The organism is Paenibacillus sp. 11B (genome assembly GCF_030487755.1).
Taxonomy (GTDB): Bacteria; Bacillota; Bacilli; order Paenibacillales; family Paenibacillaceae; genus Paenibacillus; species Paenibacillus vandeheii.
Genome location: NZ_JAUKNS010000010.1, coordinates 1 through 197,541, shown reverse-complemented (window position 1 = coordinate 197,541; position 197,541 = coordinate 1). Strand labels below are relative to the sequence as shown.

Here is a 197,541-nt window from a genome sequence, read left to right as displayed (position 1 = left end):
AATAGAAATAGGTAAGGATTTGATATAATCACCGCCTTTTCCCCTTCTCCACACCGTGCGTGCGACTTTCATCGCACACGGCGCTCCATCTTTTTAGATTTTTATTACAATAGGTTCCAAGTTACTCATTTTTCGGTACAGGTTGATTTTCTGAATCGTAGAGTCTGAAAATCCAAACGGCGACATGAGTTTGACAATCGTCTCTGATTTTGTAGCATGAACAAGTTTATGGATATCTTTGTGTAGAATACGTAGATTGCTAAAATCGTCTGTCCCACCTAAATGGATTGGCAAAAGATGATGGCAATGCACGTAATCAGCAGTTAGTAAAATGCCAGATATCTCGCATTTGCCACCCTGCATACTATATCTACTCAGTCTGTTATCCAGGTATTCAATGCTACGGTTTGGTATGTTTGACTGCATTAGTTTAATTAGTTCATATCTAATATCCGTCTTTAAATCCCTATGAAGTCTCTTTCTTCCTTCTGATGTATACGGATTTAACGTCTGCTGAAAGCATAGGTTGTTAACCGTTTTTACATCTCTGAACGGAAAGAGATATACACCTGCGACCTTAAAGGTTCTATATCTGTTCCTGTAGAACTTCTTGAAGGTTGGCGGGGCATTATCAGGATATTGGTATTTACCAATAACTTTGAGACGATTGTATGTGAATGCTTTCAGATCAAAGGCAAGTCGTGAGAACTCTACACTAACATGTGTTGCACGTGAAAAGTAATTGTGTAAACCAAGTACAAAGCTATTGAAGAGAAGAGCGTTTTGAGTAATTGGTGCTTTGTGCAGATTCTTAATGCGCTCTCTTGCTTGCTTCTTGATTTCTGCTCTCTTCTTTTCATTTATACCCGTATAGGCGACTCTTCTTTTTCCTTTTTTCTCAGCCCATATTGTGAATCCCAGGAAATCAGATTTACGTTTCCTGAGGTTTACAATCTGTGATTTTTCGGGTGAGATGTCTAGTTTAAGGCGGTCTCTAAGATAGAGTCTTACAGCGTGATACCACTTCTGAGCTGATTTCCAATCCCGACAAAGAATTTTAAAATCATCGGCGTATCGCACAATATATCCTTCTTTAAGATTGGTTTTCTTGAGTGCTCTGATCCTGTGATAGTCTCCTGCATAGGCGTATTGAGTTTCGAAGTTTGTCCATTGTCCTGCAACCCACTGATCCAAGTCATTTAATACTACATTTGACAGGAGAGGAGATAAGATTCCACCTTGTGGTGTGCCTTTCAACGGTATCCCTTCATCTTCAATTTCAGCTTTAAGCATTTTGCTGATGATTCGAAGTACTCTTTTATCCCTAATACCCATATTCCATAGTTGTTTCAAAAGCAATGTGTGGTTCACATTATCGAAGAATCCTTGAATATCAACATCAACGACATAATGGAGATTGGTTGTGTTTATAAGATGTTGTACTCTCGCTAGAGCGTTGTGTGTTGATCTTACCGGTCTAAACCCGTAACTATGTTTATAGAAGTAAGCTTCCGCAATTGGTTCAATAATTTGTTTAAAACATTGCTGAATGATTCTGTCAACTATGCATGGAATGCCTAACGGTCTTTTCTTTCCATTAGGTTTTGGTATAAGGACTCGCCTAACCTTTTTGGGTTGATAATTCAAAAGCTTGTTTCTTACGTGGCTCACAATCTCTTCTTCTGTTAGTGTCTTTATATTCTCTATGGTTTTGCCATCTGTTCCTGGTGTAAGTGAGCCTTTGTTTGATTTAATTGTTCGAAAAGCTAGGAGGATGTTCTGATGTGAGTTTATTAGCCCGTATAAATTATCGAACTTTTTTCTTCCTAGTGCTTTTTCGTGTAAATCAGTAAAAGTACTCGTCATGTCGTAGTAGTCCCAGTATCGAAGAGTTTGCACTGTGGCTTCACCTCCTTACGGTGATTCCCCACGTTCCTACCTGATCGGTGCAATTCACTTTTCGGAAAAATTGTTTATTATCTAAAAAGACTTGAGGCTGTTCCTCCGTAGCCATTACAGCCACTTCATTGGTCGTGCCTCTACTCTCACAAGGATTAGTACATTTCAGCAAATTTCTGCCTTATAGTAGACGTCTAGGATGACAGTCCTGTAAATCGACGTTCCTTGCTTTCCTTGTACCTTGTGACCTAGCTATGCTTGCTAGACCTTAGGTGCCTCCTTTGAGCCTGTGGACTTGATATCGCCATTGTTCGATATAGCGTGTTTCCTAGACTACAATCGTACTCTACGCTATCCACCCTGACTTCTGTCAGTACATATGTTTCCATATGTTATGAATTTAGACCCGTACATTCGGAGGTTCGTCAGGTTTTTTACAACCATTCTCACCATAGTCCGCTTTTCAGCCATCCGGCATATCAGTTAGCATACCTTCTCAATAGAGTGGCTCCAGCTTCCCTTCTGCCGACTTCACCTGTGCTTCATACCCGACACGCTGTCCGTGTCACGCACGCAGGAGATTAACGGAATTGTTTCAGGATACATGGTTCCCTCTTTCCAATTCTCGGTCGCAAAGTTGGACTTATTTAGTTAAGTCCCCGCTTTTCCCGAATTGTTCGGTTATAGCGGAACAAGTCACACGTTGTCTTCATTGATTACCATCCCGCCGTATGGCACAAAAATCTTGGTGTTATCGCCTGTATTACTAGCAAGGAACATATCTTTCATATGTGTTGCTGGTGTTCTGTTTTTGTTTTTAATGGATACCGTGAAAAAATCACCGACTTCTAAGAGATATCTTCTATTTTCACTTAGCAAAGACTCTGTTGTATTTGGGAACAAAACTTTCATAATATCATCGGTGTAGAAATTGCTGAAATCCGTGACATATTTCCCCTCAAACGTATTCGGGTCTGCTGGATCTCGATACACTGGAATGTAAAGTTTATGTTCATGTACCATTTCGACTTCGAACAAGTTACCCGTAGTAGCAAGCTCCTCATTAAATTCTTTATACATGTTTGGTGTGACGTATCCCTTTGTTCGTACCGCATCCACAAATCGGGTGACCGTCTTGTGTGCAACAATTTGAGCCAAGTCATCTTGACGTTCCATACTTTGATACAAAGGATATATGAACAAAAGTATGATTCCTATAATCGAGGCAAGTAATTTTGATAATTGAGACCCCAACGTGCCCTCCTCCTTATGTAAAAATGATGATTGTAATTACTCCCTCTGAATTACGGACATATTTTGCTTTGTACGATTTATTCAGGTTAACCATGGATACATCTGTGTTATCAATGTCAATGGACGGAGTGAAGGTAATTCCTTCTACCTTGATATCTGCTTTAATGCTTTGAATACGTTGTACGCTCTGCAAGACTTCGGCGCCAGTGTATGTCTCTTCTTCAATCGAGCCAGTAGTAGTAAATAACCTATAGTCCATTGTCGATACTTCTTGAATGGATCCCTGATATCTCTGCTGTTGTTCTAGACCTAGAGCAGCCGATCCTAAAGCAATAGCGAAGATCATGATCCATGCTGCGTAATAAATAAAATCTTGTGTATTCTGATTCAACTTTATCGTTCCTTTCTTGAGAATTTCCCTTCTCTATGAGAGAGAAGGGAAACACTTGAGAAATTAATCAGGGCGCTTGTTGAAATTCGATACCTACAACAACAGAGTTAGCATCTCGAACGACTTTAGGTTCGAACATTCCCGATAAATTAATGTAAGCAGGGGATTTAGGATCTTCTGCTTTAGCAAAGTCATTCGTTTTTGTTGCAGTGACTGTTCCGTCACTTGTAAAAGGGTTACCGTAGAAGGAAACGTCGCCTTTACCCGTAATTACTTTTATTCCAAATTGAGGCTTTCTCGCGTACTGACGGATTGCGTTAACGACCTGGCTACCTGTTTTTGAACCACTGGTGTATTGAGTGTATTTGGAGTTACTCATTACATTAAAAATACCATTGATTTCATCACCAGCTTCTTTAGTTTTTTCTTGTGCTGTATCTGTAAAATAAACAATAATAGCTATTAGCGTTACTGTTAGAAATATTCCTGCAGCTACCTTCAGCCAATCTGGTACGTTATTCATTTTTTATTAACTCCTTTTAATTGATAGATTGTGTTTGATCAAATAGGAAAATAGTAAATGCGATGATCCTAATGGATTCACCAATCATTTAGAAACCGATCCCTGACATGCTCTTATACGACATATAGATCATCGGAAAAACCAGATACGCTGTAATTAAAAGACTAGTGGGCATAAATCCAATCAACTTCCCCATCACTGCTTTTTGTAGAATAATCCGAGTAATCTTTTCCTCTTTATCCTTGGCATGGTATTCTTGCTGCATATTAAGATCATTGAAAGATTCTCCAACGGACACTCTCTCGCTTGCACGGATCAACCTTCTCACAACCCGGTCAAATGATGCAAAGGGTGCATCTTCACGTAACTCTTGTAATGCTTGTTCTGCACCACTTTCAAAGTTCAGTACAGCTTTTCTTAAGGGTGTCTTGAAAATGACACTAAAGCGTTCTAGCCATTCTAAGACCGTATCCACTGACATCTGATCAAACTGCATAAGGATCGAGATTAACGTGTGGAACTGGTCCACCTCATTTTGCATCTCCATGGCACGCATTCGTCTCTTAAACTGGAGAACCCACATCGGTATGTAATAGACGATAAATGCTACCCCGAAGGCTATAAATAGTTCCCACCATTTGAAGTATTCATTCTGAATAGTGTTCATTTTGGTTAAAATTCGAGCCATGGTTTGCTCCATCATTGCCGGATCCATGTTGATGCTGGTCTGAGCTTCAATGGTCTGAACCAAACTATCTCTTGATTGATCTTTCACCTCCTTAAAATCATTCATTACTGCGTTGTCAAATGATGTTAATTGATTCGCTTGCTGTAGTTCATCACCTGTTAACGAACCCAACAGGTTTGCTTGTGCTACTGTGGGAGTCGTTAGAATTTGATGAGCTGCATTGTAGTGCAGGAATACGCATAGAATGACAACGGCAATAAAACTTGCCAAACTCACCGTCAACCGTTGTATATAAAACCACTCTTTAGTTAGTGGCGAGTTTGATTCTTTTAGAAGCATAGATAGTTTATAATGCGCCCTTGTATGCCGCTGAGGAACTAATCGATCTATAATCCATTTAGCCCACGGCCAAGAGTAAACTTTCTTTTCCCACTGTGTCTTAGGAGAAGAACCCCCGCCCTTATCCTCGTCAAGTTCTCCAACCTTACGAACGAACATATAACTGATTACAGAAGCAGCAAATATGAGAATTAATATGATGTATCCCAATCTGCTACTGTAAAACTGTTCTGTGACTGGAAAAGAAGTCTCCGCCCACTTTCGAACAGGAAAAGATAGAAGAAGTGGCGATAAGGCAATCATTGTCAGACCCTGTAGTTGGTAATTCAGCATTCTTCGACGCAGCATGTCATCTCTAATTTGTTTAACAATCTTAGTGATCGTGCCCAAATACATTGATCCATCAGAAGTTATTTTGTCGCCGTATTCCATAATCATGTGAGATGCACCAGCAAAAATTTTGAGATAGCGGTTGGGTGCAACCGTGTAGTACTCACTTAGTTGGGCTTGAGGATCTTCTGAAGAAATCACATCATGAATCTTTTCGATTTGCAGTTTAATGGCATGTGGAGATATTTGAGCTGCGTTATACAGGGCATCATCCACTCGCTGTGTTTCTTGATACTCATGACGCGTTTCTTCCAAAAAATCTGCAAACTGATTCAATAATCGACTCTCCACTCGACTCACAAAAATAGTAATAAGCAGTCCGTTTGCCACTATGGCTACGGCTATCGCAATCATGATGGCGATAAAGCTCCAACTGACAAAGGCAACCAACGTTATACCAACAAAGATTAAGCCTAGAATCAAAAAGGTAATCCGCATGGTTTCTTTACGTATGGTGAATTCGTCATAGGTATTGATTAAAGACAGCCTTCTACGAATACTTATGAGTTGGTTCCGTAGAATAGGCATCGCTGAGAATCTGTCATACGACTTTTGATAAAAAACCATCATTTTGGCGTTTGTTCGCTTTTGAACACGACTAGCGTTAAAGATATCTACTCTTTTTTTCTGATCTTTCCTCGATTTAAAAAAGTAGTAAATCAACGGGATACTCGTAAGTGCCATAAGTGAGAGGAGAACGATTAAGCTGGTAGACATTGGTCTTGTCCTCCCCAATGTTTATTTAAAAACATATCAAATGCGATACAATCTTCCTCAAGCATTGCTTCTTTCATCTGCTTGATTCGTTCCGGAGAAATTGGATTGATAGCTACATATCCTCCATCTCTATATTCAATAACATTAGCTTCTTTCCAAATTGGTCCGTACTGTCTTCGTAAGCTTTCTTTCTTCATCTCCTCGTAATCTTCTGTACGATCGAAAAATGTTTCGTCGTACTGAACCAGATTAATCTCCGTGAAACGCTCAAGATAACGTTTCCCCGTATGATCACGAGTTGCATGTACGTCCCATTTGATTGCTTCCGCGACTTGTTGCTCCGCTAATCGTTCATCTTGAAGTATGTCCATGGATAGGAGCGCATCTCGGAACCATTTAATTAGCTGCTTAGCCGATACTGCGTGATGGGAAAATATCGTAAACAAACTGCCTGACTGCGTCATTTGAATCATCCAGGAAGCAACGGACTGACTTGCTACCTCTCCCAAAATGCTTACATCCGTATCCAATTTCTTCTTTAGATCCAATGCTTTCTGTCCTGGAACGGTTGGTATTTCTTTGAGTGCCATGGAATTTCTACCTGGGTAGAGTTGTCGCAAGTTAAGTTCGAAAATAAGTTCCAGCGTTCGCAAATTCAGAAAGGCATAAATAAATCCGATACTAGTCATCATCAATGATGTTTTACCTGCACCCGGATTCCCAGTGAATCCGGTTGTTTGCCCACCTTTCATTAAAAACTTGAGCATATCTCTTGGTAGCTCGGCATTTTTATGAGAGTCTGGAATCAAAAATTCCATAGATAGATTGGGGATATCAAATTTCCGTACCCAAAATGCCCAATTCTCAGCAAATGGTGGACGGACAACGACAACACGCGATCCATCTGCCATATCGTTCACTACATAGCCTGTTGTTTCTGTTAAGGGACCAGGACTATTATGCTTGTAGATGTTTTGTGCAACACGCTTAGTTTCCAATTCTGATTCGAATTCCAAAAATGATAGGTGAATCGTTTTACCTTTGTGAAAAATCGATACAGAGTTATTACCGCGTTTGGTATGTCTCATCCTGCCCAACAACTCAATTTCATGCTCCACTGTCTTCATTTTTTCTGGTGCCCCGGAGACACCTCCAGATACTCCATCGATGGTCATATCCCGAATTTCATCGATTACGCCAAACCCTTTGTATAACTGATATACTCGCTGAACAACGATACTGAGTTTATCCTTGTAATCCAGGTTGCGGATCTCTTTTCGATAGATTTCTCGTATTTCATCATCTGTGATGATGTAAGATGGGGTTTTCCCATCTTCAATGACATATTTGAGTTGACCTAAATCATACTTTTCGATCATGTATGTCAGTGCTTTATAGCCATGCTCTTTCTTGAAGTGGTGCATTAGGATGTCGAAACGGTCCTGTGAGGTTAATTTTTCTGGTTGCGTAAACGGCAGCACCAGATCGATATTGGTCTCATTAATTCCATAATCACGTTCAAGAATGTTGTCGATCTGCTGCTTCACATAAATTTTGTCGCTAATTTCTCCCGAAACCGTGTTACGCAATGATTTGCGAAATTGATTGACGATGGCTTGTCGCCTTTCAAACTCTTCACCTGACAGACCCATATCCATTAAGTTTGTGTTAATGAATTCATTAATCATGACTTTTGTGAAGTCGACCAAAACAGGAATGGAGTACTGTTCTGCTCTCGCTTGGGCCAAGTCATCATTTTTCCGAATTGGTTTTTTCCAAAGCAAGTATAGGAAAAGTGTGATAAAACCCAGGACAGTAGTGGCTATAATCAAAAAATTAATAATGCCTGATGATGCCATCTACTTATGCTCCTTTCCCAGAAATTTGTTTGATGCTTGTGTTGACTCCCGCTGCATTCAAAATATGGATCGCAAGCTTCCGTGCCTCTTCGATAAAGAATCGATTCGGATGGAACGTAGCCAGCTGCTGATTCCTCCGGAAGAACCCCTGAAGGTCTCCATCGTTGGAGTGGTCTTTGAAGCTGGTATTGTACGGCAGTGAGAACACTGGTCCTTTATAACGGAACTTATTACAGATATTTCTGATTTTAAATTTGGAGTCCTCATCATACTGACTGATGAGCAGGATAAATGGCTTCTCCTTGATTGCCTTGGGCATGCTTTCGCGTTGTAAGAAGAATCGTTCTAATACATTGATGTTTTGAGATAAACAAACCACATTCAAGTCGGATTGATTTAATGCATCCTGAATCACAGGGCTGTTACCGCCGCTGTGTAGATCGAGAAGCACCAGATCGTAATATTCAGTGGCTTTTTTATAGATCAGATTAATGACTTCACTTGCATCATCAAATTGAATGCGATCACTTTTATTTGTACCCTTGAGAATATCAAGTCGATCAGGCACTAAAATTAGTGAGTTATTCTTTACTGCATCACGGTCAATCTTGCCGGCTCGGACTGCACGTTCAAGAGCATCAAGCCCACCACTCGTCTGGAACCCCTGTGGGTTTTGAGACTGGACTGTTTTTTGAAATATACGCTGAAGCGTATTATCTGCCCATTGCGGCTGTGAGACTAATGTGCGCACTTGGTATTCCATCCCGATTAAAGCAGCAACCGCAGCCGTGCTACTTGTCACACCTAAACCATGCTGCATTCCCCAAAACGATATAATTGTCATATTTTATCTTCCCTTCTCAGCTTTCTTCCAGAGCAGTTTTATTTCTTTATCTGACTGCCCCGAGATCTGCCCCAGGACACCCTGTAGCGCCAATTTCAGATCACTTGATAGCCTTTTAATGTGCAACATTGATAGTTGCTGATTCATGTGTTTACTTTCCAGATCACGTTCGTCTGGGTAAAAAACAAAGGTCTCTTTCCAATCAATGGGGTGCTTCTCAAATAGCTCATTGATCACTTGTTCCGTATATTTTGTTGTCTCTTGAACTAACTTGAACATTGGGACGAGGTCCGATTGGCTTTTCCCTTGAAAAAAAGCATCCATAAGTTCCGCGTTTCGTTGCATGACAGCATTATCATGTGACGTGACTAAAAAGTACTGATCGGCATTTGGCCAACGTTGGAGTTCTTCCTTGTAACTAATGTCTATGAGGGCGAAGTCATAGGCTTCTTCTATTTTTAATTGCTCATATTTTTCAAGTGTCATATTTTCGATTACATCGAATCGATCGTGTTGCTGCGTCCCTGTTTGTTCAGGAATTTTAGGATAAGCGTAGCGATAATCAGCATTGGATGTTACATCGACTATCACGACTCGATGATGTACAGAGAGTAACTTTGCGATATAGAAAAGAATGTCTGATTTTTCAAAAGCGCCGATAAATACGACTTGCTTCATCATGGTGTCTCAGCTCCTACACTATTTTGATCATTGAAGATCATTTCGGTATCTACTTGGGGAGTTGATTCCGCTTCAGTTATCAAATCGTTTGTTGATTGTTGCTGTGTTGTTGGCTGTGCGCTTTTGGCTTGGTTTTCAGCTATCTGTTGAGTGTTCAACTTATTTTTGTACTCTTGTTTCTGCTCCGGAGTCATTGCATTCATTGCCTCTTCCAATTTAATTCTATTTCTCCGCTCCAGCTCTGTTGTAGCTTTTTGGACGATGTTCGGGTCCGAATCGATAAGATCCTGTACTGCTTTATTGGCCGGATAAGTGGTTATGGCTTTCTCTTGAATGCCAGGTTCTACATATGACAACGCGTAAATAGTTGCATCCTGAATGTACGCATCGACAATTGCACCAGAGATATTAAGAATCTCTTTCTCATTCATGTGATACCAAACGGTCCCGTCAATCAAATCTTCTACGCGCTTCTTACTTAGGATGATGTAATCCTGCCCCGACGGGAACTTAATACGAACATCGACGTAATCACTTTTCTGAAGTTTTGAGGGAAGTTCCATCAACCTGAACTCTTGACTACGTAGGTCTCTAGAAGTGATTTCATCTTCGTAGATTACAGTGGAGGTAACGGGTGTGTTAGTGGGCAACTCCACTTTTGCAACCTTACCTCGAATTAATTCTTTAGAAAGCACCATTTCCTCTGATACAGCATTGCGTGGCATCAGACGTGTTTCCAAATCACTCTCCTGTATGGGTTCACCAGATGAAATGTTCCTGGTGACGACTTCTACCTTAATCATGTCTTCTTTCAGTACCTGCTGGGTTTGTGCAAGTTCTTGTTCTACTGATAAGCGCTTTTCAGTGTACTTATCAGTCAAGTGGTTGACATATAGAACACCAAAGATACTGCAAAGCAGTAATACAGAAAGTGCACCAATCCCTCCTGCTAAAAGTAATTGTTTTTGCCGAAACCGGATTTTTGACATTGTAAATCTCCTTTGACGTTAATATATAATAATATCAATATACTAATATACTAATATTGTCCTACCCATATTTCGTTATAATGAACGACTCTGTTCTTTCCGAGTGATTTAGCTTTGTACATTGCCTCATTTGCATTCTTGAGACATTCTTCAGCAGACCATTCTTCTGTCCAGTCACAAACACCTATGCTCGCAGTTACTGCATGTACACTTTGATTTGACTGGTACGTAACTTCATTTTCAACTCTTTTCCGGACATCTTCAGCTTTTTTCAGTAACGAGCCAGAGTATGAATCTGTTAGAATAGCGACTACTTCCTCTCCACCATACCTACCTACAAAACCGATCCCATCAAATTCTTCCTTTAATATTTTTGCAACTGATTTTAAGACTTCATCACCAGCAGCGTGTCCAACGGCTTTATTTATTGATTTAAAGTCATCCAGGTCCAAGAACATTATACTGAAATCCACTTGTGCATCAATCGTTGACCGTATAACTTGTTTTATTTTTTTGTTGTTCAGAAGGCCTGTTAAAGAATCAGTAATGGCTTTGACGTATGTCCCTTCTATGATACGTGATTGATAATCTATCGTTACCAATAAAAGAAGAATACAAAGTGCAATTCTGACTACTGTCACTACATTACTTAGAGCATCCGGGTTACCGCCGAGCCCCTGGTACAGATAGATCAAACTAACTATATTTATTAAGATCAATAATATAAAGTATTTTATCTCGTTTCGTATTTCTTTATATGTTTTGACGGCGATAAAAACAGAAAACAATAACGAAGCATAAACATAGGGGGTTACACCCATTACAATTGATGCTCCTATTACTAAAAAGGTCGTTCTTGTTAATTTGCTTTCTCCACTAAATCGCCTAATCATAAAATAGAATGTATACGCGTATATCAGTTGAGAAAATACTCTGATGAAGAATAAATCCCATACATACAAAATTATCAGTACAATAATCTGAGTACTAAGAAGTATTCTCTCAAATTTCTTGTATTGATTGTTCTTCACTGGTATTCGATATAACACATACATTAAAATACACGTAAGTATCAACTCAAAAAATAAAGTATTAAGCTCTATAATCTCCTCCTCCTTATTCCATGATGTTCAGCATTTTTTTACGCAGTAAAGATAACTTATGTTGCTGATTGACCTTCAAGATATTTTCCATAACTCCATCTATTTCTGAAGTTAAATCAAATGCATCAGGAAAATAAGGTATACGATAGATTTTACGCCGATCCATTTTTTTGCTTATATCTTTAATTGAATCTTTCTCAGCTAGAGGTAGACATAATCTCCACTTACTTTGGTCTAAGTGAATCTGGCTTTGAAAGAAAGTATAAATTTTGTTTTGCTTCCACTCACTACTTCCCCCTACTACTATCTGTAAGTTTGCTCTCAAGAATTCATTAAATGAGGAAGTTGTATCGTAGCAACCCAGATCCAGGATGATGTATGAATAGTTCCCAGAGAGCAGAGAGATCATATCAATACAACTTTCGTTCTTATAATAATGGACTCCATTAATAAAGAAACTCACTGTATTCAACAGATCTGCATCTACACCTTCATAGGCAGCTTCTATCTCCTTGTACTCATTAGATTCATTCGCTTCCACTAATGCTACTGAAAACTTCTGCTTGGCTAAATAGTTAGCTATCATAAGTGCTGTGTGTGTGCACCCTACACCCTTCTCCACACCGGTTACTGCAATTACTGCTGTACCAATGTAACGATCTCTAACTTTAACCTTATTCCTAGACTGGTTAAATACAGCATCAAAGTTTAATCCTTCTATATCTAATGTGCTAGATTGTTTATTTCTCTTATTCAGAAACGTTTTAAACTCATTACCTTTATTGGCTAATACCTTAAGTAACTTGTCTGATGCTTTTCTCGTATTCCCCACTTCAACAATTGAGACATTACCCGGTTCGTCCATAGGTTGCTGAGATCCAGACGATTCTTCAGATTCTTCGGTTGTGGAGTCTCTTGAAGTCTCATCCACCTCGCTGCGTTTAAACATTACCGAGTCAGTAGTCACCTTTTCGGCAACTTCAGTTTCGGTATGAGTATTCACTTCAGGAACCTGTCCAAGCTCTCCTTTGATTCTCATTTCTATCACACCGACATCTAAAGCATTGTAAGATATACAGATTAATCCGATATCAGTTAATCTCCTCACAAAATCATCCGCATCTCTGAAATAGAGAAATACCATTTTTACATACGGATAATTTGTTTTAACATTGTGCAGAAGCTTTTCGAATGATTCAGTATTCTTAACAACGTTCTCTGTAAGTATGAGTATCTCCGATTCTACTGATTCCCATTGAGATATAAAGAAATCCAAAGAATCTATTGCTTTTACAACCCTACCGAAATCTTCTAACTCTTCCTTAATCCATTCACATTCATCTGGATCAGACGATGCAATAAAAATTCTTTTCATGCTATCACCTATTTTCAGCATTATTGCAGATCATAGTACACCTTTTCTCCATTACTGAAGAAAAAGAAACTTTTTGTTAGAACCATATCTTTGTCAAACAAATCTTCATCCGTTACAAACCAAACAGTAGATAATCCTTCTTGTTCAAATATTTTACTAACCAAGTTGGCTTTGTCAGTTGTAGATACATGAACGATCATAATACTGCTGTCTTCACTATTTCTTAAATACTGTTTATAGAACATGGCTTGATAACGAATTGTTTTGAGCCATTTTTCTTCCTCACGATGACATAATAGAATGAAGGACATTTCTTTGCCTACAGGATTAGTCAAAGTAAATTTCGCGGTAGGAACTTGTTGTTCTTCTTGTAGCTTAAGGATTGGATGAAATTCAAAATGTACTAATTTAAAGTGCTCTCTCAACTGAAGATACAACTCATTGGTGGCTATGTACTTCATTCGAAAAAGCATGGTCGTGGGTTTCGGATTTCTTGGATCACGATGTCCCAAAAAGGCACCGAATCTAAATTTCAATATATCCGCCCCACTTGCACCAATTTCGTAGAAACTTGGTCTTCCTATAGATCCTTTCGAATAACTTGACCATTCGATCTTTCTCAATAGACCATATTTCATCATTTTTCGTACACGATTACGTACTGTCTCCTCACGTTCAACATCAGGGAAGAAGGTTCTTAAAATTTGAGATAGCGTAACCCATCGATGTACGGATATAAAGTTCACAATTTCTATATCCCGGTCTGTAATCCAGCCATGCTCAATTTTCTTCATAATGTAGTGATAGTTATGTTTTGTTAATTCACCTAATTGAGTAATATGAGCATACGGATCATCGAGTAGAGGATAAATATGAACCACTTGTTGTGGAGAATTAGTTAAAGGAGATACCAGATGTTCCAATCAAGTTCCCCCCTTAAAGTATTTCGTGTGGAAAGTGGACAATTTTTGTACGCATTCGTCTGTCTTCGGCTTTGATGTTTTTAATCATGACTGAAACGGTTTTGCCGACTAATTGCCCATGAGATGGAACGCGATTAGGGAACCAAGCGATTGATTCAACACCAGGAGCAAGTTTAACAAATATACCCACATTCTCTACTACACTTGTGATTGTCGCCCGATGAAAATCTCCAACTTTAAAGTTTTCTCTAACTCTCTCCCATGGGTCCTCCAACAATTCTTTTCTTGTTACCCTTACTTGTTTTTTTTCTCTGTCAATATGCTTAATTTTTACAGTCAATTGACTACCTAACGGGATTAGATTTTTTCCCGATACTGTCCAGTCGTATTCATAGTCTTGTATCGGTAAGACGCAACTCACCCCTTTTATCATTACATATAGACGTTCGTCTTCAAAACCAGTAACTGTAGCGGGACAAATATGATCTACATCTGCAGTCTCCCAAAATTCTTCTTGGAGTTCTTCAAGAGCTTGAACACGAGATAATAAAACAATTCCTGTTTCTTTATTGAAGACTTCTAAATTCGGATCAAGTCCTTGTTTTACAACATCCAGAACCATGTAATCAATTTTGTGATCTATAAAACCGACTAATGATCTATATTTCACTGTGTCAAATTGATCTTCATGAATCAAGCCTTTCAGGCCGTTATTCAGCTTAACGATTGCACACTGCATATTTTTTCCGAAAGGAGCATGATTTTCAATAGCATGAACCACACCTTGATGAATTTGTTTTCTTCTTAGAGATACTTCATATTCTCTCATTGGATCTGGATTTATCGAATTTCCCTCAAGTAAATTATTCATATTTGCTCTCTCCTTTTAACTTTAAGTACAAACCATATTTATTTTCTCCGGTTTTAACCAACCCAACTAAAAGTAGTTCACCATAGGTTTTGCAAGTGACCATAATTTTTTTTGTTTTAAAGCACAAATCAATTTGCTCATATTCCATACTAGAATTCCATTCAATAAAGTAATAACCGTTACTGTTAGGTTCTTTTGCACGCAGATCAGTCTCTACAGTTATCACAGATTTGGTTTTGGTATCTGATGGAAGGTTGAAATCTAATTCGTTGGTGACTTTATGTATTAGATCATTCTCCTTGGACCACTGTGTGAGCAAATCGGGCCTTTTGAACTGTATATGATTCACGATAACAATTAAAGGCACAGTCTCGTAAGAGAATAAACAATTATTGTAGAATGATTCCAAGTTCCTCGTACCACACATTGGATGGGTCAATATGAAGTCCAATTCCTCAATGAGTGTGTCATGTCCCAAACTAGTTCTCCTTTCCTAATTATTTAATTAGTTAATATGTTAGTTAATATACTGATATATTACTATATTGAATCAAAAAAAAGAAGAACTTATTTTATTCTTCTCAGTCCTTCTTTCATTTTTATTCTATTTTTCTGTCTATACTGCTGCTTTAATTCAACAAATTCTATCTTGGAGATCTCTAAAAAGGAGTTTCCGAATCGGACACTACGTGTGGTCAACTCGTAATAATTTCCCTCGATTTCAATTGAAGTTGAATCGTCAATGACTGCTCCAGAATTTAATTCGTTAACGACATAGGCCAATATTTCTATTCCTTCATTTTCTGTACCACTAATCTCAACCTCAGGTAGCCCAAATAATTCAGATAGTCCTTTGGTTTTATGTTTAACGATCTCTTGTGAGAATGGGTCTCTATATGTAGTTATCTTCACTTCACTCTGTTCACTCATAGTTATAATTGCATTGTTTTGTTTATCTAAGGTGAATTTCACTTCATTGTTGTTAAACATAAAGATTTTTTGAGTGTCAAACTCAAGTGAAAAAATGCTATCTAATATCATATAAAAAAGTGTTTCATAGTCTCTAATAACTTCATACATTATCAAATTCGGGTAGCCATAATGCTCCAGTCCAAACGTTCTCACAGCAATGATTTTATCAGATAGATCTGTAACTACAATTGGTTTTATGGAAGGATCAAAAAAATGGTGCATAACCTTTCCCCCTTTTATTCCTTTCTTTTAGTATAATATGTTTTCCCTAGATTTCCAAGATAATTATTATACGATTAGAATTTAATCACTATTTAATTATAATCTGATTAGAATTTAAATAAATCACTTGCTGTATATGTGAATGATTAATTAAGTAGTTACCATATTTATCTTTATTCGTGTGAGAATTCTATTATAATGAACTTAATGTGGGAAAATAATACATAACACGAAAATCAATAAAGGAGCTTTTTTAAATGGATCTTCCTATCGGAAAATATCTCGAGTATTTAAGATTGTCCTGTGGTTATTCTCTTCGAGAAGCTGCAAAGAGAACAAGTTTGAGTCATGGCTATATTCGTGATGTAGAATTAGGAGACAACAATACAATCGGAAATGCAATAATCCCTAGGCCTCAAACACTTCAAAAATTTGCAAGTGCTTATACCGCCTCATTCAATGAACTAATGCAAATTGCTGGTCATGTATCATCCATAGATAAACTAGCTACATTTGAATTTATTGAACTTAATTTTGAAAATGTTTTATATCTAGAGGTAGGAACTGACAATAGAATTATTTATCACCAAGAAAAGTCACGTGTACTCACTGAAAGACTTAGTCTTCATGATTTCATAAAATTCGAGGAACAATTAGAAAATAATGAGTTTCTGAGGGTTCAGAGTGGATTATATGCAAACCTAAAAAAAATAAAAGTTTTCGATAAAAAATCATTAAAACTATATTTTAATGAACAGAAAGACGGACATTTTGTATCAATTAGTTGGATACGTGCTTCAAAACTCAATAAAACAATTTTAACTGCAATAAATAAAAATAATGAGAATGTAAAAAAAATGAAGAGTGAGCCCCCCCCCTTCATCCGAATAATACGAAATATTTTAACTGAGTAACTGCCTTTACCTGGAGAATTCTAAACGAACTGAAATAACTAAAACCATTACTATACATGTAAAAGCAACGACAAGAGTACCCAGGATTGAATTATTGATGAAATTTGTTCTCAACATAATATCAAAAACGAATAATGTTAAAGAAGAGTATGTTAACATTTCTATATTCTTATGATATATATATTCACTCCTTAAATAGGTGAACGTAATGCGATATCTTATAATTACAATAGTCAAAGCGAAAATAATTATTGAGGTTATACTGCCAGTTGCTCCTATATTCATGTCTGGTAAAGCCATTTGTATTACTGCGGAAAACATAAAACGTATTTGTTTTAAAAAAATGGCTACAATTAAAGCATAGACTAGTTTTATCTTAAAAATAATCACATAGACAGTGGTTATCGAAATTACAAGAAACAATTCTGCATATCCTTTCTTAAAACCTAATTCATTTATAAGAACTAAAATAAGAGTCAAAGCTATAGATCCAATAATATATTTGAATAATTTCACTTTACCTATGTCAAAAAATCTGATGCCTAATAGTAATAAAGTCGCGCATTCAAAAGCATAATTAATATAAGTGAGTAGAAATTGTATGTGCATAGTCTCCTCCTTGTTTATCTCACTAAAACATTAAAAAGTATATTTTATCCTTTTCTTCACAACTTAGTACTTTTCAATTTTAGTGATATATATGTATCCGATTAGTTATATATATATTGTTTAATTAGAATATGTGTTAATATATGAGTTATAATATTTATGAATAGAAAGGGTTGTTATTATGGCCGGCTCAGAAAACAATTATGATTTAAATTCTCCACTTCATGTTTATCTTAAAGATATGATTTCGAAACTCCCTAATGCTACTAAGCTTATAATTCAAACCCTATCAAAACAAGACTATAATAAAGAAGATCTTTCATTAAATGCTCGCGTTCGTAGAGGTGAATTGAACGCAGCCCTGGTCTGGGTTGAGTCACTAGGCTTAGTTTCTTATAGCTCAAGTGGACGTCAGAAACTTTATAGTTTAACTCCATTAGGTAAAGTTTGCTTTAGTGAGTATAACGACTTATTCTTAACCCTTAACGAAGAAAAATGGGAGTAGTGAATTGGAGTTTTACTCCGATTCACTACTCCCTTTGTTCGAACGTTTATCCTCAGCAGTTTGTCTAATTCTTTCAGCTAATCTTAAAGTTGTCTCATCTATTGAAGCTGGAGCAAATCTCATCTTAGTTTGCGGGAGTATTTGTTCTAGCTCTTTTTGCTTTTCTTCTATTTGAACTGGTTCTTCTGCAGGACTGTCCCAAAATGTATTCCTTACCACTAATGGTTTCTCATTCTCCTCTAATATATGTTCCTCCCTAGTTATCTCAATATTTTCAGTCTGCTGCATAATCCCTTTTTGTGCCGCTGCCTTTTCTTTAATTTTGGCCAACTTATCATTTTTTGCATCTTGATCAGTTTCTTGCGTTACATCCACTACTTCGTTGAAATCAGGTTCACTGACATCTTTGTACTCTTCCTCTTCAGCTAAACTTTCAGTAGTTGAAAGTTTACTAAATAATACTTTTGGTAACGGTAATAGTATCCCTATAACCGGATCCAAGCGTTCATTATTGTGAACTCCTCTAAATAATACCTCGCCAGCTTCTCCTGTTTCAGTGTTAAAACCCTTCAGAGATTTAATCGTTGTTGGTTCAACGATGTATCTTTTTTCTTCTTTAATTTGGGTTTTGAAACCACTTGTGGACATTTCATCTGTCCCACTACTTTGTCCGATTACATATTTCTCACCTATCATATCTGCTACGTAGTCTGCATCTTCATTCTCTAATCCAGCTAAGATAAACTTCTGCACAGCGTTTTGCTTGACCATGGCACCTAATCGTTTACTAACATCTGTGAGCTGTTCATTTCCCTGATGTATTACATCAACAAAAACTTCAAATTCACGAGCCATTTCCATAAAGGTGCTGAATTCTTCATCCGCAAACATTTCAATTTCATCCACTCTTAATTGATGAGCTCTAATTTCTCCTTTTAGATTTCTTCTAAATGTGCTAGCTCGTAATAAGTTCAAGAATAACCGTCCTACTGTGTAAGTCAGTGTTTGAAGAGTACCATACGCTCCATTGACTAGGATGACTTCGCCACGCTCTAATGCCTCATCTAGGTTGAAGGTTGATGGCCCACAAAAAATACGTTGAATATACTTATTACTCGTAAGTTCAGTTAAGTAGTCATATAAGTTGGAATACGTTTGCTGCGCGTGTTCCTGCATTTTCTGACTACCTGCCATATTACGAGTATATTCTCTTAATAACGGTACCTGGCTTTCAAGACCTAGCCGGCTAATCTCTGATAGTACTTCGACTCTAAAATCATCATTCATAGGCTGTACAAGCCGATCTAATTCATTATATGTACAATTATTCCCATAAACGAATTTTAAAGCTTTTATACAGACACGTAGTAATTGTGTTGTTCTACTCTTAAAGTATTGAACTGCATCAGCACCTAGATATCCATGATAGGCAGATACGTTTGCTTCAATCATTGGTTCTATGTCGGACCCCTCTGGAACATACATAGGGTTCAAACAACTTGTGAATTCATATTCAGCATCTAATCTGTGGTAAGATCTACCGATTCTATCCATGAAATTTGCTAAATTATTTATAAGTGAACCTTTAGGTTCTATGATCGTGGTCCCTATGTAATCGTTAAGCAAGTCTTGGACGATCAGGGTCGTTGCAAGTAGGGTTTTACCAGACCCGGTACCACCTACGGTCTGACCATGTTGAGCCCTATCCTTTCGAGTTAAAGTGACTAACTGACTTTGCCTCTCTTTAGTCGGCTGAGTATAAAACAATTCTAAAGTACATTCTTCAGAATAATATCGGAGATGCGATAAACACCCCTTAGCATTCAGGTCAATTCCATCAAATTCATACAGTTCTTCTTTAGTAACTTTATCTTTTCTTAGAATCATATTTAACAATGAACCTTCTTGTTTAACCGGTACTTTCCGTATTTCCACTTCTTCCACCAATGAAGTTAATTTAGTGAATATTGTCCCATTAATCTTAATTTTCAGCATAAAGTACAGCGTAAATATGGTTACGGTGATCACTGTAATGAAGGCAACTAATATTCCTATTCCACTAGGTAGAAACTTAATAAGTATATGACCTAATGCAAGAGCACTTAAAGTATTAAGAAATGTTTGAATAATTGGCTTAGCATAAGCGTTTCTGAACATTAAAGGACTTGAATATATTATGTGCCCAAGAAAACACGACAACAACAAAGGGATCGCTCTATAAAAAACTGGAGACGAACCGTACCAGAGATCCTGGTACTTAGCTACCAGCCAAAAGAAACATAACAGTAATATTGCTAGAAATAGTACTGCTTGCGCGTTCCATAGTGAATTTTTATTTGCCGGATCCATTGAAAATCTACGGACTGATATGTATATGTTTTTAAAAACAAAGCCAACCATATGACCAATTGCAGATAAGATACCTCCGAAGACCAAACCAATGTATTTCAAACTGACTCCCCCACTCACTCATATATTAATTAATATATTACTATATTAGAATGAGGGTGTCATGATTATTTTGACTGGTATCATCTTTGCTAATTCAAGCACAAAAAAAGCAGTCTCCCTTTTGAGAGAACTGCTTTTCATTAGTTTGAAGAAAATAGTCGTTTAAAAAAACCTTTCTTTTGTTGACCAGCCGTAGATAACCACATTCTAATTTCGAAACTAAGTTCCGGATGATCACTGGCCACATTACGAATTTTAGCTCTGACTGTCTCTCTTTCAGATTCATTTCTAGCAGCGTCATATTCCCCAAATAGATTATTAACCTTTTGCTTGAGGTCAAGGATCTGTAATTCTTTTTCATCTTGTTTAAATCTTATAATTTTTTCCTCTGCAGCTGTTTTATATAGTCTAATTGTATAAGCATGATTAGGATACTTACTTTCTAAAGCATTGTATTCAATCCAAATAAGTTCTTTATCAGCTATTGAAGTATTAGGTGATACTATTCTTTCGTATATATTTACAGCAGCTTCTTTCGCTTCCTGGTCTTTATTAGCATCAGCCAACAAGTATTTTTCAGAAGATGACCTCACCTTTTTTTCAATGTCCTCAAAAAATTCATTTGATTTAATCATCTCCTCGAACTGTTCAAATCTTTCTAGTTTTTTGTAGATTTGAAGTAAAAGTTCATTATTATTGTTTTCACCTGGTTGAGTTGATGATGTTCTAGCAACAGTACCAGTAATGATCTCTTTCAGCTGTGGAAGTGTATACTCCGACCCTTCTCCCGTAAGTCCATGGATCATTTTCATTTTAAAAACAGAAATATAGTTATGTTTGTATGTTTTACTGTTCCCTTCCCCCATTTGAGTTGGATTCACATACTCTAGCAACTCTCGTCTTTTATTTTTTATTACGTAGTTGTGTGTCTCACACAAATCTGCAACTTGATTCGAGGTGTACAAGGCTTCTCTATCCATAGAAAGAATCTTATCCGTGAACAAACGATCCAACCAACCTCTTTTTTTATAAATCTCATACAATAGTGACTTGTCATCAAAGGCTTCTATAAGCAATTCTCTCATTTCGTCTCTTTTTGCTTCTTCAATCTCTTCTTTTGTAAGTACCTCGTCGATATCCTTCACTATTACCACCCGCTTCAATCAAATTGAAACCCTATTACAATCATTATAACTGAATAAGCAATGTTTATACAGCTTTACACACTTAATTTTAATTCGGATTAATCCTGATTAATACGTGTAAATTCGAATTAACTTGCATTAATCCGGTTTAACCAATGAGAGTGTAAGCCTGTTTTAAAGCATTTATTCGTGACAAAATCATATAAATACGTGTTTAATCGTATTAGCACGGATTAATCTGAATATATCCGCATTAATACGTGTATCAAATTTGCTGAATAAAGCTGAATAACCGTCATTTATTCAGGAATTCACATAACCTGATACTTATAAAGGTAACATTCAATTATAATCATGTTGTGATTTTGTTATAATTTAATATCAACGGAGTTATTACTTATTCTCAAATGTACTATGTTCAATTCACTTTAAGATTAGCAGAATCAAATTTTGACCAGTAGATTATTGAGAAGAGGACCGTCGATTTAAGAAATCATATTGTCAAAAAATGCTAGCTTGGGTACTCATTGCTTATGCTAACAAAGCAATGAGTACCCAAGCTAGCAATTAACTAGAATCAGCATGATAGACCCCAACAGACAATTCTGCGAAGCAGCACACCGATCTTATGTAAAATCACATGCTGGTTAGATGAGGAGTTTGGGCAACATCAATTAGTATAACTAGAATTTTTTACTTTAAATGAGGTGAGAGAGGAGACGGCTGAACATTAATAAGTGACCTTCAATGTCTCAAAAAATGAATTAATAATGTTGCCCTATCTGACCAGTCAGAGATCTGAAGATCAAATAAATCAGATCCTCATATGGATGAGAATCTGATCACAAAATTGCGATGTCTTGTGTAGCACGTGCCTTATGCAGTTCCACCATTACGTTCACAACTTAATTAATCAATTTTTGTGATTAAATCACCTTACCTACGGGCTTATCCTCGTGAGTTATATGACTTTTCATGAGCACAGATCAATTCAATTTCCTTCTCACCATCAGGTAAATCTCTCCTATAAAGAGAGTGTGCGATGAACAAATCTCTGACCAACTAAAATTGAGTCAGACAAGGAGTTTTTGTACATCATGGTGTTTAGCAGATGTAACTGGAAACCTCTCGGTAGTTTCATCAGGGATAGGGATGGGGAACACTATCGTGAAAATTTTCTAGGTCGTCCTAAAATGCCTGGTATAAACGTAGTTCGTTGCAGCGGATACAGTATCAAACATGGACGAGCTAATATTAGGAATAGAGGTGAATTGTAATGTGATTATCAGAATTCAAAAGATGAGGAAGATGTTGGTGCTGGACAAGTTTAGTCAAATCTGAGGATTCCAACAGGTAGAAGAGATTACCAGAGTAGGGGCTTGCTACAGTCAGTCATTATCGCATATCTGTTGACCAATAGTTGAGTAATATAATTATCCTCCCAGTAGCCCGAGATCGAGAGGACAATAGACAGATTAGATTTATCAAGATGAACGGTATGAATACTCCATTTCCTCACAATAAAACTGAAGAACTAGCTGCTTGACTATTCACTTACTAAAATGAAATCAATAAAAAAAAGGCGACCTGAGGCTCCAGCATAATAATCTGGAGTAGATCGCCTTGAGACAGTTGTATTCATTAATTAATGCTGCCAATTATGTTTATTGATATGAGCTGATAGTACTCTGATCGAATGTTTTTTTAGCTCTTCTTCCTGGGGAAGGATTCGCCGGCTTACTTGTTGATTCAGAATCCGTAACGGATTCTGATTTCACAATGCTAACGTTAGAATCTGAAGCAAGACTACTGCCAAGATCAGATTTATTCTCAGGCTCTCCATCGGTTACACCTGAATGGAGAGGAACAGAAAGAGGGGGGATCTGGTCACTAGTAGTACTATTTGACTCCTTCTTCACAATTACTTCAATTGGTTTCTCTTCGTGTGATATTACAGCTGAAGTCGGTGCACTCATGGTTGTTGGTCTAACGTTATCTGAAGGAAGCAACGTCTTTATAGTTTCAATGTCTCGTATCCTGGGAATATAAAGTTGTAGGTTTCTTATGCCATTCTCAGCGATTTCCTTTTGGATTAGATACCTCATTGAATCAGCATAGACTGACTGTGCATTTATCCAATCTAGCACAAGTTGCTCTTCGTCTTCTTTTAACTTTAGCACCGCCGCTTTCCCTCTCTGTGCATCAGTTTTTCTCACAAATATATACCTCCTTCCCAATCAGAAATTTTGTATTTAGTTATTCCTTTGTGCTAGCAGTTTGTTTTACAGCTGATTTCTTATTTTCTTCTACTTTCTTCATTGAAACATACTCAGGAGAAGATAAGAATTTCATTTTTAGAGCCTCATAAATTGGGCTTTTCACAAAATAATCAAGCCCTTCACCATTCAAAGTAACAGCATATTCCGCAGGAACATAGAAAAGCTGTATTCTAGTGTTGTCGCAAATAGCCTTCAGCTTACTATAGATCATCGGTTTCATTAGAATGCTCCCACCACCATACGCCACTACAATATCAATGTCGTTTGCTCCAATCTTTAGAATTTGATCGTTTGAGTGGTGTAAAATTTGATTAGCTTGATTATCACAGTGAGGATTAAACGCCTGTAAAGCTTCATTTAAAAACTTATGTTTTTTATTTGAACCTTGGCTCTTAAGAATTTCACTATATTGTTGACGTGTAATTGAATTGAAAGCATAAGGTGCCAAAGTAAGTAGATCCGGAATCGCAGCAGTAATGGCATGTCCAACCCCGTTATTAATGCCATCTCCAAAATCGTTGTCAACGGCATCGCCTCGTGTTAAAGGGGAATCTGCAGTACCGTCTCCCATATCGAGGTGCATTAGGTTTTTCCCTTCGAAGTAACTTCCATCTATGTCTCCGAGTCCATATATTTTTGCAAACTCATCAAACATACCAGGAAGATTGGTATCTTCAGTTTCCACTTCGTCTGCATTATACGAAGTTGTTCTCCAGTCGCCATTTGAATTCATTTGAAGAGCAAAAACAACAGCGGTTCCCTCTTGTAAAACATGTACATAATGAAATTGAATCTTAACAGTAACGCTCTTTGTAAGACCTAAATGTACAGTTACGAGATGAGAACCCAACATAAATTTTTGACGTAATTTCATGGTATTCGTAGGCGAACATTGTTTAACTGGTAATGCAGCTGCCATATCAGCTTCTACTTCAATCGCCTCGTTAAGGTTGTCATTTTCACTGTACGCTTTTTGCACGGCTCTTGCCGCAATTAGTGCCAATGTATTTATGTATGGTACAAGTTGATCGGCTTTCGAACCGTTTCCTTTAACGTATAGACTGGTTACATTTTCCCCATTCGTTTTTAGGGCATGATTTCCAATGGTGTACATTCCTGTAGGAACAGCTGGAGAGATAATAGATACAACCAAATTATCAAATATATTTTTTAGATTTTTCTGTACATCGATATCATCGTCTTTCCAAGGGAGTTGTCCAATTGAGGAAAAGACATTTGGTTGTCTTACCAACTTACCATCAATATAAACATCTGCTTCACTATTGCCTATATCATTCCCTACTGACATTGTGTATTTCTTCGTCATATAAAATTCCTCCTTAATAACCTCTTGTAGTTATCACATCACTTCATCAGTTTATATTCTTTTATAATCGGAGTCAACCTTATATACAATTGAATATCAATTGTATTACTACATTATATATATAGGATTATAATTTAATTATAATCATTGAACTGAATACACGGATAGATCCGTAGATATCCGGATTTATCCGCTGACCTGGAAACTGTATTAATTCGAATATATTCAGTTATACCTGAACCTGTCCATCCATATCAGGAGAAGAGCATACTAATTCATTATATGTTTGATTTATGTCACGATTATAGTAAGGAATTTTGTAATGCTTTATGTCGTACTTAATAAATGTCGTACGTAATGTTATTTAAGTGTTTCTATGTCAATAAATTAGCTGAAGTAATAACTTAAGCAGCATAACCCTCAAAGTATTGCTGTATCAGGAATTGATAACTTGAACAAATCGCGACTAACACCGTATAATACAATCCAATCAACCCAAACCACTCATGGCTCAGATTCAAGGTTTAGAAAGGAGAGGTTATGAACACTAGCAAGAGTAAACTAAAACCAGATAGTTCAGCCGAAAGAAAAAGGAAAAAAGACTCATCCGAATATACACTCGGAGAGACTATCGATCTTCTAACCGACAGAGATTGGGAGATGCTCACTGATTTGTACATGTGTCGATGTATGCCACAGCAAACCCTGTTAAGTAACTATTTTTTAGATACACCTGAATATCATTATCCCGAATATGGCACTGCAACAGGGCAAGAAAAAAAGGAACTGGAACAAAAAAATGAAAACAGAGCTATAACTAGGCTTAGAAGGACAGTAAAACGATTCAAAGATCGTGGATTACTGGAGTACTCTACTTACGACCCTAATTCATCTGATAAACCTTCACACAGGAGAACGAAGATCTTAGGAGAAACATGGTATTATCTAAGCAGTCGTGGTCTTAAGATAGTCGAGATCAAAAAAGGGATCTTAGAGGAGAATCGTCTTTCTAAAAATGAACTTGATATGGAACGTGCAAAAAAGGACCACTTCTGGGAGTTAGGTAAGGTATATTTAGATTTACGTTACAAGTGGATGAATCAAGACCCAGACTTAAAGCAATATCATGACTGGGATTGGTATCCGTCTTTATCCGTGTATAGCGACAATGATACAATATCAATTCGACCCGATGCTGTATTGAGAATTGGACAGCAAGTGTTTTTCGTTGAACTGGATCGTTCCACCGAGCCAATTCAACGATCACCATTTCATACGGATCAGGTTTCTATTGAGAAAAAGTTAGAACGTTATCGAGACGTGATGAAACTTACATCTAACAAAATCATCCGTGACGGCATCATCGCATTTATTGTTCCCAATGCAATCTACAACAAGCGTCTTACTAATATTGAAAATGCAGCTCAAACCGTATTCGGTATAAACAGCAGAGTTTTAACAGGAAGAAGCATCGGGGATGTCATATCTGCGTATTCAACTTTTTCAACATCTCAATAGCCTTAGTTAATCCAATCGCATTTGTCATGGAAATTGAAATATATCTGTCTGGCCTTTCCCTAATAGGGGAGAGGCCTTTTATTTTTACTTTTCATAAATCCCCTCAAAATCAATATTCTTGCATACACATGTAAAAAGCAAAGTCCATTTGCATTTTACTTCATCACCTTAATCATCCCACCCCAATAACCTGAAGCACCAACACAATGCAGAAGCTTTTTGTATTTCTCACAATGAAATTAAGCATGAAACCCTAAGCCATTTTAGTATATTAATCAATTAGTTATTATGTTAGTATATTGATTGATTAACTAATTAGAATGGAATGGGGGTGATATTCTATTGAGCAAAAACAAGAGAATCGTATTGATCAGTATCAGCCTACTCGTCATTTTGACTGCTGCAGTGCTATTAATACGCACACCGAGTACTCACAATACACCTGTGCCGGAAGCATTCCCGCCACCTGCGAAGGTTGAAGATTCCGCACCAACCCCACCGAAAGAATCCAATCGAGATGAATCACATGAAAAAGTGGAGAAGGTGATTGATCAAGCTACTGATGTGGTCGTGGGTACCGTTCCTGGGATAATGGATAAACTCAAGAGTACCGGAAAGTGGTTCATGGAATTTGATACGAAACATGCACTCATACTCTTGGGGGTCAGTGTATTTCTAGTCGGTGTCCTATCAACAGGGAACAGAAACAACAAGAGCAACAAAAATCGTTAATAGTTAGGAAGGTGCTACTCCATTGGGTTTTCTTAAAAAAAAGAAGTCACATGAATCTGATGATGACGATTTAAAAGATGATTCCCCTAAGGTGAAGAAGGCTAAAGATAAGTCGATTAAACCTAGTTCACCTAAACGTACTTCGGGTAAAGCCTTCATTCGATTCGTATTTTGGATGTTTGTTCTATTTATCATCTTTAAAGGTGTCGTTTCATTCACACAAGGTACTAGGGTAATCGAAAAGGTTACAAACATGGGTTCCAGTGAGCCCGCGATCACAGATGGGATAAAAGGATTTGCAAGTGATTTTGCTACTGAATATTTCACATGGTCAATTAACGATGTAAATAACCGTACAGAAAGGCTCAAAAAATTCATAAGTGGGATCGATGCAGATGCTGGATTAAAACCTTATGAGGTTAAGGGTACATCCCATGTACAATCCGTTGAGGTTTATGATACAAGCCAAATTAACGATGCTTCATTTGAGATTACATTAAATGTTCGTCGTGAGGTTGACCTTGATTCCGCCTCTGAATCAGTCGCAACAAAGGATAAAAAAGGAAAGGTAATCAAGCAGACTTATATGGTGGTTCCAGTATCTTCTACCCCCAAAGGTTTTGTTATTGATAACTATCCCCGGTTTGTAGCAAATCAGCAAAAGGGAGAATCCTTACCCTCTGAACAAGGTGACTTTATCTCAGATACGGAACAGATTGAACGAGCAAACGAATTGGCTAACAGTTTCCTTACCTCGTACTTTGAAGGAAATGTGAGTCAAATCAAGTACTTCTACGACGATATCAAAAATGCACCTTCACACCTAACTGCATCTGAATTTGAGATGAACAAGGTGGAGAATGTGTCTGTGTACCAAATGAAAAGTACAGAGACTATGCCCCCCTATATACGAATCGAAGCATCAGTGCTCGTGAAGAGCGATATCGGAGAAATTTTCACAAATCTATGGATCCTAAATGTAATAGAAAAAGATAATCGTATGTATGTCATTTCAATTGGCGATCAGAACGATCAACAAGATAAACAACCTATAGCAAGCGAAACCCTTGAAGAGGATACCTCAATTGGAACCTCCCCTTCAGATCCAACTACTTCAACTGAATAGTCGAGAGGAGCACATTTTATGCGCTTAAATAAAAAACTATTATCACGTGTTTCATTAATCATTTTTTCAAGCTTGATGTTTGCTTTGCCCGTATTTGCGAGTGATCCAGGCGTTAAAGCCAATACTTGGTTACAAACCAACCTCGGTGCTTTGATTCCAGGTCTAATTCTAGTAAGTGCCTTGTTCTTTCTAGTCACTCGGGATTGGATGAAGCTACTTAGCTTCGTAGGTATCATTCTAGTGATAGCTATGATTCTGAATTGGACTGAAATGAAGAATCTGGCCAATACACTCTGGAAAGCTATCTTCGGTTAAGCATCGATGAGTGATAAAAAAGAATCCCCCAGAATCACCGTCTCGAACTACACGAAGATTTGGAATTTAGATTGGGTCATTTACGCAATTGAAGGGAAGAAACTTCCCATACCTGCAAACTTAAGGCTAGTAGGAATTTTTGTTGCATGCTTTATCTTCTGGTCGCTGTTAGGAAAAATCCTATTCTTTATACCAGGTGTGTATACGTATGCTTTTCTACCCGGAATCTCTGCCTGGTTAATTGCTAAACAAAAACTCGACGGCAAGGCTCCACATAAATGGCTGCTGGGCATGATCTTCTATTGGTTACGTCCAAAGCATTTACATAGGTACCGTAAAGTTGAGCACAACAAGCGCTACGTGTATACCAGTAAAATCGCATACAGAGCATACAGAAAAAGAAGAGAGAGTGCCTAGGCACACTCTTTTCTTTACAAGGAGTGAAAAATCTTGGCAACACTTGGGGAAGTACAGAAAAAACCGAGCAAAGTTAAAATTGAATTTCCTATTGCTTACTTCGAGCAGAATCTAATATTCAATCATAATAAAGAAGTATGGGCTATCTATGAGCTCAACCCATATATATACGACCATCTTAGCGATCAGCAAAAGATTGACCGTCTTATCACACAAACTGCTTCACTCGGTATGTTAACCGATAAGTTTCATATCTTATGGCTTCCTAAAACACATGACATACATCAGCACCATGAGAGACTTCGCCAGAAAAGAGTATCTGGGCCCCTAAAGAAGAATTCCATAGGCATTATTCATCAGATGGAAGATTACCTCAGTTCTAACTACAACTCTGTTGAAGGGGTGAACAATGCAGATTACAAAGCATTTCTAGTTGTTTATCTCCCCAAAAGTGACGCAAAAGATCTGGTAGACCAGCTTGGCTCCATGGTAACGGAGATGAAAAAATTAGTGCTTCACCCGAAAAGAGCCATCGAAAACCTTTCTGGACTGAATGAACCTGAGATCTTCGAACACGAATTTCAAAGTTATCAGGTAAAAGAGAGACAGATCTTTGATCGCCTATCTCGTAGGATGAAAGTCAAAAGAGGAACAGAACAAACAACGGAGTGGCTAATTAAGAGGAACTTCTGGTGGGGAATTGCTGATCCACCTCTACGTTCTACGGAAAATGAAAACTGGTCTCCTAAAAAGACCAAAGGCAAAAAAGCCGGTAAACCTTCATTCTTCTACGATTCTAGACAAGTACTCACTCTCACAGAAGCTGATATTGATACATCTCATCCACGACGAGTGGGGATTACACAATTACATGAAGGTACAGATAAGCAAATTTATCATGCATACTTAGCTCTCTCTGAGTTACCAGATAATCTGGACATGCCGGGAAGTGAATGGCTATATAGTGCAGCTACACTTCCATTCCCTGTCTCGATGAGCATAAAGGTCGACGTTCTGGAAGCCCGCGACGCACTCAAAAAACTGGCACGTAAACGAATGGATATAGATAACCAGGTCAAAAACATTCAAGAAGCCAACGCTAGCGTGCCCATGGACCTGCAGGAGAAACAAGAAAATGCCATGTATCTAGAGGATGAATATAAGAAACGGAAGAATCCAACATTTATCACTCATGTAACCTATGGGCTCTATCACACAAACCTGGATCTACTCAAAAGTAATGTTTCTATCCTCCAAGATCACTATAGAGACTTCGGAAACATTCATGTTGAGCTTCCCAGTGGAGATCAGTGGCTCTTATTTAATGATTTTATACCCGGATCTCCTCGGTACGTGTCGGATTACATTCAGCGGATCCCCCCAGAAATGTTAGCATCCGGTATGGTGGGTGCTACGCAAGAACTGGGAGATGGGAAAGGGCTTTACATCGGTACGACAGGTCCACTTGATCGTCCTGTCTATCTTGATCCAGCGAACGCCAGCCAAGAGAACCGCAGTCCAAGTATGTCTCTTACCGGAACACTTGGCGGTGGTAAATCGATGGCGGCAAACCTTCTGGGCTATCAAAATGCGGCTGTCCTTGGTGGGAAAACACTCATTTTTGATCCCAAAGGCGAGCGTTCTAATTGGCCAGACGATCTTCCTGAACTGGCTGGACAAATTCAAGTAGCTACATTGTCCTCTGCCAAAGAAGACATGGGTAAATTAGACCCGTTTGTCATGCTAGATGATATTGAAACCGCAAAAGAAGCAGGGGTTGAGATTCTCGCTTACTTGTCATCAACCAAAACCAATAGTGTGGAGTACAGTTACATCTCCCAAGCAGTAAATAAAGTGGCCAATGGTCCGGAGCCGTATCTAGCCAAGGCCTCCCCGTACTTTATGAAATGGGGTTGACGAGACCGCCCGCAAAAGTACTAGCTGAAATCCTTGAAAGTTTTGAAACGTTATCTTTCGCTAAGTTGTTATTCGGTACTGGTGGAGAAGCAACTATCAAATTGGATTATGCAATTAATATATTGCAAATTCAGAACCTGAAGATGCCATCCCCCGAGAAGTCTCCGGATAACTACTCATTGGACGAAAAAATGAGCGTTGCACTCATGTTTGCGATTGCCCGGTTCGCCCATAAGTTTATCTATCACAACATATCCATCTTTAAATTTGTCTTGATGGATGAAGCCTGGGCCTTGCTAGGCACACAAGCAGGTAAAGCACTCGCAGATATGATTGTTCGTACAGGTCGTTCATTGAACGGTGGTGCCGTGTTTATCACCCAGAATGCGACGGATATGGCAGGAGACTTGGCAGGTAACATCGGAATTAAGTTCGCTTTCCGCGATCAGGACAATACAAAGATCAAAAATACACTTTCGTATTTTGGCTTGGAGCATACCCAGCAGAATATCGATATGATCAAGAACTTGGAAAACGGTCAATGTCTGATGCAAGATTTGTATGGGCGTATCGGCCTTGTTTATATCGATGTGGTATTCCAACACCTATTTGATTGCTTCGATACACGGCCACCTGCAGAGTCGGATGCTGCTGTGAATGAAGAGAACGAGGAAAACGAGTTTTCGGTTCTTCAAAATTTCCAAAACTATTATGAAGAACAATATAGCAAGGAGGGGGACTCCTTGGATGATGATACAACGGATAAAGAACCAGCTTAATCAGCCAAATCAAGGTCGAAGATGGATGACACTATGTTTAGTTGTATTTATGCTTTTGGGGAGTATCCTTACCAGTCACGTAGCATATGCAGACTCTCTCGATGAGATGATTCCCAAAGATGATACGGCCAATACCAACTATAACAAATACGGTGTTTCACATTATTCTTTTCAAACCGTTGCTAAAGACCGCCACTTCTGGCAAGTAGGAGACAAAGCTCAGGACGGGATAGTTCGCGCTTTTGACCATGGTTTGTCCATGTTATTTCTAGCAAATGTGCAAATCGCTAGATTCTTCAACTTCATTGCCAGAGAAGCTTTTACTTTCAGTCTAATGGACCAGCTCATTGACGCCGTAGCAGACATTATTAAAAGTATAACCGGCATTAATGGAGGCAGCATCAATAAAGGGAGTTTTTGGGACAGTTTAGGAGGTATGCTTGCCACAATCACTGGGTGCTATATTGCGATATTGATGGTCAGAGGTCGCTTCTTGGATGGTTTCTCACAGGCATTTACGTTTGTTATGGCATTAGTTATCTCCCTCGCATTTTTTGCTAACGCGGGTCCCTTCCTGAAGTTTGCTAATAGTCTTGTAGGGGACATAGGAAATACGATTTATATTTCTCTCGCCAAGACGACTGGACTTAAAACGGATTCGAAAGAAGGCGTTACGGTCATCTCGGAGCAAGTGTGGCAGGAGCTGGTTATTCGCCCGTATACCATGTTGCAATTCGATGATAGCCAAATTGCAGAGAAGGACCCCCAAGTTCTGGACAAGGTGCTTACTACCGACTCCTTCTCGGATGAACGGGAAGACGCTCTGAAAGAAGCCGCTACAAAGTATCCAAAAGTGGAACAAGAGCGATCTGCTTCTCAAATGATTATTGTCCTAGTAAATCTCGCATTTTCATTGTTTATACTGGGTTTCTTCTGTTTTTGGGCCATAGCAACGATTTTCATGAGATTTAAAACATTGATTCACTCTTCATTCATGTCTATCACCTTGCTTGGTGCACTCTTCCCAGGGCGTGAAGCTGGCTTTTCTGTAATACGGAGTCAGTTTATCAAGCTCATTGGTTTACTCATGATGACAACGATGACCATGATATTCTTCAATTTCTCGCTTGTATTCGGTCATTTGGTCTATGAGGCTGTCGCAGTGAAGGGAGGTAGGGGCTGGTTCACTGGAATGATATTTGAAGCTATAGCCGTATTCCTCGTGTTTAAATATCGTGATGAAATTACGAGTGTATTCAGCAAAGCAACAGGTGTTATTCCCGCCATGCCTAAACCTAAATCAACGATCGTGGATAGTGTACAACGAAATATCACACGTTCCCTTTACAATGGCGCTACCAACAAAGTAAGTGGTTTGTTTAACCGGAGAGAACACGAGGGGGTTCCACGTAGCTTTAACCCTAGTTCTATTACGAAAGCAGACAACAACCTAAACGATGCAACGTCAGCAAGTATGATGCTCCGTTATCAACGGGAAAAGCAGGCTTCTGAAGAGATTGCTACTGAATACGGCGAGCCTGCACAGTACACCCCGTTTGTTCAGAAGGTCAACGACAACTTACGCAATGGCACCACAAGTCCCTTCCGCGGTATGGACAAAGAATGGAAAGAAGAGAAGGGACGCCTTAAAGACATCAAGGATGATGGTGGCAATGTCAAACAGGCTATCTTAACCCAAGGTGTGCATGAAGGCATGAATGACCAGGAAGTGGCTGCTACGATTTATGGGAACGAAAGTGCCATTCGTCAGGCATCTACATTCATGGTCCAACGTCCTAAACGTGCTGTAGATCAGATGGAAAGAGCGAAGACATTGAATCGTAATCGGAAGCTGCAGACAGCAGTCGATGACTTTACAATGATCCAACTCTTTGATCGATACAAAGTAGATTATAAACAAGCAGTAGATACAGCAAATATGACGGATCAGCCGGTTCAACATACGGACTTCGTAAAAGAAATGGATTCGCGATTTAAAGCAACTGGCTTGAAAACAAATCAGATGATTAATGACACCATGCTCGTGCGCTCCGGACGCATTTCCATTGCATCCAAATTCGAAGGTATGGATGAATTTAAAAATTACAAAATGCAACTGCTTAAAGCTAACGAAGCGTTCAGTAAAATCAATGCACCTAAAGACGGCATTGTAGCTCCCGGACCGCAGGTACGTACAGCCGCCCCAGTTAACACAAAAGCTGTTTTATCTAAGATGCCTGCTATGCCGGATAGTCGTATAGCGAACCATAAGCAAACGCTGGATCAGAAGGCAGCCGTGTTACTGAATGTTAAACCGACCGTGGATACAAAAATGAGTCCTAAGTCAGTCAACTTTAATAACAAAGCATTGAAAGCTCAGATGGATGACTCCAAACAAAAACTGAAGACCGTCATGAACGCTGATGATCTCCGGTTAGAAATCAATACGGAAACCAACCAACAGGTAGCAATCAAAATGAAAGAGAAAATATCAACCGAAGTCAGCAGTGGATTGCAAGATGAACTTAAGCATCTCAAAACGATGCAGCGTTCTCGCCAGGTCGCTACAGTCAGCAATGCAGCTGAGAATCTATCGAAGAAAGTACAAAACAAGGCACGTACTGCTAGAAAGCAGACGATTAGCCAGCAGAACAACTCCGGTTCTACAAGTTAATCTAGTTATTTTGAGGACGTGATCACACTGTTACCTAGTACTGGTAATACAAGTAATACTGCGGACATGCTCAAAGAGCACTTGAAGCGAAAAGTTAAGCAGAAAGTCCAGAAAAAAGCAAAGGATTTGGTAACTAAGGGGATACTCAAGTCCCCCATCTTTTGGATTGTCAGCGTTTGTTTGATCGGTGTATTCGGCATGTTCTACCTGATCGCCGCAGCCGTATCATCTGCAGAAGAAGTAGCGGGGGAGACTCAGATCTTTGAGGGGATCCTCCCCCCAACCATTTATGTCCGTAATTTCGAACAATCCATCACCAGTGACTATGGAACGCGGAAACACCCCGTTACAGGTGAGGCTCAATCCTTTCACAAAGGTATAGATATCGGTATTCCGGAAGGAACCCCTGTCACAAATTCATTTGAAGGGGTAGTCACCAAAGTAAGTTATCCCCGGAGCACTGATCCGGCCAGCACGCAGAATGCAGGGATCTACGTTACCGTACAAAGTACGAATCCTCAGATTGGCATGAGCAGCCGGTATTTGCATTTGAGTGAAGCACTTGTTACACCAGGACAATATGTGAGTGTGGGAGACGTTATTGGTCTATCAGGAAACACGGGTCGATCCACTGGCCCCCATCTCCATTTTGAGATGATACCTGAAGGCAAAGAAGCTATTGATCCTAAACCTTTTGTCATGTTGATGTCTAAATTGACGGAAACAGCAAGTATAGAAGCATTCGATGTGGCCAAGAAAATTAAATGGACGGGCGTGGATGCAGAATCTGGTGCCTCATTTGAATCCAATAAGATCTTATACATTAATAATGTGTTTATGGAATCTGCAGCTCCAACATTTACAGATCAAGGGACAATCTATATACGGGAACTGGTGAATGGGGGAATCAACACGGTTCAAGCCATTCTACCGGATGGGAGTGAAGTATCTGAACCTCCCCCAGAAGCTCCTCCCGTGCAGATCCCTTCAGAGATTGGCAATCTGACTAATCCGTTCTTTATTGCCTATGCCTCAGCAGCACAAGAGGAAGAACGTAGAAGTGGTGTGCCTGCCAGTATTTCACTTGCTCAGGCAGCGTTAGAGTCTGGGTACGGAAAACGGTCCATCTGTAATAATATGTTCGGGATTAAGGCAAATAAGAGTTGGAAGGGGCCAACCTGTACAGCCACCACGCATGAAGAGATTGGCGGAATTAGCGTGCAAATTCAAGCGAAGTTCCGCAGCTATAGTAGCCCATTAGCTTCCTTTGCGGACCACTCTGCATTCTTGCTGAAGAACAGCAGATATAAAAAAGCATTGAAGATGGAGAATCCATTCGCTTTTGCTAATGAGTTGCAACGTGCCGGCTATGCAACGGACAGCCAGTATGCGAATAAACTCAAGTCCATTATGCGTTCTCAGAACCTGGTCGCTCTCGATATGAACCGAGGAATTGATCCAACAACAGGGCTACCCTTTGAGAATATTGGTTTTGGCGGCTTTGGAGGAGACAATGGGGGCGTATACGATGGCTTGATTGACTCTATAACTATCACATTTGGTCTAAGGCAATATTATGGAACCCCCGCAACTGTAGGGAACTCCAGTAGCCCGTTTAGAGATCCGGATACCGGCAAATCGATTGTCAATTTGGAAAACTATAATCGTGTGGTAAACTTAGGATATGGGGGAGATCTTAACCCTCCGAGAATTTTTATGAAGGATATTCCAAATGCCGTAACGGTTACGATTGACTCTACTGGGAAGGATGCACTCCTGGTATCCAATATAGATTATGTAAAGGGGAAATATTGATGAATGCTCAAATTGCGGAACGCTCTGATTCTTTCTTCATGATGAATTTCGAGATCACCTTTAAAGGAGTTCAGGCCTGGTTAGACATGGCTGGACACCCTATGGATGATTCTAAACTATTCCGGTTGCTGTTCTCATCGGATTATCTGCAAGAACAAGCAGAAATACTCCGGATGATTGTTTACCGGTACGAAGATGTTTTCTTCCAGGCTAATCGTACTGCATTGAATGAACAGGAGTCTGACATGCGAGCGGATGTACATGAACCAATACATCAATTGTTGTTAAAAATGATGAATCAGAAAATCATTGCTGGGGAGGATAATGCACTCTTAGATCTGTACCTCATCCTGCAGAAGGATAAACAAAGTGAATTACCACAATATCCTACGTTGCACTGTTTCTTTTAAAAAAATGTGTATAAACGTCACTTTAAAAAGACATCCAGCCGAATTTGGACTGGATGTCTTTTCTAATTTTATTGAAAGAGTTTTGGTTCAGCAACTAAAACGTATGCCTCACCGTCTTTTGCTTTAAATTCAATTTTCAGTTTAAGAACACCTTCTAGATTCACATCTACAGGGATAGCGTGATCTCCTCCCTTTAAACCTTCAAAAGATTTAATCACTTCACCATCGCCATAGAATGTAACAGTATATTCACCTGAAGTATTTTTAGATTCATCTTCTACACCTACTAGAGCAGTCAGCTTTTTGTATTTCCCATCGAGATTATATTCAACCGAAGTAATTTTCTCATCTGCCCATGAACCGTTTACTTTTGAAAGGATATTATTTCTGTATTCTGTTCCAGTAATGCTTCTATCGGACTCATTAAACCACATACGGTCTCTATAAGCATCAAACCGTGCATAATCCTTTGAACTCAAATTAATTCCGTAGCCATCACGTTTACCAACCCATATTGCTTTGTTCTTACCATCGTATTCAACTTTTTCACCTAACCCCTCACTAACGAAGCGAAGAGGAACGTATGTAGTACCCTTATATATGAAACTAACTTCACCTGCTGCCTGTTTTTTCTCAACATTGTTAAACATAAACTTAAGATTCGCGATATCGACTGTTACTGAATTACTAGCCGCTAAGGCGGTCGTTCCAAAGATCATACCTGCTGCTACAAATCCTGCTATAAAACCTTTCGAACCTGATACTTTCTTTTTCATGATCTTATCTCTCCTAAATTCAATATTTACCAATTTTAATCATATACCATTACTTATAGTGGGACAATAGTAACATTTCGAGGAAGAATGACATGTCTTTAGAACCATGATAGTGAGTATAGTAATTTTAGAAACGATCTTGAGTATAATTTCCCGAGAAAGAAAACGAAGCAAAAGAGTAATTTTCATGCATTTATTAATCTACTCTTACTTGGCCAATATCCCACTAGGAAATACATTACACATGGACAGCAAAACATATAAAAATTTACCTCTTGCATAAAGAACGTGTGTTCGGTTTATAATATATACAAACATACGTTCTTTAAATGTACGGGAGTGATACCAATGGCCACTAAACAACGAACAATCATGCTTATTGACATGCAAAGCTTCTACGCTTCAGTTGAAAAGGCAAAGATGCCCCAATATAAAAACAAACCCTTAGCCGTAGCGGGAGATCCGGCAAGACGTTCTGGTATTATACTTGCTGCATGTCCACTGGCTAAAGCAAAAGGGGTATCTACAGCTGAACCACTATGGCAAGCACTTCAAAAGTGCCCGGAATTGATTGTCGTGAGACCCCATATGCAGGAGTATATCGAGGTTTCAACTCAAATCATGTCCATTATTGAGGAGTTTACTGACCTGGTGGAACCCTACAGCATAGACGAACTATTTACGGACGTGACTGGATCACTGCATCTGTTTGGTAACGACCCCATAGACCTGGCCAAACAAATTCAAGCCAAAATACTTAATGAGACCGGCGTATATGCCAGAGCAGGTATTTCGACCAATAAAGTGATGAGTAAGCTTTGTTGTGATATGATCGCCAAAAAAATTGATGGTGGAGTATTCTTTTTAAAGAAGGAAGAACTGCATAAACATATTGGGCATAAACCTATACGTGAAATGTGGGGAATTGGATCGAGGATGGAAAAACATCTTTGGAAAATGGGGATCCGGACAATAGAAGATCTTGCCACTACGCCATTATCCAAGCTAAGAAGCAAATGGGGGGTTAATGGGGAGGTCATTTGGAGGGTAGCCAATGGTTTAGATGAAAGCCCGGTATCGATCTCAACACATAGCGTCCAAAAGGATATCGGAAACGGAATGACTCTTCCCAGAGACTATGCAGAGGCCTGGGAGATTGACGTGGTCATTCAAGATATTTGTACAGAAGTATGCAGAAGAGCCCGCAAAAAGGGACTGATGGGTAGCGTCGTATCTGTCAGTTCATCGGGAGCAGATTTCGACCGGCCAACGGGGTTTCACCGACAGATTAAGTTACCCGACCCTACGAACATAACCGTGGATGTGTGTAGGGTTGCTAAGAAGCTATTCCATCATCACTGGGACGGACAGCCTGTTCGTCGTGTCAGCGTATCACTCTCTGATTTATCTAATGCGGACACGTACCAATTATCTTTATTCGATGATCAAGAGCAGAAACGGGCGATTGATCGAGTCATGGATGACATCAAAGATCGATTTGGCGACATTGCCATACTACGAGCAAGTTCTATTACTGCAGCTGGTCAGGCAATCGATAGATCAAATAAAATTGGAGGCCACTACAAATGAGCAAAAAACTGGTAGCTAACGGATTATGGGAATCTAATCGGATGATGTTGCCACAGCATAAAGAGCGAATCAATGAACACCATGCAGAAAAAGACTATATAGATAAACCGCTCTTACACGAAGATGAACGAGAGATCATTGGACAGAACTTACGGATGTCTCTTAATTATACGTTGGAAGCTACCCTCGAATTGTTTAACAAAACTGGGAGTACATTTATACAAGGGATAGTTACATCTGTAAGTAACTCTGGAAAACGAATTAAGATCGAATTAGAACAGGGTTATGATTGGATAGATTTTGATAAGCTGCTCTCCGTTCGACTTAATGAAGGAGGGCCTGACTTTGAAACAGACATCTGAAGAATTAGCTTTAGTAAAGAGACACGTAGAAATCCCTTTCTTGATGGATACGATCGAGGAGGATAAAAAAAGAATATCCGCTTCAACGTTAAAAATGAAAACTGCTTATGTGGATCATCTGGACACGATTCAGAGAAGGATCACTGTCGAAATGGTTGAGCTGAAGAAAACGCTCAGGCAAAATGATATTAAAATAATCAAGCAATACAGATCTACGGAAAGTTTAACTGTAGACTATTCCACTCACGGATATGAACATAAAATGACACTATTATGGAGCAAAGTGAAGGTCGATATCACATTGATTCTTACAGAGTACATGCATGTAGACATCACAGCTTCACGTTAGAGGGGAGAGGGGCCCGATCCACACTTCAAATTTAGATCTCAACAACGTTCAACTATTAGCTAGGCCACAGGACTGCTTCACTCCATGAAATGCTACAGCCTTCCTATTGTCCATCTTCCTTAATTAGGTTATAATCACGATATTACGAATAACTATTAATTTTCTCGGCTGATATAATTCAGCTGTAGATGGAGCAGTTGTCAATCAGACAACGTATAAAATTGCCTTGAGGTAAATTAGTGTATGGCCTATTTGGTCATGCCTATTTTAACTTTCAGGGCTTTTTTTTGTGTCTAAAAACAAATGACATTAAAAGGGGGCTATAGAGATGGACCACATGCAAAAATATTGGTTAGATGAAATGGAACGCATATTAAAAGGTGTTAATAAACAGGATGGGTACATCACTACAATTTCCCCCCACTATATCAATGATCGTCTGCACAATGAGAATTATCCTGATCGTGTATTCGATGAACTTGATATCGTCTGGGCTATCGCTCATGGACAAATTGTCGAAGGGTTTGATAGTGGAGATAAGGGACGTAATCCTGAGCCTGAACGCACCATTGTTGGGCCAGCTATGTCTGGTGACTGGATTGTAGCAATCGTTCTCCTGAAGACAGATAAGCGATTTATCGTAAAGACTGTTTTTCCGGTGAATAACAATCCCAGATACACGAAGTACATACCTAATAATGAATAACGGGATGTGAGGATATGCCTACAAAAGATCGCCAGCAAGCACTCATGCTGCTAGCTTATATCATCGGGATCATCCTGGTGATCGATCATTTGGTTTTTGGCTAAAACGGACGGAAATCTTTTGGTGATTTTCTAAACTCATGATAAAATAAGGTCATAGGAGGGATGCTGAATGAGCTCTCAATGTGACCGGTGTAAAAAGGAGATTATAGAAATGACGACTTCAAATCAACGGCGTTTTGACGGGGGTACTTTGATTGTTACGGATATCCCCGTACAGAAATGTGGATGCGAGGAAGAAATTCACCTCGCGGATGGCGCGTTAATGGCAGGCTATGCACGATTGCTGGCTTCACACAAGATTGTTGGCAACGTCACCGTCTCATTAATGGATTTGGAAAAGAACTTCTCTATGCAGGATTTCTTTCCAAAAAGCGCCACTTTGTAATTAGTCAATTTTTATAGGATGAAATAGGGATGCTGCTATATGCAGCATCCCTTTTTTTGTTCCTAAAAACAGGGAGGAAATAGATATGATCAAAAAAGTTTCGATTCGCCTTTGCCAAAGCTTTATTTTTGGCGGGTTAGCCATTGTTGAAGTTGCTGGCGAAGAGATCTGTATTGACTTTGATGTAGCCACAAGTGGTCCTAAATTGATTGTGGTTGTGGGTGGACGTGGAAAAGCAAATAAAGTTGAAGAGTCTGTTGCGGCTAATTTTGAAAAAGAGCTACTAGAGCTCATTTCCAAACATAACGTGCTGCAACAAATCGGCGACTATCTCATTTCCGCATAAAAAGTCAAACAGGGGAGGTTCTATAGATATGGATTCCAAGAAAAAGAAAGTATGTCTTCTCGTGAATCTGGGTGGGTTTGAAAGACGAATGAGCGAAAACCTGCAGATGGCAAAAGCACTTGGTTATACCGTTTATGCCTTAACTGGAGATGGACTTGTTGATGTTGATGTTGTTCCGCTTGTACCAGTCAACGTGATGGAGTTATCAACCGCGGAATTGTTCATTTGGTCTTCATTGATCAACGAACAGTTACAGGACAGTGGCTTTCATCGTGAAGATATGGTTTTATTCGCTGCCGGCCGAAGCTATCGCGGAATACTCCCCGTTGGCACTACCATCGGTCAAGGCTTTCGGATTGGAGCGTGAGCCACATGAATATTCGTTACATCGCCTTCAAATGGCACGTGGATGCCAGGATTGATGCAGTTAAACCTGTAATTGAGCAGCTCACCTTCCGCCAAAAAGGACAGAATAACTGGGTTAGGAAGATTAACGAACATACGTTGGAAATTGAACATCGTGTTCGAATGAGCGATCAGGAACGGTCCTATTTTTGGATACGGTTTTCCCATCCTTCTGGCAATACAGATAAGACGGCACTAACCCGCGCGCTGTCAGAATGTTTTTTCGCAATGAATGGTCATTTCAAAACATATGTAAATTGGCTGCAAGTAGCCTTTGATAGGGATAAGATACGCTCCGTTTTAGGTTATACAGAAAAAACATCGAACATATGGACCAAAACTGTTGATAAGCAACTCGGTTTTACCGTGTATCCCATTCAGGATTACTATCTTTTTGAAGTCAAAAACCTGGATATACGGAAAACGATTAAACATCAGCAATACGCCGTATGGATCGATGAAATTACATATAACTTAACGGGGAAAGAGCAGCCAGACGATCAAATAGGATTCGAACTGGTTGGATAGTTATTTAAACAAAAGTTTCGAGGAGGATTCTGTAATGACAACCGAACTATCTGATGCACAACATGGCAACATCCTAACTTATGTAGCGGCATTGCCTGGAGATATTGGTCAAAATATCTTGTTGTGCATTGAAAAATGGGTGAACGTAGAGCAGGCTTTCGGGTACCCCCACCCGGTGCAGGTATGTAGTAATGTTCAAGCCATGCACAGCCGCCAGCCGATTCTAACAGACCAGCAGTGTCTAGATTTACAGATCTTAAAAATGCATTTAGGGCAAGCAGTCTAAACGCTCAATCTGGTGAACATATAAAAATCATTATTGGAGGGTTACAGATGAAAAATGTAGCTGATTATAAAGGAAAATTGATCGTGGCCACTTTTAATTTAACTGGTGATGTTCTTGCAAAAGGTAGGGTCATTGATACGGCTGGTTGCAACATGATTTTTGTTCTACAGGAATCCGGACATGAAGTATCTGTGACCGTTCATGAGAACACTACGATTAAAGTTATCGCTTAAATTCACAATAGACATTGAAGCAACACATGCAAGAAGCTGGAGGCAATAGATAATAACATATGTTGAGGAGGGAGTCCCTCTGCCGCAGTTTGGGGCAGTGCCCCTTCTCGGTATGGGCGCATAACGATGAACATGAATAACATTCAGATGATGAAATTACAGTATCAGGCTGCACGCCGTAAAAAGTTGTTGACCTACACTGTGATCGGGAAGATTCTTTCTCGTAGTTAAGTTCTGAGTTCCTGCAAGAAGCTGGAGGCAATAGATAACATTATACATTGAGGAGGGAGTCCCTCTGCCGCAGTTGGGGCAGAGCCCCTTCTCCGGTATGGGCGCATAACGATGAACATGAATAACATTCAGATGATGAAATTACAGTATCAGGCTGCACGCCGTAAGAAGCTGTTAACCTACACTGTCATTGGGAAGATTCTATCCAGGAGTTAGAGGACTGGATTGATTATAGATAACTGAGACTTTTAAGAGTGAACCCCTTAATTAATAAGGGGTTCTTTCTATTTTTCTGACAATGAGGAGGTAATACGTTGAAACTGAAAGCGATAGAAATGACTGGCTTTAAAAATTATGCAGAGTACGCTTCTATATCTTTTGGCAGGATTAACCGCATTGTCGGTGATCGGGATAGAGGAAAAACCGCGCTCTGTGAAGGTATCGTATGGTCAGTCTTAGGTTGTGATCTTCAAGGCCACACCAAAGGGATTAAAAAATATGTGCAAAGCTGGAACACCAAGCATACCCGAGTTCTTACCGTATGGGAGATTGAAGGGTATGACCAGCCAGTATCCATTTGTAGAGAGATAAAGGGGAAAACCGTTCATCTCTTCTTAAATGAAGTTGAAACTACTCAGAAGGACATAGACGCTATTGTGGGCCAAACCGATACATTCCTTTGCATTTTTGTTCCTGGCTATTTTGATTCTCTTACACCGGTGCGTAAACGGAATGTACTCCTATCCCTCATGCCAAAGATTGAGTATTCAGCAGCAATGGCATGTCTCTCTATCGAGGATCAAGAGCGTCTAAAAACGATGAAGGATCCTGTGGACCTTCTCAATGAACTTAATGACGAGATGAATGAATGGAACGAATACATCGGAGATATCGAAACCAGAATCCAGAAAATACGTATTGCCAGTAATTTCAATGGTGGTGCAGATACCAATTCTGAGATTACTCGAGAACTAGAAGAAAAAACGGCAGAACTGAATGAACTTTCAGCGGTCCAAGGTCCATCTATCCCTGATTATGTTACTGAATGGGAATCCGATCTTATTCTTCTCGGGAAACGATATAGAGAAACTCACGATGAATGGCATGCCATTTATTACGATTGGAAGCCGGAGGATGCAGAGGGGAAGAAGGAACGTGCCCTTCTGATACAAGTAAAGAAAACGGAGTGCCAAGCCCTGCTAGATGAGGGTGTGCAAATAAAAGAGAACATTTCTCGTATGTATACACAGCACGAGGAAGAGACAGAGGACTTTAAACAGCGGAAGGAGCAGGAAATGCAGTTTTTGCAATCGGATATTCAGCGTCTGCAGGTCAAACAATCAATGTTGGCCAAAACCAGTGTTGATTCCGAGAAACTGCCACATCTGCAACAGAAGTTGTTAGAAGGCCAGAAAGAGCAAAGAGAGATTTCTCTTCATATTCAGGCTGTTCAGCATTTTCTACTGCAATATGCGCAGCTGCAGGTAAGTAAAGCCAACCTGCAGATGACTTCATCTGAAATTGTGCTGGAACGGCGAACTGTGAAGGGCGTAATCCGACTGCAGCACAAATTGCTCTATCAAGGAAAAGAGTTTGGTTTAACCAGCTCAGAGCAAGCGCGGGTTTCTCTTGATCTGTCTCGTTTGGAGGAAGAAGTAAACGGCCGTTCAGTTCCCGTTTTCATTGAACACGGGGAACCTGTACAGAATTTTGGAGAAGAACAAGGACAAATCTTTGTGACGTCCATGATCCCCCAGGCCGAGCTTTCTTATGAAATCATTGTGGCGTGAATAGGATAGGAGACAGTGCTGATCCAGCAACTGTCCCTATTTATTTTGAAGGAGGTAATATAAATGCATATGTTCATTGTAGGTGTACTGAGTAGTTTGTATTTTGTAGTTCTGTTTATTGTAGCGATCATCCTGGGTTCCCTCTTGGTGACAGCTAAAAATAAACTGACGGGGAGATTTTTAAACCGGTATTATATTGTCAGTTATAAGGGGCACGGCGTATACGAGCTGCATTTCAATCCTCTTTTTGGTTTCTACTATGCCAAACCAAGCAAGTACTTTGAATTGAGACGTGCCGCGGTTAGCATTTTTGAATCCAAGTATCCGGATACCAGCCTTTTTGCGATTACATCCACTTTACAAGGAAAATACACTAAAGATGGTATAGAGGGTATTACAGTAGAGGAAAATGCATGGAAACGTTTCGTTGGGAGACAGATCAATTATTTTGTGATTCTGAGAAATCTGGCAAACTATCAGAAACGCCCCCGTACCTCTGAGTGGCAATGGATGCATTTGATTCGGCGGGTCAGAGAGACACCCCCACGCAAATACTGGATAACAAAGAATCCGGAAGGAACCATCCACCATGAATCCATTTAAAACGTTGGTTAAAAGAGTAACCCGTTCATTTGAAACTCTTTTTGGATTGGTCCCCTGGGTTAACGTCTACACAGTGAGCCGTGCTTATGGTGGAGCAGAAGCTGGCGGATGGTATTACCGGAAATATAAATGTGAGCAGAGTAAACAAACTTGGCGATGGGCTGCTGATGCACTTCAGTGTCAGTTACAACGGAAATTCGAAGGGTTAGCCTGGGGAATTCTCTCATCTGAAACGGATGGACAAGAGATCATCGTTCTTATTGAACAACGTAAGGCCGGCAAAGAGTATGTATCTCGTCCGCCTTATGAGCCCCAGTATATCGTAGAGCAGCCTGATCGTGCGAAGTTGGAGGCGCTGGAGCAACAAAAAGCAGCACAAGAGATGAAGCCTGCACCCAAGGCTTATAGAAAAAAGAGACCTTCTTTCTGGTCCAACTCTTCTTCTCGTAAAACCAAGCTTTTAAAACAAACCTCATCCAAACAAATGAAGCGTTGTCTCCGATGCAATGGTACCGGAAAAACTCGCTATAAGCATATACAGAATGGTGTTTGTTTTATGTGCAAAGGCAGCGGGAAAGTAAGAACATACCGAAGTAAGGCTTCATAGAAATGGAGGAGCTCTATTATGCTTATAGAAAATCACTTTCAGAAGGATTGTTACGAGATTATGCGAGCTGAATACCTTCAGACCCTTACGAAAGATGAGATCCGGCGATCGCGCATTCACTGTGAAAAGCAACTTCAACAGTTCGATAGCATGGATATGGAGAAACGAAATGAATATATCGCTCTGGAAGTAATGAATTGGTCCCGTCATACGGTAGAACCGCCATTTTACATTACTCAGAAAGATTATCTTAAAGTAGATTCCTTTCAACCTGCTCAGGAAATAGGGTCAGCGTTCCTTGTCTTTAATTATGTACTGGTTGAAGATAAAACATCGCTGGTGGCATGCGGGTCCGGTAAGGGCCGATTCTGGGCTGTCTACTATGAAGATACGTTCATTGGTGTTGGAGAAACAGCAGAAATGGCTATTTGTAAGGCATCCATCGTAATTAATGATGCTGTAGTCATGAAGCTAAATACGGTTTGATGTAATATACCTCTTTCTGCTGCAGGTACTCCATATGGAGCCTGTAACTAAAGAGGTTTTTTCATCTTGTCCGGAAGAAATACTATAAAAGGGGGGAAAGCTCCAATCGTTAAATGTCGGCTTTATTGCCGAAATTGTCGCTGGAGCACATGTATGAATCCGAAAGATACATTCTATAACCGGAAAGCCAGAGAAAAGGAACGTTCATTTTTCTCTAACATAGGGAGAGCTGGTTCTGTTGTCTACACTATCAAGACAGGACGGATCAATACGATTCAAAAAGTGACTGAGAGATATATCTATATCCGATCAGAGAATGGACACGCCGACAATCGTATCCCTCGGGATAGCATCCGTCGAGCACTGGCTCTATTATTTTATAGGCGTGTGACTACTCTCAAGGCTCTTATTAAGATTAACGCCTATTCAAGTGCGATGGCAGCCATCATCAAAGCTATAATGGTGGACATATGCAAAGTGGTGAAGACGAAGTCCGGTGCCGTTCGATTAACACTCCGCGGGTTGCGGTATATTTTTAGTGGATTAAGTAAATCGAAAAGGGATATGGAAATTGTGAGAGAGTATGGGGGGCGCTTTATTCTGCTCAATTATTTCACGATCCGGAATGACCATACAAACCAGTGGAAGCAGACCATTATAGAGTTAGGGTTTGACTATAAATGCGTCATTATAGACCCTGGAGAGAAGACATTACATGATGCTGCCAAAAAAGGGCTGCCTGTTAAGCCTATCAACATTGATGATTATGCTACATTTATCAAGCAGCATAATGATATCATATACCAGTACCTTACACTGGATATTATCGGTGATTCAGCCGCCACCCAACGTAATACGAATTATTTGGCTCTGAAGGTTGGCCGTAAGCCGGTACCGGTATATCATATCCAAAGCGATATGGCTGCTCTGCAAGAGTTAGTTGATGAAGAACATGAACTAATTGCAATTGGTGGCAGTGCACTGAGATCCGTGAGTACACAGCGGAGAGAAAGAGCGTTTGACGAGATATTTAGAAAGTATGGAGACTCTGTTAATTTCCATGCTTTAGGGCTTGGATCATTTAACTTGCTGCTCAAGTATAGTTGGTTCTCTGCTGATGCCAGCTCCTGGCTTAATGCTCGTATATTCGGGAAGTTACAGACGTTGACTGGACAATCTATCGTGCCCCCTTACATGTCAAGTGAGGCAGCACTCGGGTTTAATGTAAACCTGCTCGTCTCTCTGGAGGAGAGGTACTATGATCTTCAGACAACGATAGACATGTTTGTATAAAACGAAGAACCTCCTTGCGGGGGTTCTTCGTTTTATTACAGTCGTAAGTTATAATTAGATAGAGGTGATTAGATGACAAATGATGAAGCCGCGTTCTATTCCAAGCACTACCGTACAGAATATTTTTTACTTGATCGCGAGATGATTCTAGGGGATGAAGATAATCGAGTCTGTCGGTTTTGTGGATTGAACCCTACACGAGTACAATTTGAAAAAAAGGCTCATGCCATCCCTGAATCAATAGGCAACAAGCATGTGCTGACCTATTACGAGTGTGATATGTGTAATGATTTCTTTGGTAAAACTTTAGAGAACGATCTCGGACGCTACAGTGCACCATTAAGAACACTCTCACTGATAAGAGGGAAAAAAGGAATTCCTGCACATAACAAAAAAGGCATCAATGTAAGAGCAAAAGATCATATGGTTCACATTAAAGTTGATCCAGACTCCTCACTTGTTGAATACGATAAGGAGGCGGGAGAGATCACACTTACCTTAACAAGGTTGTCTTACATACCCATGGCTGTCTATAAGGCATATGTAAAAATGGCCCTTACAATGATGGATGAATCTGACTTCAAAGATTTCCCCATGACGTTAGATTGGATTAAAGAGACTGACCATCTGTTGAAGCGGCCCCAAGTAAAGTTATATGCCTATACTAAATTCGTCGAAGGATTACATGTATTTCCCGTACCTGAGGTTCATCTACTGTATAGACAATCGGATGCCCCAACTTATTTGCCATATGCCTGGTTGGTTCTTTGTACAGGAAACCAAGTGATTCAAATCATGATTCCCTACAGTGATAAAGATGAGGGTTTCAAAAACCATTTGGAACAAGGAAATACCTGGAGGTTTATTCCTCATCCAGAACTACTCAGAGAAGGTGCTTCAGACAGATTAGACTGGTCTGGAACGGAAAAGATTTATAACGAACCTTTGCAGCTTACCCTTGTGTCAGGTCCAGGTCAGATAACAGAAGAAGATGGGTATGATTTTAGTGAATTACTGCTAGAACTAGGATTTGAAGAAGACTTTAAGAAGTTCATGGCCAATAGGGAATCTTAACCCCTAGAATCCTTATATTTTTTCTATTTGGAGGAACCTCATGTTTTATTTCGGATGGATGGCCATTGGCTTTATGGCCATAGCGGGACTCGCAACGGCAATACACTGGTACAATCGTGGTTGGTATGAAAGCAATTTGTTGAACATCCGTAAAACGTCCTATGCCATTATGGCACTTATTTATTTTGGGATGATTTTAGCCGGTCACATTCTATTAAATGATTGGGTGCAAGCCGTACAATTCGCCAGTATAGCTATCTTCATTGACCTGGCTATTTTAGAAACGCCAAGTATTCAAAAGATCGGAAATACTGAATTCAAAAAAAATGATCAAATTATCGAAAACACAATACGTGATAATGAACGGATCATTCTCTCTAGTTTTCAGAAAACAGCTCAATTTACTGCAGTTGTTCAATACTCACAACATCATCTAACCGAGCTCACAGATGAGCAGAAGGATCAGTTGCCAGAGTGGGATTTGTACTCGTCTATGTTAAAAGAGTATCTTCGATATTATACGGATACTTTCGGCTTACGGATCTCAACTACATCGATTCAATTCGATAGCGACCCAGAAATACGCATGACTAACATAAGGAATTCTCTCCCTCAGATTGAAAGAAGCAACAGTATTCTGATCCCTGAAGAGAACAAAGAGGAAATCAGTAAAGAATTAGCAGAAGCAGCAGTTTACGTGGTAGAGGAAGGAAATACGATTTGTGTACCTTTCTTCGGATCTACCAATAGTTTCATTATCACTATCCAAGCAGCTGAATCTGGAGCCATATTAAATGGGATTGATGCTAATAATATTGTTAATCTAGTCCAGATATTTGATTGGTTCATAGATGGGTAGTGTGGTATATTAAGTATACGAGGTGATATTTATGACACTTTTTAAACAGTCTAAAAAAATTGATGCAACCCCGGATAAGGTTGTTGTTCGTCGGCCTAAGACCACAATTGAGAAGAATATGGGCCTAGAGAAGATTTTGAAAGCAAACGATAACGTACTGAATATCCTTAAAAATAGATAATGGCTGTTTGTATGATCCGAGGTGCTCTATGAAATTTCATAGAGCACCTTTTTGCGTTACCTTATTCACCGCACAGACCTTCTCTAATAGGTTAATAGGTTTAAATGTCTCTCATTATGCCAATCCTTGTTAAAAACGAAGAAGGGGCGTATAGACATGGAAAAGAAACCTCTTAAACCTACAGCTAATACTAAACCTAAAACAACCGTGCCGGACTGGGGGATTAAGAAAGTATTGGAACAGAATAAAAAAGTATTGGATTTCTTGAACAAACGAAAATGAGCAAGTGCCCCCGAGGGCACACCTTGTTTACATTCCCTTTTAAAATGGTTTGGGTAAAGGCGGTATTCTGATCCCCGTAAAACCACCCCCGGGGAAACCAATACGTTTGAAAAACCGTCCGACTTCATTTACTGTATCCGCAGGAAGACGTGCAAGTTTTACTAAGTCGTCCATAAATGCCGCATCTAATCGTTTATCATCAATTGGCCATTTTACAATTACCTCTTGGAATAGGGAGCTACCGGGTATTTGGGAAAATCCCTTGGCAATGCCACTTGCCTCAAGATACTCTTGATCAAGCCCTGGTACACCGAGTTTGTTCAGTAAATCATTTGTGAAAAAGTTGCAGTTATGACCTGCAACATCATATCGGGTTCCGTTCCAATCATTACTCACCATATTGAGTACCGACTTTATGCTATCCAAGTTTCCTGGTACGTGCCGTACTATTTCCCGATGGAATATAAAACGAGAATCCATCATCCTCGGATAACAACTCTCTACGCGGTTACTCATCTGGAAATAATATTCCCGATCCCCAATAACCGTCCCTGTATGCCAGATAGGAGCAGTATAAATTTTATATACGTTGACTACGATCCGCGTCAGTTCATTAATATTCGCATTATCAGGAGATACAATACGAAAGCCCTCCCACGATTTAGGCACATCACGATTGGCCGTAAGTATTCCGTCAGATTCTGCACTTAAATATTTACCGTTATATGCAGATATAGCAACGAGCCCACTTTGATCGATGTACATTTTGAAAGTCTCTTTTTCTTTTTCCTCAGGGCTGATTGCTACTACAAGCGATCTACCTTCTTGTTCAGCGCTTAGGAATTGGCCGTTATGAGCCTTCAAAGTAATGTGAACCTCATCCAAGCGATGGAGTTCAAATGTTTCCCAAGCCCTAGCTGCTGGTCGATTTACAACACAAAGATTACCGCCCCCATTCTCTGCACAAACATAAGTGCCCATCCAGGTTTGCAAGCATACACGTGATGTCTCTCCAGTATTCGGTATCAATGATGTGCTCTTATTCGGAGTACAGAATACCTCTTCATAAAAAGGCATGTTAAGAGCTGAAAGTGGTACCTCACTTAATCCACCAGCCTCGCCTTTTATAAGATTCGTACCAAATACCACACCCTCACCGTAATCAGCCTGATGAAAATTAGGGAACCCCCCATTGTACGGAAGAGAAATACTGTAGTCATTGACTGCTCTAAAGCGTTCAGCGATATCCGTTGGATTACCAAGATCAGTTGCTTTGACATCTTTCCAATCAACATATCCTGGTTTGAAAAAGTAAAACCCATACAAATTATTTGTTCTATCGTGATGGAGAGAGGGGATTGCTGCAGGATATCCATCCTCTGAAGCAAGATTGGCTGCAATTCTGAACATCTCCATCATATTTGTACGATCAGGATTACCTATACGGTCTCCAGAAATGCTTTTAAAATCTACAGCGGTCTCTTTAATACAGAAAATCGCGATAACTGTTCCATTTCCATGGTCAGCTTGATGGAAATTAGGGAACCCTGCAATGTACCCTTCGCCTTTAAGTTCTCTCAATACATAATCCATTGAGGCATTGACCCGTGCTGCTTCAACACACATATTCCTTTACCTCCTCAGGGTTGAAATAACTGAAACGTTCGAGGATTATTATTGTACAATATTGAATTATTATCCCGCGTATGATCATGACTTTGGATTCCCTCATCTCGACTTCAACCCTATATCGTTGTACAATCCAGAGATTATCATTGAGAGGAAGCAAGCATATGAGACTAAAAAGAGATTCATTAACTCCAGCTGAGACTCTTTCCGCAGGAGTATCCACATTAGATTTGATCTTGGATAAGACCTGTTTTGATTACAAGGTGGGGGACCGATTCTTTTTCAAAAATTCTCCAGATACCGTATTCACTGTGTTGGCTGAGTATGCAGATGATTTCGTGTACGAGGGGGGACAGACAGCCAAGTACGAAGAAATCTTCCCAATATTTTCAGTGGGTATGCTCCTGGAATTCCTAACCGAATTACACCCGTTCATACTGAATTCATTTGGTGCTGGGTGGATTCTTTTGTGGAACAGCGAGATAGTGATTGAAAGTAAAGAGGATGAATTGAGAGTGGTTTTCTTATGGAGGGCTCTTACTGAGATTGTACTATCAGGGAAGTATGTGTGGTAAGACGAAATACCATTGAAGAATTTTTTATAAAGAGAGCTTCTGATAACTTTCTTAATTACTTCCTGAAGGAGGAAATGTGATGAGTACATTCGCAAAAAAAATTGAACTTATTGAGTTAAGTGATATTGAAGCTCTAATTACTAATAAGGTGAAAGAAGGGGGGACCATCGAATATAAATCCCAGATGGTTCGATCTGAGCAATTTTGTGCAGCAATTTCTTCTTTTGCAAATGCGTTCGGAGGAGATTTTTACTTAGGGATCGAAGAGGCGGAAGGAGATCCTACTTCTACTCCAGGTATCAAGGCGGACGATATTGATGCATATATGTTAAACCTTAATCAAATTCTACACAATGGTCTTGAGCCACGTCTTGCACGATATGACATTAAATCCTTTGAAGTATCCCCCAAACATTATGTCATTTTAATCCGGGCTTATCGTAGTTGGTCGCGCCCTCACAAAGTAAAACAAAATAATCAATTTTATTCAAGAAAGTCGAATGGGAAGTTCCCTTTAGATGTACACGAACTACGTGAAATGTTCTTAGGAACAACGGAATTTTCCAAGAAGTACGAGCTCTTCAAAGAGGAAAGAGTTTTAACCACATTTAATTCATACAGGGATGTTCCATTCTTCCTTGCTCACTTACTTCCCTTATCTTGCTTCGAAAATCAGTATACTCTGGACGTAAATCTAATTAGCAAAGTAAGTCTGACCCCTATTGCTTCAGCGGGTGGCGACCCTCGAATCAATATACATGGATTGTACTCCGAATCAAATAAGGGCGAAGCACGAATGCAAATCTTCAGAAATGGAGTTATTGAATTGTCGACTGTACGCATGACGGACAATCTAACGATTGCTGCGTATGCTTTTGAAAGACAGCTCATTCAAGCTCTACATCGACAGCTTTTCAACTATGACATCATGGAGATCAGCGAACCATTTTACCTTATTTGCTCATTCTATGGTGTACAAAATCTTGTTTTTATCTCTAGTCCAGAATCCTTTATGGATACCTGGCCTTTGAGTGAAGATAAGATTACTCTACCGGAAGTTCTAATTGATCCAAAAAACTTTTCAACTAGAAGTCCCGAGGAAATCGGGCTTGCCCTCAAGCCTGTATTTGATGGACTATGGAATGCATTTGGGATGGCCGAGGCCCAGTTAAGATTTAAAGGCTAACCGTATCATAGATAACTATTCATGTAATCTAGATCTGATCATTCGAAAAACTTTTCAAAATGCTCTATGTTTGCTAAAATAAAAATATTACGATTATTTTATTAGTTTTCCTTGCTGCCCCAAACTGAGCATGCAATGAGTGAGTCGCTTAACAGCTAAAAGATACTGATTTCAAAAAAATGGAGACAGATAGGTATACGGGACCCGTATGCCTTTTTTTGTGTCCATTTTTTTGTGTCCAAAAAAGGAGACGATATAGACATGAGAAGGATTGCTTTGATTACTGAATCCTCCGCTCGCCCGGATACGGCTATGCCTGCCCACCTTTTCTACCAAGGGAAGATGAGTCGGTGGATCAATACGGTGATTCAGTACATGGAGACAAGAAGCTTTCCAACAGAAGATATATTCTTCTTAAGCTTCTATAAAAATCGAATCATCCCTTACCAAGAGGTAATCGAACCCTATCCTAAGCAAAAAAATCACCCAAGGGCTAGTGATGCCAATGTGTTCGCAAAGGAAATCTTAGCGCATGTCCATTCCATGGGAGAAGATGTGTTCGTAGAGATTCACGCAGGTAGAACGTTGGCAGATCCTCTGAGACAGTTGTTAGATGAGAATAATATTCCTTATCGACTGTATGCAGATGGCGTTCCTTTAGGAACAAAGCCTACTTACTATGAAATGCTAATAAGTGATGAGCTGGAGCAAAGGCGATTTAAAGAAGTTCAACGAGAAAAGTGGACTATCTCTTCTTTAATTAGTGAATTGTCCCCTTCGGAAGCCAGCAAAATTATCAACACATACGGCAGTTCAGCTCAGTTGTATGGTGTTGAGCCCAATGTGGAGGAATTGAAGAAGCTTCTCGGAGGACTCCGGCAAAAAAAGAAAGATGAAGATAAAGCTTATCGAGATTTTGAGTATGCAATGAAAGAGGAAGATCCCAAAGGGGAACTTCAGCATTTTCTTCAGTATCAAGAGAAGCTATCTGATCTTCATAAAAACAAACAGTTCGAATTATATAAAAATAAGTATGGAAAGAGCATTGCTAAGTTCACATGTTACTTGATTAAGAAGGGCTATGTCCGATTAATTGAGAACAAAATTAGCGAAGCCTTGTTTCGTACCCAAATCGCACTCATAAAATAAAGGTGGACTATATGAATAATAGGATTATGAAAATACCCCATCCTCTCTACTAACAGGTGTGATGAAGGAATGGACGATGTAGTTCATTTAGAGGTTCATTGTAGCCCCCTTCAGGCGAGCTCCCCATAGAGGGATAAGTAGCACTTACGCGGCCTTCGAGAAAGCGTAAGAGGACAAAGAGAGTCCTGCCTATTTCCGGATCGATAACACATGATACGGAAACGGGAGAGATGGAAATGACAAAATCTTATGTTGATGTAAATAGAATTGATAGTGTAATTCGATGGTTTGGAGGCAAACACTTTTTATCGCGTGATTTGATTCCTTTAATTCCGGAACATCATTGCTGGGCTGATGTATTTGGTGGGGGTGCCCATATGACTATTGGGAAAAAAAGAAGCACGGTCGAAGTCTTTAACGATACGGATGAAGAATTGATTAATTTCCTTATGGTACTCCGTACTCATAAAGCAGAACTAATTGAAAACCTTAGCTCACTCCCAACAAGTCGCAGCTTATTTGAACGATGGCAGTATGAGCAGCTACCTGCAGACTCATTCGAGCGAGCAGTCCGGTGGTTTTACTTACTCCGGCAATGCATCATTCCCGCTAATGGTATTAAGAGCGGCTGGCGATCTGGAAAGATCAAAAACACAGCAAATGATTATCAAAACGCGGTAAGTAAGTTGCATGAGTTTGAGAAAAGATTCAGCAGAGTCATGATCGAGTGCCTGGACTATAAGGAAATCATCAAACGGTATGACTCTGAAAGAACTTTTTTCTTCATCGATCCGCCGTACAAAAACCGGGAGCACTATTATAAGGGAGCATTTAATGAGCATGTTCAGCTTGCAGATATGTTAAACAACATTAAGGGAAAGGCCATGGTGACTTATTATGGTGATCCGCTAATATTGGACCTGTATAAGGACTGGCATTGTCTAACCTTTAATTCAAAAGTGGGGACGGTAGCAAAAGCTGAGTTAGGACAAACACGACGGAATGAAACCGAGTATGTCTTCATGAACTATTTACCGGAGCAGAATACTCAAATCCCACTTTTTTAAAATAGAAATAGAAGTCACAACAGGAGGAACACTATGCCAAGATGTATTTACTGTAGAGAAGAGATGGAAACAATGGAGTATTTAGAAACGGAAAGTGGATTTACTTCTGCAGAGGTGTGTGTAAACGAGAACTGTGTCATACACAACATCGTGAATCTTTATTTTAAAGAGTGGAAGTTAACTAAAGAAGAAATTGAAGCTAGATTAAATAAAATGGATGTTTCCTGGAACTGGATGGGCAAATTCTTTGTTCTTGTCGATCCAATAAATCACTACAAAGTACGAGCCAAACTCGTTACATTAAATCTGGAAAACGGGGCCATGTTGCTTGATTCCACAATCGATTACGTTAGTATCCCTGTGTTATAGCAGCTTATGATTCTATGAGTCACTGGAGTTAATAAAATGAGTTTAGGGAGAGACTTTGATGGAAAATATCCTTGAAGTACAAGAATTAGAAAAGGCGATCTCATTAGCATTTGGTGGAAAAACCAGTTTTGATGTTGAAGATTGTCATGCTAGATATTTCAATAATATTGATGTAGATGGCGTCGAGTATGAATATAAGAGCATACATGATGGTTATACAGATACAGGTATCCAAGGAGAAATTTGGTATCGTCCAGCTGAGTCTGAAGACTGGTACGACACTGGCTGTGATGAAAAGTATTTGGGAGAACAACTTAGAAAACAGATGAGACAGGATAATAAAGCAGTATAAGTTAAAGTGTACGCCTGTCAGCCAAAAGCATATAAGAAATTTATTTACTCGCGCGTACCGGTATTCAATCGGTACGTGCTTTTTTCATGAGAATAATCTTATGAAGCATACGTCTGTAAAAGGAAAGGACTCTACAAGGAACTCAATAGGCTTCTCGTGTTCAAAAGATGTTAAATCTGATAAACTAATGCTATTACGATTTAATGGATAATTTTCATTGAGCACAGTCGTTGCAGTCAATGAGGGAGACGCTTAAAAAGCAATAAATATAGAGTCAAAAACAATGGAGACAAATAGGTATACGGGACCCGTATGCCTTTTTTTGTGTCCATTTTTTTGTCTCGAAGAGGGGATGTCATCATGACTAAAGAAAAGCAACTTGACCTATTCCAAACCGATTTTACGGAACATAGGAAATACCTGGATGGTGTATTTAGATCCAAAGAGGAGCTAATTAAACAATTCCAGGAAGAGGGAAGAGATAAGATATTTCATGTTTTATCTTTTGGAGCCGGTACTCAGTCAACACATTTACTTGAACAGCACTTTAGAGGGTTGATTCATTACGACTTTATCATATTCGCTGATACGGGGGCTGAGCCGGAATTTATTCACCAGCAGGTAGCCTGGTGGCGTCAAAGGCAACAGGATGTTGGAAACACAACCCCCTTCATTACAACGCAACATAATACAATGGAGCGTGGGTTGGAGGAAATGTTGATGCGTTACATTTATACGGACTATCAACGTTTTCAGCTTCCTGTATACTGCAACCGGATAAATCCGGAGACAGGAGAGATGATTCGGGGTGGTTTGATGCCGAGACAGTGTACCGTCGATTTTAAGATTGTACCTGTTAAACAAAGAGCCCGGCAGCTTGTATTACAGTTGTACGGTCTAGGCCCAAGGCAGCAAATGCCAGACCACGTGGGATTTATCATCGACATTGGATTTAGTGTTGACGAAATCCGCCGAATTAAAACGTATCAGTCTCCTCAATACGATTACATGCGATTAGCTTACCCGCTAGTTGAGGAAAACGTAACGACAGATGATAGTATAAGGTTCCTGATTGATAATGACTTCCCTACACGGAGATCACGCTGCTATCTATGCCCATTCAATTGCTCAGCAGACAGAGAAATCGGAATGGATTGGGACGAGATCATTCGAGAAGAGCCATTATCCTTTCTAAAGGCCTGTTGGTTTGATGAGCAGCTGCGCGAAGTTCAGGCGACTGGATCAAAAATTATGAGGAGTATTCCCTTCCTTCATTATAGCCGCCGGCCTTTACGAGACGTGTTCCCTGTATATGAGATGCTACGGAGTACCTATAAAAAGGATTTTGTCATGTGGCTTGATGAGTGGAAATGCTATATTAGCGAGAAATGGGGCAGAACTAGTCCCGCTTATAAGAAAAGTGCTAGTTGAAGCCAGTAACTAACCGATAGAGATTCTGGGTCACAGTTTGGTTGTTAACATAATTAACGAATAGGAAGGAGGGAATCCCCATGAGGTTGAGGGGATTCCCCCTCACCTATGGGGAAACTCAAATATGAATAATCGCAAATTGACTTTAAAAAAGGTCTACACGGTAAGTAAAAAGAATAATGCTCCACGCTTGTGGCTTCAACACATGGTATGTGAAGCTGCAGGTCTGATACCTGGATCAGAACTATTTGTTCAAGTCGATGAAATGAATAAGCAAATTACGATCCGGAATAGTCCATTCGATGAAACACAAGATGTGTATGAGGTCAGCGTTTCGTCTAGAATGAACCGTACTAGCGGCAAACCACGTCCCCTTGTAGACACATCCGGATCGAAATTTTCGTCTATCCTTTGCATTCAGGATAAAATTGAAATAAGTGTATATCGCAATGGCCAGCATGCAGAAATTGTTGTGAGACCACTCCGATTCCGCTTATTCGATACTGAAACATTTGAGTCATCAGACGAACGCATTCGCCTTCTAACGGTTTGTTCGGGATCTGGGATAGGAGCTTCCATGTTTGTAGATAGCCAATACTACACGGCCGTACAGGAAGTTGAAATCGAAGAAGATTGCGCGGAGGTTATCAAAGAGAACTTTCCTTATTCCTACCTATTCAATGGTGATCTAAGAGATTGCAACACGGTGGCTAAGGCTGATGTAGCTTTCATCTCCTTGGATTGTTCCGAACACAGTAGTATAGGAGACGGCGGACAAGGTTATTTTGATAACATTGTCCTAGGAACATATAAAATATTGAAAGCCGCGGATCCACGTGTTATTTTTTCTGAGAACGTCCCGGCATTCTATCAATCTACTGTGTTTCATAATCTTCAGGAACTTTTGACTCCTGATTATCCATATATGATTGGGCCTATCACAATTGATAGTTATAACTTTGGTTCTATAGCGCATCGGAAGCGTTCCTATACACTCTTTGTTAAGGATAAAGAGGACTTCGATCTATTCCGTGAACCAAAAGCTCCAGTATTCCGAAGACACAAATTAAAAGAGTACCTGGATACTGCAACAGATCATGAATGGAAATCGGTCAAAACTTGGTGGGATAGTTTTCTAGGAAAGAAAGCGAAGAATAACTCGTGGGCAGATCGCAATACGGATAAAACCTTCGTCAAACCAGAAGAGTGTACTGAACTACAATGCATACCCGCAAGATATCGAAGTCATAGTGCCAGTAACTCCTATGTTCTAAACGAACAGGGCGACCAATGGCGTTTCTTGACTATCAATGAATTACGGCGTATTTTCCAGATTCCAGCATGGTTTAAATTCCCTGAGCACACTCCTATGTCTCGTATATACGAGATGATTGGACAAAGTGTTTGTGGCCGTGTAATCCGTGCCTTTGCCAACGAAATTAGTTCGTTGTTCTTCCGCAGATTAGCGGGGGTGATGCATAAGAACAATGACAATATAGGCGTGGTAAGGGACCAACACGGCCAGATAGGATTTGCGTTTTAACCGTAAGTGACGAGGTGAAATTTTGAGCAAAATGGAGTTTGATGTGTCATTATTTTTGAGTTTCTTTATTCCAGGCATACTTGTGACTGCAATTATGATTTCAATTTACTATCTGATCGGAAGAAGGAATCCTAATACCGACCGGTTATGGACCTATCCTATGATCACATTTGGAATTGTAGCCATTGTTTATGCACCCATTGCCGCAATAACCCGACTTTAAAAAATAAAAAAAAACAACCATCTTAATTAAGATGGTTGTTTTTTGAGGTGACATTTATCGCAAATTCATGAAGGAAGACTATAAATCAACGTGATTTGCTCAAGAATTCATGGCAAGAGAAAACCCACCTCATAAGGTCGGACGCCTGACGGTGGGTTTCGCTTGAATAGCATTATTTAGTTCATGTTCGCTTTGGCAATCCACAGCCTTTTGGGTCCTCAGAGTCTTGACCGTTGGCAGCAATGAAGACTCTATCTCGTATATGGCCGAACCCGATCTCCATATACATAGGTCGGAAGCCTGACGGTGGGTTTCGCTTGAATAGCATTATTCAGTTCATGCACGCCGTGGCCATCCACAGCCTTTCAGCTTCTAAGAGTCATAACCGTTGACGCGGTAAATGCTCTTCTTAACGCAATCACCATAATCATAGCTTAGCGCCTGATGGTGAGTTATTTATAACTAAATGGTAACAAATTTCAAGGGTATTTTCAACTATCGAATTGCATGGATTAAAGAATTATTTTTTATTTTTCTGCACTCCTTATATCCAATGTATCTGCGGGTAACTCTTCACTTTTCAATGTCTTCGCAACCATGACAATTGACTTGTTTAACTGTATTAATCGTTTATCTAACGTATCTAAACGCTTGTTGAAATTCACCAATACAGTCCTTAACAGAATAATTGCTACCAAACACGGAAAACCCACTGTACCTATTAAAGCTCCAATACTCTCCATTGATAAGTTCTCCATAATGTACTCCTCTCAAAAAGGATTTGAAGCCCAGCATCAATTGGATGCTGGGCTTCTTGAAGGATTCTTGGACAAGTATTTTAAAGATCAGTCCATGGACTAGGGAAACGTTGTTGTGGCCAAGTTGTATCGAAATAAGCTGCTACAAGTTGAGCATTCGTTGTTACACGATGGCGAACGACTCGCTCAGCTCCATCCTGAGGCTGATGTCTCAGACGAATCGAAGTAGAACTTCCTCCGTCAAGGTGAATCCCCATCGTACAACCCAAATCTTTCATGATTGTACGACCGTCAAACATCGTGATCCCTTTATTGGGATTACCAGGATCTGCAGCATCGACGGCAATAGCAAGCACAATCTCTTGACTGCTTGGGATATAGCCCATCAAAGTACGTGGTCGCTTGTCTGACACGCCTCCAACACCTTCTGCTTCACTTGCAATTGCGGAGTTATATGATGCACTCGTCAGCGTTTGATCCAATAGTAAGCTAATCCCTCCGATAGCCCATCTCAGTGAACTTAAAGCTCCCGTCAGGTTCTGTGCGAGAACCGTCTTTTTGACTGCAACGGTACCACCGGTTGTACGATACATTGTCCCACGATTACGATCAACAGTAGAGCTACCATTTTTCAAGCAGGCCAGATTCCATGAGGAGGAGGGGCGTACTGCAGCTCCATTTTGAACAGCAATTCCAAGCATAGTTGAACCATAGAAGGTTCCGTTAACGCCCTGCAAAGAAGAAGTATATACACTATTACTACCCAGCGAACCAACTTTGAAATTATCAACGTGCATTACAAGTGTGTAAACCTCAGTTGATGTACCGTTTACTGTGCGTTTGAAATGTTGAAACATAATATCACTCTCCTAATTTTATTGTGCTGATCAGCTAGAGAAGTCGGCCGTTTCTTGCTTCTCATATATAAGGGAGTTTATTCAGGATAAAGTACAACCATAAATTTCAGATTTTTAAAAACAACCTACTAAATGATAAGTTCTCACCTCACCAGTTGAAGAAACAAGTAAAAAAGCCTTCACATTAGAAGGCTTTTACTTCTCGCTATGAAGAAACTCCAAAAATTCAACTAAAATCTCAGAAGTAGCTTCCTCGGTTGGGAGATATATGAATCTACTAATGTGTTGTATATCTTTCTTAAATAACTCGATTAATCTGAGCGTTTCTTCTTGATCTTTATTCTTCGCTGCTGCGATCAGTGCATTGAAATCGGCGTTTGTGATATCCGTTTGATCGTTTTTCTCTTCCATTTGTTCACCGCCTGTTGGCTCATGTTATAGATTTTTGCTAATTCGGTTTCTGTGTATCCTTTTACGTATATGCTCAATAGTATCTCTCGATCCTTTTCCGATAGTTCTTCCATTAATTGTTGTAATGTAATTTTCAGATCCGATTCTTCAGTGAAAGAGACCCCCATGGTATTGAATTCATAAATAGGGCATTCGCTCTTCCTCAGTTTCTTAGCTCTATATTGTACTCTCCAGCCAATACGATAGATCTCTCTTTTATAGCGTTCATAATCTGATTGCTCTGATTGCATGTGAAATATCCCCTTTCGTAAGAATTTACTTCTACATATGTAGGGTGATTCAAACAATATTTAACAACCATAAACAGAACATTTGTTCTTATTTATTATAACATTTCTGGATGAAATGGTGTATACTTATCACCATAATGTGTAACTTTAATTGGTTAGATGGCGTTTAATCTATAATTAGGAAGGAGATGTGGAATTCAATGAAAAAGTTAGTTTTTATCCTGGCTGCCATGTGCCTGTTATTACCGGCTTGTTCAAATGAAAACATTACGGAGACGAAACCGTCTAATGTACAAAGCAATACACCTGATAAGGATAACCAAACGGAGGCTACACAAGAGTCATCTGGTTCCGTAGAAAATCAGAAGGAAGAAGACAATAATGCTGAAACAAGTAAACCAGTTGAACTAGATTTAGATCACATCAATAATGTGAATGTCAAAGGAGATCTCCTGGAATCAGTGCTTAGTGTATTTCAAGCAGTAAAAAATAACGATGTAGCTGCTAGGCACCAACTGACATATGATCCAAAAACTTTTGATCCATTTGAAGGGTTGACAGAAGCCACAGGTATTACAAAAATCGAGCAGGATGACACCAGGGTTCAAGCAGTTACTGATGAATATAGTCTGAATACTTTTGCTGATGATGTAGCTATTGTCAAGGTTTCGATAGAAAGTCGCGGCAGCGTTGGAACAGGGGATTATATTTTTGTCAAAATAAAAGATCAATGGAAAGCATACCGTCATCAATAATGATTTGGCCCATAAAAGGACTCAGCCAAGGATCACACCTTCGGCTGAGTCCTTTTATGTGAAGTGTAGAAATGCTCCGTTCGATAAAATTTGTGGTTAGATTTCTAACTTCTATAAATTTACATTCATCATATTCTACGGTATACTATTCTCATTAACAGAAAGTATTAATTTTCTTTGACCCAATAATGGGACAGAGAGGGAGTAGCTGAGTAGCTTAGCATGAATATGGCCATTAATTAGGAGACTGAAAACACGTGATACGTGTATTTGGGTCTCCTTTTTTGCGTCCAAAAACAGGAGGATTGTTTTTTGCAATAACATGCATTCACGATCAAAAAGAAATTAGGGTTCATTTGTAACCTAGGTAAGAACCACATGCAATCCCAGCCGGCTGGCGGAGAAAAAAACCTCCCGCCTACCGCGGGAGAGTATGGAGGTAATAAATATGAATCAGCTTTCACTTTTTGACTATTTTCCAAATCAAAATGCAGTCTTATCTGCAAATGCTCTTGTACCTGCGGAAACAAAGGGTAGGGTTCATAGGAATTCGAAGAATTCCTATGTTTATGATGTCGGGGAAGAATTACTTGGTGCAAAAAAACACTTGAGTCAACAATCTAGAGTTGATTGGTCCAAAATTGAAGAGAACCCTTCGGTGGCATACCAAATGGTCTGCAAGAATGAATTACTAAAGGATTTTGATCTGAGAAGTCTCCAGGTTGAAGGATTTACTTCGGAAGCTGCCTTCGCGATTAAATTGATATGGGCACGAGTGTGCCAGCATCCGGAGGATACACCACAAAAGCGGGCAGACTATATTCAGAGCATAGGAGCACTACAGTCCATCTTGTCCGGAGCCAAGGATGAGGATCGCATGAAGAAAGCTTTTCTGATGCTTAAAGAAGCTTTGTATCAGGCTCGACTTTCAACCTATTCCCATAGAATTGATGAGCAACCTGAATTGATTCGTTCTCAATTTTGGCTCGCACTGGGAGATCGATTTCAATCACTTTTCTATGGTACCCGGCGGGGCCGTCCTGGCTTGTATAACTTGATTCAGAAAGCATTTTATTCTGAACAGGGTAAGGACTGGAATTGGTTGAACACAAGTGGTGTGAAAAAGACAACCATTAAAGAGAACAAAGAAAAGTGGGAACGGCTCGTTCCTGAAGAGGTAGTCCGAAAATCTAATGAAGCATCTGGAGTTAATAAACCGGATGACCTAATCGATATCTTTGGGATTAGAGGAGTTCAGTTTGGTAATTGGGTTCAGGATGTCGCTGGGAGGTATCATGTTTTAAGTTGTGGCCACGCTCTAAACGATCTGGTGGGCCTGTTAGACATTCCAAACAAGGCAGCATCTTTCTATGGCTTGTTAGGATTAGCCTTCGGTGCAAGAGGATCTGGGTCAGCCTCCGCTCATTACGAGCCTGGCAGCAATATCATGAACATTACTAAACTCAGAGGTGGGGGATCCCTTTGCCATGAGTGGGCACATGCATTGGACTTCAACTTATATTCGTTCTCTCATCAATTCTCTAATGGCAAACCTCTCTCTCTGACTGGACATAAGCCAGGTAACTATTTACCCCGTAATGTGGGTATCGCCTTTACTGAACTCATGAAAATTATAAAAGAGGGAGATGGTGTGAAGCACGTGATCGTTCCAGATCCGCTACCATCTGAGGAGTATCAATATCGGGCTCGTGTTGTTGAATTACTCGAAATGAAAAATTATGACATTGATGCTGCAATGCTGGTTCTTAAAAACGGTAATTTTAATGTAAAACCGCGAATGTGGAATGATATCGGGTTACTCTACTGTAACATTCTACAGCGTAAAGGATTAGAAGTTCCGGCTTCATTCGGTGTTCCCACGGATGAAAGTAACTTCCTACTTGACGCCAGATCTCGCGGACCATACTGGAAAAGAGACCATGAACTATTTGCAAGAGCATTCGAGTCATGGATAGAAGATGAACTTCATACAGCGGAGCTTGATAACTCATATTTAGTCACCGGCACCAAATTCGGTGGGCCCTATCCATTGCATGAAGAACGTGAAGACATTAACGATGCTTTCCGTAATTGGTGGCAGACATTAAACGATTCAGGCATTCTTCATGATGACCAAAATTGGAATAGATAAATGCTGAGACTGGGAAAACCACTATCACATATTCTATCTGGAGGTTATACAATGGATAAACCAACCGATATCTGCGAGGAGATAGAGATTAAGCGATTAGAAATGCATGAAGCTGGAACAGTTCATGGGTTAATGTCGCCAGAGGTGTTAAGAGTATCTCAGGAGTTAGATTTGCTCCTTAATGACTTTAATAAAAGATTAAACAGAGAATGCGGCTAATCAGCCGCGTTCTTTTTTTATGATGAAAACTATTCTTCAGTTCTAATTCTTTTTAAAGCTTATTTCTAAGGATTAAAGATTGTTATTATTTATTCTCAATATTTGAGAGGGGGTCCATCAATATCTGAGATAGGATATCTCGAATTCTGAGATACCTTCTCTCAAATTTTAAAGGGGGTACTATCAAATATTGAGAAGCTAAACCGATTATATAATTTTGAGAAGCAGCTTCTCAAAATCTGAGAAGCAAGAATACCGCTATACTCTCGCTTCTCAAATTCTGAGATACGCGGCTTCTCAATTTTTGAGATGCAGACTTTCAACCTTCGAGAATCAGCTTCTCAAAATTTTATAGACTGCCTCTCAATTTTTGAGAGGCGTAATATGAGGATCAAATTAACCAATATCAGCGAGAAAAAGTTAGTTTATCTTGCTACTCAATTAACCAACTCAATACTCCTTCAGAAACTAACAAAACTTGAGTAATTACTCAAGTTTTGTTATTATTTAAGTATGGAATAATGAGGTTTTGTGGGGGTAATTATGTTTGAAGAATTCATTAAACAAGCTCGTATTAAACTTCGGATGACCCAAGAAGAAGTTGCAGATAAAGCTAATGTTAAAGCTACATATCTGAGCAAGATGGAAAGAGGTCAACTTAGAACGCCTCCATCAGAGCAAGTACTGATCAGATTAGCATTAGTGCTTCAACTTGAACCACATGAAGTAGTAATCAAAGCAGGGCGTATACCTATAGAATTCCAAACATTGATCCTCAAGGATGAAAATGTAGTGAGATATCTAAAAGGTAAATTAGAGGAGAATTTGGATCAGGAGTAGTGATAACGGAGGATGCTAAATATGATTCTTCTGATCACTTCCACGATAAAATCAATTAAACAACTGTACTTGCTCAAAACCAGTTCCATGAAATGTAAAAAAGAGACACACTTGACTCTCTGTGTACAATAGAAGCACCACCAACCACCCCACGCAGAGGAGAACAAGATATGTCTCATACGTCTACTTTATAGATGTTCTATTAGAAAACTGGATCTATAATGAACAAATAGATATAGGACGGATTACAATGGGAGGTATTATAACGTTGAATATTGAAGCTATTAGACATTACACTAAAAATAGAAAATCAGAAGAATGTAGTCTTACTGTTGATGAAGATAACGATTATGAGGCTCTTGAATTTTCATCCGGTATTCAAGCTAAATTAACACTCTTCATGCTGGCAAATGGATTGAAGGACAAGTGGATTATGTACTGTCCTGAATGGTTCGGCTTTCCAGAATTAGATGAGTTAAAGGAACAGCATATGAATTGGTTAGATGCTCTACCTGATCCGAAGTTATGTTTACGTTTTATGACAGAACATCAGATTCTGGAAAATGCTGAAAAACATAATCTAGAGCTGTACAGTCATCTTCTGGAAATCACAGCGTTTTGGAAAGAAGGATTTAAGGTTTTTGTTTCTTGAGTCGTCTAATGATAGTGCCCAACGTACAAAGCGGCGTTGGGCACTATCAACTATTTGATTCAATTGGACTTTTTATTGGAGGAAACCGTCATTGTAAAGTTTGACTAGAACCTCAACTTGGGATTTCGTAGCAACTACGCTCATGGCTAAAGGAGCATTACTCTTATGATCATTCATATGCCACTCAAAGGTAGCTTTATCTGGGAAAATCTAAACTAACTAGGAGAGTGAATGTCACACATGGATCAAAACAATGATTATCAATACTGGGTTGTTCAATTAGGGCAGCTTTATTACGCAGGTGGGCTTGGCAGGACGAGCCAGATAGTAGATTCATTTAGCTATGAGTTTGTAAGTCATGAATCCTTGGCATTCCCTTTTATTCTTGATGTAGCTGCTACTCATATTGCTGAATCATGTGGTGGTACTATCTTATCAAGACATGCAACGTTAAAAGAATACTCAGTATTGTCTGATAAAAATTCAAATTACATTAAAAGTGAGAAAGAATTTCATGCAGAACAATTACATGAAATCATAAAGACTCTAACAACTACTAAGTGACATTGTCATAGTTAGAATATTCCTCACCTGATATATTACAAATTGAAATTTGTCCCTGAAATGTCTGGAGCTCGTGCAAGAATTAAGGTGAATAGAACCAGTTAAAACTGTGGCTGAGAGTCAAGTGAACATTACATAACCGCTGAGAATTGGAGGGGTTTGTTGTGCTACGTAAAATAACAATTGATAATTCTATAGTTGAAGAAACGTTCATAACCACATTAAAAACAATAATAAACGGGATGCACCCAGGGGTTTATGTTGTGTTTTTGGTAATGGCTATACTAGCATGGGGAACTTATTACCTCGAAGACAGGCAATTTAGAAAAACACTTGCTTTTTTACCAAGAAACCTCTGGCCCACTAAACAATATTGGCGAGATAATAAACAAAAATTCGAGATAATAAACAAAAGTTTTGATACTGACGAACTCAACTAAACGCAAGCTATATAAAAAACCGCTGTGCTCAAGCTAAGTGAGCACAGCGGTTTTTTATAGTTTCTTCATGAATTATTGATACAAATAATCATACTTAAGATCCTCTATACTTTGATTAACCTGCAGTAATGCCTCACGTATCAAAATATCCATTCGGGTACTTAACCATTCTGAAGCGAATTGAGTAGGTGAATAGACAGTCACAATGCGGTCACGTTTAATACAGAATGAATCTTTTAGCCAGGTATCAAAAGACGGCTTCGTCATTTTTGCTTGTAGAATGTTGAGAGCCTCAATCCATAAGTTTCTGTCCTGGTCCGATCGTTCCATTTCGAGTGACTTAACTTTGGTTTGAGTTTCCTTCTCCAATTTTTGACCTGTTTTTTGTTTTCTAACTACCGTACCTTTCTGGATTACGTTGTCATATACTTCCGTAAAATCAACTGATGGGTCCAGATGAATGACATCATCCATGTCCTCCACGATCCGCTGCATGTACTTATCGTGATCTAACCTTAATTCTGTGGGCAGCTGCTCATACAGTTCAACTGGTAGAAAAGGGACCTTCTTACGCACCTTATAAAGTGGGCTTTCCTCCAGATTGTTCTTGTCGGCATTTTGGACATTGAAGACGACAACAAATCCATACTTTTCTAAAATGCCGAGTATTCTTTTCACTGTATTGCGGCTTTTATTCATTTTTTGTGATATCAGCTTGAGATCGGGCCAACAATAATCCTTATCACCGTAGCAGAAACGTTTAAGATGGCCATACAAAGCAACCCCTTCAGCGCTAAAAAAGTGCCCCCAGTAATCCCATATGTAGTTACTAATAATCGTCATGTGACCATCGACGTGCGGTATGGGTTGCCCGTGTTTATCTAAGCTGAACCGTCTTATTTCTTCCTCAGGTATATAGATTTTTTCGATTTCTTTTTTGGTATAAGCCTGTTCTTCTTCGTTTACGACACGGATCTTCGATTCCTCCGTACCCGTGGGTCTATAACGATAGTACAGTAACTTATGAGGGGAACCCTTCAGGTTTTTTTCATACATAAAAACTCTCCTTTAATTGACACCCAATTAGGCAACATTGAAGAAGAGTAGGGACTTCACTTTTAAAAAACTCTGTGATAAGATGGTTTCACAAATGTTTGTAAGTAGAGTCCCTAATCTTCTAGCAATTCATGTCGTACGCTTGGCGGCCGAAGACACGATTTGCTCTCGCGATAGGGGCTTTTTTCTTTTACGGTAGTTATTTAATATAGTAATTAATTAGTAATAAGAGATAAAAAAAACACACAATTTTGAATTTGTGTGCGACTAAACAGAGGTCCGTTTCTTCGTTACGAAGAGACTTCACCCATTGCTTTGCACGCACTTCGACTATAGCATATTAATATATTAGGGTAAAGATAATTTTGGCAGTTTCTATCAAACTATGTCGTTGTCATAATTTATGACGTGTGATAAACTTAATTCAACTTAATAACGCACGCAAAGGGGCAATGATACGGCATATAAGCTGTTTATCATTGCCCCTTTCATTTCTTAACTTTACCCACCAAATGACAAATGGTATAATCACTTTAATACGAAAACGAATTGATTTTCTTCGCATCTAAAGATGGTGAAGAGTGAGATATGCTATTAAGCATCGATTTAAGATAAAGTAACAGTTGCTATAAAGGACGCCCACTATACGTGCGTCCTTTTTTTGCTATCTGTTTACGCCAGGAAGGCACATTCACTCAATGAATGTGCCTTTTTTTGCATAAGAATCGTTTGCAGCTGCAGATCTGGAAGAAGATTGACTGCTGGTGTACAGATGACTTTTCTTGGCGGGAAAATCGAATTCACAACACTAAGTCTGTACTGACTATCCAGTAGTTCAATTAAACGTCAACAATAAGGGAGGAAATATGCTCATGAAGCTACGTAGATTAAGAAATCAGCCAGGATGGTATGAGATCATGTCCCGTTGTCCGATTTGTGGTCACAAAGGATGGTGTGCAATTGATAGTGATCAGTCTGTTGTCAATTGCATGAGAATTGCATCAGACGATTACTTCGATTCCACCATGGGCAGGCAGTATAAACATTATCTTGATCCGGATAAGAGGCCTACGACTAAAGTGGAAATCATGCAGGTAGACTCTGTTGACAAAAAATCTAATCGTCACCTGAATCGTGTCTATCGAGTAATGACCCAAGAACTTCCGTTATCCGTTTTCCACGAAAATCATTTACGTGATGTTCGAAAAATGGAGGAACCGGTTATTAGAACCAGGGAATACCGGACAATGCCTGTTGGTGATCGATACAAGGTTGCCAAAAAAATCATTCATCGGTTAAGTGATGAATCTGATTTGTTGGGCGTACCAGGTTTCTTTGTAAATGAGGGACAATATGGTCCGTACTGGACGATGGCCGGATACTCTGGCCTGATGGTGCCATTTCGGTCCATCTACAATGAAATCACAGGTTGGCAGATCCGTGTAGACAATCCTCCACTGGAGATAGACATGAAGGGAGCAATCAAAGGAGTCATTAAGAAGGAAATAGAAAAAAATGACCTGGGTAAACGTCGTGCACAATGCGAAATAGAAGTTCAAGGGAAAACAATGATTGTTCAACTGACAGAGAAAGAGAAGAAAGTGTGTACTTCTAAAAGCGGTCAGTTCGTTTTCAGCATTGAACTTAAACAAACCCAAAGATACTGGTGGTGGAGCAGTGGATCCAAAACAAACGGTTCTTCAATCGGTGGGCCCATTCCTTATCACTTCGCTTTACCGGCACCATGCATGCCCTATTGGCAGCTTGGCGAGAGTCCGGAAGAATTAATCGATTGTTCCGAGGTATGGGTTACCGAAGGTGCCTTAAAGGCAGATAAAGCCGCGGATGGTTTATTAAAGCCATTTTTCGGTCTGCCTGGTGTTGGATCATATCCCCTTATTTTAGAGCCGCTTAAACAATTAGGCTGTAAGCATGTTGTACTTGCTTTCGATGCAGATGCGGTGTCCACTCCAGAGGTGCAACAGGCCTTGGAATTATGCGCTGCTTTCTTCGCAGAAAATACAGATATGAAGCTTAGCTTGGCTCTGTGGGATATGTCACAAGGTAAAGGAATCGACGATTTATTGGACCTAGGCTTCACCCCCCAGGTTTCACTCATGGTAGAGTAAATAAAAAAAATTTAGGGAGAGTGTTACATATGTTGAACAGAGTGGTATTGATTGGTCGGTTAACTCGTGATCCTGATTTGCGCTATACTCCGAGTGGAACTGCCGTAACTCAGTTTACTTTGGCAGTGGATAGACCTTTTACAAGTCAAGGGGGCGAAAAGGAAGCAGATTTTATCCCGATCGTCACTTGGCGTCAATTAGCAGAAACGTGTGCCAATTATTTGCGTAAAGGCCGCTTAGCAGCAGTTGAAGGTCGAATTCAGGTTCGTAATTATGAGAATAACGAGGGAAAACGCGTCTATGTCACAGAAGTTATTGCTGACAATGTTCGTTTTTTAGAATCGGCCAACCGGGATAACCGAGGTGGTAATATTCAAAACAGACCTGAAGAACCGTCCGGTGGAGGGAGAAGCCAGTCTAACTCTAATTCTCGTTCCAGTAATCAGGATCCATTCTCTGAAGATGGAAAGCCGATTGACATCTCAGATGATGACTTGCCTTTCTGAGGTAGGAGCACATAAAAACGTTATTGCCAATTTCATGTGGGATCTCATGGTTTGATTTCTAAATCATCAATCCTTTTAAGCCCCTGCCGCGGGGAAATCTCTGAATCCCGCGGCGAAAGGGGTTCACATGGAGGAATATATATGGAACTGACAGTGGGAGTTACTATTTATATTTTGCATCTTGTAGACGGGGGAATTGTAAGAAGAACATGTGCTAGATATGAACTCTCTGAGTTACTACCTTTAGTTGAACAAGAGTGCTTTAATTTCCTAATGGACAATGGTTTCACTGCAAGCGACACAGTTTTATCATTGGACGACGGATATGCCGAAATTATTCGTGTCAATATGTACCCTTCCAATGATGAAGAAAAAATTTGGACCTATCATTTTGACGGTACCGAAAGGTTAGATGATTCATTGAAACAGGTCAAATATCCGGTTGAAGCAGCTAATCCAACAATCCTTACGGAAGAAAAGATGCGTACGCTTATCAATGTATCTTTAGGTAGAAGTGTTCCACTGATGGGGGATATCATTGTCGATATGATGAGAGGAATGTTCTCTCCTCAATCTAATGGCAGTGATTCTGAGAACTGATATGACAGATAAAACGGGGGATTTGGTGCAAAAACTTGGTGTAATTGAAAATAACTATGAACTTGGGGCAGTGAGTACACTTGAGTGTGACTGTTGCAGTGGCATCTCATATCAGCACGGTAAAATCACGGTATGCTCTTTTTACCCAATTGGAGATCCGTACACTAATTTATGTGTACATGAGGTAGGAGGAAAGCTGAAGTTAACCATACGATCATATCATTTGGGACTAAGCATTTCTTATCCTGCTATGGACAAAAAAGAGCTGCTTGATTGCTGGTTTTTGGATAGCATATGGTTGCCAGACATTTCAAAGAACTTGTTTAACACAGCAATTTTACGTCTCATCCCAAGTTACATCACACGAAATGAATTAGATCTTCATCGTAATTCCATGAGAGTGAGACAGCCGAGCATACCGGTATGCCTATTATAGATATCACATAAGGAGAGTGTTTTATTATGTTAACGGATAAAAACTTTAAATTCTTCGCACAAGGGGCATACACCCATGAAGACGAGGATGTATTGAATGCTGCATTTCGTGAGTTATTAAAAGCACTGGGTGGTAACGTTACAACACGTAACGGAAATACGATTGTCCTACGTTACCCGCAGGTTGCAGCAGAAGAAGTTGCACTTCCAATCGTTAAGAAACACGGATTAATAAGAGCCTAGCAAGCTAACTAAAAAAAACAGTACCCCTTTTGTTTGAAGGGTACTGTTTTTTTGTATGCATATGGTAATTTCATTAGGCACTAGAACACATCCTTTATCTATTGAGTTATTATGTGTGAAAAAGGGGTTCTAATGGGGTAGTCTTAATCGGCGTCAGATCAATAGCTCCAGTCTAATATTTTATTTTCTTTGAACATCCATAGCGAATGTCCACACAATAAACTTCCTTCGCAAGTAATTAAAATAGAAAATATTTTAAAGCCCACACGAAAAAAAATCAAAAGAAAACAAAATCTTACAAAAAAAGACAGTATACGCTATATACTTGAAAATATGAATCTACTATACTGATAATATAATTGAAAACCAAAATATGTTCATAAAGGAGAATTGAATATGTCTATTCTAAAAAAACGTAGCACCGTTACTCTCTTGTTATTAGTGTTTTCTTTATTGTTTGTTCACAGTGCATCTGCTGCAACCTCAAAGACAGTTTATTTAGCGAGAGATCAGCACGCTGCATTTTCTGATGACTTATATTTCTCTACAGGTGATGTTATTTCATTTTACGGTGAAAGTTCTGTTACCAGCGTACATAATGTTGTACTTGTTTTATTTGGTCCTAATGGAGGAGCGCTTGATTCAGTTATCATAGCTCCCAATGGATCAGGCGGTGATACTTATACAGTAACACAAAGTGGTTACTACTCCATTGGGTTAGGCACTGGTGGAGCGGGCCAAACTGGTAGTGTTGCTTATGGAACAATAAGCAAATTTTAAAAAGTTAGAAATTTAAAGATCCCCCTCATAGAGGGGGATCTTTTCTGTTTATTTGTAAAGATATTCAAATGTTTGATTCATTGATTAACAGTTCTTTTTTTGAAATAACTTTCCCCTTTAAATGGGGTTAAGGATTGTCCGATCTTAATCATATACTCTATTGCTTTATCTTTACTGATAACATTGATTGGATTAACATTATTGATTGATTTAACATTTTTCTTTTCAATAAGAATCATGTAATTTCTACCTTCATTATCAAAATTCAATGCATAAAGGAAATTGTTTTCCTTAAACTCAGCCATTGTTTTATCATTTATGGTAATTGTCCTACGCTTGCTTAAATCTGACCGTTCTATTTGTGGATTAACATGAATTCGAACTTCCAGATCTTCACCTACATATTCCGTTGTTAGAACAGTACCACCACCAACAATGCGTATATTTTCTAAATATGATTTACTGGGTAACCATGTTGGTATTAATACAGGATTTTTAGATGTTAATTTTTGATATTCTTTAACTGCTTCACTTAGTGAATCAAAATAAGTAATCGGATAGTGAGTATCCTTATCAACTTTAGGTAATACAGCTTCAGAATAAGCACTAATGGAAGGGAATATTCCTGTTATCCCAAGCCCAATAAGTACTAATACGCACTTCATCATTAATTTTTTCATAAACATCCTCCTTGAAACTACTCAAAACTTTATTTGAGTTATTTATCTGCTTTTTTCGACTTTTTTATTCAGGCCGCTCAAAATTAAGAATTAAATATCTGATAGGTGATTCGAGCCCATCAGCATATCCGGAGGTAATGCCCAATTTATTCGGCTCCCCGTAGCAAGAAAGAATAAGAATAGACTGGAGTTTTGCGAAGCAGTAGGGCGCCGTAAACAGAAACCAATTGACGAGCTTAGTCTAATACATTATTTTCTTCTGAGATCCGGAAGCATGAACGGCCAGGCACGTACCATCCTGAATTAGATAAATTTATAAATTGGAGAGTGTGACATTACAGGAGCTTTTTCAATCCAATTTGATTCAGAGGGTACAGATCTTGATACAACTTATGTCAAGAATTCGGTTACCTTCGCATTTGGATGGTTCGAAATTACTGAGTTCATTGAAATCCCAGCTGAGTGAATGTTTATTCATGTGAGAAGTTAAGTGATAGGTTTCAATACCAAAAGGTATAAAGCATCATTTTGTAACGAATTCTTTATACCTTTTGGTTGAAAGTTACATAACAATGCTGTATTATCAGCTTATTACGATTGAATTATTTATTTTCACTGCTGTTCAATACAGCTAGTGAGGGAGCCGTTCAAAGAGAACACATAAAAATTGGCATCGTTTAGCCATGGAGAATTAAAGGAACATACCACAGGTATGTCTTTTTTTATTTCCATGGCTTTTTTTGCGTGCCCACATCAGGAGGAATTTCAATGGTTAAGCTATTAGACCTGCAAGAACAAGAGATTTCGGAGAACGTAGTTGTCAATGATCTGCAATTTGAGATTGAGCATGAACAGATTCTTGACGTACTCACTGTATGTGCAAAAATCGTCCCTAAGTCAGGGTCAATTCCTATTTTGCAAAATCTGAAATTTGACATTAAAGGCGAGACGTTATTTATTACGGCGATGGACACGGAGCAATCTTTACTTCAGATGATACCCATTACCAATACAGGTGGTTCTGCCGGTAGTTTCCTGTTTCCGGCTAGAGAAGGTATTGATTTGCTGAAACGATTGCCACATGGGAATTTAACCTTTGTGAAAGAGGGATGGACTATTCATATATCGTATGGGAAGAGGGGAAAAGCGAATCTGAAGATCTTATCTTCCGAGGAGTATCCGAATTTACCTCAGCCTGTCACAGATGAATTTTTACAGATCCCGTCTCAAGTTCTTAGAAAGGCAGCTAATGCTGCAAGGTTTGCTTTAGGTGATGATAAGACACCGGCATTAACAGGAGTTCATTTATATAATCATGAGGGGAAGCTGGGTTTTGTGGCTACTGATCGGCATCGGGTCTTTCGTTACGTCACTGATGTAGACATTTTAGACCCAGATCAATTCGTATCAGCCCTTATACCAGCAATTGCTTTTAAGCAAATTGTAGATTCCTTTCATGGTGAACAGGTCGATCTCAGTATCACTAAGCATTATTTGATCCTGAGAGAAAAGAATTCGATATATTTTGGGAGACAACTCGATCTCACCTTCCCACTAGATTCACTAAACGTGATCTTCAGGGGTGAGAATAAAGGCATGCAGCTATCCATTAATCAGAGTGAATTAAATGATACTCTGAATCGAGCACTGTCTCTGGATGCAACGAACAACCGGGTGACGTTAGAAGTCGATGAGTATGGTGTGTTTGTGGTTCATACGGAATCTGAAAACAGTGAGGTCTGTGATCCCTTTGAAGACGTCGCTGTAGGAGAAGATTTTCCTGTAATGAAATTCAACGGAAGATACCTGAAAGATGCAATCACGATTTGTGACAAGGGCATTCAAAATATTCATCTTCGGGTGAGTGGGAGTAGTCTACCTGGATTTGTTTCCTTTGAAGGAGATCCTTCTATCATGGTCGTCATCAATCCGGTTAGATAAGAGTGAATTAAAACAATGAGGAGCTGGCTGAGCTTGTGCCGGCTTCTTTATTTTTGAGGAGGATAATATGAGCAATCACAATTTAAAGGGTATGTTCGATCGAATCCAGAGAAATAAGGTCCGGATGGGGAATTACGAAACAACCGAAAAGGACATGCATTGTTTACGCAGTCTGCTTCAGTATCCCAATGAAGCTTTTTCAGTAGCCGACTTTTGTGCAGGCAGCGGGAAAGCTCTAGAGACTCTCAGTGACGGTTCTCAGGCTGTTACCTTTGGGATTGAACCCAACGAGAACAAATATATGGAGTTACGTCAGAGAGCGAATTTCGCTTTATTTGGGGGATATGAAGAGTGCCGCATCAGTAGGGATACTTTTAGGTTGATGTATCTTAATCCACCTTACGATTCTGATAGTGAGACTGCAAGTTCGAAATTGGAGAGGAAAGAGAAACGATTTCTCCGGCAGCTCCTTCAGTATGTTTCTGCAGACGGGATTTTGATATATAACATTCCCCGCGGCCGTATGACGAAAGATGTGGTTACGATGCTTGTGGCCAATCTGGATGATATTCGAATTTATCAGTCACATGATGATACATATCACCAGGTATATACGATTGGTCGAAAACGTGCGGAGAAGATGATAAATCGTAATGAAGTCCAACGTATCTTGGATCTTCTACATGAGGACAATGAACTGGAACGAATTCCTTTTTTAGAGCAACCGCTTTACAAAGTGAAAGCAGGTAATTTTACTTTAAAGCTATTTCGCTCGAGTCACATGGATGTGGAGCAGATCGTGAAGGTTTCTTTGGCATCGTCATTAACGAAGAAAACAATGGACTGGACGACTCCCAAGAAACCATCAGAGAAGCTGCAGCCACTCTTACCAGATAAAGAGATGCATCGGGTCATGAGGATGGCTTCAGGTAAACTGAACGGGAAAGTCGGTTCAGGTGAGCTCCTGCATGTACTAAAGGGGATTGTGAAGAAGGCTATAATCCAATCCGTTGAAGAAACTGCTACTGAGCAAATCATTACGGACAAAGAGGTATATAAAATTACGTTTAAAACTGTAGATCGCTACGGCACCATTCGTACAATCGAAGGTTAATACAGGAGGTCATATAAATGAAATTTATGGAGTTTCGACATAAGGATATCTATGTAAAAGTACACACATCACTCATTGTAACTCGTGAAGTCTTTGAAAAAGAGAAGAAACTTCGGGATGAACTAGTGTATGCCAATGTCATTGATATTGATTCCAGGGTACAGGCTGTATTTGCCCAGTTTCATTCCGCAAGAAAAGCAAGTGACGTGTACTTTATGTTGATGCATGCACCAGGAATCGGAGAAAAGAATTATGATAAATCATCGTTTTCTGTCCGGCCTGCAGGAAAGTATAAACATCAGTCACAGCGCGAAGATGAGACCTTAGTATCCGGGGTTGTTGTTAGTGAAAGAGCCCTACAGCGACAGCAAGATGGGTATATCATCTTTGCTTGGGACGGGAAAATAGAAGAGAAATTGTTTTGGGCGATGGATAGCTACTATGAGACTCCGCTGCTGAGAGAATGGACAGCGTATCTCATGGACATGTTGATCGAGGACAAACGTTTTGTTCCACTCACCGTGTATGATTTTGATGGGAATTATTCCGAATTGGTAGTGTACGATCTAATCGCTAACGAGGATGTATTAGATGAATATGTTACCCGCGGATTACAGAACGGAAAGATCACATTGACGGAGATTGAACAGGAGGCCATATAATGCAGACAGAAAATCAGATTGCAGTCCTAGAAGATCATCCACTTGAGACCTTAGGTGACATTCAGAGTATAAGTGACTATTTGCACATGTTTGGTCCTGATTTGATCAAGCGCCTAAATAGTGAGTATATCCCTGTTCATCATCCTGGTACAGATAGTCCTTTAGAGGTCCTCGAAGAGATTAAACGGCCTTTATTTAATGCTCAAGCCCATGTGGTCACAGCTTTAATTAAAGGGTTCCAGAAGCACAAAAGGCTCTTTTTAATAGGAGGCATGGGTACCGGCAAAACTGCTATATCCATTTCTACTTTTTTTTCACTTATACGCGAGATGTTGAAGGGGACAGGTAGAGTCATTTACATGGTTCCCAATCATCTGCTAAAGAAAACGAAGCGAGAAATCTCTATTTTATTGGATAAGGACTTGTATGAAGCTCGTTATCTAAAGAGTTATCAGGATGTGATTCAACTGCGGGACAGCGGGATCATGAATTCGCCCCCAACCAAAATAGAAGTTTATATCATTGCCAGAGATACGTGCAAACTCGGTTACATGTATGAACCTGTAGCGAAGTGGGTTGACCGTACATATGAGAAACATGTTGGTCATGGAGAGCAAAAGGAATCTTTCATGAAGACCAGTTTCAAAGGATGGGTTTGTCCTGATTGTGGCGGGCAACTGATGAAAAAGGAAGAGGGGGATGCCGTCCCTCTGGAGTACGATGATTTTTATAATAAACATGGTAAACCTGCACGTCGGAAGTATAATCTCTCATGTTCAAATCAGCTTAGATTATACAAGAATGCAGATCCAGATAAAGATGAGTACCGCGAGTGTGGTGCACGTCTGTGGTCGGCAAAGAATAAAAACAAAATGAACATTGCTGGAGAACATGTTAAAGTGTCTGGGGCAGCCCCCCGAAAAGTTTCGCCTGCAGATCTGTTCAAGCGCTATTTCAAACGTAAATTTGATTTAACAATCGGAGATGAGTGCCACGAACTCACGGGTTGTAGTGCTCAAGCCCATGCATTTCATGTGCTTATGGGTTGTGCCAAAAACACAGTTGCTATGACCGGTACTCTGATGAATGGTTACGCGAGTAACTTGTTTGAACTGATCTTCCGGATGTATCCTAACCGGATGAAGCTTATGGGCTTTATGTGGGGTGACGTCGGTAAGTGGATTGATCTTTATGGTGTTAGGGAAAAAACGACGAAGATCAAGAAAAATGTTGAGCTGAATAGTTCAAGTAATGGCTCACCGGTGAAGGTGAGCACGAAAGAACTGCCTGCAGCAGCTCCTCAGCTCTATACAGATATCTTAAGTGATGTATCATGCTTTATTCAGATGTCTGATATGTTTGAGGTTCTGCCTACACTTGATCAGGGGCCTATGTTTGTGGACATGGAAGGTGAAAGACGTTTTGTAAATAACGTCACTAAGATTCATAAAAGACCAGGTAGCAGACGACGTCTAAAAAAAGGGATGCGGCTAGTGGCTCCGTCCTGGTATCTTCAGAATAACCTTGATATAATCTCGAACAAACTAAGACGCGCAGTTGAGAAGGAACTGGCGGTTGGACAATCAGTATTGTTAGGGAGTTTGGTGAATACATTACTGTCTTATCCCGATGTTCCTTTTAACTTCAAAGGTGTTTATCATCCGGACACAGGTGAAGAGATCGTTTCACCACTGTATCGTTTAAGTGACCGGGTAATCTATCCAAAAGAGCAGCAATTGCTTAAATTTGTGAAGTCACGGATTAGAGCGGGCCGTAAGGTAGGTATCTATGCAACGTATACCGGAAAATTAGGTACTCTACAACGATTACAGTTGCTGCTGGAGGAGCAAAACATTAAGACAGCAGTTCTTGAGTCTAATGTTGAGGGTCCGGAGCGAGAAGAATGGATTGCACAAAAGGAAAGGGAAGGGATACAAGTCTTGTTGACGAACCCGATACTCGTGAGTACAGGTCTGGATCTACTTGGCTTCCCTTCACTGTTTTTCTATCAGACTGGTCATCGTTTGAAGATTGTTCGTCAAGCAAGTGGAAGACATTGGCGTATTGGTCAGAAAAACGCTTGTGAGACTATCTACAGTGGGTACAAAGGGTCTATGCAGGAACTTGCCATTAATCTAATGGCAACTAAAATGAACGCAGCCTTGGCCCTTGAAGGACAGTTTAGTGAGGATGGTTTATCCGCATTGACGGATAGTTCTGGTGGTGGTAGTTTGGCTAATGAGTTGGCTAAACGTTTCATTGGAAATAAAATAGATGGTGTAGAGAGTGCAGAATCGATTTGGGGTAAGATGACCATAGATGCTACTCAATTTGCGACTCAAATAGAGTCAGCCACTGTCGGTGCAGTTGAAGTAGTAGTGGAAGAAAACTTTAACAGCGAATTGCTTCCTGTTAGCAATCGTTATCAAGGAAAAACGCTTGAGGATGCAATCTTGAGCTGGGCTAATCACCATATTCCAAGTGATCTTGTTCCTCGTTTTACGAAACATATTGAATTTGTTTCACAGCATGTTTTACGTGGAGTAGAGGGTCTGTCGTACTCAAGAGCGTCACTCGTTGGTGATATGGAACTTGTGTGGGATCCATCTGCCATAAGCGGGGATGAAACAGCATTCCGTAGATGGGCGTTTAATTTGACGAATATGCCTGTACAGGTGAGAGCCGGTATAGATGAATGGACTCCGTCAGTTGTTATTGAAGGAAAGAAAGGTAAGACGAAAAGAAAGAAAATCTATAACGTATCTGAAGGGCAAATCGCTTTTATTTTGTAAGCATTAGTTCTTGCTCAGATCCCCCTCCCATTTTCTAATAGGGTGGGGGATCTTTTATTTCAATACATTATATATAGCAGTTCACATATTGTTATATGAAGTATTGTTTGTAGAAAGTATACTATATTTGTTCGTATTTTATTCTGAAGGAGAGATTCTAAATGCTAGGGAGAAATGATATTTGTTTATGTTCAAGTGGAAAGAAGTATAAGAAATGCCACGGCAATGATGAGGTATATAACAAAGAAATTTTGAATATTCCATTTGAACATCCTCTGAAAAAAGTAATTTGTGATACATATGTAGCAATAAATGAGGATTTTAGACGTAACCCTAATCCTGGATCTTGTCATATCACATCGAGCGTGATGTATATACTACTGCAAGAGCAAAACGTTGAATGTGAAGCATGTATTGGAGAAGTGGAGGTGCCTGGCTTAGGATATTTTGATCATTCTTGGATTGAGATAGATGGGGCCCCTTTTGATATTGCTATTCAATTGACGTTGGATGAGAAGCGACATTCACGAGTGTACGCTGGGCATGATTTAAATGATTGTTCAATTGATCCATCTATGGTTAATTATCGATTTAGTAAAGATGGTTTAGATAATAGAGTTGCTGGGGAAATCTATAGAACACCATTAACAAACTATCTCGATGATGCAACGGATCAGCGGGGATGGGAAACAATTGAAAGAATTGCATCGAAATTGGGAATGGATATTAGTCGTAATGTTTTAAGAGAAAAATATAAACACACTGGACGTAAATTGATAGAGGTATAGATTTAAAGTAGAAGACGAACAATCCTTGTGGTTGTTCGTCTTCTACTTTATCGATGTACAATGCAATTGGATTTCTATCATATATTAATTAGTTAATTAATTAATTGTTTGGAGAAAATGAAAAACCGTTATATGATAAAAATATAACTTGAATTAGGGGGAACGAGAATTATGAGTACAAAACAGAAAATTTATCCAACTTGCAATCTATGCGACAAATTAAATGCAGATATGACCCACTGTGCAATATATGGACCGGTATCATTAGCAGAAACAAACAACACAGCCATCGGAGCTGCTTGTACTAAATCTGGTGATTATGTGCGTTTATTGCATGCTGTACCTAATGATTTTAATTATGGCTTTACATCTGATGGTAAGACTATAGATGAAGCTGCTGACGAGGAGTTGTTGGTCTATGATGCCGGCAAAGAACTTGATGGTTTTAAGTTGAAGCACGGACTTACTCTTCAAGAATGGGCAGAACAAGCATTTTCAGAGAGAAAAAGAGATTAGGGGATGTCGAATATGTTTATCCGTTCAAAAGGTGTTCTTGCTTTGGGATTATTATTTTTTCTAAGTGCAGGTTGCTCCTCAACTGATTCATTTGATCGAGTAAGTACGCTTTTTACATCTTCTTTTTCAGATCCAGAGCAATCTGTCAGTATTCAGTCTTCTAACATTGAATATGCTTTCACTCAGAAAGATCAGCATCCGGAAAAACTTCTTATCCAGGTGATTGATGATGCACAAGATACTTTAGATATCTCAATCTATAGTTTGACTGAAAGAAATATTACGAATTCAATAATTAATGCTCATCAGCGTGGGGTAAAAGTTCGAGTTATTACAGATCGCTCTCAATCAGAAGGCGAATCACAAGCTAAAAGAATACATCAGCTCTTAGATGAAGGTATAGAGGTAAAGGAAAATACACATAGTGGTTTGATGCATCATAAAACAACGATCGCGGATCGTTCGGTTACTACTACGGGTTCGTTTAACTATTCAGCAGCTGCCACAAAATATAATGATGAGGTCCTAGTTGTGATTCATGATAAAGCTATTGCTGAATATTGGTCAGACGTTTTTCAAGAGATGTGGTTGGATCAAGAAAGGTATGCTGCAATATCTTTGTAGCTATAGCTCCAAAATTAATTCATGAAGGGGATAGGTATGAATATTACTGCTATTAATCAGTTAGTCTCACATGGGTGGACGTTAGAAGTGTGGGAAGCTCGTTATGGGGGAGACGTGTGGGCGATGATTGGCCCTGCAGATTATGTTGATCAATTACGTGATATTACAGGTGGTGGAGATATTGAAGCAGTTGAGCTTGAATGGTATTTAGATAATAAAGGATCGTGGATTCCAGCAGCACAAGCTAAAAATGTTGGCGAAGCTCTTAATAAACTTGAAAATAAGATAGAGTTACTTGTTGATAATAATGAATGGAAAGATGCTGTTCATTCTGTTTGCCTTCGAATTATTGAGGTGAGTGATGGATCGTATGGTTTAAAAACAGCTACAAATGACCTGTATGAGAAAACTTTTTGTTGGCCACAGGGCATCTAATGTTGATTATGAAGTTTGAGGAATTGATTCTAAGCCTATGTATTGAAGCATAAAGTACTAAAAGATGTAGCTGTATTTCATGTGGTAAGAGTGATAATTGTATGAAAGGCCACACGAAAAGGGTGACTTAGGATTTTATCGGAATCTATTCTTCTTTAGATATATATTTTTATTATTTTAGTTTTTATTTTTATTGTTTTGCTTGTTTAAGAGATTGATAGAGTAAGGCCACGACTGGCTTGAAGGACCTTTAATGCCACATGTAAGGGAGTAAAGGGCCACAGATATAGGAGTGAAAGGCCACACATACAATTCCTAAGAAGCCACACCAAAGGGAGTGAAAGGCCACACGTAAGGGATAAGCAAGGCCACATTAACAGGAGTAGGGTAGTGAACGATTAGCAAATGTTGGGGATAAAGCAACCCGATACTCCTCTTTGTGTGGCACTTTAAGCTAAATAAATCGCTTCATAAGGTAATTTATTCAGCTTTGTTACATACTTCACTCCTTTTGGTGTGGCAGTTTGTTTCTATAAAGATGATAACCGCAATGTAGTTTCCTTAGCATAAGAGATAAAGCACGATGTGTGGATATTTTCTAAATTAACTCCTTTATATGTGGCCTTAGGAGAAATGTATGGCAAAAGGCCACATATAAAGGAGTATTATCGCGAGTTATCCACAATTTTAACGAAAACAACTCCCTTTAGTGTGGCCTTTTTTCAAAATCGGTGTTGTTTGGGTCTTTTCTTTAAGGACAAACTCCTTTTTATGTGGCATTTCAAATATAATCCCCTCTTTTATGAGTACAGAAAGGCCACAAGAAAAGGAGTGGCTAATACATTGATACTACCATACAATCTAATTATCAAAGATATAGTGAGGATAATAACATGGGTGAGGATAACCAGTTAGAATTTGAATTTGAACTTGATACGATCTCAGACCACTACATTGTCTCCGAGTCCAATGCATTGATTGAAGCACGGACAAATTTAACCTTACATGAAGAACGATTGATATATATTTTAGCCTCACGGATTCATCCGGAAGATACGAGTTTCAAGACACATCACTTCCGAGTGAAGGATATTGCTGAGAAGCTGGGCTTAACTGAGAAAAACTTCTATAAACGGGTTCGGGAGATCATCGATAGCCTCCAGGACAAGAAAGTAGTAATAGAGGAACGAAGCATGAATTCCACCTTATCTGCACACTGGCTTGCTGCTGCACGATATTATCATGGTAAGGGCATGATTGAGCTGGAGTTTTCTGAGATGCTGCGGCCTTATTTACTGCAACTCCATCAGAACTTTACTAAATTCAAGTTATGGAATGTACTCTATTTGAAGAGTTTCTACTCCTCCAAATTGTACAAGCTACTTAAACAGTACCTGCCTCTGCAAAAGCGTAAATTCACCATGGAACAGTTGCGGGACAAACTTGAGCTGGAAGAAGGAAAGTATGTAAAGTATAGCCATCTCAAAAACCGGATACTTCTTTCATCTCAGGTGGAACTGGAAGCAAAAACAGATATACGATTTACTTTTGAGGAGATCAAGAGTGGTGCAAAGGTGATAGGAATCATATTCCATATCTTCCCTAACCATAAAGGAGAACGGGCTAGCCTTAATGATGATGAATACATTGATAAGGAAGATACGCTTGAGCTATTAGCCCGGTTTGAAATTAAAAAGAAACTCGCTAAAGAATTGCTTTCTAAACATGGCGAAGAACACATACGGGCAAACATCAAATATGTGTACGAAAAAAAGCGTAACATGGAAGTGAGTAATATATCGGGATACATCATTAGGGCTATTGAAGAAAATTATGCTGATGCCCTAAGAGTGTTTGATCCGGAAGATGATGATGAAATACAAACCTCCATCCGAATGTTAAATGACCGCATTGGAAGATATATTGTTTTTCACGATCAGTGTATTAAAGAAGGAATGGAAACGGAGCAAGATGGAATTCGCGGAATGCTTACGAAGATAATGCAAGAGATAAACAAGGCTTCAGAGCAACGGCTACTTCATAATAAGAGACCGCTGGTAATTGAAGATTTTTATCACCACCGGGCCAAAGAAGCATTTACATTTTTAGCTGTTCAAAACAATTCCCAACTACAATTAGAACTAAGCTGATTAAATAAAAGATGGAGAACCGAAATGGTTTCCATCTTTTTTATTTCTAAGGCTCACGTAAAATAAATCCGGTTAGAACACTATCGTCAGTCAAAGCGTTTATATATATATATTTGATTGTCAGAATATAGTATTTGGTATTTAATATATAGAGTTAAATAATTCAAATCATGAGGATGGTAGAGAATGAGCAAAATTTTTATAAGTCATGCTTCAACAGATTGGAAATTCGTTAATACGTTGATGGATTTATTTCAGAATCAATTCAACCTCACTCGTGAGAATTTTTTTAACACTTCGGATGAGGAGCTTAAGACAGGTGGGAATTGGGTTGAGCAAATTCGGGAAGGGATGCAAGGAGCAGACTTGATCATGCCTATTTTCACACCAAGTTACTTTGAAAGTACATTCTGTATTTGTGAGCTTGGTGCTGCTTGGGTCAATCAAGCTAACCTCGTGCCATTGATTGTCCCCCCCCTCACTCATAGGGCTTTAGATGAAACCCCATACAGATCGGTTATTCAAACGATATCCTTGGGCAATCGGGATGGGCTCACAAAGCTATGGGATGCTTTTACAGAAAGAGGAATTGGTCAAAATACAAATATGACTCGGTTCTTAAAGCGTGCGGAAGACTTCCAGACGTCCACTCTTGAACCATTCATTGAAGAAATGAGTACAAGAGAGACTGTTACCGTATCATTGGTCAGAGAATTAAGAAAACAAATGCGGTCAGCGGAAGAAGCATACGAAGAAGTGGAAGATGAGTTGACTGAGCTGCGTGCTGAGAATAAGCGACTTCGTGAAATGAAAGATGCAAATGCAGTAAAAGTTATGGATGATGAGAAGATGGATGAATGGGATACCTTCTCGAAAGCTGTTGAGCAGGTAAAGGAATCTATGAAATCACTAAATAAAACAGCTTGTAGCATGCTTTATTATACGTACAACAATAAACCTTTTACTGGAGATCAATACACTAACGGTATTCTTTCGAATTTAGAGGGGCAAGGACTAACTAAATGGGATGATGGATGGTATGTGGATGAAGAGCATCCATCAATCCGCGATGCTGAGACTGCTTTAAATAACTTGGCTAAAGTGATTAGTAATTGGCATGATACCATTCAGGATCGATTCTATCGAGAGAATCCAGGTATACGTTTTGGTCTTCAATTTTCAACTTGCTGGGAGGAACTTTTTGGAGTTAGTGTAATTCCTTCAGAATAATGTTTCTAAAAGTCTCTGAAGCAGCAGATATGCGGCTTTTTTTGTTATCCATAAAATGAACTTAATAAGGATCAATTCCAATATATTAATTAATATATTGGAATTGATCCTTATTCGTTATATTATTAAATAGTCTGATCGTTTCGCACAAAGGAGGCCTGTAATTGAACGAGATTACTGCCATGGTATGGCTATTAACATTACTAATATTCTATATGGTAGTTAATTATGGAATTCCGATTGCATTAATCATAGTGGTTTATTTTATTTTAAAAGGTTACAAGAAGCGCCAGATCGTGGCCAAGAGTGAACAGCCAAAGCTTGTGAATAAGCAAGGGAACATCAAACCATGAAGCGTGACCCTTTTTTTGTACGGAAATATTGAGAACGGTCTGATGAAATACTCAATGGAAAGGTGAAGATAAAGATGGCTATTGAACTCTGTGATTTATGTGGCTCATCTATGCGAGAAGGTCAGTATGGAGAAGCAAGATGGATCTGTACGAATGAAGAGTGTGATAAATTTGATCCTACTGGGCCGGTTAAACGATTAGTGCTCAAGCCACTCAATGATGCGATTACAGAAGCGTCCATATGTACCAATGGAACAATTGAAATGTATACTGCCCGATGGATGGGTGACGGATCATTCACAGTAAGATTTGACAATGGCAGCGAAATTGATTGTTATTTGGACGGTGATAAAGTTTTTCCTGATGTACCCGAGATAAATAAGGAAATTAGAGAGAAAATGGTTCATCTAATAGGATTACGAAATAAGATGAGTGATGTGATCAACGAGAAAAGAGGAACAAGATGAGCTTGGATATTCGTTTAACCGTTGAAGATGGGAATAATGCGGATGATAAGCACACCAGGCATAATCTAAATCGAATGTGGAAAGAAGCCGGAGTATATGAGGTTCTTTATGAATCGGATGGAAAAATCTCGATAGAAGTGCTGCCAACACTTAAACTCGGATTAAAAAAGTTGCTTGCTGAATCTCAGCGACACAGGAAGTTCAACCTCTTAAGTACGGCGAGCACTTACCGGATCGCTGTACTATGGCTTTCGGTACTTATAGAAGAATTTCATAGGTATCCGGACGGGGTCATCACAATAGATCATTAAGTAGATTTCTATCTTTTCATGTGGCACAGCAGCAGAGAGGTAAACTTACGTGTTTTAATCTTACGTGTTTACACGCATCATTAATTTCTAATGTGTCCCTTCGGCTATACGACAGCGAGGTTCCTGTTACGACATCTGAATCACTATATGTTTACGTACGTTCGTTGCTGCACCTTGGGACGTACATTTCAGATTCACTCCACTAGTACCTTGTCTCTTCATACGGGAACCATTTGCGCGGATTTAGTTTCCCTTAAGGTAGATAATCTGTATCATGAACAAAGTTACATTATTTTCCAGATCGTCTTTCCCTTTGTGACCTGGTTTTCACGATCCAGCCGCGCCCCCATTCTATCGAAAATTGTTACTTTGTTCGTATATAGAAACAGAATTTCTGTTCTGTTATAGATACGTACTTAGCAAAAGAATAGATACGGATATAGTAACTAATTTTGCTGTTCTGTTTCTGAGTACGAATCTAGATACAGAGATCAGTTGGGTTTTAAAGGAGAGGGGAGATACGGAGATAGAGGGGAATGATGCAAAGGCGGATTCAACTTACGTGTTAACACGTAAGTTGTAATCACGTAAGTTTGTGTTATACTTGAGTTACCCAGTTCTTCAAACAACTTTATAAGGGGTGTACATATTGAAAATTGAACCGGTTTCTAACCTTGCACGTCTTGCCCAGTGGAACTTTGAGTCAGCATCAGTTGCCTTAATCGTAGAACATATTGAAGAACATAAGAACATCCTCCTTACCGGGCCAGTTGGCAGCGGAAAGACCTCTCTGCTGAAGGATTTGATATCACTGACTAATCCGGAACTTCATTTTGGTTACATTTATCGAAATGGAGCTAATACAACATATAATGAGAGACACATCCATCCTTGGGATGTTCATCGGGTTGCCGGAGCAATTAATGTAGATTTCGATCAAGCAGCGAGTGATGAATTAAAAATAGGTAGCATCCAAGCTCCAGACTTTTTTGTAGTAGATGATGTAAGTGCAGAATTCGACTTGATCACGGAGATGCTTACTTCTATGCGTTGCACAGGTACCCTAGCAACAAATCATGTGATCTACAGAGATACATTCGGTCCGAGCTTTTTTAGAAGACAAAAGTACTATGATATGGTCATTAAATTGGAGAAGTATCATCAGAGTGGTGCAGTGTATACTGCCAAGCATCCCCAGTTACGTTAATGCTCATAACTCAAACCGGAAGGAGACCTGAATGTGTCTCTCAAACTCAGAACATATCTTGAATTTTTAGAACGGAAACCAGGTAAGGCTGAACTCACTGAGTACATGAGTGGTCTGACAGATTCGAACCAAATTGAATTTAAAAACCTGGTCTTGTTTAGCTACTACGGCATGGAACAACTGGCCAAGACAGAAAAACTGCATAAGATCACGGACTTTTACATCACAACTGCTACCATCGTTGCAACCATTGGATCTTTAGTTTGTACTGCAGTTCTAAATAATTTATTATTTAAATTTGGTTCAGCTGGTTTCATAGCGATTTTTGCTTTGCTTAATCTAGTTAGCTTAATGTTTATTTTGCACTACCAAAAAAAGCCGATTTATGTGGCTCAGAACACGATCTGGCAGATTACCATCAAACAGTATTTACACTGGCTTGCACGAGATTCTGAAGACTTTACTACCATTCTTAAAGAATTCACCGACCAGTTTCCTGAAAAGAAATCAGATAAGTTCATGAAGTTAATCTTCAAAAAACTCGTTCAATAAAACAAAGGAGGCAAACCTGCATGCGCAAAGATATAACCAAAATTGATAAACAGTCATCCTTAGGGCATGTGGTCAAAGTTCAGCAAGTTATCGACTTTTTAGTTCTGGCCGAGTTACAGTCCGGACGGCGATTCGGTAAAGAACTCGATCAAGTCATTACCAAAACATTGAAGGGAGTGGGAGTCAACGACTCCTATCTCACCCAAAGGCTTAAGAAGCTTGCTGAAAAAGGCCATGCTCATAGTTATTGGGAAAGCGAGAACCGTTATTACCGCTATTACGAAATCACGGAGTATGGTATTGAATATTTCAAACAGCTTCAGCGAGATCTTCCAGACCGGGTCTCATTGGCATTACGCGTTTATAAGGCGTTTGAGTCCACATTGAAGAAATATGAGTGAAGGGAAGAATACCATTGGAAAGAGATTACAAACAAATAGTAACCGAGCTGAAACGTACTTTTGCCAATGGTACAGTTCAGTTTCGCAGTGATAACAATAGACCTTATATACCGAACCAGGTGTACACCGATCGAGTGGAATCAGCAACCGAAAGTCGGTGGAACCTGGAGATTAAGGAACTCGAAATCAATGTACCCCATCGATATGTAAAATCCATTGTTAAGATTGAAATTGATGTATATTCTCGTGACGGTTACGGATTTGCTGTGATTCCAGGTGATCCTGCTACTGAACCAAAGAATATCACTACAGCTGTTGACCAAGCTGTGAACGAAGCCTATCTTACCGCATTGGATACTTATCAAATGGGTTGGCGCGATCTGGCTCCATACAAAAAGAATGATTGGGCTGGTAATCCTGCTCTGCAGCATCTTTTGGAACATATGAACCCTGGGAATCAAGCCAAAATCGTGCATTCCAAAGAAGCAATTAATCGGACATGCCTAGTATGTAATAAAGTACTCACTGCAGATGAATGGGAACTACTGAGTCAGGTCCCTAACTTAAACCGCGAGAAAATGACCTATTGCTTTGAACATATACCAGACCACCTGAAGCGTAAGATTAATAAGGATACTTTGAGAAAATTTGAAGCATAAACATCAACAATTCCAGTGGAAAGGATTACTTTCCGCTTTTAATTTGTTAATATATTAGTATATTAATATATATGATAGGATGATGCAAAAATGGACGATTTCATTCAACGCGCATTTGGGGCAGATGGCCATCTGTCTAAAATGATAAATGGTTATACGCCCAGGGCTCCGCAAATCATGATCTCTACGAAAGTAGGACATGCGCTTGAGAAAAGTGAACATTTGCTTTGTGAAGCAGGTACAGGAACCGGTAAATCATTGGGTTATTTAACACCCGCTGCACGCTGGGCCATTCAAAACAAAAAAACAGTCATCGTTTGTACTCACACCATTCCCCTCATGACACAGATCGTTAATGTTGAACTCCCCCGAGTAGCAAGCATCTTAGAAATGGAAGACATGAAACTCAAGTATCAATTGGTTAAAGGCAAGGATCACTACCTCTGTCATACAAAGGTAGAAAAGCTGTGGCAAGAAAAACTTTTAAGTGCGGATGAGGATGCAAAAGTCATCCAAAAAATACATTCCCGTATGAGCCGTGATGGGATTGGAGAACGTACCGAGCTTGGGTTTGATGTCGAGGACAAACTTTGGCGGCAAATTAGTGCATCCAGGTGTCCTGCCACCTCCAAACCAGACAATTGTATGCTTGAAGTACTCAAAGGACAGATGCAAAAAGCCCATATCATCGTAACCAATTTCGCATATTTCTTTAATGATCTGAAAATGAGAAAGAAAACCGGCGGAAATGGCTCTTTACCGCCCTATGATGCAGTCATTTTTGATGAAGCTCATGAAATTGAGGATGTATGCTGCAAAGTTTTCGAGAAAGAAGTCAGTGTAGAACACTTCGAAAACTTATTTGAAAATCTATATAAACGAAACTCAGTAAATTCACTCGGATTGGATCAACAGATGGAACTGAATGAGCTGCGGCAAACTTTTCAAAGACAGATTGATGATGTGTACCAAGATGTACGCGATCACATGAAGAACGAGGATGGTAAACAGATCGCATTTAAACTGATGAACCAGGGCATTGAGGTATCGGAAGTCGTTAGCACACTCTGTGCTTTTATCGAGAAGGTTAAATCCTATCGCTTAAAAGGCGTTTCAGACGTATTAGAGCGCATGTTTGAATCGAACGATGACTTAGACTTCATTAGCTCAAATGAAAGGAAATCATGGGCATACTGGGCCACGATTGAGAGCAGAGGCCAGCTTATACTCCATGCAGCTCCGCTCTATCCAAAAGCTGTCTTGTCTAAAGGTTTATTCGATAAAGTGACTGTTGTCCTTGCCAGTGCCACGATGTCTACGATCACATCCAATGGTAAAACATTTGCATTCTACGCTGGTCGTGTTGGGGCTAAAGGTTATGACTACAGCAGCATTATCGTTGACAGCCCTTTCGACTATAAGAATAAAACGATGATTATCTGTCCGGACGACGCTCCAGATGCGAGCAGCTCTAACTACAACACGTACCTCGGTGAAAAGTTAGAAGAGATCCTCATGTATACCGGCGGCCGGATGCTTGTATTGTTTACCAGTTTTGAAACCATGAACCAAGTCGGGAGATCCATAGAAAGTTTCTGTGTCGAGAGTGGGTTGAATCTGTTGATTCAGTATCCTGGGTGTGATCGAGAGTTCATTATTAAGCAGCTGAAGACGGAACCTCGGACAGTGGTGCTAGGATGTTCTAGCTTTTGGACAGGTGTAGACGTACCAGGAGATGCTTTGACGACCGTTGTCATTGTAAAGCTACCTTTTCCTATGCCCAATGAACCTTTAATCCAAGCACAGCTTGCTGTGATAGAAAAGGCAGAGCGTAGCAGTTTCTTCGATTATATGTTTCCCAAGATGATGGTCAAACTTCAGCAAGGATTCGGACGTTTGAATCGATCCATGCAGTGCCAAGGGGCTGTCATCATCCTGGATAATCGTATGTACACCAAAAGGTACGGAAAGATGATAATTAAGACTTTGCCAACATGCAAGTATTCGCGTAACGTGTCCGATCTGGTACATATTCTACCTTGTTAAGGGGGCAACTCAAATGATGGGACGATCCCATTTTGTCATTAGCACAGGATTAACACTGTCCGCACTAGCTATCCTCAATCAGCCTATTACTATTCCGGCCATACTCATAACGGGGATAAGTGCTCTATTACCGGATATTGATGAACCCAACTCTTTAATAGTCTCAAGAACACTGCCAAAGGGGCTCATACGTCTTCTGCAGCTCTTACTCATTGCAACCGGTGCAGTCGTCTTCTTTTCCGGTGTCATGCCTTGGCCGTGGAATATAGGAATAGCGATCGCAATTGGACTGTTCTCCTTTCTCCCCCTCCGCACACTCCGGAACATGTGCATGGTGGGGATCGGTACAAGTTTGATCGTAGTTGGCCAAGGTATTGCCCCTTGGAATTACATTATTGGTGCTTTACTTGTGGTTTGTGTCTTTCTTCCACACCGGGGACTCACCCACACCATCTATGGACTTGGCATCTGGGCAGCTATCTTATATTTTGCTTCACATGAAATAAGCAGTGCGATATGGATTGGGGGCAGCTTATCCTATGCTCTACATCTGTTAGCAGATTCCCTCACGAACCGGGGGATACGCCCACTTCCACCATTTAAGTATCGTTTAAAGTTTAACCTCATGAGTACCGGTTCACGCTGGGGAGGGGTTGTGGAAGGAGCATGTATCGGTCTTACAGTAATCATTCTAGTTATTACATTCTACACCGGGAGATTCCAAATTTATTGGTAAAGGACTCACCCCAAATATCTCCTGTTTTGCAGCCGGAGGCGTTGTGCGCAAACCCTATGAAGAAGCATCAAAACCCTGTATAGCATCTTCTTACTCGGATTACTTCCGGCAGTTGCACCATTATCAAAATTTAAGAGGTGAAAGAAATGTGGTTTTGGAATAAGAAGCGCAGAAAAGCTATGTCGGAAAAGGCACCTATTATCGAAGCACTCAATACTCCTACGGTTTATAGTAAGCCTCCCCCTCCCCGTAAAATGGTCACAGATTGTTCGTGCAGTGACAAACAGCAGGAGTGGACTTTTGATCAGTCATTAGGCTGTTGGTACGTGGAACGGGAATGTGAACGGTGCGAGTATTACTGGGAAGGGCCGGTGTACCTCTACGATGATCCTAATAAACTGGGAAACACGTTGGAATAGGGGCTCATGAATTAGACCGGATGCAGAATTAACTCTAGATCCGGAAAACAGTAGAGAGCACGGAGAAGCTAACGGCAACTTGCAATGAGTCAATAATTTATAAAGGAGTGACGCTCATATGGGACAACAAGTATATCTATCGACAAAAGAAGCAAGTTGGATAATCAATTTATTAGACTATCATGACGCACCTGTCAGTAATGATGACAAGTTAGTTTTAACAAAGATTCGAGAGAAAGCCAATTCAGTGGCGGTGAAAGCCAATAGAGTCAGACGTGGTCCAAGAGACTATAACGGGCTTTCCGGATTTTTCGCACCAGATGGTGTATTTCATGAGTGTGCTTATCAGGAGCATAAAGGGGTACCGCCAACAAAACGCGGAAAACGTACGCTAAGGTATACTTATAAGAGAAACAGCCATATATGCGCAAAAACAGGCTGCCTGGGCAGCCTGTAGTTTATTGAAATCGTTCTCCTCAACCATGTTAATTACCACAGATAATATATCTTACCCAGCGCAACAGGATAATTTGGATACATCTTTATTAAACGTAATCGCTGCCAGTTTTAATCCTTCTGCCATCGTTAAATAAGGAGCAAGGCTGTCGCGTAGATCCTCGACCGTTAAACCGAATTTTACAGCAAGTGTTGCGGCGTAAATCACGTCTCCTGCATTTTCTGCGACAATATGAACACCGAGCACCTTTAACGACTTGGAGTCAGCAACTAATTTAAAAACGCCTGTTGTTTCGCGATTTACAAGTGCTCTAGGCACCGAATCCAAAGGAAGTACAGAAGTCTTCACATCATATCCTTTTGCCCTGGCTTGTTCTTCCGTAAGTCCTACCGTCGCCACCGCAGGTGAAGTGAACGTGACCCCCGGAACAGTTTCAAGGTTTACTTTTTTTTCTAACCCACCAACTGCATTATCCGCCGCGATGCGTCCTTCATAGGCAGCCACGTACACAAACTGCGGACCCATCGTCACATCGCCTGCGGCGTAAATCCTAGGATTTGAGGTTTTTAAAAAATCATCGACCACGATTTCGCATTTGGTACCAATAATGACGTTCGCTGCACGAAGATTCAGTGCTTCGGTATTCGGTTTTCTGCCGGTTGCAATAAGCAACTGCTCGGCTTCGATGACTTTCTTTTCGCCGTTTACTGCAATATGAATTTGTTTCAAATCCCCATTAGTTTCAACGCGCTCATACGTGACACGGGTAATCAGATTTATCCCTTGTTCGGTGACTGCTTTTGTCACAGATTCGGAAATTTCAGGGTCATACTCTTTTAACAACCGAGGACTTCTTTGCAACAGCGTAACTTCTGATCCTAAATTATGAAACAACTGACCTAATTCCAGTGCAATATAACCTGAGCCAATCACAGCAAGTCTTTTTGGCAATTCTTTAAGGTTAAGCAGTGACGTACTTGTTAAATAGTTAGCGTCTTTTAATCCTGGAATATCCGGAATCGATGGTGAAGCTCCTGTCGCGATTAAAAATCGTTTAGCGGTAAGCTTTCGTCCACCGACCTCGATGGTTTTTTCATCAACGAATTTTGCCTCTCCGCGAATGAGTTCAAATCCGTACTCACCAATCAAATGTTCATACTTTTGTTCACGCATTTCGGTTACAAGTTCATTTTTTTGTTTCACTAGCTCAGCCAAATCCACCGTTCCTGCAGATGTAGTTAGCCCCAAGAAAGGGTTATTATTGGCTAAGTGATTGATTTCACCGGCACGCAGCAGGGTTTTCGATGGCACGCAGCCCACATTTACGCAGGTTCCGCCTACCGTTCCTTGCTCGATGATCGCCACTTTTGCACCATGTTCGACCGCTTGAATCGCGGCGGAAAACGCTGCCCCACCGGAACCGATGATAAGAAAATCATAGTCGCCCTCATCGCCGAGAACCGGAGCATCATGGGATTCGATAACTTCCACATCTCCGGATTGATATTTTGCCTCGTTGATGGCTTTTTGGGCTGTTTCGATCGCAACGTCATCCGGTAATTCAAACGTGGCTTCATTGCGGCGAAAGCTCGCCTCAATATTCGCAGCTCCAATGCTTTCAAGTGCCGTTGCAACGTGCTCTTCACAGCCGGTGCAAGTCATGCCTTGCACATGTACACGGTACTTTTTCATTTTTTATCCTCCTATTACGCCAAATCCATATTTTGTAACCGATGTTTGAATCTGCTTTAAATCAGTTTTTTTATCATCAAAGGAAACCGTAACTTTCCCTTTGCTTCCCATGGGTTCTATGTCTACTTTGCTAACCCCATCGACCTTTGAAATTAAATCTTGAATCACTGAAGGCGGGCAGCAATCAAGTCCCGTCACCGTGAACGTCGCTGATCCATTTGCAACGGGTGTACTTTGCGCGGCTGCAGCTTCCACCGTATTTTCATTGTTACCACAAGCAGTACCCAATAATAAAAGAGTTAATAACATCATAATTCCCATTGTTGCTCTCACGTAACACACCTCTTTCTTATAACAGTCCACTTTCAGCCAACCATAAATATAAAAATGCTCCTAAAACCAAAACGGTCGATATCCATAATGTGATGACCGTACTTTTCTTTTTGCATTTTCGTCCATAAACCAAATAAAACGATACACCAAGAAATAATATCGTCATGACCATAAGAAACAGTTGGTACTTGATTGAAAAAATTGCAAGCGTTCCTGCAAAACCTGATAACCCAAGCGGAATGAGAATTAAGGGCCCGAGGCAACAGCCGGACATAAGAAACGCTGAAAATATCGTTGCCAAGCTAGTCATTTTTTCTCTCAAAATCATTCACCTCATTTTCGCTCCGGAACTGAGCAGCAATCGTGTGATTCATCGGTTTTTGCTTGTTTGCTGGCTCGTTTAAACATCATGACAAGAGAAATTACAAATACGATTCCTAAAATAACACTGACGGCTGTTTGATGGAGAGCAAAATACGCTCCAAATGTAGTTCCCGCAAGTAAAGGGAGAATCAAAACAAGATGGCAAGGACAGGAAAGCAGAGCTAAAAAGCCCCAACCTATTTTTTTTGCATTTTCTTTCATTGGACTTCCTCCTTTTCCTTTTGATTATTGTCAATGAGCGCTTCGATGATTGGGCATTCGTGTATCGCTTTTTCATCTGGACAGCGGTCTTTTAAATCTTTTAGCATCGTTTCGATTCGTTGAAAGTCTCTAATTTTCGACTGAACATCTTCCAGCTTTTGAACAACGAAATCATTCATACCCGCACATCTCACATCGTCTTTATCAACAACACCAAGCAATTTATCAATTTCAGACAATGTAAAACCAAGCTCCTGTATGCGTTTAATGAACATGATTCGGTTTATCGTTTCTTCCGGATAAAGCCTGTAGCCAGCATCCGATCTTACTGGTTCATGAATCAGACCTTTTCGTTCGTAATATCTTAATGTTTCTTTGTTAACGTTACACAATTTAGAAATATCTCCGGAGCGATAATTCATTTTCATCACCTCTAAATAAAGTATAGACCATGTACCATGGTACATGGTCAAGGAACATTATTTCCCTTCAAGAAGTTGAATATGCTACCATCTAGTTGAATCACAAAAGCTACTTCACCGCCGCGTCCTGCGTTTTATTATATATCAGCTTGTTGTATCTATTGTCGGGTCTAAAAAACGATCGTTTTGTATACTTTTTGTGCATAGCTTAAAATACAGTAAGAAATAGCATTGTTATTGTCTATTAAGTCGTATAAAATTCAAAGTGTATAAATTATCATAAATATATGTTTAATAGACAAAAGGAGATATTCATGTGGCCAAAATTGGTTATGCTCGTGTCTCGACAGCTGATCAATCACTGAACCTACAGATCGACACGTTAAAAGCTGCTGGCTGCGAGCGAATATTTGAGGAGAAGGCTTCTGGGAAGAAAAGTGATCGAGTGGAGCTGACCCGTTGCCTAGAATATTTGAGACCAGGTGATACGCTTGTCATTTGGAAGCTGGATCGTTTGGGAAGAACCACGCGGCAACTAATCGAATTATCGCATGGCCTTCAGGAAATAGGGATTGGACTGCAGATCATTACTCTTGGTGTTGATACGAGTACGCCCGCTGGGAAACTTTTCTTTGCTATCATGGCTGGACTGGCGGAGATGGAAGCAGAGACAATCCGAGAGCGAACCATTGCTGGATTACAGGCTGCACGTGCGAGAGGCAGGAAAGGCGGTCGTCCTCCAATGGATAAAAACAAAATTGACATGGCTCTTACACTTTACGATAGTGAAAAGTACACCATTAAGGAAATAACAGAACGAACCGGTGTATCTAAAGCAAAAATCTATCAAACACTTACAAACCGGAATAAGACTACACAAAGCCTTCAGGTGACCTGAACATCTCCTATTGACTGAACTTCTGATTTTAGTGAAAGGTGTGTAACCATTGAGAGGAAAGGAATTATTAACATTAGATCAGCGCGCAGAATTTATGCAAATCCCTTCAGACGACGATTGGGATTTAGGTACGTACTATACATTTTCGCAACACGATCTCGATATCATCAATAAACATCGCCGTGATCATAACCGATTAGGCTTTGCCGTTCAATTGGCCATCCTGCGTTATCCAGGATGGTCTTTATCTGATTTGAAACACATACCGGATTCTGTAATAAGCTACATTGCCAAGCAGGTTGGCGTGGCACCTGATGTATTTCCCCTTTATGCCCAACGGGAACCGACTAGACGAGAACATATGGAGGAGATTCGGCAAACCTATGGGTATCGGAACTTCACGCTTCGTGAATATCGGTTCTTATCCAATATCATGCTGAATTTTTCGTTAGAAAATGGTAACTCCATGTATTTAATCCGTGTAGCCCTTGATGAATTACGAAAACAGAAAATCATTATACCTGGGATGACTACAATCGAACGGGTTGTGTGGGAAGTGAGGCAACGGGCCGAGGAGAAAATATATAAAATGCTTATTTCTTCCTTATCAGTGGAGCAGGTCGATAAACTTGAAAACATCCTATCCCCAATGCCGGAGAGCAACAAAACGTATCTGGCATGGCTAAGAGAAGTACCAGGCACCTGTTCCCCGGATGCTTTCCTTAAGATCATTGAAAAACTTGAATATATACGAAAAGTCCAGCTTCAAATCGATACAAAGGGAATTCATCCAAACCGATTACGTCAGCTCTCCAAAATCGGGGCAAGGTATGAACCGCAGTCCTTCCGTCGTTTCGATGACCCCAAGAAATATGCTACTTTAGTTGCTTATTTACTCGATCTAACACAAGATTTAACGGATCAAGCATTTGAAATTCACGACCGTCAGATATTACAGCTACATTCCAAAGGCCGTAAGGCTCAAGAAGAAATCCAAAAACAAAATGGAAAATCGATTAACGAAAAGGTGGTTCATTATGCTGATCTTGGCGCAGCACTCATAAAAGCTAGGGACGAAGGCATAGACCCATTTATTGCGTTGGAGACGGTAATGCCCTGGGATCAGCTCGTCGCATCTGTAGAGGAAGCAAAGCGACTGGCCCGTCCCATTGATTACGACTATTTGGATTTGCTGGAGAAGAAGTTTTACACGCTGCGCAAATATACACCAACACTGCTGAAAACGTTGGAATTCCGTTCTAATAAATCCGCAGAGCCACTTATGAAGGCTATTGATGTTATAAGGGACATTAATGAAACTGGTAAACGTAAAGTACCAAAAGACGCACCCTTAAATTTTGTAACAAATCGTTGGCAAAAGCATGTCTACGATGATGACGGAACGATTAACCGTCATTATTACGAAATGGCTGTAATAACTGAGCTGCGTAATTATGTTCGCTCCGGTGATGTGTCCATTGTCGGGAGCCGGCAGCATAAAGATTTTGATGAGTATCTTGTCTCCAAAGATGAATGGAGCCGTATTCAGCCTGATGAAACAAAATTGGTAGTTAGCATGACTGCGAGCGATTACCTAGCCGAACGTACCGCATCTCTGATACAGCGCTTAGAATGGGTTTCGAATAACATTGAGGATCTAGAAGGTATTAACTTTGAGCAAGGAAAACTTCACATTAGCCGCCTAGAGAAAGATACTCCGGAGGATGCCAGAAATTTTAGCTCATCCTTGTACGAACTACTTCCACGTATTAAATTGACTGAGGTCTTAATGGAGGTAGCGCATTGGACTGGTTTTCATGAACAATTTATCCATGCTTCAACAAATCGGATTCCCAATGAAGAAGAAACGTTAATTCTCATGGCAACACTGATGGCGATGGGAACGAACATTGGATTGACCAAGATGGGGGATGCCACGCCGGATATTTCATACCGGCAAATGGCCAATACGGCACAATGGCGGCTATATGAGGATGCAATGAATAAAGCTCAAGCTGTCCTCGTCAACTTCCACCACAAGTTATCTTTGCCCTCCTATTGGGGCGATGGCACCACGTCTTCGTCAGACGGAATGAGGGTGCCGATTGGCGTAGCTGCGCTTCATGCGGATGCTAATCCGCACTACGGAACTGGCAAGGGCGCAACCATTTATCGTTTTGTCAGTGATCAATTTTCAAGCTTCTATTCTAAAGTGATTAACACGAATGCTAGGGATGCTGTTCATGTGATCGATGGACTACTTCATCATGAAACTGACTTGACCATCGAAGAACATTATACGGACACTGCAGGATATACAGATCAAGTTTTTGGTTTGACTCAACTACTCGGATTCAGATTTGCGCCGCGCTTACGAGATCTTTCTGATTCTAAGCTTTACATCATCGGGAAGCCTACTGATTTCCCAAAACTGGAGAAACTGCTGCGTGGTCAAATCAATACGAAGGTCATTCAGGAAAATTATGATGATGTGCTGCGGCTAGCCCATTCTATTCGAGAAGGGACAGTATCTGCATCACTTATCATGGGGAAGATCGGTTCCTACTCGCGGCAGAATCGCTTAGCAACCGCTCTACGTGAAATGGGGCGCATTGAAAAGACAATCTTTATTCTGGATTACATATCAAGCGAAGCCCTGCGCCGGAAGATTCATAGGGGGCTGAATAAAGGTGAGGCTATGAACGCACTGGCCAGAGCGATTTTCTTCGGTAAACACGGGGAGTTACGGGAGCGCGCACTGCAAGATCAACTCCAACGAGCCAGCGCCTTGAACATTTTGATTAATGCAATCAGCGTATGGAATACTGTCTATTTGTCTCATGCAACAGAATATAAAAAGACCCAAGGAACGTTTAAAGAAGAACTAATGCAACATACCTCACCTCTAGGATGGGAACATATTAATTTTCTAGGGGAGTACAAGTTTGATCTAAAACAAGCAACAACTCTAACGTCGTTACGGCCATTAAAGAAACCTCTCTACTGACAATTAACACGTTGCGAATTTCGGAGCCGGTACCCCTTTAGCGTACGGGGAAAACCGGCTTATTACTCAATTAATGGGCTTAGCGTACGTTTTCCGCGTTTTGTTGGCGGTACCCCATAAAGACCTGGCTGTGAGACTTGTGGAGCAATACAAAGTAGAGCTTTTTGAAGGTGACACTAACAAGATACCAAATTTCATAAAGTTTGGATGCCTACCATGGGTGGACAAACAGGGGAATTCAGGATGTCATGTACTCGGTCAGAATAAACCAACAGATGAACAAGTGACATGGCTACTTACTAAACTGGATCGAATGACAGACGTACAGCAGCGACAAATTCTTGGAGAATTGCATCATTGGGACATTGATGTATCTGACAACTTAACCGCAGACAAATTGTAATCTAGTACGACTTCAGCACAATAAAAAAATTCCAGAAAGAGGGTTTTGAAGATGAGTGTGAATCTAGATAACGAGAGTTATAAAGTATTCGACTTAATCGATGATGGGCAGTTACTCTGGACGGCAGGCGATCAATTACTATTTAACTATCCAGGGCGATCTGAAGACACGAGTACTGCAATTACAATCTGTCCAGGTAGCGGTATTGAGAATATGCTAGTTCGTCCAAATAGCGGATTAGAGAAAATACTCCTAACCTTGGAACAAGTCATTGTTAAGAATAAGAAATTAACTGAGTATGCATCAAACTCCCAAGTTTCAATTCATGGACATACGGATCTGACCAATGCAGAAATGGATAGGGACAAAGCTATTCAAGAACTGAGAGATTATAAATCTAAACGTGGTGAAAATCTATGCGAAATGCTTGACGCACAAGCAGAAGCTAATCGACTCAGATTGGAACTTGAAGAAGCAAAGAATGCTCTTTCACGAAAATCAACAATAGAGCTGGAACGGACTCTTCTGGAGATCTGGTTAGCGTCAGGTATCGAGGAAATCTACAAATACAAAAATAATATAAAGGCCTACCGGCGAGAAGGACTTACAAGATATGACCTTATTAATGACCTTACATATCAACTATTCCCTGAAGTTGAAGATACCGCTAATCATCACGATGCTGCTGCAGAAGACTTCAAGATGAGGGTAGATGAACTCTTGGCCACGAGAAAATTAAATCCTTCAATAAAAACACAGTCCTTATAACAGGAAGGAGTGGTGGAGAATGAAAGAGACTGAACTGTTCTTGCCAGTGAAATCCTGGCTTGAATATGGAGGGAATTCTGTTTTCTCAGAGGTACAGCCTAAGAGGGGAACGCTCCGCAGGGCCGACTTGCTTGGGCTACATGGTCCAGTTGATACGGTGGTTGAACTTAAAACATCACTTTCTCTCGTCTTACTGGACCAGTGTGTAGGTTGGAGGGAACACGCCAACCTTGTTTACGCTGCTGTCCCTGCTCCGGTAAGATACGTGCACGGTCAGCTCATAAGTAACTTTGTGCCAGAGCTTGCGCTTGAGATTATGAAAATATATGGGATAGGTCTTTTATATGTGTCAGAGGAAAAGGTACACAACGTCATCAGAGCAAAGCTAAACCGCAAAATAAAGCCAATTCTACGCGAAGCTCTAACGGAGTATCACTTGACCCACTCACCGGATGCAGGAAGCAACAAAGGCGGTCACGTTACGGCATATCGCACTACCATGCTCAGGGTCAGGGAATTTCTTGAACGGATGCATGACCGCTATGATCATGAACGTGCAAACTTAAGATGCCAGGATGGATGGGTGTCACTGCCGGATCTACTGGAGAGGTGCAGCACGCATTACTCATCGCCAAAAAACAGTCTTGCTGCTGCGCTATCAAATTATGAATCGGAATGGTGCGAATGTATGTTAATCGGCGGGAAGAGGCACTACAGACTTAAGCCAGATTTTTTGTCAAAACGATCGAAGAGTTAATTGGACCTACGCAGCACAGTTCAACTTTTCAAGGTTTAGGAGAGGAAGAATTAACATGAATATAAACGCCATGACGGATAAACAGCTCAACGCAGCGCTTGCCAATTTGACTTCATTTGAAGGTATGGATGAATATGATGAACCCTGCTACACCTATGAATGTTCCGCTTCACTGAAAATTCAAAGTAAGGCCCTTCAAGTAAACGCTGAGAGTTATGTAACAAATTTATCCAACCTGATGGAGGCGAACATATTCTACAGTGTAGAAGGTCATATGGCGCCGGAAGGTATCGCTTGGTTGTTAGATGCAACACCTTTACAGCGGGCTACGGCTGCTTATATGACACTAATAGAGGCATCACATCCTCAAGATTGGGAGAAAGAATTTAAGCCAGTACAGTCAACCAAGAATACATTTGATTTATGGATGGTGTGGGACAACCAGAAAGGCCTAATGTGTGTGGCGGAATACAACAAGGCTTTTGAAGAGTATGAGGGGCAAGTTGAGGCAGTAAAGAACGAGTTTTCTTCTCATGGATCTGAAGGCGAGGGACGCATAGTACTTGCAAGAATTGAAAAGCAATCTTTTGTAAGTACCGAGAACGAGCCCGAGAATTCGCACCATGTGATTGTTTGGAACGAGTATGAGCGGAAAAATTCACCAGATGTTGGGGTAAGTCAGCAGCATATGAAGATTGAAGAGAGAACTATGTTCAAATTCCCACGTCAATCAGATCAAGATGGTCGATGGGTTATCAATTTTAAGTATTTTGATGGATTAGTGAAGGAACTGAATGAAAAAACTGAGCAAATTTTGCTGAAGGTCAAATCGATGACTGCAGGCGGTGAATTGGAAGTGTGTGGAGAAAACAATTGTACAACAGAGGGAAAGGACATAACTAAAATTATGCCCTGGATATGCATTAATTGTAACAACAAGTGGGTAGACAGCCTCCTCATCTGCTGGGAAAACTGTCCGGAGTGTGGCGGTGAATCTCAACATGAATCGGTTAGAGAGTTACGAAAAGATGATGAATGGTACACAGAGGACTGATTAGCCGCTATCTTATCAGTATATGGACACTATTGCCCTGCAATATTTAAACATTATGAAGCCCGTCATTTGTTTGACTGGCTCATCAAGGAGGATAATAAATGAATGATTTAAATTCAAACAAGCCATTTGGTAGCTACGCAGCTCATCAACCAAACTATGAAGATTTCCAGCAACTCGGTAAGCAGGATGACTATATTTTTCAATCGTTAGTGCATCTCGGAAATGCTTCTCATCACGTATCATGGGGATTAACGGTCCTGGAATATACGGATGTACCTGTGGAACTGCAAGAAGAAATACGTCAGCTTCAGCGGGCTATTAGAAACGTACAAGAACAACTCAGAGCACATGAAGATCGAGGGGATGGCCAAAAACCAGTAAATACGAATTCAGAAATTATCCTCAATGCTCGGCCCTTTATTGTAGTACCTGAGAAATAATTGAATCTTTCATCGGCGGTAATTAACATTTGCATACAGGCATGTACGGTGCAGTTACCAGGTACGACTATGAACGTCAAACTTAATGCTCTATATGACAAAGGAGAGTTCGCATGGAATACGCAGTAATGGATCGCGATGGCAGCAAGCACTTGGTGCATGTTTCCGAAATTGAATACCTTCAACGTTCCAATAGTTTGATTGAGATCGCTCCTCACAAAAAGGACGAGTTTCAAATCGTTTTCGGTTTATATAAACCCCAGTCTGGAATTAATATAACCGGTGAATTAGTTAGTATTCAATCCATTATCCAACAAACTATCGGAGAGAAATTGGTCTATCTTCAAGGTCCATACTGTATCCAACTACAATTGGTGGACATTCAAGTTTATCCTGCTTTTCAAAGCGGCGTTCCTTTTGCAGCTTTAGTTGAAGGAGAGATTGAGCTAAATAGAAACACCCTTGCCTCGTTTAAGCACGACGATAATATATCTCTCCAAGATAATATCTTGAAAAGAGAAGGTATTTTCTCACTTGAACGAACGGTAATAGGACGAAATTTCACTCTTGAAGATTGGAAAGCAGTGGCGGCACTAAATGAACCCCCTCAACGTTCGGATCAGTCTGAACAAGATGAGAAACGTATAGATACCAGAGAAAATAGATTACATGAGGTATTGCAGAAGAAAAAACTTAATTCACACACCTTATATGCATATATATTGACACACACCTACGGCTTTGAAGACACCATATGCATAATGAATTCATCTATTGAACCACAGGTCATGGAAATTTTAATTGCTTACATTCAGTTGCAAGCTTCTGACATTGACCCGCATTACGGAATGTCGGAAGACGAGGTTATGGACATAGTTCTCATGTTGTATGACAACCCCGTAGAGATTATTGAATATGATCCAGATATATGTGAAATCGATATTTTTCTGAATTGGGAAACATGGTGTGGATATGATAAAGAGATTATGGATATGGAACTTTTCAGACAAGATGAACTTCAATCCGTCCTACGAAATATCGTACTCGCGAATGATACCAAACTCAAGGAGTAATCAGTTCCAACTTCATAGATACCAAAGGATTCAACAACTTATGTGTAACATGATGACGGGAGAAATTTTCAAATGAACCTTATCAATAAAATTCCTTTTCTAGCATTTGCTTTGTATTACTTAGTTTTATCTTTATGGGGCATTACAGGTCTTATTTTATTTCCAGAAAGAACTGAACATTTGATTCTTATATTTGCTGGTTGTGTTGCGTTTTTCAGGATACTGAAGTTTAAAGAAAGCCTTAATCGACGAAAAGCTTTTCTTGGCTGTTGTGTGCTGGGCTTGATTACTTTATTCATCCTTAATTCTTAGACAATATAGTGTTGCAATCATTGGTGGTTCGATTTTATTACCTATCATTTGAGATAGAATCGGTCTTATAAATGCCAGAGTAAACATGAAAAATGATCGTCTATATTTACTTAATGGGGGATAGTTGGATGGAGAAAGAAGGACTGTGGTTAGTTTACGACAACGAAATGGGTTTAATTTGTATTGGAGATTACGATTTATGTAATGCTGAATACAAAAGGTTTGTAGAAGAAGCAAAAGCCTTTGTCGGAGCGTTGGATCAGGGGATATTAATTGATACCACGGTCGAGGGGATTCACCTGGCAAGGGTGGAGAAGAAGTCACATATAGTTGAAATGGACAAGTGGGTTTATGAATGGAAAGAAGAAAATTATGATTCTACTCCCAAATTAGATAATAATAAGCTGCGGCAGATCACTTGATCTAAAAAATCTTTCGTATGGTTTCATTAGTGAGTTTACCTGCTAGCCCAGAGACTCTCCAGAGGAGACTGAATTAATCAGTCTCTTTTTTGTTGACTTATAATCCGAACGCTATTACATTGAAAGTTAATTAAGTGATAATCAAGGAGGGCTTCCAGTTTGGACACAATTGGTGATCGAGTTCGCATGCTCCGCAGCAGCCAAAAGCTAAGCATGGACGGTTTAGCTAAAGTTATTGCGTATACCCATTCGAGAGCAGGGTAGCAATGTCATAACAGAATATAAAAGCACCACGAGCGCCTCAATCTCCAATATAGAGAAAGATCGACATAGACCATCCCTTGATATGGCTATCGCTTTATGTGAGCATTTCAATGTTACTCTGGATTGGCTTATTTTAGGGAAGGGCGAGTCCACTGTGCACACTCCCCCTGAACCAGAAGTCACTATTGATTTGATAGAATTAAAGGCACTTATACGTTCAACTGTAATTACTGAAGTACATAAACAGCTACAGGAACGCAGAGATACCATAAAGGAGCTATATTAATATGTGGTCACGGTTGGGGTAGCTAGTTAATCTAGGTGTTTTTGTTTTTAGAAGATAGCAACATCTGGAGTCGCTTAAATTTAGCGGCTTTTTTATTCTAGTAGCGAAGGTCCACAATGGCCTAGGAATTTCAAGTTATGAATTATGTTATGACAGCAGCCATATGACGTAATCCCTTGAAAACAGGGAGACAGAGCAAACAGTCTCAAAATCAGACCATGTATTCCTAATCTTTTATTCTTTCAACGAATCCAGTTGTTGACTCAAACAGTATAGAACCATTTTTGGCACATCTCAATTTTTATAAATTCTATAATGTATCTATATATTATAGAAGAGGAGAAGTTATTATGATCAAATTAGTTTTATTTAAGTTATGTAGTGATACTATTAGATTTGCTATTAAAGCAAAGTATGTCTGGGCTTTATGGATCACATTATGTTTATGTAGCTTTATTGTTCTTCTGCGATTTAATGTTAATGCTGCTGCTGATCTAGTGCTACTTTCATTCTTATTTTTTGTTGTAAGCGTAGCCGATCGACTTGTCTATAAGAAAATCACCACCTATGTGCTAATGAACCGATTTATGAAAACTCTTCACATGAATCTCCCAGAAGGTACACTAGATCGTCACGAACTTAAATCAATTGTTTTAGAACTTATAGAAGCACTCGAAAAGGGATCTCGAAATACAAAAAAAACGTACCGCATGAAGACTCACCAACGAATCTTAGATCAGCTATTAGATGATAAGTTTCAAGATATAGTCTCAGTAAACTTTGAACAGACCGGAACCGGAATAATTTATGAAAAAGTTGTGATGGTATCATATTCAAGGATATTGAAAAAGAAATACAAGAAAATAAGAACGCTCTTCTTATTAGCTCCAGAAAACAAATACGAGGTGCAGTTGAAATTCTAAAAATATGTTGGTTGATTGACCTTCAACGAATCTCTCATAATGCAACCGGCTGACCCAATCATAGGCCAGTATTAATATAGTAGGGTACGTGCACACAAGCACATGGAAGACTTTAGTAACTGAACGCTTTCGGCTTTAAAAAAATATAGTTATCAGCTAAATTGAACCAAAAGGCCCCTTGCTATAAGCAAAGTGGCCTTTTGGTTATCAGGATGGAATTTCGTTAGTTTATTTCAATGTTAACATCAGGAATACTTACAACTGTTCCACCTACTTGCTCAGTGTAAATTCCCACTTGAGAAGTACCGCCTGGAGCATATTTTTTATAAACCAGATTACCAGCCGTATTTACACCTACCGCGTAATTGGTCATATAAATGGTTGTATTCCCTGGAATGGTTTTTGATACACCATAGGTCTTACCGGATGAATATGTTTTGGCATCTGAAAGTTGAATTCCCATCTCAAGACTCGTTCCAGCCAAGAAACCAACTTTTAGTTGAGCAGAATTTTTAATACTGCTTGTTACATTCCAAGTAGCTGTATTGGTCGATTGTTGTGTATATGTTGCTGTTGTGTTACCAGGACTAGTATTTGCTACACGGAATGTCCCCATATTTTGATAACGCCAGTTTTTAGCGACACTGTTTGGGTCATATTTCTCAAAAGAATAAATATAACCATCATTTGGCGGGGCCATAGTCTGAATGCGCTTACTTAAAGGTGTAACTTCTACTGTGTTACCATTCATATCTGTTTCCCAGGCTCTATTCTCCGGGATTTTAAACTCACTTTGTGAAATGTTCTCATCAATTTTCTTTTGTATATCGGCGGGAATTCCGTCTTGTGCAAAAGCTGCTTGTGGTGTCAACAACGTAAGAGATAGGACTGAAAGGATAGACAATTTCAATAAAGTCTTCTTTTTCATTTAAATACCTACTTTCGTGTTTTTTCTTTCTATCATAATTTACTATATTATATAATATATGTCAATGTTTGTTTAAAAAATCCACAATTTCATGCATTGCGTTCCTCATTGTAGGGATACTTGCATCCTTTTCCGTATTTACAAGAATAGAAATTACAAGATTCTTGTAGAGATATGTTGCAACATCGGTTTTGCTAGACAATTCTGTATTAGTTTCCTCGAATCCCTTTGATGAATCCCAAATTACTAAGTCCTCATCCAGATAATTTTTTGTGAAACCTATTCTAATTTGAATTTGGGTAGATTGATCTTTATTTTCATACATGAAAATTTGTTGAGTGGGCCGCATATCGGTTTTGTTACCTTCCACAGTTAACGACTGTTTTTTATCAAAAGTTAGTTCCTCTTCTACGAGGACGAGGCTCTTGATGAGGGGGGTATTTTTAATTTCATAATTGGGGATCTGGACCTTCTCAGCAAAGTCTTGTACTAAGGTAGTATATTGCTCGTAGCTGAAAACATCTTTATTGTTCTTATCATTGTCTACCACGTTGCTTATAGATGGTTCATTCTTTACTTCAGTGGAATTAGACTCACAGCTGATAACAAAAGTGCATAGTAAAACAAGGCAAAGAATCATTTTCTTATTCATGGGGCAGCTCCTTAGGTTATATTTGGATTTACTCATACAATATAGCCAATATTTACGAAATAGTCATGATATTTTCATTTATACAAATAAAAACACCGCTTGAGTAGAAAAGTTTGTTAATTATTTCAAAAATTTTAATTCCGTATTCGTTCATCCTAATTGAAAAACTCTTCTTGACGAGCATCTTGGACCATTTGCAGCAAATTGTACGTGTTTTAAATGCTAGTCCTGTCGGATCCATCACAATACCGTTCCAGGATGTCAAAGAGACTGCATGGTGTAGAGATGAACTAGATGTAACTATTGTTAACGGTATCGCAAAAGAATTTAATAGCAATGAATTCAGACCGAATGCTGTAGTTAATCGAGTACAAGCAGCAGAGTTGCTGGTCAATGTGTTGGTTAAGGAATGCGTAACGCCGCCACCTACAGCTCAACACTTCTCTGATGATTCGGATATTGCATTTCAGTATGGGCATTGGATGACAGAAATTCGTAAAGGGTATCCGGGCATTTCTTTCTATCACAAAAACGGACTGACACGTGCTGCGTCAGTTGTAATGACCTACTGTTTACGTGATCATTTAAATTCATTTCAAAGTGAATCAAACAAGCATCACAAACAAATGACTGATTAGATTGAATGCGTGACACTACAACAGGAACGCCAGGTTAAGCAATACTCTCTAAGGTTGATTCGGAATTTTAAAAATATCACTGGAATCGAATGAAACATTTACTGTACATAATTCTCAATCAACCCAACAATCTAATATGGAATCACTTATACTTCCCATGCTAAGTTTAGGGTGGAGGTTTTTGCTTATGCTAAATAAACCATTAAAACCAATGTTATTACAGCCATTAGTACCTGGTGAGATTAAAAAAGATTGGAAGTCCAGCATTAAGTGGGACGGATTTAGAATATTAATTCACTACGATTATGGTAGGGTACGTGCATATACAAGACATGGAACTGAAGTAACTGAACGCTTTCCGGAGCTTCAAGAAATAAAATTATCAGTTAAAACGGCCATCCTGGATGGAGAATGCATCGCTTTTGATGTTACTCAGCAAACAGATCAGCCACCGAAAATCTGGTGGGACGATGCAATGACCCGTTTTCACACGAAAAAGTCTACCGCCGTCAAATCAATCTGTAAAACCTTAAAAGCTCATTTTCCGATATGGGACGTCTTGTGGGTCGATGGCCAGTCGGTAACAACGATGACATTTGATAAGAGGCGTGAACTTCTTCAGACGTTGTTAACCCCATCTGAGACAATATCCATAACACCTTTATATGATGATGGTCTCCAGCTCTTCTTAGGAGTAAAACAACAAGGCTTAGAGGGCATAGTTCAGTACAACAGTGATGCGCCATATTTTTTAAATTCAAGACCCAAGAATGTAATTACAAAAATAAAGGCATATCAATATGTAACTTGCCAGGTCTCAGCAACTCGAAAAGGAGCATTTGGCTGGGGACTACAATTGAATGGTAAATACGTGGGGGTACTTGAATTTCCACCACATAGAGATATACTATCTAAGTTTCATCATGTTTCTAAGAAACTTGTAAGAAATGAGAATAAGAATTGGATTTATCTTGAACCAGTTTTAAGTTGCAAAGTTCGATTTCAGTGCTTTACCAAAGATGGTAAACTAAGATCACCAATAATAGAGGAACTAGTTGATTTGACTGTAGCATAACGAGGTGCGGAAGCCTGTGAGACTAACAAATTCCCACCTGTACCTATAACGAATTCTATAGTGAGGTGTATTCGTATGTGCGGCAGATTTACAATTATAGATCCCATTGAAAGCATAATGGAACGATACTTGGCTTCAGACGTTAAAGGCTTTGATTATCGTCCAAATTATAATGTTGCCCCTATGCAGTTTATCCCGTCAATCATTGCAACCAGTAATGGTAATTGCTTAGGCTCACTCCGGTGGGGCTTGGTACCTTCATGGGCTAAAGATGACAAAATCGGATCTAAGATGATAAATGCACGAGCTGAGACGCTAACCGAGAAACCTGCATTTAGGCGGCTGGTCAGTACCAAGAGATGTATCATTCCCTGTTCAGGTTTTTATGAGTGGAAGAAGGATGAATCCGGAAAGCAGCCAATGCGAATCTTAATGAGAGATGGCTCCATTTTCTCGCTCGCCGGTCTGTATGACACTTGGTTGGATCCGGACGGAAACAAGTTATCAACGTGTACCATTATCACCACGGAACCAAACAGCCTAATGGCCGAAATCCACAATCGAATGCCGGCCATTATAAGGCCACAGGATGAATCCGAGTGGTTAAATAGAGAAACGGACAATAAGAGTGTTACAAGTCTTCTCAGAACGTTTGCTGCAGAAGAAATGCGTGCATATAAGGTGGATTCTTCAGTGGGTAATGTAAGGAACAATAACAAAGATTTAATCCAGGAAGTTTCTTAAGAAAAGTATCTAGCATATATGAAGGGAGTATAAAAGTAGTACATACGCCGACCTCGTAAGATGAGATCGGCGTATTTTGATTTGACACACTGTTAATTTGAACACGAGTGTAGAAGACATAAAGTCGCCACTATTGAAACCCAACTAATATTACTCTCGGAAGTTTCTGATACCTTTAAACGAATGTTCGAGGAGAACTACGTAAATGGTGCCCAGTAAAGGAATGTACATGTTAGTTTGAACAACCTGAGTACAGTTGAAGTAGTTCAGCTCACTAGTTTGCGAGACCAGTAACAAAGCTCTTACTGATCGTGTTTAGTGAGAACATTTTCAAATTAAAAGAGGGAATTTCACCATAATTAATGATATGTTTATACACATGCTACTCAGATAATCTCATAACCATATTATACTTTAGTAGCTGTATACAAAACTTAGAATTGAGGGCCCGACATGTATATAAAAGAACTTAGAATTTGGAACTTTAGAAAATATGGAGTTATTGATGCTGAAGAAATCTTACCTGGAACTACGCTACATTTCCATCCGACGTTCAACCTGCTTATTGGAGAAAACGATTCCGGTAAAACAGCAATTATAGATGCAATTAAGCTTACTCTGGGTACAACAAGTGATGATAACCTGCGAATTACAGACGAAGACTTTTTTGTTTCTAAAGACGGGGTAAGTGCGACCGAACTAAAAATTGAATGCTTCCTTTCCGGGTTAACAAAAGAAGAAGCAGGCATTTTTTTTGAATGGCTGACTTTCGATCTTGATGGTAATTATGAGTTGCAAGTGAGGTTAGTCGCCAAAAAGCAACCGGCAGAAGCTGGTATAGCTGAACGGATAGATAAATACATAAAAGCAGGTCCTGAGATTTCATCTTCACGGCTTGAGGGATTGGCAAGAGAAATCCTGCGAACAACATACCTGAAGCCTTTGCGAAATGCTGAAATTGAACTGCAACCAGGTGTTCGCTCTCGCTTGGCTCAAATTCTAAGAAACCACCCTGCTTTCTTCAATAAGGATCGTTCAACAAAGCATGAGTTGGAGATAACATTTGAAGAAGCTAATAAACAGGTAGAAGCTTTTTTCGTCAAGCCTTACAGTGATGACGATAACAAGACGATTCAGATACAGCTTAAACAATACCTGACAGAATTTTTTAATAAGCCCGTAGGGGACGAACCAGAGCCTAAATCGATGTTCAAAATCACGTCAGTGAAATTAAATGAAATCTTAAGAAGACTAAGCTTGCTGCTTGAAGAAGTACCTTCCGGTTTAGGCAGCTTAAACTTACTTTTTATAGCTGCGGAGTTACTGCTTCATGATGACGATCTGGCCATCGGACCCAACCTGACATTAATAGAGGAGATAGAAGCTCATCTTCATCCCCAAGCTCAACTACGTCTGATAAAGTATTTACAAGAAAAAGTAGCCAATGAGTCTGAAAGTGTGGGAAATCAGTTCATTTTGACTACTCATAGTCCTACACTTGCTGCTTCTACCCAATTAAAGCATGTCATTTTGCTGTACGATGGGATTGCCTACCCCATGGGATCTGAACATACGGACCTTAACACGGATGACTACGAATTCCTTGAACGTTTTATGGATGCGACTAAATCGAACCTCTTTTTTGCGAAAGGAGTAGTCTTTGTAGAAGGAGATGCTGAAAATCTCCTACTCCCAACGATTGCGAACCTAATTGATCGCCCTTTACATAAATTTGGAGTATCCATCGTCAATATCGGAAACACGGCATTTAAAAGGTACGTGAGTATTTATTCGAGATCTAAATCTTGGCTTGAACAATATCCTGATGCAAAGATGATGATGCCAGTCTCAGTGGTTACGGATCTTGATGTGCGGCCATTAGCCTATTATGAGGACAAAAAAAGAAAGAGTGATGAGGCTCCTACCCTGCGGGACATCTACATTATAAATGAAGATAATATTGATCAAGTCGCTCATGAAATTAAGGTAGAACCAGAACAAATCAGTCATCTATTGAACCAAGCTTTCGGCACGCAGTCTAGTTTCAAAGAAGAAATTCAGAGTTACGCTAAGGTCGGGGGAACCACATTAAAAAGTATTATTGAACTAATCAAGGAACCTCTTTCTGAGGACACAATTGAATCATTAAGAACACATAAAGCAGAAAGCCTCATTGAAACCTACGGTATTATGCAAGGAAATATAAGTCTTTGTTTTGCGAAAAAATGGACCTTAGAATATGAAATTGCCTTAAGCGGCTTAGGAATGATGCTAGCTGAAGCTATTCATACCATTCAATACAAAGGTTTAACTTCCACTGAAAGAGAAATAAAATTTGAAAAGTATAAGCAATTACTCGAAGAACTTCCATTGGAAGAAAGGGCTTATCAAATTTATAGACCATTGCTAAAAAAAAATGTATCCAAAGCAACTGCAGCTCAATATTTAGCAGTTATTCTGCAAAAAAATTCAGTAGAAGCGAAAAGGAGTCTATTAGAGGACGGAACCCTAAGCTATTTAAGAGATGCCATATACCATGTCACTGGAGGAGCGCCGCGCGATGCTAATCAATGATGTAAATCGAGGAAGTATAGAGTGCCTGCTGTTAGGCCATAGCAGAAAATTTCAACCTGCACAAATTGATGTCATAAATTCAACTCATTCAACGAGTATCATGGCTTGTCCAGGAAGCGGGAAGACTACTGTTCTGATTGCTAAGATTGCTTTGCTTTTAGAAAAGCTAAAAAAAGAAGGATCGAGAAAAGGGATCTGTGTGATTACGCATACAAACGTCGCCGTTGAGGAGATAGTCAATAGTCTTGAAAAATTTGGGATAAGTGATATCACTTACCCACATTTTGTTGGTACCATTCATGAGTTTTTTAATACGTTCTTTTCATTGAAGGCGTACGGACTATACACTAAAAAGGATACTTATTATTTAATGGATAATGAGGAATACAAAAAATATTTTGAAAGATTCTTTGAGTATCACAAACCTGGGTATTGGAGCTACTCAATTCCAATTAATGCTGTAGATAAAACAGACATACACATTGATGAGGATAATCAACTTCGTATTATATCCAGAAGAGAAGGTAAGGAGTACAGCGCTCCTGTTATTAATACGATTCAGGATATGTTTTCTAGAGGTTTTGTAAGGCATTCCGATACTGTAGAGCTTGCTAATTGGTATATCCGCAACCATAAAGAAGCTATCCAGAAAGCATTCCAGAACCGCTTTAACTACTTCTTTATAGATGAAGCGCAAGACACCAGTATTGAGCAATATGACAATCTAAGCATGTTAATCGAAAATAACGAAGAAGTCATTGTACAGTGGTATGGAGATTCGTATCAAGCACTCTATAGTCTATATGGTAAGGAGGATGCATGGAAGCCAGATCTTGAAGAGAGTCTCCAAATAAATTATAGTAATCGGTTCGGAGAGAACATAGCCAAGATTCTTAGAACCACATGTATCGAGGAATATATGCGTTTAGAAGCGAATGATGCCATTCATTCCGCCATTCCACACCTTTTTATATATAATGATGGGAACAAAAACCGATTATTAAGAGTTTATTCTCAAATTGTTTCTGAATTTAAAGCTGCTTCTCCAGAAAGTGTTCACATCAAAGGAAAAATAGCTGCGGTTTGTCATCATCATGATTCCCTCGAAGGGTACTCAGAGATATATCAACGCTCGAAACTCAGTAAGCCTTTACAGTCAGAAATGCAGGCTTGTTTACATGAATGTCATCAATCACTATTAGTCGGATTAAGAAGGAATAATGTAAGGGAAGGGAATGAACGAAGTGAGTACCTGAAGAACATTTCACAGTTCTTAAAAGATAAATATCCATCAAAGTATTTTAATATAAAAACACTTTGGGCGAAGTGGATTAGAGCCATAGTAGAAGAAAACGATGACTCGATGCATTTAGTTGAGCTTGAGATTTTATACAGAGATTTATTTGCAGTTGTACTGAATAAAGAAAATGATGGTGAAATCAGCATAACAAGTATTAACGAGTTGAAACCCCGTTTAGTAAAGATTCTTGAAAAGAAAACGCAGATGGAGCCTGCCGAAATAGTAATCACCCCTAGTTTGGTAGAATTGCCGGTCGAATTAAACACGATACATGGTGTAAAAGGTGAGACCCATTACGCTACTCTTTTATTGGAATCCATAAGAGATGGAGTTTCAGACATGGAGAAAATCATCAGTTTTCTCACGGGTACACACCAGTCAGAATTGATTGAAAACTCACTCGTGAAAGATACTTTGAAATTGGCTTATGTAGCGTTAAGCCGGCCGCGCTATTTCGCAGGAGTAGCGATGCACGAAGAAAATATTTCTCATCAAAATGTTCAAGAGGCATTAAGACATGGTTGGAAGATTGTATACGTTGAGGAACACATATGAACTAAATGGAAATAAATTAGAATAGACAAGATACCTATTATTTTTAATCTTATTATATTTTTATATACATGCAGGGCCAACTACAGTATTAGTATCCCTTCAACTGCATCGTCATGGGAATTCGAAATTAATTCTTTTTTAACAGATGATCAAATGAAAAACGCTGTAAACAACATGGATAAATAATTTGGAGGGAGTGACATGAAGTTGCCTACCAGACTAGAAAAAATTACTAAAGGAACAGATCAAGTTCCGTTAAATTAAGACAAAAGGGCATATTTGCATGAAAGTAGGGAACTTTATGTCAATGTACATTATTGATAGCGATAATGCCCGGCTAGTTTACGAAAATAATTAGCAGAAATGAGCATTGTGCCGGGGGTTCTTGAACGTGCTGTAGAAGAATATGAGGCAGCAGGTGGAGATGGATACAACGATTCGTTAGAAACGGAGGATTCATTGGATGCCACTAGCGGCCAGGATGAAGAATATCACAAAGAAAGTGATCCTTCAATTGATTATGACCCTAACGAAGAAGATCCAGAAGCGCGCTGGGATGAAATTCTGCGTGACCGCTTGAAATCGAGTAAACGGATAGAATAATGGTTACTTACATTCAGATTCGTGTCCCGCAAGCCAGAAGATGATTATCAAATAGTATTGTATAAAAATTTGTCTATGGGTCATAATATCCTTAGAATGATATATGAGACTAAACTCCCGATGATAATTTTTTTATCTGAGATGTATAATTAATCAAATAATGTGTTAGAATAATACCATCTAAAAGTACAACAATTGTAGCCAAAGTAATGAGTGAGTATAAATTATCTAATCAAAAAAGCGCCGATCTCAGAAGACGAGATTCGGCGTATTTGGGTATACAAACATTTAGTCAAAATACGTGCATTTATGCCCTTTGTCTTTAATTAACGGAGCAAATTTGGAACTTGGTAGGCAACTTTATGATGTCATTCTCCAGTCTGGTAGGCAACTTTATGTCATTCTCCAGCCTAGTAGGCAACTTTATGTGTCATTCTCCAGTCTGGTGGGTAACTTTATGTCAATTTTCCAGCCTGGTAGGCAACTTTGTGTCACTCCCTCCAAATTATTTATCCATGTTGTTTACAGCGTTTTTCATTTGATCATCTGTTAAGTGCGTATAAATCATTGTAGTTTGTATTGAAGAATGTCCTAATTGATTTTTTAATTTTGGGACATCATTATTCTCAATATGATAACGTGTGGCAAATGAATGCCTCAAAGAATGAACCGTCAAAGCCGGCTTTCCAAAGGCTGTTGCATATTTCTCAACAAGTTTTTCTATAGAACGTTGTGTTAAACGTCTATTTTTACCTTTGCGTCCTACAGGTGCTGCAATAAACAAATATTTTTCATTTTTTTCTGGGGTATATCTTGTTTCCCTTACCTGCAGGTAATTCTCAATATCTAGGGATGCTTGGCTGCTAAAGTAAACATATTGCTCTTTTCCCCCTTTTCGAGTTACTCTTACAGATGATTTCGTCAGGTCTAAATCCTCAAGATTGATTCCGGAAACTTCTGATAATCTAAGTCCTGATCCTAAGATTAATGAAATTATTGCCGTATCTCGTTCACGATTAAACTGATGGAAATTCATGATACGTTTATTTGTTTTGTTTAATTCGCCATAATCGTATGCTACAAACACTCTAAAAGCTTCAAAATCATTTTCTCTCAGTATTTTCCCTTCCATACGATTCGCGATCGTTTCCTGACTTTCTTTTACTGCATTCAAGTCCATTTTAGCCATAACATTTCGTTGTATATAAGGCTTTAAATCAATTGTTTCGGCTTTATTCTGTAAGTAATCAAATAAGGACTTAAGAGAAGAAAGCTTACGGTTTATTGTTAGCTTATTATTCCCAAGTTGATACTCCAAAAAAGACAAAAAGCTTTCTGTTTCACGTATCGTTAATGTTTCTAGCGTGGATAATTCAATTTCTGTTCTTTTTTGAACTGTGGTAAAGTTCTCTGTAATCAGCCAATCAAAAAAGATAATATAATCGTGGCAGTAATTAAGAAGTGTTGAGGCAGAAAGCTTACGCTTCTTACTGTCAATAAATTCAGTAACATACCAAGGTAATTCACTTAACTTATCGTCAATTCGACCCATAAGGTGTAATTTAGCTTGTTTATCCAAAAGCAACCACCCCCAAATGAATATAACTTCTAAGTAATTATTCGTCAAATTATTATTTTACGTAATTATATGAGATTATTTGATATCGTTCTTACCATACCATATATATCCATACCAGCAGCCGGGTTGGTTTGGGAAGATAATCAAGGATAAATTTAACATCAAATTAAACATTATTTCCGGCGGGGAGCAAAATTCCGGTATATTTGGCGCAGCGACAGCAGTAGAAGTACCACCCATGGATGCATGAAAAGTCACTAGGATAGAGTACGTTTTTACCTTTCATTAGAGTGAGAATAAAGCCTTCATCATCAAACATAACTGCAAATGCGTTTCCCCTCGTACCTTCACATTTCATACCAAAATAAGTCTCTAAAAACTCGCGAGCAGCAGGAACATCAGTAACTGTTAGGTTCAGATGATTTAATTTCATAATTACACCCTTTCCTACATATTTTGTACGTCCTCCGTAGAGCTTTATCTTCAATCCAAATAATACCACATAATGGATCCGTTCTGTAGCGACAACACCGGCACTGCGAAGTTTCTGCAAATGTTGAGATACGGTTGATTGGGGTAGATCAAGACATTCCTGCACATACTCAAGAATTTTGTCCAGAAAAAGCTTTAATTACTCTTGAGAGTTAGTTTAATTTTTAAATGCTAACAGCCTTCTCCCGATACTCGGTGAACCTCTAAGTGTTATTGAGGTTTTAACTACATATGCTTATATTTAGATGATCATCTAATCGGAATATGTTCTTGTCCTTGTCCATTTCGGCAATCGGTACAAGTTCTTGTCCTTACCTTGAGACAAGAACTTGTACCGATAACATAAAAAAGCCGCTAAAATAGCGACTTCAATGGGAATATGTTCTTGTCCCTCGCCATCTGCGGTCTGCTGCCACAATGTGTGCATAGCGAGAGGTTTGAGGATCTCTTTTCATTTTTTCATTTAATTACCATTAGAACTGCTGAATGTAGTCAGAATATTTCCATAATAAATTTCCCACTACAGTTATTCGTAATTTCTGATTCAGGTGCTACAATTATTTGGGTTATGTTTTGACAGCTACATGCTCTTGAATTTCCGGGGTATACTGGAAAAATGTACGAACCATCATTATAGAATATATGAACTAAAAGTGAGGTTGTATTCTTTTGATCATTATATATGGTTATTGATGTATGTAGTTCTTTGTTATTTATAGAGGACCAGATCGTAAGGTTCTCTAATCCCGTCTTTGGATCAAAAAATATTTCTCCACTTAATGAGATTTTAGCCCCTCCATTCGCTTTCTTTACTGGGTTATCATTTTTTTCTTATTTCTCATAGACAATTGTCTTAAACATTCCACCAATTGGTTTAGTGAAGTTATTGGATATATGATGTGGCATATGGCAATGGAAGGGCCATGTTCCTGGGTTATTCGCGCAAAAGAGTAAGTCGTATGTCGTTCCACTCGAAACTTCTATCGTATTTCGAAGTAATCTGGCGGAACTTGAGATTTCATTACCGTCTGCAGCTGTGAGAAGAAATTGATGTCCATGAAGATGAATGGGATGTGCATTCATTCCTATGTTCCCAAGACGAATACGAATGTTTTCGCCATATTTAACTGGTAAAGAATTAGAATATGGAAAACAACGCCCATTCATTGTGAAAAAATTAAAACTGTCCGTTAAGGGGTCTAAATCGTAATCTCCTTTCCTCAATTCACCCTTAGGCAGGCCTTGAAGATGAAATTCCTGAAGCATGATGAAGTAATCTCTATGAATATAGTCATTACATCCCGATTCTATTATAAATCCACCCCCTAGTCCCATTAATTCTTGAGTAACTGTATTGTGATGAGTATGATACATATGCGTTCCCGGTGCATTCATAATCTGAAAACAATAATCAAAGTATTCACCTGGTCTAATTTTGGGTGTTGGTTCAACTTCAGGAACACCGTCCATAGAGTTGGGGATATCCAGGCCATGCCAATGGACACTGGTTGCCTCCGGTAGATGGTTTATAACCCTGATCTTAACCCAATCGCCTTGTTTAACTCGTATAGTTGGACCCGGAATGGAACCGTTATACCCCCAGCCCTTCATTTTTATTCCAGGCAATAGTTCTCTCGTTACAGGCTCCGCAACTAACACAAAGCACTTCATTCCCTCTTCGACGGTAAAGGGAAGATCCGGGATATCCGGTGTGATAACCATAGTACTCCTCCATCCCAAATGGAATTGTTTACAATGGAGGATATATATGAAATTCGAGGCTTGTGCTATTACTTTATTTCCATAGCCGAATACTATGTCTAAGATGAACCTTAGTTTATATCAAATGCTTGCTCGCTAGTACATCCAAGGACATTTATGATTTTCAGCCTACGTTGTTGTTCTCCGATATAGTTATTTCTGTGTTGTGTCGCAGGAGCCTAAACGATATCCCCTAAGTGACTTCTTCTTCACTTTTCAAGTCCAAACAAGAAAAGCGTGCAACAATCGGAATTCTGCCCTATCCCCCAGTTCTTACTAACAACTCTTGCTATCATATGGTCACTATAAATCAATTGAATAATATTTTTGTTTTTATTTGACGGCTCATTTTGCTGGATTGCTACCCAGTCCATATTCCCTATCATAGGCATCAAATATTTCACGAGCAATGGGTGCTGCGCTACTTGATCCATACCCCCCTTCAGGTACAACCACGGCTACTGCCAGTTTTGGATTCTTACGAGGTGCAAAGGCGATAAATACGCCGTTCTCAACATTAATCGATTGACCATTTATATAAATAGTCTGTTGAGAGGTGCCTGTCTTTCTCGCGAAATCATAGGGAAACCCACTGAACGCGGCATCTACATTGGTAGACATTCCACGTTGAATGGTGCGCCAGTATCTGTCATCATAATTTGCTGTATTTAGTGTTTTTGGTTTAATTTTTTTAACGACATTACCTTCAGAGTCACGTATTTCTTTTACCAGGTGTGGTTCAAGACGTTGTCCTTTATTCGCTAACATCACGGTATACTGTGCGAGCTGCATTGTTGTATATTTGCCTTGTTGTCCAAATGAAGCAAAAGCCAAGCCTGTGAGTGCAGATTGATTTTCTTGGTTATATTCAATTCTGCCTCTAAATTCTTTGGGTAAATCCACTCCAGTATCCACGCCTAAGCCGAATTCTTTCATATATCTGTCCCATACTTTAATACCTTCCACATTATACTTGTTCCAAAGCTGCTCACCGATCATGTCAATCATAAAAGCATTTGATGATTTCGTGATTGCTGTCTCTGGATTTAAAAGACCATATACGCTTCCTGAAGAGTTTCTGACTCTGGTACGATCTTTACCAAACTCCGCGTATCCGCGATCCTGATATGTTGAATTCGGAGCAAAAAAACCTTCATTTAAGCCAATCAAAACACTTAATGGTTTTATTGTTGACCCCAATAATACGGTTGACTCTGGGTGCTTTCCGGTGTCGTTTGGAGGAAAGGATTCAACTGTACCATTTCTATAGATGTACTTAATCTTTTCATAATCCCATTCCGCATTCGGATCATAATCAGGCATACTTGCCATAGCCACGACATTACCGCTATCTACTTCCATTGCGACAGCAAAAGCTGTTTTTGCATTAGTATGAAGTTTTCCTGAAACTGGAGTCCGCTGTAACCAATTCAACTGTTCTTTTATAGCTTGTTCTGTTTGAACTTGTACGTTTTTGTTGATGGTCGAGATGATATCGTATCCTTTTTCTGGAGGGAGCATGTTTCCTCCCTCTTCAGGCAAATTTAACGCATTAATGGGGATCTCTTTAAAACCACTTTGTCCTCGTAACACGTCCTGATATTGAAGTTCAAGACCATCAACACCAACATTTTCTAGCTCAGAGTATACAAGCCCAGGATTGGTTTGAGTTGGATTTAAACGATCAATTTCTTTGTATTTTGCTAGTGTCTTTGATGTTTTGAATGTTTTCATGTAACCAATAGCTTGAACAGCCACGCCATCCTTATCATATTTGCGTTTGCTTTCTTCCACTACACTCAATCCAGGAATGATATTTCTATTCTGAAGAAAGTAAGCGACTTCTCTATCAGATAGGTCACTCTTGATCAATCTCGGAGAATAACCTTGGGTCTGTCGATATTCCAGATCCATCGCATTCAAAATATCATCTACCGAGAACTCTTTACTCCCTGGATCTTTAAATTCCTGAAATACTTCATACAATTTTTCTGCAAATTGACCAGCTTCCTCACGATTGGGATTTTTAGGCCCCCCCTCCTGTTGACTATAATTTTTATACAATGTGATGTATAACGACTGAATGGGCTCGGAATATGCCAATTTTATTTTACCTGATGAATCATAAATGGAACCACGAACGGGCAACAAAGGACTTGTTCTGGTGACACTTTCACTTTGTAAACGGCTAAGCTCGGGGCCTTCTACGAATTGCATATAAGCGAGACGAATGATGATAACTGAAAAAATGACAAAGGATACAAAAAAGAAAAAGTTAATGCGAAACTTAGAACTGATTGGTTTTGGTTCTTCTGCATCGTAATGATTGTTCATCTGATAATACTCCTCTTGGTCGTTCTTAAGTAACAGTGTAAATTTTAAATTTGAAGGAAGTGTGTTTTTTTGTTATATCAATACAACCAAATTTCAAATAGCTGAAGGCAAACCAAAAAAGCTCTACGAGGACGTAGAGCCTTTTTAGTCACCTTATTGAATTGTATTTATTCTTTATATCGAAGATATATTCTATAGCCGATAAAAACCAGTAATAAAAATGAAGCATACATCAAACTGACTTGTACTAGTCGTGTTCCTTCATTCCATATTTCATGCCCTATATAGGCAAAGGTCATCATTGCGGGGATTTTACCTAATAAGGTTGCGAGTATGAAAATCTTAAAATTTAAATGGAATACTCCTGCGTAAATATTGATTGCCGCAGCTGGTAAAATGGGTATGATGCGAGCTGATAGAATCATCCAAAACAGGCGCTGGCTACTCATCGCATGTAGTTGATCTAGAGATGTAAATCTCTGGGTAATCCTTCTTCCCCAAGAATAAAGTAAGTATTTTGCCAATAGATAGACAATAATCGCAGCTAAAGTGGATATGGCCACGTTCATAGTACTGCCCAATACTACACCATATTTAGCGCCGATCACTCCACCTACAATGCCAAACGGGATCACAGGAAACATAGCAAGAATAGTAATTACAAGAAACATCAGAGGTAAGCTAGCCGTATTATCCCCAGCTATCCATGCATACAATAAATCCCGCTTCATGAAAACAAGCATAAATACAACCAGGTTAATACAGAATATAATCCATTTTTTCAACCTAACATTCTCCTGAACGAATTTCTAGTTTACAAGTGAGTTTTGGCAATGTTTTTCTAACGTACACATAGGGGTACCCCTGTTACTGATACTTTATATAATGTAAAACAAACGTACCCCTATCTTTATATTATACAATGATTTTATCACGTCAGTTTTTAAGAATTACGTATTTTCACACGTTGTAGCCGAAGTGCATTAAGAACAACAGATACTGAACTTAATGCCATTGCAGCACCAGCTACCCATGGAGCCAAAAGGCCGATCGCAGCTATTGGAATACCCAGCGTATTGTATCCGAGTGCCCAAAATAAATTTTGTTTAATGTTAGCCATAGTTTTACGGCTCATATAAATAGCGTCAGGGATACTTGAAAGATCGCCACGCATCAATGTTACATCAGCAGCTTCCATAGCAACGTCTGTTCCTGTACCAATAGCCATTCCGATGTCTGCCATAGCAAGGGCCGGAGCATCGTTTATACCATCTCCTACCATCGCTACCTTTTTACCTTGTGCTTGCAGTTTTTTAACTTCTTCCGCTTTACCTTCAGGGAGAACTTCAGCCAGGACGTGGTCAATGCCAACTTGAGCCGCAATCGCTTTTGCCGTCCGTTCGTTGTCCCCGGTAATCATAATGACCTGGATACCCATCTCCTTCAAACGGCTGACAGCAGCCTGAGAGGTTTCTTTAATGGTATCTGCCACAGCAACCATCCCCGCATACTCTTTATCAATAGCGACAAGCATAGCTGTTTTCCCGGATTCCTCTAAAGTAGACATCATGTTGTAAGCTTGTTTTGCTTCTACATCGAATTTATCCATTAGACGACGTGTACCAATTAATAACTCTTTACCACTCACAACAGCCTTGATTCCAAAGCCTGGAATGGCCTCAAAGGATTCTGTTCTGAGCAGTTCAATATTTCTTTCCATAATGCCCGCAACTATAGCCTCAGCTAATGGATGTTCTGAATTTTTCTCAGCTGCCCCCACAAGTTTAAGGAATTCTGTTTCATCGCCCTCGACCAAAACATCGGTAAGTTCAGGTTTACCTTTTGTTACTGTACCTGTTTTATCGAGAATAATTGCATCAATTTTATGGGTCTGTTCCAGATGTTCTCCACCTTTAAACAAGATTCCAAGTTCAGCTGCACGTCCAGAACCAGCCATAATGGAGGTTGGTGTAGCAAGCCCAAGTGCACAAGGACAAGCAATAACCAGAATGGCAATTGCTTTTTCTAAAGAACCAGCAAAATCACCCGGTGTTACTCCGAAGTACCATACCAAGAATGCCACTACAGCGACTCCTACAACAATCGGCACAAAAATCCCTGAGATGACGTCTGCTACCCGTTGAATAGGAGCTTTTGATCCTTGCGCTTCCTCGACAACTTTAATAATTTGTGCAAGAGCTGTTTCTTTACCTATTTTTGTTGCTTTCATTCGAAGCACACCGTTTTTGTTCATGGTTGCTCCGATAACAGCATCCCCCACTTTTTTTTCTACAGGGAGACTTTCACCAGTAAGCATCGATTCATCCACAGACGAGAGTCCTTCCAGAACTTCCCCATCCACAGGCACTTTACTCCCTGGTCGAACAATTACAACATCACCTACAATCACTTCTTCCACGGGAATGGTCAATTCTTGATCTTCTCGGACAACTATCGCCGTCTTGGCTTGAAGTCCCATTAGGGATTTAATAGCTTCTGACGTACGTCCTTTTGCCAGGGATTCGAACAGTTTCCCCATAACCACTAAGGTAATCAACACGGCACTTGTCTCATAGTACATCGCAGGTCCATGATGTACGCTACCGCCTTCAATTGCCCAAACGATGGTTAAATACAGACTGTAAAAATAAGCAGCTGAGGTCCCTAATGAAACAAGAACGTCCATGTTTGCACTGCCATTGCGTAAAGCTTTATATGCACCAATATAGAAGGGTCTTCCGATATAAAATTGAACTGGCGTTGCTAATGCCAATTGGAACCATGGATTCATAAAGAGATCTGGTAACCATACCCACGAAGTAAATGAAAAGTGACTTACCATTGCCCAGAGTAAGGGAAACGATAAAATCGCAGAAATAAGAAGTTTTCTTTTTTGTTTTGATAATTCTTTTTGTCGACGTTCAGCTGGGTCGCTTTGTTCCTGTTTCGGTACAGCTTGATAGCCGAGTTTCTCTACTCTCTTTTGCATATCAGTCACAGAAACATCTGCCGGATTATATTCGACATGAGCAACTTCCATGGCGAAATTTACGGTGGCCGTGCTTACGCCAGGTAACTTATTCAGAGTCTTCTCGATTTTTAAGGCACAAGCCGCACAAGTCATACCGACAAGTTCCAAATCAACGGCTTCCTTAACTGTACTGTAGCCAAGCTTCTCAATGCTTGCTTCCATCTTACCGATGTCGACTTTACTTGGGTCATATGTTACTGTCGCTTTTTCCATCGCAAAGTTTACGTTAGCTTCTGATACACCTTCCAGCTTGTTCAAAACCTTCTCAATTTTTAAAGCACAAGCAGCACAAGTCACACAAGTCATACCTGAGAGTTGAATTGATGTTTGTGATTTTTTCTCTTCAATTGTTGACACTATATATACACCTCACCTTTTAGACTTCATATCCTTGCTCTTCAATAGCCTCTTTAATGGTCTCTAGAGTCACCTTATTTTCATCATATACTACGGTAACAGTGCCATTTTCAAGATTAACATTCCCTTGAACACCGAGCGATTTCAAAGCACCTTCGATTGAGTTGACACAATGTACACAAGACATGCCATTCACATTTAACACTTCATTTTTCATAATTCACTTCTCCTTATATATGAGATTTTTATTTCAGTAATATTAACTTCACTTCATGTATAAAGCATACCCCCCTACCCTATATTTTGTCAAGCGCAATACCCGAAAATTTTAAGCCCATTTTATTGTTGATATGTAATTATGTTATTCTTCCTTTTCAAAATTCGAATTATTTCTTAGGAATTTAATAAAAGGAGTTCTCTCAGAATTTATGAACTGATTCTGAGAAAACTCCTTCTGTGCTACATTTCTTTTATTAAGCGGCCATTTCACGACACATTTTTGCACAAGCAAAACACGCTTCTGCACATTGTTGACAATGCTCATGATCATGTTTTTTACATTCGTTCCCACAAGCTTCACAAGCGTCTGCGCAAGCAAGACATATCTCTTTAACATATTTGCTATTGATCGACATGGCATGAGCGGCAAATTCACAGATATCCGCACATTCACGATCCAAGCGAATACATTCTTTCATCATTCCAATATGCTCCTCATCTAAACAAGAAACATAACAATGATTACATGCAACCATACATTTTAAACACTCTTCAATACACTCTTTGTACTTTTGATGTGACATTATAATTCTCCTCTCGTATCTAAAGTAGTAGGGTAGTCCCTTATTCTATATTTACCCCATATAGAAATTTCTATTCATGGCGGCATTTCAGAAGATAATCTACTACTCTAGAGTGTGAAAGAGGATAATTCTGTGCACATTTCACAATCGATGGAGTGAACCGAAATATCATTTAGGGTTCTTATCCAAGAAGTGTTTTTTCAATTTCTTGACGATTGAAGACAAATCCGAAATAAACTTTACCTTCAATGAAAATTGTAGGGACCAAATTTTTACCTGTTCGTTCGCGCAGAAGGACAGCATTTTCTGGATGATCAGCTATACTAAACTCTGTATACGGTATTTGATGATCATTTAAGAATTTTTTGAAATTTTTGCAATCTTCACAAGTTGGCGTTGTAAATACCTCGACATGCATACGCTTCACCTTCTTCTAACTTGAAGTAATGATTCAAGAAGATCATGTTATTCGACTATGTCGTAGCCTTGATTTTCAATTGCTTCTTTAATATCCGAAAACTCTAGTTTGGTTTCGTCAAATTTAACTTCAACCTTACCTTCCGCGAGAATTACTTTTCCTTCTACGCCTATTTGATTTAAGGCACCTTCAATTGAATTTACACAATGCCCACATGACATACCTTTTACTTTTAGTGTGACATTTTCCATTTTTCATACTCCCCTTTAATTGAGTTTAAATATATGTTATTTCATTGAGGCATGAACTCTTTTGATTAATTCATTCACTACTTCAATATGCTTTGTTGACTCCATTAAGTGCACCTGCAGCGGATAGGAGCATTAGGCCTCAATGATTGTTTGTCATTGGACCATTAACTTCATCCTATATTGTCCAAATGAATGACTTTTAATGTACATCACCTCCTTCATTAATACCATACCCCCCCTCACTATATTTGTCAAAGTATTTAGCTGTAAACAAAAAAAGAGTTTTTGCAAACCCTCTTTTGTTTACAGCACTATTTGATTAATTTATTTATGGTCACTAACAATTCATCTATAACTTCGTTTTCACCTTCCTGAATTCGTTCAATTACACAGCTTTTCATGTGATGCTCTAACAAAAGTTTTCCAACACCGTTCAAAGCCGATTGGACTGAAGAGATCTGATTCAGCACATTATCACAATAGGTATCTTTTTCGATTAATCCTTTTAGCCCTCTAACTTGTCCTTCAATTCTGTTAAGTCGGTTAATTAAATTATTCTTTGTTTTCTCAGAATGATGGCTCCTGCGTTCTTCCGTGTTGCATGACTCATGCTCTTGAATTAGGTCTCCCATTTTCCGATCACTCCTCATTATTTTATCTTATATTATACTATAGCCCCCCTATACTATACAAAATGAAATTCATCTACATTATTTCTACATATATTTTCTATACTATTATCGTTATTACCAATCAAATACAAAACGGTGGAGGAAAGAATATGAAATTGATGCTTTTAAAGAGGTTTATCGTAATTGGTTCTTTAGCTATTCTCGCTACGGGATGTACTAATGCGATTAAAAATAATGCAATGGAAGGAATGGATCATTCAAACACGAATAATCCTACTTCGGCTGGTTCCAGTCCTGTGAAATTCACATCTAGTACTCCAGTGGTAAATGGCAAAGAATTTACGATCACCGCACAAGAGAGCAATCTTGAAGTTTCCAAAGGTAAGATATTACCTGTTTGGACTTTCAACAATTCTGTCCCCGGACCTCAAATCCGTGTAAAGGTTGGAGACAACGTAAAAATCAATCTAAAAAATGAGTTGAATCAGCCTGTCTCCATTCATTGGCACGGCTACCCCGTTCCGAATAACATGGATGGCATTCCTGGCGTTACACAAGATGCCGTTGAACCAGGTAAAACATTTACGTATACGTTCAAAGCTAATGTACCAGGTACCTATTGGTATCATTCTCATCAAGACAGTGTAAACCAAGTGGATAAAGGCTTGTACGGTTCCCTTGTTGTTGAGGAACTGAAAAATGACTATGACCGGGACTATACTCTCATGTTAGATGAATGGATGAGTTCCAGCGACATGAATACGAGTGATTCCGACAATATGGGTATGAAAGAGATGAATCATAATGAAATGAATATGTCCGGATCGGATATGAACATGGACGAGAACACTACGGGTATGGGCGGACATGATATGAGCATGTATGACCTATACACGATAAACGGGAAATCAGGTACTGCCATTGATAAACTCATGGTTAAAGAGGGCGATAAAGTTAGAATTCGCTTAATTAATGCAGGATACATCAGTCATCAAATGCACTTACATGGCCACAATTTTAAAGTAATAGCGTCGGATGGACAGCCCCTAAATGAACCCGAGATGATAAAAGATCAATTACTTTCTATAGCTCCTGGAGAACGTTATGATATTGAATTTACAGCTGATAATCCAGGCTCCTGGCTACTTGAAGAACATGGAATTGAGTCGCCGAAACAAAATATGAAAGCCGTTATCCAATACGAAGGTTCAAAAGTTCAAAATGACAATTCCAATGCTTCAGCTACGCTTCCTGTGTTTGACTTCGAAAAGTATGGTAACATGTCAGATCCATTATTTTCGTTGAATGAGATATTTGATCAAAACGTGACAATGAATTTAAATACGGAAATGAAAGATGGAGAAATGGTGTACACCATTAACGGAAAGGTATTTCCGGATACAGATGTCATAAAAGTCCAGAAAGGTGACAAGGTCAAAGTTACTTTTGTGAATCAGTCCAAAACGGATGACCATCCTATGCATCTCCATGGACAGTTTTTCCAAGTGCTAAGTAAAAATGGTCAATCCTATCAGGGGTCAACGATCATAAAAGATACACTAAATGTTAAACCAGGGGAAACTTATGTTGTTGCTTTTGAAGCCGATAACCCTGGAAATTGGATGTTCCATTGCCATGACTTGCATCATGCTTCCGCGGGAATGGTAACGGAAGTCATGTATACAGATTATGAAAGTAACTATACACCTGATCCGAGTGTGGAGAACGTAGCGGAATAAATAAGTAGCATTGATTTACTCTTTATTAAGATCTGCTAATAATACGTTAAAAGATAAACAGAAGAAATTATAATGCGGCGATCTTTCCCGGAATGTAACCGAGGATTGGTTGCCGCATTTTTTTAGAAACACCTTAATTGTAAAAAAGCGATACTGTTGCGCTTAAATGCATATCATTCTCTTCTATTAGCTAGCATACCAAAATCCCCCAGGTATAGAGAACTCATTAAAATGAACTCTAATCCGAGGGGACGATATTTCAGAACTATATTGGCGACGTTACTGACTTTTTTATTACAATATCATTCTATTGGAAGATGGACCTGAAAAGGAATACGCACGATCTTCAATATATATTTGATGCCATAAGATAAATACAAGAATGGTCCACAATTTACGGCTTGCATCCAATTTCCCTTCCTTATGGATCTCAAGTAGCTGCAATACATACGTTTTATTGATCCATTGATCTACGTCTGCTGTCATAATCAGATTCCTAGCCCATGAATACCATTCACTTTTTAACCATACTCTCGTTGGGACAGGAAAACCTAATTTTTTTCGTTGCTGTACATCAGGTGGAACCACATCTTTCATAGCATCACGGAGTAATAATTTAGTTGCTGTGGGTGTAACTTTATACTTTGTAGGGATGGTAGCAGCTAATTCAAATACTTTGGTATCTACAAAGGGAACGCGAAGTTCCAAGGAATTTGCCATCGACATTTTGTCTGCTTTCATTAGGATATTCCCACGTAGCCACGTATGAATATCAATATACTGCATCTGTGTGACTTCATCATATAACTTCGCTTGTTCATAAAGTGGCTTAGTCACCTGCTGGGTTGGTTTACATACTCCCTGCTCCGATAACCATGGTGCTAATACCTTGCTTTTTTCATGATCCATAAAAATCTTCGCATTTCCAAAGTAACGTTCTTGCAGAATAAGACTCCCTCTTTCCAAGAATCCTTTGCCTTTCATGCCGGTAGGCATTAATCGTCCAAGATGTCCTGCAAGACTTCTCCATGGACCTGGAAGACCCTGAAACATGCGGAGAGCATAGGGTTCCCGATAAATGTTGTAGCCACCAAAAAATTCATCTGCACCTTCACCTGAAAATGCCATCTTAACATGCTGACTAGCCAACTTCGATACAAAGTAGAGACCCACGGCTGATGGGTCTGCTACTGGCTCATCCATATGCCATATTAGAGAAGGTAGTATATCTATATAGTCGCGGGCATTAATCCGAATTTCATGATGCTCAGTCCCTAAATAGGCTGCTGTCTTCCTAGCATCATCCAATTCACTATAGCCCGGCATATCAAATCCAACGCTGAATGTTTGGGTTGGCTCCAAGCGATGAAGTAAACCTACTAAACTGCTTGAATCAATACCACCCGATAAGAATGCTCCCCTAGGGACATCTGAGTTCTTATGAATACGAACAGATTCCGTTATTACTGATCGTGTTTCCTCTACTAAATCGGAATACGACCTACTTTCATGGGGCTCAAACTTCACTTCGTAATACGGTCTGATGGTCATTCCATTATTCTGTACAATCAAATAATGGCCTGCTTTCAGTTTATGGATCTCTTTGAACATCGTTAGAGGTTCAGGTACATATTGAAATGTGAGATACTGATAAAGAGCATTTTCATCCACTTCCCTATCAATCCTACCTGAAGCCAGCAACGTTTTAATTTCAGAGCCAATCATGTATCCGGAGGCGGTCTCACTGTAATAAACAGGCTTGATTCCGAAATGATCCCGTGCCGCAAATAAAAGATCACTCCTTTGATCCCATATGGTGAACCCAAACATGCCTCGTAAATAGTTGACACATTTAATTCCAACGTCCTCATAAAGCCTCAGTAATACTTCGGTATCGGAATCTGTATAAAATGTATACCCCTTCTGACTCAACCAATCCCTCAACTCTTTATAATTATAAATCTCTCCATTGAATACCAACCAAATATCTTTGTTCTCATTGGTCATGGGCTGTGCCCCGTGCTCAATATCCAGTATACTTAGTCTCCTAAAACCCAGACCGATATGATCATGGATATATATCCCTTCATCATCTGGGCCACGATGAGCTATGGAGTCGGTCATATGTTGCAGAATGTTTGCATCTACTGGCATACGATATTTGTTATATAAACTTACAAATCCACACATAGGGCTATTCTCCTCTAATCAATATAAGATTAGTTTAGCTTTTATGTATGTGGAATCTGTGAAAGATTACCGTCCATATCATAAATCACAGTTTAGATAAGTTATTTACTTATTTATTAGTTTAGTTCACTGGAGAATGGTTCTATCTGTTCGAGGCAAGTTGCTAAACAAAATGGACAAACCCGTGAATTACCCACGGGCTTGTCCATTTTAATGACTATCGTTAACCATTTTAAGATAGTTCTGCTCGCTAACCACTCTACGAGCTGTTACATATTTGGTTTTATAATAACTTTCAGATAAGCTACTAATTCGAACACCCTTACTGCTTGATGAATGTGCAAATTGATTGTTACCTACATAAATTCCCGCATGTGAAATGCTGCGACCATTCGTATTGAAGAAAACGAGATCCCCTGGGCGTAATTCTTCTTTCTCTACAAACGATCCCTTTGCTGCTTGCATACTAGAGGTGCGCGGCAAATCTAGTTTAAACTTATTAAAAACATACAGGATAAAACCGGAACAATCAAAACCAGATGTTGTTGTCCCACCATAAAGGTATGGCGTTCCAACCACTTCTTTTATTTCTTCTGTTAGCTTTGCCTGACTAGCAAATGCACCTGTTGCTGTGGAGGTAAATAAAACTGCTGCTCCAAGAACCGATAAAATGACTTTCTTCAAACTTTTGTTCCTCCCTTAGATGCCTACGGAGTTAGCTTAAGGATTCGGTTAAAGGCTCCCTATATTCTTTTCTTACAAGAATAATTCACCCAACAAATGGTTCCCCCGTTTTCAATACGAAATTCGGCAAAAATAGTTAAATATTTGTAACCTATAGAGTATTATATTGTTAAATTGTGTGGATTTAATGTGGAATTCTCGTATATCTTATTCTAAAAAAGAAACGACCGTCTCCTGCTGAAGTTAGGGAGCGATCGCTTCTTAGCACATGTTCTTTTTGTATTGCCGAATTCTAGTTATAAGTTCAAGGCTCCTCTACACTATACAACCACTTATACCCTATGCCCCAAACCGTTTGAATGGGGTTCTGTTCCAATCCAGCCAACTGCAACTTCTCCCGGATATTTTTCACATGGGTGTCTACGACTCGGTTATCCCCAAAAAAGTCACTTCCCCAGAGACGTTCAATGATTTCATCTCTAGAGAAAACTCTTTGTGGATTCTCGGCCAATATAAGCAATATATCAAGTTCTTTTTGGGTCAAATCCAGATTTGTGTCGAGTACCATAACCTGTCTTCGATCTGGATAAATAATCATGTCAGTATACATGATTTTTTTACCGATTTCTTTAAGGCTTAAAGACTGTGAAGAGCGTCGAACAAGCGCAAACAAGCGAGCAATGAGTTCATCAGAATTTACAGGTTTCACCATATAATCATCAGCACCGACACCTAACCCATGTACCTTATCCTTCACATCCCCTCGAGCTGTAAGCATCAATATAGGTGTTTCAGTAAACGATCTGATTTTTTCACAAAGATGCCATCCATCCATATCCGGCATCATAACGTCTAATAAAATGACATGATACGAATTTTTCTGAAGATAGGACAGTCCTTCGGTTCCATTATGAGCTTCCGTAATATCAAAACCCTCTTTAGTTAAATAAATTCGCAACAGATTTCTCATGTTCCATTCGTCATCAATAACTAATGCTTTCAATTTATTCATATGGTCATCCCATCCATTTCATTAATCTTTAGTAATATGCGGTTTCTGACCGTAAATTTGAACGATCATTAGCTCATTTGTTTCACATATTATATTTTGAAGCTGTGTGATTTTAATGAAGAAGAGGTGATGGACGGGAACATCACTTTAAATCGCGTCCCCTCTCCAATTTTACTTTCCACATGAATTGTTCCTCCTTGTTGTAAAACAAGACTTTGAACAATGGACAGCCCCAGTCCTGTTCCTCCATATGCCCGGGATCTGGATTTCTCAACCCGGTAAAAACGTTCAAATATATTGGGAAGTTCTTCTGTTGAAATTCCGGGCCCCGTATCGCAAATGCTTATTACAACCCCTTCTAATTCAGAAGTTAAAGAAACTTGAATATACCCCTCGGCTGTGTAACGAATGGCATTATCCAATAGATTCAAAATAATCTGTTCCAGTCGGTTAGAGTCTACAAAAATATGGGGTACGGGACTCAACTTACTTCGAATCGTAAGATCTTTTTCTTGGGCTTTTAATTGAACCTTATCTATAGACCTTTGAATAATCGAAGTGGGTTCTACAGACATCAGTTTCAAGTCAATTTTACCTTCTTCCATCTTAGACAATTCAAAGAGATCATTTATGATTACATTTAAACGTCGTGCTTCCTCAGAAATGATTTGTAGATATTTTTTCTTTTCTTCATCATTTTCCACAAGATCTTTAGCCAATATGTCTGCATACCCTTCCATATAAGTAATGGGTGTTTTCAATTCATGAGAGACGTTGGCAAAGAACTCCGAACGATTATCTCGATATTGTTTTAATTCTTTAGCGAGGTCGTTTATGGCTTGTGACAATGAACCAATCTCATCTTTAGTTTCCACAGGAATTTCAAGATTCAGTTCTCCTTTGGCAATTTGGCGAGTTGCACTTTCAATTTTTAATAATGGATTCGATAATCTTTTGGATAGAAAAAATATGCAACCCAACGCCAATAACAGTGCTCCAAATCCAGTGATAAACAGTAAATTTCTAATCGTTTGGATCGAATCTTTCATATTTTCTAGAGAACTAATCACGTAAATCCCTTTGACCGTTGGATTAGTGGTTACGGGGATACCATGAAGCAGGTAAAGTTCGTTATTAAAAGTGAATTCTCTTTCCACCTTCTTCCCTTCTAACAATTTGCGATTATCCCAGATATAGTTAGGATAAATGGAGGCGTCTGAAGTCTTTGATTCAATGAATCTTCCTTGTGAACTCAAGATGTACATCTGGACGCCTGTAAAATCAGCCATTTGTTCCGCACTGTTGCCTTGCTCCTCAAGCATAGTAGACAAATGTGCTGCTAACTCATTAGCTTCATCGTGTACCTTTGATGACAAAAAATTCGTGAATATGAGGTTAAGTACAATACTTAGCAATATTAAAATCCCAATAAACAAGCTGAAAATGGTAAAGCTAAGTTTTAAATGAATTTTATTCCACACCGAATATATCACCTTTTGAAATCATATTAGGAAAACAAAACAGTCGCCATTATGGCGACTCATAAAATTTATTTTGACTCAGAAAGGACGAATTGTTTTTCACGCTACGTAGTATGCACTTCATTTGTTATTAGACGGTTCCCCACTTGCAGTGCTTTAATTTTATTTTTGCCAAATACTATAGAATTAAAGCATTCTCTTTAATTCTTCAGCAGTGATTCTCTTCAAAAACTTGCTGAATTTTTCTTTACCTTTTGCATGAATTTTGTAATAATCGATTATTTTCATTACCTTTTGTGTCACTTCCGCTTCCGTTAAACCAGCTAGAAAAAGTTCAGCCAAAGAAGCTTTGATTCCCTTTGGATCTCCACCTATATACATATCGAATTTGTCTTTCATTTTAACGATTCCGATATCTCTCAAGAGGGGTTCACTAGTCCCGAGTGCACAGCCAGCATATCCGATCTTCAGAGGTGTCGGTGTCAATATCCCAGCTATAGCTTGATTTAACTTTTGAGCAATGTCTAGTCCGGAATCTTCAGCCCCTCTGCAGAAATTACAAGCGATCAAGGCCTTAGTTGCATAACCTGCAGGGTTTACCTCAAGTCCAATGCTTCGAAGATTGTCAGTTACGACGCCTTCCGATTCAGCCGATATTTCAATATAAAATTGTTTAAACGGAGTCATCTCGGTCTTTTGCTCTGGACCCATAAGTTTACTGATAGCTGAAAGTTGTACTGCAGTAAACAAGCTTCCTCCTACTTGAATCGGTGGGGAAACTGCAATCATCAATCTTTCATTGTTCACTTCTTTTTCTCCTTTAACCGAATTAATGTTATAAAGAATGCGTTTAGTTTATTGCCCTCTTCATGTATTTCATATGACTGAATCAAAGCAACTCTTACTTAAGTCCACCGTTGCATTTGATGACTTTAGAATACCCCCCTATAGTATAATTATCAAGCTTTTTCTTTATATATACAATTTGATTTAAATTCTTTTTCATAATAAAGGAGCTACCTAGGTTTATTCTTTCACGATTCCCCTAAAGACCAGTTCTCTCCACCATCATTGCTTTCATAAACCGAATACTGATCTGTCACAATGATGAGCCGATTGGGATCTTGTTTTGAACTTTTGATCCCCAAAGGCATCTCACCATTTAAGTCTACGTCGAGGTCAGACCATATTTCCAAATCAGTAGATTTTAAAAATCCACTCTCTGTCATGATAATCGTTCCTCCATCGAACAAAGACAGTACTCCGTATGCGGGCTCGTTTGTAATCTGGATTTGTTCCAAATCTCTGCCCTTGACATTATAGCGAACCAGCCCTGATTCCGTTGCAGCCAAAATGGTCTCTTTAGCCGAAGGAAGTATAGAAATCGAATACGCCCCTTGGGGGATACTTCCGATTTTGTTCCACTGTTTCCCACCATCCTTCGTTTGATACACATTGTTGTCAGCACTAGCCAACAACGCAATTAATCGACTTGAATTCCTCGGGTCCATCGCTAAGTAGTGCACATCCGGCTCATTGGGTTTTGCTTTATTTGGAAGTCCATTCTCTGCAGTTTCCCAGGTCTCCCCACCATCATTAGAACGTTTCACAAAACCATGGCCCGCGACAAAGATGTTCATGGGATTATTCGGATTCGTTTCAATTGCCATTACATCACTTGTCATAAGTTCTTTACGAGTTCGCTGCCATTTTTGATCTATAAATTCATATATACCATTATGAGTTCCCATCCATATGGTTGTATCATCATCTGCAAAACTAAAGATATGCGGATGGGTGGTGGACTGAGGTGTTAATAGATCCAAATTTGCAGTCCTGTCTTCTCTACTCTCCCCCCAGAAAATAAAACCGACAATCACTACTAATGATAATGCGAGATAAAATCCAACACCCAGGGATAGCCCTTTTTTCTTTTTTGGCATGGGTCATTCTCCTTGTCTAAAATAATTTTAGGTCAGTATAGAGAAAAATTGTGAAGATTCTGCGTGTTTTGACGAAAATATAAAGGAGGACACCCTATATCTACAAGATGTAATAGCTTAAATATACAAGCGCATCAATAGCCAATGGTCAACACGATTTCCATGTATCAGCCCATGATCAGCTTTTAGTGGGGGAAAATCAATAAAAAAACCCAATCAGCAGAGCTAATTAGGGTGAGTGCATACTTACTGTTATGAGAGGGTTGAGCCATGGTCTTCATGCCAGATTTGATGGATTACATCGGCCAAGATCGAAATCGTTCTATAATTTTCTTCAAGTACATTTTCTACACCACCGATTTCGATCAGGGCACTAGATTCAGCAAGCGATTGGTTGTATTGTCCGTTACCGCTAGAATGATCTTTTGAGTATATCCCCTTTGATATTCCGGGTATTTTCTTGTTTAATTTATTCTGTAATTTGGTGGCAAACTCCATCGTTTCTTGCCAATTGGGATTTTCTTTTCCTACGACAAAATATAATTGTGCATAGTTAAGTTCATCAAACTCTATGGTCGTCTGATCTTTGGGTTGTGAATCACGATGGATATCAAAGACATAGTCAATGGATTTATGATTAGACAATTCTTGGCTCAATGTATCCTTCGAATAACTATACGATTTAGCGTAATCGAAGTTCTTAACTACACTTGGATAATCAGCAGTAGATTGAATCACATTCATCCCCTTTGCTGTTAGTTTTTTAGTGAGGTCCTCTCCTAGTAAGGTGACATTAATATTAGAGTCAAATGCTTCATCTGCAGAGGTTTTGCCTTGCAGCTCCGGCAACCAAGATTCACGGTTATGAGTATGATAAATAAGAATTTGTGGTTGTGTGGATCTAGAACCACTTTTTTGCTGGTCTTTGTTTTTCGTGACGGTTATATTATTTGGCTTCTTAGTCACATGCTCATGGTTTGTATTTTCATTTTTTGTTTTAGTCGTTGATTTGGTTATCTTATCTTTAGAAGCCTGATTATCCTTACTCAGTTTGGTTACTTCTTTAGATTTTATTCCGACTGTTTGATCTGAAGTAATGTTGTTCATCTTTACCTGGTTGCGTGGAGGTAGGCTTTCCTCTTCAGGAATGAAGTCAATGTACATAGGGATAACCTTCAAGGAAATTATGAAGGATGCTAGAAATGTAAAAACGACTAACTTACTCCTTCTTCTTCTACGTGCCATTTCGTTCCTCACTTCCTTTTCGTTTTGTCTCTACCATTTCTATTCGCTTTTTCATAGAATAGAACAAATGCCCTTCCCTTACCCGCAATAAAAATAGGAAGGCCTTTGAAAGCCTTCCTTTGGATTTATATATCGATCTTATTGAATTAATTGCCTGTTCTCGACCTCAATTTTTTTACTTTTTCTTTTCATGTGTATACCAACAATGGTTAGCGACTAAGAGGCTAGATCTTCTGAAAGATATTCTTTAATTTTTTGAGATTTTGAACACGACAGTCTATAAAGTATGTAGTTTAACTTCGCTACATATTGCAGCATAAGAAAGAATGACGTCATTACTGACGTCATTCATCATAAAGAGCTATTTTGTAGAAAGTTCACTCTCTACTAACCATTGGTGATTTTTAACCGGGTTTCCACCGGTTGCTGGTGTATAATCGACCATATAAACCGTTGTTCTCTCAGCTGAGTCAATAGTGGCCTCAGCACCCATCATGCCTTCCATATGATCAGCTTCAAGGGTAACCTTGTCCCCTTCTTTTAAGGGCTCACTGCCTGCATCTTTGATTTCTTCTTGAATAACCCACTTATGATCCGGTATTGGGTCTCCTCCAGTAGTCGGAGTAAAAGTTACTGTGTAGGCTACCGTATCATATGCGCCTACTACTGTTGCCTTTGCTCCGTTCATACCCTCCATGTGATCAGCTTGAATGACGACTTCGTCTCCAACTTTATAAGTAGGATTCTCCGCATCCTTTATACCCTCCGGAACCTCACCCGATCCTGAATGATCCATCTCACCCATATTCGAGTGCTCGCTTTCTGTAGCCGTGTTGGAATTGTTGCTGTTTTCCTTGTTCCCACAGGCACTCAACACCAATATAACTGCCAAGCTAAGTAAAACAAGTGATTTTTTCACTGCTTTCACGCACCTTTACTTTTATTTTTTTGTACTTATGGGTGGGTGTAATCGAGTCACTTTAACATTTTACCCAAAAACTTTGAAGATATTGTGAAGATACTCCGATTGATTTGAGCATTTTAACAACTTCTTTTCAAGAATGTACGCTGAGCAAATGCTAGGAACAAATTGCATTTCTAGTTTTTTGGAGATATTATCCCCTTGTTTAATTCAACTATCCTGGCCCGTTAGTTGAACAAAAACAGCCGATCACATTGATCAGCTGCTTTCTTTGTTGTATTGAACTAACGTTTCCCGGTAGTAGAACAAAAGCAGCTCACCCTCTTGGCCGACGGCCTCCTTGTTTTAGTGAGCTATCGTTCCCCGAAAGCAAAATCCGGACGATATTGTTTCCTAATTCGACTTTATCAAATCTATTTGGAATATATTTTTTGTAATAATTCCTTTTGCACAGGCTTAATATTGATGATATTTCTGATTTCTTTTGCCTTTGTTTCAGCATCATCAAGTGTACTTGCCAAACCTAGTTCTAATAGTATACCAGCTGCAACGGTCCCCGTTCTGCCCTTGCCTCCTCCACAGTGAAAGGCAACTTTCTTGCCGGCGTTATGAGCTCCAACAACCTCATCAATTGCATGTTTAAAAAGCTCGGCTTCATTTTCTTTTGTATTGTCATCAAGCGGAACTTTCACCCACTTCACATGATCCGCAGGATACGCGCACTCTGTTGCTTCTTCCCGCAGATCCACCACGACTTCAATGCCTTCGTTAAGAACCATTGCCTCAACGTCTGCCGCTCCGCCCATAAAGATTTTGTCAGCAATGAGTGCATGGTACTTTTTCTCGGCATGATTCATTTTACTTACCCTCTTTCAAGAATTGCTCTATACGAGCTTTGATTGAATCACGGACATCAGCGAATGTAGCTGTGATTTCTTCCTCCGTACCTGTCGCCTTTGCTGGATCATCGAAGCCCCAATGCCATCTTTCAGCCTTGTCATTACGTACAACGGGACAATTATCATTGGCATGACCGCAAAGCGTGATGATGTAATCTGCTTGTTTTAAAATCTCAGGATCAATTACATCCGATGTATGATTTGAAATATCAATTCCAGCTTCTTTCATGGTTTGAACAGCACGGGGATTTAAGCCGTGAGCTTCTAGACCAGCACTTCTCACCTCGTATTTATCACTTCCAAGTGCTTTCAAAAATCCATCGGCGATTTGGCTTCTGCAAGAGTTTCCTGTACACAAAAAGTAAACAAGTGGTTTGTTGTTCATGTTTATTGATCTCCTTTATCTTCGGTTTGGCTAACTTTTACTAGTTCATCTTGAAATTTCGCTTTGCCCATTTTTGTGTTAATCAAAGCTTTTACCAACATAGCGATAACAATCAATACTACAGTGATAACCGCAATGATTAACCAAACATTTACGCTTGTTGCATGGATCAAATGAAGCCACAAATATAGTCCTGTCAATGTGATAAAGAGCGTTGGGATAGTGAGCACAATCCCAATTTTAAAATAACTCCCCCATGTGATTTTTACATCCTTACGGGACAGTACGTGTAACCATAATAGTGTTGCAAGCGAGCCGATCGGTGTGATTTTTGGACCCAAGTCACTGCCGATAATATTGGCATAAATCAGTGATTCTCGAATCACACCTTGCGTATTGGTCGCATCAATAGCTAGCGCATCGATCATCACAGTGGGCATATTGTTCATGACCGAAGACAATATCGCAGCTAGGAATCCCATGCCGATTGTGGAGATGTAGAGCCCCTTGTCGGCAATGGCTTGAATGACTTTCCCAAGTTCATCCGTTAATCCCACGTTTCGTAGTCCATAAACTACGACGTACATACCAATTGAGAAAATCACGACTGCCCATGGAGCCCCTTTAATGAGCTTCCACGTTTGTATTGCCTGACTGCGGCGTGCAGCCAAAATAAACAAGATTGCAATAATCCCAGCGATGACAGACACCGGAACTTGAATGAACTCGCTCATCAGGTACGCGACAAGAAGCACGGCTAAAATCACCCAAGAGAATTTGAACAGCTTCTTGTCTTTGATTGCATCAACTGGCGTTTTGAGCTGACTGACTTCATAGTTCCCTGGAATACTTTTTCTAAAAAACAAGAACAAGACCAGAAGACTCGCTAATATTGAGAAGAAATTAGGGATAATCATCCGACTTGCATACTCCACAAAACCAATACCAAAGTAATCAGCAGAAACGATATTGACGAGGTTGCTGACTATAAGTGGGAGCGAAGTTGTATCTGCAATAAAACCACTTGCAATAATAAAAGGCAAAATCATCTTTTGATCAAACTTGAGCGCTCGAACCATGGCAAGCACAATAGGCGTTAATATCAGTGCGGCACCGTCATTCGCAAAGAACGCTGCTACCCCTGCACCAAGTAGCACAACATAAACGAACATCAGCTTACCATTGCCTCTTGCGAGCCTTGCCATGTGTAGAGCAGCCCATTCAAAAAAACCGATCTCATCTAAAATAAGTGAAATCAGAATAATGGCTACAAAAGCAAGCGTGGCATTCCATACAATTCCTGTAACCGTACCCACATCGGATAGACTTACGACCCCAAATAGGAGAGCGAGAACAGCTCCAGCAGATGCTGACCACCCAATATTAAGTCCCTTAGGTTGCCAAATCACAAAAGTGAGTGTAAGCAAAAAGATTAAAATTGCAATGAGTGTCATGCTTCCTCCTCAGGACCACAGCAGTTTTTCAATCCTGCTATGTTGTCTTTCATGGAAGGCAGGTACGGATACACACATTGAACATATGCTTTCGCTTCAGGATTAAGGGAGTAGTAAACCCACTGCCCTTTTTTCTTTTCATTAAGAAAACCAGCTGCCTTCAGTTTTCGAAGGTGCTGACTGGCGTTTGGTTGAGACATCCCAATAATGTCTGTGATATCACATACGCAAAGTTCCTGTTCCTGAAGTAGCGCAATAATGGTCAACCGCGTTTTATCAGCTAATAACTTATATGCCTCAGCCATTTCCTGAATTTTTTGTTCCATATGTACCTCCCCTGTGATTATCTTCGTTGGCTTCATTTAATGATATAATCATATAATAAACCAATTATATAATCAATTGCGAATATATATAAAATTATAAAATTTCAATTCACGAAAAAGCCGGTAATAAAATTACCGACTTTAACGTCGCTATCTTTGCTCTCGAACTAAAAATACACATTTTGACTTAATGAAAGAGTGACCGTCTTCCATCTTTAATATCCTTCGTCTGATACTCAATGACTCCCCTTCATTTTAGTTCACAGCTTATACCATTTCTAAATCCAATACCTCACAATTTTTTCGCAAGCGCTAGGACCGCTTTCTTCGCATCTTCCCTTGCACCTCGAATCGTCGCCGAAGCAAATGATGTCTGCCAGGGTATACCTACAAAATGAATATTTACATCGATTTGTTTTAAGGGGTTACCCAGGGAATCAAGAACATTCAATCCGTTAAGATATTCAAAATTTGGAATATAACCTGTAGCAAAAATAACGGCATCCACATCTTCACGAGCATCATCTGACCACACTACACCTTTTTCCGTAAAAGCTTTAAACATATTTTTAGTGTCTGGCCTATTTTTATCAATTGCATCTTTATAAAAACATTATCAAGGACACCTTCACTGTTTTTCTGCAGTAGGCGTTTACCCCAAGTCGATTGATCGAGTCTAAGTATGGTTAGCCAAAAATGAATATCTTTCCCCGCAATGACCTGCGGCTTAAATTTGATCGGACTTCTGGATGCAATTGTTACATGGGCCGCCCGGGCAAGTTCAACGGCTATTTGGACAGCTGAATTCCCTCCGCCCACAACAACGATGCGTTTGTTTTTAAACTCTGCCTCATTTCGATAGTCTTTGGCATGAAGCATTTCCCCCTTAAATTGATCCATCCCTGGAATGTCTGGAATACGAGGATTTACAAATGCCCCACTTGCGCAAATGATGGACCGTGTAAGAAACTTTTCTCCGCTCAAGGTATGGACCGTATAGATATTGCCTTCCTTATCCACCTTGATTACTTCTTGCCCTGAGTATATTGGAAACTTAAATGTAGCCGCATAGGAATTTAAGTATTGAACAACCTCATCTCTGCGCGGATAATAATTTGCACCGCCTGGAAATATAAGTCCTGGCAATGAGGAGTACGCTGCGGGTGAGAACAACGTTAAGCTATCATAATAATTTGCCCATGATCCTAAATGTTCTTCACTTTTTTCGAGTAGAATAAAGCTCCGTCTAGCTTGCTGTAAGTAATATGCTGCTGCCAAACCTGATTGACCACCGCCAATGACAATGCAATCATAAATAATGTTTTCCATTTTGCCCTCCTTCTATAAAAAAGCTACTGCATCACGTTAAGGATGTAGTAGCTTTGAATTCTTGTTTATCCGTAGCAAGAATTTGATCCTACCTTTCCGATTTTGAAGGAGAGCAGCAATTCGTAGAGGCTTCCTCCACTTGTACGGGTTCACAGCAGCTATCTGCACCACTAGCACCCAGACTGCAAACACCTGTCTCCGGCAGTTCCAGCTCTACTTTTTGTGCTGACTCCATATCTCCCACTAAAGCCGCGGGATATTGGGGACTTGGAACGGACCCGTTGCCACGATAATTTTACGCGCCTCCATGATACTATCGGTTGATTCTACTATGAAGTGATTATCCTTCTTCCAAAGCCGTTTAATTAGACAGTTCAGCTTGATCGGCAGCTCCATGTAATTCGCATATGATTCAAGATAACTGGCAATTTCATCTTTACTTGGTAGGCCATTCTTATCCCCATTCAACATCATTCCAGGTAATCCATCATACATACGTGGCGTAAAGAGATGGAGCGAGTCGTAGCGACGTCGCCATGAATCGCCTATTGATGATGTAGCGTCCAGAATCATAAAGTTTAAACCAGTCTGTTTTAAGTAATACCCTGCGGCTAATCCCGCTTGTCCTGCACCTATAACTAACACATCGTACATAGTTATCCTCCTTTAATTAAGTTAATATAGACCATCAATCAAACTTTGGTTTGATTGAATAATTATAATATGGTAAGGTAACAATAATCAAACAAGAATTTGATTGAGTGGAGGTATATTTATGAAGGATAGTTGTGAAATTTATTGTTATGACGAGCCTAAAGTACGTAAAGTTCAAAAGGCATTAGAACAACAAGATATAAAGGGCATGGCCAAGATGTTTAAAGTGTTAGCCGATGAAACTCGAATGAAGATCGCTTTTGCTTTATGTGAAGAGGACGAACTTTGTGTATGTGACGTGGCTAATATTACGGGTTCCTCACTTGCAACCGCATCTCATCACTTGCGGTCGCTAAAACAACTGGGAGTAGCTAAATACAGGAAGGAAGGAAAATTGGCGTTTTATTCACTGGAAGATGATTACGTACGTCAATTAGTTCATTTAGCTTCAACACATAGCAAGGAGTTGATGACACATGCAACAACATGAAGAAAAAAGTAACAAAGAGGTCTATCGTGTACAAGGGTTTACCTGTACAAACTGTGCCGGTAAATTTGAAAATAACGTAAAAAGTCTTCCTGGTGTCACAGACGCACAGGTTAATTTTGGGGCAGCCAAAATAACCGTTATGGGAAATGCAACTGTCGAAGAGTTAGAAAAGGCAGGTGCTTTTGAAAACCTAAAGATAACGCCTGAGAAACAACGGGTTATAGAAAAGAAAGAGCCTTTTTGGAAAGAGAATTGGAATGTGCTTTTGTCCCTTTTATTGATGGCGGCAGGTTATTACTTGGCCTCGTACTATGGAGAAGAAGCCTTGGTTCCTGCATTGGCATTTGGAGCGGCCATAATTATTGGCGGATATGAACTGTTTAAAAAAGGGATCAAGAACTTATTTCAGCTGCAATTTGATATGAACACGCTGATGACTGTTGCCATCATTGGAGCAGCTGCCATCGGAGAGTGGGGCGAAGGTGCTGTTGTTGTGTTACTCTTTGCCATTAGCGAAGCCTTAGAACGGTACTCCATGCAAAAGGCACGTCAGTCGATCCGTTCACTTATGGACATTGCCCCTAAAGAAGCTCTGATTCGACGTGGTTCTGCTGAAATGACCATAAGTGTTGATGATATCCAAGTTGGAGACGTTATGATCGTCAAGCCAGGACAAAAACTGGCTATGGATGGAGTTGTAATAAAAGGAACGTCGACGTTAAATCAGGCAGCAATCACGGGAGAGTCTGTTCCTGTTGCTAAAACTGTTGACGATGAAGTGTTTGCCGGAACACTAAACGAGGAAGGGTTGCTTGAAGTCAGAGTTACTAAGCATGTTGAAGATACAACAATCTCCAAAATCATTCATCTCGTGGAAGAGGCACAAGCTGAACGGGCACCATCTCAAGCTTTTGTGGACCGGTTTGCTAAATACTACACGCCTGCAATTATGGTGCTGGCTTTGGGCATTGCGATTATTCCGCCTTTGTTGGGTGGGGACTGGGGAGATTGGATATATCGTGGGTTGTCCTTGCTTGTAGTAGGGTGTCCTTGTGCATTGGTTATATCTACACCAATTTCTATTGTTACTGCTATTGGGAATGCAGCGAAAAACGGTGTATTGATTAAAGGGGGCATCCATCTTGAAGAAGCTGGGCGCATTTCGGCTGTTGCATTTGATAAAACAGGTACCCTTACTAAAGGATTCCCGGAGGTAACGGATATTACTGTTTTTGGAGAACATAGTGAGGGCGAGATGCTTTCCATTGCTGCTGTAATTGAAAAAGGATCACAACATCCACTAGCATCAGCGATTGTACGAAAAGCTGAACAAATGGGGGCGGATCTCTCCCTTTCAGTTGATCACTTTCAATCAATCACAGGGAAGGGTGTCAAAGCCTCGGTCGGACAACAGCAATATTATATTGGTAGCCCTAAACTGTTTGATGAACTGGAAGCTGAGGTATCCATTTCAATACGTGAACAAATTACCATGCTTCAGACACAAGGGAAGACGGTAATGGTGCTGGGGACGCAACATGAAGTCATTGCCTTAATTGCGGTTGCCGATGCCGTACGTACTTCGAGTAAGGCTGTTATTAATGAATTACATTCTATAGGCGTAAAAAAGACGATCATGCTCACTGGTGACAACCAGGCGACAGCTAACGCAATTGGGCAGCAAGTAGGTGTAGCAGAAATTAAAGCAGAACTGTTACCTCAAGACAAATTGGATTACATCAAGAAGCTCCGAGGAGAGTATTCTCATGTAGCGATGGTGGGTGACGGAGTAAATGATGCACCTGCACTTGCGGCTTCCACTGTGGGTATAGCCATGGGTGGCGCAGGTACTGATACTGCTCTTGAGACAGCTGATATTGCACTGATGGCAGATGATTTAAGAAAATTGCCTTACACTATCCGTTTAAGTAAAAAAACACTGGCTATCATTAAACAAAACGTAGCTTTTTCCTTAGGGATTAAGTTGTTAGCTTTAATACTTATCGTTCCCGGATGGTTGACCTTATGGCTTGCAATTCTGGCTGACATGGGAGCAACTTTGATTGTGACCCTTAACAGCTTAAGACTTTTAAAGATTCAAAAAGAAAAGTAATACGATCCGACCGCTGAAAGGCGGTCCTCTTTGTAATTACTATACTACCCTACTCTACTCGTTAGCTTAACGAAAAGACAGCCGACTAATTAGTCGGCTGTCTACTTTAATTATAGCATTTTATTGGATCTCTCAACAAACTTATGCTTTAAGTTGCGTTAAAGAAATCATGATAATTTCTTAAAGCGGCCATTGCACGCCAAACTATGGGTTAAGAAGAAAAGCTCTAAATGCAGGGAACTCAGTCAAAACTCAATTATACAACTGTAATAGTCCCATAATACATATACATCCCACAATTGAAATGATAAGTTCCAGGTTTCAAGTCACTTAAGGTAATGAAGTTGTCCCCCTTTTCAAGATACACATCTATACCTAAATCAGCAGACTCAACACTTCTTATACATGTATAACCTGTTGGTTTAAGGAAATTAATTTTTGTAGGTACACCGGCTTTAACTACAATATTCTCTTGGCTAAAGCCATCCGATTTTACATCTACTGAAATCACTTGATATCCTGCATTTTCTTGAACAGATTTCTGTTCTTTTGTTTGCGCATTAACTACAGGGTTTTGATTCTCTTGATACTGATTAAATAGCAGCAAACCCACCGAAACAGTACCAAAGGCAACAGTTATTATACCTGCAATAAAGGGCACGCTAATCCCACTGCTCGTTGTTTTATTGGTTTTAACTGAATCTGAATTTGTTAATTGAAGAACAACACAAAATATAAGGATAAACACGATATCAACAAACAATGCCATGATATAAGTAAATCCAAACATAGATCCGAGCATGGCCCCCATCATTCCACCCATGATTCCAGCTAACATGCCATCTAACGATGCCAGTACACTCACAGGCTTTCCTGTAAAGTAACCGGTCCCCAAACCGAATAAAATAGCGATGATGGTAGGGACAGCCAAACCATGATCAAACACAATGCCTAGTTGAAAACCAAGGGCAAGACTAGACATCATCCCAATGCTCATAGCAATCATCATTCCAGGCATACCTGTGACTCTATCTTTTCGTCTATAGGTATTCAGCACAATGTATCCGGATAGAACGATAATCATTACTATACTTAATAATGTAATTAGCATTATAAGCCTCCCGATATATAAAATTTTAAATAATCATGTACTACACATTGTAGTGTATTTATGAATAGAATACAGTTTAAATTCGAAACATTCAGTAATTGTTCATAAAATTACTGTGCTATTTAGGCAAACGGCTCAAAAAAGAAAGTCTATTCTAGGTACAGAATATAGCCAGAAAGGCTCCGAGAACATAAAAATAGTCCTTAGGGAGATAAACTAGATATTTGATGTGCAAGCTTCAAGTATGTAATTTTAACCTACTTAATGCGAATTTTTTCCTTTAGTTGAACAAAAGCAGCCGATCACATGGATCAGCTGCATCTTTGTAATATTGAGCTATAGTTTCCCGTTAGCTTAACGATTAAAAGCCTCGTTTTAGTATAATTTCTTTAATAATTCCTTTTGCGTTGGCTTAATATTAATGATATTTCTGATGTGTTTTGCCTTTAACTCAGCATCCTCAATTGTACTGGCTAACCCTAGTTCTAACAGTGTTCCAGCTGCAACGGTCCCCGTTCTGCCCTTGCCTCCCCCACAGTGAAAGGCAACTTTCTTGCCGGCGTTATAAGCTCCAACAACCTCATCAATTGCTTGTTTAAAAAGTTCGGCTTCGTTTTCTTTCGTGTTGTCATCAAGCGGAACCTTTACCCACTTCACATGAGCTGCTGGATGTGCACATTCTGTTGCTTCTTCCCGCAGATCCACCACGACTTCAATACCTTCGTTAAGAACCATTTCCTCTACGTCTGCAGCTCCGCCCATAAAGATTTTATCCGCAACGAGTGCATGGTACTCCTTTTTAGCATGATTCATCTTACTTACCTTCTTTCAAGAATTGCTCAATTCGAGCCTTAATTGAATCACGGACTTCGGCGAACGTAGCTGTGATTTCTTCCTCTGTACCTGTCGCCTTAGCTGGATCATCGAAGCCCCAGTGCCATCTTTCGGCTTTGTCATTACGTACAACCGGACAATTATCGTTGGCATGACCACAAAGCGTGATGATGTAGTCTGCTTGCTTTAAGATCTCAGGATCAATGACATCTGATGTATGATTGGAAATATCTATCCCAGCTTCTTTCATCGTTTGAACAGCGCGAGGATTTAAGCCATGCGCCTCTAACCCTGCACTTCTCACCTCGTATTTGTCACTACCAAGCGCCTTTAAAAATCCATCGGCGATTTGGCTTCTGCAAGAGTTTCCTGTACATAAAAAGTAAACAAGTGGTTTGTTGTTCATGATTATTGATCTCCTTTATCTTTGGTTTGGCTTACTTGTACTTTCGCTTCGCCCATTTTTGAGTTAATTAATGTTTTTATGATCATAGCGATAACAACCAATGCTACTGTGATTACGGCAATCATCAACCAAACGTTCATGCTTGTTGAATGAATCAAGTGTAGCCACAAATACAGTCCTGTTAACGTGATAAAGAGCGTTGGGATGGTGAGCACAATTCCAATTTTGAAATAACTTCCCCACGTGATTTTTACATCTTTGCGGGACAGTACATGTAGCCACAAAAGTGTGGCGAGCGATCCAATCGGTGTGATTTTTGGACCCAAGTCGCTACCGATAATATTGGCATAAATCAGCGATTCCCGGATGACACTTTGCGTACTCGTTCCATCAATAGCAAGCGCATCAATCATCACTGTCGGCATATTGTTCATAACCGAAGACAATACTGCAGCTAGAAAACCCATACCAAGTGTGGAGATGTAGAGCCCTTGGTCGGCAATAGCTTGAATGACCTTACCAAGTTCATCCGTCAATCCCACATTTCGCAGTCCATAAACGACGACGTACATACCAATGGAGAAAATCACAACTGCCCATGGAGCCCCTTTAATGAGCTTCCAGGTTTGAATAGCGTGACTCCGTCGTGCAGCTAAAATAAACAAGATGGCAATAACCCCAGCGATAACAGACACCGGAACTTGAATGAACTCGCTCATCAAGTACGCAATCAGTAGCACGGCTAAGATCACCCAAGATATTTTGAACAGTTTCTTATCCTTGATCGCTTCAGCTGGCTTTTTGAGCTGACTGACTTCGTAGTTTCCTGGAATGCTCTTTCTAAAGAACAAGAATAAGACCAGAAGACTCGCTAATAATGAAAAGAAATTCGGAATAATCATACGACTTGCATACTCCACAAATCCAATACCAAAGTAATCCGCAGAAACGATATTGACAAGGTTGCTAACGACGAGCGGAAGTGAAGTTGTATCTGCAATAAAACCACTTGCGATGATAAAAGGTAAAATCATCTTTTGATCAAATTTGAGCGCTCGGACCATGGCAAGCACAATGGGTGTTAATATCAGTGCGGCACCGTCATTTGCAAAGAACGCTGCTACACCTGCTCCAAGCAGCACAACATAAACGAACATCAGCTTGCCATTACCTCTTGCGAGCCTTGCCATGTGTAATGCAGCCCATTCAAAAAATCCGATTTCATCTAAAATCAGCGAAATTAAAATAATGGCTACGAAAGCAAGCGTGGCGTTCCATACGATTCCTGTGACCGTACCTACATCGGATAGACTGACGACTCCAAAAAGGAGAGCAAGGACAGCTCCAGCTGACGCTGACCATCCAATATTCAGTCCTTTAGGTTGCCAAATCACAAAAGTCAGTGTAAGTAAAAAGATTAAAATCGCGATAATGGTCATGCTTCCTCCTGAGGACCGCAGCAGTTTTTCAATCCTGCTATTTTATCTTTCATGGATGGCAGATACGGATACACACACTGAACATATGCTTCTGCATCTGGATTAAGAGAGTAGTACACCCACTGCCCTTTTTTCTTTTCATTAAGGAGACCGGCTGCCTTTAGTTTTCGAAGATGCTGACTGGCGTTTGGTTGTGACATGCCAATAATGTCTGTGATATCACATACACAAAGTTCTTGTTCCTGAAGTAGCGCAACAATGGTCAGACGTGTTTTATCAGCCAATAACTTATACGCCTCAGCCATCTCCTGAATGTTTTGTTCCATATGTACACCTCCTGTGATATTCTCGTTGGTTTCATTTAGTAATATAATCATATAATAAACCACTTATATAATCAATCACGAATATATTAGGTTTACCACACCAAAAAAGTCGGCAATAATGATTACCGACTTTACTCTCGAACTAAAAATTCACATTTTGACTTAATAAAATAATGACCGTCTTTCATCTTAACTATATCTTTCGTTTGATACTCAATGACTCCACCTCGATCTAATAATTCATCATGCTGATATACCTCTACGTGCCATTGTTTTAAGATTGCATCATTAAGTTGTGCTGCGGTATACAACAGTGTGCCCTTCATTATAGTCACCTCGAGAAGTTATAATCATCAATTATAACATCCTCCTGAAATTCGATAGCTCACAATCTTTTCACAAGCGATTGTACAGCTTTTTTCGCGTCATTCCCAGAACCTCGAATCGTCGCAGACGCAAATGAGGTCTGCCACGGTATACCTACGAAGTGAATACTTTCATCGGTTTGTTTTAAAGGTACACCTGATGAATCAAGAACGTTCAATCCACTAAGATATTCGAAATTCGGAATATAACCTGTGGCAAAAATAACGGTATCCACATTTTCACGAGTCTCATCTGCCCACACTATCCCATTTTCCGTAAAAGCTTTGAACATCAGTTTGGCATCTGGCTTACCTTGATCGATAGCACTTTTATATATACCGGTATCAAGGACACCGTCACTGCTTTTTTGCAATAATCGTTTGCCCCAATTGGTTTGATCAAGCCTAAGTATAGTTAGCCAAAAGTGAATATCTTTCCCTGCAATGACCTGCGGCTTGAATTTGATCGGGCTTCTAGATGCAATCGTTACATGAGCAGTCCTAGCAAGTTCAACCGCTATTTGGACCGCTGAATTGCCTCCTCCCACTACAATGATCCGTTTATTTTTAAACTCTTTCTCATTTCGGTAGTCTTTGGCATGAAGCATTTCCCCCTTAAATTCATACATGCCAGGAATGTCTGGAGTATGAGGATTTACGAATGCCCCACTTGCACAAATGATGGACCTTGTTCGAAACTGTTCTCCGCTTGAGGTATGGACTGTATAGATATTGCTTTCCTTGTCTACCTTGATTACTTCTTGCCCTGAGTGTATTGGAAAATTGTATGTAGCCGCATAAGACTTTAAGTACTGAACAACCTCATCTTTACGCGGATAAACATTTGAACCGCCTGGAAATGCGAGTCCTGGCAATGAGGAATACGACGCAGGTGAAAACAACGTTAAGCTATCATAATAATTTGCCCATGATCCTAAATGCTCTTCACTCTTTTCCAGTAAGATAAAGTTCCGTTTAGCTTCTTGTAAGTAGTAGGCTGCTGCCAAACCGGATTGACCACCACCAATAACGATGCAATCATAAATCATGTTTTTCATTTCTCTCCTTCCTTCTATAAAAAAGCTACTGCATCACGTTCCGGATGCAGTAGCTTCAAATTCTGGTTTATCCGCAGCAAGAATTTGATCCTGCCTTTTCTGTTTTTGAAGGAGAGCAGCAATTCGAAGATGATGTTTCCTCCACTTGAACCGGTTCACAGCAGCTGTCCTTGCTATTAGCACCAAGACTGCAAACCCCCGTCTCCGGCAGTTCCAGTTCTACTTTTTGAGCTGACTCCATATCTCCCACCAAAGCCGCTACAATGGATCTGACTTGCTCATATCCCGTTGCCATTAGGAAGGTTGGCGCTCTTCCATAACTTTTGGCACCCACGATATAAAAGTCCTTTTCAGGTTGACGCAGTTCTTTTTCGCCATGTGGTCGAACTGTACCGCAGCTGTGTACATTGGGGTCAATCAATGGTGCAAGCTCATAAACACAGTCTAAGCTTGGGTCCGTTAATACCCGCACTTCTCTCACCGTTGATAAGTCAGGACGAGATCCTGTATTACCTACAATTTCATCGATGTGATCTATAACCACTTTTTCATTTTTAATGGCTCCTGAAACCTGGATCTGTTCACCTTGTTTTTGAAGTTCTTCAATATGGAATCCTGTCAGGACCTTTACGGCACCGGATTCAACCACCTTTTGAATGCGAGTACCCAGTTCACCCCTTGCCTGAAGCCCATCTAATTCTCGTCCTCCATAAACATCCTCAATATTCGCCTTACGAATAGCCCAAACGATTTCAGTTCCCGACTCCTCTTTTTGAAGCTGGGCAAGTTCAAGCAACGTGTTGATCGCAGAATGTCCGCTTCCTACAACAAGCACCTTCTTGCCGCTATAACGATTTCTCTCTCTTCCTAATACAGCAGGAATACCGTATGAAATTTGACTATTAAGCGCTTTTTCCTCTTCTGAAAATATACCGTCTGAACGAAGCGGGTTGGGATTGGACCATGTCCCAGAAGCATCGATAACAGCCCGCGCTTCATAAATAAACGGAGATCCGTTTTGTTCAACATGGATCACAAACGGCAGTTTCTCACGCCCACTTGTTTTCACTTTACTTAACCCTTTGCGACTGAGCGCAGTAACTTTCGTATTCAAGTGTATATTTGGACTTAATTCAGGTAGTGCAGCCAAAGGTTTTAGATAATGCTCAACAATTTCCTTACCCGTTGGGATCTTTTCGTTTTGTGGAGCAACCCAATTCGCCGATAGTAGTAACTCTTTAGCAGCTTTATCGATGTTATATTGCCATGGCGAGAACAGTCGTACATGTTCCCATTTTCTAATGTTTGCCCCTACTTCATCTCCAGCTTCAAACAACATAAACGGCTCACCTTTTGAAATGAGTTGTGCCGCTGCCGCAAGACCAACCGGTCCAGCTCCAATAATTGCAACAGGTAAGTTACCTTTCTCTTGTACAGGTGCTTCGCAGCAGTTTACTTGATTCACAGGAATATTTTTAATCATTTAAGTTTCCCCCTCATAATTACTTGCATTATGCAAGTATTGTATTAAATAAATGGGATAAGTATTATCCCAGTGGTGTACAGCATACGCTGGATTTCGCCATGCTTTCGTTTAGCAGTTTGACGGCGTTGATGACCATATCCCGTTCAAACTCAGACATATGCGAAAAGACTTCTTTTAAATAATCATTCATCTGCTCATCAATGACCGTAGCAACAAACTTACCTTGTGTAGTCAAGGATAATATGTAAATCCGTCGATCTTCAGGTAAGGGTGTTTTTTGAACCAAACCCAACTTTACGAGACTTTGGACCTGGCGGCTAAACGTCGTGATGTCTATGGATAGTGCATCGGCCACTTGCTGAATGGATGGATTATGCTTACGATCAATTTCATAAATGATATGACTTTGAACAAGCGAAATATCCAGCCCTCCTGCGGTGCAACAGTTTTTATCCAATAATCCAAAACGTCGTGTCATGATCTGAAACATCTCTCTTACGTTGTTTTCCAATTACCTCACCTCTTGTTATAGTTATACTCTTATTATTTGCAAAATGCAAATGATTTTTTTGTTTTTCTTTCCCCCTTCCCATTTCAAGTTACATTGTGATATATAAACAAATACAAAAACAAAACGTAGGAGTGATCAACATGGTAATTCTGCGGCAAGCTACCGAAGTGGATCTGGGAAGCATTCTAACTATCTATAACCAAGGTATTGAAGACCGCATTGCCACGCTAGAAACAAATATAAAAGATGAAGCTTACATGTCTGAATGGTTTAACAAGCACCAGGGGCGTTACTCGGTACTTATAGCCGAACAGAATGATCAAGTGGTCGGATGGGCTTCTATCAATTCATATAACCCTAGAAGCGCGTATGACGGTGTCGGTGACCTCTCCATTTATATACATCGTGATTATCGCGGTAAAGGGATCGGTAAACAGTTACTTCAGAAATTAGAGGAAATCGGTAAGCAGAATAACTTTTATAAGTTTGTTCTTTTCACCTTTCCATTTAATACGCTTGGTCAGAGCCTATATCATAAATCTGGATACCGAGAAGTAGGTGTATTTCAGAATCAAGGCTTTCTGGAAGGAAACTTTGTAGATGTGATGGCTATGGAAAAATTATTATAAGCATCGAGTCGTATTGATCTTATAATACCTAAGTTTACGTATTACTTGAACACGATATATTAAACTGACCTGCCCGTTAGTTTAATGAATTGAAGGGCAAGATGACGATTAGATACACGCCTAATCGGTAATCGGTACAAGTTCTTGTCCTTGGCTCGGGACACGAACTTGTACCGATAAAATAACAAAGCCGCAAAATTAGCGACTTCAATGGGACAATGTTCTTGTCCTCGACAAATATCACATTTCTACACTCAATCAGTTCTCGGCTAAAAATAATAATCGTGCTTGGATCAGCTTCTATCCGTGACGTTCAATAAATTCACTAACTCTACTCATTTCCGAAATATCAAGATATTCTACGAGTTCCATAAAAAATGAATCATAGTCAACAGTCCTTTTCATACGTCGCATATAATTATCTACTTTCTTAATGGGATCATACTGGTTACTACCGTATGACCATTCATATGCCGCAAGAAACAACTTTCTGCGAAGTTCAACACCTTTTGCCTTTTCGAACATTTCAAGCAAACGTTCGGTTACATCAGTACAAATCTTGAAATTCCAATAAGGTGGTTGCCGGAAGGATTCAAATAAGTCCATATATATTTCAAAAAACAGTCCTAAGGATTGATCATCTTGGTCAGGAATGCATTCAATAATGCCTACAGCTCCGCGATTTAACACTTCAAAAACCCTTGGAGACTTCCGTTGGCTAAAGCTCGCGACCAAATCAGTTATGCCAATCTGTCCTTCGTTATACTTTGTGATTGAATCCTCAATTGTTAATTTTGATGAAGTGACATTCAGGCGCTTTCGATTGAATGTCTCCATGTTATGTATGACAACCGGATATTGCTGCTCAGTCATAAGAACAAGCGCTTGATATCGCATTTGATCGTAATTGTTGATCGTTCCAATTGGGGGGTGATCTTTTTTCTCCAAAAAATAGATTAAACGCCCAAGTGCGAAAATATCATAATGAAATGTAGGCTCAGCGTCACCCTCTTTATGCGCATCACTCATATACCGCATGGAGCCCATCAATTCCTTACTATAAGCACTTGTTTTGATAAAATTATTGAGTAAGGGTTTACATACGCCTAGATCGGATATTTTTGGGACACCGTTGAACATAAGCACATTCGACGGTTTTAAATCCCGATGAATGATCTGATCCTCATGATCATGCAAACACGCAAGACCCGATGCAATACCATCGATAATACGATCAATTTCCTCTTCTGAGAGTTCATTCTTTAGAACGTATTCTTCCAAATCACAGTCAGCCTTCTCCATAATGTAAGATGCTCCATTGATTTCATATACCCGTGTGATATTGGGATGACTAATGCTCTTTAGTATCTCATATTCCCTCTGAAATCTTGCCAAGTTCTTTTCAGTGAACCGTTCTTCCTTTAACTCTTTTTTCACACATTCGATTCCATTATATAGAATCTCAGTAACATTCGAATATGTACCACTCTTTGCCCAATTAGCCACGAGATACCTTCCTTTCTATTTTGCTTCCGAATTAGTATAAGACAAATTTCTAATTTCCTCAAACAATATTGATAATGTACATTCCATTAAATTACGCAATATTTTTCTTCAGGGACAAATAACTGGATCCTTAAAACAAAAAAGCCACCCGATTAGGCGACTATGAATGGAACAATGTTCTTATCCTTTCACAATGATGGATGATAGATTAGTCTCTTAACCGATTGTGGTAATGTGTATCCTATCAAAAACCTCAATGAGGTTTCATATTAAGTATTTAGCCTACGATACCCATGCTCTGTGCAATATTACCCTATCCAGAGATCCCGGGCAGCAATCGTTATAATAAAATACAATCTATTAGTAGAGACTTAACAACCATATTTAGCATTTTGCTTTAACAATCTAAACTACTGATTCGCTTTTTATATATATTATTCCTAGAAACCCTCTAAAACCGCCTTTAGTTACCAAATCCGTGACTTTTCATCTACGTTCCTCCTTTTATTGGGTTATGATAGCCGTTACTATATTCTTGAAAACTATTTATCGTCTTTCTCATCAATACTTTGCTGAAGCTGTACTCCAGAATGCGCATCCTTATTAGATGCTACTCTTTACCTGGCTAATCTTAAGAAGATAAACTACCTTCTCAGTACGTGTTTCGGGTTTCACCCTAGTAACACCAGATACATCAAACCGTTCAATTACCCAGCTAGGAACGTCTGCCGCAGGATCTGGACTTGACACTCTTAACAGGGAGCTTTCGGGATCAAAAACGAATTCTAGATACTCTCTGTCCGGTCTGTACCCTTCAGGTGAAAAATGGTCTGTAAGTACAAAAGCCCGTGGAACTTCCATTTGCCCAAAATAGTATCTCGGCTTTGATATTAACTCAGTTAATCCATTAAATTGTGCTTCTTCGCTATCTCCTCGTGGATAGATAATTCCTGCAGCCACATTATTTTTATGATCTTCAACCTTTTTGAACAATTCATCAATAGAATGACATTCTTCATCTTTTTCCTCACCAGTAATACCGGTACTCCAACCGGTACTCCAGGTAATCCAAAGGTTTCCCTCATTTTCTTCATCTACTTCGACTACAGTAAACGCCCATATCTGTCCATTTACAACACAATCGTATGTACTGCCAACCTTGAATGTTTCCTTCATCGTTAACCGCCCTTCCATACTATAATTGTTCGAACTAGTCTATTCATTATAACAAACTATAAATCTACAATCTCAATAAGATGTATTCTCACATTGGGATCCGATATTTTTCCCAGTGCTTCAAAAGCCATTTTCTTAATATCACGAAGGTCCCATCCCTTAAAAATAACCAGCTCCCTGTTATGTCTCAAATATTGCGCCAGTAAGGCGGCATCCTCTACAGAGATGTACTTTCGTTTAAGCCTTTCGATGAGGTATGTAACTGTCCCATCATCCCAATAGATCACGGGAAGATCCTTTTGAGGTTTGTTCTGTCTCACAATTTGTGGTAATGGTATTTCAACATCATTCAATGCCTGGGTGTCCTCTGTTCTTCCTTCATCAATTTGCGTGAGGCGATCTACCCCCTTAGCAAAATCTGATTTAAAAATAGCCATTTGCCGATTTTCGAAATCATCATTAGATAACTGAAGGTAATCCTGGATTACCAAAGCTTCAGTAAGTTGCATCTTGTACCCCGTAGTTACAGCAAAAGCTCGGTATGGGGGCTCAAGTTCATCAAAGATGATTCTATGAACAGAAAACGATATTCCATCAGGCGTGGAATGAACATAGTACAGGCTGCGGACATCATTTTGGAGAATCTGTTTCTCATTATAATTAAACACCTCTGATATCGAGTAAGTATCGTTACCAGATAGATTATTCAGTAGTTTATCCCATTTGTGATCCCAATCTGTTTTGGTACTGAGAAGGGTCTCAGATTCCCAAAGAAACAATACTCTATACGATAAATCTAAACTCAGCTCTTGATCCTCTATAAACCAGATATTATTTAAGCCTTTCTCATCGAAATATTGATTCCTTTTTCGAATTATCTTTACGAGTGACTCATCACCCTTCTGATATACATTGGTCAGGACTGATATACCAAACTCAGAATGCCCCTTTTTTACAATGATGTCGGGGACAACCTTCCAACTTCCCTCAGCTTTCGCTTTATAGCCATGCTCCACTTTAAGATCAGGCTTATATCTCTCCTGCGTTCTCAAGTCATCGTAAATGACGTCCCGTATTACCGAGTGCTGAGCTGATTCTCTCTTCACTTGCTGCTCGTATTGTTCATATGAATGGGCAACTGTACAGGACTTTCCCTGTTTATGTGCAAAATGAGGTTCATTCGTGTTTCCCGCACGAAGTATGAGATATTCATCACAGAAAGGGCATCTAAAACCATCTTTTCTCCCCTTTTTCCTGATCTCTGTGATAGCCAGATCTTTCTGAGGGTATTTATTGAATTCGTCAAAGAGAGAGATTAGATTATTCTCGTAATTGGCAATTTGCAAATCATTCCACTCCTTTCCTTCGTGATCTATTTTGGTGACCGACTAAGATTCAATGATGTATAGTGGTGTTCCGCGGTATCATGTTTATGTTAAATCCTAATTTGAATCGTGTTTCTACAGTCTCCCTCACTTTAAAGATAAGATAATAAACAACGGCATTCGCTTGAGGGCTTGATTTCGTCTTCAAGATTCTCCTAAATCTACATCCAGAGCAGGGGTTTGTCATTATACTCGAGTTTGTTCATACTGTTTCGTAATGTTATCTTTAAGAGATTTCCACCGCTCAAGTGTTTCGTCCAACTTTTCAACGACATCTTGAACAGTCGGTCCTTCAATATAATTAATAGAAGACTGTGAGTAAATCTCATAGCTCGTACCCCGTAAGACGATATCACCTAAATCGCGATCGTCATCAAAATCAGGGTCAGCAAGATTCACTATAATTTCTGTAGTACTATCCAACGACTCTAAGAATTCAGAAAATAACTGCCGATTTAAACCGTCATAAAAAGGGCCTCCTGCATTATAAAAGTCTACCAGAATATCGTAAAATACCGACCAACCATTGTAAACCTGATCATTCCCGAAGACATGAGGATCTATTTTTTTCAATTGAGTAATGACATCATTCAGTTCCATCATCGTGTTGTACTCATTTTCATTCATTTTTTTGACAATAACACTTGGGGAGTCTTGTTCTTCCTGCACTTTGATAGGTTCAGTATCAATGGGGGGAACCTGTTCCTCCTGCACTTTGAGAGATTCAGCTAATTTAGTTTTTGCCATTTCTTTATATCCGATTGTGATAACAACGATGCCAAGGCCAAATAGTGTAGCCCAATCTCCAGCTCTTTGCACAATCCAAAACCCTGTTAGATTGTTGAGTACAGGGATTGGTAATAACGAGACGAGAGATGCTATAAGAAAAACGAGACCGCTAACAAATGTGTTAGTGGCCCACTTTTCATTGCTTTTCACATCGCTGTAATAATCCGCTAAGGTAAATAATGCTGCAGCTATGGATAGTAATGCAATAAACAATGTTGGAACCTCAATGATCAATCTCATAATAGAAATGACTATATAAAAATAGCCTATCCCTATAGTTATAATTATCGATTTCAATTTATAAATCCGCTCCTGATTAAAGATTTAAAGTTTATTCATGAATTTTGGGCATACTGAAGCTTCCATACATTATCTTGGCTATAAGATTGCAACATCTCTCAAGCTCAATAAAAGACAAACAACTCCAAGGTCAATCTTAACTAGGAAACGTTGAGCCTGGCCCCCACGTTAGGTACCCTTTTTTACTATCTGTAGGACCACACCCGAACCAGGCTTTAATAAGATCCAGTAGAACGAATATTTGGTTGTTTAGCCATTACAATGAGTTCTCAATGATGTCTTCCAGTTGTTTTCTAAGATTTTCAATTTCTATAAGAAGTTCTTCATACCGTTCTTGGCTGCTACAGGATCGGCATTCTTTTTCCAGTTCATCTATTTCCGTATTTAGAACTTCACGCATTAGTATCCTTTCCATCTCTTGATTCGCGGAAGGGGTAAAATATACATCACTACACGGTATACACTTAAGAGCAGAGAGCTCCGGCATCTTAACCTTCTTCTGCTCATTAATTTGGACTTCCGTAGATTGTCTTGTTTCTTGCAAGTCTCCTCCACATTTAGGGCATGTTCCCATTATCATATCTAACTGTCCTTCCTCCATTAATTTAACCCTTGTTCTGATAACAAGTGAGTTAACATCTTTATAAGAATTTATTATTTTGATTTGTAAACGGTAATCTGTTTCAAATTTACAAATTCATTTGTTTTCACCAGGCATTGGGAGCAGTAGGTCTTATTGTTGCTTGACGAGCGAGGTGGTTCAGTGTATTTCGAAAAGCAAGTTGGGCATGAAAATACTCGCGAAGGAACCTTCCCTTTTTTGTTCCAGCGTCCCTTCTTTTTCATGATAGAATGTGAGGTTTTAAAAGACAATTTCTTACCCCCTAAGTTATATGCTATATTACCTTTAATATACAACAACAACTATTAATAGACCATTAATTAAAATTGTACTGGCAAAGATACCACCCAGATACTACGAATAGTATCTGTCCATGGATATATATAGTTTAAGGGAGGAATTTGATGTTAAGCATGTATGGAAGATACATACGTCCAGTAAAAATCAATAATAAACCAGAAAAAATACTGTCAAATGAATCAGTTCAAGACCAGATTATTAAACGAGATCTGTACTCTCTATTAAATGAGAATTCAAGAAGTAAAATGCTCATGAATACTACAGCTAAGGTTTTTGAATGGATTGCTGTAATAACTTTAAGTTTATTAATTTTATCAATCTTCGGTAACCTAATCTTCTCATGGTGGACTGGAAAAGAGACACCCGGTTATTGGAGGCCACTGAAAAACTTACGATTTTAATTTGTTAAGATTCATTTTAAATCAAAAAGGCTATATTTCGTTCACATTGGAACGGAATATAGCCTTTTTCTCTATCCTTTTACTTTGAGTCTTCCATGAGTGTAATGATTCGCTTGAGGTTAACAGTAAATATGGCCATGGCACCTTGCATTTGCATGCCAACAAGACCCGAGGACGATGCAACATCATACCCGTGTCTGTGCTTGAGTTCGCTATTTTTCGCTTCAATTTTATAACGTTCTTTCGATTTTTCTTTGAAACTATCGCTACTTTGAAATGCCTCATGTTCCTTATGTTCGGTCGATTTGATGGTTACAGAATAGGTTTTACTTTTCGCACCTTCTTTATAGCACCCGTCTTTCATTGGGCATACTTTGCATTTTTCAATGTCAAACATGTAGGTATTCTTTTGGTTATTATTCATACCTTTCTTACCTGTGCGCGCTCTTTGAATCGCCATATGTCCAGCTTTACAAACGTACATACATGCATCTTTATTAAACTCAAACTCATCTTCTTTTTTACGAGTTCCTTGTGTGATATTAGGGTTTAATTTTGATATTAATTGTAGTTCGTTGTGATTGGCATATTGAATATTATCTTTTTCAGAATAGGCAGTATCTCCAATGACGGTATCGATCTTCATACCTGTGTCACGACTTTTTTCAATGAGAGTTTGGAGTTGTTTTCCATCACTTTTCTCACCAGTCGTAATTACCGCAGCTGTAATAATTCGTTCTCCATTCATAGCAAAATGTGTTTTGTAACCGAAGAACGAGGAGTCTGCCGTTTTGTGACCTATTCGTGCATCTGGATCATTGCTGAGTTGAAAGTGCTCATGGTGATCAGCTATGATTTCTTTTAAGTAGTTCAGCTTTTCTTTCACCTTTGGGTATTCACGGAGGGATTCTTCTTTTTCTACTGCATCTACAACTTTTTGGCAATAGTCCAGTTCATCAGATAATTCGTTCGTCGTTGTTTTCGGTGGGAATTTATCCTTCATTTTTTCATCGATCTTGTAAACGGATTTTCTCAACAACTTAGACTTTTGCATTAATATTTCTTTGGGTGACAGCTGATTAAATCGCGCTTTCGTATGGGTGGCATCCACAATAATTGCGCTGCTTTTGATAATTTCTTTCTCCAACGCGATCTTCATGGTCTTTTGAATTAGTATGTCGAGGAGGTTCACATCTTTCAAGCGAAGCTTGCGAAACTTCGTTAGTGAACTAGGATTAATGACTTCATCTTCAGGCGCCATATCTAAAAAGTACTTAAAGGACATGTCATATTTAGAACGTTCCACAACATCCGCATCGGATACATCGAAAATGGATTTCAACAATAGGTATTTGAACATTCGAATGGGAGGCACTGCATTGCGACCATTGTCGAGGCAGTATCTATGCTGCAATTCTACCTGAACAAATGAAAAATCTACGAGATCATTGATTTGACGAAGCATATTATCTTTAGGTACGACGATATCGTATATGTCCATAAATGCACTAAGGTTAAGAGATTGTTGGTTTGAAATCATCCGAGACACCACCTGAAATTAATCATTTAATTATACAGGAAAACAAATATCCCTCCTCAAAAAAATGAGGAGGGATATCTGTTTATAGATGTTGGACTTTTTCAGTGGCCTCGGTTATTGGGGTATAATTTTTGTAGTCATGTTCTTAGGCGGATTCGTCGGTCTTATTGGATCAGGTACTGCTTCAAATTTATTTGTGAAAAAGGAGTATAGCGAGCTCTCCTTTCTAGTTAAGTACTGGATCTTAAACTTCAACAAAGAAGTCCTCTTCTCTATCCAGTGTAGTGCTATTCATAAATACTTAAAGAATAATAGCAAAATGGATAAGAATTACATTGATTACCTTATTGCCTACTACACAGAACGAAGCGATAGCCTCCGCAAATTGCGATGGTTGCCAGTAGCCATTTTCACAGCTTTTTTATTCCCATTATGGAACATCTCATTGAATAAACTTTTTGCTGCTTCTAATTTAAGTACTGCAATAGGGATTATTTTAAGTCTTATACTTGCAGCAACTATTATAGTCTGGCTATTTCGAAAAGTTATTGAACCAATAATTTTTTATAAGCCGATTAAATATCTTCAATTGGCGACGATTCTCCGGACAGTAAAAACATTCTAAATTCAACAAACGCAAGATACCCCTGGGGTTTACACCAGGGGTATCGCTATCTCTCAGTAATTAAGTAAGCATAAGTTAATGCATAATAATCTGAATTATTCTAGTTAAACCGGAGTATGTTCAAACTTCGGAAGTTTATTGATGAATTACGTAGAAACACGATTTATTTTTCTGTTTTTTTTTTTAATAATCCTTTGTCTATAGCCTTCTTACTCTCCCATAGTATTTGAGTCAGGAAGTGTATTTCGTTATTAATTATGTCGACAAAGTCTTGTTTACAAAATAGCATATGTTGGGTTACAGTATGATAGTAGCAGCTGTGGTGCCCTCTATGAAGGGAGGGGACAGACATTAGCAAGATTTTTTTAATTATATTTATTGTTACGAATGCAGCAAAATTTCTAACAACAGTGTTGAACCTTGGTACAGCATTAATAAAATCTATTCATACCCTTCGATCATTCTTTTGGCCGAGTAAGTCTTCTTCTCGAAAAAAAAAGAAGCATTAACAGTTGGTCGCTGTTAAATGCTCCTTTTTGACTTACTTAATGCATTACTGCTAGGACTACTTTTAGCGAGGGAATCCTAGCTGTAAATAAGAGTGGCACTACTGCTACTACTTTAATCTGACTTTATGTAACGTTACTAGGGGTAACGTTACTTATAACGTTATGGCAATTATAGCACCACTATATAACATATACAATGTATATGCAACCTTGGGTTAATAATGAATTAATTCTGAACGATCAGTTACATTTCTTGAACGCAATCGCTCTCTATACTAATTTTAATGAGAAGACTGGCTACTTTATAATATAGCCAGTCTTCATTGTAGTTTGGTATAAATGCCTCTAAGTAACCATAGAACTTTTCACTCAATCCACTGATTACATCAATTAGTTTTGGAGTAATAAATCAACAATTCCTGCTAAACCAAAAAGCACCAGCAACATTACAGCGAGTAAGGGTATCCCTATTGCTACAAGACTCTCTAATTCGTTCTTTTCATTCACTCTTATCTTCTTAAGATATAGTCCGATCATACGTTCATAGGCTTTACTTTTAATAAATCGGTAACCCACAAACATAACTATAGCTAGAAGAAGACCATATAACCCCAAAGTGTTCGAGAATTGACTGACTTTTTCTAGATTTCCATTGACGTTTTCCATATACCCTCCATCTTTAAGATATACATTTAAATTCTTTATACATTCAAGGGTAACTTACTTTTTTCAGGGTTCATTACACAGCGAAGAACAGGATATTTTTTGCGTTTCCATGCCTCTACCTTATAGAAAGTAACAATAAAACAAGTAGCTCTATAGAATAGAGCTTGTAGCAAATTTGCCGGTCGGATCTCTATTGCGACATTTAATCTTTTTGCAAGTTCATCAAGTCGGTGCTTGTCGTAATGATTAGTATAGAAGAATACACTAACATTCATCTTCAAAGCAATTCGTCGAATTCTGGCCACTCTAATGGCTATCGTATTCCAATCTGTGAGGGGTCCAATATGCAACTCTAAATTATTAAATAACCGAATGTACCATATTCCGTGTCCGTACCTTTTACTCGAAATAAACACCTCAACCGAAGGATAAATAATTGCTAAGGCAATCATAAGAAAGATAGGGATAGCGGTACCGAGATAATTAGCAAGAGAAGCAAAGTATATCGCAACACTAAACAATATTATTGTAACAACCGCCATAAATTCTAAAAGCTGCATTCTTATTTTATGCATTTAGGTTCTTCTCCTCAATTTTTTTTGAGTTGTAGCTTTCGTAAACTGAATTCACCAAGTCTTTAAGTCGTTCTGATTCTTTTCTTCCTCCCCCTATGTACTGGCACTTCATTATATTGAACACCAAACCCTCATTATAAAATACATGTACATCTTCTTCTTTAGTGTAGTAATTGTATTTGCCCACTACATAATAGAAGAAATCATCACCTTTGCATTTGAAAGCAAGAGCATTTCCATCTGTGGGTTGACTAGCTTTGTAGATATTATGTTTTGACCCCATATCTTTGAAATTATCAATGATAACATGGAAGACAGCAAAAAAGTCTATTGTGGACATTAAGTCTGTTACAATATGCTTGACATCTACTAAATGATTCTCAATCAAGTAAGTTAAATACTTGAAGTGTATACTAGTCGACCACTCGAACGGTCTGCTCATTTCTTCGGCATACTCCATCTGAATTGCCCAGTTATTTGCATGAATCCAGGTGCAATCATTTTCCTCTTTATATTGAATAGCCTTCCGAAAAGTTGCGAATGCCCTTTTATCAAAACGCTCATTATTGCTCATTAAATTCAACTTTTGAAGCTCACTTCGAAAATTATCGACCGTCCCTCTCTTTTGATGTGTTAATCCCATTACATCACTCACGGTAAACATTCTAATCCCCCTTGTTAAATGATTAATATAGTCTAATTCTACTACAATCAGACTATACCAACAATCAAAAAAATACCCCAACATTAAATGATGGGGTGAACGCCGGAAAAAATTATATCTAGATGGACTTATCAGATTATATGACCTAATTCAAGAAATCTACCAGAGAGAAGATCCAGTTAACTCTCATTGATACGATTTATGTAATTTTTATAATGTTGATTTATCACTTCATCTAATCTTTCGGACTGCTTAATAACTAGAGGGTGTGCAAGCCCATATGAGTTTACTAATTTATGTAGACACTCTCTTTCTTGTTCCAAAGTGCTCATGTCTGAACTTTTAATCATAATGATTCACCTCAATATATATCCTAGCGGGTTCTGCTCAAATTTTAGACTTAACCACATGAACAAAAATTCAAAATAAAAAGCCTCCATTACAATGGAGACTTACGTAGGCCACTAAACTTCTACCAACCACCTTCACCGTGTGAAGAGGTTGTTACTATAGTGTTCGGAGAAACGGGAACAGCAGGTTTCGTAACATCCGTATTTGCTGATACCTGGTTTAATGGACTGATTACCAGGATTGCCAGAGCCACAAATGCGGAAACTAGTACTGATTGTCTTTTCATCTGTTTAATTGAACCTCCCTTAAAATTGCTTTGTACCTATGGAGATGCTCTTCTGTTGCTGAATCCCTTATTTCATCAAATAAACAGAAGCATCTTACCATACAAGCATCATTTTTGATCTTAGCAGAGATTGCCAAACTATCTAGTATAAAGAGAATTCCAACCTTTGGGCGTAAACTCTTTGAGAAATACTCCCCTATGTCGGCTAGGAAAATTACAAACCGGTCATTGATAATCTGTGAAGAATACGACCCTACTTTACATTGTGAAACCACCTGAGATTGGATTGTTTCATCAAACCGTTCAAGTATATGATCAATGTTCATGTCATATCTCAGAGCAGCCTTAACTATCTTAAAAAGTGCACGCAATATTTCACTATCGTTAGTTGCCAAAGATTCCACATAATCATCGAGTAAATCAGTTTCCCCCGACATTAACCTATAAAGAGTTTTGTTAGCAGTAGCCCATAATAGAAATTGTTTTTTTGTTTGCTCAGCTGCTACATCACTTTCTATAATCCAAGTATGATTCTCGTACATTGCAACATGTTTCAATGCTTCTTTGTAATCTTGTTTCTCTTCAGCAATAGCCCCAAGAATTAAGTGAGAGTATAAAATATAGCCAAAGAGAGGTTTTAGTGGGGTTACTTCACTTCTGTCTTGTCGCTTACGAGTATGATTTTGCTCATACTGAATTTTTGCAATTCTCCCCATTTCCTCACTAAGACTCATTGCTTTGTCCCAACGTCTAAGTGACAAATACAGATTCGTAAGATCCTTTAGTGCATCTAACTGTTCGGTTTCACTCAGTCTCGTAACAAACGGTTCAAATATCAAGGCACGCTCTAAATTTAGGTCTTGGTCATCATTTAAAGTGGACTTAAAAATTCTGTAATGGCATATAGCCAGTCGCTCTGCATGTTGATATCGCTCCCCCTCGGAGACTTTCTTGTAAATAATCAATGCAACAGATTTATTCCCATCTGCGTTTAACATTTCTGCAAAATCAAAAAGTGAAGAGATATAATATGATTTTTCCAGCATCAGATCAACAACTTGCTCAACACATGCGAGTTTATTCAATTCCGCGCATCGTGCGATGAATGGTTTTAATCTTCTCCAATCCGTTGAGGGATCGTGCATCAGCTCTTCAACATAGAGGTCATAGTAAGCCCCTTCTTCTAATCCCATAGTTGAAGTCAATTTGTCGAGGGTTCTGATCGGCATAGGTTTCGATCCATTAATGATTCTACTCAAGGTACCTGAATTAATTCCGGATTTCTCAGCAAAATGATAAATAAGTATTTTATTCTGATCTATGTAGTGTAGCAATTCTGTTCGGATCGTCTTTATATTATTTGATTCCAAGTGAGATTACACCTCCACAGATAAATAATAAACCATTTTTTATGAGTTTTTCTCTTTATAAGTAATACTATGGATTAATCTACCATAGGTCAATGCCTTTTATGCGAAATTTCTGATACTTTTATATTTAGCAGGACAACGAACTGATTTTAAATCTTTTTAACACGCTGGGTACCCTTAAATAAAGCGTTGGATTATAAAATTTTAGATAAAGCAAACAGACCAGGCTAAGTGAACTGGTCTATTACATACATTGATGATTAGCTGTCCCAGTAAAAGGGATGTTAATCTTCATTTGAAATATTTAAAGTACTGGAATCATTGTTACTGAGCTTGTAGGCCTCTTCAAAGAGTTTGCGTTTACGTCTTGGTAAATCAATTTCAACAGCATTGTGCAACAAGATGATATAGTTCCCAATCGTATTCTCACTAGCAAACACTTTAGACACATAGTTCATGTTAATGATGTTAGACTGATTAGGCATAAAAAAGCTGCTTGAGCATTGACTCATGATATCTTTAAGTGAGCTGGTAGATATGATCTCATCCTCACTGCCTTCAGCATAAATGATAGTCCGATGCTCCCCTTTAAGCTTACTTGCATAAATAAGATTATGCTCGTTCACATAGATGGTTTTGTAACTCGATTTCAGATTTATGATTCTTCCAGGCGATCCATGTGTAATGCTCAGGTCTCTATCCAATGTCATTCTAACCTTTTCTACTGCTTCAGTCATACGAACTAAATTCACAGGTTTATTCAAAAAATCAAGACAATTCAGCTGAAGTCCTGCTAGCATTAACTCTGTACTCAATTCATCAGCCATGATGATCAAATAGGGTTTAACCCCATAATCAATTAGTCTTTCAAATGCAATCAATCCTGGAGTTCCATTAAGATCATTATTTAAAAATACAATATCTGGATTGTAACGGATACAATCGTCAATAAGCCATTCGCCGGACGCGACAGTGCTTAAAATGCTAATCCCTATCCTATTTGCATAAATCACCATTTGTTCCCGATTTTCAATGTTATCTTCAGCAATAATTGCGGTCAATATTTTGTTTGGCACGTGGACTTCCCCCTATTACTGTTTAATTCGCTGTTATTCGACAAATTTTTCTCCATATAAGGTCAACCTTCGTCCAAATATGCCATATCATACTAATGACCCATTCATGCGGTATAATCGTACTAAAAGTAGTACATTTTCACTAGAAAAATGAAAACTTACACACTATCCACGGAGGGCAATATATGAACAGCAGAGAAGTAATGATTTTGGTTGAAGAAGACTATTCTTCTAAGAACGTCAGCGCATACGCTCCAGAGTTTCGGTTGAGCGTTGTTGGAGATACAGAGACAGAAGTCCTTGAAAGTATAAAGGAACTTATCAAATTAGAATTGGACAAGTCAGTGAATGTGAAAAGATTCTCTTCTAAATTTGTTTCAATGCCATTGGAATCCACCCTGCCATTAACAGCAGTATAGATGGTTCTTATAAAAATCAGCTCCCGGCCGCCAATGAACATGGGGAGCTGATTTTTTGCAATAAAAAAGGGCCTCTCTGAAGAGATAAGCCCATTCCACCGGTCTAAATCAATTGATTTTCAACTTCGGTAACCAGGCTGTCATAGTTCCAACAGGAACATTAGACCCTCGGCTTTGCGTCCTTACTTTTCAGTAAGTTTGCTATTTAACGTACTATTCATTGTATAACATCTTTATTTTTTTTGCCAAGTTATCTAAATCCATGAGGGAAATATCGCAAACATCGTATCCCTGTATTTATGAATCTAAATTAGTGGTTATCCACGCTTTGCCATAGATAGTATCTACTTTGTTACGTGAACGATCCGGATATAGTAATTTACCGCAGTATTTGCAGTTCAATTTAGTTAATTCATCTCTTAAAGTAGAGACATACCTGGCGCTGCAGACACACTGAACTTTGTATGAGACTTTAGTTATTGCAACTACGTCCAATTTTGATTCATTTTGTTGAATTGTTTTTGTTTCTTCGACTACTTCTTTATTTGGTTCTAAGGTATTACCAAGATCACTATTCATCTTAATTTTAAATGCAGAAACAAGTTTGGGATTCAAACCTCTGATATATCCACCTTCTGTGGTGATATATTTACGACCATCCTTATAATGTCTGAGCCATTCCTTTTGTTGAGCACTGTTCAGTTCTATGTTTCCGGTAACCCCACTATGAAGTGTATAAATCATCGTTTCGGTACTTTTCTCACTATCAGTACTCCGCGTATTGTTGTCATTGAACATATGTAGGACCGTTCCCCTTCAATTTTCTTTAAGTTACAAACAATATAGATTTAGCTGAATCGAATATAGATCTAAGTAAATAGTTTGATGTGTATTTCACTTTATTAGCTGAAAAGTCCTTAAATAGTCCGATGACATCTGCTGCTAGGAAGAGTGGGCGCAATACGACCATTATTGCAGGATTAGTAAGAAGCATAATACCAAACAGGACAACAGCAGCTGCACCATTAATATTTTTAGTCGTTTGAATTGCAGCCTTAACACCAGCAACCGTTAATTCCTTTTTAACTTTAGCATCAATTTCATTAATAAAAAGCTGTACCTTCTCTGGCATTGCAATTCCCATCTCAACTGCTTTTTCAAGTACGTTGTAACATAAGCTTAGGCAGTGGTTAATGACTCAACAGATCGCGTAGGCATACCTCTGAGATAGTTCATTCGTTCTTCATCTGTTTTTAGAAATAGCAGGGCTCGAACCGGCTTAGGCAATTTAAATTTTGATTTCACACTTTGCAATGCATTTTTCTATTGAAATTTTGGTGCTGGTGAATCAATACAATCAATTAACTCATCTTTACTTACAGTAATAAGGTTCCCATCTCCTAAATCAACTGTGTAGCGATCTTCAGTTTTCACTACCGTATACTCACTCATTAGACTCTTCCTGTTAATAAAATAATATCTATTATTCATAACATTATACTACAATCTATTTAAAGACCGATATTTTGAGCAGCATTCTCGGTAAATAAAGAACCCATCCGAATATATCTTCTAACCATGGCATCTGAAGCATGACGTGTTTGTTCCTTTATCGACCTTTCACTTTTACCCAGCATAGCAGCTGAGGTAGCAAAACCCGAACGTATACTGTGGCCGGCATAAAGTGCTGGGTCCAATCCTACAGCAGCTACATACTTCTTAATTATCAGTGCTACGGCCTTGTCTGAGAGTCTCTTTTCTGAAACATGGCTATGTTTATTAACAGGTCTGAATATTGCTCCATCAGTGATACCTGATTGTTTTATCCATTCATTATAACTACGGACCGGACAAGTCTCTAAACGTGAACCGTATGGAATACCAATAAATTCACCTTTCCCCTCCTGGTCTGTTTTCGATTTTGCGATCCGCATAATCATCCCTTCAGGAGTAATTCGGATGTCCCTCACATCAAAATTCACTAATTCGGACCTTCTGTATGCCCCACTAAAGCCGATTAATAGCAGAGCCCTATCACGATAACCTATCATTCTATTCTCCGGAACATGCTGTAATATCTCTTTTAATGTGTCAACTGTGATTGGATTCTTTCCTACTTCTGCAGAACCATGGATTCTTTTAATTCCGGACCATATCGTTTTAATATGAATAGTATTAGGCGATTCTAGTTTCTTCATTATATGTGCTCGAGATATTGAGGAGATCCTACGTTGAATCGTACTAACTTTATACCCTGAAGCTGCTAAGCTTGTTAAATAGTATCCGTAAGCTTCATCGGTGGTTGGCAAGTAGGGTTGCTCATACTTGATACACCATGATTTAAAATGTGCCCAATCACTTTTGTAAGATATAACTGTATTGTCCGCTTTTGATTTGGACATATAGTGTTTACTCTGCTCTAAAAGTAGCTCCAGGTTTATCTGGGTGTTTTCCATTTCATTAGAATCATATTTTATAAGTACCAACTGCAACCACCTCCAATTTAGGACTGCTTTAACCCGTCTTGCTTTTGACTATATTTGAAATATAGATTCTTCTTGTATTCGTCAACCTCTTCTTCCAAATCCATCAGCAGTGCATCTAAGTTATTCATCTCAAATTCAGCTTTTTGACGAATCTTCATAAACACTCTTCTAATCTCCTTTTCTTTTTTTTCTATATAAAGAAGCTCATCTTCAGACAGTAAATCAATATTTAAATAAGCAGAAACACTAGCTTGAATTTTCTCTATTTTCAACTCATTACTGATTACTGCTCTGTGGTTACCACCACTGCAGACTACGTGATGTGCAGTGTCCGGAAGAAGTACAAGGTGCAACCCTCGGGGTGTTGGATCCTTCCACCCATGCTTATGGACTTTATTTCGAAGACTCGCTAATTGTGATTCCACCGGAATTCGTGATAAAGCGATAATGGACTTTGGATCAATCGTTCTAATTCCTAATTCAATGGACATGTTCGATCCGCTATTCTCATATTCTTCAATTATCGAATCTGATGATTTCCAGTTTCCATACATGTAGTACATCTCAACTCCTTTTTTTGTAATATTGATTACTAAAATGTATTTGCACAAGTAAATTGGGCATAATACATACAAATGTAAACGATCAATATAAAGATTATCATGTTCAACATAGTTAACATACATATTATTATGTAAAGTATTTATAAAGTGTAAGTAAGTTAACTCTCGTAAGTTCCAATACCTTTAAATTATAGGAACTTAGAATTCTTCAATTATATCATAAAAAAGCTGCTCGGGAGTGTATGTAGAACACACCTCTCAAGACAGCTTATTTTACATTATTCAATTAAAAGTGAATTCTTTTCCAAAAGTTTAAATATTGGCAGTTTTTTGAAAAGAACTTGTTCATTATCAGTTAACGTTTCTATCAGCATGAAGGCTTCTTGATGATACTCTAATAAAATATTGATACCTATTAACAGAAGGTAATTTTGATCTTTCATTACCCTAAGCTTCATTCTCAGCAAAGATTGGGTTTCACTTTCATTAAGGTGATCACCAGACCATTTTTTTATTTGATATTTATTAAGCAGCATGACATCGTCATCTTCGAATTCTGTCCCTATTGTTTTGTCGTATATATATAGTGCTAAATTTAAGAGCTCCATATTATTAGAAAGTATAAATGCATCGATACAGCGCAGACAAAACATATTGGTGACAGCGAAGGTTGTTTTATCTATAAACGGATTAAAGAAATCGAACGATCGTTTTATCTCATTTATATTCAAGTTTAACGCAGAAGCCAAATGTTCTTCATTCAACAATATATAAGGACTATGCTTGAATCTGGTGTTTGGATCATCTTTTATTGAACCACTTATAATTGTTATATCTGGACTGAAGGCATTAGTCATTTCTTTGCTGTCAGCTCTTCGTTTTAAGAAGAGTACACAGTGACTCTTCCCAATACGATATACTGCTAAACCTTGTTCAAGATCTATGTTAATGCCTTCATATTCTTTGTGATAAACAATATTAATTAATCCTTGGAAATCTGATATGGTGTAATCCTCATCTTCTAAATTCACTTCAGGATTAATATTTAGTATTTCAAATGTTATTAATAGTTCACTCATTAATTTCTCATAGCTTTCCATGTCCTCAACCAATTCTAAACTTTGTGGAATAACAAAATATTGGTCCTCCATGAAAACAATTCTTTTACCAAGAAAAAGGCCTTTCAAGAAGGGGATCAACTTTAATTGCACTGATAGAGAACGGAAGTTTAGATATTTGTATGTGAACGTACCCTTAGACTTATTCAAAATCAATTGAATCGATTTTTCAAGTGTGAATGTGATTACAGATACTTGCATTGTAATTTCAGTGTACAAGCGACATCGGGTTGAAGAATCTATTACATAGTCAATATCCCCATCGAAACCCATTTCATTAATCTTTGCAAACGCAAGAGGAAAATGAGTTTGATTTTTAATACCATACAAATTAAATTTTTCATCAAATATATTTTCTGTGTTATTTATTGAATTAAACTTAAATTGCTGAAATTCAGTAACTTCAAAGGGCTTGTTAAGAACAAGTTCATATGGTTGATGCTGTTGTTCCTCTAAAAATTTCACACATACTTCATGTAAAGAAGTATCTTCTAAAGCATGAAGTTTAATGACCCTTGAATTTTTCGTACCATGGTTACGAATTAAATGATCTAACTCAAGTAAATTTAGTGATTTATAAAAAAGTTTGTTAGAACCGTCTTCCTTTACTTCACCGACGATAAGCAGCACACCACTTGTTTTATAATAGTTTTTGTAGTCCGCCATCTCAAAACTAAATGTGATCTCACGGTTACTGAATTCGTCAACACCTCTTGATTTCACCTGGACAGGTACCTTCCCTAAGAAAGATTCTTTCTTTTCACTGTCATCAGACATGACATCGATGTGGCCATCAAATGAAATAGCTTTGTCTCCTACTGGAATTTCAGGATTTAAAAACGAACCTGGTTGATTAGCTACAGTATTAATGGCAGTAACAATGATTTTTTCTTTTCTAGAATTCGACAACACTGAAGCCCACCACTTCCAGAAGATTTGATATCTTTAATTATATCATGATTCCTAACATGCAATCCAAGACTACGGGAAACAGAAAAACTCAAAAGGATCACCTCATTGAGATGATCCTTTCAAGCGAGCAGCTTTTATAATACTATTATATCCACTATGTTAAGATATATGCCAATAGAATAGCGATGTATTCTCAATTATTTTATTTGTAAATCTTTCAAGCTATTGTTAGGACCTAAATTAGTATAATGAGATATCAGGAGGGCAAAATGTGCCTTCCTGATCAAAGTTACACCATGCTATCTTTCTTCTATAATTGATTGTATCCATCTATCGCTTTTAAGTTGTATAAACGGATCATAAATTACTTTATAAGGAAGTCCCTCAGCTCCACCTTCGTTTTCTCGCATCCCTCTTACGAAATTCAACATATCATACATTAATTTCATCGTGAACACTGTGAGAGAGCCGGTACGGGTTCTAAGCTCCACCGAGATAAATGATTCAATCAACTCATAGGTATTCGTTACAATCTCTTTTAGATCGAGAAAGTCTCTCCATATCCATAGGGCACTTTTATCTGTTTCCTCATGCGTGTACATTAAAACATAATGGATGGCGTTACCGGTGAATACAGCTTCAATTTTCACATCGATTGTTAAAGTGTCCTTACATAGAAAGCATTTCATCCCCTTTGCTTCTGCATGTTCTAAAATTAAGCCCTTAAACTCATTAATGTATCCATTCAATTTTTGGTTTACCTCAGCGGTGCTGCCTATAAATTTTTTCATGATCCTGTCCACTCCCTGTTAATAAAATAAAAAAAAGCACCACTTCAGACCCTAAAGGGCATGAAGCGGTGCTTCCGCTTATAAAACCATCGCTTAAGATGGATATTCGATTGAAGATATAGTAGCATGATCGAATTCTCCTGTCAAAGATCGTTATAATTTAATAGGTCACTGACAATCGAGTAAGTATTGGTTGTGACACTCGTGACAAGGTGAACTACCCGATATTTCCTTTCCTTGTTTCGTTAATTCTATAGCCTTTTCTCTTGCTTCATCCTCTGTATCAAGTTCCAGGAAGTTAAAATAACAACCACCTAAACTACAAATATTCAAAGGCAGCTGCCACTTACCGCTCTCATCATCCCTAAAAAAATCAAATTTACTATCCACACTGATTTCCTCCTTGATAAGTCAACCCATTTGACGTGACTTTAGTATTTATGAAACTTTCACCTTTATCTTTAAAGTATCGATCGTGACTGTTTCTTGAGAATATGGATGTACGCGATTTTTAGATTCCAATCTGATCAAGTCTTCAGCGTTAGAGCGCGCTTGAGACAGTGTTGATCCTTTAACTCCAAGTCTCAAAGCAGGAATGTATGCTGTCACATCATTTTCTTCTTCCAGCACTTCAAACATAACAAGTAAATCAACACCTGTACTTCCCTTTATTGTTTCAATGACTGCTGTATCCTCTGGCAACCGTTCCTGCCGCCCCTCAAGTTCCAGCTCAATTAGTTCAATCGCATTCGTTCGAGCTTCCTCCAATGTATCTCCATGCACTCCAAGACGTAGCGATGGTACGTACGCTGTTACGTTTTTCTCCGCCTTTTCCTCTTCAAACATAACCAATAGTTCTAAAACATCTTTCATGTGTTGATCCCCCTTAAATTTCATCAAAGTACAGCTACCAAGATGGGCAACTTATTGAAAGAATCGAAGTAAATTGAAATCCTCGCTTCTTTTATAAATATCCCACTATTAAATACTAAGTTAACTCAAGATATGAGTTGCTAAAAATAAACATTCTACATTTTAGGCATAAAAAAATGGAAACACAAAAAGACACCTATTTTGGGTGTCTATAGTCTCCATGGCGAAATAAGCCCTATTTAAATATACTGATACATGGATGTTCCCGATCAGTATGTCTCCAACTCTGTCGAGCAATAACGACAAAATAAATCAAAGTGATTCGTAATAATATATTTGTACCATATACTACTTATTTCGTCAAATAATATAGGCAAATAGATCGAAGGAATAATTACCTATTTGCCCAGTGTTATATGTAGCTTTATACAGCGATTTACTTTAGATAATCTCTCAACCACATTTAAATTCGTTCTACTCATCTCTACTGGTAGCATTAAGCAAAATCTTGTAAAGACTGTGATACCGTTACTGAAGCTTTCCTTGTTCTCAATGTATTAATGCTATTAAACCAGTCCCGATGCTTATTACTTTGAGGAAAGAAATACATCACCTTGAGATTTTTAATTCTCTTGTACGGCAATTTAGCAATCTTTTTAAGAAACTGGTCACGATCCTCATATGCAGCTACCATTTCTTCTTGGCTCATAAACAACAATGGAGATTCATCCATATACAAAAGTACATGCCTTCTTAGGTTCTTCTTAAATTGACGTTTTCTCACAGTAACTCTCCTTTAAAGTTCCATATTCTTTTGATCATACTTTTGGCTCAAACACAGTTGTACCATCTAAATATTCTGTTAAATTAAAAACACAGCCATGACTTCGCATGTGATAATCACACGATCGCCCTTGTTAATCTGATTTGAATTTCAAATTTCTCATACGCACTATCGTGATCGTTCCGAGAGAAAAAAATCCATCATAGATTGTAGCCAATTAGACTCTTGCCACTACCACTGATTACTAGTTGCTTAACGCTCCACTGCACGGGTAAGAGCTACTTACGATTCATCATCGTCTGGGTCTGGAAGTGAGAAAGCAACCAAACAGCTATTAACTCCTTCCACAGTCATAACTTCTATATCAGTCACTTGAACTTCATTTCCATACTCATCTACCGATTCAAGTTTGTAGTCATCTGGAACATTTTCAATTAGCTTTCTCAGATCGCCTACTGTTTTTCCATTACTCATTTTTAATAATCCTCCCTAATTTAATTACGTCCAGGTGATCGACTCCACAGCTACCTATCTTGGCTCAAGCAATATCGTGCCATCCGTGTATTCAATGATGTAAAATTCACAACCGTTTACCTCGCAAGTTGCTATCCCTCGGGTATCGTCTTCAGGATCGTTTACTTCAGAACCAGTACTTGTTGTCTCGCCGCAGCAGGGACATTTAACATCCTTAATACCAGTTGCCAATTCCTGAATTTTGATTTCAAGAGTTAGTTTGAATTCGTCGCTCATTCAAATACATCCTTTCGTCTAGTTAAGTCCAGCTGATCGACTCCACAGTAACTCATTCTTTTCACGCAGCCATTTGCTAAATGCTTTCCACGGTCGAATGCACCTTTCCTAATTCTATTATAACCCTTCTTGTCGCACTTTGTTTAGAGGGGGCGACAAGCATCTAAAATCCTCCTCCCTGAACGGAATCCCCTCATGCTTTACTTTAAGTTACTTAAACTATATGCTTTAGGTAACTTAAAGTAAAGGGATGAATTTACAGCATATGGAATGCATGAATTGTGGTAGTACAAGTGACACAACCGATTTTTTGTACAATGGTGAGCGGGTGATTCTGTGTGTCGATTGCCGGTATGATCAAGCTACGGGTAAATTGACCCTCCCTCTCAAAACGATGGGACGGCCATCTCTGGGAATCACGAAAAAGGTTTCGCTTACGATGCCTGAAAAGTTGTGGGAACACCTGGATGTCCAAGCCAAGAATAGCCGCTCCGAATACCTCCGCTCGTTGGTGGATTGGGACAGGTCAACCGCTGGCCAATGGGGTAACGAAGCCTGCTTAGGTTACGTGATGCTTGCGGCGGAGCGAATAGGCTATTCTCCGCAGCAGCTGGATCTGCTTATTCAGGCGATTCAGCATGAATTTGATGTAACCACAGTTCATGAAGCACGGAAAGCGTATGAACGTAACTAGTCTCATTCATTTGCTTTTATAATACGAATAATTTTCTGGAGGTAATGAAAATGAGTGAAGTTCAAATTTTGAGAAATGTATTCCACGATTGTTTGGCAGATATAAAGAGATCTAAGCCGAACGAAGAAGAAATCACAGCGTGGGTCGAAAGGATCCCTAATGACATTGAAGGCTTAGCTCTCCAATGGGGATGGAATGACACAGAGGTTAGAGAAAAAATATATATGTGGATAGACAGAATACATTTGGAATAGATCTTGAAAGATTAAAAGAGTAAGACGTAAGACATATACCTTTGCCTGCAAGTGTCCGATCCGGATCTCCTCCTCATCGGAACAGCTGTATCTGCTTGTTCAGCCAATCTACCATGAGTTTGATGTTACCTCAGTTGCTGAAGCGCGCAAAGAATACACGTCTTCCTAAACTTAATCGGAGGTGCCTTATGGATAAAACAGATCAGCTGCCAGATCATAATCCAAGAAAACGTTACCAGGTCACTTTGTCCTATATACAGAATGCTAATGCTCTGCAAGATAAGAACCAAGATCTGGAACTGGAGATCAACCTGTTAAAGCAAATGCACGACGCTGCTAGTAGTACACATCAGATTTGGGTTAGAGTGCTCCTACTCATTGATGCCCTAGCCCTCAGTGACGCACAAAAGCAGAAATCTGTAGATGTGCTTGACCGCCAAATTAGGGATAGAGCACTCATGTTAATCGGTGCTCATCTTCAGAGTGACGTACAAAATGCAGCATGCCCTAGAAGTTATTGATGGTGACCTGAATGCGCTGAAGGAATTGAACAAGTTTAGTGATCTCAAAGAGTAGAACGGAATATACGAATGGCCACTTCAAATGAAGTGGCCTTATTTGCGTTGTCTGGTCACAAATGAATTCTATTCTCGATATTAGATTTTTGTTAACAGCGAATATGGCCATTCTTGCTTGGAATGCGGACTTTATGACGTTATGCACTTCTAAGAAGAGATGACATTTCCCATATTTTTCAACATTCCTTCCTTTAGACGAAGGCTGTAGAGAAATTTACGGTGTTCATTTTCTACTTCAGGATAGGAAAGCTCAAAAAGAAAAATACATACAAGCGTGATTTTCATTTCTCATACTGACTTGTCACTAGAGATCTGTAAGTGAGTTCTTAAACAAACTATTAAATTTCGGTTTGGTCGATCACGCCTGCTGTTCTAAGTACTAAAAATTTCATTTTTGAGAAAGGAGTGATACATATGGACTGGTGCGATTTTCTAAAGGAGTTGCTGAACCAATTTGGAGATCATTGTTTAGAAGCGGTGGCACAAGAGTTGTTTAGATATGTTGTATCCAAACTGTCAGAAAAGTCTGACAGAAAGCATAAAGCCAACTCTAAACCTAAGAACCGCAAGAAGCGAAAGTAAAGTTGTAAATTGAGACTATTAATTACTCAAGATCTAAGTTTAACTCACTGATTTTAATGAAAAAAGCCTGCGCTATTCTGTAATCAGAAGCGCAGGCTTAATTATATTTGTTAAATAAATGTGCTATAATATTTAGAATATATTTATATTTAGAATATATTTATTATGGAGGTGTTAGATGTGGACAAGCAAGTAAGTGTAACGATTCCATGGCAAGCGCGTCAGGATTTAACTATGTTTCCTGGTTACAGAGTTGAGTATGTTAAAGAAGAGAACCAATATACGACATATTACAAAATTCAAAGATCGATCAAACCGGTGTTCTCTCTCGGAAAAAAACACCAGGATTATCTCATATCTACTCAAGGTCAAATAACTGTACCGAGATACATACTCGAGGACCTAAACATTCGGTCGAAGGAAGAATTGGCAGTTGAGTTTATGGGTGAAGGTTTGATATTAGTGAAGTCCTGTTGGCAGAAGTTCCATGATTTATTGTTGGAGATTCGACCACATTTCTATGAAGATTTAGATAATGATACACTAACTATTGTTAGACGAAACGATCCAGATCCAGGTGCAGAACGGTTTGTGTGGGTTGATACAGGGACTTTTAAACTTTTCCGTTATCTCCATGGGAAATTAAGACGTTTATATGCTCAAGAAAATTTATGGTTTAAAATCCCTGGTGTTGGCGATATAGAATTGTCCCTAATGTTGAGGGAGAATGAGTTAGTTTTGACCAAACTCGGGTATAAATATCTTCCCGATCCGCTCTTATCGAGACTATGGAATGAGCGTGTTCCGTTTGAGATTAATAAGAATGAAATTCGTTATACAGAGAATAAAGTCTTGAAGGTACAACCTATTCATGAAAAATCATTCCAGGAATTGCTAGATATCTTCAGAAGAAATGCTTCCAAATTCAAGTACCATGAAAAGCACGAAGAGTCTAAAGTTGAAATGCTAGAACTGCATTCCGGAGATTGGGTTAATTACCATAGCAGTAATCAAATGATTGAGTATTGGCCAACCTTGCTAGATTCACAGGATAAGTAATAATAACTGATGGCCTGTGTGTTAACTACTGTATCTCTGCTTGCATATACCATGTGGGTAATCGTGTTTCCATTGGCTGGCTTGTATCGCAAACACTCTATGGTGCCACGCAGCAGCTTACTTTACGATCTATACGCTGATGAAGTCCAATTACTAGCTATCTTGAAACTCTTTTAGCCATAATTTATAGCTTCTTTCAAATAGGTCATTTAGTGATATCAAACTAAAACCCCCTATATCTCTCATGATGAGAAATATAGGGGGTTTTCAACTAAACTTCCTGCACGTACTGTGGCCGGCAACTGCCAGTCCTAGCATTGAAGTTTGCATAGTGTACAATGATTGTATTAGTACTCAACAGCTCATTTATAATCGTTGAGATATGGAATGCTGCCATCTCATTTGCGATCATACGTTGAGGTTGATAAGGTTCCAGACCACAATTATGTGAAGGCGCGATAAGATCCGTTGCATCGATCGGGTAAATTCTATTAAGTGGTTCAAGGATTTCTGTTCCATTTTTCTTGAGACCCACTACCACTTGCCCGGAATATCCGCTTTCCATATGATCTGTTATTTCTTCTTCTCCCCACTCACTCTTTGGTTTATCACCTGATGGTAAGAAGACCCCTTCAATACCTGCGTCAATATAAATCAGGTCACCGGTCTGCATAAAGTACTCATGCATTACATTACGCGTAAAGTCATTATCAACTGCCCCGATTAACACCTTCTGAATGTGTTGCCCGGTCTTGTGGCGAAAATCAGTTAATGAAAATAACTGATCTAGTTGTTCAACCGATTCCACATATTTATCAACATAAGAACCGATTTTCAGTCCGTATGTTCTACCATAGCGTTGGGCAAGAACACTTGCCTTTTTTCCGCCTATATCCTGGTTAACGAAAGGCTGTCGTAGCAAATTCTTTTCCTCTACCATATCCGGATCAGCAATCATAAGAAATGAATCTACGGATGCAAATGCACTTAACATTTTGGTAATTCGTTGAACTGAATAGCCACCGGTACCGCCGGCCCCAACAATTACAATGTAGTAGTACATACTCTGTATCCGTGATTGGCGAACCTCTGAATCATCATTCTTAGCGTGATAATCAAGTAGATTAATCATGGTTAACCACCTCCACCTGATCAAGCAAGACACGATCATGCCAGGCTGCAGGGTACTGCACTTTTTTAATGAGGTTCCATGAATCTTCTTGATTATCATAGTCTCCCTCTAGCAGTGCTGAAGGAAGCAAGGATATAAATTTCCCTGCCATACCAGCTCGTGTTTGAATATCAAACCGAATGAGTCCTTCTGCTTGTTTTAAGTTTCCAATCACACCATATAGATGGGTGCCTAGTTCATCTTCGTTATCTACAGAACTGAAATATGCTTTCATTGTATTATGAGAATGTAACTCACAAACTTTAATAATCCAATATGGCATACTCGTATAATGCTGATCGATTGAAGTCTTCGACACACTTTGATTAGGAACATCCAATAGATAAACACCTTCCTTGGTATCCCAGTAGAATACACCCATCACTTCTACATCATTATCAGAATAGTCCATAAAAAATGATATTAGTTGGTGTACCAATGATTCAGGGATTTTCGGCAACTTGGATTTAAAGCCGGTGCGACAAGAATCAAGTTCTTGGACTCTGGGCTGCTGTGCAAAAAAATCATCAGCATTGCTCCATCCTTCTAACTCTTCCTTGTTGCATTTGGAGATAAAAACCCCGATCCCATTCTCACGGATCTCATAGTAACCGTTTTTGGCAGCCAGGTAACAGATTGAATACTTATCTTTATGCTCGACGAGCTGGCTCGCAGAGTAGAAGTATGCTCTCGAATCGTTGAAGTAAACGGGCAAAGCCCCCTTCTTCCCACCTGTGATGGCCGGTACTATTATATTCTTTTTCTCGTCAAAACTCATGAACGTTCTTTGTTTTGACATCTCAGGAAAGTCTTTTTCTAACTGCTTGCGAACATCCTCTAAACTGAGCAACCCTATCTTTTCGCTATCAAAATATTTAGTTAAAAGCTTGGACGTACCGGCATAGCAAATATATGTTGTGTTAGTAAAGACAGGCTTTTTATCTTTGCTATCTGCATTTTTGGACGAATCTTTTTTTACTCCAAGTTCTGCAGTATCGGCTGATGACTCGCTTATAGGCGTTTCATCCGATAGAGCATTAATTTCATCCTGAGTTAAGCCCTCACATGTGTCTACACCAGGTCCATCAATTGATTTGTCAGATTTACTTCTGGATTGAATGCGTTTAGTGATGTCGATCGTATTACCCACTGATTTTAGTGTTTCTTCCTTATCAACATTCGTTGGCTCTACGAAACCTCCCCCAAAGTATGAAAAGAGATCAGAACCACCAAATAATTCGTTAGACATATCTATTACCTCCAGCTTATTGCTAATTTATTTGAGTTGTATTTGGCCTAAAATAGAGAAGTCAGTCCACTGATCCAATCAGCGAGGGTCATGCCAGTCGTTTTAAGATAATTATCCGGAAACTCTTTGCCTTTGACTTTCTCTAATAGTTCCCTATAGGTAAGCCCACTACCATTTGCATGACCATAGTAACAGTCAGAGTTCTGTGAATTGAAAAAGACCTCTGGCACTGTTGATAATTGAGAAATGCGTGTGATTTGGGGTAACTGAGATGACCCTAAACATACTTCATAGGTTCTATCGACGTTTGTATAGGGATAAAAATATACTTCCGACTCTTCATTGGTTAAGCCCTTCTCTAAAGCACCGACAAATACTTTACATATCTCAAACCTATCTGTTCTTGACCTAAGTTCATAACCAAAAATTAAATTTGGAAAAGGCACATCCTCGATAACCGCATCATGGTAAAACACAGTTCTGCGATGTGATGGAACTTCGAAGAAACAATAGGTTTTAAATGTACTCTCCATGTATGAGATACAACCCCGTGGCAGGATAGGTGTCTTAAAGACACTGAGGTTTTGAGCATGCAATAATGCTTCAGCTAAATCCTCATTCGTATAAAAACCTTCTCCTACCTTAATACCGTTCTGAAATTCAGCTACCAGGGGTAGACTATGATCTCGCAACCTGATTACATATTCATTACCTTCTTCACTAATACTTAGCGAATGCTCAACAATACCCGCTTTATTATCCGTTAGAATTAAACTCATGCTACCTCATCCTTTTCATCAATTTTTATGACGTCCCTTAACAAAGAACACATCTTCTTTGGACTGAGATTCTCTGCAATCTCGGTGGAGAAATCCACCCCACACGTTTTCATAAGTTGTATGAATACGAATGAAGTAGGTGCCCAAATTGAGATACCTAATGGTATTGGCCGACTAAGAGACAACATTTTTATCATGAAAATATTTTGGATTTTTTGCATGAGCATCTTCTTCTTATGTGCAATGAACCCAAGTACGATAGTTCTCAGTTCAATAATTCTGCCTAAGAAATTCGAATATATCCCATAGTTTCCTGTTATCTTGATGTAGATGTTCTTTCCCTTTATAACTCCGCTCATCCCCATTTCAAAATTTGGACATTCATAATGCAAAAGAATATCTACCTTTTTTAACAGTTCATTTGCCTCGTCATTATTGGATAGAAGCATCATTTCTTCAATTTCCGGAAATACGATGCTATACTCCCAAGTCTCTCCTTGGAGATTGTCCGAGTAGGATTGGTTGCAGCTTTCAAACAACATTCTTTTGATCGCCTCATGGAAGATATCCGCCTGATCACCCCATCCGTAACAATAATAATTAATCGGATTGTTACGGACATCTATCCCAGCTTCATGCAACATCTTCACCATTGTGATTGCATCATACGTTGCTTGCATCTGACCTACTTGTTCATCACAAAAATAAGCCCGGTTCATACCCTCACCTAACTTTCTCTAATTTGAAATCTTTAGAAAAACTCGTTATCTTCCGTCTCTTGGTTTACTGGTTTCATTCTTCTTAACCGGTACATTGACTCATTGTTATGTAGGTACACATGAATAGCATTCCCTTCATTGGGACGTACTGAATATTCATCAGCTATTTCATCTGCTACATAAGCTAAGGCCTCGTTAAGAGCTTGCTGAGCCTCCTGTAGAGAGAATGAATTCCAATCAACCTCATTACTCTCAACATTGCACATAGCCGCATCAATTACTTTGAACAGTCCATTGGAGTGTGAACTATGCGGTTGTTGAGTAGTTAAGTTTTCTTTAAACTTTGACAGGTTTACAAATGTCATTTAGTTATCCTCCAGTAGAAGCAAAAAAAGCCGCAGAAAACAAAAAAAGCACACCTAAATAGGCATGCTATTGTTCTCCACGGCTTCATTGCCAAAATTTAAACCGGTTTTCACCGGGAACCACTCTTTGTCTTTTAAAAAAGGCAAAGAAAATTAATCTCAAATCATAATAATCTGATTATAACACAATTACAATAAAAGTGCTAAGTATTATCCCCTACTAACTAACCAATAGATTGACACAATGAGAATAAAGAGTCCCCAAGAAACCGGGTTGATGGTTGCTGACCAATCAAACTTATCCTTCCCTTTTGAGCCATTCGTTAATCCGGATAATACTATAGCAACACCAATAATTAACCCTATCCATGCAAGGGATAATAGAATACCTTCTACCATTCAAAACTCTCCTTTATTGAAGTAATCATTAGATTATCTAAGTAGCTCTGCTCAAAGCTCATCTGTTAAGTATTTCCATATTCAAAAAGAAGTTGCTAAATAATAAAGCAACCTCCTTTTCTAATTTAAGCTATTTAATTATGTACTGATGATTAGCCAACTGCAGCACTTAATAAATTCCTTCTAACCTCTAATTTATATATTTCTTTTTTAACTTTCTTTTTCTTCGTATTCAGTGATTGAATTTGATCGTATACCATCTGCATGACTGGTTGAGATATATCATCACGGAGTTTAATTAAGCGGATAATCAACTCTTTATCTGAACCGCTTTTCCTTTCATTATCAATGAGCGCCCCGACCATGGTGCAGCAAGTATGTAATTGTTCCATGCATTGAAACGTGTCTATCATGTTATCCTGGTATTTCTCAATAATACCGTTGCTTGTGGCCCTGATTGATTTTTCCAATTGCTCATATGTATGAAGCAAATGAATCACTCACTTTCCGTTTCATATTAATTAATATACTAATATACTAACACTAATTTATGGAGAATCATATGATTATTTCAAATCAATTCGGTGGTGGGGATGGTGGATGGGCTAGAAGAAGAGAAGCATCTCAATTTTCTTCATTACTGTCAATATCCTTTACACTTGCCCTCAATATGAAACTAATTGGAAGGGGCTTCATAAAAGCGAAGCCCCCTCAAAGTTACTAAATACCTGATGTTAATGTACTAACAACCTTGGCTTTGTAAGTTCCCGCCATCAGACCAGTAGACTGTCCTGGAACGAACTTACTTCCAGATCCAGAGGACACAATTTTCACACGATCCGGAACACCTAACGTGAAGTTAAGTGGAATTTCGTTGTATCCCATACCTTCAAACGGTCTCGCTGTGGCCAACATTTCTGGTCCACTACCAGAGAAGACATGTTTTCCAATGTTGGACAGCTCCGCTGCCGGTCCGTTTAAGGTTTTGGTATTTAATACCTCAACAGACAACGCATTGGCCGGAATACTAACAACAAGGTCTTGTGAGTTTGTTGAGTTATCCTGCATTGGTTCTGAAATGAAATCAGTCACATCCATACTGTATTGATAACCTTTTCCGTTGCCTCGGCTGTCTTCAATCAAAGCCCGGCTTACCGAATTGATAGATTGGTACGGCTTCGTGCTGTCGATGATGATCGTAGAGAGATCCGCTCCCTCGAATTTTGCGCTAAGTCCACCGCTATTTACCGTGAAATCAACATCTTCTTGTCCCACCGGCGTGCCGGTACCTGGATTCGGTGTTGGTGTTGTGCCACCGTTACCCGGATTACCTGCATTTGGATCAGTCACAACGATTGTGAACGGTCCTCCAACGTATACAACATCACCAGAAGCATCATCCCGAATCTCTACATCAAATGTGTAAGTTCCAGGCGGATAAGTTACAGGACCAGTATACTCAGTCCAAACTCCATTTACATTATCTTTGTAGTAAGTTTTCAAAGTAGGTGCAATTACACCAATGTCAATCTTAAAGTCTCCATTGTCAAACTCAACCTTAGGATCAACCTTAGTAGTTACAAACTCTACAACTTCACTTTCTTTTCCGTCAATTGCAACTACTTTTGCTCTCACAGTGTGAACACCGTTCAGAACAGAGATTGTTCCTGTGGTTGCTGTCCATGTTCCGCCATCCACTGAGTATTGAGCTTCTCCTACCGCACTATCAAACTGGACATCCAGGTTTAACCCATACGTACTGTTCAGTCCTGTTTGAGTTACAATAGGTTTAGCTATAATCACCGGAGTAGGATCATCTGCTGTTACAGTGAAGGACTTATTAATCAGTTCCTCATCTTTGGTATTTATTAATCTCACATCAATAGTGTGAGGTCCTGGGTCAAGCAAGAGATTGTTCGCTACATTGTGGAACTGCCAAGCCGCTCCATCAACCCGAACTTGAGTTCTAACAGCTCCCGTTGCTTGTGCGCTTACTTTAAATTCATTTGCAGAAACCTTACTTACATTTGGCTCCCCTGCAGATATAACAATAGGATTACTTACGATTTGTAGCACACCTTCATCGCTAATGTTACCCTTGCTGTCCGCAGATCTTGCAAGAATTTTTACAGCGCCAGTATCCGTTATAACAAACTCATCCGTGTAAGGCGTCCACGCTCCACCATTGATTCGGTACTCTTTGACACTCAAATCGGCGCTAGTCCCATAATTAACGGAGACCGTGAACTGGTCGAATTTATCTTGTGACGTTGTTGTCAATATCGGAGTTTCTGGCTTAACAACTGGAGCGACATAATCTTTAGGAGCCACTCCTGTCGCCATTGGACTTCCAGTAGACTCGTATGTACTCCACATCCGGTATAATCCGAAATCTTCACCCAGTCCTACCACTGTAAGCCCGCTAGGAGACTCTCTAAACGGTATCAAATCAATGTATTTTCTTTTGTGGGTAAAAATAGCCCCTTGTGTACTCCAGCCGAGCAAAGTCCCATCGTTCTTCAAGTAGTAATTACCTTGATTGGTATGGTAGAACTTTTTAAGATCGGACAGTTCGTTTGCCGGCCCTACTATTTTTATAGGAGTGAGGAATGGTCCTCCCGTAAGTCCGGAATTGTTTAATTGGTTGGTCCCTACATAAAACAAATTCCCACCTTTAACGAAGTAAATATGTCCACCGCTCGTCGCTGAAAAATAATCCACCCCTGTGGCTATCTGTTCTGGAGTAGATCTAAAAGTAGCGCTTCCGTCACTTATAAATTTGTAGGCATCAGAATATTGCTGTATTGGAGATCCCCAGGAAGTAAGCACCTTGCTCTCTGACAAATGTATTAAAATATAACGATTTTCAGAATATCTGCTATTGTGTGGATTCGTCACTTGATTGGAGATCTTAACTATATTTCTGGCGTCTATTCCATCTGGCACAGGATAGAAAGTAGCCGTCTCAGTCTCGTAAGTATTTGCAACTTCAGGGTTATACTTCGACAAATCTCTTAAGGTGTACTGCTTGCCCTTTATCTCAAAAACCCGCATAACTTCCTCTTTAGAACTGTCCTCACCATTTATACGGAACATGTCGAACTCGTCCGCTGTATCAAATGCAGGGAAAATAGAAGTTACATCTACAGGTACTGCATTGGGTAATGAGTCCTTCCCAAAAGCCGTGCCTATTAAATATACCTTTCCATCTCCCACAAAAAGTATTGCGCTTTTTCTTGTGATAGTCGACAGAGATATCATCTTTTTAATGCCTTTAAGATCTTCTGTAGGGTCGGCAGGATCTACCACTTTGGTAGCCACAGTTTTGTCTTGGTTATAACCTATACCGAGTTGGCCGTTAGTTCCTCTGCCCCAAGCTTCTACCGTTTCGTCCAATTTATGTGCAAAGAAACTGTCAAAACTTGTACCAGTATAGTAATTGTACCCTTGAAAGTCTTTTACTCCCGAAGCCATCTTCTTGGGAGTACCGGTATCTTCCTGGTAATATAGATCGTTAGTTGACGTTATATACAGGTGTTTAGGTTTAGAGATAGTGAAAGGTTCATTGTATTTCCTAACCTTCAGATAATCTCCTTGTAGAGGTTGATTTGAAATAGAACCACTCAAACCTACCCTGCGACCTCCTTCAAGTTCTAGTGAACTATAACTTTTGCCCGCGGTAGACTGTCCGTTACCTTCGTCATAGTTTTCAATCCCAATAATTCTACTATACTCGGCCGCTTGAGCATTCGGTCCAAAGTCAGCAAAGGAGTAAGTCCCCACCATCAATGCTACAACCACAGTCACAATCAGACTTCGTTTCCATCCAACACGGATGGTGTATTTCTTTCTATCTTTCTTCTCTGTGTTATCCACTTTTCACCCTCCTTTAAATTCCCGATGTAGCCGTAGTCGTAATTGTAGATCGGTACGTTCCTGCAATAACACCGGTTTCTTTTCCATCTTCCGCTTTTATAATCTGCGGCAGTGAAAGAGAGTAATGAAGCTCAAAGTCATAAGCTCCTTGTCCCGTGCTGACGGCGGCCGAGAATATCGCTGTAGACTGATGCGACAACACTTGATCTTTGGCTAAATGGCCACCATTAGTGAAGTCAAGTGGTAGTCCTGAAATCGTATTTTTCAATGATGCCGTCACTTTTACGGCATCAATAGGGATATAAAAATCCTGTCCATCGATTGTTGTCACAAAATCAGTGGCAGCCTGGCTTACTGTCCAACCATTACCATTGCCCCGATCGTCAATAACTCGCGATGTCACAATTGCTTGAGACTTCTGTTGCTGACGAACGGCAAGAGTAATATCCGTAAAATTTATTTTTGATTGGGTGACCATGAAATTACCACCGGTAACCTGTACTTCTTTTTCCATGTCCTCTGCAGCAGCCACGCTCGGCATAGCAAGAGCTAGAGCTAAAATTGCGGCAAACCATAATCGTTTCATTCATTCACATCCCTTTTTTATTTTGAACAGACACCTTCGATCAATATAACGATCACATGTAAACCACCTCCCTTCTTGAAAAGAAAATACGCTAACCCTGTGGTGTTTGGAGGGTTTGTCGTCTAACTTGCTGCCGATCCTGCTCGTCCTCTTTCTTTTTTCTTTTCAATAGGAACAGTAACAAGAAGAACGTTCCGAAAATTAGAATAAGCACAAGGGCTCCAGCGACAATGGCCCAGGGATGATTTTTCAACCAATCTATAAATCCACGCCCTTGCAGCAGACCTGCATTACTCAGACTTTCCTGTGCAAGTTTTGCATCCGCTTCAGTAATCGTGAAATTAAAAGTTCTGGATACCTTCTTCTCGTTGAAATTGCTCTCAAAATACGCACTGTATACTCCTGGCCATAGGATCTGATCTTTGACGTGATAGACCATGTCCGCTGTCTTACCTGCATAAATAGATTTTTCTTCAGCTGCTGCATCATAGGATTGACTAAATATCCCTTTACCGTTAGCATCGCGGATCATGATAAGTCCACTTGGCCTTTGTAAGATGTTCCCCGTGTTGGACAACTTGATGGTGAGCTGCGAATAACCATTGCTTATGTAACTGTGCTTGAAATCATCAATGCTCATGTCTTGCACAGCAGCCTGCTTGTCCTTCTCCAACACAATTTGGACCCCGATACGTGGGATACGCTCAATCAGCAATACCGCTTTGTCTTGGACCTGGGATGGACTCGCCTCTAAAGCAGGAATTTGTTCAGCTACAATTCCGCCCACATATTCCCCGGGATCGAGATCCTTTGGCACTTTTACGGTGTATACGAATTTTTTCTTTTCAAGGGGCTTTAAATGGACCACTTCTTCTTTTGAGGGGAATATCCAGGAACCTAATGAGGTATTTTTCTCACCTTTTAACGCGAAACTCTTTCCACCGTTGACCATAGGAGCTGCGTCTGCCGGGTAGATCCATAGATCGATCGGCTTCTTAACAAGATTCTTCAGGTAAAACGTATATTGTTTCGCTTCCCCTCCGTTAACTACGTCCCGGTAGTACCCACTGGATTGTTCAATTTCTTTCACCGGCGAGAGTAAAAAATCAACGTCCGATGCAGCATTTACCTGTGATTGAAGTGTGAATATCCAAAAAAAAGCGAAAAAAAATAAAGGTAAGCTGATTTTCACAAAAAATCTCATTTTCAATCTCCCTCCTTAAAAAAGGAACGGGGCAGTGATACAGCCCCGTAAATATTAGTGTGGTGCTTGTGCGCTAAAGTCATCTCGGCTGGATTTATCAGCGTTGTAAAACACGACATCTCCATCCTTGACGTTGTATCTCTTCATAAATGAGTCCAAAATCGAATTCTGGTACCCTTCCAATTTCCACTGGTTCATCAATGGTGCATGGATATATTGTAAATGCGGATCATTGACCTTCCCTGCTTGGATTGACTCGATGTCAAAATTCACAATGATGTAGCCATCTTTTAAGAAGAGTGTCGACTTGTCAGTGAGCCCTCCGTTTGTCCGGCCATACTCCGCAAGATTAGTTCCAGCCGGGACTACATATGGAGCTGCTGGTATGCTGTACTCACCGTACCACTGCTGTATCGATGCATTTGCACGTTCCGGAGTAACTGAAGCATTACTTGGTATGTCCTTTGATCCGATCAAGGTCTTGAGCTGTTCCGGAAGAATGAGCTTATCGTACCCACCAACAGGCGTTTTTAGCTTGGTGTATTTGAGTACATAGTTCCTCATAAACTCTTCTCGATCGACCCCAACCTTCTCAGCTGCCGTCAGGTGCTGATCATATTTCCAGTACCCTGAATTCTTCATTTCTCCGAGTGGAACATTCCGTAGCCGTTCATTTAAAACGACATACCGCTGGACTGTGTCCTCTGCAGATCCAATTTTCACAAACGGTTTCTCATTGGTTTTGTAATACAAGTCAACTGGTATTGGTGTACCACCGGCCTTACTGACGTATGTAAATGTCGGTGTTATACGAATACCATCTTGTTTACTGAACATATTCCCCTTCGTTTTGAAGTCAAACTTGAAGTGGTATCCAGTTTTTATTGAGACATTGCCCATACCCGTTAATGGGTTACTACCGGGACGGATCGGCAAGGTGAACTGCGCCAAGTTACCTCGGGGATCTCCATCAATCCCATTCTGTCCTACCCAGTAGGAAGCCCCGCTCGGATCTTTACTGCCGGCGAATGTCCGGAACACTCTTTCCCAGTTGTAGTCCGCGATATCTGTGACATGAAAATCATATAACCGTCCAATGACTTCCACAGAAACCTCGTCTACTGCTGCGTGATTGGCCAGATCCAAGTTTGCGTCCGACTGCCAGTTATATCCCTCCGGAGCATTTTCAGCGATATTCCGGAAGTACACTTGGTAGTCGCCTTCATCTACCCATACAGGCAGATAGAACTCGGTATCGAGTTGATCCACCGGGATGTCGATCCAAGTGTTAGCGGGGATAAATTGACTTCGGCTGCCAGTATAGACATCGAACATGAATCGCACTTGTTTAGTCCGGAAATATTTGGCGTAATCCCGATTTCCGTATCCAGGATACTGACTAACATCTAGGTGTTGTCCAGACGTTGGGATCCGGACGGTAAACGGTCTCTCCAAAATCAGAGCTGATCGGCTCATATTAGGCTTGGTTTTCTGGTTGTGCGGCTGATCATCCGACACGGCCGAGTAGTTCACAACCGGCGTATGGACGGTTACGGTGTTAATGCCGCGGATCTCGTATTCCAGTTCTTCCTCTTCGGCTTCGATGCTACCATCGGCCACGATGTAATGAATCTGGCCAGTGCTGATCTGATCCTTCTTGTTGACTTTATCTTTCGGGATATAGTTGTACGGGCTGTACAGCACGTCTTTCCCGATATGCACTGGCGCTGGGATCTGTCCAGGCTGCGGACCCTCCTTGGCTGTGCGCTGCTTGTTCATAACGGTCTGACCCTTGAACACCAGGGAGTCGTTTTCGACTTGTACGTCCGGAACAGCAGCTTCGGCCACGGCCTGCAGATTCTCTTCCTCCATGGATGGTTGTCTTATTCCACCATCCTTTGTTCGAGACGGCCCCTGCTGTGTGACTGGCTGCGGAGCAGGGTATTTGTCGCCTGTCGTTTCAGCCTGGAACTCTGGCGGTGTGTATCCCGTTGGCGTGATGGTGATCTCGCTTCCGGAAAATGCGTAATTCTGGAGTACCGCATCCTGGATGTTGTACACGCTCAGTTCACCAATCGTCCAATAGGCGTATGGACGTACCACTTTGTACTCTGGGTTCCGTTCGTCGTCTATTGATCTCGGTATGTCATAGACTGTAGTCGTACCACCATTCGGTGTGGAAACCGTTCTTCCATCTTTCCATGTCAATTTCCATTTCTGATTTACTTTGACCGTATATTCGCATGTACCGGTCATCTGAATAAATTTGTTTTGGAACAAATAATCTCGGCTGAGGACGTTACCGTACAGGCTTTCCGATGTCGGGATACCCTTCAGGACATCGAACATTTCATTGCCGCGCTGATCGGCTTTAATCATGGCTGTGACGACCGGATCCATATACTTGCCATCTAGGGTGCGTCCGGGCTGCGGAGCGGTACATGTTGGCCCTCCAGGTTCCGTTGTGCCGCCTTTGGGCTTGTAATAGAAGTACACGTAATAGACCGGATACTGTCCGTTGTATATGAACTGTCCAGGATCTCCGGATTTTCGAGATAGACTCGAAGGGTCTCCCTGCGTACTTTTCTTGTGCCCCTCATACGTGTACTTCTCACTAGGAGCGGTATGGGTGAAGTTGTATGACTTATCCTTCTCCAGCTTAACTTCCTTGTTGGCGAATCCGTCTACACCATCCAGGCTTTGGCCAGTTGTGGTCCAGTATTTCACCACAGCTTTGCCTTCTTCCGGTTCCAGTTCAATGGTGAATAATGTAGGGAAAAAATAGCGGTAACCTTCAACATTTGGTGCAAAAACTTTTTTATTTTCAATTTCTTCCTCAAGTCTTCGATCAACTGCTTGTGCCCTAGCCAATAGTACTCCATCTTTAACGATAACTTCTTTTCGTGCAGAGTTCGTACCTTTTCCTAATACCGGTGTATTATCATAGTTGTCGTAGTTCCTACTTGAAGTTGCATCATTATAATATTGTTGGGGCTTTTCAGCTAATTCTCCACCACGAGACGTGTTGAAAATTTTGTCTGCTGTAGGGCCCCCGTCAAAATTAAAAGGTTTAACTGTGATATTTTTGACTCTTCGACCAGAGGCAAATGTAAACTGGTAGGTTCCACCATCTACAACACTAACTTTATCACCCGGTTTATGCCCTTTATCAGTCCATTTACCTCCACTGTCTTTCCAAACTTCGTAGTATACCATCCCAACAAAATAGTAAAGGTTTGGATTGTTTTCGTCTTGCGTATATCGACTTGCACCCACAGGGTAAATTGCTGCTTCAGCTTTACCAGATTGATAAGTAAAAAGTACAAGCACAGAGGACAAAATGATTATTAAACTGAGTATGGAACTGATGGTCCTTTTCATTCAGATCATAGCTCCTTTACTTGAACGGATTAATGATGGCCACAGCGTATTCGTCCAGCTCACCATCTCTTAAAAGAATATAGTCTGCTTGTGTCATTTTGAAATTTTTCCATCCTTCGTAGTTATCAAGATATTCGCCGTTTCTAAATTTATCCAACCGACTTAGTACGGGATAAAAATTCATGCCTGTCTTATCGTCATTATTGATAAAAGCAGCATCTACTACCCCACGACCACGACCATAACTATTCTTCACTAAAAATGTAATTGAGTTCCCTCTCTGGCTGCTACGGATTTGAACTCCATCGCCTAGTATTGAATCTTTTGTCTTGTTAATGTCATATACAATTTGTCCGTCACCTAACTTGATAGGAAGATCACTTTCCTTAATAATCTTAATATTCTTATATTTCTCAAGCTTAATATTTTTGAAGAATTCTTCACTTTGTGTATATGCTTTAAAATCACTTAACTTGGTTAACTTAAACGCTTTATCATCTGTACTCCGGAACTCTTTGTTGCCGATCCAGACCCAACGGCCAATCTTATCCCACTCTACCTTCTGGCCAAGACCTTCACTCACCAAACGCAACGGAACGAATGTCCGGTTCTGCTTCAAGATAATCTGAGTACCGTAGTCTTTCTTCTGACCGTTAACCAGGGCTGTGGTCTGCCCGATCGTCATATCCACCTTATGGTCTTTGCTAACGACCCCCACCTTGGACACTTTTCCTTCCTTGGAGTACGTCACCTTGGCACCCAACGCTTCAGATACAAAGCGAATCGGAACCATGACACTACCTTGACCATCTTGAAATGGCTTAGCATCTGGAAACTTCATTTTCACAGTATTCAGAAGCACCTCCACTTGCTTCGGTGTGCTTGCCGCATGAATTGTTGAACCCCCTGATGTTGCAGTAATTGCCATTGCACCTATCAAAGTAGCAAGTAAGATTTTTTTCATTTTAAAATTTCTCCCTTCAATTTGGACTCTTTACAATTTATCGGCATATTAATAAATCTCTCTTAGCCGACATTAACTACTAAGAGCACTCGATGTTAATCAATATATTAACTAATATATTACTATTATATCATGGTGTTAAATTTTCTCCTAAATACTTTTCGGCTAAATTGAACATATTTAATTCTTAGGGGCTCGACTCTGTGCCGGTTCTGAATCATACTCTTTAATGCGGCCACTTAGGAGAATAATTATCCTTTCTCCATCCCTCCCTTAAGGATGAACCGACACAAGATCCAACACCCATATCTTTATCTCTTATTCAGCGAGTCAGTAGGCATGTATCCTGCAGCTGCTGCATCCTTCTCAGATGTAAAGGTTTCTTGAACACGTAGGTTTAATGGATAGTTACTACGGTAGTAGAATTTCAGACCTGTACTTTCGTCTACTGCCCCATAGACTACGTTCTTCTTCAAAATCCGACCGCTCCCGAATGCATAGTTATTATAGAATTGGTGTCCCACCGGTAGTCCCTGAATAAATGCCATGATTCCAACGTCATTAATGCTGTTTACCCATTCCTCATTAGGGATCAGTGGGAGTTTAAATTGATAAAAACTACCCAGTCGAGTTGCAAAAGTATTGTGCTTGTTTATGAAGTAAGCCACATCTTTCTGCACCAACTTTACGATTGTATTACGACGTACTTCATCAAACAGTTTTGCGTTATTCAGTAACGGAACATCAGTGAGTCCTTCCAACTCTTCACGGTATCCTTCGACCCAGGTCTGAGTTGAAGCTTGATATACTTTTACATAACTGTCTAATGTGAAATTGATACTGTTCCCAGCTTGATCCGAATATGCATAAGGTTTTTCAGGCTTCCATGCGTGCTTATAAACTTTTTGACCTGAAGTATCCGTATATTCAGTGAATGCATAGAGATGAAACCCGTTATAATCGGTAACTGCTATAACCGGTACATACGATTCGAGGGCACCCTGGGAGATCTGGTCAGATCCTGATCCAAAATTGAGGTACATTGTTTTCCAAAAAGTTTCTATTGCTACATCTTTATTGGCATTAAAGAACTTTGTAGACTGATAAGAAGCCTCTTTATCTTGATTTTCATTTTGGTTTAGTGCGTATGCAGCATCTTGGACAGCTGTATGTAGTGCTGCTGAATATTGTTTTTCTAAACGGTTTACAGTTTTCTGATCCGATACCCTTATGTCCATGATTAGATAAAACGGCACAACGATGAGAATAAATATAATTGCCAGATT

204 protein-coding genes, 2 pseudogenes and 2 riboswitches are annotated in these 197,541 nt (G+C 39.4%); of the genes and pseudogenes, 97 read left to right on the top strand and 109 right to left on the bottom strand.

The window, feature by feature from the left end:
* Window positions 1–93 precede the first annotated feature (93 nt).
* From ltrA to Q0V21_RS31235, 15 genes are all read right to left on the bottom strand, one after another.
* Window positions 94–1,899, bottom strand: a complete 1,806-nt coding sequence (ltrA, locus tag Q0V21_RS31305; protein ID WP_285080847.1) for a group II intron reverse transcriptase/maturase — start codon at window positions 1,897–1,899, stop codon at window positions 94–96.
* Between the two features lie 696 nt (window positions 1,900–2,595).
* Entirely contained in the window at window positions 2,596–3,153 is a 558-nt protein-coding gene (locus Q0V21_RS31300) for a hypothetical protein (RefSeq protein ID WP_301882360.1), read from the bottom strand.
* A gap of 13 nt (window positions 3,154–3,166) precedes the next feature.
* Window positions 3,167–3,544 carry a hypothetical protein gene (locus Q0V21_RS31295; protein ID WP_301882359.1) on the bottom strand — a complete coding sequence of 126 codons (378 nt, stop codon included), beginning with the start codon at window positions 3,542–3,544 and terminating at the stop codon, window positions 3,167–3,169.
* A 67-nt stretch (window positions 3,545–3,611) separates the two neighbouring features.
* Window positions 3,612–4,067: an ABC transporter permease gene (locus Q0V21_RS31290; RefSeq protein WP_301882358.1), complete on the bottom strand. Its 456-nt coding sequence runs from the start codon at window positions 4,065–4,067 to the stop codon at window positions 3,612–3,614.
* Window positions 4,068–4,155: 88 nt separating this feature from the next.
* The gene (locus Q0V21_RS31285; protein ID WP_301882355.1) at window positions 4,156–6,201 is read right to left on the bottom strand and encodes a hypothetical protein; all 2,046 of its coding nucleotides are present in this window, start codon (window positions 6,199–6,201) and stop codon (window positions 4,156–4,158) included.
* Window positions 6,186–8,060: a P-loop NTPase family protein gene (locus tag Q0V21_RS31280; RefSeq protein ID WP_301882354.1), complete on the bottom strand. Its 1,875-nt coding sequence runs from the start codon at window positions 8,058–8,060 to the stop codon at window positions 6,186–6,188. The genes Q0V21_RS31285 and Q0V21_RS31280 overlap by 16 nt, the downstream gene beginning before the upstream one ends.
* Window positions 8,061–8,064: 4 nt before the next feature.
* Entirely contained in the window at window positions 8,065–8,904 is an 840-nt protein-coding gene (locus Q0V21_RS31275; RefSeq protein ID WP_301882353.1) for a hypothetical protein, read from the bottom strand.
* A 3-nt stretch (window positions 8,905–8,907) separates the two neighbouring features.
* Window positions 8,908–9,585, bottom strand: coding sequence for a hypothetical protein (locus Q0V21_RS31270; protein WP_301882352.1), 678 nt, complete (start codon window positions 9,583–9,585; stop codon window positions 8,908–8,910).
* Window positions 9,582–10,574: an SAF domain-containing protein gene (locus tag Q0V21_RS31265; RefSeq protein ID WP_301882348.1), complete on the bottom strand. Its 993-nt coding sequence runs from the start codon at window positions 10,572–10,574 to the stop codon at window positions 9,582–9,584. The genes Q0V21_RS31270 and Q0V21_RS31265 overlap by 4 nt, the downstream gene beginning before the upstream one ends.
* A 50-nt stretch (window positions 10,575–10,624) precedes the next feature.
* A complete protein-coding gene (locus Q0V21_RS31260) occupies window positions 10,625–11,395 on the bottom strand; it encodes a GGDEF domain-containing protein (RefSeq protein WP_301882346.1) in 771 nt (256 codons plus the stop codon).
* 295 nt (window positions 11,396–11,690) lie between these two features.
* Window positions 11,691–13,052, bottom strand: a complete 1,362-nt coding sequence (locus Q0V21_RS31255) for a hypothetical protein (protein ID WP_301882345.1) — start codon at window positions 13,050–13,052, stop codon at window positions 11,691–11,693.
* Window positions 13,053–13,072: 20 nt separating this feature from the next.
* The gene (locus Q0V21_RS31250) at window positions 13,073–13,975 is read right to left on the bottom strand and encodes a replication-relaxation family protein (RefSeq protein WP_301882343.1); all 903 of its coding nucleotides are present in this window, start codon (window positions 13,973–13,975) and stop codon (window positions 13,073–13,075) included.
* A gap of 13 nt (window positions 13,976–13,988) precedes the next feature.
* Window positions 13,989–14,846: a 30S ribosomal protein S1 gene (locus Q0V21_RS31245; RefSeq protein WP_301882342.1), complete on the bottom strand. Its 858-nt coding sequence runs from the start codon at window positions 14,844–14,846 to the stop codon at window positions 13,989–13,991.
* Window positions 14,839–15,324, bottom strand: a complete 486-nt coding sequence (locus Q0V21_RS31240) for a hypothetical protein (RefSeq protein WP_105410530.1) — start codon at window positions 15,322–15,324, stop codon at window positions 14,839–14,841. Before Q0V21_RS31240 ends, Q0V21_RS31245 begins: the two co-directional genes overlap by 8 nt.
* Before the next feature lie 89 nt (window positions 15,325–15,413).
* Window positions 15,414–16,040: a hypothetical protein gene (locus Q0V21_RS31235; protein ID WP_301882341.1), complete on the bottom strand. Its 627-nt coding sequence runs from the start codon at window positions 16,038–16,040 to the stop codon at window positions 15,414–15,416.
* Between the two features lie 257 nt (window positions 16,041–16,297).
* Here Q0V21_RS31235 and Q0V21_RS31230 point away from each other — a divergent pair, with 257 nt between their 5' ends.
* Both Q0V21_RS31230 and Q0V21_RS31225 read left to right on the top strand, forming a co-directional pair.
* On the top strand, window positions 16,298–16,954 hold the full coding sequence (locus Q0V21_RS31230; RefSeq protein WP_301882339.1) for a LytTR family transcriptional regulator DNA-binding domain-containing protein: 657 nt from the start codon (window positions 16,298–16,300) through the stop codon (window positions 16,952–16,954).
* A gap of 790 nt (window positions 16,955–17,744) precedes the next feature.
* The gene (locus Q0V21_RS31225) at window positions 17,745–18,068 is read left to right on the top strand and encodes a hypothetical protein (protein WP_301882338.1); all 324 of its coding nucleotides are present in this window, start codon (window positions 17,745–17,747) and stop codon (window positions 18,066–18,068) included.
* Between the two features lie 12 nt (window positions 18,069–18,080).
* On the opposite strand, the gene Q0V21_RS31220 is transcribed toward Q0V21_RS31225, so the two are convergent.
* The 4 genes from Q0V21_RS31220 to Q0V21_RS31205 form a co-directional block, all read right to left on the bottom strand.
* Window positions 18,081–20,519 carry a type IV secretory system conjugative DNA transfer family protein gene (locus Q0V21_RS31220; protein ID WP_301882336.1) on the bottom strand — a complete coding sequence of 813 codons (2,439 nt, stop codon included), beginning with the start codon at window positions 20,517–20,519 and terminating at the stop codon, window positions 18,081–18,083.
* A 140-nt stretch (window positions 20,520–20,659) separates the two neighbouring features.
* Window positions 20,660–21,664 (bottom strand): hypothetical protein, encoded by a 1,005-nt coding sequence (locus tag Q0V21_RS31215; RefSeq protein ID WP_301882334.1) that lies wholly within the window; start codon window positions 21,662–21,664, stop codon window positions 20,660–20,662.
* 1,664 nt (window positions 21,665–23,328) lie between these two features.
* Complete coding sequence (locus tag Q0V21_RS31210; RefSeq protein ID WP_301882333.1) at window positions 23,329–23,880, bottom strand: hypothetical protein; 552 nt, start codon at window positions 23,878–23,880, stop codon at window positions 23,329–23,331.
* A gap of 40 nt (window positions 23,881–23,920) precedes the next feature.
* Complete coding sequence (locus Q0V21_RS31205) at window positions 23,921–25,270, bottom strand: acetate and sugar kinases/Hsc70/actin family protein (protein ID WP_301882332.1); 1,350 nt, start codon at window positions 25,268–25,270, stop codon at window positions 23,921–23,923.
* Window positions 25,271–25,810: 540 nt separating this feature from the next.
* Here Q0V21_RS31205 and Q0V21_RS31200 point away from each other — a divergent pair.
* The 10 genes from Q0V21_RS31200 (at window position 25,811) to Q0V21_RS31155 (ending at window position 36,973) form a co-directional block, all read left to right on the top strand.
* The gene (locus tag Q0V21_RS31200; RefSeq protein ID WP_301882331.1) at window positions 25,811–26,788 is read left to right on the top strand and encodes a replication-relaxation family protein; all 978 of its coding nucleotides are present in this window, start codon (window positions 25,811–25,813) and stop codon (window positions 26,786–26,788) included.
* A gap of 342 nt (window positions 26,789–27,130) precedes the next feature.
* Window positions 27,131–27,520, top strand: a complete 390-nt coding sequence (locus Q0V21_RS31195) for an RNA-binding protein (RefSeq protein ID WP_301882329.1) — start codon at window positions 27,131–27,133, stop codon at window positions 27,518–27,520.
* Between the two features lie 22 nt (window positions 27,521–27,542).
* A complete protein-coding gene (locus tag Q0V21_RS31190; protein ID WP_301882328.1) occupies window positions 27,543–28,646 on the top strand; it encodes a conjugal transfer protein in 1,104 nt (367 codons plus the stop codon).
* Window positions 28,647–28,664: 18 nt separating this feature from the next.
* Window positions 28,665–28,961, top strand: coding sequence for a hypothetical protein (locus Q0V21_RS31185; protein ID WP_105410519.1), 297 nt, complete (start codon window positions 28,665–28,667; stop codon window positions 28,959–28,961).
* 6 nt (window positions 28,962–28,967) lie between these two features.
* Window positions 28,968–29,378 (top strand): TcpE family conjugal transfer membrane protein, encoded by a 411-nt coding sequence (locus Q0V21_RS31180; protein WP_301882326.1) that lies wholly within the window; start codon window positions 28,968–28,970, stop codon window positions 29,376–29,378.
* A gap of 33 nt (window positions 29,379–29,411) precedes the next feature.
* Window positions 29,412–31,295, top strand: a complete 1,884-nt coding sequence (locus Q0V21_RS31175) for an ATP-binding protein (protein ID WP_301882325.1) — start codon at window positions 29,412–29,414, stop codon at window positions 31,293–31,295.
* The gene (locus Q0V21_RS31170; protein ID WP_301882323.1) at window positions 31,286–32,074 is read left to right on the top strand and encodes an ATP-binding protein; all 789 of its coding nucleotides are present in this window, start codon (window positions 31,286–31,288) and stop codon (window positions 32,072–32,074) included. The genes Q0V21_RS31175 and Q0V21_RS31170 overlap by 10 nt, the downstream gene beginning before the upstream one ends.
* Window positions 32,043–34,748 (top strand): CD3337/EF1877 family mobilome membrane protein, encoded by a 2,706-nt coding sequence (locus tag Q0V21_RS31165; protein WP_301882322.1) that lies wholly within the window; start codon window positions 32,043–32,045, stop codon window positions 34,746–34,748. The genes Q0V21_RS31170 and Q0V21_RS31165 overlap by 32 nt, the downstream gene beginning before the upstream one ends.
* A gap of 81 nt (window positions 34,749–34,829) precedes the next feature.
* The gene (locus Q0V21_RS31160) at window positions 34,830–36,563 is read left to right on the top strand and encodes a glucosaminidase domain-containing protein (RefSeq protein WP_301882321.1); all 1,734 of its coding nucleotides are present in this window, start codon (window positions 34,830–34,832) and stop codon (window positions 36,561–36,563) included.
* The gene (locus Q0V21_RS31155; protein WP_301882320.1) at window positions 36,563–36,973 is read left to right on the top strand and encodes a hypothetical protein; all 411 of its coding nucleotides are present in this window, start codon (window positions 36,563–36,565) and stop codon (window positions 36,971–36,973) included. Before Q0V21_RS31160 ends, Q0V21_RS31155 begins: the two co-directional genes overlap by 1 nt.
* Before the next feature lie 68 nt (window positions 36,974–37,041).
* On the opposite strand, the gene Q0V21_RS31150 is transcribed toward Q0V21_RS31155, so the two are convergent.
* A complete protein-coding gene (locus Q0V21_RS31150) occupies window positions 37,042–37,749 on the bottom strand; it encodes an NPCBM/NEW2 domain-containing protein (RefSeq protein ID WP_301882318.1) in 708 nt (235 codons plus the stop codon).
* Between the two features lie 348 nt (window positions 37,750–38,097).
* Here Q0V21_RS31150 and Q0V21_RS31145 point away from each other — a divergent pair, with 348 nt between their 5' ends.
* From Q0V21_RS31145 to Q0V21_RS31060, 18 genes are all read left to right on the top strand, one after another.
* Window positions 38,098–39,339 carry a DNA polymerase IV gene (locus tag Q0V21_RS31145; RefSeq protein WP_301882317.1) on the top strand — a complete coding sequence of 414 codons (1,242 nt, stop codon included), beginning with the start codon at window positions 38,098–38,100 and terminating at the stop codon, window positions 39,337–39,339.
* On the top strand, window positions 39,336–39,701 hold the full coding sequence (locus Q0V21_RS31140; RefSeq protein ID WP_301882315.1) for a YolD-like family protein: 366 nt from the start codon (window positions 39,336–39,338) through the stop codon (window positions 39,699–39,701). Before Q0V21_RS31145 ends, Q0V21_RS31140 begins: the two co-directional genes overlap by 4 nt.
* A complete protein-coding gene (locus Q0V21_RS31135) occupies window positions 39,685–40,050 on the top strand; it encodes a YhjD family protein (protein ID WP_301882314.1) in 366 nt (121 codons plus the stop codon). The genes Q0V21_RS31140 and Q0V21_RS31135 overlap by 17 nt, the downstream gene beginning before the upstream one ends.
* A gap of 328 nt (window positions 40,051–40,378) precedes the next feature.
* Window positions 40,379–40,756 (top strand): DUF4258 domain-containing protein, encoded by a 378-nt coding sequence (locus tag Q0V21_RS31130; protein WP_301882313.1) that lies wholly within the window; start codon window positions 40,379–40,381, stop codon window positions 40,754–40,756.
* A gap of 213 nt (window positions 40,757–40,969) precedes the next feature.
* Window positions 40,970–41,203 carry a hypothetical protein gene (locus tag Q0V21_RS31125; RefSeq protein ID WP_258166600.1) on the top strand — a complete coding sequence of 78 codons (234 nt, stop codon included), beginning with the start codon at window positions 40,970–40,972 and terminating at the stop codon, window positions 41,201–41,203.
* An 85-nt stretch (window positions 41,204–41,288) separates the two neighbouring features.
* A complete protein-coding gene (locus Q0V21_RS31120) occupies window positions 41,289–41,549 on the top strand; it encodes a hypothetical protein (RefSeq protein WP_301882311.1) in 261 nt (86 codons plus the stop codon).
* Between the two features lie 28 nt (window positions 41,550–41,577).
* Window positions 41,578–41,916: a hypothetical protein gene (locus tag Q0V21_RS31115; RefSeq protein ID WP_024633918.1), complete on the top strand. Its 339-nt coding sequence runs from the start codon at window positions 41,578–41,580 to the stop codon at window positions 41,914–41,916.
* 5 nt (window positions 41,917–41,921) lie between these two features.
* Window positions 41,922–42,482, top strand: coding sequence for a hypothetical protein (locus Q0V21_RS31110; protein WP_301882308.1), 561 nt, complete (start codon window positions 41,922–41,924; stop codon window positions 42,480–42,482).
* Window positions 42,483–42,516: 34 nt separating this feature from the next.
* On the top strand, window positions 42,517–42,768 hold the full coding sequence (locus Q0V21_RS31105) for a hypothetical protein (RefSeq protein ID WP_301882307.1): 252 nt from the start codon (window positions 42,517–42,519) through the stop codon (window positions 42,766–42,768).
* Window positions 42,769–42,815: 47 nt separating this feature from the next.
* Complete coding sequence (locus Q0V21_RS31100) at window positions 42,816–43,001, top strand: hypothetical protein (protein ID WP_301882306.1); 186 nt, start codon at window positions 42,816–42,818, stop codon at window positions 42,999–43,001.
* 545 nt (window positions 43,002–43,546) lie between these two features.
* Window positions 43,547–45,022 carry a hypothetical protein gene (locus Q0V21_RS31095; protein ID WP_301882305.1) on the top strand — a complete coding sequence of 492 codons (1,476 nt, stop codon included), beginning with the start codon at window positions 43,547–43,549 and terminating at the stop codon, window positions 45,020–45,022.
* A 63-nt stretch (window positions 45,023–45,085) separates the two neighbouring features.
* Complete coding sequence (locus Q0V21_RS31090) at window positions 45,086–45,625, top strand: hypothetical protein (protein ID WP_301882304.1); 540 nt, start codon at window positions 45,086–45,088, stop codon at window positions 45,623–45,625.
* Window positions 45,612–46,232, top strand: a complete 621-nt coding sequence (locus Q0V21_RS31085) for a hypothetical protein (RefSeq protein WP_301882302.1) — start codon at window positions 45,612–45,614, stop codon at window positions 46,230–46,232. Before Q0V21_RS31090 ends, Q0V21_RS31085 begins: the two co-directional genes overlap by 14 nt.
* 18 nt (window positions 46,233–46,250) lie before the next feature.
* The gene (locus tag Q0V21_RS31080) at window positions 46,251–46,718 is read left to right on the top strand and encodes a BC1872 family protein (RefSeq protein ID WP_105410502.1); all 468 of its coding nucleotides are present in this window, start codon (window positions 46,251–46,253) and stop codon (window positions 46,716–46,718) included.
* Window positions 46,719–46,871: 153 nt separating this feature from the next.
* Window positions 46,872–48,011 (top strand): hypothetical protein, encoded by a 1,140-nt coding sequence (locus Q0V21_RS31075; RefSeq protein WP_301882301.1) that lies wholly within the window; start codon window positions 46,872–46,874, stop codon window positions 48,009–48,011.
* A 72-nt stretch (window positions 48,012–48,083) separates the two neighbouring features.
* Window positions 48,084–49,085 carry an HNH endonuclease gene (locus Q0V21_RS31070; RefSeq protein WP_301882300.1) on the top strand — a complete coding sequence of 334 codons (1,002 nt, stop codon included), beginning with the start codon at window positions 48,084–48,086 and terminating at the stop codon, window positions 49,083–49,085.
* Between the two features lie 40 nt (window positions 49,086–49,125).
* Entirely contained in the window at window positions 49,126–49,944 is an 819-nt protein-coding gene (locus Q0V21_RS31065; RefSeq protein ID WP_301882299.1) for a type II toxin-antitoxin system SpoIISA family toxin, read from the top strand.
* Window positions 49,945–50,281: 337 nt separating this feature from the next.
* Window positions 50,282–50,407, top strand: a complete 126-nt coding sequence (locus Q0V21_RS31060; RefSeq protein ID WP_258166598.1) for a hypothetical protein — start codon at window positions 50,282–50,284, stop codon at window positions 50,405–50,407.
* Between the two features lie 39 nt (window positions 50,408–50,446).
* On the opposite strand, the gene Q0V21_RS31055 is transcribed toward Q0V21_RS31060, so the two are convergent.
* On the bottom strand, window positions 50,447–52,033 hold the full coding sequence (locus tag Q0V21_RS31055; RefSeq protein ID WP_301882298.1) for a DUF7910 domain-containing protein: 1,587 nt from the start codon (window positions 52,031–52,033) through the stop codon (window positions 50,447–50,449).
* A 167-nt stretch (window positions 52,034–52,200) separates the two neighbouring features.
* Here Q0V21_RS31055 and Q0V21_RS31050 point away from each other — a divergent pair, with 167 nt between their 5' ends.
* The 8 genes from Q0V21_RS31050 to Q0V21_RS31015 all read left to right on the top strand — a co-directional run bounded on the left by Q0V21_RS31050 (window position 52,201) and on the right by Q0V21_RS31015 (window position 59,708).
* Complete coding sequence (locus Q0V21_RS31050; protein ID WP_301882296.1) at window positions 52,201–52,611, top strand: hypothetical protein; 411 nt, start codon at window positions 52,201–52,203, stop codon at window positions 52,609–52,611.
* Between the two features lie 79 nt (window positions 52,612–52,690).
* Window positions 52,691–53,797 carry an AlbA family DNA-binding domain-containing protein gene (locus Q0V21_RS31045; RefSeq protein WP_301882294.1) on the top strand — a complete coding sequence of 369 codons (1,107 nt, stop codon included), beginning with the start codon at window positions 52,691–52,693 and terminating at the stop codon, window positions 53,795–53,797.
* 261 nt (window positions 53,798–54,058) lie between these two features.
* Window positions 54,059–54,946 (top strand): DUF6884 domain-containing protein, encoded by an 888-nt coding sequence (locus Q0V21_RS31040; RefSeq protein WP_301882293.1) that lies wholly within the window; start codon window positions 54,059–54,061, stop codon window positions 54,944–54,946.
* A gap of 236 nt (window positions 54,947–55,182) precedes the next feature.
* A complete protein-coding gene (locus Q0V21_RS31035) occupies window positions 55,183–56,013 on the top strand; it encodes a DNA adenine methylase (RefSeq protein ID WP_301882290.1) in 831 nt (276 codons plus the stop codon).
* A gap of 33 nt (window positions 56,014–56,046) precedes the next feature.
* Window positions 56,047–56,382 (top strand): hypothetical protein, encoded by a 336-nt coding sequence (locus tag Q0V21_RS31030; RefSeq protein ID WP_301882289.1) that lies wholly within the window; start codon window positions 56,047–56,049, stop codon window positions 56,380–56,382.
* Window positions 56,383–56,440: 58 nt separating this feature from the next.
* Window positions 56,441–56,734 (top strand): hypothetical protein, encoded by a 294-nt coding sequence (locus Q0V21_RS31025; protein WP_301882288.1) that lies wholly within the window; start codon window positions 56,441–56,443, stop codon window positions 56,732–56,734.
* Window positions 56,735–57,094: 360 nt separating this feature from the next.
* Window positions 57,095–58,165 (top strand): hypothetical protein, encoded by a 1,071-nt coding sequence (locus Q0V21_RS31020; RefSeq protein ID WP_301882286.1) that lies wholly within the window; start codon window positions 57,095–57,097, stop codon window positions 58,163–58,165.
* A 124-nt stretch (window positions 58,166–58,289) separates the two neighbouring features.
* A complete protein-coding gene (locus tag Q0V21_RS31015) occupies window positions 58,290–59,708 on the top strand; it encodes a DNA cytosine methyltransferase (RefSeq protein ID WP_301882285.1) in 1,419 nt (472 codons plus the stop codon).
* A gap of 750 nt (window positions 59,709–60,458) precedes the next feature.
* On the opposite strand, the gene Q0V21_RS31010 is transcribed toward Q0V21_RS31015, so the two are convergent.
* The 3 genes from Q0V21_RS31010 to Q0V21_RS31000 all read right to left on the bottom strand — a co-directional run bounded on the left by Q0V21_RS31010 (window position 60,459) and on the right by Q0V21_RS31000 (window position 62,247).
* Complete coding sequence (locus Q0V21_RS31010; RefSeq protein WP_301882284.1) at window positions 60,459–60,674, bottom strand: hypothetical protein; 216 nt, start codon at window positions 60,672–60,674, stop codon at window positions 60,459–60,461.
* A 95-nt stretch (window positions 60,675–60,769) separates the two neighbouring features.
* Window positions 60,770–61,546, bottom strand: coding sequence for a phosphodiester glycosidase family protein (locus tag Q0V21_RS31005; protein ID WP_301882283.1), 777 nt, complete (start codon window positions 61,544–61,546; stop codon window positions 60,770–60,772).
* 356 nt (window positions 61,547–61,902) lie between these two features.
* Window positions 61,903–62,247 (bottom strand): sigma factor-like helix-turn-helix DNA-binding protein, encoded by a 345-nt coding sequence (locus Q0V21_RS31000; protein ID WP_105410484.1) that lies wholly within the window; start codon window positions 62,245–62,247, stop codon window positions 61,903–61,905.
* Window positions 62,248–62,447: 200 nt separating this feature from the next.
* Between Q0V21_RS31000 and Q0V21_RS30995 the strand changes: the two genes are divergently transcribed.
* The 7 genes from Q0V21_RS30995 (at window position 62,448) to Q0V21_RS30965 (ending at window position 67,869) form a co-directional block, all read left to right on the top strand.
* A complete protein-coding gene (locus Q0V21_RS30995; RefSeq protein WP_301882278.1) occupies window positions 62,448–63,002 on the top strand; it encodes a hypothetical protein in 555 nt (184 codons plus the stop codon).
* 448 nt (window positions 63,003–63,450) lie between these two features.
* Window positions 63,451–65,154, top strand: coding sequence for an LPD1 domain-containing protein (locus Q0V21_RS30990; protein WP_301882277.1), 1,704 nt, complete (start codon window positions 63,451–63,453; stop codon window positions 65,152–65,154).
* Between the two features lie 51 nt (window positions 65,155–65,205).
* Window positions 65,206–65,373, top strand: coding sequence for an aspartyl-phosphate phosphatase Spo0E family protein (locus Q0V21_RS30985; protein WP_301882276.1), 168 nt, complete (start codon window positions 65,206–65,208; stop codon window positions 65,371–65,373).
* Window positions 65,374–65,916: 543 nt separating this feature from the next.
* On the top strand, window positions 65,917–66,213 hold the full coding sequence (locus Q0V21_RS30980; RefSeq protein ID WP_301882275.1) for a helix-turn-helix domain-containing protein: 297 nt from the start codon (window positions 65,917–65,919) through the stop codon (window positions 66,211–66,213).
* A gap of 268 nt (window positions 66,214–66,481) precedes the next feature.
* On the top strand, window positions 66,482–66,865 hold the full coding sequence (locus Q0V21_RS30975) for a hypothetical protein (protein ID WP_301882274.1): 384 nt from the start codon (window positions 66,482–66,484) through the stop codon (window positions 66,863–66,865).
* 240 nt (window positions 66,866–67,105) lie between these two features.
* A complete protein-coding gene (locus Q0V21_RS30970) occupies window positions 67,106–67,429 on the top strand; it encodes a hypothetical protein (protein WP_301882272.1) in 324 nt (107 codons plus the stop codon).
* Window positions 67,430–67,593: 164 nt separating this feature from the next.
* A complete protein-coding gene (locus Q0V21_RS30965) occupies window positions 67,594–67,869 on the top strand; it encodes a hypothetical protein (protein ID WP_301882271.1) in 276 nt (91 codons plus the stop codon).
* Window positions 67,870–67,941: 72 nt separating this feature from the next.
* Here Q0V21_RS30965 and Q0V21_RS30960 read toward each other — a convergent pair whose 3' ends face one another.
* The gene (locus Q0V21_RS30960) at window positions 67,942–68,925 is read right to left on the bottom strand and encodes a helix-turn-helix domain-containing protein (protein ID WP_301882270.1); all 984 of its coding nucleotides are present in this window, start codon (window positions 68,923–68,925) and stop codon (window positions 67,942–67,944) included.
* An 872-nt stretch (window positions 68,926–69,797) separates the two neighbouring features.
* On the opposite strand from Q0V21_RS30960, the gene Q0V21_RS30955 reads away from it, so the two are divergent.
* The 5 genes from Q0V21_RS30955 (at window position 69,798) to Q0V21_RS30935 (ending at window position 73,618) form a co-directional block, all read left to right on the top strand.
* Window positions 69,798–71,054 (top strand): toprim domain-containing protein, encoded by a 1,257-nt coding sequence (locus tag Q0V21_RS30955; RefSeq protein WP_301882269.1) that lies wholly within the window; start codon window positions 69,798–69,800, stop codon window positions 71,052–71,054.
* Between the two features lie 29 nt (window positions 71,055–71,083).
* Complete coding sequence (ssb, locus tag Q0V21_RS30950) at window positions 71,084–71,560, top strand: single-stranded DNA-binding protein (RefSeq protein WP_301882268.1); 477 nt, start codon at window positions 71,084–71,086, stop codon at window positions 71,558–71,560.
* A gap of 141 nt (window positions 71,561–71,701) precedes the next feature.
* Window positions 71,702–72,160: a hypothetical protein gene (locus Q0V21_RS30945; RefSeq protein WP_301882267.1), complete on the top strand. Its 459-nt coding sequence runs from the start codon at window positions 71,702–71,704 to the stop codon at window positions 72,158–72,160.
* Window positions 72,161–72,622: 462 nt separating this feature from the next.
* Window positions 72,623–72,838, top strand: coding sequence for a hypothetical protein (locus Q0V21_RS30940; protein WP_301882266.1), 216 nt, complete (start codon window positions 72,623–72,625; stop codon window positions 72,836–72,838).
* Between the two features lie 396 nt (window positions 72,839–73,234).
* Entirely contained in the window at window positions 73,235–73,618 is a 384-nt protein-coding gene (locus Q0V21_RS30935) for a hypothetical protein (RefSeq protein ID WP_301882265.1), read from the top strand.
* 77 nt (window positions 73,619–73,695) lie between these two features.
* On the opposite strand, the gene Q0V21_RS30930 is transcribed toward Q0V21_RS30935, so the two are convergent.
* The gene (locus tag Q0V21_RS30930) at window positions 73,696–74,298 is read right to left on the bottom strand and encodes a hypothetical protein (RefSeq protein ID WP_301882264.1); all 603 of its coding nucleotides are present in this window, start codon (window positions 74,296–74,298) and stop codon (window positions 73,696–73,698) included.
* A gap of 768 nt (window positions 74,299–75,066) precedes the next feature.
* Here Q0V21_RS30930 and dnaN point away from each other — a divergent pair.
* From dnaN to Q0V21_RS30830, 20 genes are all read left to right on the top strand, one after another.
* The gene (gene dnaN / locus Q0V21_RS30925) at window positions 75,067–76,239 is read left to right on the top strand and encodes a DNA polymerase III subunit beta (protein WP_105410469.1); all 1,173 of its coding nucleotides are present in this window, start codon (window positions 75,067–75,069) and stop codon (window positions 76,237–76,239) included.
* 67 nt (window positions 76,240–76,306) lie between these two features.
* A complete protein-coding gene (locus Q0V21_RS30920) occupies window positions 76,307–77,353 on the top strand; it encodes a DUF6094 domain-containing protein (RefSeq protein ID WP_301882263.1) in 1,047 nt (348 codons plus the stop codon).
* A gap of 17 nt (window positions 77,354–77,370) precedes the next feature.
* Window positions 77,371–78,015, top strand: a complete 645-nt coding sequence (locus Q0V21_RS30915) for a hypothetical protein (RefSeq protein ID WP_301882262.1) — start codon at window positions 77,371–77,373, stop codon at window positions 78,013–78,015.
* On the top strand, window positions 78,015–80,807 hold the full coding sequence (locus tag Q0V21_RS30910) for a hypothetical protein (protein ID WP_301882261.1): 2,793 nt from the start codon (window positions 78,015–78,017) through the stop codon (window positions 80,805–80,807). The genes Q0V21_RS30915 and Q0V21_RS30910 overlap by 1 nt, the downstream gene beginning before the upstream one ends.
* Window positions 80,808–80,968: 161 nt before the next feature.
* Window positions 80,969–81,595 (top strand): YecA family protein, encoded by a 627-nt coding sequence (locus tag Q0V21_RS30905; protein ID WP_301882260.1) that lies wholly within the window; start codon window positions 80,969–80,971, stop codon window positions 81,593–81,595.
* A 171-nt stretch (window positions 81,596–81,766) separates the two neighbouring features.
* The gene (locus tag Q0V21_RS30900; protein ID WP_105410463.1) at window positions 81,767–82,111 is read left to right on the top strand and encodes a pepsin/retropepsin-like aspartic protease family protein; all 345 of its coding nucleotides are present in this window, start codon (window positions 81,767–81,769) and stop codon (window positions 82,109–82,111) included.
* Window positions 82,112–82,123: 12 nt separating this feature from the next.
* The gene (locus Q0V21_RS30895) at window positions 82,124–82,735 is read left to right on the top strand and encodes a phospholipase D-like domain-containing protein (protein WP_301882258.1); all 612 of its coding nucleotides are present in this window, start codon (window positions 82,124–82,126) and stop codon (window positions 82,733–82,735) included.
* A gap of 36 nt (window positions 82,736–82,771) precedes the next feature.
* Complete coding sequence (locus Q0V21_RS30890) at window positions 82,772–83,170, top strand: hypothetical protein (protein WP_301882257.1); 399 nt, start codon at window positions 82,772–82,774, stop codon at window positions 83,168–83,170.
* Window positions 83,171–84,063: 893 nt separating this feature from the next.
* Window positions 84,064–85,320 (top strand): replication initiation protein, encoded by a 1,257-nt coding sequence (locus Q0V21_RS30885; protein WP_301882256.1) that lies wholly within the window; start codon window positions 84,064–84,066, stop codon window positions 85,318–85,320.
* Between the two features lie 186 nt (window positions 85,321–85,506).
* Complete coding sequence (locus tag Q0V21_RS30880) at window positions 85,507–86,550, top strand: toll/interleukin-1 receptor domain-containing protein (protein WP_301882254.1); 1,044 nt, start codon at window positions 85,507–85,509, stop codon at window positions 86,548–86,550.
* Window positions 86,551–86,714: 164 nt separating this feature from the next.
* On the top strand, window positions 86,715–86,903 hold the full coding sequence (locus Q0V21_RS30875; RefSeq protein WP_301882253.1) for a hypothetical protein: 189 nt from the start codon (window positions 86,715–86,717) through the stop codon (window positions 86,901–86,903).
* Window positions 86,904–86,977: 74 nt separating this feature from the next.
* Window positions 86,978–87,370, top strand: a complete 393-nt coding sequence (locus tag Q0V21_RS30870; protein WP_301882252.1) for a hypothetical protein — start codon at window positions 86,978–86,980, stop codon at window positions 87,368–87,370.
* The gene (locus Q0V21_RS30865; protein ID WP_301882250.1) at window positions 87,367–87,681 is read left to right on the top strand and encodes a hypothetical protein; all 315 of its coding nucleotides are present in this window, start codon (window positions 87,367–87,369) and stop codon (window positions 87,679–87,681) included. The genes Q0V21_RS30870 and Q0V21_RS30865 overlap by 4 nt, the downstream gene beginning before the upstream one ends.
* A gap of 649 nt (window positions 87,682–88,330) precedes the next feature.
* On the top strand, window positions 88,331–88,888 hold the full coding sequence (locus Q0V21_RS30860) for a hypothetical protein (protein WP_301882249.1): 558 nt from the start codon (window positions 88,331–88,333) through the stop codon (window positions 88,886–88,888).
* A gap of 33 nt (window positions 88,889–88,921) precedes the next feature.
* The gene (locus Q0V21_RS30855; protein WP_301882248.1) at window positions 88,922–89,440 is read left to right on the top strand and encodes a hypothetical protein; all 519 of its coding nucleotides are present in this window, start codon (window positions 88,922–88,924) and stop codon (window positions 89,438–89,440) included.
* A 20-nt stretch (window positions 89,441–89,460) separates the two neighbouring features.
* A complete protein-coding gene (locus tag Q0V21_RS30850; RefSeq protein WP_301882247.1) occupies window positions 89,461–89,841 on the top strand; it encodes a PadR family transcriptional regulator in 381 nt (126 codons plus the stop codon).
* A gap of 14 nt (window positions 89,842–89,855) precedes the next feature.
* On the top strand, window positions 89,856–90,500 hold the full coding sequence (locus Q0V21_RS30845) for a hypothetical protein (RefSeq protein ID WP_301882245.1): 645 nt from the start codon (window positions 89,856–89,858) through the stop codon (window positions 90,498–90,500).
* Between the two features lie 90 nt (window positions 90,501–90,590).
* Complete coding sequence (locus tag Q0V21_RS30840; protein WP_301882243.1) at window positions 90,591–92,546, top strand: ATP-dependent DNA helicase; 1,956 nt, start codon at window positions 90,591–90,593, stop codon at window positions 92,544–92,546.
* A 13-nt stretch (window positions 92,547–92,559) separates the two neighbouring features.
* Window positions 92,560–93,282 carry a metal-dependent hydrolase gene (locus Q0V21_RS30835; RefSeq protein WP_301882242.1) on the top strand — a complete coding sequence of 241 codons (723 nt, stop codon included), beginning with the start codon at window positions 92,560–92,562 and terminating at the stop codon, window positions 93,280–93,282.
* Window positions 93,283–93,819: 537 nt separating this feature from the next.
* The gene (locus Q0V21_RS30830; RefSeq protein ID WP_301882241.1) at window positions 93,820–94,158 is read left to right on the top strand and encodes a hypothetical protein; all 339 of its coding nucleotides are present in this window, start codon (window positions 93,820–93,822) and stop codon (window positions 94,156–94,158) included.
* 51 nt (window positions 94,159–94,209) lie between these two features.
* Here Q0V21_RS30830 and merA read toward each other — a convergent pair whose 3' ends face one another.
* Genes merA through merR form a run of 5 tightly spaced genes read right to left on the bottom strand, consistent with a single transcriptional unit; the run spans window position 94,210 to window position 97,190 of the window.
* A complete protein-coding gene (merA, locus tag Q0V21_RS30825) occupies window positions 94,210–95,850 on the bottom strand; it encodes a mercury(II) reductase (protein WP_274360036.1) in 1,641 nt (546 codons plus the stop codon).
* A gap of 3 nt (window positions 95,851–95,853) precedes the next feature.
* On the bottom strand, window positions 95,854–96,183 hold the full coding sequence (gene merP / locus Q0V21_RS30820; RefSeq protein ID WP_274360035.1) for a mercury resistance system substrate-binding protein MerP: 330 nt from the start codon (window positions 96,181–96,183) through the stop codon (window positions 95,854–95,856).
* A gap of 16 nt (window positions 96,184–96,199) precedes the next feature.
* Window positions 96,200–96,505 (bottom strand): mercuric transport protein MerT, encoded by a 306-nt coding sequence (gene merT, locus Q0V21_RS30815; RefSeq protein ID WP_301882239.1) that lies wholly within the window; start codon window positions 96,503–96,505, stop codon window positions 96,200–96,202.
* 11 nt (window positions 96,506–96,516) lie between these two features.
* Window positions 96,517–96,768: a transporter gene (locus Q0V21_RS30810; protein WP_274360034.1), complete on the bottom strand. Its 252-nt coding sequence runs from the start codon at window positions 96,766–96,768 to the stop codon at window positions 96,517–96,519.
* Window positions 96,765–97,190, bottom strand: a complete 426-nt coding sequence (gene merR, locus Q0V21_RS30805) for a mercury resistance transcriptional regulator MerR (RefSeq protein WP_274360033.1) — start codon at window positions 97,188–97,190, stop codon at window positions 96,765–96,767. Before merR ends, Q0V21_RS30810 begins: the two co-directional genes overlap by 4 nt.
* 316 nt (window positions 97,191–97,506) lie before the next feature.
* Here merR and Q0V21_RS30800 point away from each other — a divergent pair, with 316 nt between their 5' ends.
* The 12 genes from Q0V21_RS30800 to Q0V21_RS30750 all read left to right on the top strand — a co-directional run bounded on the left by Q0V21_RS30800 (window position 97,507) and on the right by Q0V21_RS30750 (window position 107,800).
* A complete protein-coding gene (locus Q0V21_RS30800) occupies window positions 97,507–98,088 on the top strand; it encodes a recombinase family protein (RefSeq protein ID WP_274360032.1) in 582 nt (193 codons plus the stop codon).
* A gap of 49 nt (window positions 98,089–98,137) precedes the next feature.
* Window positions 98,138–101,095, top strand: a complete 2,958-nt coding sequence (locus tag Q0V21_RS30795) for a Tn3 family transposase (protein ID WP_301882235.1) — start codon at window positions 98,138–98,140, stop codon at window positions 101,093–101,095.
* 220 nt (window positions 101,096–101,315) lie between these two features.
* Window positions 101,316–101,498 carry a hypothetical protein gene (locus tag Q0V21_RS30790; protein WP_301882234.1) on the top strand — a complete coding sequence of 61 codons (183 nt, stop codon included), beginning with the start codon at window positions 101,316–101,318 and terminating at the stop codon, window positions 101,496–101,498.
* Window positions 101,499–101,549: 51 nt separating this feature from the next.
* The gene (locus Q0V21_RS30785; protein WP_301882232.1) at window positions 101,550–102,266 is read left to right on the top strand and encodes a hypothetical protein; all 717 of its coding nucleotides are present in this window, start codon (window positions 101,550–101,552) and stop codon (window positions 102,264–102,266) included.
* Between the two features lie 19 nt (window positions 102,267–102,285).
* A complete protein-coding gene (locus tag Q0V21_RS30780) occupies window positions 102,286–103,023 on the top strand; it encodes a hypothetical protein (RefSeq protein ID WP_301882231.1) in 738 nt (245 codons plus the stop codon).
* 55 nt (window positions 103,024–103,078) lie between these two features.
* A complete protein-coding gene (locus Q0V21_RS30775) occupies window positions 103,079–104,077 on the top strand; it encodes a hypothetical protein (RefSeq protein ID WP_301882230.1) in 999 nt (332 codons plus the stop codon).
* A gap of 101 nt (window positions 104,078–104,178) precedes the next feature.
* Window positions 104,179–104,520 (top strand): hypothetical protein, encoded by a 342-nt coding sequence (locus Q0V21_RS30770; RefSeq protein ID WP_301882229.1) that lies wholly within the window; start codon window positions 104,179–104,181, stop codon window positions 104,518–104,520.
* A 113-nt stretch (window positions 104,521–104,633) separates the two neighbouring features.
* Window positions 104,634–105,593: a hypothetical protein gene (locus tag Q0V21_RS30765; RefSeq protein ID WP_301882228.1), complete on the top strand. Its 960-nt coding sequence runs from the start codon at window positions 104,634–104,636 to the stop codon at window positions 105,591–105,593.
* Window positions 105,594–105,665: 72 nt separating this feature from the next.
* Window positions 105,666–105,905, top strand: a complete 240-nt coding sequence (locus Q0V21_RS30760; RefSeq protein WP_301882226.1) for a hypothetical protein — start codon at window positions 105,666–105,668, stop codon at window positions 105,903–105,905.
* A gap of 128 nt (window positions 105,906–106,033) precedes the next feature.
* Window positions 106,034–106,327: a hypothetical protein gene (locus Q0V21_RS30755; protein ID WP_301882225.1), complete on the top strand. Its 294-nt coding sequence runs from the start codon at window positions 106,034–106,036 to the stop codon at window positions 106,325–106,327.
* A gap of 235 nt (window positions 106,328–106,562) precedes the next feature.
* Window positions 106,563–106,877: a helix-turn-helix domain-containing protein gene (locus Q0V21_RS32955; protein WP_367620557.1), complete on the top strand. Its 315-nt coding sequence runs from the start codon at window positions 106,563–106,565 to the stop codon at window positions 106,875–106,877.
* Between the two features lie 350 nt (window positions 106,878–107,227).
* Complete coding sequence (locus Q0V21_RS30750) at window positions 107,228–107,800, top strand: hypothetical protein (RefSeq protein WP_301882224.1); 573 nt, start codon at window positions 107,228–107,230, stop codon at window positions 107,798–107,800.
* A gap of 223 nt (window positions 107,801–108,023) precedes the next feature.
* Here Q0V21_RS30750 and Q0V21_RS30745 read toward each other — a convergent pair whose 3' ends face one another.
* Entirely contained in the window at window positions 108,024–108,728 is a 705-nt protein-coding gene (locus Q0V21_RS30745; RefSeq protein ID WP_301882222.1) for a hypothetical protein, read from the bottom strand.
* A gap of 61 nt (window positions 108,729–108,789) precedes the next feature.
* On the bottom strand, window positions 108,790–109,380 hold the full coding sequence (locus Q0V21_RS30740; RefSeq protein ID WP_301882213.1) for a hypothetical protein: 591 nt from the start codon (window positions 109,378–109,380) through the stop codon (window positions 108,790–108,792).
* Between the two features lie 194 nt (window positions 109,381–109,574).
* Here Q0V21_RS30740 and Q0V21_RS30735 point away from each other — a divergent pair, with 194 nt between their 5' ends.
* The 6 genes from Q0V21_RS30735 (at window position 109,575) to Q0V21_RS30710 (ending at window position 116,869) form a co-directional block, all read left to right on the top strand.
* Window positions 109,575–110,018, top strand: a complete 444-nt coding sequence (locus tag Q0V21_RS30735) for an S-layer homology domain-containing protein (protein WP_301882212.1) — start codon at window positions 109,575–109,577, stop codon at window positions 110,016–110,018.
* A gap of 187 nt (window positions 110,019–110,205) precedes the next feature.
* Entirely contained in the window at window positions 110,206–111,093 is an 888-nt protein-coding gene (locus tag Q0V21_RS30730; RefSeq protein ID WP_301882211.1) for an ATP-dependent DNA ligase, read from the top strand.
* A gap of 75 nt (window positions 111,094–111,168) precedes the next feature.
* Window positions 111,169–111,837: an SOS response-associated peptidase gene (locus tag Q0V21_RS30725; protein ID WP_301882210.1), complete on the top strand. Its 669-nt coding sequence runs from the start codon at window positions 111,169–111,171 to the stop codon at window positions 111,835–111,837.
* Between the two features lie 453 nt (window positions 111,838–112,290).
* Window positions 112,291–114,411 (top strand): ATP-dependent nuclease, encoded by a 2,121-nt coding sequence (locus Q0V21_RS30720; protein ID WP_301882209.1) that lies wholly within the window; start codon window positions 112,291–112,293, stop codon window positions 114,409–114,411.
* Window positions 114,398–116,266 carry a UvrD-helicase domain-containing protein gene (locus Q0V21_RS30715; protein WP_301882208.1) on the top strand — a complete coding sequence of 623 codons (1,869 nt, stop codon included), beginning with the start codon at window positions 114,398–114,400 and terminating at the stop codon, window positions 116,264–116,266. The genes Q0V21_RS30720 and Q0V21_RS30715 overlap by 14 nt, the downstream gene beginning before the upstream one ends.
* 363 nt (window positions 116,267–116,629) lie before the next feature.
* Window positions 116,630–116,869, top strand: coding sequence for a hypothetical protein (locus Q0V21_RS30710; RefSeq protein WP_301882207.1), 240 nt, complete (start codon window positions 116,630–116,632; stop codon window positions 116,867–116,869).
* A 505-nt stretch (window positions 116,870–117,374) separates the two neighbouring features.
* On the opposite strand, the gene xerS is transcribed toward Q0V21_RS30710, so the two are convergent.
* The 13 genes and pseudogenes from xerS to Q0V21_RS30650 all read right to left on the bottom strand — a co-directional run bounded on the left by xerS (window position 117,375) and on the right by Q0V21_RS30650 (window position 128,527).
* Window positions 117,375–118,448 carry a tyrosine recombinase XerS gene (xerS, locus tag Q0V21_RS30705; protein ID WP_301882205.1) on the bottom strand — a complete coding sequence of 358 codons (1,074 nt, stop codon included), beginning with the start codon at window positions 118,446–118,448 and terminating at the stop codon, window positions 117,375–117,377.
* Window positions 118,449–118,698: 250 nt separating this feature from the next.
* A pseudogene (locus Q0V21_RS30700) lies at window positions 118,699–118,881 on the bottom strand (VOC family protein); the annotation flags it as partial.
* A 78-nt stretch (window positions 118,882–118,959) separates the two neighbouring features.
* Window positions 118,960–119,055: pseudogene (locus Q0V21_RS30695) on the bottom strand (ArsR/SmtB family transcription factor); the annotation flags it as partial.
* A 377-nt stretch (window positions 119,056–119,432) separates the two neighbouring features.
* Complete coding sequence (locus tag Q0V21_RS32950; protein ID WP_483312394.1) at window positions 119,433–119,669, bottom strand: S-Ena type endospore appendage; 237 nt, start codon at window positions 119,667–119,669, stop codon at window positions 119,433–119,435.
* A 102-nt stretch (window positions 119,670–119,771) separates the two neighbouring features.
* On the bottom strand, window positions 119,772–120,662 hold the full coding sequence (locus Q0V21_RS30690; protein WP_175395180.1) for a multicopper oxidase family protein: 891 nt from the start codon (window positions 120,660–120,662) through the stop codon (window positions 119,772–119,774).
* Between the two features lie 384 nt (window positions 120,663–121,046).
* A complete protein-coding gene (locus Q0V21_RS30685) occupies window positions 121,047–123,035 on the bottom strand; it encodes a peptidoglycan D,D-transpeptidase FtsI family protein (RefSeq protein WP_024634440.1) in 1,989 nt (662 codons plus the stop codon).
* 167 nt (window positions 123,036–123,202) lie between these two features.
* On the bottom strand, window positions 123,203–123,820 hold the full coding sequence (locus Q0V21_RS30680; protein ID WP_024634439.1) for a TVP38/TMEM64 family protein: 618 nt from the start codon (window positions 123,818–123,820) through the stop codon (window positions 123,203–123,205).
* Window positions 123,821–123,978: 158 nt separating this feature from the next.
* Window positions 123,979–126,414 carry a heavy metal translocating P-type ATPase gene (locus Q0V21_RS30675; protein WP_483312393.1) on the bottom strand — a complete coding sequence of 812 codons (2,436 nt, stop codon included), beginning with the start codon at window positions 126,412–126,414 and terminating at the stop codon, window positions 123,979–123,981.
* 28 nt (window positions 126,415–126,442) lie between these two features.
* Window positions 126,443–126,640 (bottom strand): cation transporter, encoded by a 198-nt coding sequence (locus Q0V21_RS30670; protein WP_024634437.1) that lies wholly within the window; start codon window positions 126,638–126,640, stop codon window positions 126,443–126,445.
* A gap of 256 nt (window positions 126,641–126,896) precedes the next feature.
* Window positions 126,897–127,226 (bottom strand): four-helix bundle copper-binding protein, encoded by a 330-nt coding sequence (locus Q0V21_RS30665; protein ID WP_081718281.1) that lies wholly within the window; start codon window positions 127,224–127,226, stop codon window positions 126,897–126,899.
* 181 nt (window positions 127,227–127,407) lie between these two features.
* Window positions 127,408–127,644 (bottom strand): glutaredoxin family protein, encoded by a 237-nt coding sequence (locus Q0V21_RS30660; RefSeq protein ID WP_024634435.1) that lies wholly within the window; start codon window positions 127,642–127,644, stop codon window positions 127,408–127,410.
* A gap of 47 nt (window positions 127,645–127,691) precedes the next feature.
* Window positions 127,692–127,895 (bottom strand): cation transporter, encoded by a 204-nt coding sequence (locus Q0V21_RS30655; protein WP_024634434.1) that lies wholly within the window; start codon window positions 127,893–127,895, stop codon window positions 127,692–127,694.
* Window positions 127,896–128,206: 311 nt separating this feature from the next.
* Window positions 128,207–128,527, bottom strand: a complete 321-nt coding sequence (locus Q0V21_RS30650) for a metal-sensitive transcriptional regulator (RefSeq protein ID WP_024634433.1) — start codon at window positions 128,525–128,527, stop codon at window positions 128,207–128,209.
* 149 nt (window positions 128,528–128,676) lie between these two features.
* Here Q0V21_RS30650 and Q0V21_RS30645 point away from each other — a divergent pair, with 149 nt between their 5' ends.
* Entirely contained in the window at window positions 128,677–130,266 is a 1,590-nt protein-coding gene (locus Q0V21_RS30645; RefSeq protein WP_175395182.1) for a multicopper oxidase family protein, read from the top strand.
* A 294-nt stretch (window positions 130,267–130,560) separates the two neighbouring features.
* Here the strand turns inward: Q0V21_RS30645 and asnB are convergent, their stop codons facing one another.
* From asnB to Q0V21_RS30565, 16 genes are all read right to left on the bottom strand, one after another.
* Complete coding sequence (gene asnB / locus Q0V21_RS30640; protein WP_175395183.1) at window positions 130,561–132,456, bottom strand: asparagine synthase (glutamine-hydrolyzing); 1,896 nt, start codon at window positions 132,454–132,456, stop codon at window positions 130,561–130,563.
* Window positions 132,457–132,666: 210 nt separating this feature from the next.
* Window positions 132,667–133,140 carry a C40 family peptidase gene (locus tag Q0V21_RS30635; RefSeq protein ID WP_301882202.1) on the bottom strand — a complete coding sequence of 158 codons (474 nt, stop codon included), beginning with the start codon at window positions 133,138–133,140 and terminating at the stop codon, window positions 132,667–132,669.
* 5 nt (window positions 133,141–133,145) lie between these two features.
* A riboswitch (cyclic di-AMP (ydaO/yuaA leader) is annotated at window positions 133,146–133,279 on the bottom strand.
* 165 nt (window positions 133,280–133,444) lie between these two features.
* Complete coding sequence (locus Q0V21_RS30630) at window positions 133,445–134,152, bottom strand: response regulator transcription factor (protein ID WP_175395185.1); 708 nt, start codon at window positions 134,150–134,152, stop codon at window positions 133,445–133,447.
* Between the two features lie 89 nt (window positions 134,153–134,241).
* Entirely contained in the window at window positions 134,242–135,633 is a 1,392-nt protein-coding gene (locus Q0V21_RS30625) for a sensor histidine kinase (RefSeq protein WP_175395186.1), read from the bottom strand.
* Window positions 135,634–135,819: 186 nt separating this feature from the next.
* Window positions 135,820–136,440 carry an NAD(P)/FAD-dependent oxidoreductase gene (locus Q0V21_RS30620; protein ID WP_301882200.1) on the bottom strand — a complete coding sequence of 207 codons (621 nt, stop codon included), beginning with the start codon at window positions 136,438–136,440 and terminating at the stop codon, window positions 135,820–135,822.
* 227 nt (window positions 136,441–136,667) lie between these two features.
* Window positions 136,668–137,576: a WD40/YVTN/BNR-like repeat-containing protein gene (locus Q0V21_RS30615; protein WP_175395187.1), complete on the bottom strand. Its 909-nt coding sequence runs from the start codon at window positions 137,574–137,576 to the stop codon at window positions 136,668–136,670.
* 252 nt (window positions 137,577–137,828) lie between these two features.
* Window positions 137,829–138,821 carry a stage II sporulation protein P gene (locus tag Q0V21_RS30610; RefSeq protein WP_175395188.1) on the bottom strand — a complete coding sequence of 331 codons (993 nt, stop codon included), beginning with the start codon at window positions 138,819–138,821 and terminating at the stop codon, window positions 137,829–137,831.
* 361 nt (window positions 138,822–139,182) lie between these two features.
* Window positions 139,183–139,740 (bottom strand): YdhK family protein, encoded by a 558-nt coding sequence (locus Q0V21_RS30605; RefSeq protein ID WP_175395189.1) that lies wholly within the window; start codon window positions 139,738–139,740, stop codon window positions 139,183–139,185.
* A 416-nt stretch (window positions 139,741–140,156) separates the two neighbouring features.
* A complete protein-coding gene (locus Q0V21_RS30600) occupies window positions 140,157–140,600 on the bottom strand; it encodes a protein-tyrosine phosphatase family protein (protein ID WP_175395190.1) in 444 nt (147 codons plus the stop codon).
* Between the two features lies 1 nt (window position 140,601).
* Entirely contained in the window at window positions 140,602–141,027 is a 426-nt protein-coding gene (gene arsC / locus Q0V21_RS30595; RefSeq protein WP_175395191.1) for an arsenate reductase (thioredoxin), read from the bottom strand.
* 2 nt (window positions 141,028–141,029) lie between these two features.
* Window positions 141,030–142,481, bottom strand: a complete 1,452-nt coding sequence (locus tag Q0V21_RS30590; protein ID WP_175395192.1) for an arsenic transporter — start codon at window positions 142,479–142,481, stop codon at window positions 141,030–141,032.
* The gene (locus tag Q0V21_RS30585; RefSeq protein WP_175395193.1) at window positions 142,478–142,807 is read right to left on the bottom strand and encodes an ArsR/SmtB family transcription factor; all 330 of its coding nucleotides are present in this window, start codon (window positions 142,805–142,807) and stop codon (window positions 142,478–142,480) included. Before Q0V21_RS30585 ends, Q0V21_RS30590 begins: the two co-directional genes overlap by 4 nt.
* 292 nt (window positions 142,808–143,099) lie before the next feature.
* Window positions 143,100–143,372 (bottom strand): NAD(P)/FAD-dependent oxidoreductase, encoded by a 273-nt coding sequence (locus Q0V21_RS30580; RefSeq protein WP_301882197.1) that lies wholly within the window; start codon window positions 143,370–143,372, stop codon window positions 143,100–143,102.
* Window positions 143,342–144,136 carry a flavin-containing monooxygenase gene (locus Q0V21_RS30575; protein ID WP_301882196.1) on the bottom strand — a complete coding sequence of 265 codons (795 nt, stop codon included), beginning with the start codon at window positions 144,134–144,136 and terminating at the stop codon, window positions 143,342–143,344. The genes Q0V21_RS30580 and Q0V21_RS30575 overlap by 31 nt, the downstream gene beginning before the upstream one ends.
* Before the next feature lie 88 nt (window positions 144,137–144,224).
* Window positions 144,225–144,371: a hypothetical protein gene (locus Q0V21_RS30570; RefSeq protein WP_301882195.1), complete on the bottom strand. Its 147-nt coding sequence runs from the start codon at window positions 144,369–144,371 to the stop codon at window positions 144,225–144,227.
* Between the two features lie 8 nt (window positions 144,372–144,379).
* Window positions 144,380–144,790, bottom strand: coding sequence for an NAD(P)-binding domain-containing protein (locus Q0V21_RS30565; protein WP_301882194.1), 411 nt, complete (start codon window positions 144,788–144,790; stop codon window positions 144,380–144,382).
* Between the two features lie 121 nt (window positions 144,791–144,911).
* Between Q0V21_RS30565 and Q0V21_RS30560 the strand changes: the two genes are divergently transcribed.
* Window positions 144,912–145,280: an ArsR/SmtB family transcription factor gene (locus Q0V21_RS30560; RefSeq protein WP_423805292.1), complete on the top strand. Its 369-nt coding sequence runs from the start codon at window positions 144,912–144,914 to the stop codon at window positions 145,278–145,280.
* Complete coding sequence (locus tag Q0V21_RS30555; RefSeq protein ID WP_301882192.1) at window positions 145,267–147,393, top strand: heavy metal translocating P-type ATPase; 2,127 nt, start codon at window positions 145,267–145,269, stop codon at window positions 147,391–147,393. Before Q0V21_RS30560 ends, Q0V21_RS30555 begins: the two co-directional genes overlap by 14 nt.
* A gap of 256 nt (window positions 147,394–147,649) precedes the next feature.
* Here Q0V21_RS30555 and Q0V21_RS30550 read toward each other — a convergent pair whose 3' ends face one another.
* From Q0V21_RS30550 to Q0V21_RS30510, 9 genes are all read right to left on the bottom strand, one after another.
* Window positions 147,650–148,504 (bottom strand): cupredoxin domain-containing protein, encoded by an 855-nt coding sequence (locus tag Q0V21_RS30550; protein ID WP_301882191.1) that lies wholly within the window; start codon window positions 148,502–148,504, stop codon window positions 147,650–147,652.
* Between the two features lie 375 nt (window positions 148,505–148,879).
* Entirely contained in the window at window positions 148,880–149,317 is a 438-nt protein-coding gene (locus Q0V21_RS30545; protein WP_301882190.1) for a protein-tyrosine phosphatase family protein, read from the bottom strand.
* Between the two features lies 1 nt (window position 149,318).
* Entirely contained in the window at window positions 149,319–149,744 is a 426-nt protein-coding gene (gene arsC / locus Q0V21_RS30540; RefSeq protein ID WP_024634603.1) for an arsenate reductase (thioredoxin), read from the bottom strand.
* Window positions 149,745–149,746: 2 nt separating this feature from the next.
* Window positions 149,747–151,183 carry an arsenic transporter gene (locus Q0V21_RS30535; RefSeq protein WP_301882189.1) on the bottom strand — a complete coding sequence of 479 codons (1,437 nt, stop codon included), beginning with the start codon at window positions 151,181–151,183 and terminating at the stop codon, window positions 149,747–149,749.
* Window positions 151,180–151,509: an ArsR/SmtB family transcription factor gene (locus Q0V21_RS30530; RefSeq protein WP_301882188.1), complete on the bottom strand. Its 330-nt coding sequence runs from the start codon at window positions 151,507–151,509 to the stop codon at window positions 151,180–151,182. Before Q0V21_RS30530 ends, Q0V21_RS30535 begins: the two co-directional genes overlap by 4 nt.
* A gap of 131 nt (window positions 151,510–151,640) precedes the next feature.
* Window positions 151,641–151,835, bottom strand: coding sequence for a hypothetical protein (locus Q0V21_RS30525; RefSeq protein ID WP_301882186.1), 195 nt, complete (start codon window positions 151,833–151,835; stop codon window positions 151,641–151,643).
* Between the two features lie 59 nt (window positions 151,836–151,894).
* Window positions 151,895–152,932, bottom strand: a complete 1,038-nt coding sequence (locus Q0V21_RS30520) for a flavin-containing monooxygenase (protein ID WP_301882185.1) — start codon at window positions 152,930–152,932, stop codon at window positions 151,895–151,897.
* Window positions 152,933–152,999: 67 nt separating this feature from the next.
* On the bottom strand, window positions 153,000–154,415 hold the full coding sequence (locus Q0V21_RS30515) for an NAD(P)-binding domain-containing protein (protein WP_301882183.1): 1,416 nt from the start codon (window positions 154,413–154,415) through the stop codon (window positions 153,000–153,002).
* A gap of 64 nt (window positions 154,416–154,479) precedes the next feature.
* On the bottom strand, window positions 154,480–154,908 hold the full coding sequence (locus Q0V21_RS30510) for a MarR family winged helix-turn-helix transcriptional regulator (RefSeq protein WP_029881702.1): 429 nt from the start codon (window positions 154,906–154,908) through the stop codon (window positions 154,480–154,482).
* Window positions 154,909–155,063: 155 nt separating this feature from the next.
* Between Q0V21_RS30510 and Q0V21_RS30505 the strand changes: the two genes are divergently transcribed.
* Window positions 155,064–155,558, top strand: coding sequence for an arsinothricin resistance N-acetyltransferase ArsN1 family A (locus Q0V21_RS30505; RefSeq protein WP_301882362.1), 495 nt, complete (start codon window positions 155,064–155,066; stop codon window positions 155,556–155,558).
* Between the two features lie 300 nt (window positions 155,559–155,858).
* On the opposite strand, the gene Q0V21_RS30500 is transcribed toward Q0V21_RS30505, so the two are convergent.
* The 13 genes from Q0V21_RS30500 to Q0V21_RS30440 all read right to left on the bottom strand — a co-directional run bounded on the left by Q0V21_RS30500 (window position 155,859) and on the right by Q0V21_RS30440 (window position 169,699).
* Window positions 155,859–157,064, bottom strand: a complete 1,206-nt coding sequence (locus Q0V21_RS30500) for a protein kinase domain-containing protein (protein WP_301882181.1) — start codon at window positions 157,062–157,064, stop codon at window positions 155,859–155,861.
* A gap of 603 nt (window positions 157,065–157,667) precedes the next feature.
* On the bottom strand, window positions 157,668–158,240 hold the full coding sequence (locus Q0V21_RS30495) for a hypothetical protein (protein ID WP_301882180.1): 573 nt from the start codon (window positions 158,238–158,240) through the stop codon (window positions 157,668–157,670).
* Window positions 158,241–158,296: 56 nt separating this feature from the next.
* The gene (locus Q0V21_RS30490; RefSeq protein WP_301882179.1) at window positions 158,297–159,586 is read right to left on the bottom strand and encodes a competence protein CoiA family protein; all 1,290 of its coding nucleotides are present in this window, start codon (window positions 159,584–159,586) and stop codon (window positions 158,297–158,299) included.
* A 225-nt stretch (window positions 159,587–159,811) separates the two neighbouring features.
* A complete protein-coding gene (locus Q0V21_RS30485) occupies window positions 159,812–160,711 on the bottom strand; it encodes a hypothetical protein (protein WP_301882178.1) in 900 nt (299 codons plus the stop codon).
* 259 nt (window positions 160,712–160,970) lie between these two features.
* The gene (locus Q0V21_RS30480; RefSeq protein ID WP_301882177.1) at window positions 160,971–161,315 is read right to left on the bottom strand and encodes a hypothetical protein; all 345 of its coding nucleotides are present in this window, start codon (window positions 161,313–161,315) and stop codon (window positions 160,971–160,973) included.
* An 801-nt stretch (window positions 161,316–162,116) separates the two neighbouring features.
* The gene (locus Q0V21_RS30475; RefSeq protein ID WP_301882175.1) at window positions 162,117–163,577 is read right to left on the bottom strand and encodes an IS1182 family transposase; all 1,461 of its coding nucleotides are present in this window, start codon (window positions 163,575–163,577) and stop codon (window positions 162,117–162,119) included.
* Window positions 163,578–165,101: 1,524 nt separating this feature from the next.
* Window positions 165,102–165,377: a hypothetical protein gene (locus tag Q0V21_RS30470; protein ID WP_301882174.1), complete on the bottom strand. Its 276-nt coding sequence runs from the start codon at window positions 165,375–165,377 to the stop codon at window positions 165,102–165,104.
* Window positions 165,378–165,412: 35 nt separating this feature from the next.
* On the bottom strand, window positions 165,413–165,952 hold the full coding sequence (locus tag Q0V21_RS30465) for a hypothetical protein (RefSeq protein ID WP_301882172.1): 540 nt from the start codon (window positions 165,950–165,952) through the stop codon (window positions 165,413–165,415).
* The gene (locus tag Q0V21_RS30460) at window positions 165,945–166,616 is read right to left on the bottom strand and encodes a hypothetical protein (protein WP_301882171.1); all 672 of its coding nucleotides are present in this window, start codon (window positions 166,614–166,616) and stop codon (window positions 165,945–165,947) included. The genes Q0V21_RS30465 and Q0V21_RS30460 overlap by 8 nt, the downstream gene beginning before the upstream one ends.
* A 179-nt stretch (window positions 166,617–166,795) precedes the next feature.
* Complete coding sequence (locus Q0V21_RS30455; RefSeq protein ID WP_301882361.1) at window positions 166,796–166,948, bottom strand: aspartyl-phosphate phosphatase Spo0E family protein; 153 nt, start codon at window positions 166,946–166,948, stop codon at window positions 166,796–166,798.
* 140 nt (window positions 166,949–167,088) lie between these two features.
* Window positions 167,089–167,253, bottom strand: a complete 165-nt coding sequence (locus Q0V21_RS30450; protein ID WP_301882170.1) for a hypothetical protein — start codon at window positions 167,251–167,253, stop codon at window positions 167,089–167,091.
* Window positions 167,250–168,623 (bottom strand): XRE family transcriptional regulator, encoded by a 1,374-nt coding sequence (locus Q0V21_RS30445; RefSeq protein WP_301882169.1) that lies wholly within the window; start codon window positions 168,621–168,623, stop codon window positions 167,250–167,252. The genes Q0V21_RS30450 and Q0V21_RS30445 overlap by 4 nt, the downstream gene beginning before the upstream one ends.
* 284 nt (window positions 168,624–168,907) lie before the next feature.
* Window positions 168,908–169,699, bottom strand: coding sequence for a LytR/AlgR family response regulator transcription factor (locus Q0V21_RS30440; protein WP_301882168.1), 792 nt, complete (start codon window positions 169,697–169,699; stop codon window positions 168,908–168,910).
* A 185-nt stretch (window positions 169,700–169,884) separates the two neighbouring features.
* On the opposite strand from Q0V21_RS30440, the gene Q0V21_RS30435 reads away from it, so the two are divergent.
* Window positions 169,885–170,118 carry a hypothetical protein gene (locus tag Q0V21_RS30435; protein ID WP_301882167.1) on the top strand — a complete coding sequence of 78 codons (234 nt, stop codon included), beginning with the start codon at window positions 169,885–169,887 and terminating at the stop codon, window positions 170,116–170,118.
* 124 nt (window positions 170,119–170,242) lie between these two features.
* A riboswitch (cyclic di-GMP riboswitch) is annotated at window positions 170,243–170,331 on the bottom strand.
* 84 nt (window positions 170,332–170,415) lie between these two features.
* Here Q0V21_RS30435 and Q0V21_RS30430 read toward each other — a convergent pair.
* The 12 genes from Q0V21_RS30430 to Q0V21_RS30375 form a co-directional block, all read right to left on the bottom strand.
* Complete coding sequence (locus Q0V21_RS30430) at window positions 170,416–170,916, bottom strand: hypothetical protein (RefSeq protein ID WP_301882166.1); 501 nt, start codon at window positions 170,914–170,916, stop codon at window positions 170,416–170,418.
* A gap of 28 nt (window positions 170,917–170,944) precedes the next feature.
* On the bottom strand, window positions 170,945–171,250 hold the full coding sequence (locus Q0V21_RS30425; protein WP_190272929.1) for a hypothetical protein: 306 nt from the start codon (window positions 171,248–171,250) through the stop codon (window positions 170,945–170,947).
* 191 nt (window positions 171,251–171,441) lie between these two features.
* A complete protein-coding gene (locus Q0V21_RS30420; protein WP_301882165.1) occupies window positions 171,442–171,570 on the bottom strand; it encodes a hypothetical protein in 129 nt (42 codons plus the stop codon).
* A gap of 59 nt (window positions 171,571–171,629) precedes the next feature.
* A complete protein-coding gene (locus Q0V21_RS30415; RefSeq protein ID WP_301882164.1) occupies window positions 171,630–172,604 on the bottom strand; it encodes a site-specific integrase in 975 nt (324 codons plus the stop codon).
* Window positions 172,605–172,621: 17 nt separating this feature from the next.
* The gene (locus Q0V21_RS30410) at window positions 172,622–173,158 is read right to left on the bottom strand and encodes a hypothetical protein (protein ID WP_301882163.1); all 537 of its coding nucleotides are present in this window, start codon (window positions 173,156–173,158) and stop codon (window positions 172,622–172,624) included.
* A gap of 287 nt (window positions 173,159–173,445) precedes the next feature.
* Window positions 173,446–175,194: a hypothetical protein gene (locus tag Q0V21_RS30405; RefSeq protein ID WP_301882161.1), complete on the bottom strand. Its 1,749-nt coding sequence runs from the start codon at window positions 175,192–175,194 to the stop codon at window positions 173,446–173,448.
* A gap of 302 nt (window positions 175,195–175,496) precedes the next feature.
* Window positions 175,497–175,988, bottom strand: coding sequence for a hypothetical protein (locus Q0V21_RS30400; protein ID WP_301882160.1), 492 nt, complete (start codon window positions 175,986–175,988; stop codon window positions 175,497–175,499).
* Between the two features lie 168 nt (window positions 175,989–176,156).
* Window positions 176,157–176,378, bottom strand: a complete 222-nt coding sequence (locus Q0V21_RS30395) for a hypothetical protein (protein WP_301882158.1) — start codon at window positions 176,376–176,378, stop codon at window positions 176,157–176,159.
* A 48-nt stretch (window positions 176,379–176,426) separates the two neighbouring features.
* Entirely contained in the window at window positions 176,427–176,861 is a 435-nt protein-coding gene (locus tag Q0V21_RS30390; RefSeq protein WP_301882156.1) for a type II toxin-antitoxin system HicB family antitoxin, read from the bottom strand.
* Window positions 176,862–177,357: 496 nt separating this feature from the next.
* Entirely contained in the window at window positions 177,358–177,645 is a 288-nt protein-coding gene (locus Q0V21_RS30385; protein WP_301882154.1) for a hypothetical protein, read from the bottom strand.
* A gap of 282 nt (window positions 177,646–177,927) precedes the next feature.
* The gene (locus tag Q0V21_RS30380) at window positions 177,928–178,119 is read right to left on the bottom strand and encodes a hypothetical protein (RefSeq protein ID WP_301882152.1); all 192 of its coding nucleotides are present in this window, start codon (window positions 178,117–178,119) and stop codon (window positions 177,928–177,930) included.
* 54 nt (window positions 178,120–178,173) lie between these two features.
* The gene (locus tag Q0V21_RS30375) at window positions 178,174–178,395 is read right to left on the bottom strand and encodes a hypothetical protein (RefSeq protein ID WP_301882150.1); all 222 of its coding nucleotides are present in this window, start codon (window positions 178,393–178,395) and stop codon (window positions 178,174–178,176) included.
* A 265-nt stretch (window positions 178,396–178,660) separates the two neighbouring features.
* Here Q0V21_RS30375 and Q0V21_RS30370 point away from each other — a divergent pair, with 265 nt between their 5' ends.
* From Q0V21_RS30370 to Q0V21_RS30355, 4 genes are all read left to right on the top strand, one after another.
* The gene (locus tag Q0V21_RS30370; protein ID WP_301882149.1) at window positions 178,661–179,089 is read left to right on the top strand and encodes a hypothetical protein; all 429 of its coding nucleotides are present in this window, start codon (window positions 178,661–178,663) and stop codon (window positions 179,087–179,089) included.
* Window positions 179,090–179,139: 50 nt separating this feature from the next.
* On the top strand, window positions 179,140–179,343 hold the full coding sequence (locus Q0V21_RS30365; RefSeq protein WP_301882148.1) for a hypothetical protein: 204 nt from the start codon (window positions 179,140–179,142) through the stop codon (window positions 179,341–179,343).
* A 188-nt stretch (window positions 179,344–179,531) separates the two neighbouring features.
* Window positions 179,532–179,864, top strand: a complete 333-nt coding sequence (locus Q0V21_RS30360) for a hypothetical protein (protein WP_301882147.1) — start codon at window positions 179,532–179,534, stop codon at window positions 179,862–179,864.
* An 819-nt stretch (window positions 179,865–180,683) separates the two neighbouring features.
* A complete protein-coding gene (locus tag Q0V21_RS30355; protein ID WP_301882146.1) occupies window positions 180,684–181,562 on the top strand; it encodes an AbrB/MazE/SpoVT family DNA-binding domain-containing protein in 879 nt (292 codons plus the stop codon).
* Window positions 181,563–181,833: 271 nt separating this feature from the next.
* Here Q0V21_RS30355 and Q0V21_RS30350 read toward each other — a convergent pair whose 3' ends face one another.
* From Q0V21_RS30350 to Q0V21_RS30290, 13 genes are all read right to left on the bottom strand, one after another.
* Window positions 181,834–182,694, bottom strand: a complete 861-nt coding sequence (locus Q0V21_RS30350) for a ThiF family adenylyltransferase (RefSeq protein WP_301882145.1) — start codon at window positions 182,692–182,694, stop codon at window positions 181,834–181,836.
* Window positions 182,687–183,982, bottom strand: a complete 1,296-nt coding sequence (locus tag Q0V21_RS30345; RefSeq protein ID WP_301882144.1) for a hypothetical protein — start codon at window positions 183,980–183,982, stop codon at window positions 182,687–182,689. Before Q0V21_RS30345 ends, Q0V21_RS30350 begins: the two co-directional genes overlap by 8 nt.
* Window positions 183,983–184,029: 47 nt before the next feature.
* On the bottom strand, window positions 184,030–184,761 hold the full coding sequence (locus Q0V21_RS30340; protein ID WP_301882143.1) for a hypothetical protein: 732 nt from the start codon (window positions 184,759–184,761) through the stop codon (window positions 184,030–184,032).
* Complete coding sequence (locus Q0V21_RS30335; RefSeq protein WP_301882142.1) at window positions 184,758–185,480, bottom strand: hypothetical protein; 723 nt, start codon at window positions 185,478–185,480, stop codon at window positions 184,758–184,760. The genes Q0V21_RS30340 and Q0V21_RS30335 overlap by 4 nt, the downstream gene beginning before the upstream one ends.
* A 32-nt stretch (window positions 185,481–185,512) precedes the next feature.
* A complete protein-coding gene (locus tag Q0V21_RS30330; protein ID WP_301882140.1) occupies window positions 185,513–185,845 on the bottom strand; it encodes a hypothetical protein in 333 nt (110 codons plus the stop codon).
* 210 nt (window positions 185,846–186,055) lie between these two features.
* Window positions 186,056–186,244: a hypothetical protein gene (locus Q0V21_RS30325; RefSeq protein WP_301882139.1), complete on the bottom strand. Its 189-nt coding sequence runs from the start codon at window positions 186,242–186,244 to the stop codon at window positions 186,056–186,058.
* A 152-nt stretch (window positions 186,245–186,396) separates the two neighbouring features.
* Complete coding sequence (locus tag Q0V21_RS30320; protein WP_301882136.1) at window positions 186,397–186,735, bottom strand: hypothetical protein; 339 nt, start codon at window positions 186,733–186,735, stop codon at window positions 186,397–186,399.
* Window positions 186,736–186,964: 229 nt separating this feature from the next.
* A complete protein-coding gene (locus Q0V21_RS30315) occupies window positions 186,965–190,120 on the bottom strand; it encodes an RCC1-like domain-containing protein (RefSeq protein ID WP_301882135.1) in 3,156 nt (1,051 codons plus the stop codon).
* Window positions 190,121–190,133: 13 nt separating this feature from the next.
* A complete protein-coding gene (locus tag Q0V21_RS30310; RefSeq protein WP_301882134.1) occupies window positions 190,134–190,706 on the bottom strand; it encodes a hypothetical protein in 573 nt (190 codons plus the stop codon).
* A gap of 91 nt (window positions 190,707–190,797) precedes the next feature.
* A complete protein-coding gene (locus Q0V21_RS30305; RefSeq protein ID WP_301882132.1) occupies window positions 190,798–191,910 on the bottom strand; it encodes a WxL protein peptidoglycan domain-containing protein in 1,113 nt (370 codons plus the stop codon).
* A 54-nt stretch (window positions 191,911–191,964) separates the two neighbouring features.
* Window positions 191,965–195,291, bottom strand: coding sequence for a DUF5704 domain-containing protein (locus Q0V21_RS30300; protein WP_301882131.1), 3,327 nt, complete (start codon window positions 195,289–195,291; stop codon window positions 191,965–191,967).
* 16 nt (window positions 195,292–195,307) lie between these two features.
* Window positions 195,308–196,255 carry a stalk domain-containing protein gene (locus Q0V21_RS30295; protein WP_301882129.1) on the bottom strand — a complete coding sequence of 316 codons (948 nt, stop codon included), beginning with the start codon at window positions 196,253–196,255 and terminating at the stop codon, window positions 195,308–195,310.
* Between the two features lie 311 nt (window positions 196,256–196,566).
* Window positions 196,567–197,541, bottom strand: a 975-nt coding sequence (locus Q0V21_RS30290) for a hypothetical protein (RefSeq protein ID WP_301882128.1), incomplete at its 5' end; no start/stop codon positions are given.

Coding starts and splice junctions, on each gene's coding strand:
- Q0V21_RS31290 (WP_301882358.1), bottom strand. CDS start 4,067: ATGAATAACGTACCAGATTGGCTGAAGGTAGCTGCAGGAATATTTCTA.
- Q0V21_RS31285 (WP_301882355.1), bottom strand. CDS start 6,201: ATGTCTACCAGCTTAATCGTTCTCCTCTCACTTATGGCACTTACGAGT.
- Q0V21_RS31280 (WP_301882354.1), bottom strand. CDS start 8,060: ATGGCATCATCAGGCATTATTAATTTTTTGATTATAGCCACTACTGTC.
- Q0V21_RS31275 (WP_301882353.1), bottom strand. CDS start 8,904: ATGACAATTATATCGTTTTGGGGAATGCAGCATGGTTTAGGTGTGACA.
- Q0V21_RS31270 (WP_301882352.1), bottom strand. CDS start 9,585: ATGATGAAGCAAGTCGTATTTATCGGCGCTTTTGAAAAATCAGACATT.
- Q0V21_RS31265 (WP_301882348.1), bottom strand. CDS start 10,574: ATGTCAAAAATCCGGTTTCGGCAAAAACAATTACTTTTAGCAGGAGGG.
- Q0V21_RS31260 (WP_301882346.1), bottom strand. CDS start 11,395: ATGGGTGTAACCCCCTATGTTTATGCTTCGTTATTGTTTTCTGTTTTT.
- Q0V21_RS31255 (WP_301882345.1), bottom strand. CDS start 13,052: ATGAAAAGAATTTTTATTGCATCGTCTGATCCAGATGAATGTGAATGG.
- Q0V21_RS31245 (WP_301882342.1), bottom strand. CDS start 14,846: ATGAATAATTTACTTGAGGGAAATTCGATAAATCCAGATCCAATGAGA.
- Q0V21_RS31235 (WP_301882341.1), bottom strand. CDS start 16,040: ATGCACCATTTTTTTGATCCTTCCATAAAACCAATTGTAGTTACAGAT.
- Q0V21_RS31230 (WP_301882339.1), top strand. CDS start 16,298: ATGGATCTTCCTATCGGAAAATATCTCGAGTATTTAAGATTGTCCTGT.
- Q0V21_RS31225 (WP_301882338.1), top strand. CDS start 17,745: ATGGCCGGCTCAGAAAACAATTATGATTTAAATTCTCCACTTCATGTT.
- Q0V21_RS31205 (WP_301882332.1), bottom strand. CDS start 25,270: ATGACGAAGAAATACACAATGTCAGTAGGGAATGATATAGGCAATAGT.
- Q0V21_RS31200 (WP_301882331.1), top strand. CDS start 25,811: ATGAACACTAGCAAGAGTAAACTAAAACCAGATAGTTCAGCCGAAAGA.
- Q0V21_RS31185 (WP_105410519.1), top strand. CDS start 28,665: ATGCGCTTAAATAAAAAACTATTATCACGTGTTTCATTAATCATTTTT.
- Q0V21_RS31180 (WP_301882326.1), top strand. CDS start 28,968: ATGAGTGATAAAAAAGAATCCCCCAGAATCACCGTCTCGAACTACACG.
- Q0V21_RS31170 (WP_301882323.1), top strand. CDS start 31,286: ATGGGGTTGACGAGACCGCCCGCAAAAGTACTAGCTGAAATCCTTGAA.
- Q0V21_RS31165 (WP_301882322.1), top strand. CDS start 32,043: ATGATGATACAACGGATAAAGAACCAGCTTAATCAGCCAAATCAAGGT.
- Q0V21_RS31155 (WP_301882320.1), top strand. CDS start 36,563: ATGAATGCTCAAATTGCGGAACGCTCTGATTCTTTCTTCATGATGAAT.
- Q0V21_RS31150 (WP_301882318.1), bottom strand. CDS start 37,749: ATGAAAAAGAAAGTATCAGGTTCGAAAGGTTTTATAGCAGGATTTGTA.
- Q0V21_RS31145 (WP_301882317.1), top strand. CDS start 38,098: ATGGCCACTAAACAACGAACAATCATGCTTATTGACATGCAAAGCTTC.
- Q0V21_RS31140 (WP_301882315.1), top strand. CDS start 39,336: ATGAGCAAAAAACTGGTAGCTAACGGATTATGGGAATCTAATCGGATG.
- Q0V21_RS31130 (WP_301882313.1), top strand. CDS start 40,379: ATGGACCACATGCAAAAATATTGGTTAGATGAAATGGAACGCATATTA.
- Q0V21_RS31125 (WP_258166600.1), top strand. CDS start 40,970: ATGACGACTTCAAATCAACGGCGTTTTGACGGGGGTACTTTGATTGTT.
- Q0V21_RS31120 (WP_301882311.1), top strand. CDS start 41,289: ATGATCAAAAAAGTTTCGATTCGCCTTTGCCAAAGCTTTATTTTTGGC.
- Q0V21_RS31115 (WP_024633918.1), top strand. CDS start 41,578: ATGGATTCCAAGAAAAAGAAAGTATGTCTTCTCGTGAATCTGGGTGGG.
- Q0V21_RS31110 (WP_301882308.1), top strand. CDS start 41,922: ATGAATATTCGTTACATCGCCTTCAAATGGCACGTGGATGCCAGGATT.
- Q0V21_RS31105 (WP_301882307.1), top strand. CDS start 42,517: ATGACAACCGAACTATCTGATGCACAACATGGCAACATCCTAACTTAT.
- Q0V21_RS31100 (WP_301882306.1), top strand. CDS start 42,816: ATGAAAAATGTAGCTGATTATAAAGGAAAATTGATCGTGGCCACTTTT.
- Q0V21_RS31090 (WP_301882304.1), top strand. CDS start 45,086: ATGCATATGTTCATTGTAGGTGTACTGAGTAGTTTGTATTTTGTAGTT.
- Q0V21_RS31085 (WP_301882302.1), top strand. CDS start 45,612: ATGAATCCATTTAAAACGTTGGTTAAAAGAGTAACCCGTTCATTTGAA.
- Q0V21_RS31080 (WP_105410502.1), top strand. CDS start 46,251: ATGCTTATAGAAAATCACTTTCAGAAGGATTGTTACGAGATTATGCGA.
- Q0V21_RS31075 (WP_301882301.1), top strand. CDS start 46,872: ATGAATCCGAAAGATACATTCTATAACCGGAAAGCCAGAGAAAAGGAA.
- Q0V21_RS31070 (WP_301882300.1), top strand. CDS start 48,084: ATGACAAATGATGAAGCCGCGTTCTATTCCAAGCACTACCGTACAGAA.
- Q0V21_RS31065 (WP_301882299.1), top strand. CDS start 49,126: ATGTTTTATTTCGGATGGATGGCCATTGGCTTTATGGCCATAGCGGGA.
- Q0V21_RS31060 (WP_258166598.1), top strand. CDS start 50,282: ATGGAAAAGAAACCTCTTAAACCTACAGCTAATACTAAACCTAAAACA.
- Q0V21_RS31055 (WP_301882298.1), bottom strand. CDS start 52,033: ATGTGTGTTGAAGCAGCACGGGTCAATGCCTCAATGGATTATGTATTG.
- Q0V21_RS31050 (WP_301882296.1), top strand. CDS start 52,201: ATGAGACTAAAAAGAGATTCATTAACTCCAGCTGAGACTCTTTCCGCA.
- Q0V21_RS31045 (WP_301882294.1), top strand. CDS start 52,691: ATGAGTACATTCGCAAAAAAAATTGAACTTATTGAGTTAAGTGATATT.
- Q0V21_RS31040 (WP_301882293.1), top strand. CDS start 54,059: ATGAGAAGGATTGCTTTGATTACTGAATCCTCCGCTCGCCCGGATACG.
- Q0V21_RS31035 (WP_301882290.1), top strand. CDS start 55,183: ATGACAAAATCTTATGTTGATGTAAATAGAATTGATAGTGTAATTCGA.
- Q0V21_RS31030 (WP_301882289.1), top strand. CDS start 56,047: ATGCCAAGATGTATTTACTGTAGAGAAGAGATGGAAACAATGGAGTAT.
- Q0V21_RS31025 (WP_301882288.1), top strand. CDS start 56,441: ATGGAAAATATCCTTGAAGTACAAGAATTAGAAAAGGCGATCTCATTA.
- Q0V21_RS31020 (WP_301882286.1), top strand. CDS start 57,095: ATGACTAAAGAAAAGCAACTTGACCTATTCCAAACCGATTTTACGGAA.
- Q0V21_RS31015 (WP_301882285.1), top strand. CDS start 58,290: ATGAATAATCGCAAATTGACTTTAAAAAAGGTCTACACGGTAAGTAAA.
- Q0V21_RS31010 (WP_301882284.1), bottom strand. CDS start 60,674: ATGGAGAGTATTGGAGCTTTAATAGGTACAGTGGGTTTTCCGTGTTTG.
- Q0V21_RS31005 (WP_301882283.1), bottom strand. CDS start 61,546: ATGTTTCAACATTTCAAACGCACAGTAAACGGTACATCAACTGAGGTT.
- Q0V21_RS31000 (WP_105410484.1), bottom strand. CDS start 62,247: ATGCAATCAGAGCAATCAGATTATGAACGCTATAAAAGAGAGATCTAT.
- Q0V21_RS30995 (WP_301882278.1), top strand. CDS start 62,448: ATGAAAAAGTTAGTTTTTATCCTGGCTGCCATGTGCCTGTTATTACCG.
- Q0V21_RS30990 (WP_301882277.1), top strand. CDS start 63,451: ATGAATCAGCTTTCACTTTTTGACTATTTTCCAAATCAAAATGCAGTC.
- Q0V21_RS30985 (WP_301882276.1), top strand. CDS start 65,206: ATGGATAAACCAACCGATATCTGCGAGGAGATAGAGATTAAGCGATTA.
- Q0V21_RS30980 (WP_301882275.1), top strand. CDS start 65,917: ATGTTTGAAGAATTCATTAAACAAGCTCGTATTAAACTTCGGATGACC.
- Q0V21_RS30970 (WP_301882272.1), top strand. CDS start 67,106: ATGGATCAAAACAATGATTATCAATACTGGGTTGTTCAATTAGGGCAG.
- Q0V21_RS30960 (WP_301882270.1), bottom strand. CDS start 68,925: ATGTATGAAAAAAACCTGAAGGGTTCCCCTCATAAGTTACTGTACTAT.
- Q0V21_RS30955 (WP_301882269.1), top strand. CDS start 69,798: ATGAAGCTACGTAGATTAAGAAATCAGCCAGGATGGTATGAGATCATG.
- ssb (WP_301882268.1), top strand. CDS start 71,084: ATGTTGAACAGAGTGGTATTGATTGGTCGGTTAACTCGTGATCCTGAT.
- Q0V21_RS30945 (WP_301882267.1), top strand. CDS start 71,702: ATGGAACTGACAGTGGGAGTTACTATTTATATTTTGCATCTTGTAGAC.
- Q0V21_RS30940 (WP_301882266.1), top strand. CDS start 72,623: ATGTTAACGGATAAAAACTTTAAATTCTTCGCACAAGGGGCATACACC.
- Q0V21_RS30935 (WP_301882265.1), top strand. CDS start 73,235: ATGTCTATTCTAAAAAAACGTAGCACCGTTACTCTCTTGTTATTAGTG.
- Q0V21_RS30930 (WP_301882264.1), bottom strand. CDS start 74,298: ATGAAAAAATTAATGATGAAGTGCGTATTAGTACTTATTGGGCTTGGG.
- dnaN (WP_105410469.1), top strand. CDS start 75,067: ATGGTTAAGCTATTAGACCTGCAAGAACAAGAGATTTCGGAGAACGTA.
- Q0V21_RS30920 (WP_301882263.1), top strand. CDS start 76,307: ATGAGCAATCACAATTTAAAGGGTATGTTCGATCGAATCCAGAGAAAT.
- Q0V21_RS30915 (WP_301882262.1), top strand. CDS start 77,371: ATGAAATTTATGGAGTTTCGACATAAGGATATCTATGTAAAAGTACAC.
- Q0V21_RS30910 (WP_301882261.1), top strand. CDS start 78,015: ATGCAGACAGAAAATCAGATTGCAGTCCTAGAAGATCATCCACTTGAG.
- Q0V21_RS30905 (WP_301882260.1), top strand. CDS start 80,969: ATGCTAGGGAGAAATGATATTTGTTTATGTTCAAGTGGAAAGAAGTAT.
- Q0V21_RS30900 (WP_105410463.1), top strand. CDS start 81,767: ATGAGTACAAAACAGAAAATTTATCCAACTTGCAATCTATGCGACAAA.
- Q0V21_RS30895 (WP_301882258.1), top strand. CDS start 82,124: ATGTTTATCCGTTCAAAAGGTGTTCTTGCTTTGGGATTATTATTTTTT.
- Q0V21_RS30890 (WP_301882257.1), top strand. CDS start 82,772: ATGAATATTACTGCTATTAATCAGTTAGTCTCACATGGGTGGACGTTA.
- Q0V21_RS30885 (WP_301882256.1), top strand. CDS start 84,064: ATGGGTGAGGATAACCAGTTAGAATTTGAATTTGAACTTGATACGATC.
- Q0V21_RS30880 (WP_301882254.1), top strand. CDS start 85,507: ATGAGCAAAATTTTTATAAGTCATGCTTCAACAGATTGGAAATTCGTT.
- Q0V21_RS30870 (WP_301882252.1), top strand. CDS start 86,978: ATGGCTATTGAACTCTGTGATTTATGTGGCTCATCTATGCGAGAAGGT.
- Q0V21_RS30865 (WP_301882250.1), top strand. CDS start 87,367: ATGAGCTTGGATATTCGTTTAACCGTTGAAGATGGGAATAATGCGGAT.
- Q0V21_RS30850 (WP_301882247.1), top strand. CDS start 89,461: ATGCGCAAAGATATAACCAAAATTGATAAACAGTCATCCTTAGGGCAT.
- Q0V21_RS30840 (WP_301882243.1), top strand. CDS start 90,591: ATGGACGATTTCATTCAACGCGCATTTGGGGCAGATGGCCATCTGTCT.
- Q0V21_RS30835 (WP_301882242.1), top strand. CDS start 92,560: ATGATGGGACGATCCCATTTTGTCATTAGCACAGGATTAACACTGTCC.
- Q0V21_RS30830 (WP_301882241.1), top strand. CDS start 93,820: ATGGGACAACAAGTATATCTATCGACAAAAGAAGCAAGTTGGATAATC.
- merA (WP_274360036.1), bottom strand. CDS start 95,850: ATGAAAAAGTACCGTGTACATGTGCAAGGCATGACTTGCACCGGCTGT.
- Q0V21_RS30810 (WP_274360034.1), bottom strand. CDS start 96,768: ATGAAAGAAAATGCAAAAAAAATAGGTTGGGGCTTTTTAGCTCTGCTT.
- merR (WP_274360033.1), bottom strand. CDS start 97,190: ATGAATTATCGCTCCGGAGATATTTCTAAATTGTGTAACGTTAACAAA.
- Q0V21_RS30785 (WP_301882232.1), top strand. CDS start 101,550: ATGAGTGTGAATCTAGATAACGAGAGTTATAAAGTATTCGACTTAATC.
- Q0V21_RS30780 (WP_301882231.1), top strand. CDS start 102,286: ATGAAAGAGACTGAACTGTTCTTGCCAGTGAAATCCTGGCTTGAATAT.
- Q0V21_RS30775 (WP_301882230.1), top strand. CDS start 103,079: ATGAATATAAACGCCATGACGGATAAACAGCTCAACGCAGCGCTTGCC.
- Q0V21_RS30770 (WP_301882229.1), top strand. CDS start 104,179: ATGAATGATTTAAATTCAAACAAGCCATTTGGTAGCTACGCAGCTCAT.
- Q0V21_RS30765 (WP_301882228.1), top strand. CDS start 104,634: ATGGAATACGCAGTAATGGATCGCGATGGCAGCAAGCACTTGGTGCAT.
- Q0V21_RS30760 (WP_301882226.1), top strand. CDS start 105,666: ATGAACCTTATCAATAAAATTCCTTTTCTAGCATTTGCTTTGTATTAC.
- Q0V21_RS30755 (WP_301882225.1), top strand. CDS start 106,034: ATGGAGAAAGAAGGACTGTGGTTAGTTTACGACAACGAAATGGGTTTA.
- Q0V21_RS30750 (WP_301882224.1), top strand. CDS start 107,228: ATGATCAAATTAGTTTTATTTAAGTTATGTAGTGATACTATTAGATTT.
- Q0V21_RS30745 (WP_301882222.1), bottom strand. CDS start 108,728: ATGAAAAAGAAGACTTTATTGAAATTGTCTATCCTTTCAGTCCTATCT.
- Q0V21_RS30740 (WP_301882213.1), bottom strand. CDS start 109,380: ATGAATAAGAAAATGATTCTTTGCCTTGTTTTACTATGCACTTTTGTT.
- Q0V21_RS30730 (WP_301882211.1), top strand. CDS start 110,206: ATGCTAAATAAACCATTAAAACCAATGTTATTACAGCCATTAGTACCT.
- Q0V21_RS30725 (WP_301882210.1), top strand. CDS start 111,169: ATGTGCGGCAGATTTACAATTATAGATCCCATTGAAAGCATAATGGAA.
- Q0V21_RS30720 (WP_301882209.1), top strand. CDS start 112,291: ATGTATATAAAAGAACTTAGAATTTGGAACTTTAGAAAATATGGAGTT.
- Q0V21_RS30715 (WP_301882208.1), top strand. CDS start 114,398: ATGCTAATCAATGATGTAAATCGAGGAAGTATAGAGTGCCTGCTGTTA.
- Q0V21_RS30710 (WP_301882207.1), top strand. CDS start 116,630: ATGAGCATTGTGCCGGGGGTTCTTGAACGTGCTGTAGAAGAATATGAG.
- Q0V21_RS30690 (WP_175395180.1), bottom strand. CDS start 120,662: ATGGTTATCACACCGGATATCCCGGATCTTCCCTTTACCGTCGAAGAG.
- Q0V21_RS30685 (WP_024634440.1), bottom strand. CDS start 123,035: ATGAACAATCATTACGATGCAGAAGAACCAAAACCAATCAGTTCTAAG.
- Q0V21_RS30670 (WP_024634437.1), bottom strand. CDS start 126,640: ATGAAAAATGAAGTGTTAAATGTGAATGGCATGTCTTGTGTACATTGT.
- Q0V21_RS30665 (WP_081718281.1), bottom strand. CDS start 127,226: ATGTCACATCAAAAGTACAAAGAGTGTATTGAAGAGTGTTTAAAATGT.
- Q0V21_RS30660 (WP_024634435.1), bottom strand. CDS start 127,644: ATGCATGTCGAGGTATTTACAACGCCAACTTGTGAAGATTGCAAAAAT.
- Q0V21_RS30655 (WP_024634434.1), bottom strand. CDS start 127,895: ATGGAAAATGTCACACTAAAAGTAAAAGGTATGTCATGTGGGCATTGT.
- Q0V21_RS30650 (WP_024634433.1), bottom strand. CDS start 128,527: ATGGGAGACCTAATTCAAGAGCATGAGTCATGCAACACGGAAGAACGC.
- Q0V21_RS30645 (WP_175395182.1), top strand. CDS start 128,677: ATGAAATTGATGCTTTTAAAGAGGTTTATCGTAATTGGTTCTTTAGCT.
- asnB (WP_175395183.1), bottom strand. CDS start 132,456: ATGTGTGGATTTGTAAGTTTATATAACAAATATCGTATGCCAGTAGAT.
- Q0V21_RS30630 (WP_175395185.1), bottom strand. CDS start 134,152: ATGAATAAATTGAAAGCATTAGTTATTGATGACGAATGGAACATGAGA.
- Q0V21_RS30615 (WP_175395187.1), bottom strand. CDS start 137,576: ATGCCAAAAAAGAAAAAAGGGCTATCCCTGGGTGTTGGATTTTATCTC.
- Q0V21_RS30610 (WP_175395188.1), bottom strand. CDS start 138,821: ATGGCACGTAGAAGAAGAAGGAGTAAGTTAGTCGTTTTTACATTTCTA.
- Q0V21_RS30600 (WP_175395190.1), bottom strand. CDS start 140,600: ATGAATCATGCCGAGAAAAAGTACCATGCACTCATTGCTGACAAAATC.
- arsC (WP_175395191.1), bottom strand. CDS start 141,027: ATGAACAACAAACCACTTGTTTACTTTTTGTGTACAGGAAACTCTTGC.
- Q0V21_RS30590 (WP_175395192.1), bottom strand. CDS start 142,481: ATGACACTCATTGCAATTTTAATCTTTTTGCTTACACTCACTTTTGTG.
- Q0V21_RS30585 (WP_175395193.1), bottom strand. CDS start 142,807: ATGGAACAAAAAATTCAGGAAATGGCTGAGGCATATAAGTTATTAGCT.
- Q0V21_RS30580 (WP_301882197.1), bottom strand. CDS start 143,372: ATGTTTAAAGCTTTTACGGAAAAAGGTGTAGTGTGGTCAGATGATGCT.
- Q0V21_RS30575 (WP_301882196.1), bottom strand. CDS start 144,136: ATGGAAAACATTATTTATGATTGCATTGTCATTGGCGGTGGTCAATCA.
- Q0V21_RS30570 (WP_301882195.1), bottom strand. CDS start 144,371: ATGGAGTCAGCACAAAAAGTAGAGCTGGAACTGCCGGAGACAGGTGTT.
- Q0V21_RS30565 (WP_301882194.1), bottom strand. CDS start 144,790: ATGTACGATGTGTTAGTTATAGGTGCAGGACAAGCGGGATTAGCCGCA.
- Q0V21_RS30560 (WP_423805292.1), top strand. CDS start 144,912: ATGAAGGATAGTTGTGAAATTTATTGTTATGACGAGCCTAAAGTACGT.
- Q0V21_RS30555 (WP_301882192.1), top strand. CDS start 145,267: ATGCAACAACATGAAGAAAAAAGTAACAAAGAGGTCTATCGTGTACAA.
- Q0V21_RS30550 (WP_301882191.1), bottom strand. CDS start 148,504: ATGCTAATTACATTATTAAGTATAGTAATGATTATCGTTCTATCCGGA.
- Q0V21_RS30545 (WP_301882190.1), bottom strand. CDS start 149,317: ATGAATCATGCTAAAAAGGAGTACCATGCACTCGTTGCGGATAAAATC.
- arsC (WP_024634603.1), bottom strand. CDS start 149,744: ATGAACAACAAACCACTTGTTTACTTTTTATGTACAGGAAACTCTTGC.
- Q0V21_RS30535 (WP_301882189.1), bottom strand. CDS start 151,183: ATGACCATTATCGCGATTTTAATCTTTTTACTTACACTGACTTTTGTG.
- Q0V21_RS30530 (WP_301882188.1), bottom strand. CDS start 151,509: ATGGAACAAAACATTCAGGAGATGGCTGAGGCGTATAAGTTATTGGCT.
- Q0V21_RS30525 (WP_301882186.1), bottom strand. CDS start 151,835: ATGAAGGGCACACTGTTGTATACCGCAGCACAACTTAATGATGCAATC.
- Q0V21_RS30520 (WP_301882185.1), bottom strand. CDS start 152,932: ATGAAAAACATGATTTATGATTGCATCGTTATTGGTGGTGGTCAATCC.
- Q0V21_RS30515 (WP_301882183.1), bottom strand. CDS start 154,415: ATGATTAAAAATATTCCTGTGAATCAAGTAAACTGCTGCGAAGCACCT.
- Q0V21_RS30510 (WP_029881702.1), bottom strand. CDS start 154,908: ATGTTTCAGATCATGACACGACGTTTTGGATTATTGGATAAAAACTGT.
- Q0V21_RS30495 (WP_301882180.1), bottom strand. CDS start 158,240: ATGAAGGAAACATTCAAGGTTGGCAGTACATACGATTGTGTTGTAAAT.
- Q0V21_RS30480 (WP_301882177.1), bottom strand. CDS start 161,315: ATGGAGGAAGGACAGTTAGATATGATAATGGGAACATGCCCTAAATGT.
- Q0V21_RS30475 (WP_301882175.1), bottom strand. CDS start 163,577: ATGATTTCAAACCAACAATCTCTTAACCTTAGTGCATTTATGGACATA.
- Q0V21_RS30470 (WP_301882174.1), bottom strand. CDS start 165,377: ATGGAAAACGTCAATGGAAATCTAGAAAAAGTCAGTCAATTCTCGAAC.
- Q0V21_RS30465 (WP_301882172.1), bottom strand. CDS start 165,952: ATGCATAAAATAAGAATGCAGCTTTTAGAATTTATGGCGGTTGTTACA.
- Q0V21_RS30460 (WP_301882171.1), bottom strand. CDS start 166,616: ATGTTTACCGTGAGTGATGTAATGGGATTAACACATCAAAAGAGAGGG.
- Q0V21_RS30455 (WP_301882361.1), bottom strand. CDS start 166,948: ATGAGCACTTTGGAACAAGAAAGAGAGTGTCTACATAAATTAGTAAAC.
- Q0V21_RS30450 (WP_301882170.1), bottom strand. CDS start 167,253: ATGAAAAGACAATCAGTACTAGTTTCCGCATTTGTGGCTCTGGCAATC.
- Q0V21_RS30435 (WP_301882167.1), top strand. CDS start 169,885: ATGAACAGCAGAGAAGTAATGATTTTGGTTGAAGAAGACTATTCTTCT.
- Q0V21_RS30430 (WP_301882166.1), bottom strand. CDS start 170,916: ATGTTCAATGACAACAATACGCGGAGTACTGATAGTGAGAAAAGTACC.
- Q0V21_RS30425 (WP_190272929.1), bottom strand. CDS start 171,250: ATGCCAGAGAAGGTACAGCTTTTTATTAATGAAATTGATGCTAAAGTT.
- Q0V21_RS30420 (WP_301882165.1), bottom strand. CDS start 171,570: ATGAGTGAGTATACGGTAGTGAAAACTGAAGATCGCTACACAGTTGAT.
- Q0V21_RS30410 (WP_301882163.1), bottom strand. CDS start 173,158: ATGTATGGAAACTGGAAATCATCAGATTCGATAATTGAAGAATATGAG.
- Q0V21_RS30400 (WP_301882160.1), bottom strand. CDS start 175,988: ATGAAAAAATTTATAGGCAGCACCGCTGAGGTAAACCAAAAATTGAAT.
- Q0V21_RS30390 (WP_301882156.1), bottom strand. CDS start 176,861: ATGAAAGATGTTTTAGAACTATTGGTTATGTTTGAAGAGGAAAAGGCG.
- Q0V21_RS30380 (WP_301882152.1), bottom strand. CDS start 178,119: ATGAGTAATGGAAAAACAGTAGGCGATCTGAGAAAGCTAATTGAAAAT.
- Q0V21_RS30375 (WP_301882150.1), bottom strand. CDS start 178,395: ATGAGCGACGAATTCAAACTAACTCTTGAAATCAAAATTCAGGAATTG.
- Q0V21_RS30370 (WP_301882149.1), top strand. CDS start 178,661: ATGGAATGCATGAATTGTGGTAGTACAAGTGACACAACCGATTTTTTG.
- Q0V21_RS30365 (WP_301882148.1), top strand. CDS start 179,140: ATGAGTGAAGTTCAAATTTTGAGAAATGTATTCCACGATTGTTTGGCA.
- Q0V21_RS30360 (WP_301882147.1), top strand. CDS start 179,532: ATGGATAAAACAGATCAGCTGCCAGATCATAATCCAAGAAAACGTTAC.
- Q0V21_RS30350 (WP_301882145.1), bottom strand. CDS start 182,694: ATGATTAATCTACTTGATTATCACGCTAAGAATGATGATTCAGAGGTT.
- Q0V21_RS30345 (WP_301882144.1), bottom strand. CDS start 183,982: ATGTCTAACGAATTATTTGGTGGTTCTGATCTCTTTTCATACTTTGGG.
- Q0V21_RS30340 (WP_301882143.1), bottom strand. CDS start 184,761: ATGAGTTTAATTCTAACGGATAATAAAGCGGGTATTGTTGAGCATTCG.
- Q0V21_RS30335 (WP_301882142.1), bottom strand. CDS start 185,480: ATGAACCGGGCTTATTTTTGTGATGAACAAGTAGGTCAGATGCAAGCA.
- Q0V21_RS30330 (WP_301882140.1), bottom strand. CDS start 185,845: ATGACATTTGTAAACCTGTCAAAGTTTAAAGAAAACTTAACTACTCAA.
- Q0V21_RS30325 (WP_301882139.1), bottom strand. CDS start 186,244: ATGGTAGAAGGTATTCTATTATCCCTTGCATGGATAGGGTTAATTATT.
- Q0V21_RS30310 (WP_301882134.1), bottom strand. CDS start 190,706: ATGAAACGATTATGGTTTGCCGCAATTTTAGCTCTAGCTCTTGCTATG.
- Q0V21_RS30305 (WP_301882132.1), bottom strand. CDS start 191,910: ATGAGATTTTTTGTGAAAATCAGCTTACCTTTATTTTTTTTCGCTTTT.
- Q0V21_RS30300 (WP_301882131.1), bottom strand. CDS start 195,291: ATGAAAAGGACCATCAGTTCCATACTCAGTTTAATAATCATTTTGTCC.
- Q0V21_RS30295 (WP_301882129.1), bottom strand. CDS start 196,255: ATGAAAAAAATCTTACTTGCTACTTTGATAGGTGCAATGGCAATTACT.